Origin of the sequence: Enterobacter cloacae complex sp. IR5441 (assembly GCF_049238215.1) — a bacterium.
GTDB lineage: Bacteria > Pseudomonadota > Gammaproteobacteria > Enterobacterales > Enterobacteriaceae > Enterobacter > Enterobacter hormaechei_C.
Window position 1 is genome coordinate 171,495 of record NZ_JBMKIA010000003.1, and the last position, 213,085, is coordinate 384,579.

The window sequence follows — 213,085 nt, forward strand, 5'->3', positions numbered from 1 at the left end:
CTTTCCTTTTTCAGTGGTAAACATTTTCCATGAAACAGAAAGCAGAGGCGTATCGTTACTTTCAGACTCAACCGTTGGCGCTACAGCATGTTTAGCTGCTGGCTTCTTCAATCGCTCGGCTTCTGTCAGCTTGAATTGCATCTCTTCGACCAAAGAGCGATATCGAACAAGATCACCAGAATAGAAAGCGTCGTAGGCTTGGTGGAGCATAGCCTGATGTAAATCAATCTGCCCCGCCACATCGTAAGCCTGTTCAACATCACGTTGATCAAAGGAAACCTTCTTCATCAGCAAAGTGGCAAGAAGCATCCGCGCCGTTGAATCATCACCGTTATACACTCGGTTCAGATGTATCTCAGCACGGCCTTTAGCCTCTGTAACGTTGGCAGTCGGGGAGATTGCTGCATCTGGATCGATCTTGCGTTGCATCCGTCCAAGTTCCGGCATTCGTTTAGCTTCATCAACACCCATCCTAAGCCAGTCCAACAGATAAGTGTCGAAATCGCGCTGAGTGGCTTCCCTGAAACCGTCAATGTGCATTTTGAACTGTTCGATGGACAGCGAACCATTTTGAACAAGGGGGATGTATGCACTAAGACGTGACATTGTAACCCCGACCGCTTGCAATGAATCTGTGCCGAGGCTACGACGGAAAAATGTTCCGTCGGGAAGTCGAAAGTTGATGTAGTAGACGTTACCGCGCTTCGTCGTGAATCGAGGAGTCTTGTTGTACACTCTGTTCCTCATTGCGTTACCCATTTTGTTATACATTTCATGGAGTTAACGCTAACACTTTGATTTGATTCGGTGATTTTTCGCCTTCACAGGCGTCGAATCAGGTCAAAAACAGGGCGGCGCCCTGCTTTGATGGCCGCGTAGTATATCTGCTTACACCCTTACAAGAAAGGCTTAACATCGCCCACGCCTTCACGAATCACTTCTGGCGCGTCTTCGGTGAGATCCACCACGGTGGTCGGCTGCTGGCCAAGATAGCCGCCATGAATAATCAGCTCCACCACCTTCTCCAGACGATCTTTGATCTCTTCCGGGTCGGACTCGGTAAACTCACTGCCCGGCAGCATCAGCGATGTGGAGAGCATCGGCTCGCCGAGGGTTTCCAGTAGCGCCTGGGCAATCGGGTTCGACGGCACGCGCATGCCGATGGTTTTACGTTTTTCCTGCAACAGACGACGCGGCACCTCTTTTGTCCCCTTCAGAATGAAGGTGTAGTTACCCGGCGTGTTGTTTTTAATCAGACGAAAGGCCACGTTATCAACATAAGCATAGGTCGACAGCTCAGAGAGATCGCGACACATCAGGGTGAAGTTGTGGCCATCCGGCAGCTGGCGGATGCGACAGATGCGCTCCATCGCCCCTTTATCCTCAATTTTACAGCCCAGCGCGTAGCCAGAATCGGTTGGGTAGACGATAACGCCGCCTTTGCGGACGATCTCCACGGCCTGATTAATCAGACGTGGCTGGGGGTTATCCGGATGGATATAGAAAAACTGACTCATACTTCCCTCTCTTCAATTTGCTGTGGCTGTTCCCAGAGCTGCCAGACAGGCTCAACGCCCGCGGGTAACCAGAGCTTGCGCCCCAGTTCAATCCACGCGCAGGGCTGATGGAAATCTGAACCCTGTGACCCAAGCAGACCAAACTGACGGGCGTAGGTCGCGAGCTGCGAACGCTCATTGGGTGCCTGCTGACACTGGGCAACTTCCATCGCCTCACCGCCGCAGTCGGCAAAGTGTGCCAGCAGTCTTTTCAGCCATTTAGCAGAAAGATTATACCGCCCCGGATGGGCCAGCACGGCCTTACCGCCAGAATGATGAATCACATCAATAGCTTGTTTTATTGTACACCACTGTGGGGGAACGTATCCGGTTTTCCCGCGCGCCAGATACTTTTTAAAGACATTCGCCATGGTCGTCGCCTTACCGGCATCCACAAGAAAACGGGCGAAATGGCCGCGCGTCACCGCCCCACCGTTCGCCAGCGTTCGCGCGCCTTCCAGCGCACCGGGAATATGCGCTTTTTCCAGACGTTCGCCAATCATCTCCGCGCGTTGATTGCGGCGTGTTTTTTGTTCTTGCAAAAAAGCACGCATGGCCGGATGTTCTGTATCGATATTCAGGCCAACGATATGAATTTCGTGGTTTTCCCAGACCGTCGAGATCTCAACCCCGGCCACCAGATCCAGCGCCAGTCCGCTGCGGGCAATCTCGGCGCGCGCGGCAGGAATGCCGTCAGTGGTATCGTGATCGGTTATTGCCAGCGTGCCGACACGCATTTCAACGGCGCGATGGACCAGAGCTTCGGGTGTCAGCAGGCCATCTGAAGCCTGCGTATGGCTATGTAAATCATAAATTACGGCGTAGGTGATATCGCTCAAAGCACTTCCCATAACAGGTTGGAGACATCCGAAGCCCCTATGATACCGACTAACCGTGAAATACTGAAATCAGGGGTTGACAACACGCCATCGAACTAGTTAACTAGTACGCAAGTTCACACGAGAAAGGTATCTGAAAATGACAGCACATTTCGCTCTGCACGGTTGGTGGCGTACTTCCTGATCTTCGGGCAGTGTCACACGTCTGCGATAAGCAAACAGATACCCGGCCCGCTCCTAAGCGGGCTTTTTTTTGAACAGAATATGAGAACAATAACATGCAAACAGCCAAACCCCACCTCGAACTACTGACCTGCGAGGCGGCCTATCGCCATAACCCTACCGCGCTGTTTCATCAGGTGTGCGGCGCACGTCCCGCGACGCTGCTGCTGGAGTCAGCTGATATCGACAGTAAGGACGACCTCAAAAGCCTGCTGCTGGTTGACAGCGCGCTGCGCATTACCGCGTTAGGTGACACCGTCACTATCAGGGCGTTGTCTGACAATGGCGCGTCGCTCCTGCCGCTGCTGGATGCGGCGCTGCCTTCAGGCATTGAAAATGAACGCCACCCGGACCTGCGTATTCTGCATTTCCCGCCGGTGAGCCAGCTGCTGGATGAGGATGCCCGCCTCTGCTCGCTCTCCGTTTTTGACGCCTTTCGCCTGCTGCAAAATCTGGTGGCCGTGCCGGAAGTTGAGCGCGAAGCAATGTTTTTTGGCGGGCTGTTTGCTTACGACCTGGTTGCTGGCTTTGAAGATTTACCGGAAACCGAGCAGGGAAACCGCTGCCCGGACTACTGTTTCTACCTGGCCGAAACCCTGCTGGTGATCGACCATCAGAAAAAATATACCCGCATCCAGGCCAGCCTTTTCACTCCGTCTGAGTCTGAGAAAAATCGCCTCGCGCAGCGCATCGCCCAACTGCAACAGCAGATGTCAGAAGCACCGCCCGCGCTCCCGGTGCAGCGTGTTGAAAAGATGACCTGCGAGGTGAGTCAGACCGACGATCAGTACGGCGCGGTGGTACGTCAGATGCAAAAAGCGATTCGTGCCGGGGAGATTTTCCAGGTAGTGCCGTCCCGTCGCTTCACACTGCCCTGCCCGTCGCCGCTGGCGGCTTACGATGTGCTGAAAAAGAGCAACCCAAGCCCGTACATGTTCTTTATGCAGGACAATGATTTCACCCTGTTTGGCGCGTCGCCGGAAAGCTCCCTCAAGTACGACGCCACCAGCCGCCAGATTGAGATCTACCCGATAGCGGGAACCCGTCCACGCGGCCGTCGTGCCGATGGCTCCCTGGACCGCGATCTCGACAGCCGCATCGAACTTGAAATGCGTACCGACCATAAAGAGCTCTCCGAACACCTGATGCTGGTTGACCTGGCGCGTAACGATCTGGCACGTATTTGCACCCCAGGCAGCCGCTACGTGGCGGACCTGACCAAAGTCGACCGCTACTCCTTCGTCATGCACCTGGTATCCCGCGTGGTGGGTGAACTGCGCCACGACCTCGACGTTCTGCATGCCTACCGCGCCTGCATGAACATGGGCACCCTGAGCGGCGCGCCGAAAGTCCGCGCCATGCAGCTGATCGCCGAAGCGGAAGGACGCCGTCGCGGCAGCTACGGTGGTGCCGTGGGCTATTTCACCGCTCACGGTGACCTTGATACCTGCATCGTGATCCGCTCCGCCTACGTTGAGGACGGCATTGCCACCGTCCAGGCCGGGGCCGGGATTGTGCTGGATTCTGTTCCGCAGTCGGAAGCCGACGAAACCCGCAGTAAAGCGCGCGCGGTACTGCGCGCCATTGCTACCGCACACCATGCACAGGAGATTTTCTGATGGCTGACATTCTGCTGCTCGATAATATCGACTCCTTTACCTACAACCTGGCAGATCAGCTGCGTGCGAATGGTCACAATGTCGTTATCTATCGCAACCACGTTCCGGCCCAGACGCTGATTGACCGTCTGGCGACCATGCAAAACCCGGTGCTGATGCTCTCCCCGGGCCCAGGCGCACCGAGCGAAGCAGGCTGTATGCCTGAGCTGTTGACCCGTATGCGCGGCAAGCTGCCGATTATCGGCATCTGCCTCGGCCACCAGGCGATTGTCGAAGCCTACGGCGGTTACGTGGGTCAGGCGGGGGAGATCCTCCATGGTAAAGCGTCAAGTATTGAACATGACGGTCAGGCGATGTTTGCCGGTCTGCCGAACCCGCTTCCGGTAGCGCGTTACCACTCGCTGGTCGGCAGCAACATTCCGGCCGGGCTGACCATTAACGCCTCGTTTGAAGGGATGGTGATGGCGGTGCGTCACGATGCGGATCGTGTCTGCGGGATGCAGTTCCACCCGGAATCTATCCTGACGTCCAACGGCGCGCGCCTGCTGGAGCAAACGCTCGACTGGGCGCTACAAAAGCTGGAGCAGACCAACACCCTGCAACCGATTCTGGAAAAACTGTATCAGGCTCAGACCCTGAGCCAGCAGGAGAGCCATCAGCTGTTCTCCGCCGTCGTGCGCGGCGAGCTGAAGCCTGAGCAGCTGGCCGCTGCGCTGGTGAGCATGAAGGTACGTGGCGAAAGCCCGCAGGAGATCGCCGGCGCGGCAACCGCGCTGCTGGAAAATGCCGCCCCGTTCCCGCGCCCGGACTATCCATTTGCAGATATTGTCGGGACCGGTGGCGACGGCAGTAACAGTATCAATATTTCCACCGCCAGCGCCTTTGTGGCCGCGGCATGCGGTCTGAAGGTGGCGAAACACGGCAACCGCAGCGTGTCCAGCCGTTCAGGATCGTCCGACCTGCTGGCGGCTTTCGGTATCAACCTGGACATGAACGCCGAGCGTTCCCGTGAAGCGCTGGATGACCTGGGCGTCTGTTTCCTGTTCGCGCCGAAGTATCACACCGGTTTCCGCCACGCGATGCCGGTTCGCCAGCAGCTCAAAACCCGCACGCTGTTTAACGTGCTCGGTCCACTCATTAACCCGGCGCACCCGCCGCTGGCGCTGATTGGCGTTTACAGCCCGGAACTGGTCCTGCCGATTGCGGAGACGCTGCGCGTCCTCGGTTACCAACGCGCCGCCGTGGTACACAGCGGCGGGATGGATGAAGTTTCCCTGCATGCGCCCACGCTGGTGGCGGAACTGAATAACGGCGAAGTGCTGAACTATCAGCTTGAGGCCGCTGACTTCGGGTTGACCCCGTACCATCAGGACGCCCTGGCGGGCGGCACGCCGGAAGAAAACCGTGACATTCTCACGCGCTTATTACAAGGTAAAGGTGAGGCCGCCCATGAGGCCGCCGTGGCGGCCAACGTAGCCATGCTGATGCGTTTACATGGCGAGGAAGATCTGAAAGCCAACGCCCAAAAAGTTCTGGACGTACTGCGCTCCGGTGCAGCTTACGATCGCGTTACCGCACTTGCGGCAAGAGGGTAAATAATGCAGACCGTTTTAGCGAAAATCGTCGCCGATAAGGCCATCTGGGTGGAAGCCCGTAAGCAACAGCAGCCGCTCGCCAGTTTTCAGAACGACGTCGTTCCGAGCAGCCGTCGTTTTTATGATGCGCTCCAGGGCGTGCGTACCGCGTTTATTCTGGAGTGTAAAAAAGCGTCTCCGTCCAAAGGCGTGATCCGCGACGATTTCGACCCGGCGCGTATTGCCGGTATCTACAAGCATCATGCGTCTGCCATTTCTGTGCTGACGGATGAGAAATATTTCCAGGGCAGCTTCGATTTTCTGCCCGTTGTCAGCGGCATCGCGCCGCAGCCGATTCTGTGCAAAGACTTTATTATCGACCCGTATCAGATCTGGCTGGCGCGCTTTTACCAGGCAGATGCCTGCCTGCTGATGCTCTCCGTTCTGGATGACGAGCAGTATCGCCAGCTCTCCGCCGTCGCGCACAGCCTGAATATGGGCGTGCTGACCGAAGTGAGCAACGAAGAGGAGCTGGAGCGCGCCATCGCGCTGGAAGCCAAAGTGGTCGGCATTAACAACCGCGACCTGCGCGACCTGTCGATTGACCTCAACCGTACGCGCCAGCTTGCGCCGCGTCTGGGCGCGGGCGTCACGGTGATCAGCGAATCCGGGATTAACAGCTACGCTCAGGTGCGCGAACTCAGCCACTTTGCCAACGGTTTCCTGATCGGCTCCGCGATGATGGAACACGACGATCTTAATGCGGCCGTGCGCCGCGTGCTGTTGGGTGAGAACAAAGTCTGCGGCCTGACCCGTGCCCAGGATGCGCAGGCCGCATATGAAGCGGGCGCAATCTATGGTGGTCTGATCTTTGTCGAGTCCTCTCCTCGCGCAGTAAATGAAGAACAGGCGCGCAAGGTGATCGCGGCTGCGCCACTGAGCTACGTGGGCGTGTTCCGCAATGCGGATATTAACGACGTTGCGGCAAAAGCGGACGCGTTATCCCTGAGCGCGGTCCAGCTGCACGGCGATGAAGATCAGGCGTACATCGATGCTCTGCGACATGTTCTGGCGCCTCAGGTTCAGATCTGGAAAGCGCAAAGCGTTGGCGCCACCCTGCCCGCGCGTAACCTGAAGCATGTTGATAAATACGTGCTCGACAACGGCCAGGGCGGCACGGGGCAGCGTTTTGACTGGTCACTGCTGCGTGGCGAAGTGCTGGACAATGTCCTGCTGGCAGGGGGATTAAGCCCCGATAACTGTGTCGAAGCGGCCAAAACCGGCTGCGCCGGCCTCGATTTCAATTCAGGCGTAGAGTCCCAACCGGGCATTAAAGACGCCAGCAAGCTGGCATCGGTATTTAAAACTCTGCGTGCATATTAAGGAAGAGAAGATGACGACATTACTTAACCCGTATTTTGGTGAGTTCGGTGGGATGTATGTCCCACAAATCCTGATGCCCGCGCTGCGCCAGCTGGAAGAAGCGTTCGTGAGCGCACAGAAAGATCCGGCGTTTCAGGCGGAGTTTACTGACCTGCTGAAAAACTACGCCGGTCGTCCGACTGCGCTGACAAAGTGCCGCAACCTGACCGAAGGCACTAAAACTACGCTGTATCTTAAGCGTGAAGATCTGCTGCACGGTGGCGCGCATAAAACTAACCAGGTGCTTGGCCAGGCGCTGCTCGCGAAGCGGATGGGTAAAACCGAAATCATCGCCGAAACCGGCGCGGGGCAGCACGGTGTGGCCTCAGCGCTCGCCAGCGCCCTGCTCGGTCTGAAATGCCGCATTTACATGGGGGCGAAGGACGTTGAGCGCCAGTCGCCAAACGTGTTCCGTATGCGTCTGATGGGGGCGGAAGTGATCCCGGTGCACAGCGGTTCTGCCACGCTGAAAGATGCCTGTAATGAAGCGCTTCGCGACTGGTCTGGCAGCTACGAAACCGCCCACTACATGCTCGGTACCGCCGCGGGCCCGCACCCGTTCCCGACCATCGTGCGTGAATTCCAGCGCATGATCGGCGAAGAGACTAAAGCGCAGATCCTCGAAAAAGAGGGTCGCCTGCCGGATGCGGTGATCGCCTGCGTTGGCGGCGGATCTAACGCCATCGGCATGTTTGCCGATTTTATCGACGAAACCAGCGTTGGGCTGATTGGCGTTGAGCCTGCCGGCCACGGCATTGAAACGGGCGAGCATGGTGCGCCGCTGAAGCATGGCCGCGTGGGGATCTACTTCGGCATGAAGGCCCCGATGATGCAGACCGATGAAGGGCAGATTGAGGAGTCTTACTCAATCTCTGCCGGGCTGGATTTCCCGTCCGTAGGGCCGCAGCACGCGTTCCTCAACAGCACCGGCCGCGCGGATTATGTCTCCATCACCGATGACGAAGCGCTGGAGGCCTTCAAAACGCTGTGCCGCAATGAAGGGATCATCCCGGCGCTGGAGTCTTCCCACGCGCTGGCGCACGCGCTGAAAATGATGAAGGAAAACCCGGAAAAAGAGCAGCTGCTGGTGGTAAACCTTTCCGGTCGCGGTGACAAAGATATCTTCACCGTTCACGATATTCTGAAAGCACGAGGGGAAATCTGATGGAACGCTACGACAACGCATTTACACAACTGAAAGCTCGCCAGGAAGGCGCCTTCGTTCCCTTCGTGACGCTGGGCGACCCCGGCCCGGAGCAGTCGCTGAAGATTATCGACACCCTGATTGATGCCGGTGCCGACGCGCTGGAGCTCGGTATTCCGTTCTCCGATCCGCTGGCGGATGGCCCGACCATTCAGAACGCAACGCTACGCGCGTTTGCCGCGGGCGTGACGCCGAGCCAGTGCTTTGAAATGCTGGCGGCGATCCGTCAGAAGCACCCGACCATTCCGATCGGCCTGCTGATGTACGCCAACCTGGTGTTCAGCCGCGGTATTGATGCGTTTTACGCAGAGTGCGCCCGCGTGGGCGTTGACTCCGTGCTGGTGGCTGACGTGCCCGTTGAAGAGTCTGCGCCATTCCGTCAGGCGGCAATGCGCCACAACGTCGCGCCGATTTTCATCTGTCCACCGAATGCCGATGACGATCTGTTGCGCCAGATTGCCTCTTACGGACGAGGTTACACCTACCTGCTCTCCCGTGCGGGCGTCACCGGTGCGGAAAACAAAGCCGCGCTGCCGCTGCATCATCTGGTGGAGAAGCTGGCAGAATACCATGCTGCACCGCCGCTTCAGGGCTTTGGCATTTCCTCACCGGATCAGGTTACTGCGGCAATTGACGCGAAAGCCGCCGGAGCCATTTCCGGTTCGGCTATCGTGAAAATCATCGAGAAGAACGTGGATAAGCCAGAGCAGATGCTGGCTGAGTTACACGCATTCGTCACATCCATGAAAGCGGCCACGCGCAAGGCGTAACCGTTAACACCGTCTGGCCCCGGCGTCAGGCGGTTTTCCCTTCTCTCTTCCTGAAAGAAGCAGGTCAAAATTGATCCTGTCGATATTTTCGGTGTGAATGACTTTCCAAACTTTCGCGTAAGCGTATGATCTGGGCTCTTTTTAGCGTTACCCTTCTGAGTTCAGAGGTTATTCATGTCATGGCATTCCTTCAAACAGACTTACCTGGTTAAGTTCTGGTCACCTGTTCCGGCCGTTATCGCGGCAGGCATTCTCTCTACTTATTATTTCGGTATTACCGGCACCTTCTGGGCTGTTACGGGCGAGTTTACCCGCTGGGGTGGGCAGCTATTACAGCTGGCAGGTGTCCATGCCGAAGAGTGGGGCTACTTCAAACTGATCCATCTTGATGGCACACCGCTGACCCGCATCGACGGGATGATGATCATTGGCATGTTCGGCGGCTGTTTTGCGGCCGCGCTGTGGGCCAACAACGTTAAGTTGCGCATGCCGAAAAGCCGCATCCGCATTATGCAGGCCGTGGTCGGCGGCATCATTGCCGGGTTTGGCGCCCGCCTGGCGATGGGCTGTAATCTGGCCGCGTTCTTTACCGGTATTCCGCAGTTCTCGCTGCATGCCTGGTTCTTTGCCGTCGCCACCGCCATCGGCTCCTACTTCGGTGCTAAATTCACCCTGCTGCCGCTGTTCCGCATTCCGGTGAAAATGACGAAAGTTAGCGCTGCCTCTCCGTTAACGCAAAAACCCGATCAGGCGCGTCGTCGCTTCCGCCTCGGTATGCTGGTCTTTTTTGCCATGGTTGCCTGGGCGATTTGCACGGCGATGAATCAGCCAAAACTCGGCCTGGCCATGCTGTTCGGCGTCGGTTTTGGTCTGCTGATTGAACGCGCGCAGATCTGCTTTACCTCCGCGTTTCGCGATATGTGGATCACCGGACGCACCATGATGGCGAAGGCGATCATTGCCGGTATGGCCGTGAGCGCGATCGGCATCTTCAGCTACGTTCAGCTCGGCGTGGAACCGAAAATCATGTGGGCGGGCCCAAATGCCGTCGTTGGCGGGCTGCTGTTTGGTTTTGGCATCGTGCTGGCGGGCGGGTGTGAAACCGGCTGGATGTATCGCGCTGTGGAAGGCCAGGTGCATTACTGGTGGGTGGGTCTGGGTAACGTGATTGGCTCTACCATTCTGGCCTACTACTGGGATGACGTCTCTCCGGTACTGGCAACAAACTGGGACAAGGTCAACCTGCTGAATACCTTTGGTCCACTCGGGGGGCTCCTGGTGACCTATGCCCTGCTGCTTATCGCCTTCTTACTGGTTGTTGCACAAGAGAAGCGCTTCTTCCGACGCGCCACCGCCAAAACTGAAACTCAGGAGAATGCCGCATGAAAGAGATCGTGCCTGATTATCGTCTCGATATGGTGGGTGAACCTTGCCCTTACCCGGCCGTCGCCACGCTTGAAGCGCTACCGCAGCTAAAGAAAGGTGAAATTCTGGAAGTGGTGAGCGATTGCCCCCAGTCGATCAATAACATTCCTCTTGATGCCAAAAATCACGGCTATACCGTGCTGGATATCCAGCAGGACGGACCAACCATTCGTTATTTAATTCAGAAGTGACTTCACGATCGAAAAAGGCCTCTCAGAGGCCTTTTCTAGTTTACTGGCTTTGGCCACCGTCGTCGTCTGAGCTTCGGCAGGCATGAATGAATGGTGAGACGTGTTCCGCAAACGGAACAGATAGCACCGTGAGGTAGGCTATGTGCTGGGCTGAACGTCGTGAACTGAAACTGTTTACCTGCACAAACCGGACACTCAAATTTGATGTTGGGGATATCCCCTCCAGCCAGGTGTATGGAACAACCACCATACAGCAATCACCGGCTGACAGGGGATATATCTTCTGTCAGAAACGATAGCCTGCTGAGAACATAAATACCCACGGATCCAGTCGGGTATTGATACTTTGCTGCTGCCCGCCAGCTTTAAAGCGCACGTCCGTATCAATGTCCATATACCAGACCGAGGCGTTGATCAGCCAGTCACGGTTAATCAGATAATCCAGACCAACCTGCCCCGCCATACCCCACGAGTCTTTCAGGCTGAGATCGGAGAGCCCGGCCTTTTTACCGGTATCGTTAAATTTCTCATCAAAGAAGGTGGTGTAGTTAACCCCTGCACCAATATAAGGGCGCACCTTGCTGCTGGAATCGCCGAAGTACCACTGCGCCATCAGCGTTGGTGGCAAATGGTGAACCGTGGCAATGTCCCCGGTCGGTCCTAAACCGACGCGGTGACGGAATGGCGTGGCGGCTAAAAGCTCGACGCCAACGTTATCCGTTGCCATATACGTAAACGTCAGGCCTAACTGGGTGTTATTGCTGACGTTAAACCCGCCCATACCCAGTACATTATCGGACCCTTCCGTTGGACGTACCGTTGCCGAACCGGCACGAATAAAGAATTCGCCTGCTTCATGCGCGTACGCGCCGCCAGAGAGACTGCTTAAGATAAGGGCTGCCACCGCTAATTTTTTCATATCCGCTCCATCGTTGTGGTTTTAATTGCGGAGGAGAATATACTCACAAATGAGTAATAAGTGATCTAACACAGATCACATTAAAACCAGTAAGTTAACATTCATTGATCTAGGTTAATTTTTGGTGACGCCTCATAAAGCAATAAGTTGTTACCGCGTCAATTTTTGGCATTTCATGGTTACAAAATTTTCTGTCTTCCCTCTCTTGCGCTTCCTGTAGCGGCTGGATAATTTATCGCTCTCACAATGTGATTTGATGCGTTCTACTTTTGCAGGTGTGCCATGAGTGATCATAACCCGTGCATGACGTGCGGAGCCTGTTGTGCGTATTTTCGAGTCTCTTTCTACTGGGCTGAAGCCAGCGATGGCGGCGGCACCGTTCCGGTTGATCTCACTGAACCCTTAACCCCTTTTCTGCGCTGTATGCGCGGCACCAACCAAAAACAGAGCCGCTGTGTGGCACTGCAAGGTGAGCCTGGGGTATCCACCCGCTGTTCCATTTACGCGGATCGCCCCAGCCCGTGTCGCACTTTCGCGATGTCGGGAAAGGATGGGCAGGTCAATGAGGCATGCAATCGCGCCCGCGCCCGCTATGGATTACCGCCGCTTTACAAAGATATGCTTTTCCATGCAAGCCTTGATGCTGCCACCAGCGTGTTATCCGGTGTACAATTGCCGGCTAATTAACACCTGCAATACTCAAGGAGAGTGCATGTCTATCACGGCGAAGTCTGTCTACCGTGACACGGGAAATTTTTTCCGCAATCAGTTCATTACCTTTTTACTGATCGCGTTGTTGTGCGCCTTTATTACGGTGGTGCTGGGTCATGCGTTCTCACCCAGTGATGAACAGATTGCCACGCTGAGCCAGGGGGAAAATCTTGCAGGCAGCGCAGGGTTGTTTGACCTTGTGCAGAATATGACGCCAGAGCAACAGCAAATCTTGCTGCGCGCATCTGCGGCATCTACCTTCTCGGGCCTGATTGGCAACGCCATTCTGGCGGGTGGCGTGTTGCTGATGATCCAGCTGGTGTCTGCCGGCCAACGCGTCAGCGCGTTACGTGCAATCGGGGCCAGCGCTCCGGTGCTGCCAAAACTGTTTATCCTCATCTTCCTGACCACGCTGCTGGTTCAGATGGGGATAATGTTGGTTGTCGTTCCGGGCGTGCTGCTGGCTATCGTGCTTTCATTCGCGCCAGTAATGATTGTGCAGGACAAAATGGGCATTTTCACCGCCATGCGCAGCAGCATCAGGCTCGCATGGGCCAATATGCGACTGGTCGCCCCGGCCGTTATCAGCTGGCTGCTGGCCAAAACTCTGCTGTTGCTGTTTGCGCCGAATTTTGCGGTGTTAACGCCAAACGTCGGAGCGGTTGTCGCCAATACGCTGAGCAATCTGATTTCAGCCGTGCTGCTGGTCTATTTGTTCCGCCTGTACATGTTAATTCGTCAGTAACTGGGATCGCAGAATGAAGCAGTTTCTTGATTTTTTACCGCTGATCGTATTTTTCGCTTTTTATAAGCTGTACGACATTTATGCCGGCACGCTGGCGCTGATTGTGGCAACGGCTGTGGTGCTGATTTACAGCTGGGTTCGCTATCGCAAAGTTGAAAAGATGGCGCTCATCACCTTCCTGATGGTGGCGGTGTTTGGTGGTCTGACGTTGTTCTTCCACAATGATGAATTTATCAAATGGAAGGTCACGGTGATTTACGGCCTGTTTGCGGGCGCACTCCTCATCAGCCAGTGGGTGATGAAGAAGCCGCTGATCCAGCGCATGCTGGGGAAAGAACTGACCCTGCCGCAGGCTGTGTGGGGGCGTCTGAATATCGCCTGGGCACTATTTTTTATTCTGTGTGGTCTGGCGAATATCTATATCGCATTCTGGCTGCCGCAGAATATCTGGGTCAACTTCAAGGTGTTTGGCCTGACGGCGCTGACTCTTATCTTCACCCTGCTCAGCGGCGTTTATATTTATCGCCACATGCCGCAGGATGACAAGCACTGATCCTTCTGGCCAGATCGCCACGCGGTCTGGCCTCTTTTCCCGCCTTCTCTTTTCTCTACATCCTCCCTGCGAAAATGTCTGAATCATGAAGATTTTATGGAGATTGCTGTCACTTTATTGTAATGAGAATGACTATCATTAATATTCGTCATCGCATTTTTAACAAATGGAAATGAGTTGATGAATAACATAATAAGATTTGCCCCGGCTACACTTACGCTCGCCATTCTTTCAACGTTATACCAGAGCGCACACGCAGCGGAAGATCCTCTCGCCGATGGTGAAACAATGGTTGTTCAGGCCACCGCTGAAGAGGCGCTGAAGCAACAGCCGGGGGTTTCCATCATCACGGCAAAGGACATAGAAAAGGATCCACCGGTTAACGATCTTTCAGAAATTATTCGCAAAATGCCCGGGGTTAACCTCACCGGAAACAGCGCGACAGGCAGCCGCGGTAACAACCGCCAGATCGACATCCGCGGTATGGGGCCGGAGAACACGCTGATTCTGATTGACGGTGTGCCGGTGACGTCACGTAACTCGGTGCGCTACAGCTGGCGCGGGGAGCGCGACACCCGCGGGGATACTAACTGGGTTCCGCCAGAGATGGTTGAGCGCATTGAAGTGCTCCGGGGACCTGCTGCCGCCCGCTATGGTTCGGGGGCGGCCGGCGGCGTCGTCAACATCATTACCAAACGCCCGACCAACGACTGGCACGGCTCGCTCTCCCTGTACACTAACCAGCCTGAAAATGATAAAGAGGGAGCGACGAAACGCGCTAATTTTGATCTGAGCGGCCCCCTTGCGGGCGATGCGTTAACGATGCGCCTGTACGGGAATATCAACAAAACTGACGCAGATGCTCAGGACATCAACACCGCGCAAAACGGCTCTTACGCCGCCGGACGTGAAGGCGTGCGCAACAAGGACATTAATGCCCTGCTCTCCTGGAAACTCACGCCACAGCAGATTATCGATTTCGACTACAGCTACAGCCGCCAGGGCAATATCTACGCGGGTGATACTCAATACAGCAACAGCAACGTCAGCCCTGACGGTCTGGTGTCGTCCCTGTATGGACACGAAACGAACCGAATGTACCGCCAGTCCTATGGCATTACGCACAACGGCATCTGGGACTGGGGTCAGTCTAAGTTCGGTGTTTATTATGAAAAGACCAACAACACCCGCCTGGAAGAAGGCTCTACGGGCAAAGTTGAGGGGATGATCAATAGCGATAAATACGATACCAGCCGGCTGGAGTCATACCGTTCAACGGGTGAACTGAACATTCCTTTCTTCTGGCTGGTCGAACAGACGCTAACCGTGGGTGCAGAATGGAACCGTGATGAACTGAACGATCCGGCCTCAATGCAGGCGACAAATGTGTCGGGAGAAGTGATTAACGGCGTTCCCGGTACGGCTTCTGAGCGCAACAGCAAAAACAGCGCTGACCTCACTGGCATCTATCTTGAGGACAATATTGAAGCGCGCCAGGGCACCAACCTGATCCCAGGGCTCCGCTTTGATTATCACAATCAGTTTGGCAGCAACTGGAGTCCTAGCCTGAACCTCTCTCAGGATTTGGGTGACATGTTCAAGGTTAAAGCGGGTATCGCTCGGGTATTTAAAGCGCCAAACCTGTATCAATCCAGCGAAGGCTATCTGCTTTCCACCCGCGGCAATGGCTGCCCGAACAACGTTTCCGAAGGAAGCTGTTACCTGTTAGGTAATCCGGATCTGGATCCTGAAATCAGCGTGAACAAAGAGATTGGCCTGGCCTTTGCGCTGGAAGGCTACGAGGCTGGCATAACCTGGTTCCGCAACGATTACAAAAACAAGATTGTTTCAGGAACGGACGTGCTGGGCCAGACAAGCAGCGGCGCAAATATCCTTCAGTGGCAGAACGGAGGAAAGGCTGTTGTTGAGGGGCTGGAAGGCAACCTCACCGTCCCGGTTATCCGCGACACGCTAACCTGGCGCACCAATGCGACGTATATGATTCAGTCAGAAAGTAAGGACACCGGCAACCCTCTGTCGATTATCCCAAAATATACCGTCAACACGATGCTCGACTGGCAGGTTAACAGCAAACTTTCAGCGAACCTTAGCTGGACGATGTATGGCCGCCAGAAGCCAAGAGAAAATGCTGAAATCCGCAAAGAGCAGAATGCGATGTCAGATAAAGAGATTGGCGCCTATTCCATCGTTGGGATCGGTAGTAACTATCAACTGACAAAAGATCTCCGCCTGAATGCCGGGATCAGCAACCTCTTTGATAAGCAAATTTACCGAGAAAATGACGGTGCATCGACCTATAACGAACCAGGCCGTGCGTATTACGCAGGCGTGACCCTGTCCTTCTGACCCGCTGGCGCCTGCTCTGCGGGCGCTAACCCTATTCTCTCCAGCCAGAAATCATAGTAGCATCCCGCCTGAAGTCTTCAGTTACGAGTTTAAAAACAATGACAACAAATGACGCCCCACAGGGCGAACTAGTTTTACGCACACTGGCAATGCCTGCGGATACGAATGCCAATGGCGATATTTTTGGCGGCTGGTTGATGTCGCAGATGGATATGGGCGGTGCAATCCTGGCAAAAGAGATTGCACACGGGCGCGTGGTGACAGTCCGGGTCGATGGCATGACCTTTCTGCGCCCTGTCGCGGTGGGGGACGTGGTGTGCTGTTACGCACGCTGCGTAAAACGCGGCAATACGTCTGTCTCCATCAACATTGAAGTATGGGTGAAAAAAGTCTCTTCTGAGCCGATTGGTCAGCGCTATAAGGCGACGGAGGCATTATTCATCTATGTGGCGGTGGATAGCGACGGTAAGCCCCGCCAGCTCCCACGGAGCTGATCCTCAGGTAAAAAAAAGCCTCCTTGCGGAGGCTTCTTTTATTCCATCTGTGCCCCGCCGTTCAGGCGGAAGACAATGTTCACAATCAACCCATTGCCGGGTTTACCGGCTTCATAGCGCCACCTGCGCATGGCCGATTTAACTTCGCGTTCAAACATATTCGCCGGCTGTGCGGACAGGATTTCCACGTTATCGACACGTCCATCGGCCGTAACGTCGAATTTCACCCGTACACGCCCTTCAATACGTAACGCCTGGGCACGTGCCGGGTACTGCGGCTGGTTACGGCTCAGCGCGCGCGGGCCCGCGGGCGCCGTTACCGTCGGTTTTGTCGCGGTCGTGGTGTTATTCATCAGCGGACGTGACGGGGCGGCATTTTCAACCGGCTGCGTGGCGCGTGGCTCAACCGGACGCACTTCGCGTTTCGGACGCTCTTCCACCTTTTTGACCGGCTTGGGTTTTGGCTTCGGCTTAGGTTTCGGCTCCGGCTTATGGATCACTACCGGCGCTTCTTTCGGCGGTTCAGGAACCGGCTCGGGCTCAGGCTCCGGCTCGGGTTCAACAACGGGCTGTGGCGGCGGCGGCGCAACCTGCGGCGGCTCAAGATCCGCAGGCGATACCATGGTCACAGAAATTGGCTGCGCTGGCGCCGGCATTTCAATAACCTGATGAACCGAGGTATAGAGCAGACCCGCCACGACAGCACCGTGAATAACGACGGAAAGCAGCGTCGGCCATGGAAAGCGGCGAGGTAAATCAAGGGTCATCGAAGTCATAATCATCAACGTTAAAAAACCGAACCTCGATTTTAAATGCAAATAGCAATCATATTCAATAAGACACTTTGTCCTGGCGCAATTTAAGCGTACTTGAGGGCAAAAAAGGGGCATCCAGATCAGGGTTTTAACATTGTTATTATCTTTACATTGCAGTCATTTGTGCTTTCACATAACGTAATTGTCACTTTTACCGGTTAAGGAGCTTTGCCGTGCTTTACGTGATTTACGCTGAAGATGTACCTGATTCTCTGGAAAAACGTCTTTCCGTTCGCCCTGCCCATCTGGCGCGTTTACAGTTGCTACAGGATGAAGGTCGGTTGCTGACCGCAGGCCCGATGCCTGCCGTTGACAGCAACGATCCGGGCGCGGCGGGTTTTACCGGCTCCACGGTGATTGCCGAGTTTGAATCTCTGGAAGCCGCACAGGCCTGGGCAGAAGCAGACCCGTACGTCGCAGCCGGCGTGTACGAGAAAGTCACGGTTCGCCCGTATAAAAAAGTGTTCTGAAACGAAAGGCTCCCTCAGGAGCCTTTTCTTCATTCAGTGCAGCGACGCCAGCCTCGCCGCAAATCCGACAAACAGCAGACCTATCAGCCCGTTCCCCAGCTTCGCCAGTTTCTTTTTGGTTTTGAGGTAACGCGTGACAAACGCGCCTGAAAAAATCAGGAAGCTCATGTACATGAAGCTGATCAGCTCAAGCGTTGTGGCGAGGATCAGGAACGACGTGCCGGTATTCTTCGCATTGACATCAATAAACTGCACGAAGAACGACACGTAAAAGAGAATCGCTTTCGGGTTCGTCAGGCTCAGCACCAGCGAACGCTTAAGGATTGCGCTTGCCGGTTCGGCGCTACTTTCGTGCGCATTTTTTTGACGCGTCATAACGGACCAGAGCATTTTTCCGCCCAGCCACAGCAGATAAAACGCGCCCAAATAGCGGACAATATTAAATAATATCGGAGTGGTCTGGATCAACGCGGCGACGCCCGCCCAGGCCAGAAACATCAGCACGGCATCACCAATAAACACACCGGTGGCTGCCAGATAGCCTTTCTTAACGCCGTGGCCAATCCCTGTTTTCAGCACAAACAAGGTGTTCGGTCCTGGAACCAGCACGATAAAAAATGCGCCGACAACATAGGTCCAGAAATTCAGTACACCAAACTCCGCAAACACGTCTTACTCCTTTCGCTCAAAAACAGCGGGGATACCGGTAATTACGGTATCCCCTGAATCAGTTGCGCTATTGTACGCCGTTATAGCCATCAAGATAAGTCGCGGCCAGTTCGTTACCAAATAACAGGGCGTCTTTACTGTCCATGTCCGAAGACCATTTATCCTTCGCGTTGCCTGCGAACAATTCCTGCGACTTCGCATTTTCTTTCAGCTGATCGCGAATGCTTTGCGCGTATTCACTGGCTTCAGCCTGAGTCCGCCCTTCCGCGCGGTCAGCTTTGCCCCGGGCATAAAGCTCGCGGAACTGCGCCACGTTCAGCTGATAATTTTTCTGCACGCTGGAGGTGTAATTGCCGCCAGTAAAGCTGGACTGATGCGACACGAAATAAAACGCGTGCCGTTCGGGTGAGGTTTTGCTACTGGCACAACCGCTTAATATCGCAATCCCAAAGAGTGCTGCCATTACTTTTCCGTTCATCCTTTTTTCCTTTAATAAAAATGTATTCCCCATGCGAAAACATAATCTGCCAATGAGGAAAATGACGAAAGTCCTAAATCTTCCCTGAGCGCATCCAGCGCCAAAAGTACAATAAAAATCCAGAGATAAGGATTCATCTTTTAATATCATGACGTTATGGGAAGTTAGTATATCGCGGAAAGCAGATGGGAAGAGACTGCAAAAATTGATAGCCTGGATGTTTAATGGGCACCTTTACGGTGCCCTTCATGCTTTTCAGATGTCCTGGACCGCGAACAACAGCGCGTTACGGTGTCTGTTCAGGCCACATTTTCTGATGGCGTGGATACGCATATTGCGGCGGGATTGTGCTTCCAGCCAACGAGCCTTACGACGACTCACCTGTCGCAACATGCGCCAGCGCCCAACTTCAGTTCTACTGCGCTTCATGTCTACAACTCTTTCTCTAACAGAGATGCCATTATATGCCTAAGCAGGCGGCAAACCAGCGCTTTTATCTGCCGTTTTTATTTGCCAGATGAATCCTGATGCGTAAACTCATAACAATACGCTTTCAAAAGGATTTTTTATTTATGACAACCTTCTACACCGTGGTGAGTTGGCTGGTCATTTTAGGATACTGGCTGTTAATTGCCGGGGTGACGTTGCGCATTCTGATGAAACGCAGAGCGGTACCTTCCGCCATGGCCTGGCTTCTGATTATCTACATTCTGCCGCTGGTGGGCATCATCGCCTATCTCTCTTTCGGTGAACTTCATCTGGGTAAACGCCGCGCCGAACGCGCCCGCGCCATGTGGCCCTCCACGGCGAAATGGCTTGCCGACCTTAAAGCCTGCAAGCATATCTTCGCTGAAGAGAACAGTAGCGTGGCCGCATCTCTGTTCAAGCTGTGCGAACGCCGCCAGGGGATTGCTGGGGTAAAAGGCAATCAGCTGCAACTGATGACCTCTTCTGATGATGTGATGCAGGCGCTGATCCGTGATATCCAGCTCGCCCGGCATAATATCGAGATGGTGTTTTATATCTGGCAGCCGGGCGGCATGGCGGACCAGGTCGCCGAATCGCTAATGGCCGCTGCACGTCGCGGTATCCACTGCCGCCTGATGCTGGACTCCGCCGGCAGCGTGGCCTTTTTCCGTAGCCCGTGGGCAGGCATGATGCGCAACGCCGGTATCGAGGTGGTCGAGGCGCTGAAAGTGAATCTTTTCCGCGTCTTTCTGCGCCGCATGGATCTCCGCCAGCACCGGAAAATGGTTCTGATCGATAACTACATCGCCTACACCGGCAGCATGAACATGGTTGACCCCCGCTTCTTCAAGCAGGATTCCGGCGTGGGGCAATGGATCGATCTGATGGCGCGGATGGAGGGACCGATTGCGACCTCAATGGGCATCGTCTACTCCTGCGACTGGGAAATTGAAACCGGGAAACGCATTCTTCCCCCGCCGCCGGATGGCAATATCATGCCGTTTGAGGAAGCCAGCGGGCACACTATCCACACTATCGCCTCCGGTCCTGGCTTCCCGGAAGATCTGATCCATCAGGCACTGCTGACCGCCGCGTACTCCGCGCGGGAATATCTGATCATGACCACGCCCTATTTCGTTCCCAGCGACGACCTTCTGCATGCCATCTGTACAGCGGCACAGCGCGGAGTGGATGTGAGCATTATTATGCCGCGCAAGAACGATTCGCTGCTGGTGGGATGGGCAAGCCGCGCGTTCTTTAGTGAGCTGCTGGCCGCAGGCGTTAAAATTTATCAGTTCGAAGGCGGCCTGTTACACACCAAGAGCGTGCTGGTGGACGGAGAGCTGAGCCTGGTGGGTACCGTCAACCTCGATATGCGCAGTCTGTGGCTGAATTTTGAAATTACGCTGGTCATTGATGACGCCGGGTTCGGTGGCGATCTGGCGGCGGTTCAGGACGATTATATCTCCCGCTCACGCCTGCTGGACGCCAGACTGTGGGCGAAACGTCCGCTGTGGCAGCGAATTGCCGAACGACTGTTTTACTTCTTTAGTCCGTTGCTGTAAAACGTGCCCAACGATGTTTAACAGGTAGTCATCATGGAAATGGATCTGAACAATCGCCTGACCGAAGACGAAACGCTCGAACAGGCCTACGATATTTTTCTCGAGCTGGCGGTCGATAATCTCGACCCTGCTGACGTCATTCTTTTCAACCTACAATTTGAAGAGCGTGGCGGTGCTGAGCTGTTCGATCCGGCTGAAGACTGGGCCGAACATGTCGATTTTGATCTCAACCCGGACTTCTTCGCCGAGGTGGTGATTGGCCTTGCAGATGAAGACGGCGGAGAAATTAACGACATCTTTGCCCGCGTCCTGCTGTGCCGCGAGAAAGATCACAAACTGTGCCATATCCTCTGGCGCGAATAATAAAAAAGGCTGCCCGCGCAGCCTTTTTATTTAATCCGGTAAGGCATTTCCACAGCGGTGACAAAACCGCGCGCCGGGTTCATGATTCCCCTGCTGACAATTCGGACATTTGCGTTGCTGCTTACTGTTCTGGAAGGCGCTGCTCATATGGGTGGTAATTAACCCCGTCGGAATCGCTATCACCGAATAGCCGATCAGGATAAGAACCGATGCCACAATACGTCCGAGCGGCGTATGCGGGGTAATATCGCCATAGCCCACGGTGGTCACCGTGACGATAGCCCAGTAAACAGACGCATTAAGCGTGGTAAACCCGTATTTCGGCCCTTCGATTAAATACATAAGGGAGCCAAAAACGATCATCACGATAGCAATAAACGAATAGAAGAGAATCAGCTGGTGGCGGGCGCTGACAATGGCAACCCAAAAAACCCGCAGCGACGGCATAAAGCGCAGCAGTTTGAGAATCCGTAACACACGAATCGCCCGCATTGCACGCCAGGCAAACACATAATTCAGGCTGATCTCAGGCCACAGCCACATGACATACAGCGGCAGGATGGTGGCTAAATCAATAAATCCCCAGAAGCTGAAAACGTATTTCGCCGGATTTGGCCAGCTAATGACCCTCAGCACATATTCCGCAGTAAACACCAGCGTGACAATCAATTCCAGCCAGACGAAAACGTGCCACTCCTCATACGTCATGTGGTACTGCGTTCCGGCGCCGGATTCGATAAAGATAATAATGACGCTAATCAGCGCAAATAAACCACACAGACCTTCGAAGCGGCGACCGGAAACCGTTTCAGGATCAAATAAAAGGTGATACAGCCGCTGACGGGCCGACGTGAATAATCGCGACACATTAACCTCGAAAAATAAGGGCTGACATCATGTCAGCCCTTGCGATTATAACGGGTCTACTTTCAGGCAGGAAACCGCATGTCGGAAACTGCCCTCCAGAACCGGCCGTGTTTTTGCACATTCCGGCCCGGCTATTGGGCATCGAGTACGGAATACGCAGCCTGAAGGCGGGTTGATTGGCGAAGGCAGTTCACCTTCCAGAAGCTGAATGGTTTTATTTTTTTCCAGATCGGGGTCCGGAACGGGAACCGCAGACATCAGCGCTTTGGTATAAGGGTGCAGAGGATTGTGGTACACCTCATCATACGTGCCCAGCTCTACGGCGTGGCCCAGATACATGACCAGCACACGGTCCGAAATGTGTTTTACCACCGCCAGATCGTGGGCGATGAAGATCAGCGACAGCCCCATTTCCCGTTGCAGTTTCTGTAGCAGGTTAACCACCTGGGCCTGGATGGAAACGTCCAGCGCCGAAACTGGCTCATCACAGATAATCAGTTTTGGTTCAAGGATCAACGCGCGTGCGATACCGATACGCTGGCACTGACCGCCGGAAAACTCGTGTGGGTAGCGGTTGATGAGGTTAGGCAGCAGACCCACCTTGAGCATCATCGCTTTCACCCGATCGCGAATTTCCTGGCGCGGCATCTTCGGATGATAGGTGCGCAGCGGCTCGGCAATGATTTCGCCAATGGTCATACGCGGGTTCAGGGACGCAAGTGGATCCTGGAAAATCATCTGGATGTCGCTGCGCACGTCGCGCCATTCATCCGGCTTCATCCCCAGCAGATCTTTGCCAAGCCAGGCCACTTTCCCGTCGGTGGCCTTCACCAGGCCGATGATCGCACGCGCAAACGTCGATTTGCCGCAGCCTGATTCGCCTACCACGCCCAGGGTCTCGCCTTCGTACAGGCGTAGCGTGACGCCATCCACCGCTTTCAGGGTTTTGGCAGGCTGCCAGAACCACTGTTTACCGTCTTTGATATCGAAATGGACCTTCAGGTCAGCAATTTCGAGGAGCACATTTCTTTTTTCGTCGATCGCGTTCATACCAGCTCCTCCAGCGGCTTAAAGCAGGCGCGCAGACGGCCTGGGGCAAACGCTTCCAGCGGCGGTGCGCTGTTACAGATTTCCATCGCATGCGGACAACGCGGCTGGAACGGGCAGCCTTTTGGCAGACGCAGCAGGTTTGGCGGGTTGCCCGGGATAGTCAGCAGCGACTCCCCTTCCGCATCAAGACGCGGAACGGCATTCAGCAGCCCGATAGAGTACGGATGGGCTGGCTGGTAGAACACATCGCGAGCATTACCGTATTCCATCGTGCGGCCTGCATACATGACTAACACTTTATCGCAGATCCCGGCAACGACGCCTAAATCGTGGGTGATCATAATGATGGCGGTGTTGAACTCGCGCTTCAGCTCGTTCAGCAACGTCATGATCTGCGCCTGAACGGTCACGTCCAGGGCGGTGGTTGGTTCATCAGCGATCAGCAGTTTTGGCCGGCAAAGCAATGCCATCGCGATCATGACGCGCTGGCGCATACCGCCGGAGAATTCGTGCGGATACATGCGCATGCGCTTGCGTGCCTCAGGCATTTTCACCGCATCCAGCATTTTGACGGACTCTTCAAACGCTTCGGCTTTGCCCAGCCCCTTGTGGAGCATCAGCACTTCCATCAGCTGTTCGCCCACCCGCATATAGGGGTTCAGGGACGTCATCGGATCCTGGAAAATCATTGAAATCTGCTCGGCGCGCAGCTTGTTCAGCTCATGTTCCGGCAAATTCAGGATCTCTTTCCCGTTAAACGTCGCCGAACCGCCGATCACGCCGTTTGACGCCAGCAGGCCCATCAGCGCGAATGCGGTCTGGGATTTACCGGAACCGGATTCGCCCACAATGCCCAGCGTTTCACCGGCACGCAGGTCGAAGTTGAGATCGTTAACGGCAGTAACATCACCGTCGGGGGTTTTAAACGTCACGCGGAGGTCTTTAACGTCCAGCAGTGCGCTGGTCCGCTGTTGCGCCTGTGGCGCGGTTGCCGTTTCAATAATGGTCATGACGGCGCTCCTTAACGGTCTTTCGGGTCGAGGGCATCACGCAGGCCATCGCCGATAAAGTTGAAACAGAACAGGGTGACGACCAGGAAGCCCGCCGGATACAGCAGTAACCACGGTGACACTTCCATGGAGTTTGCGCCATCACTTAACAGAGCGCCCCAGCTACTCAACGGCTCCTGCGTACCTAATCCCAGGAAGCTCAGGAAAGATTCAAACAGGATCATACTTGGCACCAGCAGAGAGGCGTATACCACCACCACGCCCAGCACGTTAGGAACGATATGACGCACCACAATATTGGCGGTAGAAACGCCGCCAACCTGTGCGGCTTCGATAAACTCCTTACGTTTGAGGCTCAGCGTCTGGCCGCGCACAATACGCGCCATATCCAGCCAGGACACCATCCCGATCGCCACGAAGATCAGCAGGATATTTTGACCAAAGAAGGTCACCAGCAGAATGACGAAGAACATGAACGGGAAGGAGTTCAGGATTTCTAGCAGACGCATCATCACGGAGTCCACTTTCCCGCCGAGGTAACCGGAAAGCGAGCCGTAAAGCGTGCCGACAATCACCGCCACCAGCGCCGCCGCGATGCCAACCATCAGGGAGATACGGCCGCCAATCGCCACACGCACCAGCAAATCACGCCCGGAGGAGTCGGTGCCGAAATAATGCCCGGATTCCATATCCGGCGCGCTGGACATCATGCCCCAGTCCGTATCGAAATAGGTGAACTGAGAGAGCATTGGTGCCAGGGTTACGAACAGCGCGATAAGCACCAGCACGACCAGGCTGGCAACGGCGGCACGGTTATGCATAAAACGACGGCGGGCGTCCTGCCAAAGGCTACGACCTTCGACCTCCAGCTTTTCACTGAAGTTTTCCAGCGCCTCGCTGTTTTTCTTACTCAACATCATGGCGTGCTCCAGTTAGTAACGGATTTTCGGGTCGATAACGGCATACAGCACATCGACAACGGCATTAAACAGAATGGTCAGCGCGCCCACGAGGATCGTCAGGCTCAGCACCAGCGAATAGTCACGGTTAAGCGCCCCGTTAACAAACAGCTGCCCGATGCCCGGCAGACCATAAATGGTTTCAATCACCATTGAACCCGTGATAATGCCGACGAAAGCCGGACCCATATAGGAGAGTACCGGTAACAGTGCAGGCTTGAGGGCATGACGGAAAATAATCCGGCGCATCGGCAGCCCTTTCGCACGGGCGGTACGGATGAAGTTCGAGTGCAGGACTTCAATCATTGAACCGCGGGTAATACGGGCGATGCTGGCGATGTAGGCCAGAGATAATGCCACCATCGGCAATATCATGAACTTCAGCGCCCCGCCGTTCCAGCCGCCCCCGGGAAGCCATTTCAGGGTTATGGCGAATATCATGACCAGCAACGGCGCGACAACGAAGCTGGGGATAACCACCCCGGTCATTGCGACCCCCATTACGGCGTAATCCCATCGGGTATTTTGTTTTAGCGCAGCGATAACGCCCGCAGTGACACCGAGAACAACGGCCAGGATAAATGCAGCAGCCCCTAATTTAGCCGATACCGGGAAGCTGGACGCCACCAGGTCGTTAACGGAATAGTCTTTATATTTAAATGACGGACCAAAATCACCGTGTGCAAGCTGCTTCAGATAGTTGAAGTACTGCGTGGTGATAGGATCGTTTAAATGGTATTTCGCTTCGATGTTGGCCATAACTTCTGGCGGAAGCGTGCGTTCACCGGTAAAAGGACTGCCCGGTGCAAGACGCATCATGAAGAAGGAAATTGTAATTAGAATAAATAACGTTGGAATCGCTTCAAGACAGCGACGCAGGATAAATTTCAACATTGCCCGTACCTTCTGGCGTGTGCCTGATGAATGTTACAAAATAGACACAGTGGGGCAAGCTCGCTCGCCCCACGTATTGCCATTAATGCTTGATAATATAAAGATTCTTAACGGAAATATTATCCAACGGGTCTTTACCGGTATAACCCCCTACCCATGGTTTCACCAGGCGGGCGTTAACGTAGTAGTAAACCGGAACGATCGCAGAGTCTTTATCGAGCTGTTGTTCTGATTTTGCGTACAGATCGGCGCGCTGGGCGTCATCTGCCACCTTCAGGGTTTCGCCAATCAGCTTATCAAACGCCGGGCTCTTATAGTGTGCGGTGTTGTTCGAACTGTCGCTCAGCATGGTGTTCAGGAATGAGGTCGGTTCGTTATAGTCCGCACACCATCCTGCACGTGCCACGTCAAAGGTTCCCTGGTGGCGCGTATCGAGGAAGGTTTTCCATTCCTGGTTTTCCAGCTTCACGTTCACGCCGAGGTTTTTCTTCCAGATTGACGCGACGGCAATAGCCAGTTTTTTATGCAGATCGGAGGTGTTGTACAGCAGGCTAAAGGTCAGCGGCTTGTCGGCGGTATAGCCAGCTTCAGCCAGCAGTTTTTTCGCTTCTTCGTTACGTTTTTCCTGGGACCATTTGAACCATTCAGGTTCAACCAGCTTCATACCGTCGGTGTAAGGCGGGGTGTAGCTGTAAGCCGGCAGGTCGCCCTGATTCTTCACTTTATTCACGATAATGTCGCGATCCAGAGCCAGCTTCAGTGCGGTACGAACACGTACGTCGGTGAACGGTGCTTTCTGGTTGTTAATTTCGTAATAGTAGGTGCACAGATACGGATCGACGTGAACTTCTTTAGGGATCTCTTTTTTCAGCTTCTGGAACAGTTCAATCGGCATATTGTTATAGGTCATGTCGATTTCACCGCTGCGGTAGCGGTTTACGTCCGTCACTTCAGAAGAGATTGGCAGGTAGGTGACCTGATTGATAACGGTCTTCGCATTATCCCAATACTGCGGGTTGCGCTCCAGCACCATACGTTCGTTAACGACCCAGTCCTTCAGCTTATATGCACCGTTGGTCACAATATTCGCAGGCTGCGTCCATTTTTCACCAAATTTTTCTACTGCGGATTTTGGTACCGGGGAGACGGACGGGTGAACCAGCAGCTTATAGAAGTACGGAACAGGTTCGCTCAACGTCACTTCAAAGGTGTTGGCATCGATGGCTTTTACGCCCAGGTCGGTAACTGGCTTTTTACCCGTGATGATGTCATCGATATTGGCAATATGGCCATACTGGAGGTAACTCGCATACGGGGAGGCGGTATTCGGATCCGCCAGACGCTGCCAGCTATAGACGAAATCTTCGGCGGTAACCGGCGTACCGTCGGACCATTTCGCATCTTTACGCAGATGGAAGGTCCAGACTTTAAAATCTTTGTTGTCCCATTTTTCCGCCACGCCCGGAGCCGGGTGGCCGTCTACGTCAGTCACCAGCAGACCTTCAAACAGATCGCGGTTAACGTTAGACTCTGGAACACCTTCAATTTTGTGCGGATCAAGAGACTGCACTTCCGCACCGTTATTACGTACCAGCGTTTGCTTCTCAGCCAGCTGAACACCAGCAGGAACGTCCGCAGCCATTGCAGCGTTGCCCGCGATTAGCGCAGTTAAAATCCCCGCCGCTACCAGACTTTTTTTTGTGATGATGGACATTGTGTTGATACTCCACTCATTATAATGACCGGCCTTCGCCAGTTGTGTAATCCCCTGTTGGGGCCTGTACAGCGCAGGAGTTTTTTTTGCTACTGTCAGGTTCTTTTTTTACTTCTTGCTATCACCGACTTCATTATTACTGACCGCTCGTACGGCGGTCTTGCGTCGATTCTTTACACCTCTCCCCTGTCAGAGAGATGCGTTGGATATCTTATGTGAGGGCTATATGAAAATAGTTCTCATCAACTTGTTTAATGCTGCAAAATATAAGGCCGGAAAGTACCAAATGGTGCCAACTCTCGCCAATACATTTTGCAAATTTGTTAAGCATTTCTCTTTTACGATGGCTGGCATAACTGTGGTGCCAACCCTGGCTTACGCCGAAATCAACAAAAAGAGAAGTAATTCATACAGATAAGAAATTTTGTTGCTACAAACGCGACGACAAAGCTTGGCTGAACGATTTTTCACGATAATTTAACAATTGATTATTATTTAGCACATTCGTCTGAGCCAGCGTCGAAATTACTAATAACATTTCGGTTATCTGTCAGCAAGCCCCAGAGTATCATGTGAGTAAAATAACAGAGGGTTTGAGGGATTTATGCGCGGCAAGGGGAAATGAAAATAAACAACCCCTTGAAAAACAACAGAAGAGGATTATTAGTAGAACTTATTATGACTGGCGCCTATTTCAACTTTATTTATATGATTTGCAGATAATCACGTAAAAAAAACGGAGCCGCTGGCTCCGCTCTTTCAAATGAAAGTCAGTGTACTAACCCGGGGAATATACTTTTAATACCGGTAACGATAAATTCGATGCCCAACGCCATTAACAACAGACCCATGATACGGGTAATCACGTTGATGCCCGTTTGTCCCAGCAAGCGAACCAGCCATGGCGCCATACGAAATACACCCCAGCAGCACAGCGCGAACAGCGCAATAGCGACGGAAAAGCCAATCAGGTGCATCAGGCTGTGGTAGCGCGTTCCCCAGACAATAGTGGAACTGATCGCCCCCGGGCCCGCCATCAGCGGCAGTGCCAGTGGCACGACCCCGATGCTCTCGCGGATAGCTGTCTCTGATTTTTCCTGCTTGTTCTGTTTATCCTCCCCCAGCTTGCCGCTGATCATCGACATGGCAATCGTCACCACCAGGATCCCGCCTGCTATACGGAACGAATCAATCGAGATGCCGAAGACCTGAAGAATGGCGTCCCCGAGATAAAGAGACGTAAGTAGGATGATCGCCACCGACAGGTTTGCCGTCAGGTTGGTTTTATTTCGTGCCGCAGCCGTCTGATAGCTGGTCATACTAATGAAGACAGGGATGATCCCTACCGGGTTAACCAGAGCAAACAAGCCGATAAAAAACTTGAAATATGTAGGGAAATCAAAGAGCGTTTGAATCACATTAAGCTCCGCAATTGAGCATGGCCAGGGAGAAACTGCGTGTCATGATAAATCCGCGCTGAAGATACGCTTTTTAGCCGCATACTTCACCAGAAATCTGTTCTTAAACGTTATCAATTCATGATGTTAAACATTTGTGTAATCAATGATATCGCTGCTTCCAATAGTTACTTAATTATTTAACAGTAGAATAATTAGCACAAAATAACCCTGCTGAAAGGTATCAGCTTAGGACAAAATTGATCTCGATCATAATTTTCGTACTCAGAAGTGAGTAATCTTGGTTACGCCGCCAGGGAGATCACCTATCAAAAAGGTATGATGCTAAGGTAAGGCTCTTTTAGTAAATTAGTGAGCTGGAGCAGTGAGTAATCCTTTGTTTTACTGTGTGTTACGCAAGTGGGATCGGCTCTGACTATACTGTCAGACGTATCGAGCGCTGGTTTACTAAAAGAGTTTAAACATTATCAGGAGAGCATTATGGCTGTTACCAATATCGCTGAACTGAACGCCCTCGTCGAGCGCGTGAAAAAAGCCCAGCGTGAATATGCCAATTTCACCCAAGAACAGGTTGATAAAATCTTCCGCGCGGCCGCTCTGGCTGCTGCTGATGCTCGAATCCCTCTCGCTAAAATGGCCGTTGCCGAATCCGGCATGGGTATCGTTGAAGATAAAGTGATCAAAAACCACTTTGCTTCAGAGTATATCTACAACGCCTATAAAGATGAGAAAACCTGCGGTGTGCTGTCAGAAGACGATACTTTCGGCACCATCACCATCGCAGAACCGATCGGCATCATTTGCGGTATCGTTCCAACCACTAACCCAACCTCTACCGCCATCTTCAAATCTCTCATCAGCCTGAAGACACGTAACGCAATCATTTTCTCCCCGCATCCACGTGCGAAGGACGCTACCAACAAAGCGGCAGATATCGTGCTTCAGGCTGCGATTGCTGCGGGTGCGCCAAAAGATCTGATCGGCTGGATCGACCAACCTTCTGTTGAACTGTCCAACGCCCTGATGCATCACCCGGACATTAACCTGATTCTGGCGACCGGTGGTCCTGGTATGGTTAAAGCAGCATACAGCTCCGGTAAACCAGCCATCGGCGTAGGCGCGGGTAATACCCCTGTTGTGATCGACGAAACGGCAGATATCAAGCGTGCAGTTGCTTCTGTGCTGATGTCTAAAACCTTCGATAACGGCGTTATCTGCGCATCTGAACAGTCTGTTGTCGTGGTTGATTCGGTATACGACGCCGTTCGTGAACGTTTCGCCAGCCACGGCGGCTACCTGTTGCAAGGTAAAGAACTGAAAGCCGTTCAGGACGTGATTCTGAAAAATGGTGCGCTGAACGCGGCTATCGTAGGTCAGCCTGCGTATAAAATCGCTGAGCTCGCTGGCTTTAGCGTCCCTGCTACCACCAAGATTCTGATTGGTGAAGTGAAAGTCGTTGATGAAAGTGAGCCGTTTGCTCACGAGAAACTCTCCCCGACGCTGGCAATGTACCGTGCGAAAGATTTCGATGACGCGGTAGATAAAGCAGAGAAGCTGGTGGCGATGGGCGGTATCGGCCACACCTCTTGCCTGTACACCGACCAGGATAACCAGCCTGAGCGTGTTGCTTACTTCGGTCAGAAGATGAAGACGGCACGTATCCTGATCAACACCCCTGCTTCTCAGGGTGGTATCGGTGACCTGTACAACTTCAAACTCGCACCTTCCCTGACTCTGGGTTGTGGTTCCTGGGGTGGTAACTCCATCTCTGAAAACGTTGGTCCAAAACACCTGATCAACAAGAAAACCGTTGCTAAGCGAGCTGAAAACATGTTGTGGCACAAACTTCCGAAATCTATCTACTTCCGCCGCGGCTCTCTGCCAATCGCGCTGGATGAAGTGATTACTGATGGCCACAAACGTGCGCTCATCGTGACCGACCGTTTCCTGTTCAACAATGGCTATGCAGACCAGATCACCTCTGTTCTGAAAGCGGCTGGCGTCGAAACTGAAGTCTTCTTTGAAGTTGAAGCTGACCCAACCCTGAGCGTTGTACGTAAAGGCGCTGAACTGGCGAACTCCTTCAAACCTGATGTGATCATCGCACTGGGTGGCGGTTCCCCAATGGACGCCGCGAAAATTATGTGGGTGATGTACGAACATCCGGAAACTCACTTCGAAGAACTGGCGCTGCGCTTTATGGATATCCGTAAACGTATCTACAAGTTCCCGAAAATGGGCGTGAAAGCGAAAATGATCGCCGTCACCACTACTTCCGGTACTGGTTCAGAAGTGACGCCATTTGCCGTTGTGACTGATGACGCAACCGGTCAGAAATACCCGCTGGCTGACTACGCACTGACGCCAGATATGGCTATCGTTGACGCCAACCTGGTCATGGAAATGCCGAAATCACTGTGTGCGTTCGGTGGTCTGGATGCGGTAACTCACGCTCTGGAAGCTTACGTTTCCGTACTGGCTTCTGAGTTCTCTGACGGTCAGGCTTTGCAGGCGCTGAAACTGCTGAAAGAAAACCTGCCAGCTTCTTACAACGAAGGTTCGAAAAACCCTGTTGCGCGTGAACGTGTACACAGTGCGGCAACCATCGCGGGCATTGCGTTTGCTAACGCCTTCCTGGGTGTCTGTCACTCCATGGCGCACAAGCTAGGTTCACAGTTCCACATTCCTCACGGTCTGGCGAACGCCCTGTTGATCAGCAACGTTATCCGCTATAACGCCAACGACAACCCAACCAAGCAGACTGCATTCAGCCAGTACGACCGCCCACAGGCGCGCCGTCGTTATGCTGAAATCGCAGATCACCTGGGTCTGAGCGCACCGGGCGACCGTACTGCCGCGAAGATCGAGAAACTGCTGGCATGGCTGGAGAGCCTGAAGGCTGAACTGGGTATTCCTAAATCTATCCGCGAAGCAGGCGTTCAGGAAGCTGACTTCCTCGCTCACGTAGATAAGCTGTCTGAAGATGCATTCGATGACCAGTGTACTGGTGCTAACCCGCGCTACCCACTGATTTCCGAACTGAAACAGATCCTGCTGGATACTTATTACGGTCGTAACTTCACTGAAAGCGATGTCGCTGCCGTAAAAGTTGAAATCCCCGCAGTTGTAAAGGCTGACAAGAAAGCGAAGAAAAATGCTTGATTGACAGTATGATAAAAAAACCCGCCGCTGGCGGGTTTTTTTATATCTGAGGATACGTAAAACATTCTTATTATTTTCGATTGTCGCCCTGTAACGCCGTCAGCGAGCCTACAGCCAGCGCCTCTTTATAATGCTTGCGGCAGACCGAGACATAACGTTCATTGCCTCCTATCACCACCTGCTCGCCATCAGCATAGGGTTTACCCGACTGGTCCAGGCGAAGAACCATACTTGCCTTGCGGCCACAAAAGCAGATTGTTTTCAGCTCAACCAGCTTATCCGACCAGGCGAGCAGATACTGACTGCCGGCAAATAACTCCCCACGAAAATCGGTACGTAATCCATAGCAAAGAACGGGAATATCCAGCTCATCAACGACCTCTGAAAGCGCATGGACCTGCTCTCGGGTCAGGAACTGGCTTTCATCAACCAGCACGCAATGGACAGGCTTAGAGGCATGCTCGGCACGAATGTCCTCCAGCAGGTCCGTTTCAGGGTTAAACAGCCTTGCAGGCGACGAGAGCCCTATTCTTGAGCTCACCTTCCCTGCCCCAAAGCGATCGTCGATTCCGGCGGTATAAACAACGGTACGCATCCCCCGCTCCTGATAATTGTATGAGGATTGCAGTAACGCCGTCGATTTCCCTGCATTCATTGCCGAATAGTAGAAATAAAGTTGTGCCATTGGCCGAAGAACCCTAATCAATGTGTAATATTCCCGATGGATCATTGTACCATATTTTGTACCGTCATCAGCGGCGGGCTGCGCTCTCCAGCCTGCCATGCATCAGTAAATCCTTCGCGAGTGGCGCAAAATAATGCGTTAAAACAGGCAGTAAAGGCATTAAACACTGACAATAAGGTGAGTCCGCAACCAGAGATAACACTTCTTTTTATAGTGTCTTCTTCGTTCATTAAAATTCACTATTTATTAACTATTCTTGTCTTCGCTGCGCTTACTCGGGGTAATACAAAAGGCTGATATTTATCAACCGCAACTATAATTCCTGAGGTAAAAGTCACAAAACATACACGCAAATGACGCGCTTTTGCCGTTTGAAACGATATCTCACAGACCCAACAAACAATGAAATTTAAGTTAGCGTAATTAATAATAGCGTCGTTTATTTTGTATTTTTTGAATTCCTTACATTCCCACCTATTGCACAAGTGAAATTAAGGCTCTATTATTAGGACAACAAACCCACCCCCATTATAAGTTTGAGATTACTACAATGAGCGAAGCACTTAAAATTCTGAACAACATCCGTACTCTTCGTGCGCAGGCAAGAGAATGTACCCTTGAGACGCTTGAAGAAATGCTCGAAAAATTAGAAGTTGTAGTTAACGAACGTCGTGAAGAAGAAAGCGCTGCTGCGGCTGAAATCGAAGAACGTACACGTAAACTGCAACAGTATCGTGAAATGCTGATTGCCGATGGTATCGATCCAAACGAATTGCTGAACAGCATGGCTGCGGCTAAAACCGGTACCAAAGCAAAACGCGCGGCACGTCCTGCTAAATATAGCTACATCGATGAGAACGGCGAAGAGAAAACCTGGACCGGCCAGGGCCGTACTCCTGCTGTAATCAAGAAAGCAATGGACGAACAAGGTAAACAACTGGATGACTTCCTGATCAAGGATTAATCTGGAAAGATTCTGAAAAATCCCGCTTAATGCGGGATTTTTTATGCCTGTAATATTTGCCCGAACATCTCCTTACATTCTGTCATATTGTGAGGCTCCCTATTTAACGTCCTTGACAATCCCCCGCCAATTACGGAGCGACAGGCATAAAAAAACCGGTGGGCATCGCTCCACCGGTCTTGTTCACTGGGCTGTGAGTTTATTACTTAATACCCACGCTACCTTTGAGCCAGGCTTTAAATTCTTCACCCAGGCTGTTATGGCGAATACCATATTCGACGAATGCCTGCATATAACCGAGCTTATTCCCGCAGTCATGGCTCTTACCTTTCATATGGTAGGCTTCCACGGTCTCTTTCTCGATCAGCATATCGATAGCATCCGTCAGCTGGATTTCATCGCCCGCACCCGGAGGCGTTTTCGCCAGCAGAGCCCAAATTTCAGCACTCAGGACGTAACGACCAACGACAGCAAGGTTAGACGGCGCGACGTCCGCTTTAGGTTTTTCAACAACGCCAACCATCGGTACGCTTTCGCCAGGTTGCAGGTCAACGCCTTTGCAGTCAACCACGCCGTAAGCGGTCACGTCGTCGACTGGCTCAACCATAATCTGGCTGCTGCCGGTTTCGTCGAAGCGTTTAATCATTTCCGCCAGGTTTTCCTGGGAAAGATCGGACTCGTACTCATCAAGAATCACGTCAGGCAGAATAACCGCGACCGGCTCATCACCCACTACCGGGTGTGCACACAATACTGCGTGCCCCAGGCCTTTCGCCAGGCCCTGACGAACCTGCATAATGGTAACGTGTGGAGGGCAAATAGACTGCACTTCCTCCAGCAACTGGCGCTTAACGCGTTTTTCCAGCATTGCTTCGAGTTCGAAACTGGTATCGAAATGGTTTTCGATAGAGTTTTTAGATGAATGCGTCACCAGCACAATTTCGGTGATACCTGCTGCAATACATTCATTCACGACATACTGGATTAATGGCTTATCAACCAGAGGCAGCATCTCTTTTGGGATTGCCTTCGTCGCTGGCAACATCCTGGTACCCAATCCCGCCACCGGGATAACGGCCTTTCTGACTTTCGAATTAAGGGCAGCCATTGAAATTCTCCTGAACTGTTCAAGTTTTGAACTTTTATGCATTGAATAACGCGTTGAGTATACAGTCTCAGCCACTAATACGGGTCTGAAAAGAACGCGTTGCCGATCAATTAAGACAAATACGCATGAAACTTGCAGCGATAGTAGCACTGCCAGCAAAAACACAGGTAAAGCAATCTGAAAAATAAAATCTGACTGCTTACTCCGTGGACAACATTAAGCGTAACCGCCCTCCGGCACCCCAAATTTGGCACTGCCAGGAGGTGCAGCGATGGCTAATTTGATTAAGGTAAGTATTTCCCAGCGTACCCAACGGCACGCCGTTACTCACCTGAATATGGTGTTCGCCAGTATTCAGCGTGGCATTTAAACCCGCAGAGACCAGAATAAGGTTATTCAACCCGCTGTGATAATAGCCAACCAGAAGCGGGAACTGCCCCGGCAAATTGGCCTGGCGAAAAAGTTGGTTGACCTGTTTTAGTAAACTGCCTAACTCAGGAAGTCGTTGCCCCTGATGGGATAATTGTTCCTGTAGCAATCCATTAAACAGCGCACGGAGTAATAAGGCCGCCAGAACGCCGTTATCTCCCGCCCGGGTAACATCCAGGCAATAAAAAGCGAGGTCAGAATCTGATAGCGGCGCAATATCCAGCACCAGTCCAGGCTGGTCAGCCGCTACCAGCTGGCGATAATTTACTCTGCAATGAGAGATATTTTGCTGCACCGGCGGCTGAAGTTCCTGAAGCAGCTTCGCGGCCGCGAGCGGATTACTGACTAAAGCATCCCAGTCCTGGAAAAGACGTTCTTCTTCTTCCACCCGGGAATTAAACATATTGGGATACAGGCAGGCCAACACCGTTTCACGCAGACGGTTCAAATCTTTAACCGGTTTGAGCAGAATATCCTGCACACCTAAACGCAACGCCTTAGCAATATCCGCCATATTTTCGGTGGCCGAGATCACCAGTATCGGTGTCTGATAACCTTCATTACGCAGGTTTTCCACCAGCATTAATCCGTCCATGCGCGGCATCTCAAGGTCGCAGATCATCAGATCAGGCGCCATGCTGGCCATTTTTTCCAGTGCCTCGACGCCATCTTCGGCAAGGGACGTGGTTGCACCCAGTGAGGATAACCACGAATCCAGTAGCGATCGGAAAACGGGCTCGTCTTCTACTATCAAAATATGTTTTCCGGCCAATGGCTGTGTCATGGTTCCTCCCCTGGCTGACAGTTACTCAATAGTGGCATGCTATTGGTACTATCGCCTGTCAGATTTTGCTGAAGTAATCAAAAAAGTGCTCAACGTGCTGTACGCACAAAAGGCAACAGTTCATCTATTTTCTTTTCGACGGCTAACGAGCCCGCTGCTATGGCGGCCTCAGCCCGGTGGAAATCAAGGGTAGAGATTTGTGGACAATAGGGTTGAATAAGAATATCCGGAGGATCGCCAGCCATACGGTTTCGCTTCAGGCGATTCTCAAGGATCTGAATAGAGGTCGTCATGATTTCAATGGCGTTCGGCGCGGTCACCGCGCGACGGGCGGTCAGGCGCCCTATTCTGCCGCGTAATCGCGCATGCCAGGCAAGTTTCTCTTCTTCCGCATCATCGCTCTGAAGATTAACCGGCATCAAATCTTGCTGCATAAGGTGTGCGTCGTGCTGTAAATCCACGGCAATAACGATATCCGCCCCCATGGCGCGGGTCAGAGAGATGGGTACAGGATTCACTACGCCCCCATCAACGAGCCAGTAGCCGTTGTGAGGCACAGGCGCCATTAACCCCGGCATGCTACAGGATGCGCGAACGGCGAGATGAATATCCCCTTCGGTGAGCCATAACTCCCTGCCCGTACTGAGGTTGGTTGCAACGGCACCGAAAGGCATTTGGCAGTGGCTGAAGTCAGCGAGGGGCATTATCTTACGAAACTGATTGAACACGCGTTCGCCGCGCAGCAGGCCGCCACGCTGCCAGGAGAGATCCATCAGGCGCAGCACATCCCAGTAACTGAAGGAGCGCACCCAGCTTTCAAGCTCCGGGAGCTTACCGCAGGCGTACGCGGATCCGACCAGCGACCCGATAGAACATCCTGCGACAATATCAACGTCAATCCCCATCTGGTTTAAGGTATTGATAACGCCAATATGTGACCAACCCCGGGCTGCACCTGAGCCCAACGCCAGTCCAATTTTTACCTTTCTCATTAGCCCTGTTTTACTTCCCCTGGATTCCCGACATAGCGTCAACGCACCTGCTCAGTTAACATATTGCTACCTTAAGCGTTTAACGCCTTATTTTTTGTTCCAGGAAGAGAATCGTGTCTCAACTCTGCCCCTGTGGTAGCGCTCTGGAGTATAGCCTATGTTGCCAGCGATATCTTTCTGGCGAGCAGGTTGCACCAGACCCGTCACACCTTATGCGCTCGCGGTATACTGCTTTTGTGATCAAAAACGCAGACTACCTGATTAAAACCTGGCATCCGTCCTGCCATGCTGCCGATTTTCGCCAAGAGATTGAAGCCGGATTTGCCAACACCGTCTGGCTGGGCCTCACCGTCTTTGAAGCCGCTCCCGGACGCGATGCCAACGAGGGCTATGTCAGTTTTGTCGCCCGCTTTAGCGAACAAAACAAACCCGGCGCCATCATTGAGCGCTCACGGTTCTTAAAGGACAGCGGGCAATGGTATTATATTGACGGCACACGTCCGCAATTCGGTCGTAACGATCCCTGCCCCTGTGGTTCAGGAAAAAAATTTAAAAAGTGTTGCGGCAGTAATGCCTGACAACTCAGACTTCGCAAATACATAAACAGGATTTCCCGGCGATGCAATCATTACAACGTAAAGTTCTGCGCACTATCTGTCCCGATCAAAAAGGGCTGATCGCACGAATTACCAACATTTGCTACAAGCATGAACTGAATATCGTGCAGAACAACGAGTTCGTTGACCACCGTACCGGTCGCTTCTTTATGCGTACCGAACTGGAAGGCATTTTCAACGACACAACCCTGCTTGCCGATCTGGACAGCGCCCTGCCGGAAGGCTCGGTGCGCGAGCTTAACCCGGCGGGCCGTCGCCGCATTGTCATTCTGGTCACCAAAGAGGCGCACTGCCTGGGCGATCTGCTGATGAAAGCCAACTACGGTGGCCTGGACGTCGAAATTGCCGCCGTCATTGGCAACCATGAGACGCTGCGTACGCTGGTTGAACGTTTTGACATTCCGTTTGAGCTGGTCAGTCACGAAGGCTATACCCGTGAAGAGCACGACAACCTGATGGCAGCTGCGATTGAAGCGCATAACCCGGACTACGTGGTGCTGGCGAAATATATGCGCGTGCTGACGCCATCCTTCGTGGCGCGCTTCCCGAACAAAATTATCAACATCCACCACTCCTTCCTGCCAGCCTTTATTGGCGCGCGTCCGTATCACCAGGCATACGAGCGTGGGGTGAAGATCATTGGCGCAACCGCGCACTACGTGAATGACAATCTGGACGAAGGTCCAATCATCATGCAGGACGTGATCCACGTGGATCACACCTATACGGCAGAAGATATGATGCGTGCTGGCCGTGACGTTGAGAAGAACGTACTGAGCCGTGCGCTGTATCAGGTACTTGCTCAGCGCGTCTTTGTGTACGGCAACAGAACGATTATTCTCTAATCCCTCGGAAAATGAATTGATTAGCTTTACGCCTTTACGGATAAAAAGCAGGCAAACAGCTTCATTTTCCTAAAGGAATGCTTTACAGGGGCGTCTCATTTGATATGATGCGCCCCGCTTCCAACAGGAAGCAGGCCAGTTAAAAGCATTACCCCGTGGTGGGGTTCCCGAGCGGCCAAAGGGAGCAGACTGTAAATCTGCCGTCATCGACTTCGAAGGTTCGAATCCTTCCCCCACCACCATCTCCAGCTTTACCTCAAAATATGAATTACCCCTGGTGGGGTTCCCGAGCGGCCAAAGGGAGCAGACTGTAAATCTGCCGTCATCGACTTCGAAGGTTCGAATCCTTCCCCCACCACCATCACTTCCAGATTCTTAAGCACTCACTCAAGCACAATGCTCCATATTTCTCGATGCCGGGAGTAATCCTTCCCTGCCTGTTTTCTCCGGTGGCGCTTCGCTTACCGGGGCTACGAATAGGGTCTGTAGGCCGGGTAAGGCGCAGCCGCCACCCGGCATCCGCACGCCCCCCTGGATCGGGGACAAAAAAAACCCCGCAAATGCGGGGTTGTATTAATACAGCGAATCAGCGACGAGCACGCACAACCTGATATTTGCGCGTCAGGTACTCCACCGGCGCACTCCAGATGTGCACCAGGCGAGAGAACGGGAACAGCACAAACAGGGTCATACCCAGCACCAGGTGAACGCGAAAGATAAACGCCACGCCGTCCAGATGCTCAGAAGCGCCCCCGCGGAAGGTCACGACAGACTGCGCCCATCCAACCAGCTTCATCATCTCGCTGCCGTCCATATGCTGCGCAGAGAATGGAATGGTCAGCAGACCAAGCGCACACTGCACCATCAGCAGGGAGAGGATCAGGATGTCCGCTCCGGTCGTGGTAGCCCGCACGCGTGGGCTGAACAGACGTCGTTTCAGCAGCAGCAGGCCACCCACCAGGGTCATCACGCCACAGGCGCCGCCGGCAATCATCGCCATCTTCTGCTTCACTTCAATCGGCAGCCACGCTTCGTACATCCAGTGCGGGGTCAGCATCCCCAGGAAGTGGCCGGCGAAAATTCCCAAAATCCCGATGTGGAACAGGTTTGACGCCAGGTTCATCCCTTTACGATCCAGCATCTGGCTGGAGGCAGCACGCCAGGTGTACTGGCCATAGTCATAACGCAGCCAGCTTCCCACCAGGAATACGGTGCCCGCGATATACGGGTAAATGTCAAAGAAGAACATATTCAGGAAGTGCATTAGTGCTGTCCTCCGTTAGAGATATTCAAATATTGCGGAGCCACCGCTCCGGCAAAACGACGCTGATGCGCGGAGATTTCAGATTCGCCACAGCTCTGGTCAGCAAAGAATTTCACCTGCTCTTCTTCCCAGACGGCATCCAGTGCTTGTGGGGTATCGTCACGGGCTTCATCCGCAATTTTTTCCGCCACTTTTTGACTGTCAACCGAGGCGTTAGCCAGTTTCACCAGCAGATCGAACAGGACTGCATAGCTGCTCTCACGTTGCTGGAGACGCGCGCCGAGCAACGCCAGAATGGGAGCAATGTCCTGCAACCCGCCCAGCGCTTCCTCTTTCGGCAACTGTGCCAAATATTCCAGATACAGCGGCAGGTGATCCGGCAGCTCGCGGCTGTCGAGTTGCAAACCGTGCTGCTCGTACTGGGCCATCAGATCCACCATCGCCTGACCACGGTCGCGGGATTCACCGTGAACGTGTTCGAACAGCAGCAGAGACGTGGCACGGCCCCGGTCAAACAGCTGGCTGTAGTCCGCCTGCGCATCAAGAAGATCGCGTGCCAGCAGATCGCGGAGGAAAACGCCCAGCTTCTGGGCATCCTCTTTATCCAGGTTTTCAGATGACGCGAGTGCATCAAAGAGTTCCTGTTGATGCTGCACAAGCGCAGCATCAGGGTACTCAAGCAGACGCGAAACAATGACGAGTTCAATCATTGGTGCGGCTCCGTTTTGCTGGTCACATCCATCGCGTCAATGCGGCGGCTGTTGAACAGGTTGAATTTGCTGTCTGACCCGTGGCAACCGTCGCCAAAGGTAAAGCCACACCCACTTTTCTCCGGGAAGGCCTCGCGAGCCAGTTCACGGTGGCTGCTCGGCACCACGAAACGATCTTCGTAGTTAGCGATTGCCAGATAGCGGTACATCTCCTGCGCCTGCGCCTCGGTCAGGCCGACCTCCTCCAGCGCGCGGGTATCGTTAACGCCGTCAACGGTTTCGGCACGTTTGAAGTGACGCATCGCCAGCATACGTTTCAGCGCCAGCAGTACCGGCTGGGTATCCCCTGCGGTGAGCAGGTTGGCCAGATACTGAACCGGGATACGCAGGCTTTCCACGTCCGGCAGAATGCCGTTGCTGCCCAGTTCACCCGCGTCCGCCGCAGACTGAATCGGAGACAGTGGCGGCACGTACCAGACCATCGGCAGCGTGCGGTATTCCGGGTGCAGCGGCAGGGCCAGCTTCCAGTCCATCGCCATTTTGTACACCGGAGACTGCTGTGCGGCGTCAATCACGCTCTGCGGAATACCGTCTTTCAGCGCCTGCTCAATAACCTTTGGATCGTTTGGATCGAGGAAGACGTCCAGCTGACGCTGATACAGATCTTTCTCGTTCTCGGTGCTTGCGGCATTTTCAATCGCGTCCGCGTCGTACAGCAGCACGCCGAGGTAGCGGATACGACCTACGCAGCTTTCTGAGCAGACGGTCGGCATACCGGCTTCGATACGCGGGTAGCAGAAGATGCACTTCTCAGACTTACCGCTCTTCCAGTTGAAGTAGATTTTTTTGTACGGGCAGCCGGTGATGCACATACGCCAGCCGCGGCACTTGTCCTGGTCGATCAGCACAATGCCATCTTCTTCACGCTTGTAGATGGCGCCGCTTGGACAGGTCGCCACGCACGCCGGGTTAAGGCAGTGTTCGCACAGGCGCGGCAGGTACATCATGAAGGTGTTTTCGAACTGGCCGTACATCGCCTTCTGCATGTTCTCGAAGTTCTGGTCTTTGGCGCGTTTTTCGAACTCGCCGCCCAGAATCTCTTCCCAGTTTGGACCGCTGGTAATTTTGTCCATGCGCTGGCCGGTGATCAGCGAGCGAGGACGGGCGATCGGCTGGTGTTTGCTTTCCGGCGCGTTGTGCAGGTTCTGGTAGTCGTAATCAAACGGCTCGTAGTAATCATCAATGCCCGGCAGATGCGGGTTAGCGAAGATTTTTCCCAGCAGCATGGCACGGTTACCCATGCGCGGTTGCAGTTTGCCGTTGATTTTACGGATCCAGCCGCCCTTCCACTTCTCCTGGTTTTCCCAGTCGGTCGGGAAGCCAGTGCCCGGCTTACTTTCCACGTTGTTGAACCAGGCGTACTCCATACCTTCACGGCTGGTCCAGACGTTTTTACAGGTGACTGAGCAGGTATGACAGCCGATGCATTTATCCAGATTCAGCACCATGCCGACTTGTGAACGAATTTTCATTTTACGCTCTCCTGTACCTGGTCATTACCTTCGCCATCTAACCAGTTAATATTCTTCATCTTACGTACCACCACGAACTCATCGCGGTTCGATCCTACGGTGCCGTAGTAGTTAAAGCCGTAGGCCAGCTGGGCATAACCACCGATCATGTGGGTCGGCTTCGGCGTAATACGGGTCACGGAGTTGTGAATACCGCCGCGCTGCTCGGTGATCTCAGACCCCGGCAGGTTAACGATACGTTCCTGCGCGTGGTACATCATGGTCATCCCGGCCGGTACACGCTGGCTCACCACCGCACGTGCCGTCAGGGCGCCGTTGCTGTTGAACACTTCGATCCAGTCGTTATCTTCGATACCCAGATCTTTGGCGTCCGCTTCGCTCATCCAGACGATTGGCCCCCCGCGCGACAGCGTCAGCATCAGCAGGTTGTCGCTGTAGGTGGAGTGGATACCCCACTTCTGGTGCGGCGTCAGGAAGTTCAGCGCCTTCTCAGGGTTACCGTTCGATTTCGCGCCCATCACCGCTTTCACGGAGCGGGTGTCGATTGGCGGACGGTAAACCAGCAGGCTTTCACCGAAGTCACGCATCCACTGGTGATCCTGATACAGAGACTGACGGCCAGAAAGCGTGCGCCATGGGATCAGCTCGTGAACATTGGTGTATCCGGCGTTATAGGACACATGTTCATCTTCGAGGCCAGACCAGGTCGGGCTGGAGATAATCTTGCGCGGCTGGGCCTGAATATCGCGGAAGCGGATTTTCTCTTCCTCTTTATTCTTCGCCAGGTGCGTGTGGTCACGACCGGTAAACTCGCTCAGGGCCGCCCACGCTTTCACCGCCACGTGGCCGTTGGTTTCCGGGGCCAGGGTCAGGATCATCTCTGCCGCATCAATTGCCGTGTTCAGCATCGGCTGGCCTTTCGCCGGGCCGTCTGCTTTGGTGTAATTGAGCTTGCGCAGCAGATCCATTTCGCTCTGGGTGTTCCAGGCGATGCCTTTACCGCCGTTACCGATCTTCTCCATCAGCGGGCCGATAGAGGTAAAGCGTTCGTAAGTTGCCGGGTAATCTCGTTCAACCGGAATAATGTGCGGCGCGGTTACGCCCGGGATCAGGTCGCACTCGCCTTTTTTCCAGTCCTTCACGTCCAGCGGCTGAGCCAGTTCGGCAGCGGAGTCGTGCTGGATTGGCAGCGTCACCACGTCGGTCTCTTTGCCCAGGTGCCCTACACAGACTTCAGAGAATTTCTTCGCGATGTCTTTGTAGATTTCCCAGTCGCTTTTTGATTCCCATGCCGGGTCAACGGCCGCAGACAGCGGATGAATAAACGGATGCATATCCGACGTATTCATATCGTCTTTTTCGTACCAGGTGGCAGTAGGCAGCACGATGTCGGAGTACAGGCAGGTACTGGACAGACGGAAGTCCAGCGTCACCACCAGATCCAACTTGCCGTCGAGACCGTTGTCTTTCCACTCCACCTCTTCCGGCTTTACGCCGCCCTGCTTGCCGAGATCTTTACCCTGAATACCGTTTTCGGTACCGAGCAGGTATTTCAGCATGTACTCGTGGCCTTTACCGGAAGAACCCAGCAGGTTAGAGCGCCAGATGAACAGGTTACGCGGATGGTTTTTACCGTTCTCCGGCTGTTCTGCCGCGAAGCGGATTGAGCCGTCTTTGAGGGATTTAACGGTGTAGTCCACCGGTGACATGTCCGCTTTCTTCGCCGCTTCCGCAATACGCAGCGGGTTCGTACCCAGCTGCGGCGCAGACGGCAGCCAGCCCATACGCTCAGCGCGCACGTTGAAGTCAATCAGGTGGCCGCTGTAGCGGGATTTATCCGCCATCGGCGACAGCAGTTCCTGGGCGGTAACCGTCTCGTAGCGCCACTGGCTGGAGTGGTTATAGAAGTAGGAGGTGCTGTTCATGTGACGAGCCGGACGCTGCCAGTCAAGGGCAAACGCCAGCGGTTGCCAGCCGGTCTGCGGACGCAGTTTTTCCTGGCCCACGTAGTGCGCCCAGCCGCCGCCGCTCTGCCCGACGCAGCCGCAGAAGATCAGCATGTTGATCAGGCCGCGATAGTTCATATCGAGGTGATACCAGTGGTTCAGACCGGCACCGACGATGATCATGGAGCGACCGTGGGTTTTGTCGGCGTTTTCCGCAAATTCGCGGGCGATACGGGTGATCTGGGCGCGTGGCACACCGGTGATCTGCTCCGCCCAGGCTGGGGTATAAGCCTTCACGTCATCATAGCTGGTCGCGCAGTTTTCGTCGTTCAGGCCGCGCTCCAGGCCGTAGTTCGCCATGGTCAGATCGTAGACGGTAGTGACCAGAGCAGTAGAACCGTCCGCCAGTTGCAGGCGCTTCACCGGCAGCTTGTGCATCAGAACGTTTTGCAACTCAACCTTGTTGAAGTGCTCGGAACCTTCACCACCAAAGTACGGGAAGCCGACATCGGCGATCTCATCCTGGCTGCCCAGCATGCTGAGACGCAGCTCCGTCTCTTCACCCGTGGTGCCGTTACGCTGCTCCAGGTTCCATTTGCCTTTTTCGCCCCAGCGGAAGCCGATAGAACCGTTTGGCGCCACCAGCTCGCCGTTGCTGTTGCAGGCGACCGTTTTCCACTCCGGGTTGTTTTCCTGACCCAGCGCATCCACCAGATCCGCGGCACGCAGCATACGGCCTGCGGCGTAATAGCCGTCACGCTCTTCGAGCATCACCAGCATTGGCATGTCGGTATAGCGACGCACGTAATCGGTGAAATACTGGCTTGGCTTGTCGAGGTGGAATTCACGCAGCATGACGTGGCCCATCGCCAGCTCCATTGCGGCATCGGTACCCTGTTTCGGCGCCAGCCACAGGTCGCACAGTTTGGCGATTTCGGCGTAGTCCGGGGTCACGGCGACGGTTTTGGTCCCTTTGTAACGTACTTCGGTAAAGAAGTGCGCATCCGGGGTACGGGTCTGCGGAACGTTAGAGCCCCAGGCGATGATATAGCTGGAGTTGTACCAGTCAGCGGACTCCGGCACGTCGGTCTGCTCGCCCCAGGTCTGAGGCGACGCTGGCGGCAGGTCGCAGTACCAGTCGTAGAAGCTCAGGCAGGTACCGCCGATGAGTGACAGGTAGCGCGCGCCGGAGGCGTAAGAGACCATCGACATCGCCGGGATTGGCGAGAAGCCTGCCACACGGTCAGGACCGTAGGTTTTCACGGTGTAGACGTTAGAAGCCGCAATCAGCTCGTTCACCTCTTTCCAGGAAGAACGAACGAAACCACCGCGACCACGCGCCTGTTTGAAGCTTTTCGCTTTGTCGGCATCTTCAATAATGGAGGCCCAGGCATCAACCGGATCGCTGTGCTGCACTTTCGCTTCACGCCACATTTTCATCAGGCGTTTACGCATCAGCGGGTATTTCAGACGGTTGGCGCTGTAGAGATACCAGGAGTAGCTGGCCCCACGCGGGCAGCCGCGCGGCTCGTGGTTCGGCATATCCGGACGGGTACGCGGATAATCGGTCTGCTGCATTTCCCAGGTCACCAGACCGTTTTTAACGAAAATCTTCCAGCTACATGAGCCAGTGCAGTTTACGCCGTGGGTAGAACGGACAACTTTGTCATGCTGCCAGCGTTGACGGTAACCGTCTTCCCAGTCCCGGTTGGTATCCAGAACCTGGCCGTGCCCATCGGCAAAAGTTTCACCCTTCTGTTTGAAGTAGCGAAACCGGTCCAAAAATTTGCTCATCGGGTATCTCCTGTGTGGAGCCTGTGGCTCTCTAAATCGACATTGCTGATTTGCAGCGAAGGTAACGCTATGAAAGATGGTGAGAATTGATAACGATCAAGACGAAGGGGGTCTCTGAAGGGGGGTATTAGATCAAATACCACCAAAGCGGTAGCCGTTAATATTTTTTAACTTTATGATTTATATAGATATATTTTATTTATCGTACAATAGTCGAGGCAAAATTTAACATCTTAGGTATTAAGGGGTAGACACACCTGTAAAGCGATGGCGATCACAGCGTTACCTGCGGGTGATCACGGGTAACGTCGATAGTATGTTGTAACTATTCAGTGTTTAAAAAAAGCGCGGCACTCAGGCCGCGCAAACGGATAATCAAGCTTACTTGTTTTTCTTGGTATTACGGCCATATACCAGCCACGTGATGACCACGCAGGCGATATAGAAGACGAGGAATACCTTCATCGCACCCGCCGGAGAGCCGGTCAGATCCAGTGAGATACCGAACGCTTTTGGAATAAAGAAGCCGCCAATCGCGCCAATCGCAGAGATAAACCCAAGCGCCGCAGCGGTATCGGTGGCAGCTTCACGCATTGCCTGCTCGTCGCTCCCGCCCTGCGCTTTCACGCGGTCCATGGTCAGCTTGCGGAAGATGACAGAGATCATCTGGAAAGTAGACGCACTGCCCAGCCCGGCGGTCAGGAACAGCACCATGAATACGCCGAAGAAGGCAAAGAAGTTACCCCCCTCACCACCCGCAGGCAGCGTCAGGAACAGCAGCGCACAGAAGATGGCCATCACAACAAAGTTCACCAGCGTAACGCGCGTTCCCCCCAGACGGTCGGAGATCATCCCGCCCAGCGAACGTGCCAGCGCGCCGATAAACGGACCGAAGAAGGCAAACTGAAGGATCTGCACGTCCGGGAACTGGGTTTTAGACAGCATGGCAAAGCCTGCGGAAAAACCGATGAACGAGCCGAAGGTCGCCAGATACAGCAGCGCCATCACCCACAGGTGGCCACGCTTCAGCACTGGCAGCTGCTCGCTCAGTGACGCTTTGGACGCGGACAGATCGTTCATGAAGAACCACGCCGCCAGGGTAAAGACCACCAGGAACGGTACCCAAATCCAGGAGGCGTTTTGCAGGAACAGCACGGAACCGTCGGGCTGCGTCACACCGCCGCCGCCAAAGGCCGCAAAGATGGAGACAGAGATCGCCAGCGGGGCAATCAGCTGCATCACGCTCACGCCCATATTACCGAGGCCGCCGTTAATGCCCAGCGCACCACCCTGCTTCGCTTTCGGGAAGAAGAAGCTGATGTTTGCCATACTGGACGCAAAGTTCGCCCCCGCAAAACCGCACAGTAGAGAGATAATCACGAATACGCTAAACGGTGTGGAGGTATCCTGCACCGCAAAACCGAGCCACACGCACGGTACGATCATGATCCCGGTACTGAAAGCCGTCCAGCGACGACCACCAAAGACCGGCACCATAAACGCGTAAGGAACGCGCAGCAGTGCGCCTGAAAGCGACGGCAACGCGGTCAACATAAACAGCTGATCGGTGGTAAAGGTAAAGCCCACTTTTGGAAGGTTAACCGCAACCGCACTAAACAACATCCAGACGCAAAACGCCAGTAACAGACATGGAACGGAAATCCACAGATTACGACTTGCTACACGATGGCCGCGCTGTTGCCAGAACGCCGGATCCTCTGGACGCCAGTCTGTAATAACGGCACCAGTTTCCCTTTCGGGAGCGGAAGAGTGACTCATAGACACCTCTGATTCTCGAATGATGCTGCAAACATTAGGGCTTTAGAGCGGCGGTAAGTTGATATAAATCAAAGGAAAAGTGGGAGGTTTTGCGGCGAAAAAAAAGCCATCACTCTTAATGAGTAGATGCAAAACGTAAAAAAGGTGTGGTTTTTCACGGTGCTGACGCATCCCTGCTTCGTCCACCCACTAACCGTTACCCCTCTGGCAATTTAGAGGTAATCCTTTATTGGTATGGGTATACTCCAGGGTATGCACCAGAATAGCGCCATTCCTGCAATCAGGTCACGTCAGGAGCCCGGCAACTCTATGTTAAAAAGATGTTTATCTCCGCTGACGCTGGTTAACCAGCTGGCGCTTATTGTTCTGCTGTCCACCGCTATCGGCGTGACCGGCATGGCCATTTCTGGCTGGCTGGTACAGGGTGTACAGGGTAACGCGCATGCCATCAACGAGGCAGGCTCGCTACGTATGCAGAGTTACCGGCTGCTGGCGTCGGTGCCGCTGACGCAGGCTGACCAACCGCTTATCGACGAAATGGAGCGTACCGCATTCAGCCCTGAACTGGAAAGAGCCGCCATCCGTGACGGTCAGCAATCTCAGCTTAAGGCGCTTCAGGGCTACTGGCATACCCAGCTGGAGCCTGGGTTAAAACGGGCGGAAGACCGGGAAACGGTCGCCCGGGATGTCGCCGGGTTTGTGTCACGCATAGATCATCTTGTCTCCTCATTCGATCGCACCACAGAGTTACGCATTGACCGTGTGGTGATGGTTCACCGCGCAATGGCGCTGTTTATGGGTTTGCTGCTGATTTTCACGGTTATCTGGCTACGCGCGCGGTTGCTTAATCCCTGGAAACAGCTCCTGGCGATGGCCCGCGCCGTCACACAGCGCGATTTTACCCAGCGCACGCACATCAGCGGGCGCAACGAAATGGCGATGCTCGGCGAGGCGCTCAACACCATGTCGGCAGAGCTATCAGAAAGCTACGCGGTACTGGAACAACGCGTCCAGGAGAAAACCGCCGGGCTTGAGCAGAAAAACGAGATCCTCTCTTTCCTCTGGCAGGCGAACCGTCGCCTGCATATGCAGGTCCCGCTTTGCGAACGTCTCTCGCCGGTACTGAACGGCCTGCAAAATCTGACTCTGCTCCGCGATCTTGAGCTTCGGGTTTACGACGTTGAGGATGAGGAAAACCATCAGGAATTTACCTGTCAGTCGGACATCTCCTGCGACGATAAAGGGTGTCATCTGTGCCCGCGCGGCTTGCCGCCGCTTACCACCAGCGGCACGACCCTCAAGTGGCGGCTGATGGACAGCCATACCCAGTACGGTATTTTGCTGGCCACCCTGCCCGCCGGACGTCACCTGAGCCACGACCAGCAGCAGCTGGTCGATACGCTTGTTGAGCAGCTTACGGCCACGCTGGCGCTCGACCGCCACCAGGAGAAACAGCAGCAGCTGATCGTGATGGAGGAGCGTGCCACCATCGCCCGCGAGCTTCACGACTCCATCGCCCAGTCCCTCTCCTGCATGAAGATGCAGGTGAGCTGCCTGCAAATGCAGGATGAAGGCATGCCCGAGAGCAGCAAACAGCTGCTCAGCCAGATCCGCAACGAGCTTAACACCTCGTGGATTCAGCTTCGCGAGCTGCTGACCACCTTCCGTTTGCAGCTCACAGAGCCGGGGCTGCGCCCTGCGCTGGAATCCAGCTGTCAGGAGTTTAGCGCCCGGCTGGGCTTCCCGGTGAAGCTGGATTACCAGCTGCCACCGCGTTTTGTCCCCTCTCACCAGGCGATCCACTTGCTGCAAATTGCCCGCGAAGCCCTGAGCAACGTGCTCAAGCATGCCGAGGCGACGGCCGTCACGGTCACCGTCAGCTGCCAGGATAATCAGGTGAAGCTCAGGGTTCAGGATAACGGCCGCGGCGTGCCGGAAAATGCCGAACGAACGAACCACTATGGTTTAATTATTATGCGAGACCGCGCGCAAAGCCTGCGCGGTGATTGCCAGGTTCGCCGGGGAGAGTCAGGTGGCACCGAAGTTGTGGTCACCTTTATACCCGAAAAGCCCCTCATAACTGCTCAAGGAGAAAACCATGACTAATCAGGAACCGGCATCTATCCTGTTGATTGACGATCATCCGATGCTGCGCACTGGCGTTAAACAGCTTGTCAGCATGGCGCCAGATATCACCGTCGTCGGGGAAGCCAGCAACGGCGAACAGGGTATTGAACTTGCCGAATCGCTCGATCCTGATTTGATCTTGCTCGATCTCAACATGCCGGGCATGAATGGCCTGGAAACCCTCGACAAGCTGCGGGAGAAATCCCTCTCTGGCCGGGTGGTAGTCTTCAGCGTCTCAAACCATGAAGAAGACGTGGTCACCGCCCTCAAGCGAGGGGCAGACGGCTATCTGCTGAAAGATATGGAGCCGGAAGATCTGCTCAAGGCGCTGCAACAGGCTGCCGCAGGCGAGATGGTGCTGAGTGAAGCGTTAACGCCGGTACTGGCCGCCAGCCTGCGTGCGAACCGCGCCACGTCTGATCGTGACGTCAGCCAGTTGACCCCGCGCGAGCGTGACATTCTGAAGCTGATTGCCCAGGGGCTGCCGAACAAAATGATCGCCCGCCGTCTCGACATCACCGAGAGCACGGTCAAAGTGCATGTCAAACACATGCTGAAAAAAATGAAGTTAAAATCCCGCGTCGAAGCCGCCGTCTGGGTGCATCAGGAGCGCATTTTTTAACTTACTCATCCGGCAGCAACTTCCACCGTGGATCGTCGGCAGGCATTGCGACGAGCGGTTGCACCACGGAAAGCGTGATCTCATTGGAGGAGACACGCTGCCCATCCTTATCTTCCACCACGGCCGTAAGCCGCCATGTATTTTTCGCCCCTTCCGAATCATCCCATGCAGGCATGATCACACTCCAGCCATCGCTGCTGTTGCCGTTTGCCGGTGAGGTCAGGCTGAGCGCCTGGGTATCACCCAGCCAGTGGATCTGCCGGATACCGTGCGTGCTGCGAATTTGCAGCTTCAGCATCACCGTTTCGCCTGGCTTAAGATCCCACGGCGGCGTGGCCAGATATACCGAGAGGGTTTTGCGCTGACGGAATTCCATCACGGGCAGATTATCGCGATCGGGTGAATCATAGCGGCTCCCCCGCAGCGATCGCGTCGCCGCCACTTCCCCGGCGGAAAGCTGTTTCGCCAGCGGCACGCCAAAACGATAGTTGAGCTTCAGCCCGAGGTTATTCTGGCTAACGCCGCTCTCCCCCTGCTTATGGGCAGCCGTCAGGGTGACCAGCGGTACGGGGGTATAGTTCAGCCCCAGGTTGACCGCAACCGGGTTGTGATACCCCGTACCGCTGTTAAACAGATCGACGTTATCGCCAAAATACTGTTCAAAGCTGACGCTGGTGTTCAGGTGGTGAAACCAGGGAAGCCAGGCTTTGGCCGTTACGTCGTATCCGCGCGCCATGCGCTGCTCGCGGATGTCGGAACGCGGCTGCCAGCCAGCGAACGGCTGGTAGTAATTGGCCGACAGGCGCAGGTTTTCACCCCACGCCTCTGCGCCCAGCCCGGCACGTTGCAGGTTGTCTTCCAGCAGGTTGTCGTAAAAAGTGTTGTAGCCCAGCAGCCAGTTTCCGGCAACCCAGCGCTGACCTGCCCCGACGTTACTCACCAGCCCGTCTGTCTGCTGCGTCAGCCCAAGCTGGCTCCAGCTCAGATAGCGGGTGTTGTCGTTCCAGGGGATAAACCAGCTTCCGCTGCTGCCGTTAAAGTTGCCGTCGTCATCCACCAGCACATTGACGTTGGCGTTTCCCCAGGGTGAAAGCCAGGATTCAATCTGCTCGTTGACTTCCCCGCTCACGGCATCCCGCACCTTGCCAAACGCGAACTGTCGCGCCTGCTGCCCGGCCGTCAGGCCGTTATCGGTCATACTGGCTTCACCGAAGGCCTTAGCCATTTCAGCCAGATGCTTTTCGCCTTCGCTGGTCGGTTGCGCCATGCCGAGATCCGGCAGACTATCGCCGTTGTTATCAAACGGATTTTGCGCCTGCTGCACGAAGGATTTCGGCGCACCATGAACGGCTCCAGCCGTAAAAAGGGGGAGTAACAGCAAAAAACGGATGCGGGACGATACAGCCTTCAACGTCGTCAATCAGAACCTGTGTTTATGAACAAACACTTATTATGTTAACGCCATAAGCCCTGAAAACCAGTCTTAAGAGAAATTTCAGGAATATCCTGAAAAGATTTGTCGGGTGGCGGCTTCGCCTTACCCGACCTACAAATTCGTACCGGTGCGAAGCCGCCACCCGACGCCCTTACACTATTATCCCAACAGCGCTTTCAGCTCCGGCACGCAGGAACCACAGTTCGTGCCGCAGCGCAGCTTCACGCCCAGCGCTGGGGCAGAATCACAGCCTCCGGCTATTGCCTTACGTATCGTATTTTCACCCACGCTGAAGCAGCTACAGATAATTCGCCCGGGATCGGCATCTTCGTCCGGCCGTTGCCCGTGCAGCAGCGCATGGCGTTCAGCAAGTTGGACGGGCGCAGCAGCAAAGGCTTCTTCAATAAACGCATGCGCCAGCGCCGGCAGCGTATGGCCCTCCCAGTAGCCCAGCATCAGCTTACCGTGATGCCAGGCGAGCACGCTGCTGCGTTCTCCCGTCTGTGCCACCTGTAACTGCCAGCCCCGACCGCTGGCGTACGCCATGATCCACGACAGCAACGGCTGCTCCCCCGCCACCGTCAGACGTGAGGCTTTACGCCACCAGCAGACCGACGGCGGCAGCGCTGGCAGCTCGCGGGCATACAGTTCACCCTGCCAGGCGGGTAGCCAGGGCATGATCCTCACCGCGGTTTGTTTACTCTCCGGCTGGCCGGACCCGGCATCAACCCGCCCTTCCACCAGCGCATTGACCTTACCCTGCCGGGCAAATTGTGCGTTCCAGTGCATCGGCGCAAACAGCTCGCCTGCACGCTGCGCGGTGGAGATACGTACTCTGGCAACCATCACTCCGCGCGGGGAGCTTACCCGCGCCAGCTGGCCGTCAGTCAGCCCGGCGCGCGCCGCATCGGTTGCGTTCATCTCAACAAAAGGCTCATCGATATGCTGCATCAGGCGCGGAACATACCCCGTGCGCGTCATGGTGTGCCACTGATCGCGGATCCGCCCGGTATTCAGTATCAAGGGGTACAATTCGTCGACGCCTGCCCCATGCGGGGAGGGGTCAACCGGAACAAGCGTTCTTTGCGGGAAATCACCGGCATGCCACTGATACGGCGCCAGCGCGTCCCACGCCTCTCGCGACAGCGACGCCAGTTCGCGCAGGTTTAGCGCCCGTTCGCCGTTATTTTCAAACGCCGTCAGTGCCGCATGTTCACAAAATATCTCCTGAGGGTGTTCCCAGGCGAAGGCATCGCCATAACCGAGCTGGTCTGCGATCCGGGCGATGATCCACCAGTCCGGTCTGGCCTCGCCCGGCGCAGGCAGAAAGGCGCGCTGGCGGGAGATACGGCGTTCAGAATTGGTCACCGTGCCGTTTTTCTCGCCCCAGCCCAGGGCGGGAAAACGGATATGGGCAAACCGGCTGGTGTCCGTCTCCTGCATCACCTCAGATATCATGACCAGCGGGCAGGCCGCCAGCGCCTGGCACACCGCGTGGCTGTCGGGAAGTGACACGGCAGGGTTGGTGCCCATGATCCACACCGCCTTCACCTCGCCGCGGGCAATGGCGTCAAACAGTTCCACCGCCATCAGGCCCGGGGTCTGCGCCAGCCGTTCCGTTCCCCAGAAACGCGCCACGCGCGCGAGATCGTCCGGCTCGAAGTTCATGTGCGCCGCCAGCTGATTCGCCAGTCCCCCCACTTCCCGCCCGCCCATGGCATTTGGCTGTCCGGTCAGCGAAAACGGGCCGCAGCCAGGACGGTTGAACTTCCCGCTGGCAAGATGCACGTTAATGATGGCGTTGCACTTGTCGCTGCCGCTGGAGGACTGGTTGATCCCCATGGTGTAGAGCGTGATCGCGCGTGGCGCGGTGACAAACCAGTCGTAGAAGGTGCCAATCTCGTCTGAAGGCAGATCGCAAAACGCCGCCACGCGAGGGATCGGCCACTCGCCGCGCCCCTGAATCAGATTGAGCAACCCCACAAACAGCCCGGCGTCACTGCCGGGTCTGAGCGCGAGGTGGAGATCGGCGATATCGCAGGTGGCGGTTTTACGCGGATCGATCACGACCACTTTCATCTGCGGATTGTTGTGTTTTGCCTGCACCAGCCGCTGATACAGCACCGGATGCGTCCAGGCCGCGTTCGAGCCAACGAGTACCACCAGATCGCTGTTTTCCACGTCCTCGTAGCTGCACGGCACCACGTCTTCACCGAAGGCGCGTTTGTAGCCCACCACCGCCGATGACATGCACAGCCGCGAGTTGGTATCAATGTTCGCCGCCCCGATAAAGCCTTTCATCAGCTTGTTGGCGGCATAGTAATCCTCGGTCAACAGCTGGCCGGAGGCATAAAACGCCACCGCCTGCGGCCCCCATTCGTTGATAATGTTCCGCAGCCGCTCGCCCGCTTCGCCCAGCGCCTGCGGCCATGCCACCTCCCGGCCATCGACAACCGGGCGCAGCAGGCGTCCCTGTAGCCCTGTGGTTTCCCCAAGGGCAGATCCTTTTACGCACAGACGACCGAAATTCGCCGGATGAGTTTCATCCCCCCGAATGCTCACCTTTTCACCGTCTGCGCTGGCGACCACGCCGCAGCCCACCCCGCAGTAAGGGCACGTTGTCCGGGTTTCCGTCATGAGGCCTCCGCGCGCATCACCAGCTCTTCATTTCCAACCCACACCTTGCCGTTTTCGATTTTTACCGGCCAGGCACGCACCGCAGGCGCCCCGCTCTCAGCCTGACACCCGTCGCGCAGACGAATACGTTGCTTGTAGAGCGGCGAGATCACCACCGGTTCCCCCGCCGCATCGCCGAGGATGCCGCGTGAGAGCACGTTCGCGCGGCTGCCCGGCTCCCGATCGTCGAGGGCATAAACGGTTTTGCCAAAGCGGAACAACGCAATCGGTTTGCGCCCAAGATGCGCGCCAATGCCCGCCTGCTCCGGGATCTCGTCGATATTACAAATTTCCTGCCAGCGCTTGTTCTCCTCCGCGGCGGGGACGTTCACCGCGGTTCGGAACAGCGCCAGGCGGTCAGGATCGTTAAGGGTGGTTTGCCATTCGCACTGGTAGGTCTCCACCACCCGGGCCATCTCCTGCTCCAGCTCGTGGGCGATCCCCAGGCTGTCGTTGAGGATCACCTCGCGCAGATAGTCGAGGCCGCCTTCCAGGTTATCCATCCAGGTACTGGTACGTTGCAGACGATCTGCCGTGCGGATGTAGAACATCAGGAAACGGTCAACGGTGCGGATCAGCGTTTCGTCGTCCAGATCGCTGGCGAAGAGATCCGCGTGGCGCGGCTTCATCCCGCCGTTGCCGCACAGATAGAGGTTCCAGCCTTTGTCCGTGGCAATCACCCCTACGTCTTTGCTCTGCGCCTCTGCGCATTCACGGGTACAGCCGGAGACCGCCATTTTGATTTTGTGCGGCGCGCGCAGCCCCTTGTAGCGGTGCTCCAGCCTGACCGCGAGGCCGGTGGAATCCTGCACGCCGTAGCGGCACCAGGTCGACCCGACGCAGGATTTCACCGTGCGCAGGGATTTCCCGTAAGCATGTCCAGTCTCAAACCCGGCCTCTACCAGCGCCTGCCAGATTTCCGGCAACTGTTCGAGCGTGGCGCCAAACAGGTCAATACGCTGCCCGCCGGTAATTTTGCTGTAAAGGCTATAGCGTTTCGCGATCTGGCCGATGGCGATCAGCCCATCAGCCGTCACTTCCCCGGCGGCCATGCGCGGCACGATGGAATAGGTCCCGTCCTTCTGGATGTTGGCGAAATAGCGGTCGTTGGTGTCCTGCAACGGCAGATGCGCCGGTTTCAGCAGATACTCGTTCCAGCAGGAAGCCAATACCGATCCCACCAGCGGCTTACAGATCTCGCACCCGTGTCCCTGACCGTAGCGGCTGATAAGCTGGTCGAAGGTGCGGATATGGTTGACGCGCACCAGGTGGTAAATCTCCTGACGCGAGTACGGGAAGTGTTCGCAGATATCTTTCTTCACCTCCACGCCCTGCTCCGCAAGCTGGAACTCCATCACCTGCTTCACCAGCGCGCTACAGCCTCCGCAGCCGGTCGCCGCTTTGGTGCACTGCTTAATGGCGCCGATATCCGTTGCGCCCGCGCTTACCGCCTGGCAGATATCCCCTTTGCTGACGTTATGACACGAACAGATCTGCGCGCTTTCCGGCAGCGCCGCCACGCCCAGCGCTTTCGGCGCGCTGCCTGACGATACGGGTAAGATCAGCGTTTCCGGCTCTTTTGGCAGGCTGATGCCGTTGAGCATCATCTGCACCAGCGTGGCGTATTCGCTGGCATCGCCCACCAGCACGCCACCCAGCAGGGTTTTGCTGTCGTGGCTGACCACAATCTTTTTGTAGATTTGCTGCGGCCCGTGCGTCCACTGGTAGCTCAGCGCGCCCGGCGTGCGCCCGTGGGCATCGCCAAACGACGCCACATCCACGCCCAGCAACTTGAGTTTGGTACTCATATCTGCGCCGGTGAAGCGCTTCTCCTCACCCGCCAGCACAGCGGCGGCCACGCGCGCCATCTGGTAGCCCGGTGCCACCAGGCCAAAGATTTTCCCCTCCCACAGCGCGCATTCCCCGATGGCAAGCACATCCGGATCGGAGGTCCGGCAGCCGTCGTCAATGCAGATCCCGCCGCGCTCGCCGACAGCCAGCCCGCTGCTGCGCGCCAGCGCGTCCTGCGGCCGAATACCAGCAGAGAAGACCACCATGTCCGTTTCCAGCTGTTCACCATCGGCAAAGCGCAGCACCAGCCCGTCGTCTGCGGTGGCAATCTCCGTCGTCGATTTACTGGTGTGTACCCCTACGCCCAGCGCCTCAATTTTCTTACGCAGCATTGCCGCGCCGTCGCTGTCGAGCTGCACCGCCATCAGGTTAGGCGCAAACTCCACCACGTGGGTTTCCAGCCCGAGCTGCTTAAGCGCATTCGCCGCCTCCAGCCCCAGCAGGCCGCCGCCAATCACCACACCGCGGCGAGAGCCTGCCGCATGGGCCGCAATGTTGTCCAGATCGTCGAGGGTGCGGTAGACAAAACAACCCGGCAGATCGTTGCCCGGAACGGGTGGTACGAACGGGTACGAGCCGGTCGCCAGCACCAGCTTGTCCCAGTGAGTCTCATGGCCACTGGCGGTACGCACTACGTGTGCATCACGATCGATAGCGACGATCTGCTGCGAGAGGCGCAGCTCAATGCCGTTATCGGCAAAGAACTCCCCCGCCACCAGCGAGAGCGAGTCCGCGCTGCGTCCGCCAAAATATTCCGACAGATGCACGCGGTCATAGGCGGCATAGCGCTCTTCGCCAAAAACAATAATCTGATACTGCTGATGCAAATTGCGGTTAACGCAGTCTTCGAGGAAATGATGGCCGACCATACCGTGCCCAACCACCACCAGAGTAGGTTTTGTCATAGCGTTCTGTCCTGCAACCTGCGGTTGCGTTGTGAAACGATCGAACAGCCAGTCCGCGTGGGCGGGCGCAGCCGTTGCCAGTAAATCGGTAAAGGTTGCCGCGCTGCGGCAGTCACCCATCAGCAGCACGCCAGCCAGCGCCCCCTGATGGATCAGTAAACGTCGATAGTGACGGGTCAGCGGATCCCATGAACTCCAGACCACATCGTCCGCCTGCGCCGTCGCGCGTCCGAGGCTGAACAGCGCCACGCCGGTCACCTTAAGGCGCACGCCGTTGTCGGTCAGGGTAAACGGCGCGGTGACCTCCCCGGCCAGCCGCGCGGCAAGAATATCCGCCTGCGCCAGACAGGGGGCGACCAGGCCAAACGTCTGGCCGTCAATTTCGCAGCACTCGCCGATGGCGTAGATATCCGGCACGGAGGTTTGCATCTGCTGATCCACCACGATGCCGCGCGCGCAGCGAATGCCGCTGGCTTTTGCCAGCGCGACGTTGGGCTGTACACCCGTAGCCAGCACCACGCGCGTGGCGGCGATGCGGCGTCCGTCGAGCAACGTCACGGCATCGTCAGCGATGGCGGTGATGCCGGAGGCGAGTTCACAGCGTACGCCCCGCACCGCCAGCGCCTCTTCCAGCAGCAGTCCCGCCTGCTGATCCAGCTGCTGTTCCATCAGCCACGGACCGCGATGCACGAGCGTGACGTTGTCACCGTTGCGCGCCAGCGCTGCCGCGGCCTCCACGCCGAGTACGCCGCCGCCCAGCACTACCGCCGGTCCGGAGAGGTTCCGGATGGCGCGGGTCTCTGCCAGGGTGCGAAAGGTGAACACATGCGGCGCATCGCCCCCGGGGATCGGCGGCACTACAGGGGTAGACCCGGTGGCAAACACCAGCGCATCCCAGCCCAGCGTGCGAGCAAAGGTATGCACTTCACGCGCGTTGACGTCTACTGCGAGCGCCTTTTCTCCTCGCAGCACCGTCACGCCTCGTGCCGTGTACCAGTCTTCATCGTGCAGACAGATATGCTCCGCCTGCTTTTCGCCACCCAGCACCGGTGAAAGCTGGATGCGGTTGTACGCCTGCTCAGGCTCGTCACCGATGACGGTGATAGCGAAACGACCGGGAACACGCCCGGTGAGCGACGCAATCAGCCGGGCTGCCGCCATACCATTACCGATAATGACCAGTCGCATCGTGCCCCCTCATTACGCCGCTTTCGGCTGTTTTTCGTAGAGGAAATGGAGGATCTGCTGGCGCATGTGGTGATAGCGGCTGTCATCCGCCAGCTGCACCCTGTTGCGCGGGCGCGGCAGATCGACGCGCAGGATCTCACCCACGGTGGCCGCCGGGCCGTTGGTCATCATCAGTACGCGGTCAGAGAGCAGTACCGCCTCGTCCACATCGTGGGTGATGAGCACGATGGTGGTGTTCAGCGCCTGCTGGATCTGCATCACCGAATCCTGAAGATGGGCGCGTGTCAGCGCATCGAGCGCGCCAAACGGCTCATCCATCAGCAGCACTTTCGGCTTCATTGCCAGCGCCCGGGCAATCCCGACGCGCTGCTTCATACCGCCGGAGATCTCCCCGGGGCGCTTATGCAGCGCGTGGCCCATCTGCACCCGGTCGAGGTTGTGCTCAATCCACGCTTTGCGCTCGGCCTTACTCATGGTGTGACGGAAAACCTGATCCACCGCCAGCGCCACGTTGTCGAAGCAGGTTAACCACGGCAGCAGCGAATGGTTCTGGAACACCACCGCGCGCTCTGGCCCCGGCCCGGCGATTTCGCGGTTGTCGCAAATCAGCCCGCCTTCCGTCGGCAGCGTGATCCCGGCGATCAGGTTTAACAGCGTCGACTTGCCGCAGCCGGAGTGACCAATCAGACTGACGGTTTCGCCCTCGTGGATATCAAAAGAGACGTTTTGCAGCGCCAGAAACTCGCCGCTGGCGGTGGAAAAACGCTGGCTCACGGCCTGGACCTGAATTAACGGTTTCATGTTCACTCCTTATTTTTCCTGCCAGCTAAAGCGACGGGCGATCAGCATCAGCCCCTGCTCCAGCAGCAACCCGACCACGCCAATGATGACGATGGCGATGAGAATGTTTTCGACGTTGAGGTTGTTCCACTCATTCCAGATCCAGAAGCCAATGCCTAAACCTCCGGTGAGCATCTCGGCGGCGACAATCACCAGCCAGGCAATGCCAATGGAGAGGCGTACCCCGGTCAGCACCGCAGGCAGTACGGCGGGAAAAAGAATGCGGCGCATGATGGTCCACTCTGAGAGTTGCAACACCCGGGCCACGTTGAGGTAGTCCTGCGGAATACGGCGTACCCCTTCAGCGGTGTTGATCACCATCGGCCAGATGGAGCAGATAAAAATGGTCCAGCTCGATGCAGGCTCCGCTTTCTGGAACAGCAGCAGGCCGATAGGCAGCCAGGCCAGCGGGCTGACCGGACGCAGGAGCGCGATCAGCGGGTTGAACATGCGCGAGAAAAAGGTGAAGCGGCCAATCAAAAAGCCCAGCGGAATGCCCGCCATCGCCGCCAGACCGAAGCCGATGGCGACGCGCTGCAACGACGCCAGCACGTTCCAGCCAATGCCCATATCGTTTGGCCCGTCGCGATAAAACGGATCGGCAAACAGGGTCATGGCCGAATCGAGCGTGCTGAGCGGCGTCGGAAAGCCTTTACTGTTTATCGCTGCCAGCTGCCAGAGCACCACCAGCAGGCCGAGACCGAGCAGCGCCGGGATGACGCGCTGTAAAAAATCATTCATCCGACGCGTAAACGCTGGCGCACGACGGCGAACCTGTAGCGGAGGCAGGACAATCACTTCCCCGCTCTCTGACGTCTCTTGTGGTTTTGTATTTTGCAGATGCTGCATACTCAGGCCCCTTTACGGTGAATGGCGAAGCGGTTGGCGTACCCTTCCGGATCGGTGCCGTTCCAGACGGTGCCGTCCATCAGGGTGCTGCTGCGATATGGTGATGACGGTGTGGACATGCCGCCCACGGCGGTCGCGGCATCCTGCCAGACCGCGGTCTGGTTAATGCGCTGTGCAATGCCCGCGTAATCCGGCGCGGCGTTGAGCAAGCCCCAGCGGCGGAACTGGGTTAAGAACCACATCCCGTCAGAGAGATACGGGTAGCTCACGGCACCCTCGTTGAAGAAACGGATCGGGTGCGCATCCTGCCAGCGCTGACCGACCCCGTTGTCGTACTCGCCAAGCATACGTCCGGTGAGATACTGTTCCTTGCAGTTGAGCCAGGCGCGGCGCGAGAGGATCTGCGCGGTTTCGCGTTTGTTTTCCGCTGACGCCTCGATCCAGCGCGCGGCTTCCATCACGGCGCTCACCAGCGCCCGTGCGGTGTGCGGATTTTTCGCCACCCAGTCGCGTCGGGTGCCGAGGATCTTTTCCGGGTGATCGGCCCAGATGGACTGCGACGTGGCGGCGGTAAACCCGATGCGGTCGTTAATCGCCCGCGCGTTCCACGGCTCGCCGACGCAAAACCCGACCATGTTGCCAATGCGCATGTTCATCACCATCTGCGGCGGCGGCACCACCACGGTGCGCACGTCGTCAAACGGGTTAATCCCCGCGCTGGCCAGCCAGTAGTAGAGCCACATGGCGTGCGTTCCCGTCGGGAAGGTATGCGCGAAGGTGTAGGTTCCCGGCGCCTGCTGCGCAATCAGCTTTTTCAGCCCATCGAGGTCACGAACGCCCTTCTCCGCCAGATCGCTGGAGAGCGTAATGGCCTGACCGTTCTGGTTGAGGGTCATCAGGTTCGCCATCTGCTGCGGCTTGCCCGCGATACCCAGCTCCAGACCGTACAGCAGGCCGTAAAGAATGTGCGCAGCGTCCAGCTCGCCCGCCACCAGCTTGTCGCGCACCGCCGCCCAGCTCGCCTCTTTGGTAGGTACAATGGTAATGCCGTGTTTTTTATCGAACCCTTTCAGGGCCGCGATAACCACGGGCGCGCAGTCGGTCAGGGGGATAAACCCGATACGCACGGTATCCTGCTCCGGCTTATCTGACCCCGCCGCCCATGCGGCCTGCATGACACCCGGCAACAGCATCGCACCACTCGCCAGCATGCTGGCCTGCAATAACCGCCGTCTCGACAAATCCGCCATAATTGCTCCTGAAAAAAGGCAAAAAAAAGCGCCCGACGGTGCTGAAGCACCGCTGGACGCCTTTATCCTGAAGACGCATGCACCGCCGTTGGCGCATCGTCGAAAATGGTTAATCTGTTAATGCAAAGGTAATGCCAGCTTTTCATCCCCGGCGTTACGGGGTTTCTGCAAGAAGAGCGCTGTATTACGCACCCCAATCAGGCATAAATTGCTCACTGACTGTGCAACTACTCCCCAAGGGGTATCTTCCACAGATTTTTCACCGTAAGCAGCGCACGGGCGATATCTACCATGCGTTGGTTTTTATCCATCGCCATTTTGCGCAGGGCAGTCCACGCCTGATCCTCGCTCATGTTCTGGTGCGTCATCAGCACGCTTTTGGCTTTATCGATGGTCTTACGCTCCTCCAGCGAGTCGCGCAGGGAAGCAAGCTGACGGGAGAGTTGCTCAATTTCACGCGCCTGCTGGCGCACCAGCGGCAGCAGCGGTCTGTCAGGAAATCGCGCCAGGATATCGTCGTGCTCATCGTCTACGTGCAGGTTTTCGCTATAGCGGCGCTCCTCAACTGCCGTCATCAGATCGGCAATTGCCACCTCCTCCAGCGTGCGCAGGTGCTCAAGGCGCGCGGTTTGCAGGGCAAACCATTTGAGGGCGGTATCGCCGTTATCTGCCGGAGGCTGGCGGGTGCACGCTTCACGCCTGAGTTTTTCAGTCTCCAGACCCGGCTGGCAGTTGAGGATAAACGTCTCCTGCACGTCTGGAGTGCAATGGGAGATAAAAACCTCAAAGCAGGCCTGCTGGCCATCAATGCGATCCACCAGCCGCTGGCGGGTTTCATCGTCAAAGAATCCCTGGGTGAAACCAATAGCCCCCAGCGCCCGCTCTTGTCCCACAAGTTCTTTGCCCTGCATCAGGCTGTAAAGGGCCACAAATCGGCCCGCGATGTGCGGATCGTCAATGCTGTCGCTGAGTTGAGGTACGATACTGAGCAAATGACGCAGTATGCGGCTGTAGTGTTCCATCGCTTCCGGCGCGGTGACGCATTGGCCTGTAACGCCATCACGCAGCGCCGTTAGCGTCTCAAGGCCGTGCAGTGCGCTGGCAATACGTTCGCACAGGGCGCTGCCCGGCAGCGGTTCGTTAAACAGCCGGTGCAATACAGCAAGGTTTTCATCCACCAGGGCCCTGCTGGCCTTGCATTCAGGCGCGTACAATTTGCCCTGCGAGCAGAGCCAGACATTTGACGCACCGCGCTCGCACTGTAGCATATGCACCAGTCGACTGATGCCGTTCACCAGTGCGCCCAGCTGCGCCAGTCTGCCGAGCTGTTCCTCGCGCAACATTCTCGCACGCTGGAACCATTCGGTTGCGCCAGGGGAACTGCCAGCCACTATCGTCATCGTTTCTCTCCCCGATACGTATTCTTCGGTACGAGAAGCAATATTCGTGCCTTTTCAAAGAACAGGAGTCAACATGCAGAAGATTGTGATCGTCGCCAACGGTGCGGCCTACGGCAGTGAATCCCTTTTTAACAGCCTGCGCCTGGCAATCGCGCTGCGCGATAAGGAGAGTGAGCTGGAGCTGCGCCTCTTTTTGATGTCCGATGCCGTCACGGCCGGGCTGAAGGGGCAGAAACCCGCAGAGGGCTACAACATTCAACAAATGCTGGAGATCCTGACCGCGCAAAACGTTCCGGTCAAACTGTGCAAAACCTGTACCGACGGGCGCGGCATTACCGGGCTGCCGCTGATTGATGGCGTGGAAATTGGTACGCTGGTGGAGCTGGCTGAATGGACGCTTTCCGCCGATAAAGTATTAACTTTTTAATAATAACTCGCTAAAAATATTATTTTCTTATGGACGCGGTTTCAGCATCAAGTTTACCTGCACCGTTGCCGATAGGCATGGAAACAACACAGCAGGTATTACACTTATGTTCAGATCCATTCGCGCCCGCATCATTGCCGCGACGACAGGCTGTATGGTCGTCGCCCTTCTTCTTAATACCATTATTAACTTTCAGGTCACGCGCCAGGATAATCAGCAGTCGCAGCGCGATATTCTGACCAGCACCAGCGCCAGCCACAACATGGCAATTGCCGACTGGGTGAACAGCAAAATGACCGTCATCACCTCGGCGCAGCCAGTCGCGCTCAGCGACGATCCGGTTCCGGTGTTTAAACAGCTTGCGCTGGCGGGTGGATTCACCAACGTCTACGTGGGTTATGCCAGCAAAACGGCTAAATTTTCTGACCCAACCGGGGTACCCGCTGATTACGATCCCACCCTTCGCCCGTGGTATCAGCAGGCCGTCAGCGCTGATGGCCCGGTAGTGACTGCACCCTATGTGGACGCGGGCACCGGGAAACTGGTGGTGACGTTCGCGGTACCCGTTAAAGAGCAAGGCGCCCTGAAAGCGGTGGTGGCGGGCGATGTGGCGATGGACAGCGTGGTGGCTAACGTGCGCGGTATTCACCCGACTCCGGCCAGCAGCGGACTGCTTCTGGACAGCAACGGCACCGTTATTGCCGGCAGCGATCCTGCGCTGACGCTTAAGCCTTTTACGGAGACGATCAAAGGGACCGATTTTGCCACCCTGAAAAGCGGCAGCCTGGTTGACGGAACGTTTAACGGACGCGAAAAAACGTTCCTGGCCACCGCCGTACCGGGGACGCACTGGCTGCTGGTTGTGGCGCTCGATAACGGCGATGCCACCGCCGGGATGCGGTCATTGCTAAAAGCATCTGCACTGTCTCTGGCGATCCTCGCCCTGCTGAGCGGAGCCCTCATGCACCTCCTGATTGCCCGCCTGCTTAAGCGGCTGTCCGGTATCCGTGACGCGATGAACAGCATTGCCAACGGTACTAACGATCTGTCGCAGCGTCTGCCGGATAAGGGGGGCGATGAAGTGGCGCAAATTGCGCAGGCGTTTAACGCCTTCAGCGATAAGCTTTCTGTGGTGATGGTCCAGCTGCGTGATGCCAGCGCCTCAGTGAAAAACGCCGCGCATGAGATTGCGGCAGGTAATCAGGATCTTTCCGGGCGTACCGAGCAGGCGGCATCAAGCCTTCGCGAAACCGCCAGCGCCGTGGAAGAGATCACGGCCTCCGTTACGCAGTCAAACGAGTCGGCAGCAGAAGCGAACGAACAGGCGAGCAAGGCCTCTGCCGCCGCATCCCGCGGAGGCGACGTCGTCGCTCAGGCCATCAGCACCATGCAGTCCATCGAACTGGCTTCCGCGAAAATCGGCGATATCACCAGCGTCATTGACGGCATCGCCTTCCAGACTAATATTCTGGCGCTTAACGCCTCGGTGGAAGCGGCGCGTGCCGGGGAGCAAGGCCGTGGGTTCGCGGTCGTTGCGGGGGAAGTACGTAACCTGGCCAGCCGCAGTGCTCAGGCGGCGAAGGAGATCAAATCCCTTATTGATTCCACCACCGAAAGCGTTGCAACCGGCTCCCGGTTTGTGCACCTTGCGGGCGACAGCATGGATGAGATCCGCGCCAGCGTCGGGAGCGTGTCAGGCATTATGCGTGAAATATCCATTGCCACCCGCGAGCAGATGAAAGGGATCCATGAGATTAACCACGCGGTGACTCACCTGGATCGCATGGTGCAGCAGAACGCCGAACTTGTTGTACAGTCTGCTGCGGCGGCCAGCGCGCTGCAAAGCCAGGCGGGCGACCTTGCTGAGACCGCTGGCCATTTCCGCATATAATTTTTCCCGGGCGCGCGTTAAGCAGGGTAAACGCGCGTCCGCTGAAAGGTTTCAGGGATTTTGTCATTTTTGTTTAATCGTTGCGCCATTTTTTGATCGAAATCAGCATCCCACCCCTGCCCCTTTGGTGTTATGCAATGAGTAAATTGTGAACAACATCACGCTCGGGATGGGCAAAAACGACGGGGTATAAAATGGCACGAGTTAAAACGAGTCTGAAACTGTTTGGCGGGGATACGGTAGTGGTGCGTTGCTCAGAGCGTTGCCGCATCCATCTGATGAGTACAAAAGGACAGAAGCAATCGCAGGCAGATATCCTTACCGTCCAGGACGATAAGGCCTGGCTGACGGTGCCTTACACCGGCACCTGGGATGTGCTGATCGACAGCCACAGCCAGTCGCTCGAACATTCCGTAAGTTACGTGGCGGCATAACCGTAAACGCCCGGTCAGCCGGGCGTATTATCAGGCAAAACCCGGCCGCAGCGTATTGCTGAGCGGGTTCCCTTCCAGCAGCGCTTTCACCTTCACCACCAGCTCACTCAGACAGTCGTCCTGCATGCCGAGACGCGTCAGCTCCTGATCTAGCGAGAAAAGGTACTGGGCGTTAGTGCCCAGCGGTCCGCTGGCGGCGGCAATCAGCGGGGCAATCACCTGGGTTCGGGTATCGGCTTCATACAGCGGGTGGCGCGGATCCATAATGAACACCAGCGCGTTGACGGTGCGCCCGTCATCCAGTTCCAGCTTGCACCAGCTGGGCATATAGCAGCCCGTGATCATCTCGCGCTTCCACAGCAGCGTCAGCTCATCTTCCAGCGTGGTATCCGGCAGCCGGTATGCCACGCCCGTGGTGCGCCCGCCCTCTTTTAGTGCAAGCATGCGTCCTGGCTGGCACGCGCTGCCGCGTCCGGCGGTCAGGCGCAAACAAAAGGCGCGGTGCCACCCAGGCAGCGTTCCGGTTGCTGATTCAACAAATTCGAGCGCCGGGTTCCACATCAGCGAGCCGTAACCAAAGATCCAGACCGGGCCATCATCCGGGCGGCAGGCCAGCGTTGCCGCAAGCGACGCCGCACGTTGTTCAACCGACCACAGAAGCGATTCCTCAATAGCACCAAATGCCGTCTTACAATCTGCCTTCATCAAGAAATCACGCGTTAACACATTCCACCTCCGCCACTGCATGCTTCCTTGCGACATCTGTAATTTGCCTTCCCGGCATTCTGTGCTGTTCATTTTAACAGCAGTTGAGCAACGATAAGCAATTCGCGGGCCAGATGCAATACAGCGGCAGGTCAACCGCCTGAAATGTCAAAATGGAGGCAGCGTGTTATTTGGCGGCTATTTCTTTTTGTGCCATTTATCATCGTCCCCTTTCTCATAGTCATTTTTCACGGCGGCCCAGGCCACCTTATGCGCCGTCTCTTCACGGCTGGCATCGTCCCGGCGATCTTCTTTATCTTTGTACTGATCCCAGGCACTGTTAAAGGCTTCTTTGTAGATATCCTGGGCGTGGGCAGGCAATACGTTTTGCACGTTATCCGGTAATTCGCTTTTCGATTTGTATGGCATTGTTAACCTCTCTTTTGGCTAAAAGATAAGTGTGGACGACGATACGCTAGGGTGCCACCCGACAGAAAGAAATGAACAATATAAAAATGCAATTCATTGTTATTAAACTAATATTTAAAAGAGATAAGGCATTATAAGCCTCAGACATAAAAATTATAATAAAGGGTAAAATTAAGTAAAAAATACAGGGTATTTAACAGATTTCTGTTAATTTAATACCTTTAAAATCTATCTATAATTACAAGCACCTGCATTGTTGGAGAAACACATGACAGCAACACACGAGGCGGTAAAAACCCGCCACAAGGAGACCTCTCTCATTTTCCCGGTTCTGGCACTGGCTGTGCTGCTCTTCTGGGGAAGCAGTCAGTCATTGCCAGTGGTTGTGGGGATCAATATTCTGGCTCTGGTGGGTATTTTAACCAGTGCATTTAGCGTGGTACGCCATGCGGATGTTTTAGCCCACCGTCTTGGAGAGCCGTATGGGTCATTAATTTTAAGCCTTTCGGTTGTGATTCTTGAAGTCAGTTTAATTTCCGCATTAATGGCCACCGGCGACGCCGCGCCAACGCTAATGCGCGATACGCTCTACTCCATCATTATGATTGTTACCGGCGGCCTGGTCGGTTTTTCACTTTTATTAGGTGGTCGCAAATTTGCCACCCAGTACATGAACCTCTTTGGCATTAAACAGTACCTGATCGCCCTGTTCCCGCTGGCGATTATTGTGCTGGTCTTCCCGATGGCGCTGCCGGGTGCCAATTTCACCACCGGCCAGGCGCTGCTGGTGGCGCTGATTTCCGCGGCGATGTACGGCGTGTTCCTGCTGATCCAGACCAAAACGCACCAGAGCCTGTTTGTTTACGAGCATGAAGACGACGGCGACGACGATGATCCGCATCACGGTAAGCCGTCGGCCCACAGCAGCGCGTGGCATACGGTTTGGCTGATCGTGCATCTGATTGCCGTTATTGCGGTCACCAAGATGAATGCGAACCCGCTGGAGGCGCTGTTAACTGAACTGAACGCGCCGGTCGCCTTTACCGGTTTCCTGGTGGCCCTGTTGATCCTGTCGCCAGAAGGTCTGGGAGCGCTGAAAGCGGTGCTCAATAATCAGGTGCAGCGGGCGATGAATCTGTTCTTCGGCTCCGTTCTGGCGACCATCTCCCTTACCGTTCCGGTGGTGACGCTGATTGCCTTTATGACGGGGAATGAATTGCAGTTTGCGCTGGGTGCGCCAGAGATGATTGTGATGGTGGCATCCTTGCTGCTGTGCCAGATTTCCTTCTCCACCGGCCGCACCAATGTGCTGAACGGCGCGGCGCATATGGCGCTGTTTATTGCGTATCTGATGACTATATTTGCGTAGCCTTTTTGCCCAGCGGCGCTTCGCTTGCAGGGCCTACGGGTTTTGTAGGCCGGGTAAGCGCAGCGCCACCCGGCAATATGCCCCATAAAAAAACCCGCCGAAGCGGGTTTTTTTATTAGTTGCTGGTATCCAGCTCGTCGAAGCTCTTCACCAGATCGTCAATCGCTTTGATCTGTTTCAGGAACGGCTCCAGCTTATCCAGCGGCAGCGCGGATGGACCGTCGCATTTCGCGTTAGCCGGATCCGGGTGCGCTTCAATGAACAGACCCGCCAGGCCGGTTGCCATACCGGCGCGCGCCAGTTCGGTCACCTGCGCACGACGCCCGCCAGACGCGGCGCCAAACGGGTCGCGGCATTGCAGGGAGTGGGTCACGTCGAAAATCACCGGGGACTGGTTAGAGACGTTCTTCATCACGCTGAAGCCCAGCATATCCACAACCAGGTTGTCATAACCGAAGTTTGAACCACGGTCGCAGAGGATCACCTGGTCGTTACCGCCTTCGATAAACTTGTCGACGATGTTACCCATCTGGCCAGGGCTCACGAACTGCGGTTTTTTCACGTTAATCACGGCACCGGTTTTCGCCATCGCTTCTACCAGGTCAGTCTGGCGAGCGAGGAACGCCGGAAGCTGAATCACGTCTACCACATCAGCCACGGGCTGTGCCTGAGACGCTTCGTGCACGTCGGTGATCACTTTCACGCCAAACGTCTGTTTCAGCTCCTGGAAAATCTTCATCCCCTCTTCCAGGCCCGGGCCACGGTAGGAGTGAATGGAGGAGCGGTTGGCTTTGTCAAAAGAGGCTTTAAACACGTACGGGATGCCCAGCTTTTGGGTCACGGTCACGTAGTGTTCGCAGATGCGCATAGCGAGATCGCGGGATTCCAGAACGTTCATACCCCCAAACAGCACGAACGGCAGGTCGTTTGCCACGTTGATATCACCAATGCTAACCACTTTTTGTTTCATAGGATCGCCTTATTCAGGTGTGAATCGGAATTAAGATTAATGCAGTGTAATGTGTTTATGCGCGATCGCGTTAATCTGCGCGCGGATCATCTCGCTGATCGGGTCTTCCGGACATTGCTCGACGAAATAATTCAAATCATTCAGCGCCACGTGCTCGCAGTCGAGCTGCGCATAAATCAGGCCGCGGTCGCGGATTTCGTACGGATCTTCCGGATTAAACTGCAACAGCACTTCGCTTGCGCGCAGGGCCAGCTCCATCTGACGCTCTTCCATCAGCGCAGACTTCAGCGTATCCAGGAGCTTGCGGATCACTTCGGCGTTATCGGCTTCATCGAGATCTTCATTGAACAGCTCAGCTATCGGGCTGATGTTGCCTTTCAGCCAGACGTCCAGCGTATGCTCATCCAGCGTGTCGCCGTTAAACGGATTGATTAACCACATCTCACCGTCCAGCCACTCCGCCCGCAAAATCATCTGCGTCGGGAAAATGACCGGCACCAGTGGAATATCCAGCTCGTGCGCAACCCACAGTAAAATGGCGCCCAACGCGACGGCACTGCCCTGACGATTTTTCAACACCTGGTCCAGCCACAGTGCGTCAGACAGGCGGTACACGCCTCGCGTGTCGCAGAAACCCCATTCGCCGTAGAAAAGCTCAATCAGCTTCTCTAATTGCCAGTCCTGCGGACGTGCCTGATTGATCTCTTCGCGCGCCAGGCTGACCAGATTCTCCAGTTCAGCGTAAACGTACTGTGACGTAAAATCGTCGCGGATCATCTCTGAAATCAGGATCATACCATCGCAGAGCGGCACTTTGTTAAATTCGAAATCGGCTAAGGACCTCATGACTTACCCCAGTAACGGTATTCTTGTGGTGGCGAGTTTAATGATGATGTACAGCACCACCAGACCCAGCAAAAAGGCGATAAACCCTGTCTGCTGGCTGCGCGGACGATGACGCCCAAGCGCGATAAAACCCAAAACGATGTAGATGATAACGCCAAACAGCTTTTCAGTCAGCCATGCGCCTTTATCAGTAAATGGCAGATAGCCGGTTTTCCACATTAACCCGGCTCCGGAAAGGAACAGCACCGTGTCGATACAGTGCGGGGCGATGCGTACCCAGCGGGCGTTAATCAGCGGATTGTTGCTGTAGCGCCACCAGTAGCGGGCAATGAAAAAGCCGATGGTCAGGGCAACGGAAATCAGGTGAACGGAGATCAGCAGCGTAAACAGGCTCATGACCACTGCCCCAGCGTCAGACGTTCATTGCCGCCGTAATCCCGGCAGGTTTCCACGGCAGCGTATCCGGCACGCGTAAACAGCGCTCGCACCGCCTCTCCCTGCGTCCAGCCATGTTCCACCAGCAGCCAGCCACCGGGAAGCAAATGTTGTCGTGACGTTGTCACAATGTGATCGAGATCCGCAAGTCCCTGATTCGCAGCGACCAGCGCGGTCAACGGTTCAAAACGCACGTCGCCCTGCGCGAGATGCGGATCGTCTTCGTCGATGTAGGGCGGATTGCTGACAATCATTTCAAACATGCGGCTTTCAAGCGCGGCAAACCAGCTGCTTTGCAGAACAGAAACATTGTTCAGCCCCAGCCGTTCAACGTTGCGCCGCGCGAGGGCGACCGCATCAGGCATCACGTCTACCGCCGTCACGGTGCAGTCCGGTCGCTCGCTGGCAAGCGCCAGCGCAATCGCGCCGGTGCCAGTACCGAGATCTAGGATCAGACACGGCTGCGCCGGTAACCGCGCCAGCGCCTGCTCCACCAGACACTCGGTGTCCGGGCGCGGGATCAGCGTGGCCGCTGAAACGTACAGCGGAAGTGACCAGAACTCGCGTTCGCCAACCAGATGCGCCACCGGCTCGCCGGTTTTACGGCGGGCAAGCAGCGCCTCCAGCTGCGATTGCTGTTCAGCGGTCAGCGCGGTTTCGCCGAAAGCCAGAAGATACGTGCGGGCTTTACCCGTCACATGCTCAAGCAGAATTTCGGCGTCGCGCTTCGGGCTTTCACTTGCAGAAAGCTCACTGGCGGCATGGCGTAACCAGCGCTGAAAATCCATTAATCCTGCTCGGACAGTGCCGCCAGCTGGTCGGCCTGGTATTCCTGCACGATAGGCTCAATCAGCATATCGAGCTTGCCTTCCATCGCCTCATCCAGACGGTACAGCGTCAGGTTGATGCGGTGGTCGGTTACGCGACCCTGCGGGAAGTTATAGGTGCGGTTACGGTCGCTACGATCGCCGCTGCCCAGCAGGTTACGGCGGGTAGAGGCTTCCGCCTGCTGACGTTTCGCCATTTCCGCCGCGTGAATGCGCGCGCCCAGCACGGATAACGCTTTAGCCTTGTTCTTGTGCTGGGAACGTTCATCCTGACACTCAACCACAATCCCGGTGGGCAGGTGAGTAATACGGATAGCGGAGTCGGTGGTGTTAACGTGCTGACCACCTGCCCCTGATGAGCGGAAGGTGTCGATGCGCAGATCTGCCGGGTTGATATCCGGCAGTTCCGCTTCCGGCAGCTCCGGCATCACCGCCACCGTACAGGCTGACGTATGAATGCGTCCCTGAGATTCTGTCGCAGGCACGCGCTGCACGCGGTGACCGCCGGATTCAAACTTGAGACGACCGTACACGCCGTCGCCGCTGATCTTGGCGATAACCTCTTTGTAGCCGCCATGCTCGCCTTCGTTGGCGCTCATGATCTCCACGCGCCAGCGACGGGATTCGGCATACCGGCTGTACATACGGAACAGATCTCCGGCGAACAGCGCCGCTTCGTCGCCACCGGTACCGGCGCGGACTTCCACAAAGGCGTTACGCTCATCATCCGGATCTTTCGGCAGCAGAAGCACCTGAAGCTGCTGCTCCATCTCTTCTGAACGCGCTTTCGCATCCTGTAACTCTTCCTGCGCCATCTCGCGCATCTCAGGATCGTCGAGCATCATCTGCGCGGTTTCGATATCTTCCTGGACCTGTCGCCAGTCGGTAAAGCATTTTGAAACATCACTTAACTGCGCGTATTCACGCGACAGCGCGCGAAAACGTTCCTGGTCGGCAATGGTCCCGGCATCACCGAGCAGCGCCTGGACTTCTTCATGGCGCTCGTGCAGAGCTTCCAGTTTAGCGACGATAGAAGGCTTCATAGGCGTAAATGCACCTTGTCTTAGAAAATGGGTATAGGGCGCTATTCCAACCCGAGGCTGTTGCGCAGAATAGTCAGGCGTTCATCGTCCCCGTCACGGGCAGCCTGCTGAAGAGATTTGGTTGGGGCATGGATCAGGCGGTTGGTCAGTTTCCAGGCTAAATCCTGCATAATCGCCTGCGCGTCGCCGCCCTGTTCAAGGGCCGCTAACGCTTTGGCCGTCAGATCATCACGCACCTGCTCCGCCTGACCGCGGTATTCGCGGATGGTCTCGCTGACGCTTTGCGCGCGCAGCCAGGCCATAAATTCGCTGGTTTCCTGTTCAACGATGGTTTCCGCCTGCACAGCCGCCGCCTTACGCTGGGCAAGGTTGTGCGAAATGATGCTTTGCAGGTCATCCACGCTGTACAGGTAGGCGTTCGCCAGTTTGCCCACTTCCGGTTCGACATCACGCGGAACGGCGATATCCACCAGCAGCATCGGCTGATTGCGGCGGGATTTCAGCGCACGCTCGACCATCCCTTTCCCGATAATCGGCAGCGGGCTGGCGGTAGAACTGATAATAATGTCCGCCTCTTTCAGACGTTCATCGATGTCGCTCAGCGCAATCACCTCAGCGCCCACTTCGTCCGCCAGCACCTGCGCACGTTCGCGGGTGCGGTTGGCAATGATCATCTTCTTCACCTTGTGTTCGCGAAGATGGCGCGCCACCAGCTCGATGGTTTCGCCCGCTCCCACCAGCAGTACGGTGACGGTCGACAGGGATTCAAAAATTTGACGGGCAAGGGTACAGGCCGCGAAAGCAACCGAAACCGCACTGGCGCCAATGTCGGTTTCGGTTCGCACACGCTTCGCCACGGAGAATGACTTCTGGAACATTCGTTCCAGTTCGCTGGCTTTCAGATGCCCTTTCTGGGAATCCGCGAAGGCTTTTTTCACCTGGCCAAGGATCTGCGGCTCGCCCAGCACCAGCGAATCCAGACCGCTGGCCACGCGCATCAGATGGCTGACCGCATCGTTATCCTGATGCCAGTACAGGCTGTTGCGCAGCTCTTCTTCGTTGAGGTTGTGGTAGTCACACAGCCAGCGGATCAGCGCCTCGTGCAGGTTGTCCTGCTCTTCTACGCTCAAATACAGCTCGGTACGGTTGCACGTCGACAGCACCACGCCACCCTGCACCATCGGCTGTGCAAGCAGGCTGTCCAGCGCCAGGTCGAGCGTATCCGGCGAAAACGTAACGCGTTCTCGCAGTGAAACCGGGGCCGTTTTGTGGTTAATACCGAGTGCTAATAGGGTCATGTTGAGCGGGAGTAGTACCAGCGTTAATAAGGTTAGCAGGACGCATCATACAGGATGCGCGAGATCAATAAAAGAGACTGCCCCCTTTCGGAGTAATAGCTTACGCCACGCTTTGAGATAATTTGAACGTAGACGGTGGCACCCTTCAACGCTAGCATTAACAGTTATAACTGCAACGTATCTCAAGGATTTGTCATCATTATGACCCGAATGATTCGCCTGCTGCCTCTGGCGGCCCTGGTTCTGACCGCCTGTTCCGTTCATCAGCCGAAAGGCCCGGGCAAAAGCCCTGACTCACCGCAGTGGCGTCAGCACCAGCAGGACGTGCTGAAATTAAGCCAGTACCAGACCCGCGGTGCATTTGCTTATCTCTCTGACGAACAAAAAGTTTACGCTCGCTTCTTCTGGCAGCAAACGGGTCAGGACAACTATCGCCTGCTGCTGCTGAACCCGCTGGGCAGCACCGAGCTGGAGCTTAACGCGAAGCCTGGCGAAGCGCAGATCACCGATAACAAAGGCCAGCATTACACGGCAACCGACGCCGAAGAGATGATTGGCAAGCTGACCGGAATGCCGATTCCGCTCAATAGTCTGCGCCAGTGGATCCTCGGCCTGCCGGGTGACGCAACCGACTATACGCTCGACGATCAATACCGTCTGAGCCAGGTGAACTACACCCAGGGCGGTAAAACCTGGAAAGTGGTGTACAGCGCGTATGACAGCAAGACGCAACCGTCGCTGCCGTCCAATATGGAGCTGACGCAGGGTAGCCAGCGTATCAAGCTGAAAATGGACAACTGGATCGTTAAATGATGACCCACTGGCCCTCTCCCGCAAAACTGAACCTGTTTCTCTACATTACCGGGCAGCGCGCTGACGGCTATCACACCCTGCAAACGCTGTTTCAGTTTGTCGATTACGGCGACACCATCTCCATCGAACCGCGTCAGGACGGGCAGATTTGCCTGCTGACGCCGGTCGACGGCGTGGCGCATGACGATAACCTGATCGTGCGCGCTGCCCGCCTGCTAATGAAAACGGCGTCGACGTCGGGTCGTCTGCCGGCGGGAAGCGGTGCGGATATCCGTATCGACAAACGCCTGCCGATGGGCGGCGGTCTTGGCGGCGGCTCATCAAACGCCGCAACTGTACTGGTGGCGCTTAACCACCTCTGGGGCAGCGGTCTGACGACGGACGAACTGGCAGCGTTAGGGTTGACGCTGGGCGCCGATGTACCGGTGTTTGTGCGCGGCCACGCGGCGTTCGCTGAAGGTGTCGGTGAAATCCTCACGCCGGTCGATCCGCCGGAAAAATGGTATCTGATCGTTCACCCCGGCGTGAGCATTCCTACCCCGGTCATCTTTAAAGATCCTGACCTGAAAAGAAATACCCCGGCACGGTCAATAAAAACGTTATTAAATTGTGAATTCAGCAACGATTGCGAGGATATCGCAAGAAAACGTTTTCGCGAGGTTGATGCGGTGCTTTCCTGGCTGTTAGAATACGCGCCGTCGCGCCTGACCGGTACAGGGGCCTGTGTCTTTGCTGAATTTGACACGGAAACCGCCGCCCGTCAGGTGCTTGAGCAAGCGCCGGTTTGGCTGCATGGTTTTGTAGCACGCGGGATGAACACCTCCCCCCTACAGCAGGCCATTCTGGCGCAGACTGAGTTTCGGTGACAACGTCACCCTGTTCCAGACGTTGCATCGCGCTCTTTAATACACCGCCTGGATAGCGTTTGCTTAGGCCCCGCAGTTTGCGGCGAACGCTATCCACCACTGGACGCATGCCTGAGGTTCTTCTCGTGCCTGATATGAAGCTTTTTGCTGGTAACGCCACCCCGGAACTAGCACAACGTATTGCCAACCGCCTGTACACTTCCCTCGGCGACGCCGCTGTAGGTCGCTTTAGCGACGGCGAAGTCAGCGTACAAATTAACGAAAATGTACGCGGTGGTGATATTTTCATCATCCAGTCCACCTGTGCTCCAACGAATGACAACCTGATGGAATTGGTTGTTATGGTCGACGCGCTGCGTCGTGCTTCTGCTGGCCGTATCACTGCTGTTATTCCTTACTTTGGCTATGCACGTCAGGACCGTCGCGTCCGTTCCGCGCGTGTGCCAATCACCGCTAAAGTTGTCGCTGACTTCCTGTCCAGCGTCGGCGTTGACCGCGTACTGACGGTTGACCTGCACGCAGAGCAGATCCAGGGCTTCTTCGACGTGCCGGTTGATAACGTATTCGGCAGCCCAATCCTGCTGGAAGACATGCTGCAACTGAATCTGGACAACCCGATTGTGGTTTCTCCGGACATCGGCGGCGTGGTACGTGCTCGTGCTATCGCGAAGCTGCTGAACGATACCGACATGGCGATCATCGACAAACGCCGTCCGCGCGCTAACGTTTCTCAGGTGATGCACATCATCGGTGACGTGGCTGGCCGCGACTGCGTGTTGGTGGACGACATGATCGATACCGGCGGTACGCTGTGTAAAGCCGCTGAAGCGCTGAAAGAGCGTGGTGCGAAACGCGTATTCGCTTACGCCACTCACCCGATCTTCTCCGGCAATGCGGTAAACAACCTCCGTAACTCCGTCATTGACGAAGTTGTGGTCTGCGATACTATTCCACTGAGCGACGAGATCAAAGCGCTGCCAAACGTGCGTACGTTGACTCTGTCCGGGATGCTGGCCGAAGCGATTCGTCGTATCAGCAACGAAGAATCGATCTCTGCAATGTTCGAACACTGATCGAACACGGCCAAAAAACCCGCTACGGCGGGTTTTTTTGTTTATAGTATTTATTTGTATGACTTATGCCTCCTTCACCTGCCATTCACATGACAGATGATGCGCACACGGATGATAGATAATTGTGAAAAACGTAACCTCCTCACATGTTCTGCCCTTTCGCGCCCTCATCGACGCCTGCTGGAAAGAGAAATACACATCGTCACGCTTTGTTCGTGACCTGATAGCCGGGATCACCGTCGGGATTATTGCCATCCCGCTGGCGATGGCGCTGGCGATTGGTAGCGGCGTCGCGCCGCAGTACGGGCTGTACACCTCGGCCGTTGCGGGGATTGTGATTGCGCTGACGGGCGGGTCCCGCTTCAGCGTCTCCGGCCCGACTGCCGCCTTTGTGGTGATCCTCTACCCGGTTTCCCAACAGTTTGGTCTGGCAGGCCTGCTGGTTGCCACCCTGATGTCCGGCATCTTTTTAATTCTGTTTGGTCTGGCCCGCTTTGGTCGCCTGATTGAATATATTCCCCTTTCCGTAACGCTGGGGTTCACCTCGGGGATTGGGATTACCATCGGGACCATGCAGATTAAGGATTTCCTCGGCCTGCAAATGGCCCATGTTCCGGAGCACTATTTACAGAAAGTGGGCGCGCTGTTTATGGCGTTGCCGACGGCCAACCTGGGCGATGCAGCCATTGGCATCGTTACCCTCGGCACACTTATCGTCTGGCCTCGCTTAGGCATTCGTCTCCCGGGGCATCTGCCCGCTCTGCTGCTGGGCTGCGCGGTGATGGGCGTCGTCAACCTGCTCGGTGGACAGGTCGCCACCATTGGCTCCCAGTTCCACTATGTTCTGGCGGACGGCTCACAGGGCAGCGGCATTCCGCAGCTGCTGCCACAGCTGGTTCTGCCGTGGGACATGCCGGGCTCAAGCTTCACCCTAAGCTGGGATTCCCTTCGCGCTCTGCTGCCTGCCGCGTTCTCCATGGCAATGTTGGGAGCGATTGAATCCCTGCTCTGCGCCGTCGTGCTCGACGGCATGACCGGCACTAAGCACAAAGCCAACAGCGAGCTGGTCGGCCAGGGCTTAGGGAACATCGTTGCACCGTTCTTCGGCGGTATTACCGCTACGGCTGCGATTGCCCGTTCCGCCGCGAACGTACGTGCGGGCGCGACATCACCGGTTTCGGCGGTCATTCACTCCCTGCTGGTGATCATGGCGCTGCTGATCCTTGCCCCGCTGCTTTCATGGCTTCCACTCTCTGCCATGGCTGCGTTGCTGCTGATGGTGGCCTGGAACATGAGTGAGGCGCATAAGGTGGTTAACCTGCTGCGCCGTGCGCCGAAAGACGACATTATCGTGATGCTGATCTGCATGTCGTTGACCGTACTGTTCGATATGGTTATCGCCATCAGCGTCGGCATTGTGCTGGCCTCGCTGCTGTTTATGCGCCGCATCGCGCAGATGACGCGTCTCTCCCCGGTTAACGTTGAGGTGCCTGACGATGTGCTGGTGCTGCGCGTGATTGGTCCGCTGTTCTTCGCCGCAGCGGAAGGTTTGTTCAGCGATTTGGAATCCCGCATCGCGGGCAAACGGATTGTGGTGCTGAAGTGGGATGCCGTCCCGGTGCTGGATGCCGGCGGTCTGGATGCCTTCCAGCGCTTTGTTGCCCGCCTGCCGGAAGGCTGCGAGCTGCGGATAAGTAACCTTGAATTCCAGCCCCTGCGCACCATGGCGCGCGCGGGCGTGCAGCCGATCCCTGGCCGATTGTCCTTCTACCCTAACCGTGAAGCTGCGTTAGCGGATCTGTGAGTCATCTGATGCAGAGACTCGTCTTTGCATCATCACCCCGATCGCCTGCTGGAGCCATTCAAGCACGGCAGGCGTCATCCACGTGCCTTTCATCAGATGCGGCTCCTGCTGCATGGCGAGGCGAAATTTTTGCTGGGTCTGCGGGTTTGTTCCTGCATAGGACTGGAATAAAACCAGCCACTTTTCTGCCAGCTTTTGCGCATCGTCAGAAGCGGGACTGAGATTATCCTGCTGCGCCTGATGCAGCTTCGCCACCAGCGGCGGCCACTCCATCATCCGGTCAAAGTAGTGCGCCCGGGTAAAGGCCATCTCTTCGGCAGTGAGATATTTCTCCCAGATGCTGAGCTTTGATTCGGCAAACGCCCGCGTGATGTAATCAGTTATCTCCGGCGTAATGCCGGTTTGCTCCTGCATCTGCGGCTCCACGCTGTGCATCTCGTTCAGACGGGTCAAAAATTCCGGTTTGCCTGCGGTATCCTGCTCCAGGCGTTCCATCCACCGTGAAGCCAAATCGGTCGCCCGCGCGTCCGTGACGCTGACGTTCTGTTCCAGCAAGTGTTTAACCTCCGTCACCAGACCCGACCAGATATCCGCCAGCGCCTCTTTCTCTACCGCAAACGGTAGTTGCTGCAACTCTTCTTTGCTAAACCAGCGATCGTACATATTCATTAACTCCAGAGTCTGTAGCCAGGATTCCAGATCCGGCGTCGCATCGTCGGTCAGCCCGGTACGCAATTCCACCAGCCGGTTGCGCAGCGTATGGATACTACGCAGTTGCTTGTCCAGCAGAGTGATTTGCCCGTCGAGTAATTCGGCTAATGACAGCGAACGCTGTTCCAGAAAATCCCTGATTTCGGCAAGCTCCAGCCCGGCTTTTGCCAGCGTCTGGATCATATGCAGACGCTGCACATCCGCCAGGTTATAAAGCCGGTAGCCTGCCGCGCTTCTGGCAGAAGGTAACAACAGCCCTGTTTGCTCGTAGTGATGCAAAGTCCGCACGGTGATCCCGGCACGTTTCGCCAGTTCACCCACCTGTATCAACATAACGGCTCCTTTTATTCTGCCAGTGTCGTTACTCTGGAGCCTTACGTTACGTGAGGGTCAATGCGTCATGCAAAAAAAACGACTTCAGATGAAGTCGTTTCGGTGTTCTTTATGGGGCACTAGCTATGCTTGCGCTGGTCGCGGCGGCATCGTTTATCGTAATGGCGCACCCACCAGTATTTATCGCAGACTTCCTCATGTCCGCTCACGCGCGCCCCGGCGAGCCACAATACCGCACCTAGGAAGATACTCAGCACCGCGCCATGCGCAAAGTATTGTGGGAGGTCAAGCTGCGGTAATTGGTTTAAGATTGAATAACCGACACCGGCGACCATCACGAACAGTCCCAACCCCATTAGCACGTTACCGAGCATTGAAGCGTTTTTGCGTTTCATATGTCACCTCCGGAACTTTGGGTTGTCAGGGGAAAAGCCCCTTCTCCTTGTGTGTAAAGTATAGACAACGCCTCTTATATGAGTTGCGTGAATGATCACATTTACAGATCACTCCCGGACAAAAATTTACAAATAAGACATTGAACAGCTTGAAATTCTAATTGTTCAAAGAGGAAATTATTCGCATTTCGGTGTACCGCAGGCAGAACTTTGTCAAGCGGCGCGCCAGACAGTAAACTACGCGCCAGATCTGGAACCCATTAGGAAGTAAATCGTGACGATTAAACTGATTGTCGGCCTCGCCAATCCGGGCGCAGAGTATGCCGCTACCCGCCATAACGCCGGTGCCTGGTATGTTGATCTGCTGGCGGAGCGTTTGCGCGCTCCCCTGCGTGAAGAACCCAAGTTTTACGGGTATACCTCACGCATCAATCTTGCGGGTGCTGACGTGCGGTTGCTGGTGCCAACCACCTTTATGAACCTGAGCGGCAAAGCCGTGGCGGCCATGGCAACGTTTTATCGCATCAATCCGGATGAGATCCTGGTGGCCCACGACGAACTGGACCTGCCGCCAGGCGTGGCGAAGTTCAAACTGGGCGGCGGTCATGGCGGCCATAATGGTCTGAAAGACATCATCAGCAAACTGGGTAATAACCCTAATTTCCACCGTTTGCGCGTGGGAATCGGCCATCCGGGCGATAAAAACAAAGTTGTTGGTTTCGTATTGGGTAAACCCCCGGTTTCTGAGCAGAAGTTGATTGACGAAGCGGTGGACGAAGCGGCCCGCTGCACCGAGATTTGGCTTCAGGACGGCCTGACGAAAGCCACCAATCGACTGCACGCTTTCAAAGCGCAATAAACGGCGCCCTGGGGCTTTTTTACCGCGCGTCGCGCGGGTTACGTGTATAATAGGCGTAGTTATTTACTTTTCTTCAATCGGTTATCGTTAACGGATTGATTATCAAGATATTAAGGTGATTTAGAAATGGGATTCAAATGCGGTATCGTCGGTCTGCCAAACGTTGGCAAATCCACCCTGTTCAACGCGCTCACCAAAGCAGGTATTGAAGCGGCGAACTTCCCGTTCTGTACCATCGAGCCGAACACCGGTGTTGTTCCTATGCCCGATCCGCGTCTGGACCAGCTCGCGGAAATCGTGAAGCCACAGCGCATTCTGCCAACCACCATGGAGTTCGTGGACATCGCGGGCCTGGTAAAAGGCGCATCCAAAGGTGAAGGCTTGGGCAACCAGTTCCTGACCAACATCCGTGAAACCGAAGCGATCGGCCACGTTGTGCGCTGCTTCGAGAACGACAACATTATCCACGTTAACAACAAAGTGGATCCGGCTGACGACATCGACGTCATCAACACCGAGCTGGCCCTCTCTGACCTTGACACCTGCGAGCGCGCCATTCACCGCGTGCAGAAGAAAGCCAAAGGCGGCGACAAGGACGCGAAAGCGGAACTGGCTGCGCTGGAAAAATGTCTGCCACAGCTGGAAAACGCGGGCATGCTGCGCGCGCTGAAAAACCTGACTGACGAAGACAAAGCGGCGATCAAATACCTGAGCTTCCTGACCCTGAAGCCAACCATGTACATCGCCAACGTCAACGAAGACGGTTTCGAGAACAACCCGTACCTCGACAAAGTGCGTGAAATCGCTGCGGCTGAAGGTTCTGTAGTTGTGGCGGTTTGCGCTGCCGTTGAATCCGACATCGCTGAGCTGGACGACGCCGACCGTGAAGAGTTCATGGCCGAGCTGGGTCTGGAAGAGCCGGGCCTGAACCGCGTGATCCGCGCGGGCTATGAGCTGCTGAATCTGCAAACCTACTTCACCGCTGGCGTGAAAGAAGTGCGTGCGTGGACCATCCCTGTGGGAGCGACCGCGCCTCAGGCGGCTGGTAAGATCCACACCGACTTCGAGAAAGGCTTCATTCGTGCGCAGACTATCGCGTTTGAAGACTTCATCACCTACAAGGGTGAGCAAGGCGCGAAAGAAGCAGGCAAGATGCGTGCGGAAGGGAAAGATTACATCGTTAAAGATGGCGACGTGATGAACTTCTTGTTTAACGTCTGATTTGTTTTGAATGAAAAAAATCCACGCTTTGGCGTGGATTTTTTTATTGTGAGGTTAAAACACATTGTCTAAGAGATCAGTTTTCATGCTGGAATCTAAGGGAATGATTTCGGCAGAAACAAGCCTAACGCCTGAAAAGAGCCCTCGCGCTAGCGCTCTTTAAGAGATGCAGGACTCTCAGATTTAGCGAGAATGACCCCACCAGTTCTTGGGATCCGTCTTCCGGAAGTCAGAAATATCCCCTCTGAATACCCTTTTTTAGTCACTCAACATGAGAAGGTATCGTTGCGTCAACCTCCTCAAGGGGTTTATATACGTCAATATGACAATGTAAACCGTAGTCATCTTTTTCCTCGTAGCCTTTTTTAAACTGCTTGATATAACTGCTGATACAGTTCCTTTTTTGCCACCGGTTATAGTTATCATTTTTGGCGCTTTTGAACTTAATACGCAGGGCCCGATTGAGACAACACGTTACGCTTCATATCCCAGGAATAAAACCAATCATGCCAGCCATTTTTTTTTGCTGGATAGCTACAGACAACGATCACTTCCTTTGACAGGTTGAATGTTAAGTAATAGAAAGTCGCACCTTCAGGAGGGGCAGACCAAAATAGTTTTTCGCCCTGAGCATTGAAGATGGTCAAAACGGTTGGTAATGGCTTAGGCTCGCTTAACACAAAGACTAACTGGCGTGTTAAGTCGACCAATGCATAGCTTAAAAATGACACACTAACCAGTATGTTACTTTCACCACACGCCCATTGAAGCAGGTCTTTTTCTTTAATACAAATGAGATTTTCAATCATTGGTAAACCTCAACGTTTAAAGTTTGATCTGCTTCAAATCACCTTCAAAAAGCCCCACAAGATATACCCGGTATCGGGCTGGCTGCACTTCTTTATACGTTAATACAGCGGAAAACTCTTTTAAACACTTTGAACATGTGTTTTTCGAAACATCTAATTGGCTTTCATCATAGCTATATTTCTTATGTTCACTATCAAGCTTCACACCTCTCATTTTCTTAACCAAAAAGCATTTTACCTCTTCTGTGAGCGTGTCAAACTCATATGAGTTTACGATAGAGTAGACTATTACCCCCTCGCATTCAGGGCATGTTATTTCCTTTCCATACTCTATGAAATCATTGTCAATGCCATCAAGGACTAATAACTTCTTTTTCAGTCGATTAGTTATTTTCATTTTCTCTATAGCTTTTAAATTCAATAATTATAAGTTAAGTTAAGTTAAGTTAAGTTAAGTTAAGTTAAGTTAAGTTAAGTTAAGTTAAGTTAAGTTAAGTTAAGTTAAGTTAAGTTAAGTTAAGTTAAAAGTAAATGGGTGATTTCATTAGTCAATAACTTAATTTAGCCATGTTTTAGTGATTAATTATATTGAACTCCAAACTATATATATACCATGGTTGAATGACTTTGTCTCATACGAAACAGAAATTCGGCCCCATTCGCAATCCCATCTAATCATTTCTGTTTCCGTAATGTCAGGAACACCTAAATTCAGAGAAAGACTTAGCCAATCAGACAAATTTTTCACTGAATTTTTTAGCATGTTAATATTAGTTCTCGCATCCCAGTCATTTAGGGATTTATAATATTCACTATCCTTATCGACAAGATGAACCATAAAAGGAAAACCAAAACTTATTGGCCGTATGTTAATTTCAAATTCTTTATCGAAAAAAACCACCGAATCAATAAGATAGTGATAAGGTATGTATTTCCTTACAGAACCAAACGTATTTAGTTTGTGATAAAGTTTACTTTTGCAAAATCCTTCTTCAGTATCAATCTCCATAGTTAGATCATCGAAAGTTAGCTTTCCCGTTTTCGGATTAAAATTTAGGTTTATCATATATCTATAATCTTTCCTGGGGTTAAAAGATGTCTCGATTCCTCTGGGATAAAGAACTGAAGTCCTCCCCCATCTCCATACAACTTATTGGCTGCTGCTCTACCGTAAGCAACATCTATGTCTTCGCTTACATAGAAAGCTCTTAATTTCGTACGTACGGGCCATCGAGGATCTAATTTTACCTGTAACGCTTGATGATAACCCAAAGGATCACCTCTATATTGATTGACTGTTGGGAATGTCACAGTATATGAGAGTTGCTGATTTCCATTCGGGTAAAGAGCATATAGAATTGTACCTTTTTTAAGCTTCCTATTCTTATAAACATCAATACCGGGATAATCATCATTTCCAGGGCCTTGCCACTTCGTTGCTTCTTTAGATGGATCCTTACATTTACGGCTCAACCCCCACGGATCCACCCAACCCAGCGCACTCGGCGCATACTGGTAAAGGTTTATCCCCCCGCCAGCCCTATCGGGTCCTGCTGCGTAAACCGCCCGCAGTCCGGGTCGTAATACCGGAACAGTTTGTAGTGCAGCCCTGTCTCACGGTCCAGGTATTGTCCCTGCATGCGCAGGTTCTGGGAATATCCTGATACCTGCGTCTCGCTTTCCCGCAGCAGTTTGCCCCAGGCGCTGTTCACCCCTTCCCAGCGCACCTGCCCTTCGCTATCCGTCATCCGCTCCGGCGTGCCGTTGGGCTGACAGTGGAACCAGAAGATTTCCGGGGCATCAACGCCGTCAATACGTGCCAGCGGATCGTAGCTGTCCTGATCGCTGTAGACGTAGGTCAGCGGCACATCCCCGTGCACCTCCTGCAACAGCCGGAACCCTTCCCAGACAAACCGGGTGGTGACTGGGTTACCGGTTGGCTGTCCGCCCACCATCTGGCGACGCGTTTTGCTGATGCGTCGTCCGAGTGGGTCATAGCGGAAGCTGACCTGCGTCTGCGGCCTGTTGCGGTCCCGCGGCTGGCTGATGACCTCCGTCAGGCGGTGCTCGCCGTCGTAGCGGTAGTGCCAGCGGGTCTGGCCGTTATCCTTCTCCACGGTGCGACCATGGATGTCATAGCGCCAGCGAATGCCGTTCAGCTGCGTCAGGCGGTTGTGCGTGACCTTCTCAGCAGATCCTTCGAGCGGGTTACCGGTAGTATCCCAGCGGTGCAACCAAGAGCACTGAAAATTACCGGTAACTATATCCCGGCGATGCAGGCGGCCAAGACGGTCATATTCGCTGCGGGTTCGTTAGTGTTAGTAGTTTGCGCCACGGTTGAATCCGATAATACTGAACTGGACGATGCCGACCGTGAAGAGTTTATGGAAGAGCTGGGTCAGGAAGGGCCAGGCGCGAAAGAAGGAGGCAAGATGCGTGCATAAGGAAAAGACTACATTGTTGAAGATGGCGATGTGATGAACTTCTTGTTTACGTTTAATTTTTATGAACGGGAAAAATCCACGCTTTCACGTACATTTTTTATTAGGGAGTCAAAAAAATATCTTAGAGATCTGACTTCTTGCTCACCTCCAAAGAAATGATTTGTGTAGTCGCAAGCTTTAACGTCTGAAAAGGCACCTCGATTAATCACTCAACAAGTAAGGCCAGACTCTAATACTTAGCGAGGCTGACACCACCGTTTCTTAGGAGAGGTCTGCCGGTCGACAATAATATATCTTCTAAATCCTTTTTTTTTGCGAGCGGGAATCGTTAAAAGTTTTGAATCGCATTTTATCATAATAAGCAGGGCCTGATCGAGACAACGCGTTACGCTTCATACCATTTAAATAAAACCAATCATGCCAGCCATTTTGATTTTCCACATAGCTAAAGACAACAACCCCTTCTTCGTTCAGATGATTTTTAAGTAATAGAAAAATGTGCCTCGTGGCAGTGCAGGCAAAGAAGCTTTTGCCCTAAGCATCAAATAGGGTTACAACGGTTAATAATGGCTTTTTATCGGTTAACACAAAAACTAACTCGCGTGTTGTAAGACAATTGCATAATCTAAAATGGTATGCTGAAAATTTTTTTTACCCTTCAGCAATGATAACGTTTCTATGATTTGTTCCATTCTTTATCCAGAACATTTCATCTTGAGGTAACGTTCCATTACCGCAGAAATCAACAAGCTCACCTTGCCAACCATCAGGAACATATTTTTGATAATGCATACTTTCAACATACTCCGAATATAGTCTTTTATTATCAAAATCTATAAGCAAATCCGGCATAAGATCATATATATCCCACCAAGTTGTTTTTTGCGAAAGCCTACTAAAAAACTCATCAGCTATGTCATCCTTATCGAATGAATAGCCATCTTTAATTAACCCATCAATAAATATCTGCGCGTTTTCTTCATTTACTACGGGTATGTCATATCTTTCCTTATGGACATCCTGTAGATTTATTTCCACCTCACTTTTCACAAAACCCTCTATCCATTTAATTCTATCTAAAATCCACATTTCTTTGAACGCCACGAACCAATAATATATTCCTTCTTTCTTTACTATCACAAGGAGATCATCATCTTTATTAATATTCATATAGTAACCTATTTTACATTACCGGAGCCTGGAATCGCTACTTCTTCAAGCCATTCTGCCCATACTGATGGTAATACATACGATCTACCTGGCGTTGTTGGATCAACGTGCTTAGGAGCCAATTCCCCTTGATTTAACGGATTAAGCATGCGTCAGGGGGTTGTGCGTGTCCTTTCCAGCAAGTCGTTCGAGGTGGATTACCAGCAGACGATCGCAGTTGTCATAATTTCATTATTGCGTACAGATGGTAAAAGACTTTTAAATGCTCAGAGTCTAATATCTAAAGACTTTACACTTAAAAGAATGAGCATGACGTAAAGAAAAAGGGAAGTTGCGTGCAGAAAGCAAAAAATCAAATCGTTAAAAATGGCGATGGGATGAACTTCTTGTTTAAAGTTTGATTTGTTTTTTATGAAAAAAACGAACTTGCGCACTCTTAGGAAAATAGAACTCAAGGTATTTTTCAGCTCTGTCTTGAAACGTTCGTTCTTTGACGTAGTTATAAGAATCATTAAAATATTTGTACGCTTCATCAAATTGATTCAACTCATAAAAAACCATGCCGAGGTCGATTAACGGCGCTGTCTCTATATCCGATCCACGTGTACTAAGTATCCTCTCCCCCCATTTTTTCGCCTCATCGTTCTCCTTGAGAGCAAAGCAAGCACTGTACATGTACGCAGAGTTGCAGTTGGCAATTTTCCATTCGATCTGCGGCTCAGGAAGAGCCTGCCGGACATTTTGTTATTGCTCTAAAGCCTCGGCTTATTTTTTTATCATGAAATTCGTTTCCTTTTTCTACAAGAGATGTAAGTATTATTCATGTGTTTATTCATTAGCAATAGCAAATAAACCTCCTCACCTATAAAAAGGGGAATAAGAAATAAATGCTTTTAGAAGCAAGGAGGTATCTAAGACAGTAAATCTTTATTATTAAAAAACTTAAAAACTAACCAAAAAAGAATTTCTTAAACCCTTCAACCTCAACATCTTTTAGTTTAGTTTTAAGCATCACATCGATATCTTCCAGAAAATCTTCTCTTAAATTAAATTCATCATCTGTAGCATCACCATCATAATTATTTTGTTCCATCTCAATAGCAGAACAAAAAGCATTCAAAAAGTCAGCTAAGGAACCAGAAATTATAAAGTTTCGTTTTTGAATGCTACCATAAACAGGAGATGTTAGATTTTGGGTGTCACAAAAAAGAACGTCACCATTTCTTTCAGCAAAGATTATATATTCATCGCGCCAAGCCGTATCATTTTGAACTCGCCAACCGGATAATATTTCGTTGAGATCTTGAGGTTCAATAATCTGTAAATAAAAAGTACCATCAAATGTTGGACTGTCATTTAAAATCAAATGACGATAAAAAAAATCAACCTCCCCATTTAAATTCACGGGAAAAGAAGTCTCATTTTCATCGTCTGTATAGTCTATCTCTCCCATATTCAATTCATTCATTTTAAATTTGTTCACAAGATCTTGGACTGCATTTTTTATGTTCATCTTTCCACCTATAATTGCTTACATCGTTGTCTAGATTTTAGTGTTCTTTCTCTATCGATTAAGCGCCCACGCGTCGAGTTCTTAGTATTCCCTCTATGTCCTTGATCACCATGGACATGCTCATTGAACTTGTCGGGATGGTTATGATTTTTCAAGAATACAATGTTCCTCGGATCACCTTGCCATTTGGAACCAAGTGTACCATTGCCTTCTACCGAATTGATATGATGCCCGGTATAGCCTGCCCGGGACATCACAGAGGTTAGGCTCTTGTTGGGCGTCTTCAAAATTAAATCCCTCTCTTGCGCTGTCCAATTTCTTGTGCCAGCCCCACCATCCTGCAATAAGGCTTTTTCTTGCACCCATGCCCTAGAAATAGCAGAGCTTCTAGCTCCACCTTGAGCAGAAAGAGAATCATGTGGCCGGTAACGAATGAGATCGTCAGGAGTCAACCCCCACGGATCTGCCCAACCCAGCGCATTCGGCGCATACTGGTAAAGGTTTATCCCCCCCGCCAGCCCTATCGGGTCATGCTGCGTAAACCTTCCGCAGTCCGGGTCGTAATACCGGAACAGATTGTAGTGCAGCCCTGTCTCACGGTCCAGGTATTGTCCCTGCATGCGCAGGTTCTGGGAATATCCTGATACCTGCGTCTCGCTTTCCCGCAGCAGTTTGCCCCAGGCGCTGTTCACCCCTTCCCAGCGCACCTGCCCTTCGCTATCCGTCATCCGCTCCGGCGTGCCGTTGGGCTGGCAGTGGAACCAGAAGATTTCCGGGGCATCAACGCCGTCAATACGTGCCAGCGGATCGTAGCTGTCCTGATCGCTGTAGACGTAGGTCAGCGGCACATCCCCGTGCACCTCCTGCAACAGCCGGAACCCTTCCCAGACAAACCGGGTGGTGACTGGGTTACCGGTTGGCTGTTCGCCCACCATCTGGCGACGCGTTTTGCTGATGCGTCGTCCGAGTGGGTCATAGCGGAAGCTGACCTGCGTCTGCGGCCTGTCGCGGTCCCGCGGCTGGCTGATGACCTCCGTCAGGCGGTGCTCGCCGTCGTAGCGGTAGTGCCAGCGGGTCTGTCCGTTATCTTTCTCCACGGTGCGGCCGTGGACGTCATAGCGCCAGCGAATGCCGTTCAGCTGCGTCAGCCGATTGTGCGTGACCTTCTCAGCAGAGCCTTCGAGCGGGTTACCCGCCGCATCCCAGCGCCACTGCTCCTGACCGGGCAGCGTGCCGTCCTGAACCAGCAGACGTCCGGCGCTGTCATACTGCCAGCGGTACCAGCTGAACGGGTTATCGTCCCGCTCTTCCCGCACCAGGTTATTGCGATAGTCGTAATCCCAGCGGCGGGACCAGCGGCGCGGCGACGGGCGCTGGGCATTGCCGGTAAAGACGTCCCGGCGATGCAGTCGGCCAAGACGGTCATATTCGCTGCGTGTGGTTAGCAGCCCCTGGGTGCGGCTGGTTTCACGGTGGAGTTCGTCGCGGGTAAAGTCGGAGACCGACAGCTTATCAAGCGCGATGCTGAGCAGATGCCCGCTGCCGTAGTAGAACTGTTTCAGCTCCCGACCATCGGGCAGCGTGACGGAGGTGCGGTTACCCAGCGCGTCATACTCCCACGCCAGCTCCCCGTGCTCGCCCGTTTCGCGGGTGACGCGCCCGAGCGCGTCATACTCAAACACAAGCTCCTGCTCGGCCTCGGCGCTCCAGGCATCGGCTGAAAGCGCGGGATGCAGCCCAATCCGGCTCAGAAGGCCGGACGGGGTGTAGTGGTAGCGGGTCTGCCCTTCCGGCGTGGTGCGGGCGACCAGCTGGCCGCTCGCGCTCCAGGCGAAAGCGTGGGTGATGGCCTCCGGATGTCCGGCGGCAAAGGTGCGCGCTATCGTACGCCCGCAGGCATCGTAGCGATACTGCGAGGCCACGCCATCCAGCCCCACCTCTTCCAGCAGCAGCGAGTCTGCGCCCCAGCGGAACTGATACGCTTCGCCGTTTTCGTTTTCCAGGGCAATCAAACGCCCGCGGCTGTCCCAGCGGCGGCGCACCTCTTCACCCTGCGTATTACGGGTGGCGGTTAAGCGCCCTGCCTCGTCGTATCTGAACTCGCTCTCTTTCCCGTCGGCGCCCGCATGCTTCACCGGCAGGCCACGTTCGTTCCATTTGAGCGACTCGGTCCAGCCTTCCGGGCGATCGAGCAGCACCGGACGCCCCGCGGCGTCGTAGCGGTAACGCGTCTCTTCGCCGTCGGCGCTTATCTCAGCCACCAGCCAGCCCAGCGGATGATAACGGTATTGTGTCACACGGCCCGAACAGTCCGTCGCACGCACCATCTGCCCGGCTTCGTTGTACTCCTGGTAGCGGCTGTTCCCGGCGGTATCGACTTCTTCCACAACCTGACCAAACTCGTCCCGACGCAGCAGCGAGGTCTGCCCCATCGGATCCACCACGCGTTTCAGCCCGTGATGTTCGTCATACAGGAACCGGGTGGCGCTACCGTCGGCTTCGATGATGGACGCCGGAAGCGCACGGTGCTCCAGCCAGGTGGTGGTGCGGGTATTGCCGTCGGCGTCGATCTCCTGCACCCGGTTGCCCATCTCGTCATAGACGAAAGTAACGGCATTACCCAGCGGATCGATGCGACGCGTGAGGAGTTCGTTGTCATCCCACTCGTAGCGCCAGTTCTCACCGCGCTCGTCAACGTAGCGAACAATCAGGTTTTGCGCGTTCCAGTAATGCTTTCGCGTCTGACCGTCGTAGTGCTCGACGGTCGTCAGCCCGGCGGCTAAATCGTAGCTAAAGCGACAGCCGTCGCCGGTGCTGGTGCGGTTTTCCACCACGCGCCAGTGGTCAAATTTTTGCCAGCGGTATTCGCTCTCCAGCCCACCCGGCAGACGGTGCCAGACCATCAGTCCATCATCGTTATAACGGTATTCACGGGTTACCACGCCGGAGGCATCCGTTGCGCTGGCCAGCTGGCCGCGCGCGTCGTACCCCCAATGCATCAGCGGCCATGTCTGGTTGCCGTCGAAATGGCTGGCAGCGGTAACGCGCTGCGGGAAACGTTCATCGCCATAGCGCAGGGTGACATCGATCGCTCGCGGCTCATCGTGCAGACCGACCAGCCGCCCGTGTTCATCCCACTCCGTCAGCAACGCGTTGCCGTACTCGTCGCTGAGGGAGGCCAGGCGCAGGATGGAGGGGTTAGCGCGGGTCGGTTTATACAGACGCCACACCGCGCCGTCATCGTCAGCTATCGCCACATCGCCGCTCTCATTGCGGCGGATAATGATGCCTTCGCTGATGCTGTAAAACGCGCGGTCGACCGGCGGCAGTTCAAAGCTCAGCTCGCGCCCGGTTTCATCGAACCAGGTGGCGTTGTTTTCTTCCAGCGCCAGATAGCTGTCAAAGGTGGTAGCCCAGCCCAGACCGAAAAGCCCTTCGCGGGTGGTCAGGCTGTTGTAGCTGCGCTGCCAGCGCAGCGGAAAGCGCCCCGGCAGCGAGAAATCGAGTTCGTCGTCGTCATTCAGCACCTTCACGCCAGTGGCGGCGTGAACCGGGTGCGAGGAGCCGAACACGGCGTTGACAGCCATATCCGCCAGCATCCCGCCACCGGCAGCAGCCAGCGCGCAGGGCATGTTTTTCAGGATCTTGCCCGGTCGCCCGCGCAGCAGGGAGAGCGCAATCATCCCCAGCGCCAGACCCGGCGTTTTGCCGCTTTTGATGTCGCGGACCGTGAGCGTGTCACCGCCGATGATCACGTTAGGGGAGACGTCGTCGGAAACGGTGCCCTCGCAGGTGGTGCGATCTTTTGCGCGCACCGCTGGCTGTCCGTTGATGAAGACGCTTTTCGAGCCTTCCGCCAGATACTGCGGCCCGGAGTGTTTATCACACGCCACCTTGTCTTCTTCCAGCGGCGAGGTCCCCGCGGCAGCAGAGGCGACGCTGGGCTGCCACATCTCGCTGCCGAACTGTCCGGCAGCGGAGAGCAGCATGCCCGCATAGTCGGCAAAGCTGCCCGGCGACTGAGGCTCCGGGGACGGGGTATCGGCAGGCGTTAACGTCCCGGCTGCGCGTGCAGCGGGAAGTTTATTTGTCAGAACATTGCTCGAACCGGTGGTGATTTTGCCCGCAGGCGACGGCGGGAAAAGCGCGTTACCCAGCCCTTCAGCGGCGTTGCTGATATCGTCGGTGATCCCGGCGACGTTCGCCAGAACCCCGCCGATAATGCCGCTCAACAGACAGCTGGATCCAATCGCCGCCACGCCTGCTGCTGCGGCCCCGGCTCCCAGCAGTGGGGCCGCGACGGTCGCTGCCGCGCCCACCGCCGCGCCAATCACCGCATAGGCGGCACCTTCCGCCACAATGCTGGTAATATCAGCAAAAATGCTGGAGTGAATAATCTCGTCGCCCTTACGGGCCGCGTTGTTATCGCTCATGCCTTACACATTCCGGTTGTCGTTTAGCGTCAGACTCTGCTTCAGTGCGCTCCAGCGCGCCTCGTCCTCTTCCGTAAAGGCTTTTAAGGCCGAGAGGGTAAAAATCATCAGTACCGGTTTGCCTGGCGTCTGCACGGCCAGCTGTTTTTGCCACAGGCGCTGGCCGTTACGGTCAAAGGTGGTCTCAACTTCAACCCCATCAATGTTGCCGGCAGACCCGGCTTTTACGTGCTGAAATTCGCTCTGGGCGATCTCACCCATCTGAGGACGCAGCACGTCCCACTGGCGGTGAAACTCTTGTTCGTAGTCGCTGCCATCCGGGATAACGCCGCGGCTGACCACCACGGACAGCCCGCTTTCGTCATCGCGAATGATGTTCATGCTGTTGTCCTGCCAGGCGGCAGGAAAAAGGGTAAAGGAACCTTCCTGGAGGGTGTATTTCATCGGTGAACTCGCGTCTAAAATTGCTAAAGGGTTTTACGTGCCGCCACGGACAACCCGGCGGCAGACAGAAAGCGGTTACTCTTCCGGGGGCGTAAATTTCTCCTGCACCGCCGCATCAATATCCCCTTTATGCCCTGACCCCGGCGCCGTTGTGCCCGGTTGGGTGCCCGACGTATTCAGGTGCAGCTTGCCGCCCGTGGTGATATAGCCGTCCCCTTCAACGAAGAAGTTGAACTCTTTGCCGATCAGGTTAATTTTGCCGTTAGCGTTAAGCTCAATAGCACTCTCGCCCGAGACCAGCCGCAGCTTCGTCCCGGAAGCAATAACATACTGCTCTACCGCCGCATCCAGCTTGCCTTTACCCGTCAGGATCTCGGTTCCGCCTTTCACGGCCTGGATCTGATTAGCCTCCACGCGATGCAGTTCATTTTTCTTCACGTAATGGCTGCGCGCGCCGCCGACGCTGTGCGTTTCATCATTTTTAACGCTGGTGTCCATGTTGCGCTCGGCCTGGATCCACACCTGTTCCGCGCCCGCCTTGTCCTCAAAGCGCAGGGCGTTGGCATTGTCGACTGAACCGTCTTTCGTGCGGCTCATAAAGCCCATCTGCGTCGCGGCAGCCGGCAGCGCCCACGGCGGCATGCTGGCTTCGTTATACACGCGACCAGTGATAATCGGACGGTCCGGGTCGCCGTTGATAAAGTCCACCACCACCTCATCGCCGACGCGCGGGATCTGCACCCCGCCGTAGCCCTGGCCCGCCCAGGCGCTCGACACGCGCACCCAGCAGGAGCTGGTGTCATCGCCTTTCGCCAGACGGTCCCAGTGGAACTTCACCTTCACCCGGCCGTATTTGTCCGTCCAGATACTCTCGCCCTGCGGCCCGACCACTTTCGCCGTCTGCGGGCCGTAGGTGCGCGGCCACGCCGTGCTCTGCGCCGGACGGTACGACACCGACGCCGGGATAACGGTGAAATCGGTGCGGTGAATGGTTTCCCCCTCACCGCTCGCGTAGCGGTTCTCCTCGAAGTGGTAACCCGCCGCCGTCACCAGATACTCGCCGTTGTCACTGAAGAACGGCGCGTTGGTCAGGGTAAAGATGTGGCCCGGCGCAATGCCCGCCGCCGTGGCCGTCGCCTGAATCTGCTGATGCTCCACCTGCCAGCGCTCCTGACGGATTCGGGCGTAGAACTCCGCATGGCCTGTCTCCACAAAGCGGCCCGGCCAGTCGTACACGTCGATGCTGCCCGGTTTCGGGGACGCCGGGTTCTGCTGCGCCTGGAACAGCCACGCGTTCGGCTTGCGGAAGTCATAGTCGTCGAGGCTGTAAATTCCCGGCGTGACGCTGTCCTCCAGCGCCCACTGGCTGATGCCCTCTTCATCCGTACTGCCGCCGGACGGCGTCTGATGGTAAGGAATGACCTCATAGCCGCTGAACGGCTGGTGCTGGGTGGCGGCGTCGGTCAGTACCAGGGTATGCTTGTCGGCCTCGTGGCTGAAGTAGTACGCAATCCCCTCCAGCTCCATCAGGCGGCTGATGAAGTCCAGGCTCGATTCCTGATACTGCACGCAGTAGTCCCACACCCGGTAGCTGCCGGTAAGTTTGTCTTCGAGGTTAACCTGATGCTCACCCAGCAGAGTTTTGACAATCTGCGGTACCGTCTGGCCCTGGAAGATACGCAGGTTACGGTCGCGCTTCATCGGCCACAGGTCCGGCTCCACCGTCAGCTGGTACACCGCGTAGCGGGTGCCCGTCAGCTCCACGGCGCTCACCGCCACGCGCGTCACCTTGCCGTTGATATAGCGGGGGGTGAGCAGGTTCTGCGTGGGGATGGTCACCGTGACCGGCTGGCCCAGCAGCTTGCTGCGGTCAATGCGCGCGTCCGTACCAAGCAGGGTCAGCGTCAGCGCGAACGACTCGGACATCGCTTCGCGGCCGGAGAGTTTCCAGAAAAGCAGCCCCTCAACCGGGAGCTGGACGGTAATTCGGTTGAGCATAATCTTTATTCCGTAATGGTTTATGCTGGGAACGTTTATGAACGTAAAGCTAATTTCGACGAGATGGATTTGGATTGATGCAATGCTGGGTTGATTTGTCTGGAGGTACGAACTTTCGTTTTTATAAATCCAAAGAGTGCAGGCTAATGGAAACTCCGGAAAAAACCTTATCTCTGGCTTTCATGAAAGTTGAGCAATCACTTAACCGGCGCAGGTGGCCACACGCCCCCTTTCTGAATAAGTTTCTCTTTTATTTCATTTAACTTCTCGTATTGCTCGCTGCCTCTATCAAGTCCACTCAGCGCGTCCGCAAGCGCATTACTCATTGACCAGCCATTTTTAGCCTTAACTGACGGGTCCGCTCCACGATCGAGCAGTAACAAGACATGCTCGTAAGCCTGGTTATCCAGCGCATCAAACACCAGCGTTTTACCCAGTGAATTGGTTGCATTGACGTCAGCTCCGCGATCGAGCATGGCTTCCAGAGTCTCTGTGTTTTTCGCTTTAAGCGACTGGAAGACGATCGGTTCGTGGAAGACCTTATCTTTCACGTTGGGTGAGAGGCCACCGTCCAGCATCGCATCGATCCAATCCGCGCTGTCCCCCTTCAGGGCAAATTCAGCAGGACTGCTTTTTCCCTGCGGTCGAGGCTGGAGCGGATCTGCGCCGGCCTTAACAAGCAACGTAATCACCTTTAAATGGGGCGATGTTTTTTTATCATTAATCGCGTTGCCGATGGCCCAAAAAAGCAGGGTCATATCCTGCTTTCCCGGTTTATTAAGATCGCTGTCTGGTGCAAGCGTCTTCACCGCGTCGACATCGCCTTCTTCAATCGCTTTCGCCAGTTCAAGCTGCTGACCGCTGAAGTAGTCCTGTGGATTAAGGTCCATATCCTGCTTACACCCCTGAATCATGAATAAAAAACATAACGCGACAAAAGCCATCAACCGTTTTTTCACAATCGACTCCCGATTATCGAAATATCCTCATCCTTCTGCTGCTCTATGCAATCAATAGCCTGATTAATCCCGTGGCGGTCCAGCGCGCTTCCGGTTCCACCGGGAAGATCGTGGGGTATTCCGGCAGCATTAGGGCTCAGCGCAGAGATTTCCTCTTTGAGGATCCACGAAGGGACATGCCCTTTCATCGTTTTCAGATCCTCCCAGGGGTTAACTTCCTGAATCTTCGTCAGCAGCTCACCTTCAACCCGATAAGCCTGGATATTATCCGTACTGCCTAATATCTTGCCGCCGTATTTTTCTACGGTTCCGGCATTCAGGCCGGCGGCGTTGAACGTCCATCCCGCTTTCCCGCTGCCCATGGAGGTTGCAGAGGCGAGGCCACCGCCAAGGGAATGACCGGCAATATCAATATTCTGGCCTGACCTTGCCAGCTCCTTACCGATACTCACGGCCTTTTTATAATAATCTGAAGCCATACCCATGCCCTGTGAGAAGTTATTCGACCAGTCAGCCCCGTTTACCACCGGCGCCAGCTCCCCTTTGGTCAGTAAAGAGGAGACATTCTCAGACAGGGAGGCGAAACCAGGCTCGCGCGATCCCCTGAATACCAGTGTGGGGTTCATATCTGTACCAAACACTTCCGGCTTCGGTTGATAGACGCGCGCCAGAAAATTGGGGGACGTATCATCGTCAAAGAGCATTGATTTGTTCAGCCCGAACTTTCCTAACAGCGCATCGTCATTACTGATATCCGTCCACCCCTCCGGCACGCCCGGTGTGGTTTCCAGCGGGTTCACGGTCTTATAAATATTTTCCGCAAGCTTCGCTTTTTCCACCGCGATATTATTCGCCGCCAGACGCTTCGCGGCGATCTGGGCATCCGGATAAAGGCTATTACTCCCCTTCGCAATCAGATCCTTACGCGCCTGCCAGCGCTCTGCTTTGGTCATCTTCTGAAGCTGCCCGGCATAGGTTTTACCGTCCTTGCCCGGAGTAGGTTCATCCGGCACCTGTGCCGTTTTAGATTTCACCACCTGTTTTGGCAGTACCGTTGGCGCAGGGCGAGATCCGTACGTTCTCACCATGGTTTCGTAGCGGTCGACAATCGTACTCACCGGATACCAGCCCAGGCCGACCAGCGAGGCAGCCTGGAGTTGCCCTTTGGCATTGATGTAAAAAATTTCCGTTACTGATGACCAGTCACGAAAACTTTCGTCAATGGCAACCACTCTGCCCATCTCTAAATCCTGCGCGATCAGCGTGCGGGTATCGCGCCCGGACTGATAAGGATTCGCACCGGTGATCGTGCGCAGCAGATCGTAGCGCGTGAAGAGCGAGCGCAGCGAATGGTCGGGAACCGACATAATCCACTGTCCGGCAACGGACGGGCGGATTATTTTCGCAAACAGCGCTGGCGAGACGTTCTCGTGGAACAGATAGACAAACTTGATGTTATACATTCGCTCCGTCCTGTTACCCGCAGGCTTACGGATTCACCAGCCAGGTGCCTGGCTTCGCAATATCCAGCGTCTGGGTACGCGTTCTTCCATTGCCTTCCAGTTCAATGCGGGTCTCGCCCGCAGGCAATTTCAGCGATGCGTAACCGTTATTGCCCGGACGCAGCGCTTTAGACTCGCCGTTCACCTTCAGCGTCTCGCCATCAAGCATGCGGATGTAGACCAGCGCGACCGGGCTGGCGTCGACAGGCGGCGCACTCTGCTGCGCCGTAGCAGGTGGCGCAACCGGCTCGCTCACGTCTGCCGTTGCCGGTCTGGTTTCCGCCTGGGCGGATGTCTCAGCCGGAGGGTTCACGGCAGGCGTTTGCGCCGTCTGCGCTGGCGTTTCCTGACTGTCGCCGCCGAACAGCATCGCACCGGCAACCACCCCAACCAGCACGCCCGCGGCCACCAGCCCCGGAAGCTTGTAACGTCGCCAGTCCAGCGCGGAAGCAGATGTCTCCTCTTCCACCGGCACCAGCATCGTGCCGGTCTTCTTCGCGGTAAGCACCTCGTCGATACCGGCGACGGGCATCTCGATCAGCGCCGCGAACTCCTCAATGGATTGCGGACGATCTTCCATATGCAGCGCCAGCGCCTTGTCGATGGCCTGTAGCAGCGGGATGGAATAGCCCTGCGGCATCAGCTCCACCAGCGGTTTGCAGGTATCCTGAATCGAGCGCACCACGCTGACCGGTGGCGGAGAGCCTACGATGAGGGTGCGCAATACGGCGCCGAGCGCGTAGATATCCGTCCACGGCCCCTGCTCGCTTTCATTGTCGTCGGTATACTGCTCGATAGGCGCGAAGCCCGGACGCAGCATGGTTTCCGTCTCATCCGAGAGATTACCGATGGTGCGGCGCGCCGATCCGAAATCGAGCAGCACCGGCAGGCCGTTATCCTGAATCTGAATGTTATCCAGCGAGATGTCGCGGTGCAGATAACCCTCGTCGTGGATCGTTTTGATGGCGCCGAAGAGCATTGGCAGCATGCGGCGGATCCACGCCTCGTTAATCAGCTCCGGTTTCTCTTCGCGCAGACGCGACAGCGTGGTACCGCTGTAAAACAGCGTCCCCATATAGGCCGTGTCGTTTTGCACCCAGAAACGCAGTACGTGCAGCAGGTTCGGGTGGTTAAAGCGCGCCAGCAGGCGGGCTTCCTGGATGAAGCTGTTCAGACCGGCAGAAAACGCTTTGCCGAAGCGCTCGCTGCGCAGCACCAACGTCATATCCTCGCCGCGCACGGCGAGGGAGGAAGGCATAAATTCTTTGATAGCGATAGTGCGTTCGAGCTGGTGATCCCAGGCGCGATAGACGATGCCGAATCCGCCGCCGCCAATCACCTCTTTTATCTCAAACTCATTGAAACGGTACCCGACCGGGAGCGCGTTTGGGACAGTCCGATTGTTATCATTATCCGTCATCTTTTACAGTTCTCTTGATGATTATTACGCGGCAAACTGACAGTGGAACTCGCCCTGCTCGCAGGTGACATGCAGACGTCGGTACTGCTCGTCGCTGCGGCTGGCGGTAAGTAAAATCTGGCTCATCTGAGGCAGCAACGTATTGGTCAGAATCGCATCCACCATACGCCCGCCCGACTCAACCTCGGTACAGCGCTGAACAATCTGTTCGACCACGCTGTCGTCAAATTCAGAAATAATGTTGTGATTCTCTTCCAGACGACGCTGAATGCGCCTGAGCTGAAGACGCACAATCTGCCCCAGCATCTCGTCGCTCAGCGGGTAATACGGCACCACCAGCAGGCGGCCCAGCAGCGCAGGCGGGAACACCTCCAGCAGCGGCTGGCGCAGGGCGCCGCTTAACGCGTCAGGCTCCGGCATCAGTTCCGGGTCGGCGCACATGGCTGCGATCAGGTCGGTGCCGACGTTAGAGGTCAGAATAATAATGGTATTACGGAAATCAATGTGACGCCCTTCGCCGTCCTCCATCCAGCCCTTGTCGAAGACCTGGAAGAAGATCTCGTGCACGTCCGGGTGCGCTTTTTCAATTTCATCCAGCAGCACCACGCTGTAGGGACGGCGGCGCACGGCCTCGGTTAAGACGCCGCCTTCACCATAGCCCACATAGCCCGGAGGCGCACCTTTTAACGTCGAAACGGTGTGCGCTTCCTGGAATTCACTCATGTTGATGGTAATGACGTTCTGCTCGCCGCCGTAAAGGGACTCCGCCAGCGCCAGCGCGGTTTCAGTTTTACCCACGCCGGATGGCCCGCAGAGCATGAATACGCCGACCGGTTTGTTCGGATCGTCAAGCTTCGCCCGCGAGGTTTTTACCCGACGGGCAATCAGATCCAGACCGTGACGCTGACCAATAACCCGCTGGTTCAGCGTGTCGGCCAGATTCAGCACCGCGTCGATCTCATTTTTCACCATCCGGCCCAGCGGGATCCCGGTCCAGTCTGAGACCACCGCAGCCACCACGTTCTCATCCACCGCGGCAAACAGCAGCGGTTCGTCACCCTGTAAGGTCTTCAGCGCCTGCTGCTGTTCTGCCAGCTGACCGCGCAGTTCAGCCGTATCCTCATCACCCGCCGCAAACAGCGCGGCACGCAGACGGATAATCTCCTGCACCCGCGTGCGCTCTTCTTCCCAGCGACGAGCCAGGGCTTCGCGCTGGGTTTCGAACGCGTCACGTTCGGCGGTTAAGGCCGCCACACGCGCCGGATCGCCCGCCCCCACGCGCGCTTCGCGTTCAGCAATCTCCAGCTCCACGTCCAGGGCCGCCAGGTGACGCAGACAGTCTTCCAGCTGGGCAGGCGGCGCACTCTGGCTGACGGCCACGCGCGCGCAGGCGGTGTCCAGCAGCGCCACCGCTTTATCCGGCAGCTGACGCGCAGGAATATAGCGATGCGACAGTTTCACCGCCGCGCTGACCGCTTCGTCGAGAAGTAAAACCTGATGATGAGTTTCCAGCGGCGACACGGTGCTGCGCAGCATCAGCACGGCTTTGGCTTCGTCCGGCTCGTGAACCTGTACGGTCTGGAAACGGCGGGTCAGCGCCGGATCTTTCTCAATGTATTTTTTGTATTCCGCCCAGGTGGTCGCGCCGATGGTGCGCAGTTGCCCGCGCGCCAGGGCAGGTTTGAGCAGGTTAGCGGCATCGCCGGTGCCCTGCTGACCGCCTGCGCCAATCAGGGTGTGGATCTCATCGATAAACAGAATAATTGGCGTGGCGATGGACTGCACCTCGTTAATCAGCGCCTGGAGGCGCGCCTCAAATTCCCCTTTCATGCCCGCGCCGGCCTGAAGCATGCCGATATCCAGCAGCCACAGCTGAACGTTTTGCAGCGGCTCCGGCACGTCGCCGTCAGCGATACGCAGCGCAAGCCCTTCCACCACCGCCGTTTTCCCGACGCCGGCTTCCCCGGTCAGCAGGGGGTTGTTCTGGCGACGACGCATCAGAATATCGACCATCTGGCGGATCTCTTCATCGCGCCCCACCACCGGGTCGATTTTCCCTTCCCGGGCGCGCGCCGTCAGATCCTGACCATACTGCGCCAGCGTGCCCTGCGCAGCCGGTACTGCCCCGGCAGGCGCGTCCGCAGCGGCGGCGGCCTGCTGGCTCTCTTTGCTGCTGGCGCAAATGGCGTCGAACTGCTCGATCAGCACCTCGACGTTAAGACGGGTGAACTGCGCCGAAATGCTTTTCAGCACGTTAGCCAGATTCCACGTTTTCAGTATGCCGATCAGCAAATGGCCGCCGCGGATGCGGCTGACGCCAAACTTCAGCGAGCCGTAGACCCAGGCGCGCTCGACGGCGCTGTCGATATGCTCGGAAAGATCAGACACGGAACTCGCGCCACGCGGCAGGGCATCCAGCGCCGCCACGATATCGCGTGTCAGCTGCTGTTCATCAAGGGCGAAGTGACGGATGACCTGTTGCAGATCGCCATCCTGCTGCTGCATCAGCTGATGCAACCAGTGCACCAGCTCAACGTACGGGTTGCCGCGCAGCTTACAGAAGGCAGTCGCGCTTTCCAGAGAGGTAAATAACAGCGTATCCAGTTTGCCGAAAAGCACGGCACGGCTAATTTCTGACATGTTAGTTTCCATTAACAATGATTCGGTATACGGAAGGATTATCGCTCTGCGCGATACACCAGATCGCCACGCGGAACAGGCTGAGGCTGAAGGCCGAGCCAGGTGTTGTACCCTAATCGCCCGGCGCTACCGAGCGTGGCGCCCTGCACCGCATCGGCGCGCAGGATCACCCGTGTTTCCCATTCAAATTCCACCCCGGCGTACTGTCGCACCCAGTCGCGCAGCTCGGTCACCCACCCTTCGCCCGGCAGAAAACGGTTGTAGTCGTCTGCGCTCAACGGGCCAATCTCAAGCCGAAATTTATGCTGCACGTCGCGTACCGCAATGCCGAGAAAAGCGGACTCTCCCATGCGCGGCATACGCCGCCCCTCGCCCAGCTGTGCCTGCTCCCGCGTTGAGAGCGGCATCCACTGCGGGACGTTGGCCACCAGCCTGACCGGCACGTTGAAATAGTTGCGCAGGATTTTCTCCAGCCCTTCCGGGTCCCGCCCGTGTCGGGTCAGGTGCCCGGCGTGAGTAAAGCGGGCGTGCGCGCTCAGGCTGCCTTTCGACATCTGGGCAGGCTGCCCCATGCCAATCAGCGATGCCAGATACCCTTCGAAGCGCCTGTTGTCGTTGCGATCCAGTGAAACGGCAGGCTGCGCGTCCGCCCAGGCGCGGTAGAACAGCAGCGTCAGGCGGTGGTGAAAAAGGTCGGCAAACGCGCTGAGGCTGTGATCCTGATGATGATGAATACGCTCGCGGGCATACTCAGTCATGTGCACCGGCAGCGGGCCGTTAGGACCAAACAGGCCGAAGCTCAGTATGGAAACGTCATGCAGTCCGTTCTCTTCCCGCTGCCGGACCTCAGCAACCGTTGACGGCGCAAAGCCCATTGAAGGCTGCTGACCAATACGCAGCGGCTCAAATTTCGGCAGCGGCGCGCGCCCCAGCGGGTAACGTTCACCGCCCTGGGCATCAATGCGTCTTAACAGCTGGAACAGATCGTAGCGCCACGGCGTCTCGCGCACCCCGCGCCAGAACGCATCGGGCAGCGGCGTCAGGCGATGCACGCGCAGCGTTACAGGGGCAACTTCACTCATACCAGCGCCCTTTTACCCATGCGCGGCGCCCAGTAGCCGATTTCACCACGCTGCTGGCTCTTGAGCGTGAACTCCGTAAAGCTGTTGATGGAGACCAGGCGGGCAAAAAGGCGTTCCAGCACGCTGCCGAAAAGCCACGGGCTGGCGCCGGAAAAGGCGCGTTCGTCCACCGTCAGGGTGATGCCGATCCCGCGGGCGAACACCACCGGGCCGGGTTCAGGCACGCGACGGTGCACCGGCTCCAGCACGCAGTGACGAACGCCATCCACCTGACGGGCAACCGGCGTCTCGGCCAGGTTGGCGTACAGCCCTAACAGCTGACGCAGCGCGGCAGCGCCCTCTTCGTTTTCGCTGTCCATCAGGCTGAGGTAGTTCATTTGCAGCTGGCTGATGAGCCGCCAGGTGCTGAACCCTTCCGCCAGCGCCGGACGCGGCGGCGTCGGGCCTTTACGCAGGGTTAACGCCTTCACCGGCATGGAGTCGGCCATAATAAACTGCCCAAGCTCCTGCTGGAGAATCAGCGGCAGGTCACGGCTGGTGCACAGCACCTCGGCGGAAATGTAGCGCAAATTCTCCTGCCACGGCGCGTGCTGCGCATCCACCAGCGAGACGAAGACCTCCGAGCCGATATAGCCCGTGCGGGTGCCATAGCGCAGCGCGTGTTCGGAGAGAACGCGCTGCTCACGGCGCAGGGAAAAATAGGCGCCGTAGTTGCCCGCGTCTCCGCTCCAGGTACTCCAGAACGGACGAAACGTCTGGTCGTCCCGCTGACCATCGGCGCTGGCATAGATTTTTTTCACGGCATAAATTTCATAATCCAGCGGGCGGATGTTATCCACCACCAGGTGGTATTCATGCTGGCTTTCGCTCAGCTTCTGCCGGGCCGCCACTTTCGGGAACAGGTTGATCACCGGCGTGCAGTGCAGCGCCAGGTGGCTGGCATCCACCACGCGCTCCAGCTGATCGTCGCTCTTGTCGAGCAGAATGAAGATATCAAACGCTTTTTCGTCTTCGCAGCGCTGGATCAGCTTGCCCAGCCCGCTCAGGCTGATGAAACGAAAACGCGCCGGGAACGCAAAGTACTCCTGCAACAGGCGATAGCCGTCGAAGTTGCGCAGATCGTCCGGGAGCAGCGCCTGGTCCGCATTAAAGCCTTCCTGACGCAGGACGTCAGACGACAGCAGCTGGCGCTGGGGCTGCTTGCTGACCGTCTGGCAGACAATACCCGCGTGGTGCTCCATCACCAGCTCCAGCAGCTTCAGCGCCTCGATGTCCGGGCCGCTTAAGAAGAACTCCAGGCGGTCAAAGTCCAGGTGCCCGAGATGCTGCGGACCATCGCAGGCAATGCGGACCCGCAAGGCGCTGCTGATCCCCCGCTGGCTCAGGCCGAGCTGGGCCAGCGGCAGATCGGCGGGAACGCCGCCCAGCTCGATCCGCTCAATTTTTAACGGCAGCAGGTTGACCTCGTGCGCCGTGGTATAGCTGCACGTAACCCCGGTTTTTTTCAGCGCCAGGCTGTCCATCATGGTGCCGCGCGGCACAATAAAGCCTTTGCTCAGGTCGCCCCGGCTGCTGTCGGGCTGAATTTCAGCGATCGCCATCGACGGCGTAGGCGCCAGATAATTTGGCGCAATCATCTCCAGCATACGCTGTGAAAAGCGCGGGAATTCGGCGTCCATTTTCATCTGCACGCGGGAGGTCAGGAAGGCGAAACCTTCCATCAGGCGCTCAATGTACGGGTCCGCCACTTCGATGCCGCGCATGCCGAGCCGCCCCGCCACTTTCGGGTAGCGTTCGGCGAACTCTGCGCCCATCTCGCGCAGATAGGCCAGTTCACGGTTGTAATATTCGAGCAGTTTGCTTTCCATAATTACCCCGCATCCTTCAGTTCAAAATGGCCGTTCTCAAGATCGACGTCGGTGCGAAAGAGAAACTCCAGCGGATACGGCACGCACCACAGGCGACCTTTGATTTCGATAGACAGAACGTTGTGCAGATCTAACGAGGAGGTGTCGGACACGCAGCGAACCTGAAGCCCCTGCGGCAGGATCCGCGGTTCAAAGTTAATAATCGCTTCGGTGAGCTTGCGCTGAATGTCGTGCCATTCGATATCGGACATTCTTTTCCCCGCCAGCGGCGCCACGCCAAAGTTAACGACGGAACGGCTCACCTGCGTCAGCCCGCTCAGATCGCTGGAGGCATCGTGGTTAATGGTATTAAACAACCACTGTAAATCCCGCAGGACGTTACGACGCAGCGCGGCGTGGGTAATCAGATTGCTGTTGGCGGACTCGCGTTTTTTTTCCGGATCGTTATCCGTCAGGCGATCCAGCAGTGAAGGCTGCATTTTGTCGCGCGCCCCCACTTTCTCCTGCCTGCTGCGGGCCTGCCAGCCGCTGCGCAGCAGATCGCCTTCGCCAGCGGGATTACTCATCCGCACCATCCGAGGTAAATGTCACCAGGCTCAGGGTAAGCAGCGGGCTTTCGCTTTGCTCGCTCAGCCAGGCTTTCTGTCCCATGCCTTCATACAGGACGCCGTCATCGTCCAGCGGGAGCCATTCGGTGGTGCGCCCCAGCTTAACGCTGTCTGGCGCCCCGTCAGCAAACGGATAACGCGCCGGGATCTGACACACCTGCTCGGTGCCGTCCGTGAGGCGGACCAGCGCATGACGCCACACCAGATCGGTCACGCTGGCCGGAGCCTGAAAACGGATCGCGTCGATGGCGCAGAACGGCACCCAGAAGTAACGGCCATTGACCAGGGTTTCACACACCGGCCCCAGACGGGCATCGCCGTCCATCAGCCATTCAAAGGTGTGGCTCTCTTCATTCTCCAGCGTGACCTGCCCGCGGCTTGCCGGGGCCTGTTCGAGTGCCGCCAGGCGCAGCGTTTGCGCTTGCCCTGCGCTTTCGGTCAGCGCCTGGGCTAACGTCGTCAGCCACGGCCACTGCGCCTCGGGCATTGCCGGTCGTACCTCTCCCGCGAACACGCGCGCACGCTGCTGTTCACCCTGAATGGCCTGCTCCAGCAGCGTTACGGTCGGTTTTGCCTGCGGCTTCAGCGCCAGCCAGCTTTTCAGCTGGGTCAGGGCGCGCGCCCAGTTGCCGCTGAGGATCAGAAACTGCACAAACGCAGCGCGCAGATCGGCATCCGCCGGACGGGCTTTGATATCGGCTTCCAGGCGAAGCAGCGCGTCGCTAATCGACTCCCCCGCCAGACGTTGATAAAGCGTATTCATAGCCCCTCCTTAATTCGCCGCGCGCCAGGCGCCCACTGCCGGATCGCGCAGCTGCGGACGCAGCGTGTCAATCAGAACAACGTTCAGCTCCGCGCCCGGTGCAACCCATGCGTTCCAGATCTTCTTCACCTCTGCGATACGCGCCTGGAGTCTAGCGTCGTCGCTGGCGATCTCACGGGTGATTTCCACCGCCACCGTGCCGTTGCTCTTCCAGCCGTTCAGGGTGCTGTCGTACGGCAGGATCATCCAGCTCTGGTCGCTGTTCGGGGTGCTGAAGACCATGCGTTCTTTGTTGACGGAGGTGATCAGCGCCTTTTCAGGATCGACTGCGTTGTTCAGCCCCATCACCGGGAAGCCGTGAATGTAGGTGACCGGAATCGCTTTCTGCGTCCCGTTACGGTTCTGCGTCACCACGGAGTGGCCGCTGAGCCAGCTGCCGTTGCCGCAGCGGGTGGTGTCGGAATCCGGAATAAACAGCGCTGGCGCGGAGGAACCGCCCTCCCAGAAGGTGCGCAGATGGCAACCGTCCTGAAGGGTGAACTCCTGCCATGGCGTACGATCTGCCGCCACGGTGTGCGTCTCCGGATTCTGGTCAGGCGGCAGCAGCGCGCCTGAGGTGGGGGTCGTTGCCGCCGCCGTTTCCTGCTGCTTCACCACCAGCGCCCAGTCCTGCGCTTTAGCCGCTGTGCCCCGGGCAAGCGTCGTGCCTTCCGGATCGTTAAGCGTCCAGTTCAGGGTATTCAGCTTGCTGCACTGGTGCTCCAGCAGCGAGCCAAGGCGCGGCACGAAGTTTTCCAGCACCGAAACCTCTTTCTTGCCGTTCGCCACGATACGCAGCGCCACGTCCGCCTTACACCAGCTTTGCGGCGTATTGTCTTTAATGTTGTCGATCCAGATATCCAGCTTCTGCGCAGGAGACTGCACGATGCGGAAGTTTTCAGCCTGTGCGGTGGTCGCCACCGTCAGAAGAGCCAAACCCGATAGCCAAAGTTTCATATCAATCCTTGTGTGTCTAATCAGTTCCGCAGGGAAGAAATTGTGCTGCGTCAGAGAGCGTATGCAGCAAAGTGGTGTCCTGAGGGTTGCCCATCCACACCGCCACGGCGGTATAGTTATCCTGAGCATTGCCCTCCTGGTCGGCATTCTTTTGAATGATTTGGTTCATTAAGGTCAGCCACTCCTGTGGCGTATTGACCATGTGCAGCGACTGCTTCATCTGCTCTTCGCTGACGCCGTGCCAGAAACCGTCGGTGCAGAGCAGGAAGGCATCACCGTCCTCAACCTGCACGACATCGCTGTAGCTCGCTTCCGGTCCGCCATTCTCAATACCCAGCGCCAGATACAGCAGGTTGCTGTTGAGATCGTCGGTCTGATGCCCGGCATCTTTCATCTGCTGGACGAGGCTGTGATCGGTGGTGACATGCCACAGCCAGCCGCGGCGAAACAGGTACAGGCGGCTGTCTCCGGCGTGCGCCCAGTAAGCCAGACGGTAATCCCTGTCGATAAACAGGCTGACCAGCGTGGTGCCCATCCGGCGATAGTCCTGCACGGCCTGTTGTTCGCTGAGGATGGTGCGGTTCGCCGTTTGGACGTAGTCACGAATATGCTGCGCATTCAGGTGCTTGTCGCCGTCAAAGCGGGAAATAATGCTGTTGCGGGCCAGCTCAGCGGCCACCTCGCCGCCCGGCAGGCCCGCGATGCCGTCACAGACGACAAAGCAGGCTGAACGTTCCCCGATGGTTTCTCCCGTCTGATCCTGGTTGCTGGCGCGCGTCCCCTGGCGGGAGAGAGAAGCCGTTGCGATATTCATTTTTCTTCCGATCCGCTTTGTGAGTCTTTGTACTGATTGACCTCCATGTCATAGGCATGGAGGAAGGCTTCGCCAAACAGGGTATGGAAGTCGTCCTCGATCTCGCCCGCCGTCTCGCCATAGCTGCGAACGAAATAATCCCACAGCGCGGCTTTACGGCTGCCCGGCAGCGCCAGGCGTGACGTCATCCCGTTCTGCTTCGCCTGCTCTTCCAGTTGTTCCGGGTTAAAGGATTGCAGCATGGCGGCGATAATGGCGCGGATACCAGAGATCATCCCTAGCTGGTGTGCCTGGAGATCGATCAGCGCATCACGCACCGATTTGGTCGGCGGCATAAAGCCCGGCATCGGCGTGCCGAACATCTGGATCAGCACCGTTTTCCCGGTCGGCAACAGTTTGAACGGGTTGTTCGCATCGTCGAGCACCATGGTCATATCGGCTTTCACCCCACGCTTGAGGATGGAGCGCGAGGAGAGCAGCGCCACGGTCCCCTGCGAGAACATGCCCAGGATCTGCCCCAGCTGACGCATATTTTCCCGGTCGAATTGCGGTACCGGCTGCATTTCGCTCAGGCCCATGCCCTCCAGCAGCGCCTCCAGCAGTTCGCCCTGAAGCACCTCGCCCCGCTCGCCGGTCTGCGCGGAGGCAGCAGGCGATGCAGCGTTTTTAACCGGGTCGATACGCAGGCGGCCTTTAGGCGCCTGCGCGTTGCTGCGCGCCACGGCCTGCGGCGTTGGCATGGTGAAGCCAGCGTAATCGGGGCGCGCGGGCTCCTCTTCCGCGCGCGGCGCGTCCTGTGGTTCAGTCGGTTCCGGATCGAACAGCGGTGAGCTGGCCAGCGCATCCTCTTCCTGTGCGGCTTGCGGTTCAGGCTTTGGCTCCGGCTTATCGGCCACGATTTCATCCGGATGGGTTAACGGCGCGCCGCCCATCAGGCCGAGAGGGTCATCATGACGCGCGGCAGGTGCGCTCGCCGACCCGCCAAACAGGGCTAACGGATCGAGTTCGTCCGACGCCTCTTCCTTTGGCTGGGCAGGTTTGCTTTCGTCCGGCTGTACCAGCGTTGAAGGGGTGACATCGTCAAAGATGCTCTCTTTTTTAAACAACGCTTCATCGCTAAACAGCGTGTCCGGGTCAACGTTTTTACGTTCAAGCGACGGTTCGGCGTCGTTAAACATTGCCAGCGGATCTTCGGCATTCCGCTCCGGGGCCGCAGGCTGAGAGAACGGATCGTGGGATGCGGCGGGCTGTGGTTTTGCCCGGTTGCTGGAGATGCTGTCGGAGATGGAAAACTCCTGCATCAGGCTGTCCCAGATTTCCGACGGCACGGCCGTAGGTTCAGCTTTTCCACGAGGCGCGGCGCTGGCCGGTTTCGGTTGCGGCGCTGGTGCAGGTGTCGCCACTGGGCGCGCCTGCTGCATGCTGGCCGCCATGCGGCTTACGGGCTGGGTGTCATGAATGAGTTCGCTGACTTCAATGCGATAATCATCAATACCGAGAATATCCCCATCCTGAAGCTCAACCTGACGCCCACGCTCCAGCGGGATATCATTCAGTACCACGCGGGTAACGCTGCCGCGGTTCGTGACGCGGCATTCGCCACTGGCGTCGACGTGAACGATGGCCTGCAAACGCGAGATGGTGCGGTCATTGTCCGGCAGCACCAGATTGTTATCCGTACCGCGCCCAATGGTGCCGCCCGGGGCATAAAAATCACAGCTGCTTTGGGGCGGCTGATGACCGGGTTTCGTAGAAATAATCGTGAATCGCATGGCGTATTCCTGCTGGTATGATTAGCGCTCAAACGCTGCCGCTCTCGGGGGTGAGAACGGCGGGGTTTGGGGGTTAGGGGCTGATTAAAGCTATTTGACTACATTCAGGAAAATAATGCCGATAAGCAGCCATAGCGTAAAAAGTAAGGCCTGAGCTTTATAGCGTCGATGCAGTTTTAATATCCAGCCGATTCTCTCTTCCGGTAAAGCCTGAACGAATTTATAGGCATCGTCCTGAACATTTCTGTCTTTGGTAAATTTCATCTTCACGCCTTTGCGAAGACGAACAAACCAGATTATTTTTTGATAGTTCGCCAGCGAACCAAAAAATGATGCGTAATTTGTCACCAGATCGAGATCGTAGCCTTTTTGCCTATATTCTGAAAGAAGCTGATTATATTCGGCCTCGTGTTTTTTAAAATAACGGGAACTGATGAAGTCCATAATTACGACAAGTAAAAATAAAACAACAATCAGAAATAAAAGAATATTTTCTAAATTCACCATAGCTTATCCATGACATATTCAGTTGCTCCACCGGCAACTTCGCCACCAATGTATCCACCCGCAGCGGCGCCTACCACAGAACACGCGAGCAACCCTACACCACCTGTTGCCACGCCCAATGCAACACATACGCCAGCCCCAGCCATGGCGCCATATTTTCCGCCATAAATCCCGCCCGCAAGACTGGCGCCAAATTGACTGTACTTCTTAACGGCGACTTTGGAACAACTCTGCTCTCTACCTACTGTACAGGCATCGTAAACTTCATTGGTTGTGTTTGCACCAGCGAAGCCGATAGCAAGCCATCCTCCCATTTTCAGAAAACGGGCAGCTTTTGAAGCATTGTCTACATATGTTGAATACCCTCGTATCGAGGCAACACCCGCAGTACTCCATTCGTGGACAATTGACCTGCTTGATAAACCTAAAGCGTGCTTGATTTCTTCATAAGGTTTCAGTTTCAGCGTTAGTCTGGACAGCTTATTTAATAAAACGTCCAGCTCAGAAAAAAGTTTTTGCCTTTCAACAAAAAACTGCTGCCCGATCAATGTGCCTTGCGTTCTGTATTGATTTTGATAAGCCAGTTCGATAGCTTTTAATTTCTTTTCTATTTCGCTAAAGTACCTTTCACCTGCATCAGCAACCACCCCGAGAGATTTATCCATAAAATTAGTTAATGCTGCGATGGTACTAAAATGCTTGTTAAAGAAATTAGCTTCATCTGTATTCAGTTCTGCCAATGCTCCATTAACCTTTTGCTTTGCATTTTGTAATTGTTTTAGCTGAACCGCATTTTCAGCACCCGGAGCATTAAGGATCAATATTTGCCCGGGTTTTAACCACCGTGTGTCCCTGTTCATTTGCATAAAATAACGTGCCGCTTCACTGTCTGGTTTATTGAACAGTAGTCTTGCCTGGAAATCTAACGTACCAGCCTGCTGAACAACACAATAACCAGGAGCAACCGTTGATTTTACGCTCATATTGACATCCCTTTGCAAACGAAATTAAGTCTCTATAAATAATGACCGGGGAAAACTCCCCGGTCACGCGCGCAATTACGCTTCTTTGTTTTCTTTGATGTTCCAGCCAGCGCTGCTTTCAGCACCTTTACCACCGGCAGTGGTCTGCTCCCAGTACTGCTGTTTCACTTTCGCAGCCTGGAATGCATAGGTCACGCCAACGGTATCGCCGTTGTCTGCACCCGTGTACTGAACGGAAGTCACGAGAACGTCTTCCAGGGTGATGCGGGTGTATTCAACCTGCTGACCACCCGCTTTGCAGACGGACAGTTCAACTTTGGTCAGGTGTTTACCGCTTGCGCAGTGTTTCAGGATTGCTGTAGTGGATTTGTCGATCAGAGCGTTAACGTGCAGATCGTTAAAGTTCACTTTACCGGCACCGCCGCCACCGCCAACGCTCATATTACCTGGCTGGGACGCGCCCCAGGAGAAGGAGGTAATATCAGTCCAGCCGGTGTGGTTAGAATCTTTAGATTCGCCCGTAACACCCTCGACCTTCAGAAACATATCAATAGCCATAATATCTACTCTTCGTGGATGAACAATATTGCTTTCGAAAAAGCCCTTATATGGCAAACAGGAAAGCATGGGGCTGAATAAAACCGTCCATATTTTACCTCTGCCTCATATCAAACGACCCGTGTCATTTGACAGTCTTACATTCCCCCTGAATGAAAGGAAAGAATGTGAAGTCTTTTACTACTGCGGATTATCCTGAATCCAGGTACGATCAGGATCGCCAATGATGAGCTGCGGAACCAGTTTATTCAGTTCGTCGCTATGATAAAGACGTAGACAATTTAAGGTTACGCCTTTTACATCAGGTTTGCGCTCCGAGTGGAAACCATTAATTTGGTTTTTATACTTCCCAATAATGGCGTTAACTTTGTCAGTACCGTTTTCAGCATCAAACGGTATCCATTCAATAAATGCACTCGCACTGCGGGCCGCATCAGCAGAAAATTGACTGCCTTTATCTGCCACCTGCGCAAGGCAGCGCGCCAGGACAAAATCTTTTACCACCTGCCGGTATGTTTGCTGCTGATAAAAATCAACGTAAGGGTTGTCACCGCGAGCAGAAAAAGATAAGCAAGTGAGCAAAAGAAATACGGTCTTTAGACACCTGAATATAATTATTTTAATTCCCAAAACCAGATTTCCTGACAGTACGGAAAGCAATCGGAGTTACATATAAACGAATTATTACTCAGAGGCTCGATAAGGTCGATATGACCACCGCCATACCCATCAATTTTATTGAAGAAAACAACACCTTTTCGGCCCAACATTGAGCGTGCACCAGCCTCGCGGTCTTTAAAGATTTCTGCCTTGCCAAACACATGGGATTTATAAAGCTGATCGGCAAGTAATTTTGCGCCAGGCTCGATTGTTTTTCCCTTATAGGGACCGGTCTTTATGGGTAAACGCCCTGTAAATTCAACATTGCATTTTAACAATGCCAGGCTCATTCTTACCGCACAGGTATTTTCGTATGCCGGTTGTTGCTTGATAATCGTCGAATAATCGTAGCCAATTTCTGAAAAAACCTGTTCACCCGAGGCAAAACCCGCGCGTGTGTGATTTGAAGAGTAATGCTGACGTTTAAGTTGTTCGTATAATGGTCTCATTTGTCACTCTCCTTTTTTGCACGGGCGTAATTCTTTCATGCCGTCAATGATGATTTTTGAAGCGCGCTCCTCGCCTTGCTGTTTCGATAAGTTCGCAAAACGAGAATAGAGAAACTCATGTATTGTATTTGGCAAAAAAGGCCTGCCCTTGCACCATGCAGTGCCCTCAGACGCGTCGACTACGCCGAGAAGATATATATTTGCCTTAATGCGTTCACGTTCATTCGTTTTCGACAGCCAGGCTTTAGCAAAACGCTCTGCACTCAGATCTAAATCGTACCCTGTTAACAGCGTCGGATCGCGTTGGAAGTTTGATGTGTCATCCTGAGGCAATGCTTCCGCTTGAGGGTATTTGTAATTTCCAGCGTCCGCGCTTGCGAGAGTAGAAACTGCCAGCAAACTGGTCGCGATCAAAAGTATATGTTTCACCGTCTATCCTTATTCACTGACAGAAATAAGCTAAGCTCTTCCGCTCAGATGGCCGGCCCCTTCGGGCCGGCAATCGTCATTACGCGTCCTTCGTCTTCAGCGACGGCAGTTTAGATACCAGACGCAGGGAAACGGTCAGACCTTCCAGCTGGTAGTGCGGACGCAGGAAGAACTTCGCGGCGTAGTAGCCCGGGTTGTCTTCGATTTCCTGCACCTGCACTTCCGCCGCCGCCAGTGGTTTGCGGGACTTAGTTTCCTGGGAGGAGTTAGCCGGGTCGCCGTCCACGTAGTTCATCACCCAGTCGTTCAGCCAGCGTTCCATCTCTTCGCGCTCGCGGAAGGAGCCGATTTTGTCGCGCACGATGCACTTCAGGTAGTGAGCAAAACGGCAGCAGGCGAACAGGTACGGCAGACGGGAGGCCAGACGCGCGTTCGCGGTGGCGTCCGGGTCATGATACTCGGCCGGTTTTTGCAGGGACTGCGCGCCGATGAAGGCGGCGAAGTCGGAGTTTTTGCGGTGCACCAGCGGCATAAAGCCGTTTTTCGCCAGTTCCGCTTCACGACGGTCGCTGATGGCGATCTCGGTCGGGCACTTCATGTCCACGCCGCCGTCATCGCTCGGGAAGGTGTGGCACGGCAGGTTTTCCACCGCCCCGCCGGATTCCACGCCGCGAATCGAGGTGCACCAGCCGTACTCTTTAAAGGAGCGGTTGATGTTGGCCGCCATCGCATAGGCAGCGTTTGCCCACGAGTAGCTGTTGTGGTTCGCGCCGTCGGTCTGCTCTTCAAAATCAAAGCTGTCGACCGGGTTGGTGCGAATGCCGTACGGCAGGCGCGACAGGAAGCGCGGCATCACCAGGCCCAGATAGCGGGCATCTTCCGATTCACGCAGTGAACGCCAGGCAGCGTATTCGGTGTTCTGGAAGATTTTGGTCAGATCGCGCGGGTTAGCCAGCTCCTGCCAGGACTCCATCTGCATCACGCCCGGTGCGGTGCCGGTGATGAACGGACAGTGGGCCGCAGAGCCGATGCGCGCCATCTCGCCCAGCAGCTCAACGTCCTGCGGGCTGTGGTCGAAGTAGTAGTCGCCCACGATGCAGCCAAACGGCTCGCCGCCGAACTGGCCGTACTCCTGCTCGTAGATTTTTTTGAAGATCGGGCTCTGGTCCCAGCCCACGCCCTTGTAGCGTTTCAGGGTGCGGCCCAGCTCCTGCTTGGAGATGCTCATAAAGCGGATCTTCAGCATCTCGTCGGTTTCGGTGTTGTTCACCAGGTAGCTCAGGCCGCGCCAGGCGCTCTCCAGCTTCTGGAACTCCTCGTGGTGAATGATCTGGTTCACCTGCTGCGAAAGCTGCTCGTCAATACCGGCAATCAGGTTCTGAATGGTGCGGTAGGTATCGTTTGAGAAGGTCACGGTGTTTTCCAGCGCCTGCTGCGCCAGGGTTTTAACCGCGCTTTCTACGGCAGAGCGCGCCTGATCGGTTTTCGGGCGGAACTCTTTATTCAGCAGCGCGCTGAACTCGTCCTGGCTGAACGCCTGGCCCGCCTGCTGATCGTGTTGTTGAGTCTGGTTGCTCATCGATTATTCCTCGCTACCTTTCGCACTTTCGTCATTTTTTGGCAACTGGCTCAGGGATTTGAGCAGCGTCGGATCCTGGAGAATTTTCGCGATCAGCTCTTCCGCACCGTTTTTACCGTCCATGTAGGTCAGCAGGTTGGAGAGCTGGGTACGGGCTTCCAGCAGCTTGTTCAGCGGCTCTACTTTGCGGGCCACCGCGTCCGGCAGGAAGTCGTCCATGCTGTCGAAGGTCAGATCGACGTTGAGCTTACCTTCGCCGGTCAGGGTGTTATCCACCTGGAACGCCACGCGCGGCTTCAGCGCCTTCATGCGTTCGTCGAAGTTGTCGATGTCGATTTCCAGGAACTTACGCTCGTCGACGGCTGGCAGATTTTCCACCGGCTTGCCAACCAGATCGGCCATAACGCCCATCACAAACGGCAGCTGAATTTTGCGTTCTGCGCCGTAGATCTCTACGTCGTACTCGATCTGCACGCGGGGAGCACGGTTGCGTGCGATGAATTTCTGTCCACTGTTACTCATTGCCATGATGTTCTCCATCAAAGATGCGCGGTGAAGGTGAAACGGCAGACTCCATGCCTGTCGTCATAATGCCAGGACGCGTCATTCGCGGCGTCCAAAGATGTTTTCCAGTTGGTTAACGCCGTCTGGCGCCAGGTCGCGAATAATGTCCATAAAGTTGAGTTCAGACAGCCGCTGCACCCGTTCAATCATCAGCGGTGCGGGATGGCTGGGTTCGTACTGCGCAAAATACTGTTTCGCTTTTTCCAGCATCAGCTGGGCGTCGGCACGGCTGGTCACCTGCACGCTGCGCCAGTCCGTCACCTGCTGAACGGGCGACGCGGCCACCGGCTGCGGCTCGGCGTGCTGTTCAGCCTGCGCGTCACGGTTCGGCAGCAGCTTGCTGATATCGGTCACCTGACAGGCGCTGGAAACCAGTCCGACGGTTTTCAACAGCTGTTCCATCTCCGGGACGCCACTTTCCCCGAGATAGCCGGTAAGCAGTTCGCGGATGGCCAGCAGGCGTTCGTTGATCACGATTACCGCTTCGGTGCCGGGCTGATCGCCCCGGGCCAGCTCATCGATCAGTCGTGGACGACCGCCCGGATAATCCGGACACTCGGTTTTACTGCCGTCAAGCAGCGCCTGGGCGTCACGGAGCGAAATCTCATCGCCGTTTGAGCGGAGCAGTGAGGCGTTACGCACCGCGACCGTCAGGTCAGATTTATCACTCAGCCCGGCGAGGGCGTTGATGCGGTAGAACGGATCGGTTTCGCCATACTCTTCCAGCAGAGGGTAAAGTTGCTCCCAGTATCGGGACAGGGCTTCCTGCACCAGCACTAGCCCGTCGGCGTAACCTGCCAGACCGCGACGACGTGTCCAGGCATGGGTTAACGCCAGCATGACGCGAAGATCTTTGGTGCGACCCAGCAGGCTGGTGGCGAGTTTTTCCACCGTGTTCCAGTCGGCAGGCTCTGCCGGAATGATGGTGTCGCCAAACTGCTGCTCGGCTTTGCCCTGACTGGCCTGACCCATGGCCTGGAAATCGGCGTCGTACTCCAGATTTTCACCGCAGGGGTTATCGGAGCTTATCGGCGCGAGAAATTCATCGATATTCATAAGATCCCTGCTTATTCAAACATAGGCGGGTAAAGACCGTGGCGGCCCGGACGGGCGCCGCCTGCCGGATCGAACAGCAGCGTAAAGAGCTGCCCGGTGAAGTTTCCACTGTGGACGTGGGTGTACAGCGGATAGCCGTCGCAGCGGTTTGTCCACCAGTAGCTGGTCTGGCGCAGCGGATCAAAACACTCCGCCGCCTGCGGCCAGCCCAGCGTGCTCTGATCATCGTCGTCATAGCCAATCACGTCGAGAATGTCGGAACGCTTTTGTGGCTCAACCGGCTGGGGCGCCGGGATGGTCATCAGCATTTCATCTAGTTGGGAGGCAGAATAGCTGTTACGCACCGCGTGCAGCCCCAGACGGCCAAGCTGCTGGTACCAGCTCTCAGCCTGCCCGAGCAGGCGGGATGACCACTCGGCGGGGGTGAAGCTCAGTTGCAGGCATACCGGATAGTGGCGGCCTACGCTGTCACGGCCCGGCAGCAGGCAGCCCATCTGAATCATCTGGCTACCGAGCATCGGCGGGACGACAAAGTTCCACACCGGGGCTTTTGAAAACGGGCGCTCGCCGCTGCGCTGCTCTTCCTGTTGCCAGGCCAGCAGGCCGACCTGGAACCAGTGCGACCACTGGCGTTGCAGGGTATCCGGAAAGCGACGCTGCAAAAAATCTCCGGCGCTGGGTAATTTGCCATACCAGCTATAACGGTTCATCGCAGGGGTATTCGTCATACGGCTGTCCTTGCGGTTATGGGCATGAGAAACGGGGAAGCTGGAACGGGTTGCGGATGCTGTTCGGGGCAAACTCCAGCGTGACCTGATGTCCGTCGACGTTGAAGGTCGCCTGACGGCTCAGGCTACCCGCGCCAGGGCTGGTGCGCGCCTTGTCGAAAAAGCGGTTGAGCGCCCAGGAACCGTTAGTTACCAGCGTTGCGGTGCTGCCATTGGTCAGACCGAGCTGCATACGCACCTGGTTCGTCCCGCCCGGCCCCGGCCAGTTCATGATCTGCACCGCCTGCGGACCGTGGCTGTAGCGCAGCAGCTGGCCGTCCACGTCCAGCGTCAGGTTCAGAATGGTGTTGTCCATCCGCACGGTGCGCACCGTCACCCTGAAGGATGGCGTGGTCGCGCCGTTGGCGAAGAAGGCATCGCGGACAGACTGCGCCTGCTGGAACGGACGCAACAGCCCTTCGCTGCCCGGCAGCGTTTTACCGTCGATGCCCGGCATAAAGCGCCAGTTCGCCTGGGTGGTGTCCACCTTGTTGGTCAGGTTGTCGCGGAAAAAGGTGTCCATCAGTCCGGTGCCCGGCGCGAACATGCGGGCGAGATCGTCCGGCGTCACCTCGGTGCTGGCGCTGCGCACCAGTGGATAACGCCCGGCAATCGCCTGACGGCAGAACCCACCCACTTCCACGTTAATGCGCTTACGCACGTTCTCCAGATCGCGACGCTGGGTGTCGCTGCTGGCGCCGACGGCCATATTGCTGAACATGGTTTGCAGCCCGCCCGGCAGACGTCCCGCGCTGGCTTGCAGGCGGCTGATTGCATCGCCGCCCGGCGCGGGCATACCGCTGTTTGCCGCATCCTGAACGGCGGTCAGGTAGCGATAAAGCTCGTCAACCTGCTTAAGAAAATCGTCGAAGACGATGGTCTTGCCACCCTTCTCCAGCGGCTGCGCCAGCTCAATCATCGGCGCATAGTGGTCGGTCACCAGTTGCTCAGGCGCCTGCGTCACGACCGCGCCCTGCGTCGGGGCATTGTCACCGTTGCTGAACAGCGCTTCCAGCGTGCGGGTGGCGCGGTTGCTTTGATCTTCCGCTTTCTGCGCATCTTCCGGCGCAGGCGCAGTGCGCGACAGGGTCAGCACCTTGCTCAGGTTAAGCACCAGACGGCGCAGCGGCGAGTTGGTGCCTGAAAGCAGGCGCGCGGTGTTAATACGCTGGGAAAGATCGGCGCTGTTGTTGAGCTGAATGTCAGCGAGAAAGCGATCCCAGTTGACGATAAAGTCGCGCATGTAGAGCTGGCGCACGGCGTTGTCGATCTGCTGTTTATCTTCCTGAGCGGTGGTCGCTCCCAGTACCCAGGCATCGTCCTCGTGCAGGGCGGTGGTCACACTGTCGATCTGGTCGTTGAAGCTCTTCCAGTAGCCGTCCGGCGTATACAGACCCGCTACGCCCTCACTCACCGGCTTGCCGCTTTTACGGGAAAACACCAGCTCGCTCTGCGGGCCGCCGAGATCTGAAAGCGAAACCGGCTTCAGGTTCTCATCATGCTCCAGCAGACGTTTCAGGCGGCCATATACGCGTGTTGAGAGCGGCTGCTGGTTGATAAGCGCCCTTTCACGTGCCACCAGATCCTCATCCTGCGCATACGGTGAAGCCTGAATTTTTGGCTCCAGCAGCTGGGTCAGGTGCCATTCCAGCTCCTGAAGCTGCGCCTGCGTCACGTTCTGTGGCAGGTTGCGTTGCAGGTTAAGCATCACCCACGAGTGCAGGAATTTGCCGTCATAGTGCTTCGGCTGGTAGAGCATCTGATAGGCTTTCAGCGCCTCATAGCTGTACTCCACGTCGCTGCCGTTGTCGTTGCGCAGCCAGGTGGTAATGTGCATCGCCACGGCGGGCAGCAGCATCTGATCCAGCGCCTTCTGATACAGAGACTGCGAGGCATCGCTGACGTCATCCCCGCGATAAAGCCCCATGCGGCGGGAAACCGGCGGGTCGTTAACGTCGAAGGCATTGCTTTTCGGCAGATCCACCAGGCTGTTAAGCAGCGGCAGAAGCGCAAACAGATCGCGCTGGGGCTGGTTTTGCAGCGCCTTGCTCTGCTGCTCCAGCATCGGCACTTTTGCGTCCACTTCTTCCAGATAGGCTTTATTTTTGGCGTAGCTGGTCAGCCACAGGCCACCCAGGATCACCAGCAGGGCCAGCAGCGCCGCGTAGCCGGACCACATCACGGCGCGGTTGCGCAGTTCCCACCAGCGGTTTTCCCCGGCGATGCCCGCTTCCTGGAAAATCACGTTTTGCAGCAGGTTTTTAATGAAGAAGCTTTGGCCCTTCGCGCCTGGGATCGGCGCCTCTTTGCTCACCGAATCCCAGCGCGTGCTTTCCCCCCCTTCAGGTAAGGAGAGCGCGCGATTCAGCTCGCCCATCACGCGGTCAAACGGCATCCCTTCCTGAGTGCCACTGGCAAAGTAGATGCCGCGCGGCGAAAATTCGGTTTCGAAGTTTGAACGGGCAAAGACCGTGCTCAGGTAGTCTGCCAGCAGCGGACGCAGCGCGGCGAACTCCTGCGGGAAGAGATAGGCTTCCGCACGGGTTTTGGCGTCATGCTCTTTGAGCATGGTTTCCGGAAGGCCAGCATCCAGACGCTGTTGCAGCAGGGAAAATTCCTGCTGGAAGTTGCCCATCAGGTCGTAATCAGCGTGTTTGGTCTGCTCCCACGGCAGCGTAAAGCCCCAGATCTGGTCGCGCTGGGCTTTGTCGTAATCCGCAAACCAGGCGCGGAAGCCTTTAAGCAGGTCCGCTTTGGTCACCATCACATACACCGGGAAGCGAATACCCAGCTGTTCATGCAGCTCGGAGAGACGCTGGCGCAGGTTGACCGCCTGCTGGCGCGAGGCCTCAGCGGACTGCGAAAGCAGGTCGGAAATGCTGATGGTGATAATCACGCCGTTAATGGGCTGGCGACGGCGGTATTTACGCAGCAGGTTGATAAATTCCAGCCACTCTCCGGCGTCCTGAACCTGCTCGCTCTCCTGAGTGGTGTAGCGCCCCGCGGTATCCAGCAGAACCGCCTCGTTGGTAAACCACCAGTCACAGTTGCGCGTGCCGCCAATGCCGCGCAGCGCGGTTTTACCGAAGCGATCCGCCAGCGGGAATTGCAGCCCGGAGTTGGCCAGCGCGGTGGTTTTACCGGAACCCGGCGCGCCAATAATGACGTACCACGGCAGCTGATAGAGGTACTGCGTGCTAAAGCGCTGCGTCCACTGCGCGCCATGTCCCGCTTTGCTGAAGTGGGCTTTTTTCAGCATCTGGGCGGCTTCATCGAAACGCCCGGCAAGGATCTGCTCCTCGCTGTTCAGACGTTTCTGCGGATCGGCCGCCTCCGGGCTGGTGGTATTTTCGTTGAGCTTGTCCATCAGCTTACGGTTCAGCCAGGCGTTATACAGCCGCGGCAGAATGTGGCTCTGGGCCCAAATCAGGTAGACCACCGCAATGCTGATGACGCGGTTCTGCTCTGATTCAAGGGGCCGGGTATCCACGATGGACAACAGCGGGCCAATCATCCAGATGACCGCCGCGAGCGCCGTTACGCCCAGGAAGCTCCACAGAATGCGATTGGTCAGTATAGAAAGTAGAGTTGTCAGCATCCTTAGTTTCCTTGCGGCAATCCGTTCAGCTCGGCCTGGGTATTGTCAGGCGATACCAGCAGCGTAATCTCTACGCGGCGGTTACGGGCGCGATTTTCAGGCGTGGTGTTAGGCGCTACCGGGTTGATCTCACCCCGCCCTTCGGCTTTGACGCGCTCAGGCTGCGAGAGGCTACCCTGGAGCTGTTTTTGCACCGAACGGGCGCGCTCAAGCGAGAGTTCATAGTTAGAAGCGAAGCGTGCGCTGCGGATCGGCACGTTGTCGCTGTACCCCACCACCAGAATTTTGCCGCTGACGTTATTCATCGCCTGGGCGATGCGGTCGATGACCGGCTCATAGCGATCGCGCACCACCGTTGAGGCCGAGGCAAAGAGTCCGTCCCCTTTCAGGATCACCACGCTGCGATCCGCCTCATCCTTAACGGCCACCAGACCGGCATCAATTTCTGGTTTCAGGAAGCCGCGCAGGTTCAGCACCGCCGGCAGCTGACGCGCAGGCTGCTGGATGGTGGTTTCCGGCAGTTGGGACTGGTAAATTTTCGCCAGCACCGGGCTGGTGTTATCACCCAGACGCCAGTTCAGCACGATATAGAACAGGCAGGCGATAAAGCCGACCAGCGCCACGCACGCCCAGAGTGGGATCATCGGCCGCCAGAGCTTGCGCAGTACGGGGCGATCTTCCGGGTGCGGCGAGAGCGGCGGCGGGTAGCTGCCGCGCACGCCACGGATCATCTGCCACAGGCGCTGTTTGATGGTTTCAAGCTGGGTCCGGCCATTGTCCAGCACGCGGTAGCGGCCTTCAAAGCCGAGCAGCAGACAGTAGTTGATCATCTCCAGCAGCAGAATGTGTTCGCGCGGATTCTGCGACAGACGCGCCAGCAGCTGGAAAAACTTCTCACCGCCCCAGGTTTCGTTATGAAACGTCACCAGCAGACCATTGCTTGACCAGACGCCGCTGCTTCCCCACGGGGTCAGCGCGGCGGCTTCGTCCAGCGCCGTGCAGAGGCAGTAGCGCGCGCCGACAATCACTTCATACGGTAAGCCCGCCTGCTGGCATCGCACTTCGAAACGGCGAATTTCGTCAATCAGGCGCTGGCGCAGCCCGACCTGATCGTCGTGGGAAACCGAATGACGGATTTGCGGAATCGCATTGAGCAGCGGATTGGCGGCCGCCACCAGCTGATTGTTCCCACTGGCTCCGGTAAACACGGCATCACTGCCGGTATCCTGTCGTTCCTGCATATTAAGCGCTCGCTTTATTATTCTGTCGGGCTACGGATGGCCCAGAACTCCATATCGAGACCCGGGAATTCCCCTGCGAGATGCAGCGCGAATGCCCCGGACTTGTCCATCTCGTGCCACAGTTCGCTGCCCCTCTCGAGCTCGAAATAGCTGTAGCCTGCGTGCCACGGGATCTGCGGCGGCGCGACGGGCATTGCCCGAAGCATGATGCCCGGCAGCTGGAGCTGAACCAGATCGCGAATTTTCGACACTGGCGCAACCTTCATCTGGGCAGGGAAATGGGTTTGCAGGTGTTCGCCGGGGACATTGGCTTTTACCGCCAGCACGAAGCCAAATTCGCGGACCATGCTGGTCTCCGGCACGGTGGCGATGTTCAGCCCGTGGGAGCGTTCGTGCAGCGGCAGCTGGATGGCATGATCTTCCATGACCAGCGACAGCCCCTGACGCAGCATCAGCATCAGTTTGCTGAAGCAAACGGCGAGATCGTCATGGTCGTATACCGGCAGTATGCTCTCTGCGGTACGCTGCGGCGTCCAGGTGGCGAGCTCCGTGGCAAACGGCAGCCAGCTGCGCCAGAGCGCTTCCGGGTGAAGCAGCGGCAGCGTTTTTAAATGTGAGACGTCGCCAAGGTGGCGGTTGATCAGCGAGAGAAGCGTGAACTCAACCATCTCGGACGTATTGAAACGCCCCGGCTGGCGCAGTCGACCGCCGATCTGCTGGCTACGCTGCACCAGCAAGCCGTGCAGGTCATTGATCATACCGTACAGCTGCGGGCTGTTATTGGCGTTCAGCATTGGCGGAATGTAGCTGTTATCCAGCCGCACGTGGTTATCGTTGCGCTTTTCGGTGACGTACGCCACGCCGATGGCGGTCCATTCTGCCGTCAGATCTTTCTCCAGCATCAGGGTCAGACGCAGGCGGCCAAACTGGACCGTCGCCTCCCCGACCGACATGGCGTTGTCGTCTTCCACCTCTTGTTCAAAGGTAATAAAACGCGCCAGAGAAGACTGCTCCTCGCTGAAAATCACCTCTTCACGGCCACCGCGACGAACCGGCAGCGCAAGCACCACCTTTTCATTGGTGAGATTATCGGGGATTTTTAGCGGAGCCGGACCGTTGCGGTCGCTGCGAACCTGGAAAAAGGTGCCGTCAGGCAGCAAACCGCTACAGTAGCTCAGGGCAATACAGCCCTGGCGAAGCATCGCTTCATCCAGCTCAAGGTCGAGAAAGCCCCAAAGATACGATCGCTGCAAGGCCCCCCACTCACGAACGTGGTTGAGGAGGTAACTTTCTGTCCGCTGAAAATGGTGGGGACGCAGGAACATGCCCTCGGTCCAGACGACCTTTTCTGCTTTCGTCATGATGATCTCTTTCCTGTTATGAAGGGCGTTACTGGCTGATGACCCGGATACCATTTACGTCAAGAAAGACGCTGGCCTGGAGTTCATCTGCGGACCATTTCCAGAACTGGTAAATCGCGTTTTCGCCGGGAACAGGCAAAGGAAGTGAGACGCGCCATTTTTTGCCGTCCAGCGCCTGGTATTCCGCCATCACGCCGATATAGCGCGCTTCCGGTGAGCTTTGTCCGCTCAGGGTTTTCGAAAGCTGGCCCGGCATCAGGAAGAACACATCGCTGTTCAGCAGATTCGCGCCAAGCGTGGCTGACGCGTTGTTCTGTAAGGAGTAGAAGTCACTGGACATGAAATCCGCATCGGATTTCAGCAGCAACACTCTGACCTTAAGCGGTGCAGAATCATTGATTTGAGGATGAGCCTGAAACTGGAGATTGTAGCGGGAGGGGTCGCTGTGTGAAGACGACGTACAACCACCGATCAGCGCGAGAATCAACGCAAAAAAAGGGAACCACATCCGATGAAAATTTTTATTATTCATAAAAATATGCTCGTGAAACCCGTTTAGTTCAGGATCCAGGTACCGTTCGCGCTGTCTTTGCAGGCTTTGCTGTTGCCATCGACATCAACACAGGTGGTTTTCTTACGCGCTTTCGGGCGCAGTGCCTGTTTACGCACGGTGGCTTCGTACTGGTCAGCCTTGATCACGGCACGCATCGGCACGTAACCAATCAGCTGTTCACTCCCTTCATCGGCCAGCGCCATCCAGAAATGTTCAACCTGCCCCAGCACGACGTAAGTTTTACCGGTCTCAAGCGTACGGATCACTTTTCCGCCGTAGTCAGGACGGCTCATCAGGGATGCCGGGTACATGGCACGGTACGGTTCATTCACCTGAGTGAACTCCGCCGGAGGGGTAACAGCGTGACGGTGCGTCAGCGTGATGCCATTCACCTGGCTGGTCACAATCGTATCATCGGTGATCGCTGGTTTCTGCGGCGCCTTACAGCCCGCCACCGCCATAACAAACAGAAGTGATAACAATACGCGCAGTTTCATATGCTTTTCCGTAGCGATATTTAGAGGATGAAGAGAGGGGATAAAATTTGACTTAGGTGCTATTGTTAAAATAGTCGGGATATTTTCAGCAGGTAACTATTTTAAGGCATAGCTACCGCACGAACCCGACAGAAATGGGCCCAGCATGCTCCTGACATATTTTGACAAACGGTAGACAAGTTTACATGAGCTTGTCATCAATTCAATATTTCCCACCTGCTTAATGGCGTTTAATGATACGCCCAATGCATTATAGGATTAATCTCATAAAAAATGCGCACTTAGGTAAAATCGTCTTTTTCTTAGACAGATTTCGAGCATAACTCTATGAAAATTAATGGCTAAACAGGAAAAAGAGAACCACTATCATTAACGTAACCCCTTATTATCTCCACTACCATAATTAGTAGAATTTCATTTTTTCTGTGCGCTGCGGGATATATCTGGGATATTTTCATTGTTGCATTCAGAAGATAACTTTTATTGTGCACGAGCGTCCCGCATAAACAAATGGCGGCTAAGAAAATGGCAGGAATTTAATTTCGCGATCCGAAATAACCTGAGCAAAATTCCCCTTTGGGGTTATTTTTTGCACCTAAACAATTAAGCCCGGCTACATCTTTTTGCTCTCTCATCGTTCAGCGCGCTCCCTTGCAGCCCATAAACTGGGGGGTTCAGCGGCGCTGACAGTGAACCTCACGCAAGAAGTTTTACCGTTACTACATATTTATTTTACTTCTTCCCAACATCTGCCGTTCTACTCTTTCACCCGGCACGCCTCATTTGTCTCTTCTACAATGTTCGCCTTCCGCTTGACTTATTTTGTGATAAAGGTACTTTTCAGGACATGAAGAAGATCCTGATTATCGTTCCCGATGGTGGCATGTTGTTTGAGGCCGCCGGTATCGCCGACATTCTGATGCAGGCCAACCGGCTGCACCCGGACGGCCTTGCGCAGCCCCGCTACCGCATCATTATCGCCACCACCCAGCCTCATCTGATGATCCACGGCCAGTCCGGCTTGAACCTGCTGGCGGACTATCGCCTGCCGGAGCTGGATCCGCGCGAGCCGCTGGACACGATCATCATTACCGGCCGCGGCATGAATGAGCTGGAGAGCACCGCCGTGGTGGACTGGCTGCACCTGGCCGCGCCGCATGCGCGACGCGTCGCCTCTGTCTGCGGCGGAGCCCTGCTGCTGGCACAGGCCGGACTGCTCGATGGGCGCCGGGCAACGACCCACTGGCGGCTTCTGGAAACCCTGAAAACCCGCAATCCTGCGGTCAACGTTGAGGGCGGCCCGCTCTATGTTCAGGATGGCCCCGTCTGGACGTCCGGCGGCGTCAGCTCCGGGTTTGACCTAACGCTGGCGCTGGTGGAGGATGATTACGGCTTCACCCTCGCCCGCAATGTGGCGCAGGATATGGTGATGTACCTGCGTCGGCCTGGCGGCCAGCTACAGTTCAGCCGCTATAATCTGGAGCAGTCCGGTGCGACCGGACCAGTCAGCGAACTGCAAAGCTGGATCCTGCAAAACCTCACCGCAGATTTGTGCGTCGAAAGGCTGGCCGAACGGGTCGCCATGAGCCCGCGCAATTTCACCCGCGTGTTCACGCGTGACGTGGGCGTGCCTCCGGCCCGTTATGTCACCGAAGCGCGTCTGGCCGCCGCCCGACAGCTTCTGGAGCAGACCCAGGATCCGCTTGAGGTCATTGCCGAAAAAAGCGGGTTTGGTACCAGCATCAACCTGCGCCGCGTTTTTGAAAAGCAGCTTCATCTCACGCCGGGCGAATACCGCCAGCGCTTCCACTGCCGCAGAATGGCGTAATATGATCCTTTTTTGTCATTTACGCCATCTGACCTGACGCCTACAGTAACTCCAGACAACACAGATAAGGAGTGCATCATGGTTAAGGTCGGTATTAACGGTTTCGGCCGTATCGGACGTAATGTCCTGCGCGCGGCGCTGGGCAACCCGGATCTCCAGATTGTGGCCATTAACGATCTGACGGACAGTAAAACCCTCGCCCATCTGCTGAAATATGACTCTCTGCTCGGCACGCTGCCGGTGCCTGTGGAAGCGGCGGACGGCGCGCTACAGGTTGACGGGCAACGCATCACCGTATTCAGTGAACGCGACCCGGCAAACATTGCGTGGAAAGACGCAGGCGTTGAGGTGGTAATTGAAGCAACCGGCTTCTTCACCGAACGTGAAAAAGCGGCGGTGCATATCACGAGCGGCGGCGCAAAACGCGTCATTATTTCCGCCCCGGCTAAAAATGATGATCTGACGGTGGTGATGGGCGTGAACCACACGCTGTACGATCCGGCCCAGCATTTTGTGGTCAGCAACGGGAGTTGCACCACTAATGGTCTGGCGCCAGCGGCGCAGGTGCTGCACCAGCAGTTTGGCATTGAGCACGGGCTGATGAACACCACGCATGCCTACACCAACAGCCAGGCGCTGCATGACCAGCCGGAAAAAGATCTGCGCGGCGCGCGCGCGGCAGCATTATCCATTGTGCCTTACTCCAGCGGCGCGGCAAAAGCGCTCGGGAAAGTGATCCCAGAGCTTGACGGTAAACTCACCGGGTATTCCCTGCGCGTGCCGGTTCCGGTGGTGTCGATTGTCGATCTGACGGTGACGCTGAGCCGCAACGTGACCGCCGAAGAGGTGAATGACGCGTTCCGTCAGGCTGCCACCAGCGGGCCGTTGAAAGGCATCCTGGGCTACAGCGATGAACCGCTGGTCTCCCGTGATTATCAGGGCGACCCGCGCTCATCCATCATCGACGGGCTTTCAACGCTGGTGATTGGCGGGAATATGGTGAAAATCCTGTCGTGGTATGACAACGAATGGGGCTTCTCGAACCGTCTGGTGGATCTGGCGGTGCTGATGGATAAGAAAGGGTTGTAGCCGATCGTATTGCCGGGTGACGCTTGCGCATACCCGGCCTGCAAAATGGCCCCTCTGCCTGCTAACAGGGGGGCATCATGACACTCTTCAGAAATAATATTTAAACCGCACACGACCGCCATAACGATCGTCGTTCTTATCGCTTCCCTTTTTCGGCGACGCGTTCACCCACGAAGCGTAGGCGCCCAGGTAAATGTTAAAGTTCTTCATCTTCATTACGTTGGGAATAAGGTATGACGCATGGACAGTGTGAATATCATACTCACCCGGATCGGTGATCCAGCAATCATTCTCACACTCTGCGTCAAAGGTTGAAGTGTTAAATTCGTCGATTTCGTTATGTGCATAAATATAGCCCAGGTCATGGTGAATCCGTAACCGGTGCGGTCAGACTGATCGACCCAACGACCCGCGTCATCCCGATAGCCATAAGCATTGTTGACCAGATTGGTTTCCATGGCGACGGCCGTTGAGAACGGGCCTTCCTGCCACGAAATAACTGGCCGGACATAGGCGACGTTCTTATCATTTTCCAGTTCCGCGCCATGGTAGCGCTGGTCGACGTACAGATCGCTGCCGTCTTTGAACAGCGTATTCAGCTCGAAATACCAGTTATCCAGCGTTTTACTCATCAGGAAGTTACCGCCGCTGTCGGTACGGCCACGCCCCTCTTTCAGCATATAAATGTAACCATAGCCGTCGCTATAAAGATCGTCCGCTGTATTGCCTGAGTATTCAACAAAGGTATCCTGGTTGAGCGGGAACATATCGTAGGCTTCAAAACGTCCAACTTTAATTTCCCAGTCGTTTTCTGCGCCAAAGAAAAATACCGCATCATCAAGGTACATTTGCCCTGCCAAATCTCCCAGTGGTTGTACAGAAAATCCGGAAAAATGGCCGTTATCCATTTTTCGATAACCATCAAACCCCAGCAAAATACGACCATTAATATCCCACCGTTCTTTATCTCCCGGTGCCCAGTCGCTATTAGCACTTTGCTTAACAGAAGTCAGACTGCCGGTTTTGCTGGCAGCATCCATATTAAATTCCACATCGCCATAAAATTTTATATCTCCAAAGCCCGAAAGCGTCAGCTTCGGTGGTGCGTCTTTATTGACGGGCTCTTCTGACTGGACGACCACGGGAGCAGCCTGCTGACTGGCCGCCTGCTGTTGTTTCAACGCCTCGATTTGCGCCTCCAGTTGCGCCAGTTTTTCATCTACGCTCGTCGCGCTTTGTGCCGCAAAAAGAGAGCCAGAACAGAGTACCCCCACGAGGACAACCATTTTTTTAATTGCATAGAATCCATCCTGAAATAAAAGCGAATACCCTAAGTGATGGGCCACTCTATTTCGTCTAAATGTTTTTCGGCAGGCTATTATGTTTTTTGTTATGTCGGTTATGTTTTTTACTTTGTGTGACCTTCACGGAAAGTTATTCGCGGAATGTAATAAAGAAACACAACCCCGTTCACAGAATTAAAAAAGATTGCAACCCATAAATCTGGTCAATATTTATAGTGTGCCCTGACAGGATATTTAATTAAAACCATTCCCCAAAAAACATTCCCCGAGTAAATTGTTTCCGGCGCGCTTCTCACGTCCGGGCGCGGCGGTAAATTGTCTGGTAATGCGCAAAATGGGATATCTAACACGCGAAGCGGGCAATATTCGTCTAAGGTTTTCAGGTGATTGACGACAGCGGTGACGCTGCCCAGCGACGAATGGAGATGAACCGATGATAAAAACTCGAATGCTACGCCCTGGCTTGTTACACCTTACGTTGGCAGGCGCACTACTCGGTGTTACCGCATTTGGTTATGCTGAAGACCAGCCAACGAGCCAGCAAAGCTCACCTGATATTCTCCTTGGCCCCCTCTTTAATGAAGTACAGAGCGCCAGACTGTTCCCGGATCAGAAAACCTTTGCGGATGCCGTTCCCAAAAGCGACCCGCTAACCATCCTGGCGGATTACCGGATGCAGCATACCCAGTCCGGTTTTGACCTGCGCCACTTCGTGGAGATGAACTTTATCCTGCCGAAGGAGGGTGAGAAATACGTTCCCCCTGAAGGCCAGAGCCTGCGCGAACACATAGACGATCTGTGGCCTGTTCTGACCCGCACCACCGACAAAGCGAACAAATGGGACTCCCTCCTGCCCCTGCCAAAACCCTATGTCGTGCCGGGAGGACGCTTCCGCGAAGTCTATTACTGGGACAGCTATTTCACCATGCTGGGGCTGGCCGAGAGCGGCCACTGGGACAAGATCGGCGACATGGTGGACAACTTCGCTTACGAGCTTGATACCTGGGGCCATATCCCTAACGGTAACCGCAGCTACTACCTGAGCCGCTCTCAGCCGCCGTTCTTCTCGCTGATGGTGGAATTGCTGGCCACGCATGACAGCGACGCGTTAAAGAAATACCGTCCGCAGATGGAGAAAGAGTACGCTTACTGGATGGAGGGGGCTGATGGGCTCCAGCCTGGTCAGGCGAACAAACGCGTGGTGAAGCTGGATGACGGCTCGATCCTCAACCGCTACTGGGACGATCGGGACACGCCGCGCCCTGAGTCGTGGCTGGATGACGTGACCACCGCCAAAAATAACCCTAACCGTCCGGCCACCGAGATTTACCGCGATCTGCGCTCTGCCGCGGCCTCGGGCTGGGATTTCAGCTCCCGCTGGATGGACGATCCACAGAAGCTGGGTACCATCCGCACCACCAGCATCGTGCCGGTGGATCTGAATGCGCTGATGTTTAAGATGGAAAAACTGCTGACCCGCGCCAGCCAGGAAGACGGCGATACCGCCAGCGCAAGTAAATACGATGCGCTGGCCTCCGCACGCCAGAAAGCCATGGAGAGCCACCTGTGGAACGATAAAGAGGGCTGGTATGCGGATTACGATCTGAAAACCAGGAAGGTACGTAATCAGCTGACGGCCGCAGCCCTCTTCCCGCTGTATGTGAAGGCCGCATCACAGGATCGCGCCGATAAAGTGGCCGCAGCCGCGTCGTCACGCCTGCTGAAACCGGGCGGTATTTCTACCACCACCATCAACAGCGGGCAGCAGTGGGATGCGCCGAACGGCTGGGCGCCGTTGCAGTGGGTCGCGGTGGAAGGGTTGCAGAACTATGGTCAGCAGAAAGTGGCGATGGACGTAACCTGGCGTTTCCTGAAAAACGTTCAGCATACCTACGATCGCGAGAAGAAACTGGTTGAGAAGTACGATGTCTCTTCGACCGGTACCGGCGGTGGCGGCGGTGAGTATCCGTTGCAGGACGGTTTCGGCTGGAGTAACGGCGTGACGCTCAGGATGCTGGACATGGTCTGCCCGAAAGAGAAGCCGTGCGACAGCGTACCGGAGAATCAGCCTGCGGCAAACGATGATGTCGCGCCTGCAAAACAGGCGGCGCAGTAGCGCCCCTCACACTGACCCTCTCCCCGGTGGGGCGAGGGGACGGTTCCGTGCAATAAAGTGGCCCGGTAGCGTTACCGGGCTTTTTTCAGAAGCTGTAGCTTGCCCCGACCTGGAACGTCCGGTCGCGGCCTATCCAGCAGTTGGTCGCGTCATAGCAGGTGAGCGTCTCTTTGTTGGTGACGTTCTGCGCGCTCGCTTTCAGCGTCAGCCCCTCCAGCGATGGCGCCAGTTCGCCCATGCGGTAGGATGCTGCCAGATCGTACTGCGTCGTACCGCCCAGCTTGCCTGCATCGTTGGCTGGCGAGATCTCCATCGGCCCGGTGTAGCGTGCCCCTGCCCCCAGCGTTAACCCTCTCAGCGGCGTGCTGTCAAAGGTGTAATCCCCCCACAGATTAAAGGCGTTCTCAGGGACCTGCGTTGGTCGTTTGCCCTGGTACTTGTCATCTTCGGTATTGATGGCGTGGGTATAGGCGTAGTTGGCAATCAGCGTCAGGTTATCCGTTGGACGACTCATCGCGGAAAGCTCCGCGCCTTTCGATTCCACTTCCCCGGTCTGGCGATAGTTGAGGAAGCCCGGATCGCTGGTCACCACATTTTTCTGACGAATGTTAAACACCGAGGCGGTGAAGGTGGTTGCATATTCCGCCAGCAGGTATTTCACCCCACCCTCCACCTGCTTGCTGGTGGTGGGCTTAACGTCTTTCGCGGTCAGCGTGCCCTGCGGCGATACCGGGGCGAACCCTTCCGAATAGCTGATAAACGGCGAGAGACCATTGTCGAAGGCATAAAGCGCGCCCAGTCGCTTGGTGAGGCGATCCTGCGATACCCAGGCTTTGTCACCGTTTTGCAGATAGTTGGTGGTGACAGAACGGTAGTCGTCATAGCGCAGGCTGGCCAGCACGTTCAGCCCGCCAAACGCAATCTGATCCTGAAGGTAATAGCCATTCTGCTGATAGCTGAGACGGTTTTTCTGCGCGGTTTCAAGCCCCAGCGCATCGTTATCGATCTGCGAGTGATCCGGATTACGCATATCGATACCCGGTGTGGACGAGGCGTAACGATAATGGAAGTGAGAGTTCAGCTTCTGGTAGTCAAAGCCCGCCAGCAGATGATGTTTCCAGTCCCCCAGCGCGACGGTTCGGGTGACCTGGTTATCAATGTTGAAGCTCTGCAAATCTTCATCCGTGGTATAGGCGAAGCGGTTTAGCTGGTAGACCTCGCTGCCCGTCCCGGTGGAATAGGCGCTGCGCTGGTGGGTGTCCACGTCAAAGTAGCGCGCTTTCTGGTTAAAGCCCCAGCCGCTGTCAAACTCGTGCTCAAAGCTGTAGCCCAGCATCCACTGACGCTGCTTGAAGCCGCTCCACTCATCCCCGGCATAGTCACGACGATCGGCGTATTTAGACCGCAGATAGCTTAGCGGCATCGGATCAGACGGCGTCAGGCTCGGCGTATTTTGCGCCAGCGCGTCAATGGTCAGGCGCGTTTTGTCATCCGGCTGCCAGGTCACGGAGGGGGCCACCAGATAGTTTTCATAGCGCGTGGTGTGCGCCTGTTCGTCACTCTCTGTCGCTTTACCCAGCAGGCGATAGTTCCAGTCGCTGGTCGCGATCTGCCCCGTGGAGTCCAGGTATCCCTCTTTCAGATTGCGGTTTCCGGTATTAAAGCCCAGTTCCGTTTTCGCCTCTTTCTGCGGCTTTTTACTCTGAATATTGACCAGCCCGCCCGGGGAGCCGCCGCCATACAGCACGGATGATGGCCCCTTCAGAATATCGACGCTCTCAATCAGCAGCGGATCGATTCGCGCTTTGGTGTTCCCGGTGACGTTATAGGGAAGTTGCAGGCCGTTGTAGAACTCCTGATCGACGTTGAACCCGCGGATTTTGTACTCGCTCATGTAAGAGGTGCTCCCGCGCACCTCCGTGGAAACGCCCGGCGCATAGCGCAGGATCTCGTTTACCGAACTGGCGTGCCGCTGCTCAATCTCTTTAGCGGCAATGGTGTTGATCACCTGCGGCGTTTTACTTTCCGCGACGGCTGATTTCGTGGCGCTGTTGGTCCAGGCAGGGAGCGCGCTGCCCTGCTCTGTGCCTGTCACCACGATGGTGGATTCTTCTGCGAAAGCCTGTGTTTGCAATGCCAGCGTGACGGCGCCTGCCAACGCGCATAACGCAAAACGTGAAGTGCTCATAGTGTCGTCTTGTTATTAGATGGTATTAGGAACGACAATTATTATCATTTCCATTAGCAAATCAATATCAGCGGAGAAAAACAGATCGTTTGTATTAAGTTTCATGCCAGCGTGCCGATAACCCAGAGACAGTCTGTCATCTATCGAGGAGCCATCTGGCGTGAGTAGTTACAGTGAGCAGTTCCTGAAACAAAATCCGCTGGCTGTATTAGGGGTGTTACGCGACCTGAAAAAGGGCGAGGTGCCGCTGCGCATCAACTGGTCAACCAGCCAGTTTATCAGCAAGATCCTGGACGTGACGGCAGAACACCTGATCGTCGATCTGGGTAGCCAGAGCGATGAAAACCGTGCCGCGCTACAGGCAGAAAACCTCTCGGTGATGGCCGAAACGCAGGGGGCTAAAGTCGAGTTTATACTGCCCCGCCTGACCACGATCGCGTACCAGGGTTTGCCTGCGTTTATCGCTCCCCTGCCCGCTAACCTCTGGTTCGTGCAACGCCGCGAGTTTTTTCGCATCAGCGCCCCACTTCACCCGGCCTATTTCTGTAAGGCAAAAATGCCGGACAAAAAAGAGATCCGCTTTCGTCTCTTCGACCTGTCACTGGGCGGGATGGGCGCGTTAATGGATACGCCGAAGCCGGAAGGGCTGGTGGAAGGCATGCGTTTTAGTCAGATTGAGCTGGATATGGGCGGATGGGGACGCTTCTGGTTTGACGCCCAGCTGATTGCCATCAGCGAGCGCAAGGTGGTGGACAGCAAAAACGAAACCATTACCACGCCGCGACTGAGCTTTCGCTTTCTGAATGTCGGGCCAGGCGCCGAACGGGAATTACAGCGCATCATCTTCTCACTGGAGCGTGAAGCGCGGGAACGCGCGAATAAAGTGCGCTGAAAGGCGTCGGGCAGCGCGCTGCCGCCCGACAAAGGCGTTACATGGCGTCCATCGCTTTCTGTACTTTCCAGATATAACGTGGAGCCTGTGCTGACGGATGATTCTTCACAACGTGCTCGAAGAATTCATCTTTATCCATATCGTTAATTTCTTCTATCGCCTCTTTGCGATCGGATGAGAAGGTTCGGAGCAGCGCGCCGGCTCCGTTAACGTACGACACCACCAGCGCATATTGCATCACTTCCGGATCGTCGATCCCTTTCAGAATGCCATGCTCGAGAATGCTCAGGTAAGCGGTTCCCATAGAGATATTACGCTCCGGGTTTTTCAGCTCGCTGGTGGATGGCTGACCCTTCCAGCCCATGTAGCGATAGACCTCTCTTCCCGCCGTCGAGGCTTTTAACTGCATCAGCCCCACCGCATTCGATTTACTCACCAGCGTCGGGTTGCCACCGGATTCCACGGCAATGATCGCCGTGATCAGACGCGGGCTCACGCCCCAGGCCTTCCCGGCTTGTTCGCTGATCGGCATCCACTGCATGGCCCGCTTTACCGGCACTTCAGGGTTCCAGGGGGGATTTTGATAATCATGTTTTGAACTACAGCCAGCGAGCAGCACAATCAAAAAAGCAAACCATCTCAATTTCACGTCATCTATCCTTATAGCCGGTCATCGCGGTACGTCGCCCCTTGAAGCAGGCGGCGTATAAGCGGCATGATATAGACAATTAGATTCTCATTCAGCAAGGAATTGCCATGCCTCAGTTTCATCTCATCGCACCGTCAGGCTACTGCATCAACCAGGAGGCGGCACAGCGGGGCGTTCAGCGCCTGCTGGAAATGGGCCATCAGGTAGAAAATCAGACAATTATCCCCCGGCGCATGCAGCGTTTTTCCGGTACGGAGGCGCAGAGACTGAGCGATATCAACAGCCTGGCGACGCTGGAAGGTGAAAACACCATTGTGCTGCCCGTGCGCGGCGGCTATGGCGCAAGCCGATTGCTGGAGAGCATCGACTGGGCCGGGCTGGCCGCGCGCCAGCAGCAGGATCCGCTGTTAATCTGCGGACACAGCGATTTCACGGCGATCCAGCTCGGCCTGCTTGCGTTGCATAACGTCATTACCTTTAGCGGCCCGATGCTGGCCGGCAACTTTGGTGCGCCGGAGCTGGATGCGTTTACGCAGGACCATTTCTGGCGCGCCCTGCAAAACCCGACGTTCACCATCGAGTGGCAAGGCAATGGACCGCACTGGGAATGTGAAGGACAGCTGTGGGGCGGCAACCTCGCGATGCTGGTGTCGCTGATTGGAACGCCGTGGCTGCCGCAGATCACGGACGGCATACTGGTGCTGGAAGACATCAACGAACACCCGTTCCGCGTCGAACGTATGCTGTTGCAGCTGTATCACGCCGGGATTCTGGATCGGCAGTCGGCCATTGTGCTGGGCAGTTTTAGTGGTTCAGCCCCCAACGATTACGATGCGGGCTATTCCCTGGAGACGATGATTGATTTCATTCGTTCCCGGCTGGATATCCCGGTGATCGCCGGTCTGGATTTCGGCCATGAGCAGCAAACCGTTACCCTGCCGCTGGGTGCCCAGGCGCACCTTGTACACGATAATTCAGGCAGTCGGTTAACAATCAGCGGTCATCCGGTCTTAAAGGCATAAAAAAGCCGTTATTCCCCCTCAATAAAACGCAGTTAACGTTGTTATTATGTTAGGGTTTTAATAACAGCGTTCACATTGAGGTGGGAGTAAGACGACATTGGGTGCCACAGCGATAATCAGTCTTTTCATTCTGGGTTCCATCCTGGTAACCTTTAGCATTTTATTAAGTTCATTTTCATCGCGTCTTGGCATACCTATTCTTGTCATTTTCCTGGCTATCGGCATGCTTGCCGGGATCGACGGTATCGGCGGTATCCCCTTCGATAATTACCCTTTCGCCTATATGGTGAGTAACCTCGCGCTGGCGGTGATTCTGCTGGACGGCGGAATGCGCACCCAGGCAAGTTCGTTTCGCGTTGCCTTAGGCCCGGCGCTATCTCTGGCGACCGTCGGCGTGCTGATCACCTCCGGCCTGACCGGCATGATGGCGGCCTGGCTGTTTAACCTCGATATAATGGAAGGCCTGCTGATTGGCGCGATTGTCGGCTCTACCGATGCGGCGGCGGTTTTCTCACTGCTCGGCGGCAAGGGGCTGAACGAACGCGTTGGCTCCACGCTTGAGATTGAATCCGGCAGTAACGATCCGATGGCGGTATTCCTGACCATTACCCTGATTGAGATGATCCAGCAGCACGAAACCGGCCTGAGCTGGATGTTCGCCTGGCACATCCTCCAGCAGTTTGGCCTCGGGATTATCATTGGTCTCGGCGGCGGTTACCTGTTACAGCATACGATTAACCGTATTACGCTGCCTTCCGGCCTTTACCCGCTGCTGGCCCTGAGCGGTGGGATCCTGATCTTTGCCGTCACCACCGCGCTGGACGGCAGCGGTATTCTGGCGGTTTACCTTTGCGGTTTCCTGTTGGGCAACCGACCGATTCGCAACCGTCACGCCATCTTGCAGAACTTCGACGGTCTGGCCTGGCTGGCGCAGATCGCCATGTTCCTGGTGCTGGGCCTGCTGGTGACGCCGTCGGACCTGCTGCCTATCGCCGTGCCGGCGCTGCTTTTGTCGGCCTGGATGATCTTCTTCGCCCGTCCGCTGTCGGTGTTTGCCGGGCTGCTGCCGTTCCGCGGGTTTAACCTGCGTGAGCGGATATTTATCAGTTGGGTGGGGCTGCGCGGCGCGGTGCCGATTATTCTGGCAGTGTTCCCTATGATGGCCGGGCTGGACAACGCCCGTCTGTTCTTCAACGTCGCCTTCTTCGTAGTGCTGGTGTCGCTGCTATTCCAGGGGACGTCGCTGGGCTGGGCGGCGAAAAAAGCCAAAGTGGTGGTACCGCCCATTGGCTGGCCGGTCTCCCGCGTGGGGCTGGATATTCACCCTGAGAATCCCTGGGAACAGTTTGTCTACCAGCTAAGCGCCGATAAGTGGTGCGTGGGCGCATCCCTGCGCGATCTGCATATGCCCGCTGAAACGCGCATTGCCGCCCTGTTCCGGGATAACGTCCTGCTTCACCCGACCGGCAGCACGCGGCTGCGTGAGAACGATATCCTCTGCGTGATTGGCCGCGAGCGCGACCTACCTGCCCTCGGCAAGCTGTTCAGCCAGTCGCCCCCGGTGGCGCTGGATCAGCGTTTCTTCGGCGATTTTATCCTCGAAGCCAGCGCCCGCTTTGCGGATGTGGCGCTGATTTATGGCCTGGAAGGTGGACTGGAGAATCGCGATAACCAGCAAACACTGGGTGAGATTATTCAGCAATTATTAGGGGCTGCGCCGGTCGTCGGTGACCAGGTGGAGTTTGCCGGGATGATCTGGACGGTAGCGGAGAAAGAAGATAACGCGGTGCGCAAAGTCGGCGTAAGGCCGATGGAGGAGGAGGCGGAGTAGCTGCTTTTTTGCCGGGTGGCGCTAACGCTTACCCGGCCTACGTTCGGGCTTTTGTAGGCCGGGTAAGGCGAAGCCGCCACCCGGCACACACACATGTTACACCGTCACAACAGGCACTCTTGGCGCCAGAGCGCACATCAGTTCATACCCGACGGTGCCCGCCGCAGCGGCCACATCATCAATTTTAACCTCGTTGCCCCACAGCTCAACCGGTGACCCGATCCCCGCCTGGGGACACGGCGTCAAATCGATGGCCAGCATGTCCATTGAGACGGTACCTACCGTGCCGGTGCGCACGCCATCGACCCACACCGGCGTGCCACTTGGGGCGATGCGCGGATAACCATCTGCATAGCCCCCCGCCACGATACCGATGCGCTGTTCACCTGCTGCCCGATAGCGGCTGCCATAGCCCACCGTATCGCCCGCTTTCAGGGTTTGCACGCCGATAATCTCGCTTCGTAACGTCATCACCGGCTTCAGGCCGCTGTTGGCGATATCCTGCCACTGACCTGAGGGTGACGCGCCGTACAGAACGATCCCTGGACGCACCCAGTTGTAGTGCGCCTCGGGATGCCAGAGCGTTGCCGCTGAGTTCGACAGCGAGCGCGGACAGTCCAGACCTTCTGCCGCCTGCTCAATGCGGACCATGGCATCGGCAATGCCGTCCGGCTTTTCCGCATCGGCGAAGTGCGCCATCAGCGTCATCTCACCGACGTTTTTCAGCGCACGAAGCTGCTGCCAGACCGTATGCACCCGTTCAGGCTGGAAGCCCAGACGGTTCATCCCGCTGTTCACTTTGAGATAGATATCCAGCGGGGCATGCAGCTTCGCGTCCTGGATGGCCTTGATCTGCCAGTTACTGTGAACGCTGGTCGTCAGGCGGTACTTATCCAGCAGAGGCAGATCCTGCGCATGAAAGAATCCTTCCAGCAGCAGGATCGGTCCTTTCCAGCCGCGCTCGCGCAGCAGGATGGCCTCTTCCAGATTCAGCAAGGCAAAACCATCGGTGCCGCCGAGCGCACTCCAGATACGGTCGATACCATGACCGTAGGCGTTGGCTTTCACCACCGACCAGACACGAGAACCCGGCGCAGCACGGCGAACAATTTGCAGGTTATCCTTCAGCGCCTGCAAATCCAGCTGGGCCAGAATAGGACGGGACATGACGACTCCTTAATTATGCGCGCCGTGCAGGTGTTGTGGACGCGATGGGGTAAACCCTGATTGATAGCGTGCGGCGCTCAAATCGTCAAACGGAATTGCCGGCGTCCGTCCGGAGATCAGGTCGCTCAGCAGCTGGCCCGAACCGCAGGCCATGGTCCAGCCAAGCGTGCCGTGGCCGGTGTTAGTCCACAGATTTTTGTATGGTGTACGGCCCACAATCGGCGTGCCGTCCGGGGTCATTGGGCGCAGGCCGGTCCAGAACGTCGCCTGCTCAATGAAGCCGCCGCGCGGGAAGAGATCGCCCACGACCATCTCCAGCGTTTCACGACGCGGTTTGAGCAGCTCGGTATTGAAGCCCACGATTTCCGCCATGCCCCCGACGCGGATCCGGTTATCGAAGCGGGTGATGGCGATTTTGTAGGTTTCATCAAGAATGGTCGAGACCGGCGCGCCGCTGTCCTCTTTCACAGGAATGGTCAGGGAGTAGCCTTTCAGCGGATAGACCGGGATATCCAGGATGCCTTTCAGCATCGCGGTTGAGTAGGAGCCAAACGCCATCACGTAGGCATCGGCTTTAATTACCTCTTCCCCACACTTCACGCCGTAAATCTTCTCCCCTTCCGACAGCAGTTTGTCGACAGAAGTATTGAAGCGGAATTTCACCCCGGCCTGCTCACACATGCGCGCCAGACGCTGGGTGAAAAGCTGGCAGTCGCCGGTTTCATCGTTCGGTAAACGCAGACCGCCCGTCAGCTTGTGCGCGACCTCGGCAAGCGCTGGCTCCACCTGCGCCAGCTGGCTGGCTTCCAGCAGCTGATACGGTACGCCAGCATCTTCAAGCACGGCGATATCGCGGGTCGCGTTTTCGTACTGTTGCGCGGTACGGAACAGCTGAAGCGTGCCGCCCTGACGCCCTTCATATTCGATGCCCGTTGAGGCACGCAGCGCCTTCAGGCAGTCGCGGCTGTATTCCGCCAGCCGCACCATACGCCCCTTGTTTTCCATATAGTGGCGGGTGTCGCAGTTGCGCAGCATCTGCCACATCCATTTAAGCTGGAACTGCGTGCCGTCAAGACTTATCGCCAACGGCGCATGTCGCTGAAACATCCATTTGATCGCCTTCAGCGGAACGCCCGGGGCCGCCCACGGCGCAGCGTAGCCCGGAGAGATTTGCCCCGCATTCGCCGCACTGGTTTCCAGCGCCGGACCGGATTCGCGATCGATAACGGTAACCTCATGTCCCGCCTGACTTAAATACCAGGCGCTGGTTACGCCAACGACACCACTTCCCAGTATGACAACACGCATAGCCACTCCATTATGAGCAAAAGAACAATCATCTAATTACAGATTGATAACCTAGTTGAAAATATTATTCAACATATGACTTTTTTATGGTGACTCAACTCACATATCCCGCTGTATCAGGGGATGGCGCTTATTTGGGATCTCCTGCTGCGCGTTATTTTTAACCAGTAGAAAATTCTATAGGCACCGCTTTATTTGCCGTATCGAAAACGCGAAATCGCAAAGAAAAAATTTCTGCGCCCCGCGTATTTGAATGGGGTGATCTATGCTTGAAAGGAGGCTCTCCAGTCAGAGAGAGCGACCAACAACGAGGGCGCGCTAATGGCTACACTAGATTCCATGTCCAGGGACAGCACCCGTCTGAGCGATGGACCCGACTGGACCTTCGAGTTGCTGGATGTCTACCTGGCGGAGATCGACCGGGTGGCCAAACTCTATCGTCTGGATACCTATCCCCATCAGATTGAAGTCATCACCTCGGAACAGATGATGGACGCTTACTCCAGCGTCGGGATGCCAATTAACTATCCGCACTGGTCGTTTGGCAAAAAATTCATTGAGACAGAGCGGCTGTATAAGCACGGGCAGCAGGGACTGGCGTATGAAATCGTCATTAACTCTAACCCGTGTATTGCCTATCTGATGGAGGAGAACACCATTACCATGCAGGCGCTGGTGATGGCGCACGCCTGCTATGGACATAACTCGTTCTTCAAAAATAACTATCTGTTCCGCAGCTGGACGGACGCCAGCTCCATCGTCGATTACCTGATCTTCGCCCGCAAATACATTACCGACTGCGAAGAGCGCTACGGCGTTGACGAGGTGGAGAAGCTGCTGGACTCCTGCCACGCGCTGATGAACTACGGCGTTGACCGCTATAAGCGCCCGCAGAAGATCTCATTGCAGGAAGAGAAAGCCCGGCAGAAGAGCCGCGAGGAGTATCTGCAAAGCCAGGTGAATATGCTGTGGCGCACCCTGCCGAAACGTGAAGAGGAGAAAACCGTCGCCGAGGCGCGTCGCTACCCTTCCGAGCCGCAGGAAAACCTGCTCTACTTTATGGAGAAAAACGCCCCACTGCTGGAGCCGTGGCAGCGTGAGATCCTGCGCATCGTGCGCAAGGTGAGCCAGTATTTCTATCCGCAGAAGCAGACCCAGGTGATGAACGAAGGCTGGGCGACCTTCTGGCACTACACCATTCTTAACCACCTGTACGACGAAGGAAAAGTCACCGAGCGGTTTATGATGGAGTTTCTGCACAGCCACACCAACGTGGTATTCCAGCCGGCATATAACAGCCCGTGGTACAGCGGCATTAACCCGTACGCGCTCGGCTTTGCCATGTTCCAGGATATCAAGCGTATTTGTCAGTCGCCCACCGAAGAGGACAAATACTGGTTCCCGGATATTGCCGGTTCTGACTGGCTGGAAACGCTGCACTTCGCGATGCGTGATTTTAAGGATGAGAGCTTTATCAGCCAGTTCATGTCGCCGAAGATCATGCGTGATTTCCGCTTCTTCACCGTACTGGATGATGACCGCAACAACTACCTGGAGATCTCCGCGATCCACAACGAAGAGGGTTATCGCGAGATCCGCTCGCGCCTGTCATCCCAGTACAACCTGAGTAATCTTGAACCGAACATTCAGGTCTGGAACGTGGATCTGCGCGGCGACCGCTCCCTGACGTTGCGCTATATTCCGCACAACCGCGCGCCGCTGGATAAGGGGCGTAAGGAAGTGCTGAAGCATGTGCATCGCCTGTGGGGATTTGACGTGTTGCTGGAGCAGCAGAACGAAGATGGCAGCGTGGAGCTGCTGGACCGGTGTCCGGCGCGGTTGAATACGCTGTAGTTTGTTGCCGGGTGGCGGCTACGCCTTACCCGGCCTACGGGTTTTGTAGGCCCGGTAAGCAAAGCGCCACCGGGCGAAAAAAAACCTCTCAATCGAGAGGTTTTTTATTTTAGCGACTCTGAATCGCTAAATCACCCGGCAGCGTTTTCTGCATCCGGTGCCAGATTTCACCGGAGTCGTGGCCGTAACGACGCACCGTTTCATAGACCTGATCGTGCAGCCCTTCGGTGCAGAGTTTGCTCAGTTTATGGTAGAAGCCGAGCGCCAGGCTGCGGGCTTCAGGGTTAGCAAAGTAGTGACGACCAATGCGCGTATATAACCCTTTCATTCCATTCAGGATCAGACCGTAAACCGGATTGCCGGAAGCAAACGCCAGACCGCGGAACACGTTGTAATCCAGGGTCGCAAAGGCATCCGCGTGGTCTTCCACCTCATTAGCGGTGGCAAGCACTTTCAGCGCATCTTCAGGATGCTGACGAAACGCGGTGCGGATGAAAATGGTGGCGATGTTGGTGCGCACGGAAAGCAGATTATCAATCAGCTGCGGTACGCTTTCGTGGTCGAGACGCGCCAGCGTTTCCAGAATGTTCAGCCCGGACGTTTCCCAGAAGTTGTTCACCTTAGTGGGTTTGCCATGCTGTATCGTCAACCAGCCATCGCGCGCCAGACGCTGGAGCACTTCTCGCAGCGTGGTACGGGTGACGCCAATCAGTTCAGAGAGTTCGCGTTCAGCAGGTAGAATTGATCCCGCAGGGAAACGATTATTCCAGATGCTTTCAATGATGTACTCTTCCGCGAAACCCGCCGGGCTCTGCGCCTTAATGACCATAGTGAGATTTCCATTACACAGCTTTAGCAAATTGCACTCATCATACCAGAGGCGCGCAGAGGCAGATAGCGCAGCAGAGACAGAAAAGAGGGATCGCCGTTTCATTTTTATGAAATTTACAAATGGCTTAATCCCCCGTCTGCCGCCATTTTTGCGTATACTGATGTCTTGTCTTATTTGACGGGTAAAGGACGTCTGTCGTGGAAATTTCATTTGGGCGCGCGCTGTGGCGCAACTTTTTAGGTCAGTCACCTGACTGGTACAAACTTACTTTACTGGTATTCCTGGTCGTTAATCCCGTTATCTTTTTGCTGGATCCCTTCGTTGCCGGGTGGATGTTGGTCGCCGAGTTTATCTTTACCCTGGCGATGGCGCTGAAGTGCTATCCGCTGTTGCCCGGCGGGCTGCTGGCGCTGGAAGCCGTGGTCATTGGAATGACCAGCGCGGAGCATGTTAAAAACGAGATAGCGTCGAATCTTGAAGTCTTGCTGCTGCTGATCTTCATGGTGGCGGGGATCTACTTTATGAAGCAGCTTCTGCTGTTTATCTTCACCCGTTTGCTGCTGAGCATTCCGTCGAAAACGCTGCTCTCGCTGGCGTTTTGCCTCGCCGCGGCCTTCCTCTCTGCCTTCCTGGATGCGCTGACGGTCGTTGCGGTGGTGATCAGCGTCGCCGTCGGCTTTTACGGGATTTACCACCGGGTGGCCTCGTCTCGTCCTGGCGATAACTTGCAGGACGACAGTCACGTTGAGGCGCACAACCGCGATGTGCTGGAACAGTTCCGCGCGTTTCTGCGCAGCCTGATGATGCATGCGGGCGTGGGGACGGCGCTGGGCGGCGTGATGACCATGGTCGGGGAGCCGCAAAACCTGATTATCGCCAAAGCGGCTGAGTGGCATTTTGGCGAATTTTTCCTGCGCATGGCGCCCGTCAGCGTGCCCGTGCTGGTCTGCGGGTTAGCCACCTGTGTGCTGGTCGAAAAATTCAACCTCTTTGGGTATGGCGCGAAGTTGCCCGATCAGGTCCGCCAGGAGCTGCATAAGTTTGACGAGCAGAGCCGCAAACAACGCACGCGCCAGGAGACGCTGCGCCTGATTGCACAGGGTTTCATCGGCGTGTGGCTTATCGCTGCGCTGGCCTTCCACCTTGCCGAGGTGGGGCTGATTGGCCTGTCGGTAATTATCCTTGCAACCAGCCTGGGCGGCGTTACGGACGAACATGCTATCGGAAAAGCCTTTACCGAAGCGCTGCCGTTTACCGCCCTGCTGGCGGTGTTTTTCGCGGTCGTGGCGGTGATTATTGACCAACATCTGTTCGCGCCGATCATCGCGTTTGTGCTTCAGGCTACGCCAGATTCGCAGCTAACGCTGTTCTATTTGTTTAACGGTCTGTTGTCCTCTATATCCGATAACGTCTTTGTCGGGACGGTATACATCAATGAGGCCAAAGCCGCGATGGAGCAAGGGATTGTCAGCAGTGAACAGTTCGAGCTGCTGGCGGTGGCGATCAACACCGGAACCAACCTCCCCTCCGTGGCAACCCCGAACGGTCAGGCGGCATTCCTCTTCCTGCTGACCTCGGCGCTGGCACCACTCATACGACTTTCTTATGGAAGAATGGTCTGGATGGCGCTGCCGTATACGCTGGTGCTTACCCTGGTTGGTTTGCTGTGCATCAAAATTTCTCTCGTTCCCTGTACGCAATGGTTATTGCAAGCAGGTATACTTGCGGCGCATTAAAATTCGTTTACACTGCGCTGTCTAAGCATGTTCCAGGGAAATGATTATGTTGCGATTTTTGAACCAGTGCTCACGCGGTCGCGGAGCGTGGTTGTTGATGGCCCTGACCGCCTTTGCGCTGGAAATGGTCGCGCTGTGGTTTCAGCATGTGATGGGGCTGAAACCTTGCGTACTGTGTATTTATGAGCGTTGTGCGCTGTTCGGCATTATGGGCGCGGGTCTGGTAGGTGCGATTGCACCCAAATCACCGTTACGCTATGCGGCAATTGCCATCTGGCTGTTCAGCGCCGGGAAAGGGATTGCGCTTGCCTGGGAGCACACCCAGATGCAGCTTCACCCGTCGCCGTTTATGACCTGCGATTTTGCCGCCCGCTTCCCGAGCTGGCTGCCGCTGGATAAATGGCTGCCGCAGGTGTTTGTGGCCTCCGGTGACTGCTCTGTACGCCAGTGGGAGTTCCTGACGCTGGAGATGCCGCAGTGGCTGGTGGGCATTTTTGTCGCCTACTTTGTGGTGGCACTGCTGGTGCTGATTGCCCAGCCGTTCAAACCAAAGAAACGCGATCTTTTTGGAAGGTAAAAGCAAAACGGCAACGTCAGTTTTGCAGGTCGGGTAAGCACAGCGCCACCCGACACAATTGTGAACAATAAAAAACCCGCCGAGGCGGGTTTTTTATTGTCACCGATTAGGGTGATTCATAATGTGGTCTTCCCAGTCCCGCACCTCGGACTCTTTCACCGCAATGTGGCGCACGGAAATACGTTCGCCGTGCATCGCCGCTTTCGACCCCGTCAACAGCGGATGCCATGTCGGCAGATCTTTCCCTTCCGCCAGCAGGCGATACGCGCAGGTATGCGGCAGCCACTCAAAGGTCGGCAGATTTTCACGGGTTAACTTGATGCAGTCCGGCTCATATTCGAAACGGCGCTCATAGTTGCGGCACTGGCAGGTTTTGATGTTTAACTGCTTGCAGGCTACGTTGGTGAAATAGATCTCGTCCGAATCTTCATCCATCAGCTTATGCAGGCAGCACTGCCCGCAGCCGTCACACAACGATTCCCACTCCGCGTCGGTCATGTCGTCGAGAGTTTTGCTTTGCCAGAAAGGAATGTCGTTCATCGGGATGTCCACACGTCAAAATAGAGCGCACCTTATAACGAGTCTGGCACGTTGATGCAAGTTTTGCCGCCCTTTTCAGGCGGCAAGGTGCTTTTACAGCACGCGGGTTTTCAGCGACAGGCCGTTAAAACTGACGTCCAGTTCGTCGCCGCTAAGCAGCGGCCCCACACCTTCCGGAGTGCCGGTGAGGATCACGTCGCCAGGTTTCAGGGTGAAGAAGCGGCTCATGTAGGCAATCAGCGGAACGATCTTATGGATCATGTCAGCGGTTGTTCCCTGCTGGCGGATCTCGCCGTTGACCTTCAGGCTGAGCGGCGTGTTCTGCGGATCGTCGGTAAATTCACTCACCGGAACGAAACCGGAAATCGGGCATGAATTATCAAAACCCTTGGCTTTTTCCCACGGCTGCCCCGCTTTCTTCATTTTGCCCTGGACGTCACGCAGCGTCAGGTCGAGCGCGACACCGTAACCCGCAATCGCCTTCTCTACATGCTCTTCAGTTGCCTGGCGCAGCGTCGCGCCGACCAGCACCGCCAGTTCCACTTCATGATGCACCGAGCCCAGTCCCTGCGGCAGAACCAGCGGCTGGCGAATATCGCACAGTGCGGTTTCTGGCTTAATAAACAGAACCGGCTCTTCCGGCACGGCGCTGCCCATCTCCTGAATATGTTTTGCATAGTTGCTGCCCACGCAGACCACTTTGCTGACGGGATAATCCAGTAATGCACCTTGCCAGTTATGATGTTGATACATGGTCGACCCCTAATCGGTTGATGAGTTGTTCCCGGAAGGACCCGGGCTTATTTCTTTCCGCTCAGCTCAAGGTGCTGTTTTAATAAATTCTCCGGTGGCGGCGGAAGCTGTAAATAATAGCCCTGCTCGATTAACGCCTTTTTGACTTTCTCAAGATCGGCGTTCACCAGCTTCTTACGGCCGTCCAGCGGCAGCAGCATCGCCAGCTGCGGTCGGCCAAAGCTTTTCATTAATTCTTCAGGCACGCGGGAAAAATCGTCTTTCTTTTCGACATAAAGGTAGGTCTGGTCGCGGCTGGTACTTCTGTAGATCACACAAAACATGTTTTTACTCTGAATTAACGGGTGGTTGCTTGCCTCAATATACTCCTGACTATAACATGCCTGATACTCTTCGGAATATCGCGGCGATGTGTTGCGGTTAATAGCAAATTGAGTAAGGCCAGGATGTCAAATACGCCCATCGAGCTTAAAGGCAGTAGCTTCACCTTATCAGTGGTTCATTTGCATGATGCAAAACCCGAGGTTATTCGTCAGGCGTTAGAAGACAAAATCGCGCAGGCTCCCGCTTTTCTTAAGCATGCTCCTGTCGTCATCAATGTAAGCGACCTTGAGGGGCCGGTTAACTGGAAGCGACTCCAGCAGGCCGTCGTCTCCACGGGGTTGCGCATCGTGGGTATTAGCGGCTGCAAAGACGCAGAGTTAAAAGCCGAAATTGAACGCGCGGGTTTGCCCTTGTTAAACGAGGGCAAAGAAAAAGCCCCGCGTGCAACGCCTGCAACCGTTCCCGCTCCCCCGCCTCCGGCGCAAAATGTAGCCCCAGTCACAAAAACGCGATTGATTGATCTGCCGGTTCGTTCCGGTCAGCGCATTTATGCGCCAAACTGTGATCTGATTGTTACAAGCCACGTCAGTGCGGGCGCAGAACTGATTGCAGATGGCAATATTCACGTTTACGGTATGATGCGTGGGCGTGCGCTTGCGGGCGCCAGCGGCGATCGAGAAGCACAAATTTTTTGTACTCACCTGACGGCAGAACTGGTGTCTATCGCAGGTGAATATTGGCTGAGCGATAAAATCCCAGCCGAATTTTATGGCAAAGCGGCCCGTCTGCAACTGGCAGATAACGCTTTGACCGTTCAACCGTTAAATTGATCCCTTTTAACAAGGAATTTCTATGGCACGCATTATTGTTGTGACTTCGGGTAAAGGAGGCGTTGGCAAGACCACCTCCAGCGCGGCCATCGCTACTGGTTTGGCCCAGAAGGGAAAGAAAACCGTCGTAATCGACTTCGATATCGGTCTGCGTAACCTGGACCTGATCATGGGTTGCGAGCGTCGCGTGGTGTATGACTTCGTGAACGTCATTCAGGGCGATGCCACCCTTAACCAGGCGCTGATTAAAGATAAGCGTACCGAGAACCTCTACATTCTTCCGGCGTCCCAGACCCGTGATAAAGACGCCCTGACCCGCGAAGGCGTGGAAAAGGTGCTCGACGATCTGAAAAAGATGGAGTTCGACTTCGTGGTCTGCGACTCCCCGGCCGGTATCGAAACCGGGGCTTTGATGGCGCTCTATTTCGCGGATGAAGCCATCATCACCACCAACCCGGAAGTCTCGTCAGTACGTGACTCCGACCGTATTCTCGGCATTCTGGCCTCGAAATCCCGTCGCGCGGAAAATGGCCAGGAGCCAATCAAAGAGCACCTGCTGCTGACCCGCTACAACCCGGGCCGGGTGAACAAAGGTGACATGCTGAGCATGGAAGACGTGCTGGAGATCCTGCGCATCAAACTGGTTGGCGTGATCCCGGAAGATCAGTCCGTGTTGCGCGCCTCTAACCAGGGCGAGCCCGTGATCCTGGATACACAGGCAGACGCAGGTAAAGCGTATGCGGATACCGTTGACCGTCTGCTGGGAGAAGAACGTCCTTTCCGCTTCATTGAAGAAGAGAAGAAAGGTTTCCTCAAACGCCTGTTCGGAGGATAAGTTATGGCATTACTGGACTTTTTTCTCTCGCGGAAAAAAAGCACCGCCAACATCGCAAAAGAACGTCTGCAAATCATTGTGGCGGAACGTCGTCGTAGCGACGCCGAACCGCACTACCTGCCGCAGCTGCGCAAAGACATTCTGGAAGTGATCTGCAAATACGTGCAGATTGACCCGGAAATGGTCACCGTTCAGCTGGAGCAAAAAGACGGGGATATTTCGATTCTGGAGCTGAACGTGACGCTTCCGGAAGCGGAAGAGTCGCGTTAATCCGTTTGTGGTTTTGTAGGCCGGGTAAGCATCGCGCCGCCCGGCAATTTCCCCGGTGGCGCTGCGCTTACCGGGGCTACAATTCTTTAGCGCGGATACCCTTCCAGCAGGGTATTCAGGCGTTCGGCCATCAGTTCCCCCCGCCATCCGGCGACCAGTTCCGGTAAACCATTTTGCGGTTTCAACTTCCAGTGCCAGTTCAGCAGCTGGTTAATCTGACGACGTGAAGCCAGCAGTTCGGCACTCAGTTTGCTTTCCCCCGCCACCGTCTGCACCAGCGCTTTGATATCTTTGAACGCCTTGCGGTAGCCCGGCATATCCATCAGGTTAAGCAGCGGTTCTGGCAGTGCGTCCTCTGGCAGTTGCTGAGCTTTCTCTACCAGCGCGAGCAGCGTTTTACCGTGGAAACGGATCTCACTTCCGGAAAGGCCAATGCTGTCCAGCTCACCAAGGCTACCCGGCATATAGCGCGCCACCGCCCACAGGTGTTCTTCACGCACCACGAAGTTAACCGCCAGATCGCGCTCACGCGCTTTACGCAGACGCCAGTCAGCCAGCAATTGCAGACAGGCCAGCTGGCGGGTGCGCAGCTGCCAGGCGTTGGTGATGTCACGCCAGGCTTCTTTCGGATCAACCACTTCCTGGCGACGCTGCTGCGTCATGCGGCACTCGTCCAGTGCGGCAGACAGCCAACCGGACGCCTCAGCCTCTTTCATGAGCTGGCCGGCAATTGGAAGAAGATAAAAGACGTCTGCCGCGGCGTATTCAAGCTGACGCGCCGTCAGCGGACGCGCGAGCCAGTCGGTACGCGATTCGCTCTTATCCAGCGTCAGACCGGTGTACTCTTCCACCATCGCCGCAAAACCCCAGGAGAGCGGACGACCGCTGAACGCCGCGAGGATCTGGGTATCAATCAGCGGCTGCGGCATGATGCCAAAGGTGTTGAGAAAGACTTCCAGATCTTCACTGCCCGCGTGCAGATATTTGGTCACGGCGGTATCCAGCAACAGCTCGCGCATTGGCGCCCAGTCGGTAATGCCGAGGGGGTCAATCAACGACACGTGTTTGCCGTCATACATCTGAATCAGACCCAGCTGCGGATAGTACGTTCGGGTGCGGACAAATTCCGTATCCAGGGCGATAGCGGGAAATTCACGCGTCACCTCGCACAGCGAAGCCAGCTCGTCGTTGGTAGTGATCATCTGGTAATTCAAATCGGACTCTCTTTTGTTTGCGCCCATAAAAAACGCCGGATTAACCGGCGTCTGGGCGATTAACGTGAAGCTCAGGCCTTATTGTCCACTTTGGCACGGGCTTCGTCACGTAATTCTCGTCGTAATATCTTCCCGACGTTGGATTTCGGCAGCTCATCCCGGAATTCCACCAGCTTCGGCACTTTATAGCCCGTCAGCTGACGGCGACAAAACGTTATCAGCGCATCCTCGGTCAGAGAAGGATCTTTCTTGACCACAAATATCTTCACCGCTTCACCGCTGCTGCCGGAAGGAACGCCCACCGCCGCCACTTCCAGCACGCCGCTGTGCTGCATCACCACGTCTTCGATTTCGTTCGGATAGACGTTGAACCCTGACACCAGGATCATATCTTTCTTGCGATCGACGATGCGCAGGAAGCCTTCGTCATCCATCACCGCGATGTCGCCCGTGTGCAGCCAGCCGTCTTTGATGATCTCATCCGTGGCATCCGGACGTTGCCAGTAGCCCAGCATCACCTGCGGCCCTCTGACGCACAGCTCTCCTGGCTCACCGTGAGGCACTTCGTTATCCTCATCATCCACCAGTTTTGCTTCCGTCGACGGGACCGGCAGACCGATACTGCCGCTGTGATAGTCGATATCATGCGGGTTAACGCTGACCAGCGGGGCGCACTCCGTCAGGCCATAGCCTTCCAGCAGATATTGCCCGGTGAGTTTCACCCAGCGCTCGGCAACCGCCTGCTGAACCGGCATCCCGCCACCCGCAGAGAGGTGCAGCGTGGAGAAATCGAGCTGCTGGAACTCTTTATTGTTAAGCAGCGCGTTAAACAGGGTGTTCACGCCGGTCATGGCGGTGAACGGGTATTTCGCCAGCTCTTTGACCAGCCCCGGAATGTCGCGCGGGTTGGTGATCAATACGTTTTGACCGCCAAGCTCAATAAACAGCAGGCAGTTCATGGTCAGCGCAAAAATGTGATACAGCGGAAGCGCGGTGATCACCAGCTCCTTGCCCGGGTGCAGCAGCGGCCCGTAGGTGGCATTAACCTGCTCAAGGTTCGCCAGCATATTTCGGTGGGTCAGCATCGCCCCTTTCGCCACGCCGGTGGTACCGCCCGTGTATTGCAGAAATGCCAGATCCTCAGACACGATCTCCGGCTTCACGTACTGCATCCGGTAGCCCGCATGCAGGGCGCGGCGGAAAGAGATGGCATCCGGCAGGTGGTATTTCGGCACCAGCCGCTTAACGTATTTAACGACAAAGTTGACCAGCGTACCTTTCGCGGTAGAGAGCTGGTCGCCCATGCGCGTCAGGATGACGTGTTTAACCTGGGTTCTTTCAACGACTTTTTCCAGCGTGTGGGCAAAGTTGGAGACAATCACAATCGCCGCCGCGCCGCTGTCATTCAACTGATGTTCCAGCTCGCGCGGGGTATAGAGCGGGTTAACGTTAACCACGATCATCCCTGCCCTGAGGATCCCGAACAGCGCCACCGGGTATTGCAGCAGGTTTGGCATCATCAGCGCGACGCGATCCCCTTTCTGCAAGCCCAACCCTTCCTGTAAATAGGCTGCAAACGCCCGGCTGCGCTCTTCCAGCTTACGGAAGGTCATCACTTCGCCCATATTCACAAATGCAGGCTGGTCAGCGTAACGCCGTACCGAGTGTTCAAATAATTCAATCAGGGATTGATAACGGTCAGGATTGATCTCCGCAGGGACATCCGCGGGATAACGGTTAAGCCAAACCTTTTTCAATGCATCACCTCTGAAATGAGTGTTCGTCGTCATCACAGCCCCGATAATAAACAGTTTGTTAACATTATATTAACTCAGCGTACCAGTTTATTAATTGTTCAGATTGCAGGTTGCGAAGCGCGTCACTCTTTTTTTTCGTTTTATCCGTAAAAAAACAGAGACAGCGGCTGAGCCGCTGTCTCTTTCCTAACAATAACAGTAAGTTACTCAGTTACGATTGTTTGAACCTGTGCAGGGCCTGGATTGTACCAACCCCAGCCACCGTAGCCGTAACGATACGGATGCGGTCCCCACATCCACGGATCGATTGGCTGTGGCGGCATCACCACCTGCTGGGCGATACGCCAGCGTTTGTAGCCGTTCACCTGCATGGTCATAAATTTGTATGGCGTATTGCCGATTTTCCCGGCCACCGAACCGGTAATCGGCCCGACGACGGTCACCAGCTGCCCGCGGAAATCTACCGGATCGAGGAAGCCGCTGACGTCAGCGTAGATCCGCCCGCGCGAGGCTTCACCCAGAACAGGCCGCGCGCCGTCGTCCAGCGGGACAGTGGCAATCTCCAGTCGGGTTTTACCCTGCTGGTTTATCACTTCAACCACCTTGCCGCCAAACCGCGCTTCCTGCCCGACATACAGCTCCGGGGCATTCATCACGCGTACCAGATCTTGCTGTGGCGTCGGGCTGGTGCCCTTGATCGCATCAGGAACGGTGACGCACCCGCTCAGTGCTATGGCAACCGCGCCTGCCATAAGAAAGCGTACAACTTTAGTCTGAACCGCCATGATGCGACTCCTTTTTCTCAGTTCCTGTTACTGAGATTCACTCGCGGCCAGGAAGTTTCTTCCACGCGACGGTGTTTCGTAAATAAACCGGTTCAGCATGTTCAACCGCCACGGTTTTTCCTGCGGCAAGTAGCTGACAGGCAATCGGCAGCATATCTTCTGCGGCGGGCAGGAGAATGTTACCATCCACCAGCGTAAGGCCGGTGTCCTTCGCCATCTCAGGCCATGCCGGCCAGCCGGTTCCGACCGTCGCCCACTCACCGGAGAGCTGTTTCAGGCGCCCGGTGACGGCTTCAGGTTTAAGCACCGCTTCCGTCTCTTCGCCGTGCCAGACGCCGTTTTCGTCACGGGTGTACTCCGCCCAGTAGACTTCCCCCATGCGGGCATCAATCGCAGCTAGCACGCGGGTGGCCCCGGTCATGCGCCAGGCGCCCTGAGCCATGGTCGCAAGCGTTGAGACGCCGATCATCGGCAGGTCAGCGCCCAGCGCCAGCCCCTGCGCAATGCCAATCCCGATACGTACGCCCGTAAAGCTGCCCGGACCACGGCCGTAGGCCAGCGCGTCGAGGTCAGTCAGGGCGGTGTTGCCCTCGGTTAAAATGGTTTTTACCAGGGGCAGAATACGTTGAGTGTGTTCCCGTGGGCACTCTTCAAAATGAGCAAAAGTCGTACCGTCGTTCCACAGGGCAACGGAACAGGCCTCTGTCGCGGTATCAATAGCCAGAATTCGCATCAGTCGTCGCGCTCTCGCAATGGTCAGTCACAAAATGGCGCGCATCTTAACACACTCCGGGAAGAATTACTCCGCCGTCGGGTTCGCCAGGAAGCGGACCGCGCGTTTAATATCCCGCGTGCGCGGCGCGGGCGGCAGGCTGGCGAGGAAGGTGGCGCCGTAGGGACGCATCACCAGGCGGTTGTCGCAGATCACCAGCACCCCGCGGTCGGTGACGTCGCGGATCAGTCGCCCTACCCCCTGTTTAAGCGTGATGACCGCGTCCGGCAGCTGGACGTCGTCGAACGGATCGCCCCCGCGCAGACGGCAATCCTCCATGCGCGCTTTCAGGAGCGGATCGTCCGGCGATGTGAACGGCAGCTTATCGATAATCACCAGCGAGAGCGTATCGCCGCGCACGTCCACCCCTTCCCAGAAGCTGCTGGTCGCCACCAGCAGGGCATTACCGGCGCTGACAAACTGCTGGAGCAGCTGGCCTTTGCTGGTTTCCCCCTGCAACAGCACCGGTAGCGTCATGGTGGCGCGGAACTGCTCGGCCAGATCGCGCATCATGGCGTGTGAGGTGCAGAGCATAAAGCAGCGCCCGTTGTTGGCCTCAATCATCGGCTTCAGCATGGCCGCCAGATGGCGCGCCGCGCCCGGCTGGTTAGGCAGCGGCAGATTGCGCGGCACGCACAGCAGCGCCTGTTTCTCATAGTCGAACGGGCTCGGCAGAAGCAGGGATTCCGCCTGCTCAATGCCGAGGCGCTCGGTAAAGTGGTGCAGATCGTCATTGACCGACAGCGTGGCCGAGGTAAAGACCCAGGTGCCGGGCTTTTGCGCCATCACCTCTTTGAATTTATCAGCAACGGTCAGCGGCGTGAGCGCCAGGGTGAAGTGGCGCGAGGTACATTCGTACCAGTAGCTATAGCCCGGCTGGTTGATCTCTTTCAGCCGCTTCAGCCGCCCACGGTAGAGCGTGGCGCGCTCGAAAGCGGCGTCCAGCAGCGCTGAACGTCCGAGGGACAGCTTCGCCACGTCGTAACAGAGTTCAAGGGCATCATCGAGCAGCAGCAGCGCGCGCTGGATATTTTTGTCTGCGAGCAGTTCGCGCAGGTTGCCGCGATAGCCCGGCTCGCCAAGCTGTAAGCGGAAATCCTGTGCACATTGCGCCAGGCGGTCCGCGCACTTCTGCAACTGCTGGGTATCTTTGAGTTCGGTGCGATAGGCAATGGTAATATCTTTCGCCAGATCCTGAAGCTGACGGCTGGAGAGCGACTGACCAAAATACTGGCTGGCGATGTCCGGTAGCTGATGGGCTTCATCGAAGATCATCACCTCCGCCTCCGGGATCAGCTCGCCGAAACCACTGTCTTTGACCACCATATCCGCAAGAAACAGGTGATGGTTCACCACCACCACGTCGGCGTCCATCGCGGTTTTACGCGCTTTCACCACAAAACAGTCCTTATACAGCGGGCAGTCGCTGCCGAGGCAGTTGTCATTGGTGCTGGTCACCAGCGGCCAGGCCGGGGAGTCTTCCGGCACGCTCGCGCAGGTGCTGATGTCCCCCTCCTCCGTCTGGTTGGCCCAGGCGCGCAGGACGATCACATCGCTCAGGGTTTGTACCGGCAGGTCGCCGCCCGCCAGCGCCTGCTGTTCAAGACGCTCCAGACACAGGTAGTTAGAACGCCCTTTCAGCAAGGCCAGACGCCCTTTGTATTTCAGCGCTTTCGCCACCGTGGGTAAATCGCGGCTGTAGAGCTGATCCTGGAGCGCTTTTGATCCCGTAGAGATGATCACCTTTTTTTTCGCCCGCAGCGCAGGAGCGAGGTAAGCATACGTTTTCCCCGTACCGGTGCCGGCCTCCACGACCAGCGGCTGAGCCTTGTCGATGGCGTGCGCGACGGCATGCGCCATCTGACGTTGGGGTTCGCGCGGTTTAAAGCCGGGAATAGCCTGTGCTAACTGACCTTCTGGGGAAAAATCGTCTGCCACGGTGTTCTCTCACTGTATTTTTGCACAGGGATTATGTCAGCCCCTTCTCTCCGGTGCCACCCCAAATAGTGACGACGGCGGAACATTATGGCAGTCTTGCCGCCTGACGACGAAAGATAACGAGGATACGTTTATGACAATTACGCGCATTGATGCCGAAGCCCGCTGGTCTGACGTGGTGATCCACAACCAGACGCTGTACTACACCGGCGTCCCTGCCAATCTGCACGCTGACGCCTTCGAGCAGACCGCCAACACCCTGGCGCAGATCGACGCCGTACTGGAAAAACAGGGCAGCGATAAATCCCGCATTCTGGATGCGACGATTTTTCTGGCGAATAAAGACGATTTCGCGGCGATGAATAAAGCCTGGGATGCGTGGGTCGTGGCGGGTCACGCGCCTGTACGCTGCACCGTACAGGCCACGCTGATGAAACCGGAATATAAGGTTGAGATCAAGATTATCGCGGCAGTGTAAGCCGGTTATTCTTCATCTTCATCCTCAAAGCGCGCCACGATCCGCTCGCCGGTATGGGTGGCGCGAAGTTCTTCCGCGACCTGGGAAATTGCCTGTCCGCTGCTCATCCCCTGGGACATCAGCTCCTGAATACGTTCAACGGCTTTCTGCTGTTGGTCATGGCTGAGAGAAGGTAAACCTGCAAACATCGTTAACTCCTGCTAAATTATTCGCGCTAATTATTTCACGCTGCCCGGTAGTATGCCATACATGAACATGCGCTTCCCCACTGTTATGACCTTGCCCTGGCGTGCAGACGCCGCCGAGTTCTGGTTTGCCCGTCTGAGCCACCTGCCTTTTGCGATGCTCCTGCACTCCGGGCATGCGGATCATCCCTACAGCCGCTTTGATATTCTGGTGGCCGACCCGGTTAAAACGCTGACGACCGATGCGCTGTCGCCAACGGACGATCCGCTGATGCGGCTCCAGAACGAGATCCATGCTCTGGGCTTTTCTGCCACACCGGATCCGGATCTGCCTTTCCAGGGGGGCGCGCTGGGCCTGTTTGGTTACGATCTGGGTCGCCGTTTCGAAAAGCTGCCCGAGCATGCGCAGGCGGATATTTCCCTGCCGGATATGGCGGTGGGGCTGTATGACTGGGCGCTGATCGTGGATCACCGTAAGCAGACGGTTTCTCTGCTAAGCCACCGGGACGTGCAAGCGCGTCTGGCCTGGCTTGAGGCGCAACGGCCCGCCGCCCCGGAACACTTTATGCTAACCTCCGGCTGGCGCTCGAACATGAGCGCGGAGGAATACGCGGAAAAATTCTCCCGCGTGCAGGCGTATCTTCACAGCGGCGACTGTTATCAGGTCAACCTCGCCCAGCGTTTCCAGGCGGCATACGAGGGAGACGAATGGCAGGCGTTTACCCGCCTCAATGCCAGCAATAAGGCCCCGTTCAGCGCATTTTTACGCCTTGAACACGGCGCCATCCTCAGCCTTTCGCCTGAGCGTTTTATTCACCTGGCTGACGGTATGATTCAGACCCGCCCGATAAAGGGCACCCTGCCGCGCCTTGCCGATGCCGACGCCGACCGTCAGCAGGCGGAGACGCTGGCGGCCTCGCCGAAAGATCGCGCTGAAAACCTGATGATTGTCGATCTGATGCGCAATGATATTGGCCGCGTCGCCGAGCCGGGCAGCGTGCGCGTGCCGGAGCTGTTCGTCGTGGAGCCATTCCCGGCGGTGCATCATCTGGTCAGCACCATCACCGCACGTCTGCCGGCCTCGCGAACCGCCTGCGATCTGCTCCGCGCCGCGTTTCCGGGCGGCTCCATTACCGGCGCGCCGAAGGTCCGGGCGATGGAGATCATCGACGAACTGGAACCGCATCGCCGCAACGCCTGGTGCGGCAGCATCGGCTATGTGAGTCTGTGCGGCACCATGGATACCAGCATCACTATTCGCACCCTGACGGCCTGCGACGGTAACCTGTACTGTTCCGCAGGCGGTGGCATTGTGGCCGACAGCCAGGCGGAGGCGGAATATCAGGAAACCTTTGATAAAGTGAATCGTATCCTGAAACAACTGGAGAACTCACGGTGAAGAAAGACAACCTGACGCTGGATGATTTTCTGTCGCGCTTTCAGCTTCTGCGGCCCCAGGTTAACCGCGCCACGCTGAATCAACGTCAGGCGGCGGTGCTGATCCCGGTCGTGCGTCGTGAGCAGCCGGGTCTGTTGCTTACCCAGCGCTCACCGCATATGCGAAAACACGCCGGTCAGGTTGCGTTCCCGGGCGGCGCGGTGGACAGCACCGATGCATCCCTGATTGCCGCCGCACTGCGCGAAGCGCATGAGGAAGTGGCGATCCCCCCGGAGGCGGTCGAGGTGATCGGCGTGCTGCCGCCAGTGGACAGCGTAACCGGTTTTCAGGTCACGCCGGTCGTTGGCATTATTCCGCCCGATCTTCAGTATCACGCCAGCGTCGATGAAGTTTCAGCGGTATTCGAAATGCCGCTGGAAGAGGCCCTTCGTCTGGGTCGCTATCACCCGCTGGATATTCACCGCCGCGGACACGATCATCGGGTCTGGCTGTCGTGGTATCAGCATTATTTTGTCTGGGGCATGACGGCAGGCATCATTCGTGAGCTGGCCCTGCAAATCGGCCTGAAGCCTTGACTATACTTTACATTCCACCCTTTTCTGGCAGGTTTGCGATCGGCGTCGCGCTATTAGCAAAACCATCGTTAACCATTAGTTTAATTCATGTGAATAGTTAAGCCGAGGTTGGTGTTCCCTCTTACACTATGCGCAGTTATAACATCGTTACTGGAACCCCAGTAACCCTGTCAGGAGTGTGAAAGTGATTAGTATATTCGACATGTTCAAAGTGGGGATTGGTCCATCTTCTTCCCACACTGTAGGGCCGATGAAGGCCGGTAAACAGTTCGTCGATGATCTGGTCGAAAAAGGATTACTGGAAAGCGTTACCCGTGTCGCCGTAGACGTTTACGGTTCACTGTCATTAACGGGTAAAGGCCACCACACCGATATCGCCATTATTATGGGTCTGGCGGGCAATATGCCGGACACAGTTGATATTGATGCCATTCCGGCATTTATCCGCGACGTGGAAACGCGCGGTCGTTTGCTGCTGGCTAACGGCCAGCACGAAGTGGACTTCCCGCAGGATGACGGGATGCGTTTTCGTAGCGACAACCTGCCGCTGCATGAAAACGGCATGACCATCCACGCCTGGAGTGGCGAAAAAGAGATCTACAGCAAAACTTACTACTCCATCGGCGGCGGCTTTATCGTTGACGAAGAACACTTTGGTAAAGAGAGCGCGGGCGACGTCAATGTGCCCTATCCGTTTAAATCGGCCACCGAGATGCTGGGCTACTGCAAAGAGACCGGTCTGTCCCTGTCAGGCATGGTGATGCAGAACGAACTGGCGCTGCACAGCAAGAAAGAGATCGAAGACTATTTTGCTAACGTGTGGCAAACCATGCGCGCCTGTATTGACCGCGGGATGAACACCGAGGGTGTTCTGCCTGGGCCACTGCGCGTGCCGCGTCGTGCCTCTGCTCTGCGCCGCATGCTGGTCACTACCGACAAGTTCTCCAATGACCCAATGAACGTGGTCGACTGGGTGAACATGTTTGCCCTCGCGGTTAACGAAGAGAACGCAGCGGGTGGTCGCGTCGTGACGGCGCCAACCAACGGCGCGTGCGGTATCGTTCCGGCGGTGCTGGCCTATTACGATCACTTTATTGAGCCCGTGACGCCGGACATCTATATCCGCTATTTCCTCGCGGCAGGTGCTATCGGCGCGCTGTACAAAATGAATGCGTCCATCTCTGGTGCCGAAGTAGGCTGTCAGGGTGAAGTGGGCGTGGCCTGCTCTATGGCAGCAGCGGGTCTGGCGGAACTGCTGGGCGCCAGCCCTGAGCAGGTGTGCGTGGCGGCGGAAATCGGTATGGAGCACAACCTCGGTCTGACCTGTGACCCGGTTGCCGGCCAGGTGCAGGTGCCGTGCATTGAGCGTAACGCCATCGCCTCCGTCAAAGCGATCAACGCCTCACGTATGGCGATGCGCCGTACCAGCGAGCCACGCGTGTCGCTGGATAAGGTTATTGAAACTATGTACGAAACCGGCAAGGACATGAACGCGAAGTACCGTGAGACCTCGCGCGGCGGTCTGGCCATTAAGGTGCAGTGCGACTAAGCCTTCCTTTCGCCCATCTGCAACGGATGGGCGAATTTTCCCCTCTCGTCTCGTCGCTTCACGTATTCCCCACTACACTGTCACTGTTGCGTCTGGCTTTTCCGGCCGGTGCTTAACAGGCGACCGTTCATGCAAACTGCACAAACGATCATTAAAGACTATCGCCGAAAACGCGTTATCGTCTGTGTCACGGTTGCGCTCGTTACGCTCGTCCTGACGCTGGGTATTCGCTTTATTTCACAGCGCAACATAAATCAGGATCGGATCCACGACTTTACCCACCACACCGTGCGTGCGCTTGATAAGGTGCTTCTTTCGTTAGAGGCCCAGCGGGAAACGCTACTTTCACTGGTTGGCATACCCTGTTCCGAAGCAAATCTGATCCTGCGAAAACAGGCGGCGATCCTCCAGACCGTACGCTCCATCGCCCTCATTCAAGACGGAATACTGTATTGCTCAAGCGTCTTTGGCAGCCGTAATGTGCCCGTCAGTGAGTTTGTGCCGGAGCTGCCGGTCAGTGAATCCAGGCTGTTGCTGCTGACCGATCGGTGGCTGGTAAAAGGCAGCCCGGTACTGATTCAGTGGTCTCCCCTCGCGAGCGACGGCAACGACGGGGTGATGGAGGTGGTGAATATCGATCTCATCACTAAAATGATTCTCGAGCCGCAGCGGCCGCAGATCACCGACGTTGTCCTGAGAGTAGGAGATAACTTCCTCCGCGACGGGCAACAGGTGACGACTACGCCGACCTTCGATGAAAACGCCTCCCTGCTGGAACAATCGTCACAGCATTACCCTTTCAGCGTCACGGTGAGCGGCCCCGGGCCTGGCGAAATGGCGTTAAAAAATCTGCCCACCCAGCTGCCGCTGGCGTTAATGCTCAGCTTACTGATGGGCTATATCGCCTGGCTCGCCACCGCGCGGCGCATCAGTTTCACCTGGGAAATCAATATGGGAATTGCGGCCAGGGAGTTTGAGCTCTTCTGCCAGCCGCTGGTGAATGCCCGCACCCGGGAATGCGTCGGCGTCGAGATCCTCCTGCGCTGGAACAACCCGCGTCAGGGATGGATTTCGCCCGATGTCTTTATCCCTCTGGCCGAAGAACATAACCTGATTGTTCCGCTTACCCGCTACGTCATCAGCGAAACGGTGCGGCAGATAGGCTATTTCCCGGCTTCGCGCGATTTCCATATCGGCATTAACGTGGCCGCCAGCCATTTTCGTCGCGCTGCGCTGATCCAGGATCTCAACCGCATCTGGTTTAACGCCAGCCCTGTACAACAGTTGATCGTGGAATTAACCGAACGCGATGCGTTGCTGGATGTGGATTACCGCATAGTGCGGGAGCTGCACCGCAAAGGGGTGAAACTTGCGATTGATGATTTTGGTACCGGCAACAGCTCACTTTCATGGCTAGAAAAACTGCATCCGGATGTGCTGAAAATTGATAAATCCTTCACCACCGCGATCGGCACCGACGCCGTTAACTCAACGGTAACGGATATTATTATTGCGCTGGGTCAGCGGCTGAATATTGAACTGGTTGCGGAAGGGGTGGAAACCGAGGAGCAGTCACGCTACCTGCGCCGTCACAGCGTACATATTTTGCAGGGGTACTTGTATGCGCGGCCAATGCCGCTGCGCGAGTTTCCGAAATGGCTGGCGGAAAGTCACTCTCCGCCAGCCCGCCACAACGGACACATCGTGCCCTTACTGCCGTTACGCTAGATAGCGTTACTCTTCTTCGTCGTGTGCAGAGTGCTCTTTAACAATACGCACCATATCAACGCGATAGTCGTTGGCTTCGACGATAGTAATTTGCAGCGGCGGCAGCTCCAGCACATCACCAATACGCGGGATCTGCCCGTTAACGGCAATCACCAGCCCCGCGACGGTGGCAATGTCTTCATCATCATTGACCACGTTTTCGACGCCCAGCGTGTGCGAGAGCGCGTGCAGGTCGGTGGTGCCTTTCACCAGCCAGCCGTCACCGTCGGCAACGATTTCCGGGGTTTCATCCGCATCAGGGAATTCACCGGCAATGGCTTCCAGCACGTCCAGCGGCGTCACCAGGCCCTGTACCACACCAAATTCATTGGTGACGATAACAAAGCTCCCGCGGGCACGACGCAATACGCCCAGCAGGTTGATCGGATCCAGCGTCTCCGGTACCACGATGGCGGGCGACGCGGCCGCTACGGCCTCGACGTTAACGCCCTCTTCCAGCGCCACCAGCATCTCTTTCGCGCGTACCACACCGATAATCTCATCCAGCTCACCCCGGCAGACCGGGAACAGGCTGTGTGGCGAGGAGAGCAGCTGCTGACGAATTTCGTCGACGCTCAGGTTGGCGTCCACCCAGCTGATCTCACCGCGCGGCGTCATAATGCCGCGCAGGGAGCGGGAAGCCAGCGAAAGCACGCCGTTGATCATGTAGCGTTCTTCTTCCACAAACGCGCCTTCCGGCACCGGAACCGGGTTACGGTTCTCGTTATCAGCCTGCACGTTGACCTGACGACGTCCGCCCATCAGTCGCAGAATCGCATCTGCGGTACGGGCTCGCAGCGGCTGATTCGACTGCTGCTTAATAAAGTTACGGCGCGCAATCTGGTTAAACAGCTCGATCAGAATCGAGAAGCCAATCGCGGCGTACAGGTAGCCTTTCGGAATATGGAAGCCAAACCCTTCTGCCACCAGGCTCAGACCAATCATCAGCAGGAAGCTCAGACACAGCACAACGACCGTCGGATGCTGGTTGACGAAACGCGTCAGCGGTTTTGACGCCAGCAGCATTACCGCCATCGCAATCACCACCGCCGCCATCATCACCGGCAGATGGTTCACCATGCCGACTGCCGTAATCACCGCATCCAGAGAGAAGACCGCATCAAGCACCACAATCTGGAGAACAACCACCCAGAAGCTGGCGTAACCCTTACCGTGGCCATCATCGTGCTGCCGGTTCTCCAGCCGTTCATGCAGCTCTGTTGTGGCTTTGAACAGCAGGAACAGGCCCCCCACCAGCATGATTAAATCGCGGCCGGAGAAGGTGAAATCCATGACGGTGAACAGCGGCTTCGTCAGGGTAACCATCCACGAGATCACAGACAGCAAGCCCAGACGCATGATCAGCGCCAGCGAGAGGCCGATCAGACGGGCTTTATCACGCTGTTTCGGCGGGAGCTTATCCGCGAGGATGGCGATAAACACCAGGTTATCAATACCGAGAACGATCTCCAGCACGACCAGCGTAAGCAAGCCTACCCAGATTGACGGGTCCATTAAGAATTCCATGACACGCTCCTGCTAAAGGAATGACAAAACGGTGCCCCGCTGATTTCGGGCATTTCAAAGGGAATGAGAGTCGATGCGTGGCGAAGATCGCCGATGAATAAGGCGCGGAATGGCCTGGAAGATGACTGACGTCGGTGACGGTCCATATAGTGGGCTGTAGCCCTATACTCCTGAATAATTAAACGGACGCTAAACATATCAGAGACAATTGGTTTTTAGCAAAGATTTACGTTCCTTTGCAAACTTCTGTAACACACGCGGATTAACTTAAAGAAAAATCTGTAAGGCGTAGCTAAATTACGGATCTTCATCACATAAATTATTTTTTCACTATCTAAAATAATTCGCGGAAGTCTTAGTTTTTTGAACTCTAACCCTTATCTGAATCGATTCGGTTCGCCAATACGATTCTCAGTGCGCCTGCCTGGCAGACGTATACATGATAATAAAAGGAGGTAGCAAGTGACCATTGCTATTGTCATAGGCACACATGGTTGGGCTGCGGAGCAGTTACTCAAAACGGCAGAAATGCTGTTGGGCGAGCAGGAAAACGTCGGCTGGATCGATTTCGTTCCCGGTGAAAATGCCGAGACGCTGATTGAAAAATACACTGCTCAGCTTGAGAAGCTGGATACCAGCAAAGGCGTGCTGTTTCTCGTGGATACATGGGGCGGCAGCCCGTTCAACGCTGCCAGCCGCATTGTCGTCGATAAAGAGCATTATGAAGTCGTCGCCGGGGTGAATATCCCGATGTTGGTGGAAACCTTCATGGCGCGTGACGACAACCCAGGTTTTGATGAACTGGTGGCACTGGCGGTGGAAACCGGTCGCGAAGGCGTGAAGGCGCTGAAAGCGCAGCCGGTTGAAAAACCGGCCCCTGCCCCTGCTGCACCAAGGGCGGCAGCACCGGCGAAGCCAATGGGTCCGAACGATTACATGGTTATCGGCCTTGCGCGTATTGATGACCGTCTGATCCACGGCCAGGTGGCAACACGCTGGACCAAAGAGACCAACGTACAACGCATCATCGTGGTCAGTGACGAAGTGGCCGCCGACACTGTCCGTAAAACCCTTCTTACCCAGGTTGCACCGCCGGGCGTCACCGCGCACGTCGTGGATGTCGCCAAAATGATCCGCGTTTACAACAACCCGAAATATGCGGGTGAGCGCGTGATGCTTCTCTTCACCAACCCGACAGACGTCGAACGCATTGTTGAAGGCGGCGTGAAAATCACCTCCGTTAACATTGGCGGTATGGCATTCCGTCAGGGCAAAACGCAGGTCAACAACGCGATTTCAGTGGATGCGAAAGATATCGAGGCCTTCAACAAACTGAATGCACGCGGTATCGAACTGGAAGCCCGTAAGGTTTCCACGGACCAGAAACTGAAAATGATGGATTTGATCGGCAAAGTGGGGAAATAAGCCCGGGCCGGTTTTTCATATAGAGCTTATGTAATAGGAGAAGTGCAATGGAGATTACTACTCTTCAGATTGTGCTGGTGTTCATCGTCGCATGTATTGCGGGTATGGAGTCCGTACTTGATGAATTTCAGTTCCACCGCCCTCTGGTGGCCTGTACGTTGATTGGCGCCGTTCTCGGTGACATGAAAACCGGTATCATCATCGGTGGTACTTTGGAAATGATCGCCCTCGGCTGGATGAACATCGGTGCGGCAGTTGCGCCAGATGCCGCGCTGGCGTCCATTATTTCAACCGTTCTGGTTATCGCTGGTCATCAGAGTATTGGTGCCGGTATCGCGCTGGCCATCCCGCTGGCCGCAGCGGGTCAGGTGCTGACCATTATCGTCCGTACTATTACCGTTGCCTTCCAGCACGCGGCGGATAAGGCGGCCGAAAACGGCAACCTCACCGCGCTCTCCTGGATCCACGTTTCTTCCCTGTTCCTGCAAGCGATGCGTATCGCAATCCCTGCGGTTATCGTGGCGATTTCTGTCGGTACCAGCGAAGTTCAGGGCATGCTGAATGCGATCCCTGAAGTGGTTACCAGCGGTCTGAATATCGCCGGGGGTATGATCGTGGTGGTCGGTTATGCGATGGTCATCAACATGATGCGCGCGGGCTACCTGATGCCATTCTTCTACCTTGGCTTCGTTACCGCTGCGTTCACCAACTTCAACCTGGTTGCGCTGGGTGTGATTGGTGCGGTGATGGCGATTCTTTATATCCAGCTCAGCCCGAAATACAACCGTGTCGCGGGTGCCCCTGCGCAGGCTGCTGGTAACAACGATCTCGATAACGAACTGGACTAACAGGTGAGCGAAATGGTTGATATGACAAAAACTACCACTGAGAAAAAACTCACTCCGGGTGATATTCGTGGCGTGTTCATCCGTTCTAACCTGTTTCAGGGTTCATGGAACTTCGAACGTATGCAGGCGCTCGGCTTCTGCTTCTCCATGGTGCCGGCCATCAAACGCCTGTATCCGGAAAACAACGAAGCACGCCGTCAGGCAATTAAGCGTCACCTGGAATTCTTCAACACCCATCCTTATGTTGCGGCGCCTGTTCTGGGCGTGACGCTGGCAATGGAAGAGCAGCGTGCGAACGGGGCTGAAATCGACGATGGTGCCATCAACGGTATCAAAGTTGGTCTGATGGGGCCGCTGGCAGGCGTGGGCGACCCGATCTTCTGGGGTACCGTGCGTCCGGTCTTTGCGGCGCTGGGCGCCGGGATCGCCATGAGCGGCAGCCTGCTCGGTCCTCTGCTGTTCTTCATCCTGTTCAACGCGGTGCGTCTGCTGACCCGTTACTACGGCGTGGCGTACGGCTATCGTAAAGGGGTGGATATCGTTAAGGATATGGGCGGCGGCTTCCTGCAAAAACTGACTGAGGGGGCGTCAATCCTCGGCCTGTTTGTAATGGGGGCGCTGGTTAACAAGTGGACGCACGTGAACATCCCGCTGGTGGTATCGACGATCACTGGTCAGGATGGTCAGACGCGCGTTACCACCGTGCAGACGATTCTGGACCAGCTGATGCCGGGCCTGGTACCGCTGCTGTTAACCTTCGCCTGTATGTGGCTGCTGCGTAAGAAAGTGAACCCGCTGTGGATCATCGTTGGCTTCTTCGTCATCGGTATCGCGGGCTACGCCATCGGCCTTCTGGGTCTGTAATAAAATGCGTTACCGACCGGGGGCTTGCCCCCGGTCTTTTTATCTGGAGGATGAATGACTGTCACGGACACCGTACTGGTTTTATTTATTGTTGCCCTTCTGGCTTACGCGATCTATGACGAGTTCATTATGCCTCGCCGCCACGGCGAGACGCTGCTGACCCTTCCCCTCTTACGCCGTGGACGCATTGATGCGTTTATCTTCGCCGGTCTGGTAGTCATCCTGATTTACAATAATGTGACCAGCCACGGCGCAATATTAACCACATGGTTATTATGTGCGCTGGCATTAATGGCGATTTACCTGTTCTGGATCCGCTCGCCAAAACTCATTTTTAAAAAACACGGATTCTTCTTCGCCAATGTCTGGATAGAATATAACCGTATTAAAGAGATGAATTTATCCGAAGACGGGGTTCTGGTGATGCAATTAGAACAACGCCGCCTGCTCATCCGGGTCAAAAATATTGATGACCTGGAAAAGGTCTACAAATTACTCGTTAAAACTCAATGAGTTAATATTATAGCATCGGCTATATATTGCATTATTCTTAAACAAGCAATATAGCCGATGCTATATCTCCTCTGTTAATTGCCTTATATTTGTTAACGATATTTTCACGCATAAATCTAAATGAAAATCGTTATCAATATAGTGGCTATATAAAGCCATCTTCGTTGTTGTTTTATATTCTCAAAATATGTTAAGGTTGCGCCCGTCGTTGGGGAGTAGCCGATTTCCTGCCTGCGGGAAATGTACGTGTCAACATACTCGTTGAAAAACGTGGCGCGTACGGATCGTTTTCAGCACACTTACTGTGCCAAAAGCGATCAGGCGAGACCATAGATACATCAACTGCTGTTTACTGGGGGCAGTGATGTGTCATATGGATATCCCCGGTCTGGACGCTCTTATGAATATCTCCGCTACGATCCTTCTGGCTTTTGGCATGTCCATGGACGCATTTGCCGCCTCTATTGGTAAAGGTGCCACCCTCCATAAACCTAAATTTTCCGACGCCCTGCGTACCGGTCTCATCTTTGGTGCTATCGAAACGCTGACGCCGCTTATCGGCTGGGGTCTGGGGATGCTCGCCAGCCAGTTCGTGCTGGAGTGGAATCACTGGATTGCTTTCGTGCTGCTGGTGTTCCTCGGCGGACGCATGGTGATTGAAGGCTTTCGTGGTAACGGCGATGAAGATGATGCGCCGCTGCAACGCCACGGCTTCTGGCTTCTGGTGACAACCGCCATCGCAACCAGCCTGGATGCAATGGCCGTGGGTGTCGGTCTGGCGTTTTTGCAGGTCAATATTATCGCCACCGCGCTGGCGATTGGCTGCGCCACGCTCATCATGTCAACGCTGGGGATGATGGTGGGTCGGTTCATTGGCCCGCTGTTAGGCAAACGAGCCGAAATTCTGGGCGGTATCGTGTTGATCGGGATTGGTGCCCAAATCCTTTGGGCACACTTCGCGGGTTAACCTTCGCGCTGCCAGCAATGGATGCTGAAATCCGTCTGGCAGCGAAATTCTGTCTGCGCTGCCAGCGTTTCCCACACCTCTGGTTTTGCCCGCCATGCAAACGGCGTCATTTGCAGTAACGCCACCGCTTCACTTCCCTGCAACGTCATTTCATACGCTACCGACTGCGCCTGCTTTAACGCAAAGCCCGCCAGCTGTTCAGAGTGCGGCGCATGCAGGTGAACTTCATCATAGATCAGCCCTTTTAGCTCCAGCAGATGACGCGGCCCTGGCGTGACGGTAATAACCCAGCCGCCGGGCTTAACGACGCGCGCCAGCTCCTCTGCCTTGCACGGCGCATAGATACGCACCACGGCGTCCATACTCGCTTCCTCAAACGGCAGGCGGTGGCTGGAGGCCACGCAGAACGTTACTGCTGAGTAGCGTTTGGCTGCCGCACGGATAGCCACTTTCGACACGTCCAGCCCGTAAGTCTCGGCGCCCTTCTCAGCCGCCACGTCAGCAAACGTGGCGGTGTAGTAACCTTCGCCGCAGCCGATATCCAGCATGGCGGATACGCCTTCTGTCAGAGATTGACGGAGTAAGGCGACAACGGCATCCCTGAGCGGTTGATAGTGCCCGGCATCGAGAAACGCCCGGCGCGCCTGCATCATCTCCGCGCTGTCACCCGGGTCCCGGGAGCGCTTGTGCTGTACCGGCAGAAGATTTACATAGCCCTCTTTCGCCCGGTCAAACTGATGTCCCTGTGGACAGATAAACGTTTTCTCCGCGCACGTCAGCGGCGCGTGGCAAAGGGGACAACTGAAAGACATGACAGCTCCAGGGCGTAAACCAAAAGGCGAAGTGTACCGCTATTCGCCAGGGTTATAAACGGCTGGGTGACGCATCACGATCAGATGGTCAGAATCTGCCGGCAGCCCGTCTGGCTTCACGTTTTCCAGGCGCAGGACGTTACCCATAATTTCGCTGAACACGGGCGCGGAAACGGCCCCGCCGTAATAGGCACCGTTTTGTGGATCGTTGATCACCACCACCAGCGCAAAACGGGGATCGCTGGCAGGCGCAACGCCTGCGGTATAGGCGACGTATTTATCCACATACTTACCGTGTTCATCGATTTTTTTGGCCGTTCCGGTTTTTATCGCCACGCGATAGTTACGCACCGCCGCTTTGATCCCGCCACCGCCGGGTAACGCAACGCTCTCCATCATGTGCTCCACCTCGTGAACAATTTCCTCGGGCATCACCCGCTTGCCAATCACCGGCGGGTCGATTCGGGTGATGGACAGAGGCCGTTCAATGCCATAGCTGCCGATGGTGGCATACACATGCGCCAGCTGGAGGGGGGTGACCATCAGGCCATACCCAAAGGCAAAGGTCGCCCGGTCTAACTGGCTCCAGAATTTTCGCTGCGGCAGTAAACCTGCGCTTTCTCCCGTTAAGCCAAGCCCGGTACTCTCGCCAAAACCAAAGTGTTTATAGGTATCCAGTAACCGTTGCACGGGCATCGCCAGCGAAAGACGGGATACGCCTGTGTCGCTAGATTTTTGCAAAATCCCGGTCATCGTCAGCTCGGGGTAGTAGCCCACATCACGAATACGATGACCATCAATGGTGTAGGGATGCGTATCTATCACGCTGTCAGGCTGTACCAGCCCCTGCTGTAGCGCCGTCATCAGCACCAGAGGCTTAACGGTCGAGCCAGGTTCAAAGGTGTCGCTGATCGCGCGATTGCGAAAATCATCCAGCGTTGCCCCTTCCCGGTTGTTGGGGTTGAAGTCGGGGAAGCTCGCCATCGCCAGAATTTCGCCCGTTCGGATATTAATCAGCACCGACGCGCCTGACTCGGCTTTGTTCCACGCCACGGCATTATCCAGCGCGTCTTCGGTGATAGTTTGCAGGCGTTCATCGATACTAAGCTGGATATTATGTGCAGGTACGGGAGCCACCTCCGTAAGGTTCTCCACCACATGTCCGTAGCGATCTTTCCTGACCAGCCGCACGCCTGCCTTCCCGGTAAGCTGCGTGTTAAAGCTTTTCTCGACGCCCTCAATGCCCTGACCATCAATATTGGTGAAGCCAATCAGGTTCGCCGCCACGTGCCCGGCAGGATAAAAGCGGCGGGACTCATCGCGAAGGTTGATACCGGGGAGACGCAGCTTATCGATCCACTTTGCCTGGGCGGGATCAACCTGACGGGCCAGGTAAATAAATCGCCCGTGCGGGTTACTGTTAATTCGCGATGCGAGCGTGCTCAGAGAAAGGTGTAAGGCATTTGCCAGGGCCTGCCAGCGCGAGTCAAAACCGATCCCCCCTTTTTCCAGCACTGTTTTGGGATCGGCCCAGACGGCCTGGACGGGTACGCTCACCGCAAGGGGTCGCCCTTCACGGTCAACAATCATCCCACGCGGGGCGTCTATCGCCACTTCGCGCAGGGAGCGCATATCCTCCTGCTTCACCAGATTATCCGGTTTGATAATTTGTAGCCACGCTACGCGGCCCAGCAGAAACGCAAGGCTACAAAAGATGGCGAGACACAGAAGTGCAAAACGTGCCGGAGTAAAATTTCCGGTGGTGGTTATTGTCTTTTTTTTCACCTTAACCCCAGGGCTGTTAATCAACGCCCTGATTTAACGAGAAAAGCGGATAATAAGGCGGGAAAACAATGCTAATAATCTCGCGGGTTTGCAACAAGATAATAACAGAGGAGGATTACGTAATATTTTGAAAAATAAGCGTATAAAAAAAGCCCCGCATCGGCGAGGCTTATGTCTGAGATCGAAGCGCTGAGCGCTTCAGTCAGCAGTGATTCGATCAGATAGCAGTTACGTTAACCGCAGCTGGGCCTTTCTGGCCATCCTGAATTTCGAACTCAACGTTCTGGCCTTCAGCCAGAGTTTTGAAGCCGTTACCCTGGATTGCAGAGAAGTGTACGAACACGTCTTTGCTGCCGTCAGCAGGAGTAATGAAACCAAAACCTTTAGACTCGTTGAACCACTTAACTTGACCTTTAATCTTTGCCATTTGCAAAATTCCTTAGAGTGTTTTCTTAGCCCGCGGGCTTTGACATAGATAAAACTGAGACATTACTGCTTGAGGCACTAATATAAGGTTCGGCAGAGAAGCGGTATTCAACGACAACGTGTTTACTCAGGACTTCTTTACTGAAAATGCCACACATAAACAGAACTGTACCTCGTTTGACCCAAAACGTGTTATCACACACAACGTTTAATATGGCAAGCCATTTTTAAACGTGTCTCGATCCGCCGCACAAATTCAGACGTTACTCCATAACAATCTGCACAGTTATGCGAATTGTCAAATGAAGCGCCACCTGACCTCACTGCCCGCAGGGTGCGTTGACGCGCCCTGTAATCAAAGACTTTTTAAACATAGCTCAATCATTTCAAAGCGTCCATCCCAATCCCAGAATTTCTTTAAAGGAATGACTGAGTTAGAACATTTTGTGAAAAGTTATGCTGAAAACATTGCAACGCACCAACATGTGTCAGGGAATATACGATGTTAATTACATTTTGCTAACTGTATTAAAAACCACCATTTAATAAGTGTTATTCTGCACCAAAATAATGAAATTTTTATGACTCTGCCTCAAAACAAGGCAAGCAAAACGTTTCGATAAAAATAAAACACTTCAGGAAAGATAAAGCACACTATTTATTCAACGAAACTGAATTTGTTAAATAAGGATAAATATTCGCCAGTTTTCAGTGTGCTAAAACATGAGTTAACTGCTGCTTAATTAAATGCCGGGAAGTTGTGGGATGCATTTGATAAGGGAGGGGATTTACGCCGTACGTCAGGCCACCTCCCCGCTCCGGGCAGACTATCGTTCAGCTACCAGGCGAATGAAGTCTTCCTCGTCTTGTTGTTGAGCAACAGCGTCCTTCGGTACCGCTTTCTCCTCCGGCTCGTTGGCTTCGCACAATCGACGCAGCAGCGCAGTCTGCCGTTTCTGCTGATCGAGCAATGCTTCCAGCAGCTCAATCTGCTCGTTTGTGCGGGAGCTGGCGCGGTTAACGAAAAACCACAGCACCAGCCCAACGACCAGCACCAACAAAGACATTACCAGGGATGCAATGCTCAGCAGCCCCGAATTCAGTAACTCACCCATTTCACCACCTCAGTAAAAACCGCCATTTTACCACTGCCGCCGCGTAAGGACATCACTCAGCGTAAAAATGGTCTCTACCAGGGGATAAACTTATTGATTGAACAAATGCCGCTAAAGAACTGTACATCCTGATCGCACATCACATTGATAGTCTGCGTCCACAGCACCACGCATGCTATCAACACTATAATCAGAATTACCCAGCGTATTTTTTTCACTCCACACTCCGTCTTATGACCTGATACAGCCAGGTTATCACGGTTATCTTAAACAGGGGCTAACTGTACCTTCAACAGACGCTTTTCGGAATCGTGCACTTGTTTCACTGCGTAAAGCCGTTACGCTTACTCTATGACAACAAAGAAAAAAGAGGCAACGATGCGTTTACTTATTCGTACAGTAATTGTACTGGCCATTGTCTGGATCGGCCTGTTATTAAGTGGGTACGGCGTATTAATGGGGAGCAAAGAAAATGCCGCGGGTCTGGGTATCCAGTGTAAATATCTTACCGCCCAGGGGATAAGCACGGCTCAGTACATCCATTCCGACAGCGGGATCATCGGGTTAACCAACTGTCCTGTGCTGCGTAAATCATCTGTTGTGGTTGATAACGGTTAATCCGCGTTGAATTTCGCTTACAGAAACGCCGCAAAAGTGCGGCGTTTCTATTGGTGGCGTCGATCAGAACGGATAATCGTTATAGCCCATCTGCTCTGAAATTTTGCGCGCTGCGGTATGCAGAATCGCCACATATTCATGAAGACGCTCTTCAGAGAAACGCAGCGTTGGGAACGAAATGCTCAGGCCCGCAATGACAACGCCGAAGCGGTCAAACACCGGCACACCGATGCAACGCAGCCCCTCTTCCTGCTCTTCGTTATCTTCCCCGTAACCCTGCTCACGCACTTTATCCAGCACGCTCAGCAGTTCTTCCGTACTGGTAATCGTGCGGTCGGTGCTGCGTTTGTACTCCACCCCGTCAAGGATTTGCTTCACCTCTTCGCGATCGCGCCAGGCCAGCAGTACTTTACCAATTGCGGTGCTGTACAGCGGGTTACGACGACCGATGCGTGAATACATGCGCAGGTTGTACATGGAGTCAATTTTGTGGATGTAAACAATACTGTCTTCATCCAGCGCACCGAGGTGAATTGTCTCTTTCGTCAGTCGTGAAAGTTCACGCATCTGAATGTCAGCGCTGCGGATCAGATCCACGTTCTGCAAGGCGCGGGCGCCCAGTTCAAACAGTTTCAGGGTCAGAGAATATTTTTCTGATTCTCCTTCCTGCGCGACATAACCCAATGATTTCATCGTCTGCAAAAAGCGATAAACGGTGCTTTTCGACATCATCACACGCTGCGACAACTCTGTAATACCAATTTCACGCTCTTCTCCGAGCGCCTGCAAGATGCCAAACACCTTCAGCACGGAAGAAACAGAATCTGGCTGCTTATCCAAATCTGCGATTGCCATTTATCACCTCATGGAGAGTGTTTTATAAAAATCAGAACCGGTTTTTATTATAAATTCGTGTTATGCGTGCTGCAATCTATCTGGGTTTACTTCGTTCCAAATCTGCGACATAAAACCGAAATAACGATGCTAAAATAGTTACTCTGAAAATAATTTCACGTTGAGCCATTCTTTTCCCATGCAAAAAAACGTTTCTGATGGCCTGCCCTTACCGCAGCGGTACGGGGCAATTGCCACTATTGTCATCGGTATTTCGATGGCTGTCCTTGACGGTGCGATTGCCAACGTGGCTCTTCCTACGATTGCCAAAGACCTTAATGCTTCGCCGGCAAGCTCCATCTGGATTGTCAACGCGTACCAGATAGCGATTGTGATTTCCCTTCTGTCACTCTCTTTCCTGGGCGATATGTTTGGTTATCGCCGGGTTTACCAGTGCGGGCTGGTGGTGTTTACCCTCACCTCGCTCTTCTGTGCCCTTTCAGATTCACTGCACACCCTTACGCTGGCGCGTATCGCGCAGGGCTTTGGCGGCGCGGCGCTAATGAGCGTGAACACGGCCCTGATACGGCTTATTTATCCTCAACGCCACCTGGGGCGCGGCATGGGCATTAACTCCTTTATTGTGGCCGTGTCGTCCGCCGCCGGCCCAACGATTGCCGCCGCCATCCTGTCCGTTGCCTCGTGGCAGTGGCTGTTTGCCATTAACGTGCCGCTGGGCATTGTGGCGTTCTTCTTCGCCCTGCGCTATCTTCCGGAAAATGGTCCGAAAAGTACCATGCCACGTTTCGATCTGCCCAGCGCCGTGATGAACGCGCTGACTTTTGGCCTGCTGATTACCGCGCTGAGCGGATTTGCGCAGGGACAGTCTCTGTCGCTCATTGCCGCAGAAATCGTTGCCATGCTTATCATCGGCTTTTTCTTTGTACGACGTCAGCTGGCGCTGCCCGTGCCGCTACTTCCGGTGGATTTGCTACGTATTCCGCTGTTTTCGCTATCCATTTGTACCTCCATTTGCTCGTTCTGCGCCCAGATGCTGGCGCTGGTTGCGCTGCCGTTCTTTTTGCAGAGCGTGATTGGCCGTTCAGAAGTGGAGACAGGCTTGCTGCTCACGCCCTGGCCGCTGGCAACCATGGTAATGGCCCCGCTGGCCGGTTACCTTATTGAGCGCGTCCATGCCGGGCTTCTGGGGGCGATTGGGCTGGTTGTCATGGCGGTGGGACTGTTTTCGCTGGCGCTCCTGCCCGCCTCGCCGGGGGATCTGGATATTATCTGGCGCATGATCCTGTGCGGGGCCGGTTTTGGTCTGTTCCAGTCCCCTAATAACCACACGATTATCACCTCTACCCCACGTCATCGCAGCGGTGGCGCCAGCGGGATGCTGGGCACGGCAAGACTGTTAGGGCAAAGCACCGGGGCCGCACTGGTGGCGTTGATGTTTAACCTTGCCGGGCAGAATGCGACACAGGTTGCGCTGATTACCGCAGGGACCCTGGCGACCCTCGCGGCTGTCATTAGCGGCCTTCGCGTCACCCAGCCAAAGGCGCAGGCATAAAAAAACCGGGCGGAGAATGGCTCCAGCCCGGTTCTTTTCACCCCGATTACGTTACTTCAGGTATTCGCCGCTACGCAGCGCTTCAATACGTTTATCCAGCGGCGGGTGAGACATAAACAGCTCGCTCAGCGACTTTGATTTGCCGTTGATGCAGAAGGCCATCATGCTGTTTGCTTCCTGCGGCTCGTAGCTGGTTTTAAGACGTTGCAGCGCAGCAATCATCTTTTCACGACCCACCAGTTTCGCGGAACCGGCATCCGCGTGGAACTCACGATGACGGGAGAACCACATGGTAATGATGCTTGCCAGGATACCGAACACCAGCTCCAGCACCATTGAAACAGCAAAATAGATCAGCGGGTTGCCGTTGCTCTCTTCACCCTCATCACGGTTGCCACCCATAAACCCGGCAGCAATCTGTGCCAGAATACGAGAAATAAAGATAACGAAGGTGTTCACCACACCCTGGATCAGGGTCATGGTGACCATATCGCCATTGGCGATATGGCTGATCTCGTGAGCAATAACCGCTTCCGCTTCGTCACGGCTCATGTTTTGCAGCAGGCCGGTACTGACGGCCACCAGGGACGCGTCACGACGCGCACCGGTAGCAAACGCGTTAATATCCGGCGCGTGGTAGATGGCTACCTGCGGCATGGCAATGCCCGCCTGCTTTGACTGCTGAGCAACCGTGCTCATCAGCCACTGCTCCATATCGTTACGCGGTTGCTCAATAACTTCACCGCCCACGGATTTCAGTGCCATCCACCTGGACATCAGCAGTGAAATGAAAGAGCCACCGAAACCAAACAGCAGCGCCATAATCAACAGACCCTGAACGCTGCTCGACTGAATTCCCGTCAGGCTTAGCACCAGCCCGAATACCACCATCACCGCCAGGTTGGTGAGCAGGAAGAGCGCGATTCGCATCATAATATTCTTTTAACCTCAGTTTAACAAAACGCACTATGCGATTACCCACATCGTATGGGTATTACGGCTATTTTCAAGCATCCAGACGGCGTAAGTCACCAGAAAGACACAACTTTACACAATTGGAAATCTGCCTGACGGAAGAAGGAGGTACATAAAGAAACAGGCACAATTTCTTGTGCCTGTTGGGGGATTATTTTGTCGGAGCAGGTTGCAGGGCAGGTTTCTCTTTTTCCAGCTTCGCGAGATCAAGCGCGATATGCACCGTCTCGTCCAGATACGGATCGGGCTCCTGGTAATCCTTAGGCAGATCGTCCAGTTTTTTGAGCAGAGGCTTGCCTTCACGTTTGAAGCGATCGTTGATACGCGCCAGACGTGTCGCGTCATCTTCATTGTTCTCTTTCTCACGCTGGGCGTAGTTCAGAGACACAATGTTCCGTTTCGCTTTCAAAGCGTTGAAACGCGCGATGTCCTTCATGATGTACTGGAATTCCGGATCCTTCCCGATGCGATCGTTGTGATTTTTCAGCAGTTCCGGTCCGAACTGTTTCATATCACCTGATTTCACGAATGTCGCGGCATCAATGCTATCCCACGGCAGCGCGTTATCTTCAAACTTCTCGCCCGTTTCCGTCTCTTCGGTACCTGTCGGCATCATGATATCCGGCGTCACGCCTTTGCGCTGCGTACTGCCGCCGTTGACGCGGTAAAACTTCTGAATGGTGTACTGTACTGAGCCCAGCGCAGGCCACTCAGGGCGCAGCATCTGGTCGTAAATACGGTTCAGAGAGCGGTACTGCTGAACGGTGCCCTTGCCAAACGTCGGTTCGCCGACGATTAATGCCCGGCCGTAATCCTGCATGGCAGCAGCGAAGATTTCCGATGCAGAGGCGCTGAAGCGATCGACAAGCACCACCAGCGGACCCTTATAGTAGACCACACCATCGGTATCGGCATCTTCACGCACTTTACCGTTGTTATCGCGCACCTGTACCACCGGGCCAGACGGGATAAACAGCCCGGAAAGCGAGACGGCCTCGGTCAATGCCCCGCCGCCGTTGCTTCGCAGGTCAATGATCACGCTGCTGACATTCTGCTTTTCAAGCTTCTGGAGCTGCACTTTCACATCATCGGTCAGGCCGACGTAGAAACCAGGGATATCCAGAACGCCAACCTTCTCTTTACCCACGGTTTTCACCGACATTTTCACCGCGCGATCTTCCAGACGGATACGCTCACGGGTCAGAGTAACGATACGGGTTTTGGTCCCCTTACCGGCTGGCAGGATCTCCAGGCGAACTTTGCTGCCCTTCGGCCCTTTGATCAGCGCAACAACATCATCAAGACGCCAGCCAATCACGTCCACCATGCTCTTTCCGGTTTGACCCACACCGACAATACGGTCGCCTACGCTGATCGCTTTGCTTTTCGACGCAGGGCCACCGGCCACCATGGAGTTGATTACGGTGTAGTCATCGTCCATCTGAAGCACAGCACCGATACCTTCCAGAGACAGGCTCATTTCGGTATTGAACTGTTCGGTGTTACGTGGAGAGAGATAATTAGTGTGCGGATCAATTTCATGCGCAAACGCGGTCATCGCCAGCGAGAAAACATCTTCACTGTTGGTCTGCGCCAGACGACGAATAGCGAATTTGTATCGACGATTTAACGTCTCACGGATCTCTTTCTCGTCTTTGCCTGTAAGCTTGAGGCTCAGTTCGTCATATTTGACTTTTCCGTCCCACAGCGCATTCAGTTCAGCCTCGTCTTTCGGCCATGGCGCTTTGCTGCGGTCCAGATTAAAGGTGTCGTTGCCGGTGAAGTCCATCGGACGTTCCAGCACTTTCAGCGCGTATTGATAACGCTCAAAACGGCGCTTTTGCGATAAGTTGTACAGATCGTAGAACAGATCGAGCTTTCCGGAGCGCAGCTCATCACCCACTTCGGATTTGCGTTTAGCGAACTGTTCGACATCGCTGGCCAGCAGTACGTTATGGCTGTAATCCAGCAAGTTCAGATAACGGTCAAAGATTTTGGCCGAAAAGGCCTGATCGAGATCGAACTGACGATAGTGCGAACGAGTAAAGCGCGACGTCACGCGCTCACTCACCGTCGCGTGCTGAGTCTCTTCCTTGAGAACCGGAATTTGATCAACACGCGTAATATCGTCCACAGCGAAAGCATGGCCTGTTATAGCAAACAGGCCAGCCAGCGCGGTGAGCTTAAAAAAAGTGTTCATGCCAGGCTCGGCCTCCGTTTCAGAACAACAAGTGTTCTGCGCGTACAATCATTGACATACCAGAAGTCAGCTGTACACGAACGCCATCTTTGGTGATTTCCAGTACGGTGGCGTCCATCGCGTTGTTACCCGCTTTCACCTTCAGAGACTGACCTACGCTCAGCGCATTGATGTCAGAAACTGGGGTGTGGCGCGGCTCTTCGCGCGGCGCACGTGGGGCTTTAGCTGCGGGTTTGTCAGCACGCGGTTTGCGATCGTTATTTTCAGTACGACGCGGTGCCGGGCGCGGTTTACGCTCGCGACGAGGGGCGTCTTCCTGACCGTTTGCCGCTGCGGCTTCGCGTTTTTTCGCCTGCTGTTCCGCACGCTGTGCCTGCACGCGAGCTTTGGCTTCTTCAAGCTGCTTACGCGCATGTTCTACGTGCTGCTCGTCCAGCTCACCGCACGGGTTGCCGTCAAGGTCGACACGGGTCGCACCCGGCTTGATACCGTACAGGTAACGCCAGCTCGAGGTATAAAGGCGCAAGGCAGAACGAAGCTGCGTTTTGCTGAGGTTCATCTCCCCCTCAACGCGCGCGACCAGATCCTGAAAGATACCGACTTTCAGAGGACGCGCTTCACCTTCAGCGCTGAAGCACTGCGGGAAACGCTCGGCCAGAAATGCGATAACTTCTTTACTGCTATTCAACTTAGGTTGATTTTCCATGAAATTTCCTGATTACAACGGACGTTGCCAACAAGCGCAGGCATGAACAGGCGACATTATAATGACGCTATCAGTAAATGCTACGTTATCCGTTGATTATCCTGCGACGCTCGCAAAGAATTTATGATAATCGGTCTCTGCCAGAACATTTTCCAGGTTTGCGGCCAGCGCGCGCAGCCCCTGCTCATCCTCGGCAGTAAAGCGGCTGAAGACCGTGCTGTCGATATCCAGAACGCCAATAATCTGATTTTTAACCACCAGCGGCAGTACGATTTCAGAATTGCTGCTGGCATCGCAGGCAATGTGGCCGGCAAACGCATGAACATCTTCGACACGCTGAACCTGACGGGTCGCCACTGCGGTACCGCACACGCCACGACCTACCGGGATGCGTACGCAGGCGAGTTTACCCTGGAAAGGCCCCAGCACCAGCGTGTCACCTTCCAGCAGATAAAAGCCCGCCCAGTTCACGTCAGAAAGGCGTTCGAACAGTAACGCACTGGTATTTGCCAGAGTGGCTAAGAAACTGGTTTCCCCTGCCATTAATGCCTTAAAATCGCGATTCAGATCCGCGTAGAATTCTGTTTTGTTCATTATTCAATCACTTAGTTATCTTACATAGTTACCGCATAGCCTATTAAAATAAGCATTAAATGCGCTCATGCTCAAGATGAATCCGTTCATGAGTTATTATAACTTTCAACAATACTAATCTGTGTGCGACTGATGGCCCTAAAAACACCCCAAATTACGCCGACACGAAAGATCGTTGTCCGTACGGTAAGCCAGGCTCTGCCCCGTGCACATTATCAGCGTTGTCCACAGTGCGATACGCTTTTTATGTTGCCGAAGATGAAATCGCACCAAAGTGCTTTTTGTCCATGCTGCGATGCCAAAATCCGCGATGGCCGGGACTGGTCATTGACGCGTCTGGCGGCAATGGCGGTCACCATGCTGCTGCTGATGCCCTTCGCCTGGACCGAGCCGCTGTTAAAGCTCTACCTGCTTGGCGTGCGTATTGACGCTAACGTGTTGCAGGGGATCTGGCAGATGACGCGCCAGGGTGATCCGCTTACGGCCACCATGGTGCTGTTCTGCGTCGTCGGCGCGCCGTTGGTGCTGGTCGCGGCAATTGCCTACCTGTGGTTTGGCAACATTCTGGGGATGAACCTGCGCCCTGTCCTGCTCATGCTGGAAAAGCTCAAGGAGTGGGTGATGCTGGACATCTATCTGGTAGGCATTGGCGTGGCCTCCATCAAGGTGCAGGATTATGCGTTTTTACAACCCGGCATCGGCCTTTTCGCGTTTATTTCACTGGTCCTGCTGAGTATTTTGACCCTGATTCATCTCAATGTTGAACAGCTTTGGGAGCGATTTTACCCGCAGCGCCCCGCGACCCGGCCTGATGAAAACCTGCGCGTCTGCCTGGGCTGCCATTACACCGGTTTTCCGGATAAACGCGGGAGGTGCCCACGCTGCCACATTCCGTTAAGATTGCGACGCAACAACAGCCTGCAAAAGTGCTGGGCGGCGCTAATCGCCTCCCTGGTATTTTTGTTCCCGGCCAACATGCTGCCGATCTCCGTAATTTATGTGAACGGCGCCCGTCAGGAAGATACTATCCTTTCGGGGATTATCTCTCTGGCGCACAGTAACGTGGGGGTCGCCGCCATTGTTTTCATCGCCAGTATTCTGGTGCCCTTTACCAAAGTGGTGGTGATGTTTACGCTGCTTATTAGCATTCACTTTAAATGCGAACAAGGACTACGCACCCGCATCCTGCTTCTGCGATTTGTGACCTGGATTGGTCGCTGGTCGATGTTGGATCTGTTCGTGATTTCGCTGATGATGTCGCTCATCAATCGCGATCAGTTACTTGCTTTTACCATGGGACCCGCAGCTTTTTATTTCGGCTCTGCGGTGATATTGACTATTCTTGCAGTGGAATGGCTGGACAGCCGCTTACTTTGGGACGCACATGAGTCAGGAAACGCCCGCTTCGCCGACTGAAGCGAGAATTAAAACAAAACGCCGCATTTCGCCATTCTGGTTGCTGCCTGTCATCGCGCTGATGATCGCAGGCTGGCTTATCTGGACGAGCTATGAAGATCGCGGAAGTACCATCACGATTGATTTCCAGTCTGCGGACGGCATTGTCGCCGGACGTACCCCCGTTCGCTTCCAGGGGGTGGAAGTGGGTACCGTGCAGGATATTTCCCTTGGCAAAGGGCTGAACAAAATCCAGGTCCGGGCGAGCATTAAGTCTGATATGCAGGATGCCCTGCGTGCCGAAACGCAGTTCTGGCTGGTCACGCCTAAAGCCTCCCTGGCCGGCGTTTCCGGGCTGGATGCGCTTGTGGGCGGTAACTATATCGGCATGATGCCCGGCAAAGGTGAGCCACAGGATCACTTTGTTGCGCTGGATACCCAGCCGAAATATCGGCTGAATAACGGCGATTTGATGATCCATCTCCGCGCGCCGGATCTCGGCTCGCTGAACAGTGGTTCTCTGGTCTATTTCCGCAAAATTCCGGTTGGCCGCGTTTACGACTACGCCATTAACCCGAACAAAGATGGCGTGACCATTGATGTACTCATCGAGCGCCGTTTTACCAACCTGGTGAAAAAAGGCAGCCGCTTCTGGAACGTCTCAGGCGTCGATGCCGACCTGAGCTTAAGCGGTGCGAAAGTGAAGCTTGAGAGCCTGGCGGCGCTGGTGAATGGCGCTATCGCCTTCGACTCACCTGCTAACTCCAGCCCTGCCGCCGCAGAAGATACCTTTGGCCTGTACGCCGACCTGGCGCACAGCCAGCGCGGTGTCATCGTCAAGCTGACCCTGCCGGATGCCAAAGGCCTGAAAGCCGGTTCGACCCCGCTGATGTACCAGGGTTTAGAGGTCGGGCAACTGACAAAATTAACCCTCAATGCGGGCGGTTCCGTTACCGGCGAAATGACGGTGGATCCGAGCGTGGTGGATCTCCTGCGGGAAAAAACGCGCATTGAACTGCGTAATCCGAAGCTCTCCCTCAGCGACGCCAGCATCAGTTCTCTGCTGACGGGAAGCACCTTTGAGCTGATCCCCGGCGAAGGTGCGCCGAACAAAAACTTTGTTATCGCGCCGGCGGATAAAGCCCTGCTGCAAAAACCGGGCGTGTTGACGGTTACGCTGAATGCACCGGAAAGCTACGGTATTGAAGCCGGGCAACCGCTGATCCTGCACGGTGTGCAGGTGGGCCAGGTCCTCGAACGTAAGCTGTCGGAAAAAGGGGTCTCCTTCTCCGCCGCCATCGATCCGCAGTACGGCAACCTGGTCCACGGCGACAGTAAATTTGTGGTTAACAGTCGGGTCGACGTGAAGGTGGGTCTGGACGGGGTTGAGTTCCTCGGCGCCAGCGCCAGTGAGTGGGTTAACGGCGGGATCCGCATTCTGCCGGGCAGCAAAGGTGAGCTGCGCGAAAGCTATCCGCTGTTCGCCAATCTGGACAAAGCCATTGAAAACAGCCTCGGCGACCTGCCAACCACCACGCTGACCTTAAGCGCTGAAACGCTGCCGGATGTCCAGGCAGGCTCCGTCGTGCTTTACCGTAAGTTTGAGGTGGGGGAAGTGATCACCGTTCGTCCTCTTGCGGACGCGTTTGATATCGAACTGCATATCAAGCCGGAGTACCGCAAGCTGCTCACGCCAAACAGCGTGTTCTGGGCTGAGGGTGGCGCGAAAGTGCAGCTCAACGGCAGCGGGCTGACCGTACAGGCATCGCCTCTCTCCCGTGCCCTGCGCGGTGCGATCAGCTTCGATAACCTGAGCGGCGCGGGCGGCAACATGCGTAAAGGTGACAAGCGGATCCTCTTCCCGTCCGAAACCGCGGCGCGCGCGGTCGGGGGGCAAATTACCCTGCACACCTTTGATGCCGGTAAACTGGCTGAAGGCATGCCCATCCGCTATCTCGGCATTGATATCGGGCAGGTCCAGAAGCTGACGCTGATCACCGCACGCAACGAAGTGCAGGCGACCGCCGTGCTTTATCCGGAATATGTGCAGACGTTTGCCCGGGCAGGCTCGCGCTTCTCGGTGGTTACGCCGCAAATTTCTGCCGCAGGGGTTGAGCATCTCGACACCATACTTCAGCCGTACATTAACGTTGAACCGGGTCGCGGCAACGCGCGTCGTGAATTTGAGTTGCAGGAGGCCACCATCACCGACTCCCGTTATCTGGACGGTTTGAGCATTGTGGTTGAAGTGCCGGAAGCCGGTTCGCTGGGCATCGGTACGCCGGTCCTGTTCCGCGGCATTGAAGTAGGGACAGTAACAAGCCTGACGCTGGGTAATCTGTCCGATCGCGTGATGGTCGGCCTGCGCATCAGCCAGCGTTATCAGCATCTGGTGCGCAACAACTCGGTGTTCTGGCTCGCTTCAGGCTACTCGCTGGACTTCGGCCTGACCGGTGGCGTGATCAAAACGGGGACCTTTAATCAGTTCATTCGCGGCGGCATTGCCTTCGCGACGCCGCCTGGCACGCCTCTGGCGCCTAAGGCGCAGGCAGGTAAACACTTCCTGCTGCTGGAAAGTGAACCGAAAGAGTGGCGCGAATGGGGAACGGCGCTGCCGCGTTAATCTCGCAGGCTCCGGTGTCAACGCGCCGGAGCCTTTATGTTACACTGCGCACCTGAATATTTCCCTGTGGTGTGCCCGTGGCTCAAAACTCCGTATTTCTTCCCGAACAATTCCTCGCACAGATGCGCGAGGCGCTTCCAGCTCATCTCTCTTTCGACGATTTCGTCGCCGCATGCCAGCGCCCTTTGCGCCGGAGTATTCGCGTCAATACGCTGAAAATCAGCGTCGGGGCGTTTCTGGATCTCGTCTCCCCCTACGGCTGGCAATTAACGCCAGTGCCGTGGTGTGAAGAGGGTTTCTGGATCGAACGGGATGACGAGGAGAGCCTGCCGCTCGGCAGCACCGCCGAGCACCTGAGCGGGCTGTTTTATATTCAGGAAGCCAGCTCCATGCTGCCGGTTGCTGCGCTGTTTGCCGACGGGAACCAGCCTGAGCGGGTTATGGATGTCGCGGCGGCGCCGGGCTCTAAAACCACGCAGATTGCCGCCCGGATGAACAACCGCGGCGCGATCCTCGCCAACGAATTTTCCGCCAGCCGCGTTAAAGTCCTGCATGCCAATATCAGCCGCTGCGGGATCCACAACGTCGCGTTAACGCACTTCGATGGTCGCGTGTTTGGCGCTGCCCTGCCGGAAGCCTTTGATGCCATCCTGCTCGACGCGCCCTGCTCCGGCGAAGGCGTGGTGCGTAAAGATCCTGATGCGTTAAAAAACTGGTCCGTTGAAAGCAACCTGGAGATCGCCGCCACACAGCGCGAACTGATCGACAGCGCGTTTCATGCCCTGCGCCCAGGCGGGACGCTGGTTTACTCTACCTGCACGCTGAATCGCGATGAAAACGAGGACGTCTGCCTGTGGCTCAAGCAACGCTATGCGGATGCCGTCGAGTTTCTGCCGCTGGACACCCTCTTCGACTCGGCCAGTCATGCGGCCACCCCTGAAGGCTTCCTGCATGTCTTCCCGCAGATTTACGATTGCGAAGGCTTCTTTGTTGCCCGTCTGCGTAAAACCCGCGCCGTCGATCCCTTGCCTGCCCCTAAGTTTAAGGTCGGCAACTTCCCGTTCACGCCGGTCAAAGGCCGTGAGGCGGCACAGGCGCAAGCGGCTGCGAGCAAAGTCGGCCTGCACTGGGATGAGAGCCTGCGCCTCTGGATGCGTGACAAAGAGCTGTGGCTGTTCCCGGTCAACATCGAACCGCTGATTGGTAAGGTGCGTTTCTCCCGCCTCGGTATTCGCCTGGCGGAGATCCACAACAAAGGCTATCGCTGGCAGCACGAAGCGGTCATTGCGCTGGCCGGCAGTGAGAACACCTTTGCCCTGACGCATCAGGAAGCGGAAGAGTGGTATCGCGGTCGTGACGTTTACCCGGAAGACGGCCCCTCACAGGATGAAGTCATCGTGACGTATCAGGGCTATCCGCTGGGGCTGGCGAAAAAAGTCGGCTCGCGGCTGAAAAACAGCTATCCGCGCGAACTGGTACGCGATGGCCGCCTGTTTACCGGTAACAACCGCAGCGCCTGAAAAAAAGCGCATTTTTTTACTGGCGATTTCGCTCTCCTTGTCTAGGATCAAAAATGGGTGACTGCACTGGTCATACCAGATTTTGGGCAACAAACCGGAGAGCATTATGACGAAAACCAGCGTACGCATTGGCGCTTTTGAAATCGACGACGCTGAATTGCGCGGCGAATCACAAGGCGAACGAACGTTAAGTATTCCCTGCAAATCCGATCCGGATTTGTGCATGCAGCTGGACGCCTGGGATGCAGATACCAGCGTCCCGGCGATCCTTGATGGGGAACATTCCGTTCTGTACCGTGAGCATTACGACAGTAAAACCGATGCCTGGGTCTTGCGTCTTGCCTGACCCAAAGAGAACCCGCCCGAAGGCGGGTTATTTATTACTGAAGCTGCGCCAGCGTCAGAAAGCCCCCGAATACTGCCCCCGTATCAATGTAGTGCAGATTGTTAAAATCGTAGCGTTTGTCCACAGGCGTATGTCCAAACCAGAAGTGATCCGCGCCGCTAATGCCCTGCCCTTTGCCCACCATAAAGCCCATTAACCGGTCGCGATCCCACAGCACGCGCTGGGCATCCACTGGCTTATGCCAGCCATATTCGGCGGAGGGATAATCCGCATGAGCAATCACGTTCAGACCGTTTTTGCAGGTTATTTCAATAATGTGCGGTAAGTCCCGACACGCATCGAGTAAACCCTTCGCCTGTTTTTGTTGAGCGTCCTTAAGCCCGGTAAACCAGTTACCGCCATTTATCGACCAGAGACTAAAATCATTATTTTCAAGCGCATCTAACGCCATTTGCTCGTGATTACCGCGTACCGCATAAAACCAGTTTTCCTGCATCAGCTGTAAACATTTTACGCTGTCAGGCCCGCGATCGATAATATCCCCCACCGAGATCAGCAGATCCGTATCAGGATTAAAATGCCGTCGTTTCAGCTCATCTATAAGCCACTGATAGCAACCATGAATATCGCTGACAACCCAGACATGACGCCAGTGTTCTCCCTCTATTTTCTGATACATAACGCCTCCTGTAAGAAGTATAGCTGCCACAGAAAATGTCATGAGCTGGCGCTGGATTTTGCGAATCCAAACAAACCATAAACCAGCCGGAAATAAAGATCGCTGCGCTATTAATCCCTTATTCCCTGGCCTTTAAAATAGAGCGGAATAAAAAGAGGGATTTTCACGTGTCAAACATACACCTGCAAAACGATGTTTTTTATCCGCATCGCACAAATATTATTTCTGAACTGGTGAGAGGAAAACGCGTTCCCGGCCCAATCTGGCACAAACGTGATTACCGGTTAAAGTTCCTTCTACGCTCGCTTTTATTCTGGTCCTCCACCCATCGCATGCTGGAGGCCCTGTCCGGGCGCGATGATTTCGACAGGCTGCTCACCTCTCAAATTACCTTGCCGAGCAAAACTCACCGCCAGTATCTGATGCGCGGCCTGAACTCAAACGATCGGGCCGATGCTATCGTCAGCCACTATCAGTGGATTGATAGTCTGAAAAACATCGCCCTCGCCCACGCGCTGACCAGCCCGCAAGAGGTGCCGGTTGTCCGGTTCGAGGCAAAAAACGGCGAAATCTATACCGTCCACGCCTCGTCCGCAGGTAAGGCCGAACGCGAAGGCGAAAGCACGCTTTGGCTGCACGACAATGACAATACGCTGCTTGCCAGCCTGACGTTCTGTGTCGCACGCAGTAACGGCCGTACGGTGCTGGTGATCGGCGGCCTTCAGGGTCCACGTCGTCATGTTTCACGGGAGGTGATTAAGCAGGCTACCCGTGCCTGCCATGGGCTTTTCCCGAAACGCGTGCTGATGGAGGTGATCTTCCAGCTTGCCTCACGCTCGAACATTAGCGCGATTTTTGCCGTCAGCGATGAAGGCCATGTTTTCCGCGCGCTGCGCTACCGTCTGAGCAAAGGCCGTCATTTTCACGCCAGCTACGACGAGTTCTGGGAAGGCCTGAACGGAAAGAAACTCTCCCCCTTCTGCTGGCAGTTGCCGCTTCAGATGGAGCGTAAAGCACTGGATGAGATTGCCAGCAAAAAACGCGCCGAATACCGTCGCCGCTTTGCGTTACTTGATGATATTGCGGCTTCCGTACATGCGCGCATTGATCCCGCAGTCGTCTCAGGCAAAATACAAACAAAAATTTAACAAAACAGCCAAAAAGGACTGGACTTACGCCTGCCGGGTTGTGGTATGTTTGAAGCAGGCGCACAGGAAGTGAACCTTCTGCTGAGACGAAAACCGGATTTTATCGTTTATTTTCAAGCAGATAAAAAGAGACCGAATACGATTCCTGTATTCGGTCCAGGGAAATGGCTCTTGGGAGAGAGCCGTGCGCTAAAAGTTGGCATTAATGCAGGCTCAATCGCCTTGCCCTTTAAGAATAGATGACGACGTCAGGTTTTCCAGTCCACAGCAAAAGTGGTCTGAAAAAAAGCGTCATAACATCACTAAATGTGAAAAACCGCAGAGCTTTTACAAGCACCTGCGGTTTTTTTTTACTGGAAACCTGACGGCTAGCAGAGCTTTTCAGCGCGCTCAATAAACGGTGCCAGACTCATCTTCTGCCCGGGGTTTGCCGGGTCATCTACCTGGATCACGCTGACAGGCTGTCCGTTACTTTTCCCGCTGGCAACCTGCTGCTCCGCCACGTCATTTAACGGATACTGCACGAGCGTACTGGGATTGATGACATACAGCGCGTTACCGGGACGGCAGGTAAGCATGACTTCTTCACGATTAAATGCCCAGTTGTCCTTACCCACTTCAAACCGGCTGACAGTGATGACCTGCGGCGCGGCTAACGCACTGCTGGCACAGGTGAGAAGTAAAAGAGAAAGCAGTGTCTTTTTCATATGTTATTTAACCTTGTCAGAAGGGTTCCCAGGTCGCGAACAGGCTGACGGCCGCCAGTACCAGCGCGCCCAGCACCACCTCTGCCTGTGTCATCCTGATAAAAATCTGTTGTTCCCGCCCGGCCTCCGGGCGAAAGCGTGGCACAAGAAAATACCGATTCGCCAGCGCAATTGCCACCATCATCATGACCAGCGCACATTTGAACAACAACAGCTGGACATAAGGCGCCTGCCACGGCACGTTTATGCCAACAATAAAGAGCGTATTGATTATCCCGGTCAGCAGCACGCCTGCCACGGCGTAATGCCCCACGCGGGAGAAGCGCATCATGGTAAAGATAACGGCTGGCTGCCAGCGGCCTTTCGCCAGACGCATGCAAAACAGCAGCGGCAGTAAACCACCCACCCAGGTCGCGGCGCAGAGCAGGTGAAGCGCATGGTTGAGACGATGCAAAGCTCCCGGTGCGCCACCGTTCATCGCGGCATGTCCCACGCCCGCCAGCAGCACCAGCTGCCCCATCGCGAGCAGTAACAGCCGTGAGCCTTTTTGCGGGGTAAGCCATGCAGCGCCCGCCGTCACAGCGGCCAGCACCATTTGCCACAACCAGACGCCGCCAAATTGCGTTCCCAGCACGCTGCGCCAGACCGCCGGACGAATGACATCGCCCCAGCCGTTGCCCATCAACCCACTTTGCAGGCCAAACATCAGCAGAGCCGCTATCAGGCTGATTAAGGCCGCGAGTTTCTGCTGCCGCTGGAAACGCCGGGTCATGAGGCGCTGCAACGAAGACGGCGCAAACCAGACGCTGTAAAGCGCGTTGCCGAAAAGCAGCATCAGCGCAGCAAAATGGATAAAGCGTAACGCGACGTAGCTCAGGGTCAGCATGCTATTTCACGCTAAAGTGATAGCTGCCTTTGGTTTTGTGGCCATCCACGGAGAACACATGCCAGTCCACCGTGTAGGTGCCGGACGTCAACGGTTTCTCAAGAGGAACAATCAGCTTTGCGTTATCCTTCTCGTCACGCTTCACCGCGCCGGTCTGGATCTTGTGCTGCTGTGCGTCCGTCACCACCACGCCGCTGAAGGCAGGCTCAATGCCTTCCGAGAAGTTCAGGGTAATGACCTCTGGTGCCACCGCAACGGTATTTTCCTGCGGGGATTGCTGCTTAAGATGCGCATGGGCCAGAACTGAGGGCGTGATGGCTGAAGAGAGCAGAAATGCCAGCGCGCACGCGACACGGGAAGGGGTAAAATGCATCACAATCATTCCTTTTCGTTATGCCTGAATGCTAAAGAATAACTCTGTATAATTAACGAGTCGAGGAACATCCTTTGCTCCCTTGTCATCGTTGAACAATCGCGGTAACGTTGCCGCCGCAGAAAAAGGAGAAGGAAATGAACGTTAATCTGGCCGCCCTTCCTCAGGACGAGATGGACAAAGTGAATGTCGATCTCGCCGCCGCGGGGGTCGCATTCAAAGAGCGTTACAACATGCCCGTCGTGGCTGAAGTGGTAGAGCGTGAACAACCCGCGCATCTCCGCGACTGGTTTCGCGAACGTCTCATTGCGCATCGCCTCGCCTCCGTCAATCTCTCGCGCCTGCCGTACGAACCTAAAGTTAAATAAGCTTAACGTCTCGTTACACTTCCTTACGCGTTATGTGGCAGGATAAGAAAACCCTGATAAATTTAGGTGTAATCTTAAAATCCCAGCGACTTAGTGTATAAGGAAGTCACGATGTCACGATGGAATATTGCCGCGGCTCAGTATGCCCCGCGGCACAACTGTGTTGATGAGCACGTAAAACATCACCTGCACTTTATTGCCGAGGCTGCATGGCATGGGTGCGATTTGATCGTCTTTCCGGAGCTTTCGCTTACCGGCCCAGGCGGAACATCCTTACCCCCACCCCCTGACGATTTGCAGCTTGCCCCCCTCCTTCACGCCGCCCAGTCACGTTTCATCACGGTGATTGCTGGTATTACGCTCCAGCAACACGGCCAGCCCCAGAAAGGACTCGCGCTTTTCACCCCTAACCTGTCGACTATTCGGCGTTATCCGCAGGGCAACGGTGCGGGTGTTATTCCTGGCGATAAACGGTTAACCATCGTGGATAACCAGGCTGACGCCCCGGAACTGGACCCGGAGGCAACGCTGTTCACCAGCAGCCTGGCCGTGGGCGAGCATCGCTGGCGGCAATCCATCGGTTCGTTACAACGCTTCGCGCACAAGTACGCCATCGCGGTATTAATGGCGAACGCGCGCGGCGGTAGCGCGTTATGGGATGAAAAAGGTCAGCTGATCGTACGTGCCGATAAGGGAGAACTGCTGCTAACCGGTTCTTTAGGCCAACAGGGTTGGCAAGGCGATATCATTCCATTAGGCTAGGCATTTTTGGATCAGGAGCGATCAATGCTGCGCGTTATCGATACCGAAACCTGTGATTTGCAGGGTGGAATTGTGGAAGTCGCTTCTGTCGACGTGATTGACGGAAAGATAGTCAACCCCATGAGCCATCTGGTGCGCCCGGATCGTCCCATCAGTGCGCAGGCGATGGCGATACATCGCATTACGGAATCGATGGTGGCGGATAAGCCGTGGATTGAAGAGATCATCCCTCTTTACCACGGTAGCCAGTGGTATGTGGCCCATAACGCCAGCTTTGACCGCCGCGTGCTGCCGGAGATGCCCGGCGAATGGATTTGCACTATGAAGCTGGCGCGCCGTCTGTGGCCGGGGATCAAATACAGCAATATGGCGCTGTATAAGTCGCGTAAACTCAGCGTGCGGACGCCGGAAGGGCTGCATCATCACCGCGCTCTTTACGACTGCTACATCACCGCAGCGCTCCTGATTGATATCATGAATACTTCCGGCTGGACGCCAGACGATATGGCGACCATTACCGGGCGCCCCGCGCTACTGACCACCTTTACGTTCGGAAAATATCGCGGGAAGCCAGTATCGGAAGTGGCGGACAAAGATCCGGGCTATCTGCGCTGGCTGTACAACAACCTCGACAGAATGAGCCCGGAACTGCGCCTGACGCTGAAGCATTATTTAGGCGAAGCCTGAGTCCCCGCCCGGCCTGGCAGCGTATCCTGCGCCAGGCCAATCAAAAAGGCGTACTCCAGCGCCACCCCTTCATAGGATTTAAATCGCCCTGATTTCCCTCCGTGCCCCGAGTCCATATCGGTACACAGCAGCAGCAAATTATCGTCAGTTTTCAGCTCACGCAACTTCGCCACCCATTTCGCGGGCTCCCAGTACTGTACCTGGGAATCGTGCAGGCCGGTGGTCACCAGCATATGCGGATAGGCTTTCGCCTCGACGTTATCGTACGGGCTGTACTCTTTCATGTAGCGATAATAGGTTTCATCCTGCGGGTTCCCCCACTCCTCAAACTCCCCGGTGGTCAGTGGAATGGACTCATCCAGCATGGTCGTCACCACGTCCACAAACGGCACCTGGGCGATAACGCCTTTAAACAGTTCAGGCCGCTGGTTGATCACGGCGCCCATAAGCATGCCCCCGGCGCTGCCCCCCATGCCAAAGCAGAGCTGCGGATCGCCATAACCCTGCGCGATCAGCGCATCGCAAACATCAAGGTAGTCATTAAAGGTATTTTTCTTTTTGAGAAATTTTCCGTCTTCATACCAGTGCTGACCCAGCTCGCCGCCGCCGCGAATATGGGCAATCGCATAAACAAAACCGCGGTCGAGCAGGCTCAGCCTGCTGCTGCTGAAATCGGCGTCCATGCTGGATCCATAGGAGCCATAGCCATAGACGAGGATGGGGTTTTTACCTTTGTTGAAGTGCGCCTTGTGATAGACGAGCGACACTGGGACTTCAACGCCGTCGCGTGCGGTCACCCACAGGTGCTCACTGCGATAATTTTCCGACTCAAAACCCCGGACCTCAGCCTGTTTAATCACCTGACGCTGCCCGGTGTCCATATCCAGTTCAAACAACGTATCCGGGGTGGTCATCGACGAATAGCCGTACCGCAGGCGGGACGATTCCGGTTCCGGGTTAAAGCCGATCCACGTTACGTAAGCCGGGTCATCGAACGCAATGCCCACCACTTCGCGGGTTTTGCGGTTGATTTGGCGGATACTGGTCAGTCCGCGCTGACGCTCTTCCACCACCAGCCAGTCGGTAAACAGGGTGAACCCCTCCAGCATCACCTGATCGCGCGCGGGAATTAACACTTCCCATTTGCGTTCATCGCGCACTTTGGTTTTATAAAGGCCAAAGTTTTTGCCCTCGCGGTTCGAACGCAGGTAAAAGCTGTGCTGGAAGTGATCCAGGCTGTACTCATGATCTTTACGGCGCGGCAGGAAGCACAGAGGCTGCGCATCCGGCAGCTCTGCATCCAGCAGCAGCACTTCTGAGGTGGTGGCGCTGGAGAGGAAAATGATCACGTAGTGGCGAGACGACGTTTTGTGCAGGCTGACATAGAACGTCTCGTCTTTTTCCTCATACACCAGTTCATCGCCGGCGGAATCGGTCCCCACCGTATGACGCCAGACCTGATAAGGCAGCAGCGTTGAGACATGCTTTTTAACGTAGTAGACCGTTTCTGAATCGTTACCCCAGACGAAATCGGGGGAGACATTATCCAGCATTTCGGGATACCAGTTTCCCGTTTCAAGATTGCGGAAACGCAAACCGTACTGGCGGCGGGAGAGGTAATCCTCAGCCAGCGCCATAATGGCGTTATCGGGGGAAATGGACATGCCGCCCAGCGTATAAAACTCACTGTGGGCCGCACGTTTGTTGGCATCCAGCAGGATCTCCCATTCATCCCACTCGGCGCTCAGCACAGACTGGCGCTGGTAGATGGGATATTCGTTTCCCGGCTCATAAATATGGCGATAGCGATAACCGTTTTTGCACCACGGGGCAGAGACATCACGCTGAGGGATACGCTGCACCATTTCCTTCAGAAGTTGATCCTGAAGCGCCTGCTGGCTGGCCATGACCTGGCGGCCATAGTCGTTTTCCTCGTGCAGATAGTCCAGCACCTCTGGCCGGGAACGAGAATCGTCCCGCAGCCAGTAGTAGTTATCTATACGCGTATCGCCATGCGTGGTGATCGCATAAGGAGTACGTCGGGCTTTTGGAGGCATGGCATTCTTACTTTTTCGTTTTACATCCTATAAGGTTGGCAAAACACGCGTATGATGCAAGCGAAACATGGCCTTCTAGCCCACGAGGGTCTGCTTCTGCTGCTGAATATCCTGCTCAATTCCCTCACGAACGTCCTGTGGGATCTTCAGCGCATCGCCCAGGGCGTTCAGGTAGCTGCGCTCCATAAAGTGATCGATATCGATGGCGGCACAGCTCAGAAAATAGAGTTCCAGCGCCTCTTCTTCGTTTTTCACGCTTTGCGCCAGACGCTGCGGATCAAGCGGCTGTTCGATGGCCTGCGCCACCAGCGCCCTGCCCTGCTCCTCAACGCCCGCTTCCCGCATCTGCTGTTCAATTGCGGCACGTTCAATGGCATCAATATGCCCGTCGCTCTTGGCCGCAAAGACCAGGGCGAGGATCAACCGCTCGGTGCGTAAATCTAACGGCGATACCTGCTTCCCGTACTGCGGTTCATCCTGATGCGCGCTGCGCACCTTGTCTTTGTATTTGTTCCATAAGACGGAGCCTGCAATAGCCCCTCCGCCCGCCAGCAGCGCGCCGGTACCGTATTTGGTAAGCAGTTTCCGCGATGATTTATTGGCAACCAGCAAACCGGCCAGCCCGCCGAGCGCACCCGGCACCAGCAGCTTGCTCAGACCCTGCTCGCCGGACGACGAGCCTTTTTGTCCCAACAGGGATTGCAGTTGATTCATCCAGCCTGACATATTTTTCCTCACGTAACAGTGCGTAACCTTCACAGCCTAAGCGAGCGGGTGTCAGGAAATGTCTGTCAGTGCTAAAGAAGCGCAAATTTCCCCCCTGTCCGGTTATCCCCATACAAGACAGACGCAAACGTTTTCGTTTATACTGCCCGCATCTTTTTCAGGGGGATTTTTATGACTCGTTTAGGAACCGCGCTGCGTCCCGCCGCGACGCGCGTCATGCTGTTGGGATCGGGTGAACTGGGTAAAGAAGTGGCCATTGAATGCCAGCGTTTAGGTGTGGAAGTGATTGCGGTGGACCGTTACGCGAATGCGCCCGCCATGCACGTCGCGCATCGCTCGCACGTCATCGATATGCTTGACGGTAATGCCCTGCGGGCGTTAATTGCCGACGAAAAACCGGATTTCGTGGTACCTGAAATTGAGGCCATTGCCACTGAGATGCTGGTTGCCCTTGAACAGGAAGGCCAGCGCGTGGTCCCCTGCGCCACTGCGGCAAAACTGACCATGAACCGGGAAGGCATTCGTCGCCTGGCGGCAGAAGAATTACAGCTCCCGACCTCCAGCTACCGTTTTGCCGGGGATAAAGCTGCGTTTCTCCAGGCCGTAGAGGAGATTGGCTACCCGTGCATCATTAAGCCGGTAATGAGCTCCTCCGGCAAAGGGCAGAGCTTTATCCGCGACAGCAGCACGCTGGACAACGCCTGGGACTATGCCCAGCAGGGCGGCCGAGCCGGGGCCGGGCGCGTCATCGTGGAAGGCGTGGTGAAGTTTGATTTTGAAATTACCCTGCTCACCGTCAGCGCCGTGGATGGCGTTTATTTCTGCGACCCTATTGGTCATCGCCAGGAAGACGGCGATTATCGCGAATCCTGGCAGCCGCAGCAGATGAGCGAGCTGGCGCTGGCACGCGCACAGGAGATCGCCCGCAAGACGGTGCTGGCGCTGGGCGGCTACGGCCTGTTCGGCGTGGAGTTGTTTGTTTGCGGCGACGAGGTGATCTTCAGCGAAGTCTCCCCTCGTCCACACGATACCGGGATGGTTACGCTGATTTCACAGGATCTCTCCGAGTTCGCGCTGCACGTACGCGCTTTCCTCGGCCTGCCGGTTGGCGGCATCCGTCAGTACGGCCCGGCAGCCTCGGCGGTGATCCTGCCGCAGCTGACCAGCCAGAATGTCACCTTTGATAACGTCGAAGGTGCGGTTGGCGCAGGCTTGCAGGTCCGGCTGTTCGGCAAACCGGAGATCGACGGAAGCCGTCGTCTGGGCGTGGCATTAGCGACCGGGGAAAATGTGGACGAAGCCGTCGCGAGAGCAAAAAGAGCGGCTGCGAACGTCAGCGTAGCAGGATAAAAAAACGGGCCGAAAGGCCCGTTTTAACTGTCTGGCTGGCCGGGTTAGGCGCAGCCGACACCCGGCAAACAAACTTACTGTTTCGCGCCTTCTACCGCTTCGCGAGCCAGTTTAGTGATGCGATCCCAGTCGCCTGCTTCCAGCGCATCCGCCGGAACCAGCCAGGAGCCGCCGATGCACAGCACGCTTTTCAGCGCCAGATAGTCACGGTAGTTGGCCGGAGAGATGCCGCCCGTTGGGCAGAAACGCACCTGAGAGAATGGGCCCGCAATGGCCTGCAACGCTTTGGTGCCGCCGTTCGCTTCAGCCGGGAAGAATTTGAACTCTTTCAGGCCGTAGTCCATGCCCAGCATCAGTTCAGAAACGGTGCTGATACCCGGGATCAGCGGAATAGAACCTTCGGTTGCGGCTTTCAGCAGCGGCTCAGTCAGCCCCGGGCTGATGGCAAACTGTGCGCCCGCTTCGGTCACTTCCGCCAGCTGCTGCGCATTCAGAACCGTACCGGCACCAATGATCGCTTCCGGCACTTCTTTGGCGATAGCACGGATCGCATCCATCGCACAGGCGGTACGCAGGGTCACTTCCAGAACGCGAACGCCACCCGCAACCAGTGCCTTCGCCATTGGGACAGCGTGCTCCAGTTTGTTTACCACAATAACCGGCACGACAGGGCCAGTGGTCAGGATTGCTTCTGCACTTGTTTTCCAGTTTTTCATCAGAGTTTTCTCTCACCAGATCGTTAAAATCAAGTCGTCTTAAAACGTAATACAGGTTGCGCCCTGCTCCGCACCGGAGAGTTTCTCACGCAACGCACCAAACATTTCGCGTCCGGTACCCACGCGTGACGCGCTCAGGTCAGGAATATGTGGCTGACGCGCCGCCAGCTCTGCTTCATCCACCAGCAGGGTTAACTCGCCTGTCTGACCGTTAACGCGGATCATGTCACCATCACGCACTTTCGCCAGCAGGCCGCCGTCGTAGGCTTCCGGGGTGACATGAATCGCTGAAGGCACTTTACCGGATGCCCCTGAAAGGCGTCCATCGGTTACCAGTGCAATTTTGAAACGGCGGTCCAATAATACACCAAGCGGCGGCATAAGTTTATGTAATTCTGGCATCCCGTTCGCTTTTGGTCCCTGATGACGCACCACGACCACACAGTCTTTATCAAGCAGACCCGCGTCAAAGGCAGGTAAAACGTCGTGCTGGCTTTCAAACACCACCGCCGGGGCTTCGATAACCTGATTCTCTTCCGGCACGGCAGAGGTTTTCATCACGGCACGTCCAAGGTTACCGCTCAGCACTTTGGTGCCGCCGTGAGGAGAGAACGGCTGTTCGAAGGTTGCGATAACCTGAGGATCGAGCGAGTCGCTCGCCCCTTCGCGCCAGTCCAGCTCACCGTTGTTCAGCCAGGGTTCAAGGGTATAGCGATGCAGGCCAAAGCCCGCCACCGTGTTGACATCCTCATGCAGCAGGCCGCCTTTCAGCAGCTCGCGCATCAGCACCGGCACGCCGCCCGCGGCCTGGAAGTGGTTGATGTCCGCCGGACCGTTCGGGTACAGACGCGCCATCAGCGGTACCACGGAGGAGATATCGGAGAAGTCATCCCAGTTGATCAGAATGCCCGCCGCGCGCGCCATCGCGACAAGGTGCATGGTATGGTTGGTTGAACCGCCGGTCGCCAGCAGGGCGACAATCCCGTTTACGATGACTTTTTCATCCACCATTTTGCCCATTGGCATCCACTCGTTGCCGTTACCGGTCAGGCGCGTCACCTGACGGGCTGCGGCTTCGGTCAGCGCTTTACGCAGTGGCGCATCCGGCTGGATGAACGACGAGCCCGGCAGCTGCATACCCATAAACTCCACCACCATCTGGTTGGTGTTGGCCGTACCGTAGAACGTACAGGTGCCCGGCGCATGATAGGACGCGGCTTCCGCTTCCAGCAGTGCCTGACGGTCCGCTTTTCCTTCGGCATACAGCTGGCGGATACGGACTTTTTCCTTGTTTGGCAGACCGCTAGCCATCGGGCCTGACGGCACAAAAATCGCTGGCAGATGGCCAAACGACAGCGCGGCCATCACCAGCCCCGGGACGATTTTGTCGCACACGCCCAGATAGAGCGCGCCATCAAACATGTTGTGAGAGAGGCCCACTGCCGCCGACATGGCGATCACTTCGCGGCTCAGCAAGGACAGCTCCATACCGTCCTGGCCCTGGGTTACGCCATCACACATGGCCGGCACGCCGCCTGCAACCTGGCCCACCGCGTTCACGCTGTGCAGCGCATTGCGGATGATAGCCGGGTAGGCCTCATACGGCTGGTGGGCTGAAAGCATGTCGTTATAGGAGGTAATGATGGCGATATTGTTACGCAACATGCTTTTCAGCGCGTCTTTATCACCAGGCTGGCAGGCCGCAAAGCCGTGGGCCAGATTCCCGCAGGCCAGCTGAGAGCGATGGACAGTTTCACTCTTCGCCTGTTCGATGCGGGCAAGGTAGGCAGCACGGGTCTCTTTCGAGCGTTCAACGATGCGTTGTGTTACGCGTAACAATGTCGGATTCATAAAAGCTCCTCTAATTTATCTGTCCAGGCTCGGGAGTTTACACAGTTTCTGACGGTTGTTAACAACGCTGAAACGCCTGTTATCCGGAGCACAGGAGCAAAATGTCTGAAGGGAGTGTAATAAAAAAAGCTCCGCGGGTGAATCCACGCGGAGCTTAAAAGATAAAAATTATGCCACTTGCTGTGTTAGATCATGTTACCGGTAAAATAACACCTTTGGGCTAGAGAAGGTGGTTATTCAAACTCGTTCCAGGAGCGGCCATCACGGGTGATCATCGCAACGGAGGCGACAGGTCCCCAGGTTCCCGCCTGATACGGTTTTGGCGCGTCCTGATCGGCTGCCCACGCTTCGGTGATAGAGTCGACCCACTTCCACGCCTCTTCCACTTCATCGCGGCGGACGAACAGCGCCTGGATACCACGCATGGTTTCCAGCAGCAGACGCTCGTAAGCATCGGCGAGATGCGTCTGGTTGAAGGTTTCAGAGTAGCTCAGGTCCAGCTTGGTAGTTTGCAGGTTGTGTTTGTGATCAAGACCCGGCACTTTGTTGAGGATCTGAATATCCACACCCTCGTCCGGTTGCAGACGGATGGTCAGTTTGTTCTGCGGCAGTTCCTGCCAGGATTCTTTGAACAGGTTCAGTTCCGGATTTTTGAAGTAGACCACCACTTCGGAGCATTTTGCCGGCAGACGTTTACCGGTACGCAGGTAGAACGGCACACCGGCCCAGCGCCAGTCGTCGATATCCACGCGGATCGCCACAAACGTCTCGGTGTTGCTGGACTTGTTCGCGCCCTCTTCTTCCAGATAGCCAGGAACTTTTTTCCCCTGGGCAAAACCTGCGGTGTACTGGCCGCGCACGGTTTTCTCACGTACGTTGGAGCGGTCAATACGGCGCAGTGATTTCAGTACTTTCACTTTGGCGTCACGAATGCTGTCGGCCGTCAGATCTGACGGTGGAGACATGGCAATCATGCACAGAATTTGCAGCAGGTGGTTCTGGATCATGTCACGCATTTGGCCGGCCTGGTCGAAGTAGCCCCAACGGCCTTCGATGCCCACCTCTTCCGCCACGGTAATTTCCACGTGGTCGATAGTGCGGTTGTCCCAGTTGTTCACGAACAGGGAGTTGGCAAAACGCAGCGCCAGCAGGTTCAGTACCGTCTCTTTACCCAGATAGTGGTCAATACGGTAAACCTGACACTCCTCAAAGAACTCGCCTACCTGGTCGTTGATTTCACGCGAGGTCGCCAGCGACGTACCCAGCGGTTTCTCCATCACCACGCGCGCCGGTTTGGCGTTCAGCTTCGCCTCGCCCAGACCTTTGCAGATGGCGCCGAAGGTGCTTGGCGGCATCGCGAAATAGTTAATAGTGACACGATTTTCCTGGTCAAGCATTTCACCCAGACGGGTAAAGGCGCCTACATCGTTGACGTCCAGGTTGCAGAAATCGAGACGCCCGCTCAGCTTATCCCAAAGGCTTTCATCGATTTTCTCTTTCATGAACGTTTCGAGCGCCTCGCGCACGACTTTGGTATAAGCCTCCTTATCCCAGTCTGCGCGCCCTACCCCAAGGATTCGGGTGTCGGGATGGATCTGGCCCGCTTTTTCGAGCTGATACAGGGAAGGCAGCAATTTTCGGCGTGCAAGATCGCCTTTCGCGCCGAAAATGACCAGGTCACATGCCTGGGCTGTTTGCGTTACCGCCATGTCATTCTCCTCAGTTAGATCGCCTGGTACTCTGCCAGGTATCGTTGTAATTTTATTACAATGCACTGTACTGCTTTTACGCGTTTCCTGAAACCATTAGCGCTTAACGTCGCGTGCGATACGGTGATTTTTCGTCGCCCGGGCCATTACGCCCGTCTGATGACGCAACAAACGTCGATTCTTTGCGCAACAGGGTCAGAGCAAAACCCGACGTCGATCAAGTAATGAAAAAAAACAACAACATTTCTTGTCGACGATTACCCTTTCGGGAGTCCCGGGGGTAATATCGGCTAAATCGAATCAAGATTTCATCTCTTTATGAAATCGTTTATGCCCTCATGAGCGTCTTGTTAACAATGAACATGCTGGAAAAAATCCAGTTTCAACTGGAACACCTTAGCAAATCCGAGCGCAAAGTGGCTGAAGTTATTCTCGCCGCGCCCGCTCAGGCGATTCATTCAAGCATCGCCGCTCTGGCACAGGAATCGGGCGTCAGCGAACCGACGGTCAATCGATTCTGTCGTAGTCTGGACACGCGCGGCTTTCCTGATTTTAAACTGCATCTGGCCCAAAGTCTGGCAAACGGCACCCCGTATGTTAATCGCAATGTAGATGAAGACGACAGCGTTGATGCTTACACCGCAAAAATATTTGAATCGGCTATGGCCACGCTCGACCACGTTCGCCAGTCTCTGGACATGAGTTCAGTGAATCGCGCGGTCGATCTTCTCACGCAGGCCAAACGGATTGCCTTCTTTGGCCTTGGCTCGTCCGCCGCCGTGGCGCATGACGCCATGAATAAGTTCTTTCGCTTTAACGTGCCGGTGATTTACTCCGATGACATTGTGCTGCAACGCATGAGCTGTATGAATTGTAGTGAAGATGATGTCGTGGTACTCATCTCCCATACGGGCCGCACCAAGAGCCAGGTGGAGCTGGCGCAGCTCGCGCGTGACAACGATGCGATGGTCATCGCCCTGACGACGGCAGGTACGCCGCTGGCCAGGGAAGCGACGCTCGCCATTACCCTGGACGTACCGGAGGACACCGACATGTACATGCCGATGGTCTCCCGCCTGGCGCAGTTGACGGTCATCGACGTGCTGGCGACCGGTTTTACCTTACGCCGGGGCGCAAAATTCCGGGATAACTTGAAGCGGGTCAAGGAAGCCCTGAAAGAATCGCGTTTTGATAAAGAATTGCTTATAAAGAGCGATGTTCCCTAATAACTACGATGTACGATTTACGGCATTCGGTCCCCTCGCTACTGCCTTGCGATAGATGAAGGCCGATTCTATGTTCACGCAACACCAAAGTTGTTTCAGTCAACGGAGTATTACATGTCCAGAAGGCTTCGCAGAACCAAGATCGTCACCACCTTAGGCCCGGCCACCGACCGCGATAATAACCTCGAAAAGATTATCGCCGCGGGTGCCAACGTGGTGCGCATGAACTTCTCTCACGGTACGCCAGAAGACCATAAATTACGTGCCGACAAAGTGCGTGAAATCGCAGCTAAACTGGGCCGCCATGTTGCTATCCTCGGTGACCTGCAAGGTCCAAAAATCCGCGTATCGACCTTTAAAGAAGGCAAAGTCTTCCTCAACATCGGCGATAAATTCCTGCTGGATGCCAACCTGAGTAAAGGCGAAGGCGATAAGGAAAAAGTGGGTATCGACTACAAAGGTCTGCCTGCTGACGTTGTGCCTGGCGACATCCTGCTGCTGGACGACGGACGCGTACAGCTGAAAGTGCTGGAAGTTCAGGGTATGAAGGTATTCACCGAAGTGACCGTCGGCGGCCCGCTCTCCAACAACAAAGGCATCAACAAACTCGGCGGTGGCCTGTCTGCCGAAGCGCTGACCGATAAAGACAAAGCGGATATCGTGACCGCAGCGCAGATCGGCGTGGATTACCTGGCCGTCTCCTTCCCGCGCTGCGGCGAAGATCTGAACTATGCTCGCCGCCTGGCGCGCGATGCAGGCTGCGATGCGAAAATCGTTGCGAAAGTGGAACGCGCTGAAGCGGTCTGCGATCAGGACGCGATGGACGACGTGATCCTGGCGTCTGACGTGGTGATGGTTGCCCGTGGTGACCTGGGCGTGGAAATTGGCGACCCTGAACTGGTCGGTATCCAGAAAGCGCTGATCCGTCGCGCGCGTCAGCTGAACCGCGCGGTGATCACCGCCACCCAGATGATGGAATCCATGATCACCAACCCAATGCCAACCCGTGCGGAAGTCATGGACGTGGCGAACGCCGTGCTGGATGGTACCGATGCGGTGATGCTGTCAGCGGAAACCGCGGCAGGTCAGTATCCGGCAGAAACCGTGGCCGCCATGGCGCGCGTGTGCCTGGGTGCAGAGAAGATCCCAAGCATTAACGTCTCTAAACACCGTCTGGACATTCAGTTCGACAACGTGGAAGAAGCGATTGCGATGTCTGCGATGTACGCAGCCAACCACCTGAAAGGGGTCACGGCGATCATCACCATGACCGAATCTGGCCGTACCGCGCTAATGACGTCCCGTATCAGCTCCGGTCTGCCGATCTTCGCCATGTCCCGTCACGAGCGTACGCTGAACCTGACGGCGCTGTATCGCGGCGTGACGCCAGTATACTTCGACAGCACCAACGACGGCGTGGCCGCCGCGCACGATGCCGTGAACCTGCTGCGCGACAAAGGTTATCTGGTATCCGGTGATATCGTTATCGTGACGCAGGGTGACGTGATGAGCACCATCGGCTCAACCAATACCACCCGCGTACTGACCGTAGAGTAAGCTCCAATCCCCTCTCCCCTAAGGGGAGAGGGGTGAAGGTTTCCTATTTCTTCGGGAAAAGCTCTTTACGCTTGTACGGCTCTGTTTCGCCAGGTTTACGCGTTTTGAGCAGCTTCAGGATCCACGTATATTGCTCCTTATGCGGCCCCACCAGCACCTCCACCTCTTCATTCATGCGACGTGCGATGGTGTGATCGTCTGCGGTCAGCAGATCGTCCATCGGCGGACGTACCTCAATGCTCAGGCGATGCGTTTTACCGTCATAAACCGGGAACAGTGGGATCACGCGGGCGCGGCAGACTTTCATCAGGCGACCAATCGCGGGTAGCGTGGCTTTATAGGTTGCGAAGAAATCGACAAACTCGCTGTGTTCCGGGCCGTGGTCCTGATCGGGCAGATAGTAGCCCCAGTAACCCTGACGTACCGACTGAATGAAAGGCTTAATGCCATCGTTTCGGGCGTGCAAACGCCCGCCAAAGCGACGGCGCACGGTATTCCAGACGAAGTCGTAGATTTTGTTTCCCTGATTATGGAACATCGCCGCCATTTTCTGGCCCTGCGACGCCATTAACATCGCCGGAATGTCTACCCCCCAGCCGTGCGGCACCAGGAAAATCACCTTTTCATCATTGCGACGCATCTCGTCGATGATCTCCAGCCCTTTCCAGTCAACGCGTTCGACGATCTTCTCCGGCCCTTTCAGCGCCAGTTCCGCCATCATCGCCATGGCCTGTGGCGCGGTGGTATACATGTCATCAATGATTGCTTCGCGTTCGGCGTCGCTTTTATCCGGAAAACAGTACAACAGATTTATTTGCGCGCGGCGGCGTGCGCTTTTACCTAAGCGCCCTGCCAGGCGCCCCACTTTGCCGAGCACCGGATCGCGGAGGGAAGCAGGTAGCAACGCCATGCCAGCAAACGCGTATACGCCAAGCCAGGCGCCCCAGTTACGCGGGTGGCGAAAAGATTTTTCAAACTCAGGAATGTACTCAATATTGTTTTTTTTGGTTTCCATGCGGGTTCCAGGGTCTGGTGACGCAAAAATATATTCGGATAGTGTAGCGAGGCTGCCGCCCGCGCACAAAAGAAAAAGCCGGCGCATACTGACGCCGGCTTTTTAAATCAGGAGAGCTTAGTCGAAGCGCAGCTGCGGCATCACCTCTTTCACCTGCGCCAGGTAATCTTTGCGATCTTTGCCGGTCAGCCCTTCGGTGCGCGGCAGTTTCGCCGTCAGCGGGTTAACCGCCTGCTGGTTGATCCACACTTCGTAGTGCAGGTGCGGACCCGTCGACCGGCCGGTGTTACCGGACAACGCGATGCGATCGCCACGTTTCACTTTCTGGCCCGGTTTGACCAGCAGTTTACGCAGGTGCATGTAGCGGGTGGTGTACGTACGACCGTGACGAATAGCAACGTAGTAGCCAGCAGCACCGCTGCGTTTCGCCATGACCACTTCACCATCCCCTACCGCCAGCACTGGCGTGCCCTGCGGCATGGCGAAGTCAACGCCACGGTGCGGCGCTACGCGGCCAGTTACCGGGTTCAGACGACGCGGGTTGAAGTTGGAGGAGACGCGGAACTGTTTCGCCGTTGGGAAACGCAGGAAGCCTTTTGCCAGACCCGTACCGCTGCGGTCATAGAACTTACCGTCTTCCGCGCGAATAGCGTAGTAGTCTTTGCCGTCTGAACGCAGACGAACGCCCACCAGCTGGCTCTGCTCGCGCTTACCGTCCAGCATTTCGCGGGACATCAGGACAGAGAACTGATCGCCTTTTTTCAGTTTGCGGAAATCCATCTGCCACTGCATGGCTTTGATCACCGAGCTGATTTCAGCGCTGGTCAGGCCGGCATCGCGTGCGCTGGAAACAAAGCTGCCGCCGACGGTCCCTTTCATGACGCTGTTAACCCAGTCGCCCTGCTGCAATTCGCTGGTCATTTTGAAACCGTTTGCAGTGCGATCGTAGGTGCGGGTTTCGCGACGGGACATCTCCCAGGTCAGACGTTGCAGATCGCCGTCGGGCGTTAGGGTCCAGGAAAGCTGCTGACCAATTTTCAGGTTACGCAGCTCTTTATCGGATGCGGCGAGCTGGCTGATGTTGCCCATGTCGATACCGTACTGGTTCAGGACGCTGCTCAGCGTATCGCCAGTAGAAACAACATATTCATGAATGCCGGCTTCATTCTGGATCTTGTCATCCAGCTCATCCTGGGGAATCGCTTCATCTTCCTGAGCGGCCTGATCGATAGGCTCGCTGGCCTCAGGCAGCAGAGAGCGGATCTCGCTCTTCTCCAGTTCGATGGTTTTAATGATTGGGGCGGAACTCGGGTGGTAAACATAGGGCCGCCAGACGGCGACCGCTAATGTGAGAACTGTAAGCGACCCCAGCATAACGCGGTGGGGTCGAGGCAGATTGTTAAATGCCAGGGCGACAGAGCGGGCTATCTGTTGCACGTATTCACTTCCTCGTTAATCTCCTTTCAGGCAGCTCGCATACTGATTCGCCAGTTGGCTGAGGAACTGCGAATAGCTCGCTTTGCTCAACTGGATGTTCGTACCTAGCGGGTCAAGGGTTCCCATGCGCACGGATGTTCCCCTGGCCACGGCTTCTACGACCGCTGGCCTGAACTGTGGCTCAGCAAAAACGCATGTCGCTTTTTGCTCAACCAACTGTGTTCTGATTTCATGTAAACGCTGCGCACCAGGCTGAATTTCAGGGTTGACGGTAAAATGCCCCAGCGGGGTCAGACCGTAATGTTTCTCGTAATACCCGTAGGCATCATGAAAAACGAAGTACCCTTTTCCTTTAAGCGGTGCGAGCTCGTTACCCACCTGTTTGTCGGTTGCGGCTAATTGAGCCTCAAAATCCTTCAGGTTGGCGTCGAGTTTGATTCGACTTTGCGGCATAAGTTCCACTAATTTGTCGTGGATTGCAACCGCTGTAAGCCGCGCTATCTCTGGGGAGAGCCAGAGATGCATGTTGTATTCGCCGTGATGGTGATGGTCGTCACCTTTTTCACCGTGAGCATGGTCGTGGTCGTGTTCGTCACCCTCGTCCTCAGCTCCTTTCATGAGTAACGGTTTCACGCCGGACAGCCCGGCAATCGTCACCTGTTTCTCAGCGGCAAGCTGACTGGCTGACTTCTGCATGAACGCTTCCATCTCAGGACCAATCCAGACGACTAAGTCCGCGTTCTGTAAGCGTTTTACATCAGATGGACGCAGGGAATAATCATGCTCGGAAGCACCATCAGGCAGCAGAACCTGGGTCTCAGTGACCCCATCCGCGATGGCAGAGGCGATAAATCCAAGCGGTTTAAGCGAAGCGACAACGGCGGCGTTAACATCTTGTGCTGTTGTACCCCAAAGAGCAGCGGATAAAGCTGCGAAAAGAAGCGTATTTTTCTGTAACATAATGCGACTAATCATCGTAATGAATGCGTGGGATGTGATATTATAACATTCGATGACTTCTGCAAGCTTAAATTGACATGACGACTTTAGTTTCTCTTGAAAATGTTTCGGTCTCATTCGGCCAGCGCCGCGTCCTTTCTGACGTGTCGCTGAATCTGAAGCCCGGCAAAATACTCACGCTGCTCGGCCCTAACGGTGCAGGCAAGTCGACGCTGGTACGCGTCGTATTAGGCCTAGTAGCCCCTGACGCAGGTGTTATCGTCCGCCAAGACAAGTTGCGTATCGGCTATGTGCCGCAAAAATTACACCTCGATGCCACCCTGCCCCTGACGGTGAGCCGCTTCCTGCGCCTCCGTCCCGGTACGCGTAAAGCGGATATCCTCCCGGCGCTGAAACGCGTTCAGGCGGGACATCTTGTTGAGGCGCCCTTGCAAAAGCTGTCGGGCGGTGAAACCCAGCGCGTATTACTTGCCCGCGCCCTGCTCAGCAGCCCTCAGCTGCTGGTCCTGGACGAGCCGACGCAGGGTGTTGACGTCAACGGTCAGGTTGCGCTGTACGATCTGATTGACCAGCTCCGTCGGGAGCTAAACTGCGCGGTGCTGATGGTGTCCCATGATCTGCATCTGGTGATGGCCAAAACCGACGAAGTGCTGTGCCTGAACCATCACATTTGTTGTTCCGGCACGCCGGAAGTGGTGTCAATGCATCCGGAATTTATCTCTATGTTTGGCCATCGTGGCGCCGAGCAGCTGGGCATCTATCGTCATAATCACAATCACCGCCATGATTTACAGGGACGAATTGTCCTGCGTCGGGGAAATGGACACTCATGATTGAACTGTTACTGCCCGGCTGGCTGGCCGGGATTATGCTTGCCTGCGCCGCGGGTCCACTCGGCTCGTTTGTCGTCTGGCGCAGAATGTCCTATTTCGGCGATACGCTGGCCCATGCTTCATTGCTGGGTGTGGCGTTTGGTTTGTTACTGGACGTGAACCCGTTTTATGCGGTGATTGTCGTCACGCTGCTGCTGGCTGCCGGTCTGGTCTGGCTGGAAAAACGCCCTCATCTGGCAATTGATACCCTGCTCGGCATTATGGCGCACAGCGCCCTGTCGCTGGGCCTGGTGGTAGTGAGCCTGATGTCAAACATCCGCGTGGACCTGATGGCCTATCTGTTCGGCGATCTGCTGGCCGTCACGCCCGAAGATCTGATTTCTATTGCCATTGGCGTGGCAGTGGTGCTCGGGATCCTGCTGTGGCAGTGGCGAAATTTACTGGCTATGACCGTCAGCCCGGATCTGGCCTTTGTCGACGGCGTGAAGCTTCAGCGCGTGAAGCTGCTATTGATGCTGGTGACGGCGTTAACCATCGGCGTGGCGATGAAGTTTGTCGGCGCGCTGATCATCACGTCGCTGCTGATAATTCCTGCCGCCACTGCGCGCCGTTTTGCGCGTACGCCGGAGCAAATGGCCGGTATCGCGGTGATTATCGGAATGATTGCGGTGACGGGCGGGTTAACCTTCTCGGCGTTTTATGACACGCCAGCGGGGCCGTCGGTAGTATTGTGCGCGGCGGTGTTGTTTATTTTCAGTATGATGAAAAAGACCGCGCAGTAGTCAGCATGTCCCCGGTGGCGCTTCGCTTACCGGGGCTACCATTTATCGCTGCTTACGGCATCGCGGGCGGCGTAATACCGAAATGATTCCACGCCCGCACCGTCGCCATACGACCACGTGGGGTACGCTGTAAGAAGCCCTGCTGGATCAGATACGGCTCCAGCACGTCCTCGATAGTCTCACGCTCTTCGCCAATTGCCGCCGCCAGGTTATCCAGCCCTACCGGCCCGCCAAAGAACTTATCCAGCACCGCCAGCAGCAGCTTACGGTCCATATAGTCAAAGCCTTCGGCATCGACATTCAGCATATCCAGCGCCTGGGCGGCGATCTCGGCCGATATGGTGCCGTCGTGCTTCACCTCGGCAAAGTCACGCACCCGGCGCAGCAGGCGGTTGGCGATACGCGGCGTACCGCGGGAGCGCTTCGCCACTTCAAACGCCCCCTCTTCGCTCATATCCAGCCCCATGTAGCGCGCGCTGCGGCCCACAATATGCTGAAGGTCAGGCACCTGATAAAACTCCAGACGCTGCACGATACCAAACCGGTCGCGTAGCGGAGAGGTCAGAGAGCCGGCGCGGGTCGTGGCGCCAATCAGGGTAAACGGCGGCAGATCGATTTTGATCGAGCGCGCGGCCGGACCTTCACCGATCATGATATCCAGCTGGTAATCCTCCATTGCCGGATAGAGCACTTCCTCCACCACCGGTGAAAGACGGTGGATCTCATCGATAAACAGCACGTCATGCGGTTCGAGGTTGGTCAGCATCGCCGCCAGGTCCCCTGCTTTCTCCAGTACCGGGCCGGAGGTGGTACGCAGGTTAACGCCCATTTCATTGGCGACGATATTCGCCAGGGTGGTTTTACCTAACCCCGGCGGCCCAAAAATCAGCAGGTGATCGAGCGCATCGCCGCGCAGCTTTGCCGCCTGGATGAAAATCTCCATCTGAGAACGAACCTGCGGCTGGCCGATGTACTCATCCAGCAGTTTGGGACGGATCGCGCGATCCACCACGTCATCTGGCTGAATAGTGCCTGCCGATACCAGGCGGTCTGCTTCAATCATCCTTTACCTCACAATGCAGCGCGCAGCGCTTCACGAATCAGGGTTTCACTGCTGGCATCCGGTTTAGCAATTTTGCTCACCATCCGGCTGGCCTCCTGAGGTTTATAGCCCAGCGCCACCAGCGCGGCAACCGCTTCCTGCTCGGCATCATCATCCGATGCAGGCGCGCCCGGGGAAGTCAGCACCAGATCGGCTGCCGGCGTGAACAGATCGCCATGCAGACCTTTGAAACGGTCCTTCATCTCGACAATCAGGCGCTCGGCGGTTTTCTTCCCGATGCCAGGAAGTTTAATTAACGCAGCCGGATCTTCACGCTCAACGGCGTTCACAAACTGTGGCGCTGACATACCGGACAGAATCGCCAGGGCCAGCTTCGGCCCGACGCCGTTGGTTTTAATCAATTCGCGGAACAGGGTGCGTTCCTGTTTGTTATTGAAGCCGTACAGCAGCTGAGCGTCTTCACGCACCACAAACTGGGTAAAGACAACCGCCTCTTTGCCCGCCTCCGGCAGTTCGTAGAAGCAGGTCATCGGCATATGGACTTCATAGCCCACGCCACCCACTTCCAGCAGCACTAACGGGGGTTGTTTTTCAATGATGATGCCTCTGAGTCTGCCTATCACGTGACGCTCCTGCGTTCTGGAAGAAATTAACTGCCGACATAATAAAAAAAGGCTGGATAAACATCCAGCCTGATTTGTCATTATCGTAACCTGCCTCGCGCCAGATTGAGCCGCGACTCGCTCATTTGCATCGCATTCTGGCTGACGTGACAGTGGGTAATCGCAATGGCCAGCGCATCCGCGGCGTCGGCCTGCGGGTTCGCAGGGAGCTTCAGCAGGGTACGCACCATGTGCTGCACCTGGCTTTTCTCCGCGCTACCAATGCCCACCACCGTCTGCTTAACCTGACGGGCCGCGTACTCAAACACCGGCAGATCCTGGTTCACGGCGGCAACAATCGCCACGCCGCGCGCCTGACCGAGCTTTAACGCCGAGTCAGCGTTTTTCGCCATAAAGACCTGCTCGATGGCGAAATAGTCCGGCTGGAACTGGGTGATGATCTCCGACACGCCCGCATAGATGAGCTTCAGGCGCGACGGCAGATCGTCCACTTTGGTGCGAATACAGCCGCTGCCGAGGTAGGTTAGCTGGCGTCCCACCTGACGGATAACGCCATAGCCGGTGACGCGTGAGCCGGGGTCAATCCCGAGAATAATCGACATCACGCGTCTCCCGTAAACGGTTTACAGGCTCTCATCAGAGAGTCGCTGCAACCTCATCAGAGATTTCACCGTTGTGATACACTTCCTGCACGTCGTCGCAGTCTTCGAGCATGTCGATCAGACGCAGCAGTTTCGGTGCGGTTTCCGCATCCATGTCCGCTTTGGTAGACGGGATCATGGAGACTTCAGCGTTATCCGCCTTCAGGCCAGCCGCTTCCAGCGCATCGCGCACGGCCCCCATCTCTTCCCATGCGGTGTAAACATCAATAGCACCGTCGTCATAGGTCACCACGTCTTCCGCACCGGCTTCCAGCGCCGCTTCCATGATCGCATCTTCGTCGCCTTTCTCGAAGGAGATGACGCCTTTTTTGCTGAACAGGTACGCTACAGAACCGTCAGTGCCCAGGTTGCCGCCGGTTTTGGTGAACGCGTGACGCACTTCCGCAACGGTACGATTACGGTTGTCGGACAGACACTCAACCATCACCGCCGTACCGCCAGGACCGTAACCTTCATAAATGATGGTTTCCATGTTCGCGTCTTCATCACCGCCCACGCCACGTGCGATGGCACGGTTCAGGGTGTCACGCGTCATGTTGTTGGACAGGGCTTTATCCACCGCTGCGCGCAGACGTGGGTTAGAAGCCGGATCGCCGCCGCCCAGACGCGCCGCTGTCACCAGCTCACGAATGATTTTGGTAAAGATTTTACCGCGTTTGGCATCCTGTGCCGCTTTGCGGTGTTTGGTGTTGGCCCACTTACTATGACCTGCCATAAAAAGTTCTCCAAAAATCGCGCCTTCTCAGGCAGCGTTAATTACAAATTCTTCAATCGCCTGCCGGTTGCTCCACGACTTGGTCAGTGCGGCGGCATCCGCCGCATTCACCCAGCGGTAGGTCAGGTGTTCCGTGAACACGATCTCCCGCTCATGGGGAAGCGCAAGGCAGAACCACGATTCCGTATTGCGCTCAATGCCCGGTGCATAGCGATGACGTAAATGGCTAAAAATTTCAAACTCCACCGTGCGCTGACAGTCCTTCAGGGTCAGTTGCTCGTAAGCAACATCAATGGCGACCTCTTCCTTTACTTCACGCGCGGCGGCCTGCGGCGCGGTCTCTCCCTCTTCCAGGCTGCCGGTAACCGACTGCCAGAAATCCGGATCGTCGCGACGCTGCAACATCAGCACCCGCTTCGTGTCTTCTGCATAAATGACCACCAGAACCGAAACGGGACGCTTATATGCCATATCAGTTTTTCTCTTCCTTCTTCACCACCTCAATGCCCAGCTCAGCCAGCGCGGCCGGGTTGGCAAAGCTTGGCGCTTCAGTCATCAGACACGCCGCTGCGGTGGTTTTCGGGAAGGCGATCACATCACGGATGTTGTCGGTGCCGGTCAGCAGCATGGTCAGACGGTCAAGACCGAAGGCCAGACCCGCGTGCGGAGGGGTACCGTACTTCAGGGCGTCCAGCAGGAAGCCAAACTTCTCGCGCTGCTCCTGCTCGTTAATGCCCAGAATGCCGAACACGGTCTGCTGCATTTCACCGCTGTGAATACGCACGGAACCGCCGCCCACTTCGTAGCCGTTGATGACCATATCGTAGGCGTTTGCCACCGCGTCTTCCGGCGCTGCTTTCAGCTCTGCCGCCGTCATCTCTTTTGGCGAGGTGAACGGGTGGTGCATCGCGGTCAGGCCGCCTTCACCGTCGTCTTCAAACATCGGGAAGTCGATTACCCACAGCGGCGCCCATTTGCTTTCGTCGGTCAGGTTCAGGTCTTTGCCAAGCTTCAGACGCAGCGCGCCCATCGCATCCGCAACCACTTTCTTGTTGTCTGCACCGAAGAAGATCATGTCGCCGTCCTGCGCGCCGGTGCGCTCAAGGATCGCTTCCACGATGTCCGCATTCAGGAATTTCGCCACCGGGCTGGTGATGCCTTCCAGACCTTTTGCACGCTCGGTTACTTTAATATAGGCCAGACCTTTCGCGCCGTAGATCTTGATGAAGTTGCCGTAGTCGTCAATCTGCTTACGGCTCAGGGCAGCACCGCCCGGAACGCGCAGGGCAGCCACGCGGCCTTTCGGATCGTTAGCCGGGCCAGCAAAGACCGCGAACTCAACGGCTTTCACCAGGTCTGCCACGTCCACCAGCTCCATCGGGTTACGCAGGTCTGGTTTGTCGGAACCGTAGCGATGCTCGGCTTCCGCGAAGGTCATGACAGGGAAATCGCCCAGTTCAACGCCTTTCACGTCGTTCCACAGGCTACGCACCAGGGCTTCCATCACCTCACGCACCTGCTCAGCGGTCATGAAAGAGGTTTCCACATCGATCTGGGTAAATTCTGGCTGACGGTCAGCGCGCAGGTCTTCGTCGCGGAAGCATTTCACGATCTGATAGTAGCGATCGAAGCCGGACATCATCAGCAGCTGTTTGAAAAGCTGTGGTGACTGCGGCAGCGCGTAGAATTTGCCTTTATGGACGCGGGATGGCACCAGGTAGTCGCGCGCGCCTTCCGGCGTGGCTTTGGTCAGCATCGGGGTTTCGATATCAAGGAAACCGTGGTCATCCATAAAACGGCGCACCAGGCTGGTGATTTTCGCACGGGTTTTCAGGCGCTGAGCCATTTCCGGACGACGCAGATCCAGGTAGCGGTATTTCAGACGCGCTTCTTCGGTGTTGACGTGGTTGGAGTCCAGCGGCAACGCTTCCGCGCGGTTGATGATCGTCAGATCGGACGCCAGCACTTCGATAGCACCGGTCGCCATGTCGGCGTTGACGTTTTTCTCGTCACGCGCACGCACGGTGCCCGTCACCTGAATGCAGAACTCATTGCGCAGCTCAGAAGCCAGTTTCAACGCATCAGCGCGATCCGGATCGAAGAACACCTGAACGATACCTTCGCGGTCACGCATATCAATAAAGATAAGGCTACCAAGATCGCGACGACGATTGACCCAACCACACAGGGTGACCTGCTGCCCGACGTGGGACTGACGCAGCTGCCCGCAATATTCTGTACGCATGAGATATCCCTTAATTAGCCGCAGGCTGATTGTCGCCTGTCTCGCAGGCTACGATGTCGCAGCTTTCTGTATGTCACAACTGGATGAAAAAAGGCGGCTATTATACTGGAAATTCTGCCGCACGATAAGAGCGAAGCACGGCCTGACGCGCGTTTGCTGAACTCTTATTGCCTATTCTCACAAAAATTAACAAAATTATCCGACCGATAACAGGCCATCACGTCGTAAGGTGTAGAAAAGCAATCATTTGACGGGAGTGACGATGTTTACACTTGATGCCAGCAAAACCGCCCTTGTGGTCATTGATTTACAGGAAGGCATTCTGCCTTTTGCCGGTGGTCCGCACACCGCTGACGATGTGGTCAGCCGCGCTGCGCGCCTGGCAGAAAAATGCCGCGCCAGCGGCTCGCCTGTTGTTATGGTGCGCGTCGGCTGGTCCGCTGATTTCGCCGAAGCGTTAAAACAGCCGGTTGATGCCAAGGCCCCGGCGCAGGCGCTGCCGGACAACTGGTGGACATATCCTGTCTCGCTCGGTAAACGCGACAGCGATATAGAAGTCACCAAACGCCAGTGGGGCGCATTCTACGGCACCGACCTGGAGCTCCAGCTGCGCCGTCGCGGGATCGACACGATTATTCTGTGCGGGATCTCCACCAACATCGGTGTGGAATCCACCGCCCGTAACGCCTGGGAGCTGGGCTTTAACTTGGTGATCGCGGAAGATGCGTGCAGCGCAGCCTCTGCGGATCAGCACCAGGGCAGCATGACCCATATCTTCCCGCGTATCGGTCGCGTGCGCAGCACGGATGAGATCCTCAGCGCGCTATGATGTACGTGGGCCTGCCCCAGTGGTCGCACCCGAAATGGGTGCGCCTGGGTATTACCAGCCTTGAAGAGTATGCCCGACACTTTAACTGCGTGACGCGGCAATTTTAAAAATCACTAAAGAACGCCCAAGAGCATGTGTATTCTTTAGAATTATCAATCACATAAAATTCCCTTCATATGAAAATCACCAAAGTTCATATGAGTAAAAATGTCCCACCCATGCCCCAAACCGTCTCAAAAACAATTTTTTTGCCCCATCCATGCCCCATGGATCTCTTCTGAAATGCTATATACCCAACCGTTGACACTGTACAAATAACCAGTATAAATTCTCTTTAAAAATACAGTCGTTTCCGGAGGTCTTTATGTTCGTTGAGCTGGTCTATGACAAGCGTAATGTTGATGGTTTGGTTGGCGCCAGAGAGATTATCCTGGCAGAGCTGACGAAACGGGTGCACCAGATTTTCCCTGACGCAGAAGTGAAGGTTAAGCCGATGCAGGCGAACGCCTTAAACAGCAACGCCAGCAAAAGTGATCGTGAAAAACTGAACCGAATGCTGGAAGAAATGTTTGATGAATCTGACATGTGGTTAACCTCAGACTCACCTACCGTTCGCCAGCATGGATAATAGCTTTACGGGCAGCTATTTCAGCGCTGCCCATTATTCTTTTACGCCTTACCCGCGGGAAACTTTTTATACAGTGAGCACACCGCAACGTCGTAAATAATCGCCACCTGCCTTCTGTCCACTCCGTTGGCGATCAACCGTCCAGCCTGCGCCCATTGCTCCGGTGTTAGCTTTGGTCGCCTGCCTCCTATGCGCCCCTTCTCACGCGCTGCCGCTAATCCCGCCCTGGTACGCTCCACGATTAACTCCCTCTCCATTTCGGCCAGGGCTGACATGATGTGGAATATGAAACGCCCCATTGGGCTGGAGGTGTCTATGCTGTCCGTAAGGCTTTTGAAGTGGATGCCGCGCTGCCGGAGTTCGTCTACCAGCAGTACCAGGTTCCGCATGCTTCGCCCGAGGCGATCCAGCTTCCACACTACCAGCGTATCGCCCTCATTCAGCGTTCGCAGAAGCTTTTTAAGCGCTGGCCGGTTCGCTACCGTCCCGCTCATTTTTTCCTCAAAAACCTGTTCACATCCTGCGCGTTCGAGAGCTTGTCGCTGAAGATCTGTGTTTTGGTCATTTGTT

192 protein-coding genes, 2 tRNA genes, 8 pseudogenes, 1 riboswitch and 1 other annotated feature (1 of these 204 running past the window's edge) are annotated in these 213,085 nt (G+C 55.5%); of the genes and pseudogenes, 76 read left to right on the top strand and 126 right to left on the bottom strand.

Features of this window, described 5'->3' with window-relative positions; all coding sequences use genetic code 11:
* From ACOTX5_RS05370 to rnm, 3 genes are all read right to left on the bottom strand, one after another.
* Nucleotides 1–735: the 5' end (the start) of a tyrosine-type recombinase/integrase gene (locus ACOTX5_RS05370; protein WP_223832631.1), read on the bottom strand. The gene continues 906 nt to the left of window position 1, outside the view; only the first 735 of its 1,641 coding nucleotides appear in the window; the start codon lies at nucleotides 733–735; its stop codon lies off the left edge, out of view.
* Nucleotides 736–896: 161 nt separating this feature from the next.
* Nucleotides 897–1,517 (bottom strand): L-threonylcarbamoyladenylate synthase, encoded by a 621-nt coding sequence (locus ACOTX5_RS05375; RefSeq protein ID WP_003856793.1) that lies wholly within the window; start codon nucleotides 1,515–1,517, stop codon nucleotides 897–899.
* The gene (rnm, locus tag ACOTX5_RS05380) at nucleotides 1,514–2,407 is read right to left on the bottom strand and encodes an RNase RNM (RefSeq protein ID WP_045911821.1); all 894 of its coding nucleotides are present in this window, start codon (nucleotides 2,405–2,407) and stop codon (nucleotides 1,514–1,516) included. Before rnm ends, ACOTX5_RS05375 begins: the two co-directional genes overlap by 4 nt.
* A gap of 127 nt (nucleotides 2,408–2,534) precedes the next feature.
* On the opposite strand from rnm, the gene trpL reads away from it, so the two are divergent.
* The 8 genes from trpL to yedF all read left to right on the top strand — a co-directional run bounded on the left by trpL (nucleotide 2,535) and on the right by yedF (nucleotide 10,822).
* A complete protein-coding gene (gene trpL / locus ACOTX5_RS05385; RefSeq protein ID WP_071524153.1) occupies nucleotides 2,535–2,579 on the top strand; it encodes a trp operon leader peptide in 45 nt (14 codons plus the stop codon).
* Nucleotides 2,556–2,650: a sequence feature (Trp leader region), on the top strand. It overlaps the preceding gene by 24 nt.
* A 23-nt stretch (nucleotides 2,651–2,673) precedes the next feature.
* The gene (locus tag ACOTX5_RS05390; RefSeq protein WP_017384222.1) at nucleotides 2,674–4,236 is read left to right on the top strand and encodes an anthranilate synthase component 1; all 1,563 of its coding nucleotides are present in this window, start codon (nucleotides 2,674–2,676) and stop codon (nucleotides 4,234–4,236) included.
* Complete coding sequence (trpD, locus tag ACOTX5_RS05395; RefSeq protein ID WP_017384223.1) at nucleotides 4,236–5,831, top strand: bifunctional anthranilate synthase glutamate amidotransferase component TrpG/anthranilate phosphoribosyltransferase TrpD; 1,596 nt, start codon at nucleotides 4,236–4,238, stop codon at nucleotides 5,829–5,831. Before ACOTX5_RS05390 ends, trpD begins: the two co-directional genes overlap by 1 nt.
* A gap of 3 nt (nucleotides 5,832–5,834) precedes the next feature.
* Nucleotides 5,835–7,193: a bifunctional indole-3-glycerol-phosphate synthase TrpC/phosphoribosylanthranilate isomerase TrpF gene (gene trpCF / locus ACOTX5_RS05400; RefSeq protein ID WP_045911822.1), complete on the top strand. Its 1,359-nt coding sequence runs from the start codon at nucleotides 5,835–5,837 to the stop codon at nucleotides 7,191–7,193.
* 10 nt (nucleotides 7,194–7,203) lie between these two features.
* Nucleotides 7,204–8,397 (top strand): tryptophan synthase subunit beta, encoded by a 1,194-nt coding sequence (gene trpB, locus ACOTX5_RS05405; protein WP_003856780.1) that lies wholly within the window; start codon nucleotides 7,204–7,206, stop codon nucleotides 8,395–8,397.
* Nucleotides 8,397–9,206: a tryptophan synthase subunit alpha gene (trpA, locus tag ACOTX5_RS05410; protein WP_045338127.1), complete on the top strand. Its 810-nt coding sequence runs from the start codon at nucleotides 8,397–8,399 to the stop codon at nucleotides 9,204–9,206. Before trpB ends, trpA begins: the two co-directional genes overlap by 1 nt.
* A 174-nt stretch (nucleotides 9,207–9,380) precedes the next feature.
* A complete protein-coding gene (gene yedE, locus ACOTX5_RS05415) occupies nucleotides 9,381–10,592 on the top strand; it encodes a selenium metabolism membrane protein YedE/FdhT (protein ID WP_045911823.1) in 1,212 nt (403 codons plus the stop codon).
* On the top strand, nucleotides 10,589–10,822 hold the full coding sequence (gene yedF, locus ACOTX5_RS05420; protein WP_003856774.1) for a sulfurtransferase-like selenium metabolism protein YedF: 234 nt from the start codon (nucleotides 10,589–10,591) through the stop codon (nucleotides 10,820–10,822). Before yedE ends, yedF begins: the two co-directional genes overlap by 4 nt.
* A gap of 286 nt (nucleotides 10,823–11,108) precedes the next feature.
* On the opposite strand, the gene ompW is transcribed toward yedF, so the two are convergent.
* The gene (ompW, locus tag ACOTX5_RS05425) at nucleotides 11,109–11,741 is read right to left on the bottom strand and encodes an outer membrane protein OmpW (RefSeq protein ID WP_023303840.1); all 633 of its coding nucleotides are present in this window, start codon (nucleotides 11,739–11,741) and stop codon (nucleotides 11,109–11,111) included.
* A 282-nt stretch (nucleotides 11,742–12,023) separates the two neighbouring features.
* Here ompW and ACOTX5_RS05430 point away from each other — a divergent pair, with 282 nt between their 5' ends.
* The 5 genes from ACOTX5_RS05430 to yciA all read left to right on the top strand — a co-directional run bounded on the left by ACOTX5_RS05430 (nucleotide 12,024) and on the right by yciA (nucleotide 16,611).
* On the top strand, nucleotides 12,024–12,428 hold the full coding sequence (locus ACOTX5_RS05430; RefSeq protein WP_045911824.1) for a YkgJ family cysteine cluster protein: 405 nt from the start codon (nucleotides 12,024–12,026) through the stop codon (nucleotides 12,426–12,428).
* A 25-nt stretch (nucleotides 12,429–12,453) separates the two neighbouring features.
* Nucleotides 12,454–13,197 carry a YciC family protein gene (locus ACOTX5_RS05435; protein ID WP_032653823.1) on the top strand — a complete coding sequence of 248 codons (744 nt, stop codon included), beginning with the start codon at nucleotides 12,454–12,456 and terminating at the stop codon, nucleotides 13,195–13,197.
* A 13-nt stretch (nucleotides 13,198–13,210) separates the two neighbouring features.
* Nucleotides 13,211–13,750: a septation protein A gene (locus ACOTX5_RS05440; protein ID WP_003856762.1), complete on the top strand. Its 540-nt coding sequence runs from the start codon at nucleotides 13,211–13,213 to the stop codon at nucleotides 13,748–13,750.
* 180 nt (nucleotides 13,751–13,930) lie between these two features.
* Complete coding sequence (locus ACOTX5_RS05445; RefSeq protein ID WP_032669681.1) at nucleotides 13,931–16,117, top strand: TonB-dependent siderophore receptor; 2,187 nt, start codon at nucleotides 13,931–13,933, stop codon at nucleotides 16,115–16,117.
* A gap of 98 nt (nucleotides 16,118–16,215) precedes the next feature.
* Nucleotides 16,216–16,611, top strand: a complete 396-nt coding sequence (gene yciA, locus ACOTX5_RS05450; protein ID WP_003856759.1) for an acyl-CoA thioester hydrolase YciA — start codon at nucleotides 16,216–16,218, stop codon at nucleotides 16,609–16,611.
* Between the two features lie 38 nt (nucleotides 16,612–16,649).
* On the opposite strand, the gene tonB is transcribed toward yciA, so the two are convergent.
* Nucleotides 16,650–17,378, bottom strand: a complete 729-nt coding sequence (gene tonB / locus ACOTX5_RS05455; RefSeq protein WP_017384230.1) for a TonB system transport protein TonB — start codon at nucleotides 17,376–17,378, stop codon at nucleotides 16,650–16,652.
* Nucleotides 17,379–17,599: 221 nt separating this feature from the next.
* Here tonB and ACOTX5_RS05460 point away from each other — a divergent pair, with 221 nt between their 5' ends.
* Nucleotides 17,600–17,896: a YciI family protein gene (locus ACOTX5_RS05460; RefSeq protein ID WP_003856755.1), complete on the top strand. Its 297-nt coding sequence runs from the start codon at nucleotides 17,600–17,602 to the stop codon at nucleotides 17,894–17,896.
* Between the two features lie 33 nt (nucleotides 17,897–17,929).
* Here ACOTX5_RS05460 and leuE read toward each other — a convergent pair whose 3' ends face one another.
* From leuE to ACOTX5_RS05480, 4 genes are all read right to left on the bottom strand, one after another.
* A complete protein-coding gene (gene leuE / locus ACOTX5_RS05465) occupies nucleotides 17,930–18,565 on the bottom strand; it encodes a leucine efflux protein LeuE (protein WP_045911825.1) in 636 nt (211 codons plus the stop codon).
* Between the two features lie 67 nt (nucleotides 18,566–18,632).
* Nucleotides 18,633–19,043: an Exc2 family lipoprotein gene (locus ACOTX5_RS05470; protein ID WP_032609416.1), complete on the bottom strand. Its 411-nt coding sequence runs from the start codon at nucleotides 19,041–19,043 to the stop codon at nucleotides 18,633–18,635.
* 11 nt (nucleotides 19,044–19,054) lie between these two features.
* Complete coding sequence (locus ACOTX5_RS05475) at nucleotides 19,055–19,180, bottom strand: KPN_01571 family protein (RefSeq protein WP_208971014.1); 126 nt, start codon at nucleotides 19,178–19,180, stop codon at nucleotides 19,055–19,057.
* A gap of 118 nt (nucleotides 19,181–19,298) precedes the next feature.
* Nucleotides 19,299–19,472, bottom strand: a complete 174-nt coding sequence (locus tag ACOTX5_RS05480) for a YciY family protein (RefSeq protein ID WP_017384232.1) — start codon at nucleotides 19,470–19,472, stop codon at nucleotides 19,299–19,301.
* A gap of 143 nt (nucleotides 19,473–19,615) precedes the next feature.
* Here ACOTX5_RS05480 and cls point away from each other — a divergent pair, with 143 nt between their 5' ends.
* Complete coding sequence (gene cls / locus ACOTX5_RS05485) at nucleotides 19,616–21,076, top strand: cardiolipin synthase (RefSeq protein ID WP_003856750.1); 1,461 nt, start codon at nucleotides 19,616–19,618, stop codon at nucleotides 21,074–21,076.
* A gap of 33 nt (nucleotides 21,077–21,109) precedes the next feature.
* The gene (locus ACOTX5_RS05490) at nucleotides 21,110–21,439 is read left to right on the top strand and encodes an HI1450 family dsDNA-mimic protein (protein ID WP_003856748.1); all 330 of its coding nucleotides are present in this window, start codon (nucleotides 21,110–21,112) and stop codon (nucleotides 21,437–21,439) included.
* A gap of 30 nt (nucleotides 21,440–21,469) precedes the next feature.
* Here the strand turns inward: ACOTX5_RS05490 and ACOTX5_RS05495 are convergent.
* The 7 genes and pseudogenes from ACOTX5_RS05495 to ACOTX5_RS05525 all read right to left on the bottom strand — a co-directional run bounded on the left by ACOTX5_RS05495 (nucleotide 21,470) and on the right by ACOTX5_RS05525 (nucleotide 29,351).
* Nucleotides 21,470–22,337: pseudogene (locus ACOTX5_RS05495) on the bottom strand (ion transporter).
* Between the two features lie 14 nt (nucleotides 22,338–22,351).
* Nucleotides 22,352–23,356, bottom strand: coding sequence for a murein tripeptide/oligopeptide ABC transporter ATP-binding protein OppF (oppF, locus tag ACOTX5_RS05500; RefSeq protein WP_017384233.1), 1,005 nt, complete (start codon nucleotides 23,354–23,356; stop codon nucleotides 22,352–22,354).
* Nucleotides 23,353–24,366, bottom strand: a complete 1,014-nt coding sequence (locus ACOTX5_RS05505; RefSeq protein ID WP_017384234.1) for an ABC transporter ATP-binding protein — start codon at nucleotides 24,364–24,366, stop codon at nucleotides 23,353–23,355. The genes oppF and ACOTX5_RS05505 overlap by 4 nt, the downstream gene beginning before the upstream one ends.
* 11 nt (nucleotides 24,367–24,377) lie before the next feature.
* Complete coding sequence (oppC, locus tag ACOTX5_RS05510) at nucleotides 24,378–25,286, bottom strand: oligopeptide ABC transporter permease OppC (protein WP_003856740.1); 909 nt, start codon at nucleotides 25,284–25,286, stop codon at nucleotides 24,378–24,380.
* A gap of 12 nt (nucleotides 25,287–25,298) precedes the next feature.
* Nucleotides 25,299–26,219 (bottom strand): oligopeptide ABC transporter permease OppB, encoded by a 921-nt coding sequence (gene oppB / locus ACOTX5_RS05515; protein ID WP_003856738.1) that lies wholly within the window; start codon nucleotides 26,217–26,219, stop codon nucleotides 25,299–25,301.
* 82 nt (nucleotides 26,220–26,301) lie between these two features.
* Complete coding sequence (gene oppA / locus ACOTX5_RS05520) at nucleotides 26,302–27,933, bottom strand: oligopeptide ABC transporter substrate-binding protein OppA (protein ID WP_003856736.1); 1,632 nt, start codon at nucleotides 27,931–27,933, stop codon at nucleotides 26,302–26,304.
* A gap of 770 nt (nucleotides 27,934–28,703) precedes the next feature.
* Nucleotides 28,704–29,351 carry a YchE family NAAT transporter gene (locus ACOTX5_RS05525; protein ID WP_017384236.1) on the bottom strand — a complete coding sequence of 216 codons (648 nt, stop codon included), beginning with the start codon at nucleotides 29,349–29,351 and terminating at the stop codon, nucleotides 28,704–28,706.
* A gap of 480 nt (nucleotides 29,352–29,831) precedes the next feature.
* On the opposite strand from ACOTX5_RS05525, the gene adhE reads away from it, so the two are divergent.
* On the top strand, nucleotides 29,832–32,513 hold the full coding sequence (gene adhE, locus ACOTX5_RS05530) for a bifunctional acetaldehyde-CoA/alcohol dehydrogenase (protein ID WP_032103375.1): 2,682 nt from the start codon (nucleotides 29,832–29,834) through the stop codon (nucleotides 32,511–32,513).
* Between the two features lie 70 nt (nucleotides 32,514–32,583).
* Here the strand turns inward: adhE and tdk are convergent, their stop codons facing one another.
* Together tdk and ACOTX5_RS05540 are read right to left on the bottom strand one after the other, a co-directional pair.
* Complete coding sequence (tdk, locus tag ACOTX5_RS05535) at nucleotides 32,584–33,198, bottom strand: thymidine kinase (RefSeq protein ID WP_063945151.1); 615 nt, start codon at nucleotides 33,196–33,198, stop codon at nucleotides 32,584–32,586.
* A gap of 41 nt (nucleotides 33,199–33,239) precedes the next feature.
* Nucleotides 33,240–33,428 carry a hypothetical protein gene (locus ACOTX5_RS05540; RefSeq protein ID WP_123906382.1) on the bottom strand — a complete coding sequence of 63 codons (189 nt, stop codon included), beginning with the start codon at nucleotides 33,426–33,428 and terminating at the stop codon, nucleotides 33,240–33,242.
* Between the two features lie 320 nt (nucleotides 33,429–33,748).
* On the opposite strand from ACOTX5_RS05540, the gene hns reads away from it, so the two are divergent.
* Nucleotides 33,749–34,162 carry a histone-like nucleoid-structuring protein H-NS gene (gene hns, locus ACOTX5_RS05545; RefSeq protein WP_003856724.1) on the top strand — a complete coding sequence of 138 codons (414 nt, stop codon included), beginning with the start codon at nucleotides 33,749–33,751 and terminating at the stop codon, nucleotides 34,160–34,162.
* A 202-nt stretch (nucleotides 34,163–34,364) separates the two neighbouring features.
* Here hns and galU read toward each other — a convergent pair whose 3' ends face one another.
* The 3 genes from galU to rssA all read right to left on the bottom strand — a co-directional run bounded on the left by galU (nucleotide 34,365) and on the right by rssA (nucleotide 37,475).
* The gene (gene galU, locus ACOTX5_RS05550; RefSeq protein ID WP_003856723.1) at nucleotides 34,365–35,270 is read right to left on the bottom strand and encodes a UTP--glucose-1-phosphate uridylyltransferase GalU; all 906 of its coding nucleotides are present in this window, start codon (nucleotides 35,268–35,270) and stop codon (nucleotides 34,365–34,367) included.
* A 199-nt stretch (nucleotides 35,271–35,469) separates the two neighbouring features.
* Nucleotides 35,470–36,483, bottom strand: a complete 1,014-nt coding sequence (rssB, locus tag ACOTX5_RS05555; RefSeq protein WP_003856721.1) for a two-component system response regulator RssB — start codon at nucleotides 36,481–36,483, stop codon at nucleotides 35,470–35,472.
* Nucleotides 36,484–36,572: 89 nt separating this feature from the next.
* A complete protein-coding gene (gene rssA, locus ACOTX5_RS05560) occupies nucleotides 36,573–37,475 on the bottom strand; it encodes a patatin-like phospholipase RssA (protein ID WP_017384239.1) in 903 nt (300 codons plus the stop codon).
* A gap of 113 nt (nucleotides 37,476–37,588) precedes the next feature.
* On the opposite strand from rssA, the gene ACOTX5_RS05565 reads away from it, so the two are divergent.
* The 4 genes from ACOTX5_RS05565 (at nucleotide 37,589) to ACOTX5_RS05580 (ending at nucleotide 39,298) form a co-directional block, all read left to right on the top strand.
* Entirely contained in the window at nucleotides 37,589–38,053 is a 465-nt protein-coding gene (locus tag ACOTX5_RS05565; protein ID WP_023303849.1) for a YchJ family protein, read from the top strand.
* A gap of 41 nt (nucleotides 38,054–38,094) precedes the next feature.
* Complete coding sequence (gene purU / locus ACOTX5_RS05570; RefSeq protein WP_015570366.1) at nucleotides 38,095–38,937, top strand: formyltetrahydrofolate deformylase; 843 nt, start codon at nucleotides 38,095–38,097, stop codon at nucleotides 38,935–38,937.
* Nucleotides 38,938–39,094: 157 nt separating this feature from the next.
* Nucleotides 39,095–39,179, top strand: a tRNA-Tyr gene (locus ACOTX5_RS05575).
* A 34-nt stretch (nucleotides 39,180–39,213) separates the two neighbouring features.
* Nucleotides 39,214–39,298: transfer RNA gene (locus ACOTX5_RS05580), tRNA-Tyr, on the top strand.
* Between the two features lie 225 nt (nucleotides 39,299–39,523).
* On the opposite strand, the gene narI is transcribed toward ACOTX5_RS05580, so the two are convergent.
* From narI to ACOTX5_RS05605, 5 genes are all read right to left on the bottom strand, one after another.
* Complete coding sequence (gene narI / locus ACOTX5_RS05585; RefSeq protein WP_015570365.1) at nucleotides 39,524–40,201, bottom strand: respiratory nitrate reductase subunit gamma; 678 nt, start codon at nucleotides 40,199–40,201, stop codon at nucleotides 39,524–39,526.
* Entirely contained in the window at nucleotides 40,201–40,911 is a 711-nt protein-coding gene (gene narJ, locus ACOTX5_RS05590; protein WP_022651366.1) for a nitrate reductase molybdenum cofactor assembly chaperone, read from the bottom strand. The genes narI and narJ overlap by 1 nt, the downstream gene beginning before the upstream one ends.
* Nucleotides 40,908–42,443 carry a nitrate reductase subunit beta gene (gene narH, locus ACOTX5_RS05595; RefSeq protein WP_017384243.1) on the bottom strand — a complete coding sequence of 512 codons (1,536 nt, stop codon included), beginning with the start codon at nucleotides 42,441–42,443 and terminating at the stop codon, nucleotides 40,908–40,910. The genes narJ and narH overlap by 4 nt, the downstream gene beginning before the upstream one ends.
* A complete protein-coding gene (locus ACOTX5_RS05600) occupies nucleotides 42,440–46,183 on the bottom strand; it encodes a nitrate reductase subunit alpha (RefSeq protein WP_045911253.1) in 3,744 nt (1,247 codons plus the stop codon). The genes narH and ACOTX5_RS05600 overlap by 4 nt, the downstream gene beginning before the upstream one ends.
* Nucleotides 46,184–46,564: 381 nt before the next feature.
* On the bottom strand, nucleotides 46,565–47,962 hold the full coding sequence (locus ACOTX5_RS05605) for a NarK family nitrate/nitrite MFS transporter (protein WP_017384245.1): 1,398 nt from the start codon (nucleotides 47,960–47,962) through the stop codon (nucleotides 46,565–46,567).
* A 309-nt stretch (nucleotides 47,963–48,271) separates the two neighbouring features.
* Here ACOTX5_RS05605 and narX point away from each other — a divergent pair, with 309 nt between their 5' ends.
* Both narX and narL read left to right on the top strand, forming a co-directional pair.
* The gene (narX, locus tag ACOTX5_RS05610) at nucleotides 48,272–50,068 is read left to right on the top strand and encodes a nitrate/nitrite two-component system sensor histidine kinase NarX (protein WP_032669674.1); all 1,797 of its coding nucleotides are present in this window, start codon (nucleotides 48,272–48,274) and stop codon (nucleotides 50,066–50,068) included.
* Nucleotides 50,061–50,711, top strand: a complete 651-nt coding sequence (gene narL / locus ACOTX5_RS05615; protein ID WP_003856701.1) for a two-component system response regulator NarL — start codon at nucleotides 50,061–50,063, stop codon at nucleotides 50,709–50,711. Before narX ends, narL begins: the two co-directional genes overlap by 8 nt.
* Nucleotide 50,712: 1 nt before the next feature.
* On the opposite strand, the gene ACOTX5_RS05620 is transcribed toward narL, so the two are convergent.
* The 7 genes from ACOTX5_RS05620 to nasR form a co-directional block, all read right to left on the bottom strand.
* A complete protein-coding gene (locus tag ACOTX5_RS05620; RefSeq protein WP_017384247.1) occupies nucleotides 50,713–52,131 on the bottom strand; it encodes a YchO/YchP family invasin in 1,419 nt (472 codons plus the stop codon).
* Between the two features lie 174 nt (nucleotides 52,132–52,305).
* The gene (locus tag ACOTX5_RS05625; RefSeq protein WP_047727504.1) at nucleotides 52,306–54,783 is read right to left on the bottom strand and encodes a nitrate reductase; all 2,478 of its coding nucleotides are present in this window, start codon (nucleotides 54,781–54,783) and stop codon (nucleotides 52,306–52,308) included.
* Nucleotides 54,780–58,766, bottom strand: a complete 3,987-nt coding sequence (gene nirB, locus ACOTX5_RS05630; RefSeq protein WP_072210257.1) for a nitrite reductase large subunit NirB — start codon at nucleotides 58,764–58,766, stop codon at nucleotides 54,780–54,782. The genes ACOTX5_RS05625 and nirB overlap by 4 nt, the downstream gene beginning before the upstream one ends.
* A gap of 12 nt (nucleotides 58,767–58,778) precedes the next feature.
* The gene (locus tag ACOTX5_RS05635) at nucleotides 58,779–59,567 is read right to left on the bottom strand and encodes an ABC transporter ATP-binding protein (protein ID WP_015570359.1); all 789 of its coding nucleotides are present in this window, start codon (nucleotides 59,565–59,567) and stop codon (nucleotides 58,779–58,781) included.
* Between the two features lie 9 nt (nucleotides 59,568–59,576).
* The gene (ntrB, locus tag ACOTX5_RS05640) at nucleotides 59,577–60,455 is read right to left on the bottom strand and encodes a nitrate ABC transporter permease (protein WP_017384249.1); all 879 of its coding nucleotides are present in this window, start codon (nucleotides 60,453–60,455) and stop codon (nucleotides 59,577–59,579) included.
* A gap of 2 nt (nucleotides 60,456–60,457) precedes the next feature.
* A complete protein-coding gene (locus ACOTX5_RS05645) occupies nucleotides 60,458–61,705 on the bottom strand; it encodes a CmpA/NrtA family ABC transporter substrate-binding protein (RefSeq protein WP_023296759.1) in 1,248 nt (415 codons plus the stop codon).
* A 227-nt stretch (nucleotides 61,706–61,932) separates the two neighbouring features.
* Nucleotides 61,933–63,105, bottom strand: coding sequence for a nitrate regulatory protein NasR (gene nasR, locus ACOTX5_RS05650; protein ID WP_045911250.1), 1,173 nt, complete (start codon nucleotides 63,103–63,105; stop codon nucleotides 61,933–61,935).
* Nucleotides 63,106–63,178: 73 nt separating this feature from the next.
* Here nasR and ACOTX5_RS05655 point away from each other — a divergent pair, with 73 nt between their 5' ends.
* The 3 genes from ACOTX5_RS05655 (at nucleotide 63,179) to ACOTX5_RS05665 (ending at nucleotide 65,857) form a co-directional block, all read left to right on the top strand.
* The gene (locus ACOTX5_RS05655) at nucleotides 63,179–63,532 is read left to right on the top strand and encodes a DsrE/DsrF/TusD sulfur relay family protein (RefSeq protein ID WP_015570354.1); all 354 of its coding nucleotides are present in this window, start codon (nucleotides 63,179–63,181) and stop codon (nucleotides 63,530–63,532) included.
* A gap of 106 nt (nucleotides 63,533–63,638) precedes the next feature.
* Entirely contained in the window at nucleotides 63,639–65,423 is a 1,785-nt protein-coding gene (locus ACOTX5_RS05660; protein ID WP_045911249.1) for a methyl-accepting chemotaxis protein, read from the top strand.
* A gap of 194 nt (nucleotides 65,424–65,617) precedes the next feature.
* Complete coding sequence (locus tag ACOTX5_RS05665) at nucleotides 65,618–65,857, top strand: hypothetical protein (RefSeq protein WP_015570352.1); 240 nt, start codon at nucleotides 65,618–65,620, stop codon at nucleotides 65,855–65,857.
* A gap of 30 nt (nucleotides 65,858–65,887) precedes the next feature.
* Here the strand turns inward: ACOTX5_RS05665 and ACOTX5_RS05670 are convergent, their stop codons facing one another.
* Complete coding sequence (locus ACOTX5_RS05670) at nucleotides 65,888–66,583, bottom strand: gamma-glutamylcyclotransferase (protein WP_045911248.1); 696 nt, start codon at nucleotides 66,581–66,583, stop codon at nucleotides 65,888–65,890.
* A 177-nt stretch (nucleotides 66,584–66,760) separates the two neighbouring features.
* A complete protein-coding gene (gene chaB, locus ACOTX5_RS05675) occupies nucleotides 66,761–66,991 on the bottom strand; it encodes a putative cation transport regulator ChaB (RefSeq protein WP_003856674.1) in 231 nt (76 codons plus the stop codon).
* Nucleotides 66,992–67,259: 268 nt separating this feature from the next.
* Here chaB and chaA point away from each other — a divergent pair, with 268 nt between their 5' ends.
* The gene (gene chaA / locus ACOTX5_RS05680) at nucleotides 67,260–68,360 is read left to right on the top strand and encodes a sodium-potassium/proton antiporter ChaA (RefSeq protein ID WP_003856672.1); all 1,101 of its coding nucleotides are present in this window, start codon (nucleotides 67,260–67,262) and stop codon (nucleotides 68,358–68,360) included.
* Nucleotides 68,361–68,475: 115 nt separating this feature from the next.
* Here chaA and kdsA read toward each other — a convergent pair whose 3' ends face one another.
* Genes kdsA through hemA form a run of 6 tightly spaced genes read right to left on the bottom strand, consistent with a single transcriptional unit; the run spans nucleotide 68,476 to nucleotide 73,779 of the window.
* On the bottom strand, nucleotides 68,476–69,330 hold the full coding sequence (gene kdsA, locus ACOTX5_RS05685; protein ID WP_003856671.1) for a 3-deoxy-8-phosphooctulonate synthase: 855 nt from the start codon (nucleotides 69,328–69,330) through the stop codon (nucleotides 68,476–68,478).
* Between the two features lie 36 nt (nucleotides 69,331–69,366).
* The gene (sirB1, locus tag ACOTX5_RS05690; protein WP_006810913.1) at nucleotides 69,367–70,176 is read right to left on the bottom strand and encodes an invasion regulator SirB1; all 810 of its coding nucleotides are present in this window, start codon (nucleotides 70,174–70,176) and stop codon (nucleotides 69,367–69,369) included.
* 3 nt (nucleotides 70,177–70,179) lie between these two features.
* Nucleotides 70,180–70,572, bottom strand: coding sequence for an invasion regulator SirB2 (sirB2, locus tag ACOTX5_RS05695; protein ID WP_023296762.1), 393 nt, complete (start codon nucleotides 70,570–70,572; stop codon nucleotides 70,180–70,182).
* Complete coding sequence (prmC, locus tag ACOTX5_RS05700) at nucleotides 70,569–71,399, bottom strand: peptide chain release factor N(5)-glutamine methyltransferase (protein ID WP_045911247.1); 831 nt, start codon at nucleotides 71,397–71,399, stop codon at nucleotides 70,569–70,571. Before prmC ends, sirB2 begins: the two co-directional genes overlap by 4 nt.
* Entirely contained in the window at nucleotides 71,399–72,481 is a 1,083-nt protein-coding gene (gene prfA / locus ACOTX5_RS05705) for a peptide chain release factor 1 (protein WP_003856667.1), read from the bottom strand. The genes prmC and prfA overlap by 1 nt, the downstream gene beginning before the upstream one ends.
* Nucleotides 72,482–72,522: 41 nt before the next feature.
* Entirely contained in the window at nucleotides 72,523–73,779 is a 1,257-nt protein-coding gene (gene hemA / locus ACOTX5_RS05710) for a glutamyl-tRNA reductase (RefSeq protein ID WP_003856666.1), read from the bottom strand.
* A gap of 201 nt (nucleotides 73,780–73,980) precedes the next feature.
* Here hemA and lolB point away from each other — a divergent pair, with 201 nt between their 5' ends.
* From lolB to dauA, 4 genes are all read left to right on the top strand, one after another.
* Nucleotides 73,981–74,592, top strand: coding sequence for a lipoprotein insertase outer membrane protein LolB (gene lolB / locus ACOTX5_RS05715; protein ID WP_003856665.1), 612 nt, complete (start codon nucleotides 73,981–73,983; stop codon nucleotides 74,590–74,592).
* Nucleotides 74,589–75,458: a 4-(cytidine 5'-diphospho)-2-C-methyl-D-erythritol kinase gene (gene ispE, locus ACOTX5_RS05720; protein ID WP_045911246.1), complete on the top strand. Its 870-nt coding sequence runs from the start codon at nucleotides 74,589–74,591 to the stop codon at nucleotides 75,456–75,458. The genes lolB and ispE overlap by 4 nt, the downstream gene beginning before the upstream one ends.
* Before the next feature lie 125 nt (nucleotides 75,459–75,583).
* Entirely contained in the window at nucleotides 75,584–76,531 is a 948-nt protein-coding gene (prs, locus tag ACOTX5_RS05725; protein ID WP_003856663.1) for a ribose-phosphate diphosphokinase, read from the top strand.
* 124 nt (nucleotides 76,532–76,655) lie between these two features.
* Entirely contained in the window at nucleotides 76,656–78,335 is a 1,680-nt protein-coding gene (gene dauA, locus ACOTX5_RS05730) for a C4-dicarboxylic acid transporter DauA (protein WP_023296766.1), read from the top strand.
* On the opposite strand, the gene ACOTX5_RS05735 is transcribed toward dauA, so the two are convergent.
* Both ACOTX5_RS05735 and ychH read right to left on the bottom strand, forming a co-directional pair.
* A complete protein-coding gene (locus tag ACOTX5_RS05735; RefSeq protein ID WP_045911245.1) occupies nucleotides 78,321–79,379 on the bottom strand; it encodes a MerR family transcriptional regulator in 1,059 nt (352 codons plus the stop codon). The two genes, dauA and ACOTX5_RS05735, sit on opposite strands and share 15 nt — an antisense overlap.
* Before the next feature lie 119 nt (nucleotides 79,380–79,498).
* Nucleotides 79,499–79,774, bottom strand: coding sequence for a stress-induced protein YchH (gene ychH / locus ACOTX5_RS05740; protein ID WP_003856655.1), 276 nt, complete (start codon nucleotides 79,772–79,774; stop codon nucleotides 79,499–79,501).
* Between the two features lie 274 nt (nucleotides 79,775–80,048).
* On the opposite strand from ychH, the gene pth reads away from it, so the two are divergent.
* Entirely contained in the window at nucleotides 80,049–80,633 is a 585-nt protein-coding gene (gene pth, locus ACOTX5_RS05745) for an aminoacyl-tRNA hydrolase (protein WP_006810922.1), read from the top strand.
* Between the two features lie 126 nt (nucleotides 80,634–80,759).
* A complete protein-coding gene (gene ychF / locus ACOTX5_RS05750) occupies nucleotides 80,760–81,854 on the top strand; it encodes a redox-regulated ATPase YchF (protein WP_003856650.1) in 1,095 nt (364 codons plus the stop codon).
* A gap of 54 nt (nucleotides 81,855–81,908) precedes the next feature.
* Here ychF and ACOTX5_RS05755 read toward each other — a convergent pair.
* The 5 genes and pseudogenes from ACOTX5_RS05755 to ACOTX5_RS05775 all read right to left on the bottom strand — a co-directional run.
* Nucleotides 81,909–82,199: pseudogene (locus tag ACOTX5_RS05755) on the bottom strand (YciI family protein).
* A 98-nt stretch (nucleotides 82,200–82,297) separates the two neighbouring features.
* Complete coding sequence (locus tag ACOTX5_RS05760) at nucleotides 82,298–82,663, bottom strand: hypothetical protein (protein WP_045911223.1); 366 nt, start codon at nucleotides 82,661–82,663, stop codon at nucleotides 82,298–82,300.
* Between the two features lie 16 nt (nucleotides 82,664–82,679).
* Complete coding sequence (locus ACOTX5_RS05765) at nucleotides 82,680–83,060, bottom strand: hypothetical protein (protein WP_045911222.1); 381 nt, start codon at nucleotides 83,058–83,060, stop codon at nucleotides 82,680–82,682.
* Between the two features lie 186 nt (nucleotides 83,061–83,246).
* Nucleotides 83,247–83,672, bottom strand: a complete 426-nt coding sequence (locus tag ACOTX5_RS05770; RefSeq protein ID WP_223832632.1) for a hypothetical protein — start codon at nucleotides 83,670–83,672, stop codon at nucleotides 83,247–83,249.
* Nucleotides 83,673–83,725: 53 nt separating this feature from the next.
* Nucleotides 83,726–84,972, bottom strand: a pseudogene (locus tag ACOTX5_RS05775) (RHS repeat domain-containing protein); the annotation flags it as partial.
* Between ACOTX5_RS05775 and ACOTX5_RS05780 the strand changes: the two are divergent.
* Nucleotides 84,931–85,107, top strand: a pseudogene (locus ACOTX5_RS05780) (hypothetical protein); the annotation flags it as partial. The pseudogenes ACOTX5_RS05775 and ACOTX5_RS05780 overlap by 42 nt on opposite strands.
* A 651-nt stretch (nucleotides 85,108–85,758) precedes the next feature.
* On the opposite strand, the gene ACOTX5_RS05785 reads toward ACOTX5_RS05780, so the two are convergent.
* The 31 genes from ACOTX5_RS05785 to ACOTX5_RS05935 all read right to left on the bottom strand — a co-directional run bounded on the left by ACOTX5_RS05785 (nucleotide 85,759) and on the right by ACOTX5_RS05935 (nucleotide 123,891).
* Nucleotides 85,759–86,277, bottom strand: a complete 519-nt coding sequence (locus ACOTX5_RS05785) for a hypothetical protein (RefSeq protein ID WP_045911219.1) — start codon at nucleotides 86,275–86,277, stop codon at nucleotides 85,759–85,761.
* A gap of 949 nt (nucleotides 86,278–87,226) precedes the next feature.
* The gene (locus ACOTX5_RS05790) at nucleotides 87,227–87,790 is read right to left on the bottom strand and encodes a hypothetical protein (RefSeq protein WP_017384278.1); all 564 of its coding nucleotides are present in this window, start codon (nucleotides 87,788–87,790) and stop codon (nucleotides 87,227–87,229) included.
* Nucleotides 87,791–87,798: 8 nt separating this feature from the next.
* Nucleotides 87,799–92,223 carry an RHS repeat-associated core domain-containing protein gene (locus ACOTX5_RS05795; protein ID WP_139153989.1) on the bottom strand — a complete coding sequence of 1,475 codons (4,425 nt, stop codon included), beginning with the start codon at nucleotides 92,221–92,223 and terminating at the stop codon, nucleotides 87,799–87,801.
* Nucleotides 92,224–92,226: 3 nt separating this feature from the next.
* The gene (locus ACOTX5_RS05800; protein WP_017384279.1) at nucleotides 92,227–92,667 is read right to left on the bottom strand and encodes a DcrB-related protein; all 441 of its coding nucleotides are present in this window, start codon (nucleotides 92,665–92,667) and stop codon (nucleotides 92,227–92,229) included.
* A gap of 75 nt (nucleotides 92,668–92,742) precedes the next feature.
* On the bottom strand, nucleotides 92,743–94,665 hold the full coding sequence (locus ACOTX5_RS05805) for a type VI secretion system Vgr family protein (protein WP_017693289.1): 1,923 nt from the start codon (nucleotides 94,663–94,665) through the stop codon (nucleotides 92,743–92,745).
* A 197-nt stretch (nucleotides 94,666–94,862) separates the two neighbouring features.
* A complete protein-coding gene (locus ACOTX5_RS05810; protein WP_045911259.1) occupies nucleotides 94,863–95,609 on the bottom strand; it encodes an ankyrin repeat domain-containing protein in 747 nt (248 codons plus the stop codon).
* 11 nt (nucleotides 95,610–95,620) lie between these two features.
* Complete coding sequence (locus ACOTX5_RS05815) at nucleotides 95,621–97,087, bottom strand: hypothetical protein (protein WP_017384289.1); 1,467 nt, start codon at nucleotides 97,085–97,087, stop codon at nucleotides 95,621–95,623.
* A 25-nt stretch (nucleotides 97,088–97,112) separates the two neighbouring features.
* Nucleotides 97,113–98,546, bottom strand: coding sequence for a serine/threonine protein kinase (locus ACOTX5_RS05820; protein ID WP_033486833.1), 1,434 nt, complete (start codon nucleotides 98,544–98,546; stop codon nucleotides 97,113–97,115).
* 24 nt (nucleotides 98,547–98,570) lie between these two features.
* Nucleotides 98,571–101,186 carry a type VI secretion system ATPase TssH gene (gene tssH, locus ACOTX5_RS05825; RefSeq protein WP_234101215.1) on the bottom strand — a complete coding sequence of 872 codons (2,616 nt, stop codon included), beginning with the start codon at nucleotides 101,184–101,186 and terminating at the stop codon, nucleotides 98,571–98,573.
* A gap of 38 nt (nucleotides 101,187–101,224) precedes the next feature.
* Nucleotides 101,225–102,268: a type VI secretion system baseplate subunit TssG gene (gene tssG, locus ACOTX5_RS05830; RefSeq protein ID WP_045911218.1), complete on the bottom strand. Its 1,044-nt coding sequence runs from the start codon at nucleotides 102,266–102,268 to the stop codon at nucleotides 101,225–101,227.
* The gene (tssF, locus tag ACOTX5_RS05835; protein WP_045911217.1) at nucleotides 102,265–104,136 is read right to left on the bottom strand and encodes a type VI secretion system baseplate subunit TssF; all 1,872 of its coding nucleotides are present in this window, start codon (nucleotides 104,134–104,136) and stop codon (nucleotides 102,265–102,267) included. Before tssF ends, tssG begins: the two co-directional genes overlap by 4 nt.
* 2 nt (nucleotides 104,137–104,138) lie before the next feature.
* Nucleotides 104,139–104,702, bottom strand: a complete 564-nt coding sequence (gene tssE, locus ACOTX5_RS05840; RefSeq protein WP_015570336.1) for a type VI secretion system baseplate subunit TssE — start codon at nucleotides 104,700–104,702, stop codon at nucleotides 104,139–104,141.
* Nucleotides 104,695–105,507 carry a type VI secretion system accessory protein TagJ gene (locus ACOTX5_RS05845; RefSeq protein WP_045142094.1) on the bottom strand — a complete coding sequence of 271 codons (813 nt, stop codon included), beginning with the start codon at nucleotides 105,505–105,507 and terminating at the stop codon, nucleotides 104,695–104,697. The genes tssE and ACOTX5_RS05845 overlap by 8 nt, the downstream gene beginning before the upstream one ends.
* A 9-nt stretch (nucleotides 105,508–105,516) precedes the next feature.
* Nucleotides 105,517–106,503 (bottom strand): hypothetical protein, encoded by a 987-nt coding sequence (locus ACOTX5_RS05850; RefSeq protein WP_045142095.1) that lies wholly within the window; start codon nucleotides 106,501–106,503, stop codon nucleotides 105,517–105,519.
* 16 nt (nucleotides 106,504–106,519) lie between these two features.
* Nucleotides 106,520–107,317 (bottom strand): PP2C family protein-serine/threonine phosphatase, encoded by a 798-nt coding sequence (locus ACOTX5_RS05855; protein WP_045911216.1) that lies wholly within the window; start codon nucleotides 107,315–107,317, stop codon nucleotides 106,520–106,522.
* Nucleotides 107,314–109,089 carry a type VI secretion system-associated FHA domain protein TagH gene (gene tagH, locus ACOTX5_RS05860; protein WP_015570335.1) on the bottom strand — a complete coding sequence of 592 codons (1,776 nt, stop codon included), beginning with the start codon at nucleotides 109,087–109,089 and terminating at the stop codon, nucleotides 107,314–107,316. The genes ACOTX5_RS05855 and tagH overlap by 4 nt, the downstream gene beginning before the upstream one ends.
* A gap of 90 nt (nucleotides 109,090–109,179) precedes the next feature.
* Nucleotides 109,180–109,596: a hypothetical protein gene (locus ACOTX5_RS05865; RefSeq protein WP_015570334.1), complete on the bottom strand. Its 417-nt coding sequence runs from the start codon at nucleotides 109,594–109,596 to the stop codon at nucleotides 109,180–109,182.
* Nucleotides 109,590–110,579: a hypothetical protein gene (locus ACOTX5_RS05870; RefSeq protein ID WP_032103580.1), complete on the bottom strand. Its 990-nt coding sequence runs from the start codon at nucleotides 110,577–110,579 to the stop codon at nucleotides 109,590–109,592. The genes ACOTX5_RS05865 and ACOTX5_RS05870 overlap by 7 nt, the downstream gene beginning before the upstream one ends.
* 75 nt (nucleotides 110,580–110,654) lie before the next feature.
* On the bottom strand, nucleotides 110,655–111,137 hold the full coding sequence (locus tag ACOTX5_RS05875; RefSeq protein ID WP_014884229.1) for an Hcp family type VI secretion system effector: 483 nt from the start codon (nucleotides 111,135–111,137) through the stop codon (nucleotides 110,655–110,657).
* A gap of 180 nt (nucleotides 111,138–111,317) precedes the next feature.
* Complete coding sequence (locus ACOTX5_RS05880) at nucleotides 111,318–111,767, bottom strand: T6SS amidase immunity protein Tai4 family protein (protein WP_022651413.1); 450 nt, start codon at nucleotides 111,765–111,767, stop codon at nucleotides 111,318–111,320.
* Entirely contained in the window at nucleotides 111,752–112,246 is a 495-nt protein-coding gene (locus ACOTX5_RS05885; RefSeq protein WP_022648411.1) for a T6SS effector amidase Tae4 family protein, read from the bottom strand. Before ACOTX5_RS05885 ends, ACOTX5_RS05880 begins: the two co-directional genes overlap by 16 nt.
* A 3-nt stretch (nucleotides 112,247–112,249) precedes the next feature.
* Nucleotides 112,250–112,675, bottom strand: a complete 426-nt coding sequence (locus ACOTX5_RS05890; protein WP_045911214.1) for a Rap1a/Tai family immunity protein — start codon at nucleotides 112,673–112,675, stop codon at nucleotides 112,250–112,252.
* 79 nt (nucleotides 112,676–112,754) lie between these two features.
* Nucleotides 112,755–114,254, bottom strand: a complete 1,500-nt coding sequence (gene tssC / locus ACOTX5_RS05895) for a type VI secretion system contractile sheath large subunit (protein ID WP_006810956.1) — start codon at nucleotides 114,252–114,254, stop codon at nucleotides 112,755–112,757.
* 3 nt (nucleotides 114,255–114,257) lie between these two features.
* A complete protein-coding gene (tssB, locus tag ACOTX5_RS05900) occupies nucleotides 114,258–114,782 on the bottom strand; it encodes a type VI secretion system contractile sheath small subunit (protein WP_008502644.1) in 525 nt (174 codons plus the stop codon).
* Between the two features lie 75 nt (nucleotides 114,783–114,857).
* Nucleotides 114,858–115,874, bottom strand: a complete 1,017-nt coding sequence (tssA, locus tag ACOTX5_RS05905; RefSeq protein ID WP_045911212.1) for a type VI secretion system protein TssA — start codon at nucleotides 115,872–115,874, stop codon at nucleotides 114,858–114,860.
* Nucleotides 115,875–115,885: 11 nt separating this feature from the next.
* Complete coding sequence (tagF, locus tag ACOTX5_RS05910; protein ID WP_058686912.1) at nucleotides 115,886–116,602, bottom strand: type VI secretion system-associated protein TagF; 717 nt, start codon at nucleotides 116,600–116,602, stop codon at nucleotides 115,886–115,888.
* A gap of 16 nt (nucleotides 116,603–116,618) precedes the next feature.
* Entirely contained in the window at nucleotides 116,619–120,239 is a 3,621-nt protein-coding gene (gene tssM / locus ACOTX5_RS05915) for a type VI secretion system membrane subunit TssM (protein WP_045911211.1), read from the bottom strand.
* Between the two features lie 2 nt (nucleotides 120,240–120,241).
* Nucleotides 120,242–121,480, bottom strand: coding sequence for a DotU family type VI secretion system protein (locus ACOTX5_RS05920; protein WP_003859963.1), 1,239 nt, complete (start codon nucleotides 121,478–121,480; stop codon nucleotides 120,242–120,244).
* 17 nt (nucleotides 121,481–121,497) lie between these two features.
* Complete coding sequence (gene tssK / locus ACOTX5_RS05925) at nucleotides 121,498–122,841, bottom strand: type VI secretion system baseplate subunit TssK (protein WP_015570328.1); 1,344 nt, start codon at nucleotides 122,839–122,841, stop codon at nucleotides 121,498–121,500.
* Nucleotides 122,842–122,869: 28 nt separating this feature from the next.
* Nucleotides 122,870–123,373 carry a type VI secretion system lipoprotein TssJ gene (gene tssJ, locus ACOTX5_RS05930; protein ID WP_022648418.1) on the bottom strand — a complete coding sequence of 168 codons (504 nt, stop codon included), beginning with the start codon at nucleotides 123,371–123,373 and terminating at the stop codon, nucleotides 122,870–122,872.
* A 23-nt stretch (nucleotides 123,374–123,396) separates the two neighbouring features.
* The gene (locus ACOTX5_RS05935) at nucleotides 123,397–123,891 is read right to left on the bottom strand and encodes a hypothetical protein (protein WP_006810964.1); all 495 of its coding nucleotides are present in this window, start codon (nucleotides 123,889–123,891) and stop codon (nucleotides 123,397–123,399) included.
* An 847-nt stretch (nucleotides 123,892–124,738) separates the two neighbouring features.
* On the opposite strand from ACOTX5_RS05935, the gene ACOTX5_RS05940 reads away from it, so the two are divergent.
* Together ACOTX5_RS05940 and gap are read left to right on the top strand one after the other, a co-directional pair.
* On the top strand, nucleotides 124,739–125,719 hold the full coding sequence (locus ACOTX5_RS05940; RefSeq protein ID WP_045911210.1) for a GlxA family transcriptional regulator: 981 nt from the start codon (nucleotides 124,739–124,741) through the stop codon (nucleotides 125,717–125,719).
* A gap of 78 nt (nucleotides 125,720–125,797) precedes the next feature.
* A complete protein-coding gene (gene gap, locus ACOTX5_RS05945) occupies nucleotides 125,798–126,808 on the top strand; it encodes a type I glyceraldehyde-3-phosphate dehydrogenase (protein WP_045911209.1) in 1,011 nt (336 codons plus the stop codon).
* A gap of 87 nt (nucleotides 126,809–126,895) precedes the next feature.
* On the opposite strand, the pseudogene ACOTX5_RS05950 reads toward gap, so the two are convergent.
* Nucleotides 126,896–128,094: pseudogene (locus ACOTX5_RS05950) on the bottom strand (carbohydrate porin).
* A gap of 451 nt (nucleotides 128,095–128,545) precedes the next feature.
* Here ACOTX5_RS05950 and ACOTX5_RS05955 point away from each other — a divergent pair.
* Complete coding sequence (locus ACOTX5_RS05955) at nucleotides 128,546–130,228, top strand: alpha,alpha-trehalase (RefSeq protein ID WP_045911208.1); 1,683 nt, start codon at nucleotides 128,546–128,548, stop codon at nucleotides 130,226–130,228.
* Nucleotides 130,229–130,313: 85 nt separating this feature from the next.
* Here the strand turns inward: ACOTX5_RS05955 and ACOTX5_RS05960 are convergent, their stop codons facing one another.
* Entirely contained in the window at nucleotides 130,314–132,416 is a 2,103-nt protein-coding gene (locus tag ACOTX5_RS05960) for a TonB-dependent siderophore receptor (protein WP_045911207.1), read from the bottom strand.
* Nucleotides 132,417–132,576: 160 nt separating this feature from the next.
* Here ACOTX5_RS05960 and ycgR point away from each other — a divergent pair, with 160 nt between their 5' ends.
* Complete coding sequence (ycgR, locus tag ACOTX5_RS05965; RefSeq protein ID WP_045911206.1) at nucleotides 132,577–133,308, top strand: flagellar brake protein YcgR; 732 nt, start codon at nucleotides 132,577–132,579, stop codon at nucleotides 133,306–133,308.
* Nucleotides 133,309–133,345: 37 nt separating this feature from the next.
* Here the strand turns inward: ycgR and emtA are convergent, their stop codons facing one another.
* Entirely contained in the window at nucleotides 133,346–133,957 is a 612-nt protein-coding gene (emtA, locus tag ACOTX5_RS05970) for a membrane-bound lytic murein transglycosylase EmtA (protein WP_017384310.1), read from the bottom strand.
* Nucleotides 133,958–134,064: 107 nt separating this feature from the next.
* Here emtA and ldcA point away from each other — a divergent pair, with 107 nt between their 5' ends.
* Both ldcA and ACOTX5_RS05980 read left to right on the top strand, forming a co-directional pair.
* Entirely contained in the window at nucleotides 134,065–134,979 is a 915-nt protein-coding gene (gene ldcA, locus ACOTX5_RS05975) for a muramoyltetrapeptide carboxypeptidase (protein ID WP_045911205.1), read from the top strand.
* A 97-nt stretch (nucleotides 134,980–135,076) separates the two neighbouring features.
* Nucleotides 135,077–136,744 (top strand): annotated as a pseudogene (locus ACOTX5_RS05980) (potassium/proton antiporter); the annotation flags it as partial.
* A 162-nt stretch (nucleotides 136,745–136,906) separates the two neighbouring features.
* Here ACOTX5_RS05980 and dadX read toward each other — a convergent pair.
* Nucleotides 136,907–137,977, bottom strand: coding sequence for a catabolic alanine racemase DadX (gene dadX / locus ACOTX5_RS05985; RefSeq protein ID WP_032653929.1), 1,071 nt, complete (start codon nucleotides 137,975–137,977; stop codon nucleotides 136,907–136,909).
* Nucleotides 137,978–137,986: 9 nt separating this feature from the next.
* Nucleotides 137,987–139,285 (bottom strand): D-amino acid dehydrogenase, encoded by a 1,299-nt coding sequence (locus tag ACOTX5_RS05990; RefSeq protein WP_015570317.1) that lies wholly within the window; start codon nucleotides 139,283–139,285, stop codon nucleotides 137,987–137,989.
* Nucleotides 139,286–139,606: 321 nt separating this feature from the next.
* On the opposite strand from ACOTX5_RS05990, the gene ACOTX5_RS05995 reads away from it, so the two are divergent.
* Nucleotides 139,607–141,139, top strand: a complete 1,533-nt coding sequence (locus ACOTX5_RS05995; RefSeq protein WP_017384314.1) for a SpoVR family protein — start codon at nucleotides 139,607–139,609, stop codon at nucleotides 141,137–141,139.
* A gap of 109 nt (nucleotides 141,140–141,248) precedes the next feature.
* Here ACOTX5_RS05995 and fadR read toward each other — a convergent pair whose 3' ends face one another.
* Nucleotides 141,249–141,968, bottom strand: a complete 720-nt coding sequence (gene fadR, locus ACOTX5_RS06000) for a fatty acid metabolism transcriptional regulator FadR (protein WP_015570315.1) — start codon at nucleotides 141,966–141,968, stop codon at nucleotides 141,249–141,251.
* 200 nt (nucleotides 141,969–142,168) lie between these two features.
* Between fadR and nhaB the strand changes: the two genes are divergently transcribed.
* Together nhaB and dsbB are read left to right on the top strand one after the other, a co-directional pair.
* Entirely contained in the window at nucleotides 142,169–143,707 is a 1,539-nt protein-coding gene (gene nhaB, locus ACOTX5_RS06005) for a Na(+)/H(+) antiporter NhaB (RefSeq protein ID WP_045911203.1), read from the top strand.
* A gap of 46 nt (nucleotides 143,708–143,753) precedes the next feature.
* Nucleotides 143,754–144,284 carry a disulfide bond formation protein DsbB gene (gene dsbB / locus ACOTX5_RS06010; protein ID WP_032667927.1) on the top strand — a complete coding sequence of 177 codons (531 nt, stop codon included), beginning with the start codon at nucleotides 143,754–143,756 and terminating at the stop codon, nucleotides 144,282–144,284.
* 99 nt (nucleotides 144,285–144,383) lie between these two features.
* Here the strand turns inward: dsbB and ACOTX5_RS06015 are convergent, their stop codons facing one another.
* The 3 genes from ACOTX5_RS06015 to ACOTX5_RS06025 form a co-directional block, all read right to left on the bottom strand.
* Entirely contained in the window at nucleotides 144,384–144,824 is a 441-nt protein-coding gene (locus ACOTX5_RS06015; RefSeq protein ID WP_015570314.1) for a YcgN family cysteine cluster protein, read from the bottom strand.
* Between the two features lie 93 nt (nucleotides 144,825–144,917).
* Nucleotides 144,918–145,577, bottom strand: coding sequence for a fumarylacetoacetate hydrolase family protein (locus ACOTX5_RS06020; protein WP_045911202.1), 660 nt, complete (start codon nucleotides 145,575–145,577; stop codon nucleotides 144,918–144,920).
* 47 nt (nucleotides 145,578–145,624) lie between these two features.
* The gene (locus ACOTX5_RS06025; RefSeq protein ID WP_015570312.1) at nucleotides 145,625–145,900 is read right to left on the bottom strand and encodes a YcgL domain-containing protein; all 276 of its coding nucleotides are present in this window, start codon (nucleotides 145,898–145,900) and stop codon (nucleotides 145,625–145,627) included.
* Nucleotides 145,901–146,023: 123 nt separating this feature from the next.
* Here ACOTX5_RS06025 and minC point away from each other — a divergent pair, with 123 nt between their 5' ends.
* From minC to minE, 3 genes are read left to right on the top strand one after another with little or no spacing between them, the layout of a single operon-like run.
* On the top strand, nucleotides 146,024–146,731 hold the full coding sequence (minC, locus tag ACOTX5_RS06030) for a septum site-determining protein MinC (protein WP_063438895.1): 708 nt from the start codon (nucleotides 146,024–146,026) through the stop codon (nucleotides 146,729–146,731).
* 22 nt (nucleotides 146,732–146,753) lie between these two features.
* On the top strand, nucleotides 146,754–147,566 hold the full coding sequence (gene minD / locus ACOTX5_RS06035) for a septum site-determining protein MinD (protein WP_003859938.1): 813 nt from the start codon (nucleotides 146,754–146,756) through the stop codon (nucleotides 147,564–147,566).
* Nucleotides 147,567–147,569: 3 nt separating this feature from the next.
* Complete coding sequence (gene minE / locus ACOTX5_RS06040; RefSeq protein WP_003859937.1) at nucleotides 147,570–147,836, top strand: cell division topological specificity factor MinE; 267 nt, start codon at nucleotides 147,570–147,572, stop codon at nucleotides 147,834–147,836.
* Between the two features lie 86 nt (nucleotides 147,837–147,922).
* On the opposite strand, the gene rnd is transcribed toward minE, so the two are convergent.
* The 5 genes from rnd to ACOTX5_RS06065 all read right to left on the bottom strand — a co-directional run bounded on the left by rnd (nucleotide 147,923) and on the right by ACOTX5_RS06065 (nucleotide 154,302).
* Nucleotides 147,923–149,038 (bottom strand): ribonuclease D, encoded by a 1,116-nt coding sequence (rnd, locus tag ACOTX5_RS06045; protein WP_122959317.1) that lies wholly within the window; start codon nucleotides 149,036–149,038, stop codon nucleotides 147,923–147,925.
* Nucleotides 149,039–149,121: 83 nt separating this feature from the next.
* Nucleotides 149,122–150,807, bottom strand: coding sequence for a long-chain-fatty-acid--CoA ligase FadD (gene fadD / locus ACOTX5_RS06050; RefSeq protein WP_017693264.1), 1,686 nt, complete (start codon nucleotides 150,805–150,807; stop codon nucleotides 149,122–149,124).
* 203 nt (nucleotides 150,808–151,010) lie between these two features.
* Nucleotides 151,011–151,592: a Slp family lipoprotein gene (locus tag ACOTX5_RS06055; RefSeq protein WP_023303883.1), complete on the bottom strand. Its 582-nt coding sequence runs from the start codon at nucleotides 151,590–151,592 to the stop codon at nucleotides 151,011–151,013.
* Between the two features lie 37 nt (nucleotides 151,593–151,629).
* A complete protein-coding gene (tsaB, locus tag ACOTX5_RS06060) occupies nucleotides 151,630–152,325 on the bottom strand; it encodes a tRNA (adenosine(37)-N6)-threonylcarbamoyltransferase complex dimerization subunit type 1 TsaB (RefSeq protein WP_045615407.1) in 696 nt (231 codons plus the stop codon).
* Nucleotides 152,326–152,391: 66 nt separating this feature from the next.
* Nucleotides 152,392–154,302, bottom strand: a complete 1,911-nt coding sequence (locus tag ACOTX5_RS06065) for an ATP-dependent DNA helicase (RefSeq protein ID WP_023303884.1) — start codon at nucleotides 154,300–154,302, stop codon at nucleotides 152,392–152,394.
* 133 nt (nucleotides 154,303–154,435) lie between these two features.
* On the opposite strand from ACOTX5_RS06065, the gene ACOTX5_RS06070 reads away from it, so the two are divergent.
* On the top strand, nucleotides 154,436–154,780 hold the full coding sequence (locus ACOTX5_RS06070) for a RidA family protein (RefSeq protein WP_045911200.1): 345 nt from the start codon (nucleotides 154,436–154,438) through the stop codon (nucleotides 154,778–154,780).
* A 5-nt stretch (nucleotides 154,781–154,785) separates the two neighbouring features.
* Here ACOTX5_RS06070 and ACOTX5_RS06075 read toward each other — a convergent pair whose 3' ends face one another.
* Nucleotides 154,786–154,968, bottom strand: a complete 183-nt coding sequence (locus ACOTX5_RS06075; protein ID WP_003859925.1) for a YoaH family protein — start codon at nucleotides 154,966–154,968, stop codon at nucleotides 154,786–154,788.
* 61 nt (nucleotides 154,969–155,029) lie between these two features.
* Here ACOTX5_RS06075 and pabB point away from each other — a divergent pair, with 61 nt between their 5' ends.
* The 4 genes from pabB (at nucleotide 155,030) to ACOTX5_RS06095 (ending at nucleotide 160,216) form a co-directional block, all read left to right on the top strand.
* Nucleotides 155,030–156,364, top strand: coding sequence for an aminodeoxychorismate synthase component 1 (pabB, locus tag ACOTX5_RS06080; RefSeq protein WP_032671649.1), 1,335 nt, complete (start codon nucleotides 155,030–155,032; stop codon nucleotides 156,362–156,364).
* On the top strand, nucleotides 156,361–156,939 hold the full coding sequence (locus ACOTX5_RS06085; protein WP_017384324.1) for a CoA pyrophosphatase: 579 nt from the start codon (nucleotides 156,361–156,363) through the stop codon (nucleotides 156,937–156,939). The genes pabB and ACOTX5_RS06085 overlap by 4 nt, the downstream gene beginning before the upstream one ends.
* 184 nt (nucleotides 156,940–157,123) lie before the next feature.
* Nucleotides 157,124–158,488: an L-serine ammonia-lyase gene (gene sdaA, locus ACOTX5_RS06090; RefSeq protein WP_003859920.1), complete on the top strand. Its 1,365-nt coding sequence runs from the start codon at nucleotides 157,124–157,126 to the stop codon at nucleotides 158,486–158,488.
* A 129-nt stretch (nucleotides 158,489–158,617) separates the two neighbouring features.
* Nucleotides 158,618–160,216 (top strand): EAL domain-containing protein, encoded by a 1,599-nt coding sequence (locus ACOTX5_RS06095; RefSeq protein ID WP_015570305.1) that lies wholly within the window; start codon nucleotides 158,618–158,620, stop codon nucleotides 160,214–160,216.
* A gap of 6 nt (nucleotides 160,217–160,222) precedes the next feature.
* Here ACOTX5_RS06095 and yoaE read toward each other — a convergent pair whose 3' ends face one another.
* The gene (gene yoaE / locus ACOTX5_RS06100; RefSeq protein ID WP_006810992.1) at nucleotides 160,223–161,782 is read right to left on the bottom strand and encodes a CNNM family cation transport protein YoaE; all 1,560 of its coding nucleotides are present in this window, start codon (nucleotides 161,780–161,782) and stop codon (nucleotides 160,223–160,225) included.
* Nucleotides 161,770–161,979: a protein YoaL gene (locus ACOTX5_RS06105; protein ID WP_077579975.1), complete on the bottom strand. Its 210-nt coding sequence runs from the start codon at nucleotides 161,977–161,979 to the stop codon at nucleotides 161,770–161,772. The genes yoaE and ACOTX5_RS06105 overlap by 13 nt, the downstream gene beginning before the upstream one ends.
* Nucleotides 161,980–162,244: 265 nt before the next feature.
* On the opposite strand from ACOTX5_RS06105, the gene manX reads away from it, so the two are divergent.
* From manX to mntP, 5 genes are all read left to right on the top strand, one after another.
* Entirely contained in the window at nucleotides 162,245–163,207 is a 963-nt protein-coding gene (gene manX / locus ACOTX5_RS06110) for a PTS mannose transporter subunit IIAB (protein WP_017384327.1), read from the top strand.
* Nucleotides 163,208–163,254: 47 nt separating this feature from the next.
* Complete coding sequence (gene manY / locus ACOTX5_RS06115; RefSeq protein WP_003859914.1) at nucleotides 163,255–164,055, top strand: PTS mannose transporter subunit IIC; 801 nt, start codon at nucleotides 163,255–163,257, stop codon at nucleotides 164,053–164,055.
* Nucleotides 164,056–164,067: 12 nt separating this feature from the next.
* Nucleotides 164,068–164,919 (top strand): PTS mannose transporter subunit IID, encoded by an 852-nt coding sequence (locus ACOTX5_RS06120; protein WP_045911197.1) that lies wholly within the window; start codon nucleotides 164,068–164,070, stop codon nucleotides 164,917–164,919.
* 54 nt (nucleotides 164,920–164,973) lie between these two features.
* Nucleotides 164,974–165,432, top strand: a complete 459-nt coding sequence (locus ACOTX5_RS06125) for a DUF986 family protein (protein ID WP_045911196.1) — start codon at nucleotides 164,974–164,976, stop codon at nucleotides 165,430–165,432.
* A 198-nt stretch (nucleotides 165,433–165,630) separates the two neighbouring features.
* A riboswitch (yybP-ykoY riboswitch) is annotated at nucleotides 165,631–165,831 on the top strand.
* Between the two features lies 1 nt (nucleotide 165,832).
* Nucleotides 165,833–166,399, top strand: a complete 567-nt coding sequence (gene mntP / locus ACOTX5_RS06130; protein WP_023296797.1) for a manganese efflux pump MntP — start codon at nucleotides 165,833–165,835, stop codon at nucleotides 166,397–166,399.
* On the opposite strand, the gene rlmA is transcribed toward mntP, so the two are convergent.
* The 6 genes and pseudogenes from rlmA to mgrB all read right to left on the bottom strand — a co-directional run bounded on the left by rlmA (nucleotide 166,396) and on the right by mgrB (nucleotide 170,755).
* Nucleotides 166,396–167,211: a 23S rRNA (guanine(745)-N(1))-methyltransferase gene (rlmA, locus tag ACOTX5_RS06135; RefSeq protein ID WP_045911195.1), complete on the bottom strand. Its 816-nt coding sequence runs from the start codon at nucleotides 167,209–167,211 to the stop codon at nucleotides 166,396–166,398. The genes mntP and rlmA overlap by 4 nt on opposite strands.
* 39 nt (nucleotides 167,212–167,250) lie before the next feature.
* Nucleotides 167,251–168,996: a peptidoglycan glycosyltransferase FtsI gene (gene ftsI, locus ACOTX5_RS06140; RefSeq protein WP_045911194.1), complete on the bottom strand. Its 1,746-nt coding sequence runs from the start codon at nucleotides 168,994–168,996 to the stop codon at nucleotides 167,251–167,253.
* Between the two features lie 217 nt (nucleotides 168,997–169,213).
* On the bottom strand, nucleotides 169,214–169,423 hold the full coding sequence (gene cspE / locus ACOTX5_RS06145; protein ID WP_001062678.1) for a transcription antiterminator/RNA stability regulator CspE: 210 nt from the start codon (nucleotides 169,421–169,423) through the stop codon (nucleotides 169,214–169,216).
* A 12-nt stretch (nucleotides 169,424–169,435) separates the two neighbouring features.
* Nucleotides 169,436–169,580 (bottom strand): annotated as a pseudogene (locus ACOTX5_RS06150) (DUF2627 domain-containing protein).
* A 669-nt stretch (nucleotides 169,581–170,249) separates the two neighbouring features.
* The gene (locus ACOTX5_RS06155; protein ID WP_032648590.1) at nucleotides 170,250–170,537 is read right to left on the bottom strand and encodes a YebO family protein; all 288 of its coding nucleotides are present in this window, start codon (nucleotides 170,535–170,537) and stop codon (nucleotides 170,250–170,252) included.
* Nucleotides 170,538–170,611: 74 nt separating this feature from the next.
* Nucleotides 170,612–170,755 carry a PhoP/PhoQ regulator MgrB gene (gene mgrB / locus ACOTX5_RS06160; RefSeq protein ID WP_003859906.1) on the bottom strand — a complete coding sequence of 48 codons (144 nt, stop codon included), beginning with the start codon at nucleotides 170,753–170,755 and terminating at the stop codon, nucleotides 170,612–170,614.
* A gap of 160 nt (nucleotides 170,756–170,915) precedes the next feature.
* Here mgrB and ACOTX5_RS06165 point away from each other — a divergent pair, with 160 nt between their 5' ends.
* A complete protein-coding gene (locus ACOTX5_RS06165) occupies nucleotides 170,916–171,155 on the top strand; it encodes a YobH family protein (RefSeq protein ID WP_017384332.1) in 240 nt (79 codons plus the stop codon).
* A 63-nt stretch (nucleotides 171,156–171,218) separates the two neighbouring features.
* Here the strand turns inward: ACOTX5_RS06165 and kdgR are convergent, their stop codons facing one another.
* Nucleotides 171,219–172,010 carry a DNA-binding transcriptional regulator KdgR gene (gene kdgR, locus ACOTX5_RS06170; protein WP_015570299.1) on the bottom strand — a complete coding sequence of 264 codons (792 nt, stop codon included), beginning with the start codon at nucleotides 172,008–172,010 and terminating at the stop codon, nucleotides 171,219–171,221.
* 178 nt (nucleotides 172,011–172,188) lie between these two features.
* On the opposite strand from kdgR, the gene ACOTX5_RS06175 reads away from it, so the two are divergent.
* Complete coding sequence (locus ACOTX5_RS06175; RefSeq protein WP_045911193.1) at nucleotides 172,189–173,562, top strand: MFS transporter; 1,374 nt, start codon at nucleotides 172,189–172,191, stop codon at nucleotides 173,560–173,562.
* 51 nt (nucleotides 173,563–173,613) lie between these two features.
* Here ACOTX5_RS06175 and htpX read toward each other — a convergent pair whose 3' ends face one another.
* From htpX to ACOTX5_RS06195, 4 genes are all read right to left on the bottom strand, one after another.
* Nucleotides 173,614–174,495, bottom strand: coding sequence for a protease HtpX (gene htpX / locus ACOTX5_RS06180; RefSeq protein ID WP_015570297.1), 882 nt, complete (start codon nucleotides 174,493–174,495; stop codon nucleotides 173,614–173,616).
* 193 nt (nucleotides 174,496–174,688) lie between these two features.
* Nucleotides 174,689–176,737 (bottom strand): carboxy terminal-processing peptidase, encoded by a 2,049-nt coding sequence (gene prc, locus ACOTX5_RS06185; protein WP_015570296.1) that lies wholly within the window; start codon nucleotides 176,735–176,737, stop codon nucleotides 174,689–174,691.
* A gap of 19 nt (nucleotides 176,738–176,756) precedes the next feature.
* Complete coding sequence (proQ, locus tag ACOTX5_RS06190; protein ID WP_003859895.1) at nucleotides 176,757–177,443, bottom strand: RNA chaperone ProQ; 687 nt, start codon at nucleotides 177,441–177,443, stop codon at nucleotides 176,757–176,759.
* A gap of 96 nt (nucleotides 177,444–177,539) precedes the next feature.
* Nucleotides 177,540–178,037, bottom strand: coding sequence for a GAF domain-containing protein (locus ACOTX5_RS06195; protein ID WP_045911191.1), 498 nt, complete (start codon nucleotides 178,035–178,037; stop codon nucleotides 177,540–177,542).
* A gap of 132 nt (nucleotides 178,038–178,169) precedes the next feature.
* Here ACOTX5_RS06195 and yebS point away from each other — a divergent pair, with 132 nt between their 5' ends.
* The 4 genes from yebS to ACOTX5_RS06215 all read left to right on the top strand — a co-directional run bounded on the left by yebS (nucleotide 178,170) and on the right by ACOTX5_RS06215 (nucleotide 183,921).
* Complete coding sequence (gene yebS / locus ACOTX5_RS06200) at nucleotides 178,170–179,453, top strand: membrane integrity lipid transport subunit YebS (protein ID WP_045911258.1); 1,284 nt, start codon at nucleotides 178,170–178,172, stop codon at nucleotides 179,451–179,453.
* A complete protein-coding gene (locus ACOTX5_RS06205) occupies nucleotides 179,422–182,055 on the top strand; it encodes a PqiB family protein (protein WP_045911190.1) in 2,634 nt (877 codons plus the stop codon). Before yebS ends, ACOTX5_RS06205 begins: the two co-directional genes overlap by 32 nt.
* Nucleotides 182,056–182,132: 77 nt before the next feature.
* Nucleotides 182,133–183,575: a 16S rRNA (cytosine(1407)-C(5))-methyltransferase RsmF gene (rsmF, locus tag ACOTX5_RS06210; RefSeq protein ID WP_045911189.1), complete on the top strand. Its 1,443-nt coding sequence runs from the start codon at nucleotides 182,133–182,135 to the stop codon at nucleotides 183,573–183,575.
* 106 nt (nucleotides 183,576–183,681) lie between these two features.
* On the top strand, nucleotides 183,682–183,921 hold the full coding sequence (locus ACOTX5_RS06215; protein ID WP_003859885.1) for a YebV family protein: 240 nt from the start codon (nucleotides 183,682–183,684) through the stop codon (nucleotides 183,919–183,921).
* Between the two features lie 34 nt (nucleotides 183,922–183,955).
* Here ACOTX5_RS06215 and pphA read toward each other — a convergent pair whose 3' ends face one another.
* Entirely contained in the window at nucleotides 183,956–184,600 is a 645-nt protein-coding gene (gene pphA, locus ACOTX5_RS06220; RefSeq protein ID WP_017384338.1) for a protein-serine/threonine phosphatase, read from the bottom strand.
* Nucleotides 184,601–184,767: 167 nt separating this feature from the next.
* Between pphA and ACOTX5_RS06225 the strand changes: the two genes are divergently transcribed.
* Together ACOTX5_RS06225 and ACOTX5_RS06230 are read left to right on the top strand one after the other, a co-directional pair.
* On the top strand, nucleotides 184,768–185,748 hold the full coding sequence (locus ACOTX5_RS06225) for a VirK/YbjX family protein (protein WP_045911188.1): 981 nt from the start codon (nucleotides 184,768–184,770) through the stop codon (nucleotides 185,746–185,748).
* Nucleotides 185,749–185,793: 45 nt separating this feature from the next.
* On the top strand, nucleotides 185,794–185,991 hold the full coding sequence (locus ACOTX5_RS06230; protein WP_017693250.1) for a hypothetical protein: 198 nt from the start codon (nucleotides 185,794–185,796) through the stop codon (nucleotides 185,989–185,991).
* Between the two features lie 125 nt (nucleotides 185,992–186,116).
* Here ACOTX5_RS06230 and ACOTX5_RS06235 read toward each other — a convergent pair whose 3' ends face one another.
* Genes ACOTX5_RS06235 through yobA form a run of 3 tightly spaced genes read right to left on the bottom strand, consistent with a single transcriptional unit; the run spans nucleotide 186,117 to nucleotide 187,714 of the window.
* The gene (locus ACOTX5_RS06235) at nucleotides 186,117–186,455 is read right to left on the bottom strand and encodes a YebY family protein (RefSeq protein WP_045911187.1); all 339 of its coding nucleotides are present in this window, start codon (nucleotides 186,453–186,455) and stop codon (nucleotides 186,117–186,119) included.
* Between the two features lie 16 nt (nucleotides 186,456–186,471).
* Nucleotides 186,472–187,341: a copper homeostasis membrane protein CopD gene (copD, locus tag ACOTX5_RS06240; RefSeq protein WP_045911186.1), complete on the bottom strand. Its 870-nt coding sequence runs from the start codon at nucleotides 187,339–187,341 to the stop codon at nucleotides 186,472–186,474.
* Between the two features lies 1 nt (nucleotide 187,342).
* On the bottom strand, nucleotides 187,343–187,714 hold the full coding sequence (yobA, locus tag ACOTX5_RS06245) for a CopC domain-containing protein YobA (RefSeq protein ID WP_045911185.1): 372 nt from the start codon (nucleotides 187,712–187,714) through the stop codon (nucleotides 187,343–187,345).
* 137 nt (nucleotides 187,715–187,851) lie between these two features.
* Between yobA and ACOTX5_RS06250 the strand changes: the two genes are divergently transcribed.
* From ACOTX5_RS06250 to exoX, 3 genes are all read left to right on the top strand, one after another.
* A complete protein-coding gene (locus tag ACOTX5_RS06250; RefSeq protein ID WP_003859784.1) occupies nucleotides 187,852–188,082 on the top strand; it encodes a DNA polymerase III subunit theta in 231 nt (76 codons plus the stop codon).
* Between the two features lie 111 nt (nucleotides 188,083–188,193).
* Nucleotides 188,194–188,844 (top strand): carbon-nitrogen hydrolase family protein, encoded by a 651-nt coding sequence (locus tag ACOTX5_RS06255; RefSeq protein WP_015570289.1) that lies wholly within the window; start codon nucleotides 188,194–188,196, stop codon nucleotides 188,842–188,844.
* A gap of 24 nt (nucleotides 188,845–188,868) precedes the next feature.
* The gene (gene exoX / locus ACOTX5_RS06260; protein WP_015570288.1) at nucleotides 188,869–189,531 is read left to right on the top strand and encodes an exodeoxyribonuclease X; all 663 of its coding nucleotides are present in this window, start codon (nucleotides 188,869–188,871) and stop codon (nucleotides 189,529–189,531) included.
* Here the strand turns inward: exoX and ptrB are convergent.
* Both ptrB and ACOTX5_RS06270 read right to left on the bottom strand, forming a co-directional pair.
* On the bottom strand, nucleotides 189,513–191,588 hold the full coding sequence (gene ptrB / locus ACOTX5_RS06265; protein ID WP_045911184.1) for an oligopeptidase B: 2,076 nt from the start codon (nucleotides 191,586–191,588) through the stop codon (nucleotides 189,513–189,515). The genes exoX and ptrB overlap by 19 nt on opposite strands.
* A 75-nt stretch (nucleotides 191,589–191,663) precedes the next feature.
* On the bottom strand, nucleotides 191,664–192,314 hold the full coding sequence (locus tag ACOTX5_RS06270; RefSeq protein WP_045911183.1) for a tellurite resistance TerB family protein: 651 nt from the start codon (nucleotides 192,312–192,314) through the stop codon (nucleotides 191,664–191,666).
* A gap of 171 nt (nucleotides 192,315–192,485) precedes the next feature.
* On the opposite strand from ACOTX5_RS06270, the gene purT reads away from it, so the two are divergent.
* On the top strand, nucleotides 192,486–193,664 hold the full coding sequence (gene purT, locus ACOTX5_RS06275; RefSeq protein ID WP_045911182.1) for a formate-dependent phosphoribosylglycinamide formyltransferase: 1,179 nt from the start codon (nucleotides 192,486–192,488) through the stop codon (nucleotides 193,662–193,664).
* A 74-nt stretch (nucleotides 193,665–193,738) separates the two neighbouring features.
* Here the strand turns inward: purT and kdgA are convergent, their stop codons facing one another.
* The 3 genes from kdgA to zwf all read right to left on the bottom strand — a co-directional run bounded on the left by kdgA (nucleotide 193,739) and on the right by zwf (nucleotide 197,940).
* Nucleotides 193,739–194,380 (bottom strand): bifunctional 4-hydroxy-2-oxoglutarate aldolase/2-dehydro-3-deoxy-phosphogluconate aldolase, encoded by a 642-nt coding sequence (gene kdgA, locus ACOTX5_RS06280; protein WP_003859774.1) that lies wholly within the window; start codon nucleotides 194,378–194,380, stop codon nucleotides 193,739–193,741.
* A 39-nt stretch (nucleotides 194,381–194,419) separates the two neighbouring features.
* Nucleotides 194,420–196,231: a phosphogluconate dehydratase gene (gene edd, locus ACOTX5_RS06285; protein WP_017384346.1), complete on the bottom strand. Its 1,812-nt coding sequence runs from the start codon at nucleotides 196,229–196,231 to the stop codon at nucleotides 194,420–194,422.
* Between the two features lie 233 nt (nucleotides 196,232–196,464).
* Nucleotides 196,465–197,940 (bottom strand): glucose-6-phosphate dehydrogenase, encoded by a 1,476-nt coding sequence (gene zwf / locus ACOTX5_RS06290; RefSeq protein WP_003859771.1) that lies wholly within the window; start codon nucleotides 197,938–197,940, stop codon nucleotides 196,465–196,467.
* A gap of 356 nt (nucleotides 197,941–198,296) precedes the next feature.
* Here zwf and ACOTX5_RS06295 point away from each other — a divergent pair, with 356 nt between their 5' ends.
* Both ACOTX5_RS06295 and pyk read left to right on the top strand, forming a co-directional pair.
* Nucleotides 198,297–199,166, top strand: coding sequence for a MurR/RpiR family transcriptional regulator (locus tag ACOTX5_RS06295; protein WP_003859769.1), 870 nt, complete (start codon nucleotides 198,297–198,299; stop codon nucleotides 199,164–199,166).
* A gap of 114 nt (nucleotides 199,167–199,280) precedes the next feature.
* On the top strand, nucleotides 199,281–200,723 hold the full coding sequence (pyk, locus tag ACOTX5_RS06300) for a pyruvate kinase (protein WP_003859767.1): 1,443 nt from the start codon (nucleotides 199,281–199,283) through the stop codon (nucleotides 200,721–200,723).
* 43 nt (nucleotides 200,724–200,766) lie between these two features.
* Here pyk and lpxM read toward each other — a convergent pair whose 3' ends face one another.
* From lpxM to znuA, 3 genes are all read right to left on the bottom strand, one after another.
* On the bottom strand, nucleotides 200,767–201,738 hold the full coding sequence (gene lpxM / locus ACOTX5_RS06305; RefSeq protein ID WP_015570283.1) for a lauroyl-Kdo(2)-lipid IV(A) myristoyltransferase: 972 nt from the start codon (nucleotides 201,736–201,738) through the stop codon (nucleotides 200,767–200,769).
* A 117-nt stretch (nucleotides 201,739–201,855) separates the two neighbouring features.
* A complete protein-coding gene (gene mepM / locus ACOTX5_RS06310) occupies nucleotides 201,856–203,175 on the bottom strand; it encodes a murein DD-endopeptidase MepM (RefSeq protein WP_003859762.1) in 1,320 nt (439 codons plus the stop codon).
* A gap of 15 nt (nucleotides 203,176–203,190) precedes the next feature.
* The gene (znuA, locus tag ACOTX5_RS06315; RefSeq protein WP_026080689.1) at nucleotides 203,191–204,135 is read right to left on the bottom strand and encodes a zinc ABC transporter substrate-binding protein ZnuA; all 945 of its coding nucleotides are present in this window, start codon (nucleotides 204,133–204,135) and stop codon (nucleotides 203,191–203,193) included.
* Between the two features lie 77 nt (nucleotides 204,136–204,212).
* On the opposite strand from znuA, the gene znuC reads away from it, so the two are divergent.
* Nucleotides 204,213–204,968, top strand: coding sequence for a zinc ABC transporter ATP-binding protein ZnuC (gene znuC / locus ACOTX5_RS06320; RefSeq protein WP_017384350.1), 756 nt, complete (start codon nucleotides 204,213–204,215; stop codon nucleotides 204,966–204,968).
* Nucleotides 204,965–205,750 (top strand): zinc ABC transporter permease subunit ZnuB, encoded by a 786-nt coding sequence (gene znuB, locus ACOTX5_RS06325; RefSeq protein ID WP_015570280.1) that lies wholly within the window; start codon nucleotides 204,965–204,967, stop codon nucleotides 205,748–205,750. Before znuC ends, znuB begins: the two co-directional genes overlap by 4 nt.
* A 52-nt stretch (nucleotides 205,751–205,802) precedes the next feature.
* Here znuB and ruvB read toward each other — a convergent pair whose 3' ends face one another.
* The 6 genes from ruvB to aspS form a co-directional block, all read right to left on the bottom strand.
* Entirely contained in the window at nucleotides 205,803–206,813 is a 1,011-nt protein-coding gene (gene ruvB, locus ACOTX5_RS06330; protein ID WP_003859753.1) for a Holliday junction branch migration DNA helicase RuvB, read from the bottom strand.
* Between the two features lie 8 nt (nucleotides 206,814–206,821).
* Nucleotides 206,822–207,436: a Holliday junction branch migration protein RuvA gene (gene ruvA, locus ACOTX5_RS06335; RefSeq protein ID WP_003859751.1), complete on the bottom strand. Its 615-nt coding sequence runs from the start codon at nucleotides 207,434–207,436 to the stop codon at nucleotides 206,822–206,824.
* A gap of 80 nt (nucleotides 207,437–207,516) precedes the next feature.
* A complete protein-coding gene (gene ruvC, locus ACOTX5_RS06340; protein WP_003859749.1) occupies nucleotides 207,517–208,038 on the bottom strand; it encodes a crossover junction endodeoxyribonuclease RuvC in 522 nt (173 codons plus the stop codon).
* 34 nt (nucleotides 208,039–208,072) lie between these two features.
* Entirely contained in the window at nucleotides 208,073–208,813 is a 741-nt protein-coding gene (locus ACOTX5_RS06345) for a YebC/PmpR family DNA-binding transcriptional regulator (protein ID WP_003859747.1), read from the bottom strand.
* A gap of 27 nt (nucleotides 208,814–208,840) precedes the next feature.
* Nucleotides 208,841–209,284: a dihydroneopterin triphosphate diphosphatase gene (gene nudB / locus ACOTX5_RS06350; protein ID WP_023296808.1), complete on the bottom strand. Its 444-nt coding sequence runs from the start codon at nucleotides 209,282–209,284 to the stop codon at nucleotides 208,841–208,843.
* 1 nt (nucleotide 209,285) lies between these two features.
* A complete protein-coding gene (aspS, locus tag ACOTX5_RS06355) occupies nucleotides 209,286–211,058 on the bottom strand; it encodes an aspartate--tRNA ligase (RefSeq protein WP_045911181.1) in 1,773 nt (590 codons plus the stop codon).
* A gap of 262 nt (nucleotides 211,059–211,320) precedes the next feature.
* On the opposite strand from aspS, the gene ACOTX5_RS06360 reads away from it, so the two are divergent.
* From ACOTX5_RS06360 to ACOTX5_RS06370, 3 genes and pseudogenes are all read left to right on the top strand, one after another.
* Nucleotides 211,321–211,887: a hydrolase gene (locus tag ACOTX5_RS06360; protein ID WP_045911180.1), complete on the top strand. Its 567-nt coding sequence runs from the start codon at nucleotides 211,321–211,323 to the stop codon at nucleotides 211,885–211,887.
* Nucleotides 211,884–211,979 (top strand): annotated as a pseudogene (locus ACOTX5_RS06365) (hypothetical protein); the annotation flags it as partial. The gene ACOTX5_RS06360 and the pseudogene ACOTX5_RS06365, both read left to right, overlap by 4 nt.
* A 272-nt stretch (nucleotides 211,980–212,251) precedes the next feature.
* Nucleotides 212,252–212,515 (top strand): DinI family protein, encoded by a 264-nt coding sequence (locus ACOTX5_RS06370; protein ID WP_032659052.1) that lies wholly within the window; start codon nucleotides 212,252–212,254, stop codon nucleotides 212,513–212,515.
* 41 nt (nucleotides 212,516–212,556) lie between these two features.
* On the opposite strand, the gene ACOTX5_RS06375 is transcribed toward ACOTX5_RS06370, so the two are convergent.
* Nucleotides 212,557–213,085 (bottom strand): recombinase family protein (locus tag ACOTX5_RS06375; protein ID WP_421632444.1); only part of this gene is annotated, 529 nt, incomplete at its 5' end.

Coding starts and splice junctions, on each gene's coding strand:
- ACOTX5_RS05660 (WP_045911249.1), top strand. CDS start 63,639: ATGTTCAGATCCATTCGCGCCCGCATCATTGCCGCGACGACAGGCTGT.
- ACOTX5_RS05430 (WP_045911824.1), top strand. CDS start 12,024: ATGAGTGATCATAACCCGTGCATGACGTGCGGAGCCTGTTGTGCGTAT.
- pyk (WP_003859767.1), top strand. CDS start 199,281: ATGTCCAGAAGGCTTCGCAGAACCAAGATCGTCACCACCTTAGGCCCG.
- ACOTX5_RS05995 (WP_017384314.1), top strand. CDS start 139,607: ATGGCTACACTAGATTCCATGTCCAGGGACAGCACCCGTCTGAGCGAT.
- ACOTX5_RS06120 (WP_045911197.1), top strand. CDS start 164,068: ATGGTTGATATGACAAAAACTACCACTGAGAAAAAACTCACTCCGGGT.
- ACOTX5_RS06345 (WP_003859747.1), bottom strand. CDS start 208,813: ATGGCAGGTCATAGTAAGTGGGCCAACACCAAACACCGCAAAGCGGCA.
- ACOTX5_RS05505 (WP_017384234.1), bottom strand. CDS start 24,366: ATGACCATTATTGAAACGGCAACCGCGCCACAGGCGCAACAGCGGACC.
- ACOTX5_RS05490 (WP_003856748.1), top strand. CDS start 21,110: ATGGAAATGGATCTGAACAATCGCCTGACCGAAGACGAAACGCTCGAA.
- narI (WP_015570365.1), bottom strand. CDS start 40,201: ATGCACTTCCTGAATATGTTCTTCTTTGACATTTACCCGTATATCGCG.
- ACOTX5_RS05795 (WP_139153989.1), bottom strand. CDS start 92,223: ATGAGCGATAACAACGCGGCCCGTAAGGGCGACGAGATTATTCACTCC.
- ACOTX5_RS05815 (WP_017384289.1), bottom strand. CDS start 97,087: ATGTATAACATCAAGTTTGTCTATCTGTTCCACGAGAACGTCTCGCCA.
- mntP (WP_023296797.1), top strand. CDS start 165,833: ATGAATATCTCCGCTACGATCCTTCTGGCTTTTGGCATGTCCATGGAC.
- galU (WP_003856723.1), bottom strand. CDS start 35,270: ATGGCTGCCCTTAATTCGAAAGTCAGAAAGGCCGTTATCCCGGTGGCG.
- gap (WP_045911209.1), top strand. CDS start 125,798: ATGGTTAAGGTCGGTATTAACGGTTTCGGCCGTATCGGACGTAATGTC.
- ACOTX5_RS05445 (WP_032669681.1), top strand. CDS start 13,931: ATGAATAACATAATAAGATTTGCCCCGGCTACACTTACGCTCGCCATT.
- oppB (WP_003856738.1), bottom strand. CDS start 26,219: ATGTTGAAATTTATCCTGCGTCGCTGTCTTGAAGCGATTCCAACGTTA.
- ACOTX5_RS05785 (WP_045911219.1), bottom strand. CDS start 86,277: ATGAATATTAATAAAGATGATGATCTCCTTGTGATAGTAAAGAAAGAA.
- tssB (WP_008502644.1), bottom strand. CDS start 114,782: ATGGCAATGAGTAACAGTGGACAGAAATTCATCGCACGCAACCGTGCT.
- ACOTX5_RS05645 (WP_023296759.1), bottom strand. CDS start 61,705: ATGGCGGATTTGTCGAGACGGCGGTTATTGCAGGCCAGCATGCTGGCG.
- tssH (WP_234101215.1), bottom strand. CDS start 101,186: ATGTCAGAAATTAGCCGTGCCGTGCTTTTCGGCAAACTGGATACGCTG.
- ACOTX5_RS06215 (WP_003859885.1), top strand. CDS start 183,682: ATGACGAAAACCAGCGTACGCATTGGCGCTTTTGAAATCGACGACGCT.
- ACOTX5_RS05540 (WP_123906382.1), bottom strand. CDS start 33,428: ATGAACGAAGAAGACACTATAAAAAGAAGTGTTATCTCTGGTTGCGGA.
- purU (WP_015570366.1), top strand. CDS start 38,095: ATGCAATCATTACAACGTAAAGTTCTGCGCACTATCTGTCCCGATCAA.
- nirB (WP_072210257.1), bottom strand. CDS start 58,766: ATGCGACTGGTCATTATCGGTAATGGTATGGCGGCAGCCCGGCTGATT.
- ACOTX5_RS06125 (WP_045911196.1), top strand. CDS start 164,974: ATGACTGTCACGGACACCGTACTGGTTTTATTTATTGTTGCCCTTCTG.
- ACOTX5_RS05605 (WP_017384245.1), bottom strand. CDS start 47,962: ATGAGTCACTCTTCCGCTCCCGAAAGGGAAACTGGTGCCGTTATTACA.
- tssK (WP_015570328.1), bottom strand. CDS start 122,841: ATGACGAAAGCAGAAAAGGTCGTCTGGACCGAGGGCATGTTCCTGCGT.
- ACOTX5_RS05770 (WP_223832632.1), bottom strand. CDS start 83,672: ATGGAGATTGATACTGAAGAAGGATTTTGCAAAAGTAAACTTTATCAC.
- znuB (WP_015570280.1), top strand. CDS start 204,965: ATGATTGAACTGTTACTGCCCGGCTGGCTGGCCGGGATTATGCTTGCC.
- ACOTX5_RS05940 (WP_045911210.1), top strand. CDS start 124,739: ATGAAGAAGATCCTGATTATCGTTCCCGATGGTGGCATGTTGTTTGAG.
- cls (WP_003856750.1), top strand. CDS start 19,616: ATGACAACCTTCTACACCGTGGTGAGTTGGCTGGTCATTTTAGGATAC.
- tssG (WP_045911218.1), bottom strand. CDS start 102,268: ATGAGTGAAGTTGCCCCTGTAACGCTGCGCGTGCATCGCCTGACGCCG.
- tssE (WP_015570336.1), bottom strand. CDS start 104,702: ATGAGTAATCCCGCTGGCGAAGGCGATCTGCTGCGCAGCGGCTGGCAG.
- ACOTX5_RS05735 (WP_045911245.1), bottom strand. CDS start 79,379: ATGTTGATACAGGTGGGTGAACTGGCGAAACGTGCCGGGATCACCGTG.
- ACOTX5_RS06195 (WP_045911191.1), bottom strand. CDS start 178,037: ATGAACAAAACAGAATTCTACGCGGATCTGAATCGCGATTTTAAGGCA.
- ACOTX5_RS06255 (WP_015570289.1), top strand. CDS start 188,194: ATGTCACGATGGAATATTGCCGCGGCTCAGTATGCCCCGCGGCACAAC.
- ACOTX5_RS05635 (WP_015570359.1), bottom strand. CDS start 59,567: ATGAAACCGTTAATTCAGGTCCAGGCCGTGAGCCAGCGTTTTTCCACC.
- rnm (WP_045911821.1), bottom strand. CDS start 2,407: ATGGGAAGTGCTTTGAGCGATATCACCTACGCCGTAATTTATGATTTA.
- sirB2 (WP_023296762.1), bottom strand. CDS start 70,572: ATGAGCCTGTTTACGCTGCTGATCTCCGTTCACCTGATTTCCGTTGCC.
- zwf (WP_003859771.1), bottom strand. CDS start 197,940: ATGGCGGTAACGCAAACAGCCCAGGCATGTGACCTGGTCATTTTCGGC.
- dadX (WP_032653929.1), bottom strand. CDS start 137,977: ATGTCCCGTCCTATTCTGGCCCAGCTGGATTTGCAGGCGCTGAAGGAT.
- ACOTX5_RS05600 (WP_045911253.1), bottom strand. CDS start 46,183: ATGAGCAAATTTTTGGACCGGTTTCGCTACTTCAAACAGAAGGGTGAA.
- purT (WP_045911182.1), top strand. CDS start 192,486: ATGACTCGTTTAGGAACCGCGCTGCGTCCCGCCGCGACGCGCGTCATG.
- narL (WP_003856701.1), top strand. CDS start 50,061: ATGACTAATCAGGAACCGGCATCTATCCTGTTGATTGACGATCATCCG.
- ACOTX5_RS05870 (WP_032103580.1), bottom strand. CDS start 110,579: ATGAGCGTAAAATCAACGGTTGCTCCTGGTTATTGTGTTGTTCAGCAG.
- ACOTX5_RS05470 (WP_032609416.1), bottom strand. CDS start 19,043: ATGAACGGAAAAGTAATGGCAGCACTCTTTGGGATTGCGATATTAAGC.
- ACOTX5_RS06370 (WP_032659052.1), top strand. CDS start 212,252: ATGTTCGTTGAGCTGGTCTATGACAAGCGTAATGTTGATGGTTTGGTT.
- copD (WP_045911186.1), bottom strand. CDS start 187,341: ATGCTGACCCTGAGCTACGTCGCGTTACGCTTTATCCATTTTGCTGCG.
- pabB (WP_032671649.1), top strand. CDS start 155,030: ATGAACATGCGCTTCCCCACTGTTATGACCTTGCCCTGGCGTGCAGAC.
- rssB (WP_003856721.1), bottom strand. CDS start 36,483: ATGACACAGCCATTGGCCGGAAAACATATTTTGATAGTAGAAGACGAG.
- ACOTX5_RS06250 (WP_003859784.1), top strand. CDS start 187,852: ATGAACGTTAATCTGGCCGCCCTTCCTCAGGACGAGATGGACAAAGTG.
- ACOTX5_RS06175 (WP_045911193.1), top strand. CDS start 172,189: ATGCAAAAAAACGTTTCTGATGGCCTGCCCTTACCGCAGCGGTACGGG.
- ACOTX5_RS06095 (WP_015570305.1), top strand. CDS start 158,618: ATGCAAACTGCACAAACGATCATTAAAGACTATCGCCGAAAACGCGTT.
- ACOTX5_RS05935 (WP_006810964.1), bottom strand. CDS start 123,891: ATGAAACTGCGCGTATTGTTATCACTTCTGTTTGTTATGGCGGTGGCG.
- ACOTX5_RS05440 (WP_003856762.1), top strand. CDS start 13,211: ATGAAGCAGTTTCTTGATTTTTTACCGCTGATCGTATTTTTCGCTTTT.
- tssF (WP_045911217.1), bottom strand. CDS start 104,136: ATGGAAAGCAAACTGCTCGAATATTACAACCGTGAACTGGCCTATCTG.
- ACOTX5_RS05480 (WP_017384232.1), bottom strand. CDS start 19,472: ATGAAGCGCAGTAGAACTGAAGTTGGGCGCTGGCGCATGTTGCGACAG.
- ACOTX5_RS05760 (WP_045911223.1), bottom strand. CDS start 82,663: ATGATTGAAAATCTCATTTGTATTAAAGAAAAAGACCTGCTTCAATGG.
- kdgA (WP_003859774.1), bottom strand. CDS start 194,380: ATGAAAAACTGGAAAACAAGTGCAGAAGCAATCCTGACCACTGGCCCT.
- ACOTX5_RS05885 (WP_022648411.1), bottom strand. CDS start 112,246: ATGAGACCATTATACGAACAACTTAAACGTCAGCATTACTCTTCAAAT.
- dsbB (WP_032667927.1), top strand. CDS start 143,754: ATGTTGCGATTTTTGAACCAGTGCTCACGCGGTCGCGGAGCGTGGTTG.
- tssJ (WP_022648418.1), bottom strand. CDS start 123,373: ATGAATAATAAAAATTTTCATCGGATGTGGTTCCCTTTTTTTGCGTTG.
- narX (WP_032669674.1), top strand. CDS start 48,272: ATGTTAAAAAGATGTTTATCTCCGCTGACGCTGGTTAACCAGCTGGCG.
- ACOTX5_RS05665 (WP_015570352.1), top strand. CDS start 65,618: ATGGCACGAGTTAAAACGAGTCTGAAACTGTTTGGCGGGGATACGGTA.
- prfA (WP_003856667.1), bottom strand. CDS start 72,481: ATGAAGCCTTCTATCGTCGCTAAACTGGAAGCTCTGCACGAGCGCCAT.
- trpA (WP_045338127.1), top strand. CDS start 8,397: ATGGAACGCTACGACAACGCATTTACACAACTGAAAGCTCGCCAGGAA.
- ACOTX5_RS05375 (WP_003856793.1), bottom strand. CDS start 1,517: ATGAGTCAGTTTTTCTATATCCATCCGGATAACCCCCAGCCACGTCTG.
- aspS (WP_045911181.1), bottom strand. CDS start 211,058: ATGCGTACAGAATATTGCGGGCAGCTGCGTCAGTCCCACGTCGGGCAG.
- minC (WP_063438895.1), top strand. CDS start 146,024: ATGTCAAATACGCCCATCGAGCTTAAAGGCAGTAGCTTCACCTTATCA.
- ACOTX5_RS06360 (WP_045911180.1), top strand. CDS start 211,321: ATGTTTACACTTGATGCCAGCAAAACCGCCCTTGTGGTCATTGATTTA.
- minD (WP_003859938.1), top strand. CDS start 146,754: ATGGCACGCATTATTGTTGTGACTTCGGGTAAAGGAGGCGTTGGCAAG.
- ACOTX5_RS06075 (WP_003859925.1), bottom strand. CDS start 154,968: ATGTTTGCAGGTTTACCTTCTCTCAGCCATGACCAACAGCAGAAAGCC.
- ACOTX5_RS06230 (WP_017693250.1), top strand. CDS start 185,794: ATGTTTGAAGCAGGCGCACAGGAAGTGAACCTTCTGCTGAGACGAAAA.
- yedE (WP_045911823.1), top strand. CDS start 9,381: ATGTCATGGCATTCCTTCAAACAGACTTACCTGGTTAAGTTCTGGTCA.
- ntrB (WP_017384249.1), bottom strand. CDS start 60,455: ATGCAGCATCTGCAAAATACAAAACCACAAGAGACGTCAGAGAGCGGG.
- ACOTX5_RS05435 (WP_032653823.1), top strand. CDS start 12,454: ATGTCTATCACGGCGAAGTCTGTCTACCGTGACACGGGAAATTTTTTC.
- tagH (WP_015570335.1), bottom strand. CDS start 109,089: ATGCGATTCACGATTATTTCTACGAAACCCGGTCATCAGCCGCCCCAA.
- hemA (WP_003856666.1), bottom strand. CDS start 73,779: ATGACCCTATTAGCACTCGGTATTAACCACAAAACGGCCCCGGTTTCA.
- ychH (WP_003856655.1), bottom strand. CDS start 79,774: ATGAAACGCAAAAACGCTTCAATGCTCGGTAACGTGCTAATGGGGTTG.
- ACOTX5_RS05765 (WP_045911222.1), bottom strand. CDS start 83,060: ATGAAAATAACTAATCGACTGAAAAAGAAGTTATTAGTCCTTGATGGC.
- ompW (WP_023303840.1), bottom strand. CDS start 11,741: ATGAAAAAATTAGCGGTGGCAGCCCTTATCTTAAGCAGTCTCTCTGGC.
- znuA (WP_026080689.1), bottom strand. CDS start 204,135: ATGTTACAGAAAAATACGCTTCTTTTCGCAGCTTTATCCGCTGCTCTT.
- rnd (WP_122959317.1), bottom strand. CDS start 149,038: ATGATCACTACCAACGACGAGCTGGCTTCGCTGTGCGAGGTGACGCGT.
- ACOTX5_RS05850 (WP_045142095.1), bottom strand. CDS start 106,503: ATGAAACTTTGGCTATCGGGTTTGGCTCTTCTGACGGTGGCGACCACC.
- minE (WP_003859937.1), top strand. CDS start 147,570: ATGGCATTACTGGACTTTTTTCTCTCGCGGAAAAAAAGCACCGCCAAC.
- pphA (WP_017384338.1), bottom strand. CDS start 184,600: ATGTATCAGAAAATAGAGGGAGAACACTGGCGTCATGTCTGGGTTGTC.
- ruvC (WP_003859749.1), bottom strand. CDS start 208,038: ATGTCGATTATTCTCGGGATTGACCCCGGCTCACGCGTCACCGGCTAT.
- kdsA (WP_003856671.1), bottom strand. CDS start 69,330: ATGAAACAAAAAGTGGTTAGCATTGGTGATATCAACGTGGCAAACGAC.
- tonB (WP_017384230.1), bottom strand. CDS start 17,378: ATGACCCTTGATTTACCTCGCCGCTTTCCATGGCCGACGCTGCTTTCC.
- cspE (WP_001062678.1), bottom strand. CDS start 169,423: ATGGCAAAGATTAAAGGTCAAGTTAAGTGGTTCAACGAGTCTAAAGGT.
- ACOTX5_RS05875 (WP_014884229.1), bottom strand. CDS start 111,137: ATGGCTATTGATATGTTTCTGAAGGTCGAGGGTGTTACGGGCGAATCT.
- ACOTX5_RS06295 (WP_003859769.1), top strand. CDS start 198,297: ATGAACATGCTGGAAAAAATCCAGTTTCAACTGGAACACCTTAGCAAA.
- chaA (WP_003856672.1), top strand. CDS start 67,260: ATGACAGCAACACACGAGGCGGTAAAAACCCGCCACAAGGAGACCTCT.
- tssA (WP_045911212.1), bottom strand. CDS start 115,874: ATGAATATCGATGAATTTCTCGCGCCGATAAGCTCCGATAACCCCTGC.
- ACOTX5_RS06015 (WP_015570314.1), bottom strand. CDS start 144,824: ATGAACGACATTCCTTTCTGGCAAAGCAAAACTCTCGACGACATGACC.
- tdk (WP_063945151.1), bottom strand. CDS start 33,198: ATGGCACAACTTTATTTCTACTATTCGGCAATGAATGCAGGGAAATCG.
- nasR (WP_045911250.1), bottom strand. CDS start 63,105: ATGACGATAGTGGCTGGCAGTTCCCCTGGCGCAACCGAATGGTTCCAG.
- ACOTX5_RS05655 (WP_015570354.1), top strand. CDS start 63,179: ATGCAGAAGATTGTGATCGTCGCCAACGGTGCGGCCTACGGCAGTGAA.
- yedF (WP_003856774.1), top strand. CDS start 10,589: ATGAAAGAGATCGTGCCTGATTATCGTCTCGATATGGTGGGTGAACCT.
- ACOTX5_RS06020 (WP_045911202.1), bottom strand. CDS start 145,577: ATGTATCAACATCATAACTGGCAAGGTGCATTACTGGATTATCCCGTC.
- tsaB (WP_045615407.1), bottom strand. CDS start 152,325: ATGCGAATTCTGGCTATTGATACCGCGACAGAGGCCTGTTCCGTTGCC.
- tagF (WP_058686912.1), bottom strand. CDS start 116,602: ATGACGAATACCCCTGCGATGAACCGTTATAGCTGGTATGGCAAATTA.
- htpX (WP_015570297.1), bottom strand. CDS start 174,495: ATGATGCGAATCGCGCTCTTCCTGCTCACCAACCTGGCGGTGATGGTG.
- kdgR (WP_015570299.1), bottom strand. CDS start 172,010: ATGGCAATCGCAGATTTGGATAAGCAGCCAGATTCTGTTTCTTCCGTG.
- proQ (WP_003859895.1), bottom strand. CDS start 177,443: ATGGAAAATCAACCTAAGTTGAATAGCAGTAAAGAAGTTATCGCATTT.
- ACOTX5_RS06205 (WP_045911190.1), top strand. CDS start 179,422: ATGAGTCAGGAAACGCCCGCTTCGCCGACTGAAGCGAGAATTAAAACA.
- tssM (WP_045911211.1), bottom strand. CDS start 120,239: ATGCTGACAACTCTACTTTCTATACTGACCAATCGCATTCTGTGGAGC.
- fadR (WP_015570315.1), bottom strand. CDS start 141,968: ATGGTCATTAAGGCGCAGAGCCCGGCGGGTTTCGCGGAAGAGTACATC.
- ychF (WP_003856650.1), top strand. CDS start 80,760: ATGGGATTCAAATGCGGTATCGTCGGTCTGCCAAACGTTGGCAAATCC.
- trpD (WP_017384223.1), top strand. CDS start 4,236: ATGGCTGACATTCTGCTGCTCGATAATATCGACTCCTTTACCTACAAC.
- chaB (WP_003856674.1), bottom strand. CDS start 66,991: ATGCCATACAAATCGAAAAGCGAATTACCGGATAACGTGCAAAACGTA.
- oppC (WP_003856740.1), bottom strand. CDS start 25,286: ATGATGTTGAGTAAGAAAAACAGCGAGGCGCTGGAAAACTTCAGTGAA.
- znuC (WP_017384350.1), top strand. CDS start 204,213: ATGACGACTTTAGTTTCTCTTGAAAATGTTTCGGTCTCATTCGGCCAG.
- ACOTX5_RS05820 (WP_033486833.1), bottom strand. CDS start 98,546: ATGACGGATAATGATAACAATCGGACTGTCCCAAACGCGCTCCCGGTC.
- ACOTX5_RS06105 (WP_077579975.1), bottom strand. CDS start 161,979: ATGTTTAGCGTCCGTTTAATTATTCAGGAGTATAGGGCTACAGCCCAC.
- yoaE (WP_006810992.1), bottom strand. CDS start 161,782: ATGGAATTCTTAATGGACCCGTCAATCTGGGTAGGCTTGCTTACGCTG.
- prmC (WP_045911247.1), bottom strand. CDS start 71,399: ATGGATTTTCAGCGCTGGTTACGCCATGCCGCCAGTGAGCTTTCTGCA.
- rssA (WP_017384239.1), bottom strand. CDS start 37,475: ATGAGAAAGGTAAAAATTGGACTGGCGTTGGGCTCAGGTGCAGCCCGG.
- ACOTX5_RS05625 (WP_047727504.1), bottom strand. CDS start 54,783: ATGACGGAAACCCGGACAACGTGCCCTTACTGCGGGGTGGGCTGCGGC.
- ACOTX5_RS06055 (WP_023303883.1), bottom strand. CDS start 151,592: ATGGCGGTTCAGACTAAAGTTGTACGCTTTCTTATGGCAGGCGCGGTT.
- ACOTX5_RS06070 (WP_045911200.1), top strand. CDS start 154,436: ATGACAATTACGCGCATTGATGCCGAAGCCCGCTGGTCTGACGTGGTG.
- ACOTX5_RS05920 (WP_003859963.1), bottom strand. CDS start 121,480: ATGCAGGAACGACAGGATACCGGCAGTGATGCCGTGTTTACCGGAGCC.
- edd (WP_017384346.1), bottom strand. CDS start 196,231: ATGAATCCGACATTGTTACGCGTAACACAACGCATCGTTGAACGCTCG.
- ACOTX5_RS05810 (WP_045911259.1), bottom strand. CDS start 95,609: ATGGCTTTTGTCGCGTTATGTTTTTTATTCATGATTCAGGGGTGTAAG.
- ACOTX5_RS05955 (WP_045911208.1), top strand. CDS start 128,546: ATGATAAAAACTCGAATGCTACGCCCTGGCTTGTTACACCTTACGTTG.
- ldcA (WP_045911205.1), top strand. CDS start 134,065: ATGCCTCAGTTTCATCTCATCGCACCGTCAGGCTACTGCATCAACCAG.
- ptrB (WP_045911184.1), bottom strand. CDS start 191,588: ATGCCTCCAAAAGCCCGACGTACTCCTTATGCGATCACCACGCATGGC.
- lolB (WP_003856665.1), top strand. CDS start 73,981: ATGACCCGAATGATTCGCCTGCTGCCTCTGGCGGCCCTGGTTCTGACC.
- ispE (WP_045911246.1), top strand. CDS start 74,589: ATGATGACCCACTGGCCCTCTCCCGCAAAACTGAACCTGTTTCTCTAC.
- ACOTX5_RS05855 (WP_045911216.1), bottom strand. CDS start 107,317: ATGAATATCGCAACGGCTTCTCTCTCCCGCCAGGGGACGCGCGCCAGC.
- rlmA (WP_045911195.1), bottom strand. CDS start 167,211: ATGTCTTTCAGTTGTCCCCTTTGCCACGCGCCGCTGACGTGCGCGGAG.
- lpxM (WP_015570283.1), bottom strand. CDS start 201,738: ATGGAAACCAAAAAAAACAATATTGAGTACATTCCTGAGTTTGAAAAA.
- manY (WP_003859914.1), top strand. CDS start 163,255: ATGGAGATTACTACTCTTCAGATTGTGCTGGTGTTCATCGTCGCATGT.
- nudB (WP_023296808.1), bottom strand. CDS start 209,284: ATGGCATATAAGCGTCCCGTTTCGGTTCTGGTGGTCATTTATGCAGAA.
- tssC (WP_006810956.1), bottom strand. CDS start 114,254: ATGAGCAACCAGACTCAACAACACGATCAGCAGGCGGGCCAGGCGTTC.
- ACOTX5_RS05800 (WP_017384279.1), bottom strand. CDS start 92,667: ATGAAATACACCCTCCAGGAAGGTTCCTTTACCCTTTTTCCTGCCGCC.
- ACOTX5_RS05805 (WP_017693289.1), bottom strand. CDS start 94,665: ATGCTCAACCGAATTACCGTCCAGCTCCCGGTTGAGGGGCTGCTTTTC.
- oppF (WP_017384233.1), bottom strand. CDS start 23,356: ATGAACGCGATCGACGAAAAAAGAAATGTGCTCCTCGAAATTGCTGAC.
- ACOTX5_RS05790 (WP_017384278.1), bottom strand. CDS start 87,790: ATGAACATAAAAAATGCAGTCCAAGATCTTGTGAACAAATTTAAAATG.
- ACOTX5_RS06270 (WP_045911183.1), bottom strand. CDS start 192,314: ATGTCAGGCTGGATGAATCAACTGCAATCCCTGTTGGGACAAAAAGGC.
- yciA (WP_003856759.1), top strand. CDS start 16,216: ATGACAACAAATGACGCCCCACAGGGCGAACTAGTTTTACGCACACTG.
- yebS (WP_045911258.1), top strand. CDS start 178,170: ATGGCCCTAAAAACACCCCAAATTACGCCGACACGAAAGATCGTTGTC.
- narH (WP_017384243.1), bottom strand. CDS start 42,443: ATGAAAATTCGTTCACAAGTCGGCATGGTGCTGAATCTGGATAAATGC.
- ACOTX5_RS06155 (WP_032648590.1), bottom strand. CDS start 170,537: ATGGGTGAGTTACTGAATTCGGGGCTGCTGAGCATTGCATCCCTGGTA.
- ACOTX5_RS06235 (WP_045911187.1), bottom strand. CDS start 186,455: ATGAAAAAGACACTGCTTTCTCTTTTACTTCTCACCTGTGCCAGCAGT.
- ACOTX5_RS05990 (WP_015570317.1), bottom strand. CDS start 139,285: ATGCGTGTTGTCATACTGGGAAGTGGTGTCGTTGGCGTAACCAGCGCC.
- ACOTX5_RS05845 (WP_045142094.1), bottom strand. CDS start 105,507: ATGAATACGCTTTATCAACGTCTGGCGGGGGAGTCGATTAGCGACGCG.
- oppA (WP_003856736.1), bottom strand. CDS start 27,933: ATGTCCATCATCACAAAAAAAAGTCTGGTAGCGGCGGGGATTTTAACT.
- narJ (WP_022651366.1), bottom strand. CDS start 40,911: ATGATTGAACTCGTCATTGTTTCGCGTCTGCTTGAGTACCCTGATGCT.
- ruvB (WP_003859753.1), bottom strand. CDS start 206,813: ATGATTGAAGCAGACCGCCTGGTATCGGCAGGCACTATTCAGCCAGAT.
- ACOTX5_RS05865 (WP_015570334.1), bottom strand. CDS start 109,596: ATGGTGAATTTAGAAAATATTCTTTTATTTCTGATTGTTGTTTTATTT.
- ACOTX5_RS06165 (WP_017384332.1), top strand. CDS start 170,916: ATGCGTTTACTTATTCGTACAGTAATTGTACTGGCCATTGTCTGGATC.
- adhE (WP_032103375.1), top strand. CDS start 29,832: ATGGCTGTTACCAATATCGCTGAACTGAACGCCCTCGTCGAGCGCGTG.
- ACOTX5_RS06025 (WP_015570312.1), bottom strand. CDS start 145,900: ATGTTTTGTGTGATCTACAGAAGTACCAGCCGCGACCAGACCTACCTT.
- exoX (WP_015570288.1), top strand. CDS start 188,869: ATGCTGCGCGTTATCGATACCGAAACCTGTGATTTGCAGGGTGGAATT.
- prc (WP_015570296.1), bottom strand. CDS start 176,737: ATGAACACTTTTTTTAAGCTCACCGCGCTGGCTGGCCTGTTTGCTATA.
- sirB1 (WP_006810913.1), bottom strand. CDS start 70,176: ATGAGGTCCTTAGCCGATTTCGAATTTAACAAAGTGCCGCTCTGCGAT.
- ACOTX5_RS05960 (WP_045911207.1), bottom strand. CDS start 132,416: ATGAGCACTTCACGTTTTGCGTTATGCGCGTTGGCAGGCGCCGTCACG.
- ACOTX5_RS05475 (WP_208971014.1), bottom strand. CDS start 19,180: ATGAATCCTTATCTCTGGATTTTTATTGTACTTTTGGCGCTGGATGCG.
- yobA (WP_045911185.1), bottom strand. CDS start 187,714: ATGCATTTTACCCCTTCCCGTGTCGCGTGCGCGCTGGCATTTCTGCTC.
- hns (WP_003856724.1), top strand. CDS start 33,749: ATGAGCGAAGCACTTAAAATTCTGAACAACATCCGTACTCTTCGTGCG.
- ACOTX5_RS05390 (WP_017384222.1), top strand. CDS start 2,674: ATGCAAACAGCCAAACCCCACCTCGAACTACTGACCTGCGAGGCGGCC.
- trpB (WP_003856780.1), top strand. CDS start 7,204: ATGACGACATTACTTAACCCGTATTTTGGTGAGTTCGGTGGGATGTAT.
- trpCF (WP_045911822.1), top strand. CDS start 5,835: ATGCAGACCGTTTTAGCGAAAATCGTCGCCGATAAGGCCATCTGGGTG.